Origin of the sequence: Marinobacter sp. JSM 1782161, assembly GCF_011421605.1 — a bacterium.
GTDB classification, from domain to species: Bacteria; Pseudomonadota; Gammaproteobacteria; order Pseudomonadales; family Oleiphilaceae; genus Marinobacter_A; species Marinobacter_A bohaiensis.
Genome location: NZ_WSSA01000003.1, coordinates 342887 through 573572 on the forward strand (window position 1 = coordinate 342887; position 230686 = coordinate 573572).

Sequence of the window (230686 nt, forward strand, 5' to 3'; positions counted from 1 at the left end):
GGGGAAGCACTTGCGGTACGCCGCCACCAGCTCGCCGTCCGGTGAAAACACCGGCGCCGTGTTGTAGAGGTGGCCGTCCTCGCCGCGCTCGCAGATGGTGCCCGGCAACAGCCACACGCCCAGCCTGGCGGCGATCGCCCCCAGGCGGCGAATGCGCGATCCGTTCAGCGGCTCGGCGATGCTCTCCAGCAGCGCGGTGCGCTCCTCCGGCGTGCCTTCCGCCGCGCACAGATGCAGCTCGGGATAGACCACCATGCGCCTGGGCTCAAACCCCGGCCCGAAGTCGCTCAGGTGGGTGGCGATCTCGTGCTCGAATCCATCCAGGCTGGCGTCCGTCCCCGGGCGCCGTGAAGGCGCCTGGACCAGCAGTATGGGCAAGTATCGGGACATACGGTTTCTCACTCTTCGTTCAAATCGGAACCGGCGGGGTACTCAGACCGGCTCCGGCGTGCTCGAGCCGTTCTCAGGCATTTCCTCACTGAAATCCACTTCCGGCGGCTTGCGGGTGAAGAAGCGGGTCAGATGCGTCAGGTGGATCAGACCGATCGCCAGCCAGACCAGCCCCAACACCACGGCGTGGATGTCCAGCTTGCTCATCAGCCACAGGTTCACTCCGGCACCGACCAGCGGCACGACGACCGCCTTGAGCACGCCGTACTCGGCCCGCACCGACGCGTCCTTCAGATACATGACGATCACCGACACGTTGACCATGGTGAACGCAATGAAGGCACCGAAGTTGATGAACGAAGCGGCCGACAACACGTCCAGGAACAGCGCCACGATGCCGATCAAACCGGTCAGCACGATGCTGAACACCGGCGTGTGGAAGCGCGGGTGCAGCGCCCCGAAGAGCTTGCGCGGCAGGACCGCATCCCGGCCCATGGCGAACAACAGGCGCGAGGCGGAAGCCTGGGCGGCAATGCCCGAGGTGAACTGCGCCAGAATCATGCCGGCCAGGAAAATCGCGCCGAACAGATCCGCACCGATGGTTCTGGCAATCTCGAATGCGGCCGAATCGGCGTTCTCGAACACCGCACCCGGATGCACCAGCTGCGTGGTGTAACCCACCAGCACATAGATGCCGCCGCCGATCAGCGCCGTCAGGAGGATGGCGCGGGGGATGTTGCGCCGCGGGTTGATGGTTTCCTCGGTCAGCGTGGTCACCGCATCAAAACCCAGGAAGGAATAGGCCGCCACCGCCGCACCGGCGGCAATTGTCGCAAAGCTCGAATCGGCGTTGAAGAACGGCGCCATGCTGAACAGCGCGTCGGTGCCGCCATCCATGAACACATGGCGCAGGGACAGCACCACGAAGAAGACGATGACCAGCACCTGGAACACCATCAGCAGCGAATTCACCTTCGCCGCCAGCTTGATGCCCATCACGTTGAGTACGGTAGTGATGCCGATGAAGCCCAGCAGGAACACCCAGGTGGGCACATCCGGAAATTTCGCGCCCAGGTAGGCCGCGCCGATCAGCCAGATGACCATCGGCAGAAAGAAGTAGTCGAGCAGCACGCCCCAGCCCACCATGAAGCCAACGCGGGAGTCGATGGTCTTGCGAACGTAAGTATAGGCGGACCCGGACACCGGAAACGCCCGGGACATCACGCCGTAGCTGTACGCGGTGAACAGCATGGCGATGGTGGTGATGATGTAAGCGGTGGGCACTGAGCCCTGAGTGGTCGTCGCCACCACACCGAAGGTGCCCAGCACGATCAGCGGGGTCATGTAGGCCAGGCCAAAAAGCACCACGGCCTTGAGGGAGAGCGTTCGCTCCAGTTGAATTCTGTTATCAGACATAGCCCGTCTCCAAAATCGGTCGGGGCGTGCCGGAGCCGTCCTCGTCGTTCGAGCCGCCTTCGGTCCCGCGCCCTTATATTGGATGCCGTGCCGCGGGGTTTGGGAAGCGGCCGGCCTATTTTTCGTTATCGGGATCAACTGCTGGCCCGGACCCGGATTGCCGGCCCCAGGGCGACGCAGCTAGACTGCAATACGTAGTGATCACAGTGTCTTTAAACCGTAACGATAAGGCGCAGGGCCGAATATAACCCCAGTGTGGTATGTTTTTGAGAGCAGTCATCCGTGAACAGACCTGACAACGACCGGGCCCTGGCCCAGGCCATCCACACCCTGGGCACGCCGGATTTCATGGGGGCCTACGCGGCGCTGGTCCGCACCCGCGCGGCCTTCGACAACCTCATTGTCATCGCCTACCACGGCGAACAGCAGCCGGCGGTGCTCTACCGGGAATTCACCGACCCCATCGTCTACCTGCCCATGGACAGCGACTACCTGGGCGGCGCCTACCTGCTGGATCCGTTCTACCACCAGCATCGCAAGGGGGATAACCGGGGCATCCTGCGCCTGCGGGACATCGCGCCCGACCATTTCCGGCGCACGCAGTACTACAAAACCTACTACCAGCAGACCACCCTGCTCGACGAGATCGCCGTGTTCGCCACCCTGTCCGATCGCGTGACGCTGACCGCGTGCCTCGGGCGCGACCGGTCGAGCGGCGCCCCCTTCAGCAAACGCGAGCGGCAGGCGTTGCAGGACATGGAACAGACATTGAGCGCGCTGCTGGAGACCCACTGGCGAGACTACCAGCCCGAGGCCGCCGCGGCGGACCAGCCACCACCGGTGCGCGACCGGCTGCGCGACGCCCTCAAGCGCCAGCACGACATCAAGCTCAGCCCGCGCCAGGCGGAAGTCGCGCTGTTCATCCTGCGCGGCCATTCCTCCCTTTCCATCAGCCTGCACCTGGAGGTCAGCCAACAGACGGTCAAGGTGTTCCGCCGCCAGCTTTACGCCAAGTGCGGCATTTCCTCCCAGGCGGAACTGTTCGCCCTGATGATGCCGCTGCTGTCGGCCCTGTCGGACTGACGCCCTGGTGTCCCTTAACAGCTAGGGCTGGGCCAGTACCGGCTCAGCGGCCTCCGGCACCAACGTGCGATAGAGAAACTGCACGCCCGCATCAACCGCCCCCTGCCCGGTCAGGAACGAGGCGATGTGCCCGCGCCAGCGCAGGATCATCATTTCCGTGGGTACGCCTTCCGATGCCAGCGCGGCCTGGAAATCCGTGGCGTGATCCACCGGCACCAGCCCGTCCCAGGAACCGTGGTAGAGGAAGAACGGCGGCGCGGTGTCGGTAATATGAGTGACCGGTGACGCCGCGGCATAACGCGCCGGCACCTCCGCCATGGTCCCGCCCAGCAACTGCTCCACCAGCCGCCCGGAACCGAACTTGCGCAGATCGCTGGGCGTGCCACCGGCGACCACCGCGGCCAATCGGGTCTGCGGGCCGCCGTAGGGTCGATCCAGCTCACCGCCTTCCGCCGCAACCAGCCCCAGCAGGCTGACCAGGTGGGCGCCGGAGGAATAGCCGAAACCGGCCACCCGGCCAGTGTCGATGTCCAGGTCATCGGCCTGGCGGTGCAGCCAGTGCATCGCCTGCTGCAGATCCTGCAGCTGGGCCGGGAAGCGATGGTCCGGCGTGAAGCGGTAATCGATGTTCATCACCGCAAAACCGTGGCCCGCCAGGGTCTCGGCGATGTCCGTCATGTCCGCCCGGGAGCGATTGGTCCAGCCACCGCCGTGCACTGTCAGCACCGCCGGATGCGGCCCCGCGCCTTGCGGCCGGTAGATGTCGGCGTACAGCGGCTCCGGCCAGTCCGGCGGGGAATAGCGCACCGACGTCTCCACGGTCCAGTCCGTCTCGGGCAGGGGGACCGGTTGTCCGGGGGCATTCAGGCGGCTGGCACAGCCGGTGACGATCAGGCCCAGCAAGACCGGGATCAGAGCTTTCATGGGTTCTCCCGTTGGGCAGCGGATGGGGTTCCGGCTGCGTCCGTTGTGCTCTGAAATACGGGGAGAACGTGGGGATGGATGCCCGCCCGGCGTCGCCAACCGTGCGCAACCGGGCGGTCTGTCTCACCGCTCGCGCGGCTCGTAGGGCATGTAGAAATCGCTGCCGGCCCAGTCCGGCATGGGCACGGCGTTGAGTGCATCGCCACGCTCGAAACTGGCGGCGTCATTCTCGTCGCCTTCACCCGAGTAGGCGGCCACGTCCGGATAGGGGTAGATCGGGCGGCTGCGCTCAGGGACGTCCGCAGACGACGTCAACATCGGCGGCGGTCCGTCCGCCATGGGACCGTGACCGTCCCGGCCGGCTCCCGGTGGCTTACCCGGGCGCGAGCCTTTGCCCGCTTTACCCTCACCCATATGGGGCTGGCCGAAATCGCTGGCCTGTTCGCTGGCGCTCTGGCGGGTGACGATGGCGTCCGGTGCCTGGCCATTCTCCACCCACTCCATCATCGGCGTCAGCAGGTCGACCTGGCTCGGCCCTTCACCCTGGCCACAATGGTAGACCCCCGGCAACAGGTAGAGCCGTTCAAAGGCCTCGGCCTGCCCCTCACCCATCTGCGACTGCACCGCCTGGTGATAGGCGATGGTATTGAGCGGCGAGATGTGCGGATCGGCCAGCCCATGCCAGAGAATCAGTTTGCCGCCCTGCCCCGCGAATGCGGACAGGTCCGGGTTGGTGGCGTCGTATAACGGGTGCCGGGCGCGCAGGCGGTTGAAGGTGGCCAGGTCGAAGCGCAGGTCGTCCAGAGTGAATGCCTCGCCCGGCGACTCGTCGAACGCCAGGTAGCGCAGCGCCGGCAGGGCCGCCATGCGGCTCATCACCTGGCCGTCGGCGCTGGTCGGCACGTAGACACCGGCCCAGGCCAGCTCGGATCCATACAGCGGCTGCCCGGCGGTCAGATGCGTGCCGGTGTCTGCGTCCACTGGACCCTGGTAGAACTGGCTGGCCACACGCGCCTCGGCGGGGGTCAGGCAATCGCGGGTGTCCGTGACGTCGTCCGGGCAGACCACGCTGGCCGGATCGAAATCGCACTGCAGCGGTGCCGAAATCAGCCCATCGCTGAGCCCGTCCAGATCGTCGCAGGCCGCAACCACCGCCCGGTGCAGCACCGGCAGCCGGTCTGCCAGCAGGATGGCGTTGCCGTCGTCATCCCGGTTCACGGTTGCCTGCCAGCCGTGATACAGCGTGTTCTGGACCTGGAAGTTCATGGCCGGGGCGCCAGCAATAATGCCGTCGAAGTCGTCCGGATACCGCTGGGCTTCCACCAGGGCTTCGCGGCCGCCGTCTGAACAACCGTTGAAATAGGCGTACTCGGGTGACTGGCCGTAGTAGGCGCGGATCAGTCGCTTGGCGGTATCGGCCGTCAGGTGCTGGGCGCGGTAGGCGAAGTCCGCCCGCTTCTGTGGATCCAGCCCAAACTCGCCGCCGTTGCCGTCATGGCCCATGTTGGTACTGCCCAGGACGAAACCGCCGTTGGCGAGCACCTGGCAGCCGTCGGAGGCTCCCGATCGCATGGAAATACGACCGCACAGCCCCCCGCAGCCCAGTTGCATGTAACGCTGGGTCCAGGTCTCACGCGGCAGCAACACCCGGAACTCGATGGCCGGCGCCAGGGTGCCCGACACGGCACAGACCGGCACGCCGTCATTGGTGGTATCCACCGCCGCGGTGACGCGACTGCCCTTGCCCCCGATATCGACCAGGTCGGTATTGATCAGGCTGGTGCACGCCACCGCCGGTTTGACTCTCGCCAGGTCTGCCGGCCCGGTCGATGCCTGCGCGGCCGACACCCCAAACAGCAGCCCCAGCAGCCCGATAATCGCCGGCCAACGCCGGTTCCCTTTGCACAGATTCACGCAAACAACTCCCTTCTCCCGATCCAGAAACCGCCGGCGGCGAGCCGGCAACAGACGGTTCCTATGGTAGTCAAAGACAGGCGCGGACTGGGCGGAGCGGGTGTAAAAGTTGTGTAAGGAGCGTTTCCCGGCATCGCAGGACAACGCCAAAAGGCGGTCCTTTATAAAGCTGGCCCTTTCTATTCCAACATTGTTGGACAATCTGCAAAGCCATCGATCCCGCCCGCTCGTAACGATCCTTGCAATCTCACATCATGAGGACAACAAGATGACGAACGCTGCAAGGTTGCTTTTGATCTCCCTGTTCTCCGTTGCCCTGGCTGGCTGTTTCGATGGTGACAACGACGATGACACCGCCGATCTGGTGGTGCTCCATGCCGCTGCCGACGCACCCAACGTCAACGTCCGGGGCGGGGGCGGTACGCTGTTCAGTGACGTGCCTTTCAAAAGCGGTGGCGAACGGGGAATCGAAGAAGGAACCTACAACCTGTCCGTAGACGCCCGGCTGCCGGGCGATCAGACCACGACGGTCATCGGCCCGACGGAAGTGAGGTTCCGTGATGGCATCCGCTACTACGCGGCGGCCGTCGGCACCGTGGGCGCGGGTGGCCCGACCCTGCTGCTGGTGGAACAGACCGACACCGACGCCTCCGACGGCAACGCGCAGGTCCAGGTGGCGCATCTGGCGTCCGCTGCGCCCACAGTCGACATCTACGTCACCGCGCCCGGCGACGACCTGGGTAGCGCCTCGCCCATCGCGACACTGACGTTCCAAGACGTCACCGATCCGGTGGAAGTGCCGGCCGGAGACTACCGCATCCGCGTCACGCCGCAAGGCAGCGCCACCGTGGTGTTCGACAGCGGCACCGTGGCGCTGGCTGACGACCAGGAACTGTTCATCGGCGCCGTGGACAACACCAACTTCGGTGACTCCCCGATCAGCCTGATCGTTGAAGACGACGGCGACGTGTCCGAGATCGTCGATGCCGATGCAACCGCCGGCGTACGCGCGGTTCACAACTCCTACGACGCGCCCGACGTGGATCTCTACGTCGACACCGTGCTGGCCGCCGAAGACCTCGCCTTCCCCAACGCCTTCCCGGGCTCCGGCAACGACCCGGACACCGACTACGCCGACCTGCCCGCTGGCACCACCAACATCGGCGTCACAGCGGCGAACGACCCTAATGTCGTGGCGGACGCCGATCTGGATCTGGTGGGCGGGCAGGCCTACACAGTGCTGGCCGCCAATGCCGTATCCAGCCTGGAACTGCTGCCCTACGAGGACGACAACCGCAGCATCGCCACCGCCGCCAAACTGCGGGTGATCCACGGCGCGGCCATGGCGCCCAACGTGGACGTCTACGCCGTGGCGCAAGGCAACGCCTGCCCGGGCAATGCGGATCCGCTGCTGTCGGACGTGCCCTATCAGACCAGTTCGGGGTATCTGGAAGTGGCCGCCGCTGACTACACCGTCTGCGTAACCGTTGCCGGCACCGGCACCGTCGCCATCGGCCCGGTGGATATCAGCCTGGCGGCGGGTGGCGTCTACACCGTCGTCGCCCGTGAAGTGGCCGGTGATGGCAGTAGCTTTACCCTCACGACCCTTGGCGATTTCTGAGGGACCCGACCCCGGACCGCGTTGGCGTCCGGGGTCTTTTTCCGGCTTAAAACGCGCCGCGGCGCCCTTCCCTCACCCCTTGTCAACGCCCTGAAAACTGAGTAAAAATCAGGCTATCCGCATTATGGCGTCACCGACGTGCCGGGATAGCTCAGTCGGTAGAGCAGGGCATTCGTAATGCTCAGGTCGCAGGTTCGACTCCTGTTCCCGGCACCATTTCCCATTTCCTGGTTTTCCGTTCTCAGGTCCCCATCTCGTTCGTCTGCGCCGGAGAGGGCTCGCGTTCTGCGGTAACCGCCCTTCCCTAACGGTGTTCCAGCGCGTAGTCGATCGCCGCACACACCGCGGCAGCCTGCGCGGCGTTGCATTGATCGGGCGTCACACGGGGGCTGTCGGGATAGACCTCGGTGGTGGTCTTGTGGGGCGCGGGGGTCAGGCCGGCACACAGGCCCAGCTGTTCGAGCGGATACTGGATAACGCCCCGGGCCACCATGGCCGAACCAAAAATCTCGCCGCTGTCGTCGGCCGGCGCGATATGGGTGATCGGCTCCACCGCATCGATCACAGCCTGCTGGAATGCGGGATTCGGATTCGCGCTGTCATCAACCAGATAGAAGCCATCAGGAATCGCGCCCGGCTTGAAAGGCTTGCCGTCGCGGGCCGCCAGGGCGGGACGAAACTCGGATTCGTCGGTATCGGTGGTCTCATGCAGGTCGATGTGCATCAGCACACGATCGCGGACGGGCGCCACCAGTTGCATGAGCGCCGCCGACTCCCCCGCCGGGCTGTCTTCGCGGAACGAGCGATTGGGGTCGACCGCGTTCGCGTTCCAGCGGTGGATGCGCTCGTAGGCCCAGGGGCTGACGCATGGGGCAACCAGCAGGTTGACGCGCCCCGCGTAAGCCGCCGCATGCTGATCGACGAAGCGCAGCGCGCCCTGCACACCGCTGGTTTCATAACCGTGCACGCCGCCTGTGACCAGCATGACCGGCACATCGTCACGCCAGTCGCGGCTCCGGATCGCCATCAGCGGATACTGATCGGTGCCATAGTCCAGGTGCCCGTACTCTTCCACGTCGAACCGCGAGCGCAGGCCCTCGATCACACTCAATACCTCGGATTCGTAGCTGCGCTGACGGGTCTGACGCGAAAACCACTCGGCGCGTTCTGCCTCGCCCCAGGGCATGCCGGGTGTACCGATGGGATAAGGTGTGGGGGCTGAGCTCATGGGGTTTCTCTCCGGTGGGGGTCTGTGCGGGTGGTTATTCTAGGATCGACGATCACCGCTGGGAATAGGGGCTGACGTGGCGTTGATGCGGTTATCCAGGGCCGCCGGCAGAAAGTAACGCTGTCCCGACTCTCCTTTACGATCACTCTTCAAGCTCATGCAGATGTCGGAGCCCTTCTTTCCTGAACCAATGCCCTGCAAAGAAACCAATGATCAAAAACCCAATGATAAGCAACTGGGTAGACCCAGACAGAGCACCTAGAATCTCAAATATCGAGGACAGATCGGTTTGATTGCGGAATACGATTTCCAGAATCGCAGCCAGAGGCACGACCGTAAAGAGGAGGATGATGCTCTTAAATATCGACACGCCGACATCAATCAGCGTCCTACCAAATGCCTCTCTTGCCATCGGATTATAGTCATCTGGTTTCATGGATTCTCCTGCACTCGTAACGCTCCTGTTCAGAGGTGCCCATGCAGCGTAGCAAAAAGGTCATCCAGTGGAGAGCCCTACAGCCCGGAACGACCTGGAACTATGGGTTAAAATACAATCGCAATCAGTGCGAGCAACGAGACAACAGCCACAAACACCCACCACCGACCATAAAGCTCGAGTAGCCTGGAAACAGCAGAATTGTTATAGCGTTCGTTACGTTGCGTAGCCTCATTCCAAAAGGTGCTGAAGTTCGTCCACGCCCAAAGTGGGCTGGCTTTCATCTCATAACCATGTTTTCGGAACTCAGCCCTAATTTGAACGGCTGTCACAACAGGCCAAAGAGAGCACCCGATGAGGATTGTGATAAAGATATAGTCCGTCATCTATTTTGATTTAACGCGAAGCTAAGCGGCATGCTTTAGTGCGTCCGGTGTAGGCCTAACGGACCGAAACGTACATGAGCGATTGGTTACACGGCTTTCAGCGATACGTACAAGGTCAAACATCCGCTCCCTTTGCACTAGCCATAGAGCTTCAAAAATATAGATGGGAGAGGAAACTAACGCCTGCACACTGAATGGGAGCTGACCTATCCCTTTCAGCGGACCTAAAGCAATAAGCAAGAGATAAACTGCAAAGACAGATAAAAAGAGAAGAAGCAATGCGTAGGTTCGAACAATGCTCAATGTGACACTGTGATGCCCCCGCGCGCTGTCAATTAGCTTTCTTCTCGATCTCCACCGCTTCACCCTCAAACGCGTACGAGATTTTTTCGAAATGAGTGAAGCGTGGCCGATCAGGTACTCGCCAAGCATAGAGAGACGCTTCGCGAACATAGCGCCCAAAACGGTAACAACGAGACTCACCAATACAGCTGGTTCAAACAAAACTTCCATATTCACCTTTTCCGATACCTGTAGCGCCTTGCTCAATTGCGCAGCGGTTGTAGTGGATTTTTGTGCGACAATGAGCGTAGCGAATGCACAAAAAGAAACGTAGACCTCTGCGTCAATTGGAGAAATTTGTTACATTTTTTTTCTAACGAACTCTCTATACTCTGACTTGCTTTTGTCATCACTCAGAGCTTTTTCGAGCTTCATCAAATTGGCTTTTTCTAGCAACGCCACACCGTATTTTAGAATTTCTTCTGATTCCTTGATCTTTCGCTCGACTTCGGATGACCAGCCGGACCAGTGCTTGAGTTCGGAATCGGACGCATCATCTAGGTTTAACTCTTCGATTGCCTTAAATCCCTCCTCCAAGTCTATGATTAGACGTTCACGCAAGTCATTTTCTTTGTAGAGAAAAGGCAGACCGCTCAAGTAACCAACTTTTTCTTCTATGTAGTACGGCCTAGGAAGACTTTTTCCTTGAATCGCCTCCAAATCTTCAACCTCTTGCTTGCTGGCGATCCTATCTTTAGTAATATCAGTATTCCTAGACCTCACCATCCTGGATAATATTTTGACAGCTTCTTCAGGGCATCCTGAGGTGTTTTTTAGCAGCAGGTTTGCTTTTCTATATACCGTATCTGCACCAAAAGGTCCGGATCTAAGCTTATTAACTGCTTCTTTGTGTTGGTCAATAAATATGAGAAAACTACCGATGGTGTCTCGATATGTTTTTATTCTAATTTCTGTTTCTAGAGTTTTTGACAGTTCTTCAAATTCAACACCAAAGTGATTTCTCCCGCAGTTTCTACCAATGTTTGTTATCGGCCCCGTTTTTGTCGTAACTATATAACCCTTTCCATGAGGTGTATGACAGCTAGACAGTCCGCACTTTATATAGTCTTTGAAGATATAGCGCCCAATAATTTCCTTTAGCTCGTACTCTTTGGGATCTATATCTTTAGTGAAGCCAGGCAACTCCTCAATTTCTTGCCAAGTCTCAACTTTGATCAGCCCTCTTTCCGTGTTCAAGGTGATCATAGGGTTTCCTCAATTTAAAATGTAACAGCAATTAGACCGCGCTCCGCGATATCACATAATCGTGCGTTCTCGATAATTTCGCCCCACGGGCGCCCCTGGCGCGGCCATTAATTCCATTAAAACAAAACCTTAGCGCCTCGTCGCTGTTGGCGCCTTGTATTCGTTTGACGTCTTCTTTTCGTGTTTTCAATATAACTGTATAAAAACAGGCCATCGCAAACCGCGCCACATACCCAGAGACAGAACCGAGTTCCCCGGATCGGATTGCCTCAACTTTCCAACTCAATCCGCCGCTCCCGCCACCCACGAACGCACTCCATCGGCCGATCGCCCGCCGCGCCAACGGCTTGTTTTGACGAGCCCGAGGACATCGTGCGCCCGGTAGCTGTCGCGGCCGTGGAAGTAGCGCTTTGCCATCTCGGCGCGCAGGCTGTCCAGGAATGTCTGACTCAGGCGCAGGTTGACGGTATTGCGGGACGCTTCGTGTCGGTACAGGGCCACGGCGTAGGCGAGGTAATGGGTGTTGAGGTGGATGGCCACCAGGGTTTTCTGGATCTGGGGGACGGTGTACTGCTCGCGCAGGCCGTAGCGCTTGCGCAGCGCTGGTCCGAGTTGGGTGATGTAGTGGTCAACCATCCGGTTGCGGCGATAGCGGTTCATCCAGTCGAGCATTGTTTTACGCGTCCTTGTTCAACGTTCTTCCCTGACCTCCCCGGCCTTGCCTCCTATCGATAACCCACGGCCTCGGCGTCCGGCTGGTTGTCGTCCTCCGGCCTCCAGGCCACAAACGTCCGCGCCACGCGGCGGGAGCGCTTCATGTAAGGGATCCACACCAGCGCGGTCACGGCGGCGGTGGTCAGGGATACGAGGGTGACGGGTGACAGCAGCATGCCATCGTGGCGGGTCAGATGATGGACCCAGACATCCAGCGGGACGAACAGCAGTTGGAGCATGAGGAACACGCGGAAAAGCCGGGGAAACAGGTAGTGCCGGGCGAAGAACAGATAGATCTGGAATAGCGAGACCAGCAACAGGAGGCCGCCGAGGACGATCTCGCTGACCAGCAGCGGCGCGCGGAACGGATCGTGGAGCACGCCCATGCGCTGGATCAGCGCCGTCCACTGGCCATCGGTGACGATGGCGCCGTATAGGGGCAGTATCGACAGCGTCGGCAACACCGGCGCCACCAGGACGGCCAGTCCCACAAGAATCAGCCACCCACCGAGTGCGTGGCGTTTTGCGTCCCTGCTCATTGGCTTCCCATCGATTCGTCAGCGGCCCGAACCGGGCGTCGCAGCCCCGTCCACCACGCTCAAGGCTGTCCGCGCGTTCAAGATAGTTCGAATGATGGCTTCATGCTGCGATTAACGATTCTTAATGTAAATCGAGCAGACGTAAACTAATGAAAAACCTGTCGGGGAAGGCCGGGAAAAGCGTTCATCGTCTGAACCACGGCTCAACAGGTCAGCTCACGCCCAGCCGGTCCAGGTAGTGCTGCAGCTCCGGCTCGCTCATATCGAGATGCTCCAGCACGCGGCCGTAGAGCATGGCGGAGGGCACATTGCGGCCGCCCAGTTCGCGCTGGGTCTCGTGCAGCACGTAGAGGATGATGCGCTCGGTCCGGGTCAGGCCGTCGCGAACGTCGGGAATGGTGTCGAGGATGTCCCGGGGATCCATGGGCAAGGCTCCGTCAAAGGGTCCGGTCAAGCGTGGTGGAGGCCGATCACGACGCGGTGGATAAAGTATGGTGGAATCCCGTCCGGTGGACAACGCGCTTTATTCAGCCTCTGAACGGCATTGGCGATTTATCGGTCATCGCCCGAAATGCCTTTTTAGACAGGCCTTTAACGACGCTCTTACGCCCTTCCCCACACAGTTATCCACGGATTGTGGGGATAACATGGCGGGGTCGGTGCCGAACACGGGCCGCCCGGAGGGGCCTGGGTTATTCACCGTGGAAAACCCACACCAGTGCACAGGAAACAACCGGACCCGACCGACGGAGACGGGAATTTATACCCAGGGCCCGCGCGATGATCATTTAACAGACAGACTCTGTTTTTCTAACGATAACAGTGAATTAACCGACCTCTCCTCGAACTCCTCACACAGTTATCCACGGTTTGTGGGGATAACCCAACGCCAAGTGACTGTTCCTCAAGGCCTACAACCCATTTGCTCATAACGTGGGAAAAATCCCGCCCGGGTGGTCGCAATTGGTCGGATGCTGATGTGTTCCCCAGCGGAAACGCCGTTTTCCACAATCCGCCGGGCCTGTTTATACCCAGTCGGCGCGACTTGGCCAATAACCATACAGGTCCTTAAAAATCATAAAAAACATAACCTTAAACGACTTCCCCTCGAACTCCTCACACACTTATCCACGGATTGTGGGGATAACCGTAGCAGCAACAGCTCCCCCCCACACATACCACGCCGCTTAATCGGAATAGCACATGTCGACGGTCCCACCGGTGATGTTGACCGCACGATTATTCAGGTCTCCGCTACCTTCCCAGTCGCAGTAGGTGTCCTGTTCTTCAATGGTGGCGCCATCGGTCAGGGAAAGATTAGACAGGGTGACGTTGTAGGAGGGCAGGTAGAGGCCCGAGACCGTGTTATCGTAGTCGTTGCCCAGCAAAACCCGGTTGCCCGCAACCTTGCCCGATTCCGCCGCGATGGTGGTGTTATAAGCGTTCTGTAGCAGGATTGCGTGGTTGCCATTGTCGGCCAGATCGATGTTATCAATGGTCAGGCCGCCACTGCCTGACACGGAGAAGATGCCGCGCCCGCCGCCCCGTGCATACACAGAACCGACGTGTACGTTCCCCGCTGGCCAATCGTCGTCGATCTTGCCATTGGAGTTGGCAGCACGAAACGCGGCGTACCCGGTATTGACGTACGCACATTCATTGCACGTTATGCTGCCAACCTCGGCGTTGACGGTATTATTCAGCAACACGCCGCAGCTTTGAGTGTGATCACCGACGAAGGTACCGATGGTCAGTCCATCGACGCCATGGGTTTCCACTCCATGGCCACCGGAATAGGATACTGCGACCGCGTCGATGGTGACGTTCGTCACCCGGTCGCCACCCGCGCTCGGGTTGTTGTCGATACGGACCCCCTCCCAGGAGTCCGTATCCAGATCGAATACGGCGTGACCAATGTGCAGGTCCGACACGTTGCGGAAAAACATGCCGTAAGCCGGAGTGCCGGTAATGGTGACATTCGGGATATCGATATGATCGGTGCCGCGCGACCAGATGGGCGCCATATCGGTCGCCGGGGTTCCCTGAACATCGATGGTGCCGCAGACGTTCAGAACGGTGTAACTGTATAGCCTCACTCGACTGGCGGCATCGATGGTGCCGTCGCCCCGCACCACGACGCTCTGCTTCTCTGTGCGGCCGCTGTCGAGAACGCCCAGCCCCTCTTCGATGGCGGTTTGCATGCCGCTGCCCGACCAGACTTCGATACCGCTGACGTCGGTGACGGTCCAGGTGTCACCCGATTTAACAACCTCGGCGTCGTAAACGATGCTGTCGTCGTCGCAGGCATACCAGGTGGACGCTGGCAGCGAATCGGACGCGCCGGATTCCGCGTCCGAATCCGTATCGCTGGACGAATCCCCATAACCGCAGGGGTACGCGACCAGACCGCTGCCGTCGATGGTCAGCGAGTCGATGTCCGCCAGTCCATCCGATGTCATGGCCTCAAGGCGCACGGTATTCACGCCTGCACTCAGCGTGACGGTTGTGGACAGCTCAACCCAGGTAGCGCCATCGGCGCCGGCGGTGAACGTCAGCGTGTCCACGGGCGAGCCGTTGACCAGTAACGACGCCGACTGGCCACCAGAATCCGCGTTGGCATAGCGCCAGGTGACGGTGTAATCGCCGGCCGTCGGGACCTCGAACGCCCAGCTCACGCCATTCCAGTAGGCGTTATCGGTGTCTGCATAGCCGTCTCCCAGGAAACCGTCGGTGGCGGCCTGGATACTGCCGTCGACAGAACACAGGCCCGTCCCTTCCTGCAAGGTCAGGCTGGTGGCTGCCGCGATGTCGTCACTGGCACTGCCGTCGGAACTCGAACTGGCGGTATCGTCGTTGGTCGCATCAAGGTCGGCTCCCTCCATGGAACAACCGATAAGAAACAGGAAAGCCATCAGGGCCAGTACGGTTTTCACTTTGTAACTCCTTTATACAAAGACAACGAAAGACTGGCCGCATGAAACTTAATAAATCCATTAATTTCCAATAGCTATTGCCAATAACGATCAACTATTGAACAGCGTCACACTCCGGCGTTGATTTCAGTCATCCGTTCCCGGAAATCACTGGACAGTCCACCAATGGCTATCTGCCCGGATGTCCGCCCACTGTCCAGCACAAGCGGACATTTATACCCAGCCCGGGCGCATTGGCGATTTTCCAAACACATTGGGCCATCCCTTGCGCCCCAACGCTTCCAGCGGATCATCCTCGCCTTCCTCACACACTTATCCACGGATCGTGGGGATAAAGCCGAACCGTCACGCACCGGTGAACAACCGCTCAGACGACGCCGCAATCCGGCGTGCGGACGCGGGCCCGATAGGCCGTGGGCGAGCATCCGAACCACTGGCTGAAGGCGCGCTGGAAGCTGTTGGGCGAGACGTATCCCAGTGCTTCGCCGATCTCGCTGACCGGCAGGCTGGAGTGCACCAGGTGCTGGATCGCCAGCTCCTTGCGCACCTCGTTCAGCACCTGGTTGAAGGCGGTGCCCTCGTCCCGCAAACGTCTGGCCAGGGTCCAGCGGCTCATGTTCAGGGCATCGCCCACGTGGACCATATCGGCACGTCCCTGGGGCAGCAGCTCACGCACCAGCGAGCGCACCGGACCGGACAGGCCTTGCGCCGTATCCAGCTGCAGCAGGGCCTGCTGTGCCTGGCTGACCAGTAAGCCCTGGATCGCCGGGTTGTGGCCGTCCGCCGACGCGGCCAGCAGAGCCCGGTCGAACACGATGGCGTTGGCCGGCTGCCCGAAATGGACCGGCGCCTGGAACAGGTCGTCATACAGCACGCCGTAGTCCGGCCGGGCGTGGCGCATGTGGACCGTCAGCCCAGGCACAACGCCGCCCAGGTAGCGCCGCAGCAGGTGATGGATGATGGACAGGTTGGCCTCCGCATCATGCGGGGCGCGGGTGAGCTGGTCCGGCAGGTACTGCAGCGCCGCACGCTCGCCACTGCGGTGCAGCCGATAGGCGTCGGGCTCGCCCCACAGGTCATGGAAGCGCACCAGGTGCTGGAACGCCTCCTCCAGGGTTGGGCTGTTCAGGAACACGGCGCTGAGGATGCTGGTATCCAGCACCGTGGCGCGGCTTTCCGGGAGCAGGCAGTACTCCGGCGGCAGGTAATCGCCCGCCAGCTCGAACATCGCCCAGGCCTGGTGCGCCGGGACAAAAGGACAGGCGGTGCGAAAACAGGCCGGATCGAGGCCGGTCCGCTGCCGGATACGGTCCTCGCTGGCGCCGACGCGCACGGCGTCGTCGTAGACCGGCGCCACCAGCTGGGTGGAAATCTTTTGGTGAGTCATGGGTGGAAGATCCGTCTTCTTGTCGTTGTTGTGGTCTGTATTCGCGTCAGGATGCGTCGATCGTGGCGACAGGGCGTCGTCACCTGCCCCCGGATGCGCACTGGCTGCTCCCAACTGCGATTGTTGGCCGGCCGGACGCTGCCTAGCATCGTTTTTCGGGTACCCGGCTCTTTATCCAACGCCAACAAGAATAGACAGAGGACCGATTCCATGAACACAGGACCATCGACTACCCCGTTCCGGAGACGGCGGGGCGTCTCGCGCACGTCCGCCCATCCTGCATTACCGAGGGCGGGCTTCACCCGCCTGTCCACACTGTCCGTCATGGCCCTCGCCGCGCTGGCCGGCTGTAAGGACAACAGCGGCGACACCGACTACGAGCAACCGGAGCTGGGGGCGGAAACCGTCAGCCTGATCGACGTCGACGATTACCAGTTCAAGGACATGAACGCCAACGGCACGCTGGATCCTTACGAGGACTGGCGCCTGGGCGCCGACGAACGGGCTGACGATCTGGTGGCGCGCATGACCCTGGCGGAAAAAGCCGGTGCCATGCTGCACATCAACATGGACAGCGACAGCACCGAGGCCTACACCCTGACCCGCATCGAGCAGTTTGCCGGGGCCGGTGTGAGCCGCCGCAACGACGCACCGGCCGAGTACATCGACTACACCAACCGCGTCCAGGCCGCCGCCGAAAACACCCGCCTGAGCATCCCCTTCGCCATCAGCACCGACCCGCGCAGCCATGTGGGTGACAGTCAGTACGGCGTCAGCCTTTTGCAGGAAGGGCTGACCCAGTGGCCCCAGCCGGCCGGCTTCGGCGCCATCGCCATGGGCGACGAGGCCGCGGGTCTGGAGCTGACCGAGGAAGCCGGTGAGGTGATCCGCGAAGAGTACCGGGCGCTGGGCATCCAGGTGGCTCTGCACCCGCAGGTAGATCTGCCCACCGAGCCCCGCTGGGGCCGCATCATGGGCAATTTCGCCACCGAGGACGCCACCCTCACCGGCAAACTGGGCGCCGCTTACGTGCGCGGCCTGCAGGGAGACGAACTGGACGACGACAGCGTTGCGGCCATGGCCAAGCATTTCTCCGGCGGCGGCCCGCAGGAGGACGGCATCGACGCCCACCTGGAACAGGGCAAACGCCAGGTCTATCCGGGCGACAACTTTGAATACCACAAGGTGCCGTTCGAGGCCCTGATCGAAAACAACGTGGCCTCGATCATGCCCTACTACGGCATTCCCGTGGACCAGACTTCCGAGAACGTGGGCATGGGCTTCAACCGCGACATCATCACCGGGCAACTGCGCCGGGAGATGGGCTACGACGGCATCGTCTGCACGGACTGGGGCATCATCAGCGATTCCGAATCCCTGGGCGGCTTCATCGGCATGCCCTGGGGCGTGGAGGGCCTCAGCCAGGCTGAGCGGGTGGCCAAGGCGCTCAACGCCGGCGTCGACCAGTTCGGCGGGTTGGACGATCCCCAGCCGATCCTCGATGCGGTGGATCAGGAACTGGTCACCGAGGAGCGCCTGGACCGATCGCTCCGCAAACTGCTGGCGCAGAAAATGACGCTGGGGCTGTTCGAGAATCCCTATGTGGATGCCGCCGAGGTCGACCAGCACATCGGCCAGCACCAGGACCTCGCCGACCAGGCGCAGATCCAGTCCACCGTGTTGCTGAAGAACGACAACACGCTGCCCGTCGCCACCGCGCGTGCGGACACGCAGGTCTACATCGACGGCATGACCGCCGCCGAGGTCAGTGAACTGGGGGTAACCGGAACCGACGACGTCGCCAGTGCGGATATCGCCATCGTGCGGGTCGCCGCGCCCTACTCCGTGGTGCCGGGCCTGGGCATCTCCGCCGCCAACGCCATCTTCCAGATGCCCGGCGGGCCACTGGTATACGGCCCCTACGATGGCCTGAGCAGCGAACTGAGCCAGTACACCATCTACGACGAGGACGACAATCTGGTCACCGACCCGAGCACCTACCAGGCCGCCAACTACGACGACCTGACCCGCATCCAGGACGTGGTCGCCAATAAAGGCAGCGCCACGCGCGTGATCGTGGACGTCTACATGGGCCGCCCGGCGATCCTGACCGAGTTTATCGACGACGTGGACGCGGTCTTCGCCAGCTTCGGCAGCAGCGACGCCAACCTGCTGCAACTGGTGTTCGGCGATGCCAGCCCCACCGGCAAGCTGCCGTTCGAGCTGCCGTCGTCGATGGAAGCGGTCGAGGCGCAATATGAGGATGTGCCCTACGACTCAGCGGATCCGCTGTTCGACTATGGATACGGCCTGAGTTACTGATCCGGCGCCATACGCCTCAACGCCGGAGCACCGAATCGTGCCAGTATCGGTCAGGAATGTAGTCGATACTGGCCCGGTTCTCCGGCGTCTCCAGCCAGATCACCTCGCGCTGGTCGAAATCGGCCAGCCGGAGGCTTTCACGAATGATCGGGTCGCTCTCGAACAACGCCATGAAGCGGCCGTTCTCATAGGCGTTGACCAGGCCCTGCACCAGGATCCGTTGGAGATCCTGGCGATCGCCGGGCACATAGAGGAAGTAGTCAAACCGGAACGCCAGCGCGACACCCGGGACAATGGCAAAGTTTTCCCGCCCCGGGACCGACAGCTCCACGAACACTTCCTGCACGCCACGATGGAAGACGTCGAAACGCTTACGGGCTAGCATCGCCCACAGGTTCTCATAGTGCCCAAGCACCAGATCAATGCCGTTCTGCCACAGGATGGAGTTCTCCGGCCAGGCGTAACCCGACCCGATTTGCAGGGGCAAAAGGCTCTCGAGGGAATGGATGTTCGACAATTCGTCGAGCCGGTCTTCCCGCACCACCATCAGCCGGTAGCCAAGCAGGCCCCGGGTCAGCGGGATGCTGACGGGCAGCAGTGTTTGCTCCAGTGACGGATCGTAACCGCCGACCCCCAGATTGATGCCCTGGTAGCCACTTTCCAGCATTTCCACCCAGCGTTTGGTCGAGACAACCGGCAATTCAACCACTTCCAGCTCGTGGTCGCCCGGCGCGTTATCCAGGGCCAGACGAATCGCCGCCAGTTCGTACTGGAAGTCGTGGGTCGCCGGCAAACCAAACCTGAAAAGCTCGGCCCGGGTGGGCGAGCTGACCATCAGTATCACTGCAAAAACCAGAAGGATTCTGGCCATCGTTCACCGTACCTGCGCGGACAAGGCGCCTGCTGACTCTGTTGTCGGAACCAGTATAGCGCCCGCGCAAGGCATGCCCGGAGACGTCAATGCCCAGCCCAACCGCTACCGGGTTGTACGCCGGTAAAGCCGGGTCGGATCGATGGCGCGATCAGCCTTCGCCGCGACGGGAGCGGAATTGCAGCCGGTCCAGCGTCACCTGTCGGAACCGCTCCAGCAGCAGCGCTTCCGCTTCTTCCAGCACGTCGTCGATAGCGGTGTTGACCGCCGCCTCGATGGGGCAGCCGGTGTGCTCGTCGGTCAGGCCGATGGTGAATACGGAGCTGTCGCCCAGGGCGCGGTGGATATCGTAGAGGGTGATGTCCGCCAGCGGCATGGCCAGCGACCAGCCGCCACCGTGCCCCTTCACCGAGCTGACATAACCTTCCTTGCGCAGCAGGGCCATGGTGCGGCGCACGACGACCGGGTTGGTGTTGAGCATCCCGGCGATCGTTTCCGAGGTGGCGGGTCCGTCGAGCTGGTCCATGTGGACGAGCACGTGAAGCACACGGGACAGGCGGCTGTCTTTTCTCATGGCGGTTGGTTGCTCTGGCTGCAGGGGGATCGAAGCGTGGGTCAGACCTTATCACGTAACTTTTAATGTTTCATGTGTTGCGATCGCACCCAGTATCACGTAACAATAAAAGTTACTTAAAGTTCGAAACGGAGAACGAACCATGCAAGCAGATGCCATCATCGTCGGCGGCAGTTTCGCGGGACTTTCGGCCGCGATGCAGTTAGCCCGGGGCCAGCGACCCATCATGGTGATCGACGCGGGGCAGCCCCGCAACCGGTTCGCCGACGCGTCCCATGGCTTCTTCGGGCTCGACGGCGCCACGCCCGCCGCCATCCGGAGCACTGCCCTGGAACAGCTCGGCCACTACCCCACGGTGCGGATCATCGAAGGCGAGGCAACCCGGGCTGACGCGCAGGAAGGCGGCTTTGCGGTCCGGCTGGCCAACGGAGAGACCGCCACCGGCGGTAAACTCATCCTCGCCACCGGCCTGCGCGACGAGCTGCCGGACCTGCCCGGCCTGGCCGAGCGCTGGGGCAAAACCGTGATCCACTGCCCCTACTGCCACGGCTACGAGTACCGCAACCGGAACCTGGGCGTGCTGGCCACCGGCCCCATGTCGCCGCACCAGGCCAGCATCATCCCGGACTGGGGACCGACCACCTACTTCACCCAGGGCACATTCACACCTGACGATGAACAGCGAGCGCTTCTGGAGCGCCGGGGCGTCACGTTGGAGACCACACCGGTGGCCGAGGTGCTCGGCGATGCCCCGGCCATCACCGGCGTGCGCCTGGCCGACGGCCGCGTCATTGAGCTCGAAGCCCTGTTCCTGGGGCCCAGATCGCATATGGCCAGCTCCCTGGCGGAACAGCTGGGCTGCGCCTTCGAGGAGGGCCCAACCGGCGCCGTGGTGCAGGTCGACGACTTCAAGCAGACCAGCGTGCCGGGCGTCTATGCGGCGGGGGACATGTCCAACAGGATGCAGAACGCGACCTTTGCGTCGGCGTCGGGTGTGATGGCGGGGGTGAGCACGCACCGGGCGCTGATGCTGGAGACGTGACGGCCCCATACGCCGCTGAATCCGGCCGGCACGTGAACACGTGCCGGTCCGCTAGGGGCACTCGGCACGACAGGTCGTGGCTGAAACGGCGCACACCGATCGGGCGTTCATGAACCGGTCTTCGCACACCACGTTCATCGTCTCGACCGCGTTGGCATCAATGCAAGTCAAGCGACTGAACTGGCTCGACGCTCTGCATTCGAGAAATTGCGCGTCACAGCGCTCAAAGCAGTCCGCCGGACCGCTTTGAAGAGTGCCGCCCGCGCAGCCGGTCAGGGCGATCAGGCCCGCCACGCTGCAGGTGAGACAGATTCGATGGCCATTCACGCTGCTCTCCTTATGTTCAAGAGACTCGTCGAACAACCCGCACGCTTTCGATACCCCTCAGTTTAGTCGGCGTTGGCGTGGTCCGGGGCCGGGCGCACTCAGCATCTGCCGATAAAAAAGCCGCGCCCGTGGGCGCGGCTTCAGGTCAACGATGAACCACTGTGATCAGTTCGAGCGCAGCGCTTCCTTCAGGGAGGATTCGCACTGCACCAGACGCTGCTCGGCGTCGGCCCGTTTTTCCCGGCCTTCCTGGGCAAGCTGGAGGCTCTCGTTAATCGCGTCGATGAGCGTCTGGTTGGATTTCTCGATCGATTCGATGTCGAAGATGCCCCGCTCCATCTCCTTGCGAACCGCCGCGTTGGACTCCTTGAGGTTGGTCGCGTTGGCCTCCAGCAACTGGTTGTTCATGTCCGACACCGCTTTCTGGGTTTCGGCGGCGTTGCGCGTGTTGGCCATGGCGATGGACTGGGCAATCTGCACGTGCCACAGGCTCAGCGTGTTGACCAGGGAGCTGTTCATCTTGTTGATCAGCGCCTTGTCGTTCTCCTGCGTCATCATGATGGTCGGCAGGAACTGCATTGTGGTCTGGCGGGTCAGCTTGAGATCGTGGACTTTACGTTCCAGATCCGTGGCAGCGGCCTGGACTTCACGCAGGCGCTGGGCCGCCATCATGTCGTCGGAGGCCTCCGCGTCGGCCTGCAGCTTCGGGATCTCGACCTCGTTGACTTCCTTCAGGCGAACCTCGCCGGCGGCAATGAAGTATTCCAGCTCCTCATAATGCTCGACGACCCCGTCGTAGAGCTTCTCAAGCATGCCGACGTCCTTGCTGAGCGTCATGATCTCTTTTTCGAGCTTGCGCTCTATGGCGTTCACCTGGGACTCGATGCTCTCGAACTGCTGGATGAACTTCGCCAGGGGTTCAATGGCGCCGAACAGTTTCCGGAAGAAACCCGGCGACTTGCCGTCTTTCAGATCCGACGTATCCAGGCCGCGAACCTGCACCAGCATGTCGTTCAGGAGCGCGCCGGCCGGGCCCGCATCCTTGTTCTTGACGCCACCGATCATGTCTTTGGACAGCGCCGCCATCCTGGACTGCTGGGCGGAGCCGAAGACGATGATCGACTGGGAGTCGTCGAGATCGATCTGGTTCTTGAGCTCGTCGATACGTGCCTGCTTTTCCGCGTCCATGCCGTCCTGCCCGGCGACCAGCTGGTTGTTCTCATCCAGCAGGCCGGCCGAGCCGGCTGCCTTGGATTCGGTCATGCTTACCGCTTGGGATTCCATATTGCCTCCTTGAATTAGCCGAGTCCCTGGCGTTCCAGAGCTCCTTTGAGGACGTCCAGATCGACATCCACGTCCCGAATGTTGTTTTCGAGGTTGCTGTGATATTGCTGTTCGAACGAGTCGCGAATGTCGGTCAGTACCGCTTCGCTCTTGCCCACGATGTCGGCGATCACCTCGCTGTTGGCGCCCCGGTCCTTACCCTTGATGTCGGCCAGCTTGCGCACGACATCGGCCGCCGACTCCAGGTGAACCTCAAACCGGGTCGATCGACTCAGGTCCGTGGGGTCTTCCTGCACGTTGGCGACAATGCGCCGGGCCCAGAGAGCGATGTCCTCGATCATCTCCCGCTGCGAGGGGACTTTCCGGGCCTGTTTCTCCAACCGCCGGATATGCGCACCGGTCGCGGCGATGAAGCGTCCCATCTCCGCCGCCTGGGCGTCCGACAGGCCACCGGACGCCCGCAGGCGCTCCTGCAGCGTCATCTTCCGGGGAATCACCAGCATCAGCCCGACGAACATAAGACCGCCCACCAGCCCGGCGTAGACAAACGCGGGCGCGGGCAACGTGCCCAGGACGCCCACCCCGAGGACCGTCGCGGCGGACACGCCGCCCGCCAACAGTGACCGGCCGATCTCCGACAGGGCCAATCCGCTCTCCGGGTGCTTCATTACCGGTTTCCTGTCATCCAGTACTCAACCCGGTCCGGGTGGGCCTTGACCCAGGCGTAGATCGCCTCGCGATGGCTGGTCTTGCGGGCTTCGTTCATCAGGGCCTCCACTTCCGAAACGGACAGGTTCATGCGTTTGAAGAACCCGGCAATGTCCGGATGCGACTGTTCAAAGCCCTTGGTGACGACAGCGTGCACCGACTCACTGCCCCCGAACACGCCTTTCGGATCGTCCAGGTAGCGCAGATCGTACTGGGCCCATTTCCAGTGCGGACGCCAGGCCGTCGCGACGATCCAGCGATCCTTCCGGACCGCCTTGCCAATCTCCATGGCCATCTTGGGACCGGTGCCCGGAAGCAGCTCGTAGTCCAGGCCGTAGGCCTGCATCGCGTCCTCGGTCATGCCGGAAATACCGGCGTTGGGGCTGATGCCCTGGATCTTGCCACCGAGCTGTTTCCTGACCGCCGGCCTGGCAAGATCGGCAACGGATTTCAGTTCGGATTCCGGCACGTAGGCGGGCACCGCCAGCCCCAGGTTGGCGCCTTCGTAGATCGGGCCCAGATCGTCCAGGCGGTCGCCGTACTTCTCGAGGTACTTCTTGTGGGTCAGCGGCTGCCAGGACATCAGCATGGCGTCCAGGTCGCCGTCGGCCACCCCGCGGTACTGCACGGAAATATCGGCCAGGGTGAGCTCGACGTCTTTCTTCATCCCCTGCTGGAGCACGATGGCCGCCATCTTGGAGACGATCTCCGCATCGCCCCAGGTGGTCCAGCCAATGATGACGTCAGGACGATTGCCGGCGGCCTGGGCCGGTAGCACCACCGAGGTGGCCACAAGCAGGGCCGCGGCGATCATGCGTACCGGGCGCTTGAATAGTTTCGATGTCTTATTCATCGCTGTTGAACTCCTGGATCGGTTTGAAATCGGTGGACTCAGCCAGCACCTGGTTCAGTCCGGCACGCAGCTCTTCCGGGTTCCGGGCACTCTGGTACTGCGTCAGGCCCGGCTGGTTCAGTGCTGAATCGCGGATGCAGAAACCGATCGTGTTGATCTCGATGGGGTTGGCGGCGTTGGCGAAAATGCGGTCCAGGGGCGCTTGCGGGTCCTGCCCCGGATCGTGCTGACCGTCGGTAATCACGGTCATCCGGTAGCGGCCGTATCCCTGCTGGTAAACCGCCTGTTCGCTCAGGGAGTTGCTGGCCAGTGACACGGCTTCCGCCAGTGGCGTGCCACCGGACGGGAAGGCGTCGCTGATCAGATCAACGAAGGCGTCCCGATTGTCCCTGCCCAGCGGAAGCCGCACGCTGGTTCCGGACGCGTCGAAGACGATCAGCCCCAGGTTGGCCTCCTTATCCACGGACTGGACCCAGTCCCGCAGCACGGACTTGGCCGCCTCCGATTTGGTCCGGAAATTACCGGCACAGCCACTACCGCCCATGGAACCACTCATATCCAGAACCACCATGATGTTCTCGCGCGTCGGCACGGGATCCATCAAGTCGGTGTCGGCGGCTTCCTTCCCCGGCCAGGATGCGGCTTTCACGGCCGCAATGCTGTAATCGGCCGACTCCGCCGGAGCCTCTGTTGTCGCGGTCTCGGCGACATCGCTCTCAGCCTCGCCACAGCCGGTCAGCACCAGGGCGGACGCCATCGCCAGCGCGGCAAGGCAGGGTTTGTGAAATACGGTCATGATTCCCCTCCTTACCAGGCGTTGATGGGCGTGAATGTGCTGGCCTCGGCTTCCACGTTGACGATCCGGAACGTCACACGCATGTTCGACAACCACTCGGCTTCGGTTTTCGGAGCACAGGGATCCCCGGAGCACATGCCCGTCTTGGGCTCGGTAATGCCGTGGCCGAGGGTGACGAACTGGCTCTCGTCCATGGTCTGGCCGCGGTCCTCGGCGTACTTCAGCACCACGTCCCGCACTTCGATGGCCCGGCTCATCGACAGATTCCGGGCGGATTGCCGGATTGAACGCAGCGTGCTGGCGTTCGCGCCGTTGTGCTTTTTCTTCAGGTAGTTCAGTGGGTCGGAATGGCCTTCGACGGTGATCACAGCGCCGCCGTATGTCGCGGCCAGTTCCAGGACCTGATCAAACTTGGCCGCGTACTGCTTCGGGCTGAACGCGGTCTGGTTGGGCTTGAAGTTGATGTCGAATTCCATCAGGGCGTTCTTTTCCAGACTGCCCGACTCGTCCATGCTGGCAACGACAGAAGACGCCTTGTTGTTGTCAAAGCCCGGCAGTGAGGCGCGGCGCTGATCGAAGACGCCACCGGCGAAGTCGCCGTAGTTCCAGTCGGCGGTCTCCATCGCGTAGGCGGACGACAGCATGCCGGTGGCCACCAGGCCACTCTGGATTTCATCGTTGATCGACTTCCAGGAACGCGGCTTGGCGGGGGTCGCCCAGTCGATGTTCCCCTGCATACCGACGGTTTCCACGTCCCGCCACATCTGCTGCGCTTCGTCTTCGGCGCCGGGATCACCCAGCAGGTAATCGCCCACGGCTTCCCAGTCGACCACCTGTTTGACCACGTTTTCGCGCAACTTTTCCTCGGCGCTGAACAACGCCTTGGTCAGGTTCTTGATCTGGTCCCGGTGATTGCGCAGGTAGTCGGCCCGCACCACGTAGACTTCGGAGATCAGACGGTTGGCCGACCTGGTGGACAGCATCGTGCGGGCGCCTTTGACGGAGCCTTCCGCCCCGGTGCCGACTTTGCCGCCGCTGGTCAGGATGCGGGCGTCCGAGGAGGTCACGAACGCGGCATCGATGGCGTCGTCCTCTTCAAAGGCCCGTCCCGGCGTACCCTCGCCGAAGCCCATCAGGTTTTCGGTATAGAGGATCGTGGGCTCTTGCCAGGTCTGGCCGGCCTCTTGCGCGGCCTTCTTGCCGTCAGAGAGGATGCGCGCCAGATAGGACACGTGCGGACCATAGGCCTGGATGACGATGGTCTTGCCGGAGAGATCCTGGGCGCTGTTGATGCCAGGCCGGACCACGATGGCGTCAGCCCCGTTGGAGAAACCATGCTGGTAGAACGCGACCTGTTGGGTCCGGTCGTCCCCCTCGGTCAGGTCGGCGACGGCGTTCAGCATGCCCTGGGTGCCGCGCATGATCGGCGTTTCACAGCTCAGGTAGTCTTCCAGCTGATCGCGAATGTCGTTCTCAAGCTCAAGTTTGACGTTCAGGTCATTGCGACCAAACTCGCCGCCCTGGTTCGGTTCCAACTGGTAGTCGTTGGCAAACAGCGTCACCGTATCCACCCCGGTGGTCCGGATCGGCAGGATAAGCGGATCGACGGACCGGCAATCCTGGACGGCAGGGTCCATAACATCCGATAGGGGCTTGCCGTCTATAAAATCCTCGGCCATAGCCGTCGAGCCGGCCGACCAGGCCAGCGTGGCCATCAGGGCCATGCGAGTCATTCGCATAAAACAGTCCTTTAGTGAGATTGGGTTTACGGGTTGATCAGAATGTCGGCACGGGCCAGCCGGCGCTGATAGGCGCGATCACTCTCGCCCTCTTTCCTCTCCAGGGCTTCGGTGCCGCCCAGGCCGACGGTATCGATGCGCTCCGGCTCGATACCTTTGTCCTCCAGGCGGGATTTGATGAATTCGGCGCGCCGCTCCGACAGGGCCAGGTTAGCCTGCTCGTCGCCTCGCGAACCGGTGTAACCGGTCACGAGAATGCCGGCCTCCGGCCGGGCCAGGCTTTCCCTGACGGCTTTGGCAATGATCATCGCGGCGTCGTCGTCCAGGTCGGTGCCGCGATCGAACAGCACCGTGAGGGAGACCGGCTGCTCCAGCGCCCCCTGCGAATTCAGGAAAGGAATCAGCGCCACGGCAATGATGACCAGCAGCGCGCCGGCGGATCGGGACATCCAGGTTCGGTTCATAGTTTCCTCATCGGGACTCGCTGGCACAGCTCAACGGGCCTGACCAACTCGTCCGTTGTGTCGCTCAGTGAAGACCGGACGAAATAGGGAGACCGCCAGAGCGGGTGCCGGAGGGACTGGCAGGTTTCAGCGATTGATCCGATGGCAACGCGATGCGGGATAAACCGGAAGGGTGAAGCGGCCGGCGAAGGGGAGCGTCGTCAAACGACAGTATCGCGCCGGCGCGCGCAGAAACACCTGACGTCAGGGCGTTGGTCGGCATGATTTCAATCCTTGAAGAGATAATACGTTCGATTCCCTATCGAATGCCGAGTCTATCGACCCAACGCTGCTTTGTGTAGCCCTGAACGCCGGGTTTGCGGGATGGGTGGGATTTCACGCGTTCAGCGGGCGGCCCCCGCTCAGCTCGCACCTACTCCACTGCCGCTCCCACCAACGCCCCCAGCGCCTTCTCGATCTTGCCGACGACCTCGTCGCAACCCTCGATGTCGTGGCGCTCTTTCAGGTACTGCGGATCGTTGTAGCCGACCCACACCTGGCCCTCGGCGTCTTGCCAGATTAATGCTTTCTGGGGCAGATCGATGGCGACGGATTGGGTGCACTGCATCAGGGGCGTGCCGACCTTGGGGTTGCCGAAGATGACCACCTCGGTGGGCCGCAGGTCGAGGCCGGCTTCGCGGGCGCCCAGGGCGTGGTCGATGCGGGTGAACACGGTCATGCCCTTGGCGTCGAGCACGGCTTCCAGGTTGTCGGCGGTGGTCTCGACGCTGTGAGGGCTCTGGACGGTGATGAGGCCGTCGGCGGCCAGGGTGTGACTCGATAACGCCAACAATAACGGGGCAACGAGGCAGGCGAGTATGACGAACGGGCGAGGCATGACAGTGCTTCCTTTTCCGGGGCGGATGATCCTGGCGGCCGGAGCCACTTCCAGACAGTGTAGTCGTCACCCAAGCCTGGGCCAGCGGATCTGCAGGCATAAAAAAGCCGCACCCATGGGTGCGGCTCTCGGCTCTACGGCGAATCTTTCGCCATTACTTCCTGTCGGCCCCGTCAGGCAGGGCGTAGGCGATCACGTAGTCGCCGCGATCCGGGGACTGGCGGGCGCCACCGGCGGTGACAACAATGTACTGCTTGCCCGTTTCCGGCGAGACGTAGGTCATCGGGCCGCCCTGGCTGCCGACCGGCAGGCGCTGCTTCCACACCTCTTTGCCGGTGGCGCTGTCGAAGGCGCGCAGGTAGTAATCCTGGGTGCCGGCAAAGAACACCAGGCCGGACTCGGTCGCCAGGCTCGGCCCCAGCGTCGGCAGCCCGACTTCCACCGGCAGGTGCATCTTGATGCCCAGTGGGCCGGTGTCCTCGACCGTGCCCACCGGCACCTGCCAGGCGACCTTGCGCTGCTTCAGGTCGATGGCGGTCATGGTGCCGAACGGCGGCTCCTGACACGGCACGCCCATCGGCGACATGAAGCGGTTCCGCAGGGAGCCATACGGCGTTCCGGTCTGGGAAGCGGCGCCCATTTCCACACCGCCACCTTCCTGGCTCTCCATCGTGTCGCGCGGCAGCAATTTGGTCCACAGCCCCAGGCGCATGTCGTTGACGAACAGGTAGCCGCTGTTCGGATCGATGGAGGCGCTACCCCAGTTCATGCCGCCCAGCGAGCCCGGCCATTGCAGGGAAAGGTCTTCGCCCGGCGGGGTGAACAGGCCGTCATAGCGCATCTGCTTGAAGGCGATGCGGCACATCATCTGGTCGAACGGCGTGGCGCCCCACATGTCCGCTTCAGTCAGGGTCTGGGTGCCGATGGACGGCAGACCGGTGGACAGCGGCTGGGTGGCGGCGTAATGCTCGCCGTCGGCGTTGCCCTGGGGCGCCGGACGTTCCTCTACGCGGGCGATGGGCTTGCCGGTTGCGCGGTTGAGCATGAAGACCTGCCCGGCCTTGGTGATCTGGATCAGCGCGGGGATGGTGCCGCCCTGGCCGTCTGGCAGATCGTAGAGCGTCGGCTGCGCCGGCAGATCGTAGTCCCACAGGTCATGGTGCACGGTCTGGAACACCCAGCGTTCGGCGCCGGTCTTGCGGTCCAGGGCGACAACGGCGGAACTGTACTTGTTGTCCCGCTCCGAACGCTGGCCACCCCAGGCATCCGGCGTGGTGTTGCCGGTGGGCAGGTACACCATGTCCAGCTCGGGATCATAGGCCATGGAGGTCCACACATTCGGCGTGGCGCGGGTGTAGGGTTCGTCCGTATCCGCGTTGGGATCGGTACGGCCCAGGTCCCAGGACCAGACTTTCTCGCCGGTCACCACGTTGAACGCCCGCACCACACCGCTGGGCTCGCCCACTTCGATGTTGTCGGCCACGCGACCGCCGACGATGATCAGGTCATCCGCCACCAGCGGCGCGGCGGTCAGGGTGTAGAAACCGGGTTTCACCTCGCCCATGCCCTGTGTCAGGTCCACGGTGCCGGCCTCACCAAAGCCCTCGCACAGCTCGCCGGACCCGGCGTCCAGCGCGATCAGGCGGGCGTCGATGGTGGTCATGAAGATGCGACGCTGGCACGCGGCCGGAGATGCGGGTTCGTTCTCCGCCGTCACCGACGGGGCTGGCTGCTCGTAATAACCCAATCCGCGACAGCGCTGCCAGTTGGGTGCCGTCGCTTCGGAATCGTAGGACCAGCGCTTCTCGCCGGTATCCGCATCCAGCGCAAACACCTGGTTATGCGGCGTGCAGACGTAGACGGTGTCGCCGATCTGCAGCGGTGTGGCCTGGTCCTCGGCGCCGAAGCCGTCGCTCTCGGGAATATCGCCGGTGCGGTAGGTCCAGGCGACTTCCAGATCCTTCACGTTGGCCCTGGTGATCTGATCGAGGGCCGCGAAGCGGGTGCCCTCGGTGGTGTTGCCCCAGGCTTTCCAGTCGCCGTCCGGCTCGCCCTGAGCGGACGGCGCCACATCCGGCGCACCGGACGCCACGACTTCGGGCTTAACCTGGAACATGTGGACGAAGCCGGCCACCAGGGCCACGGCCAATACAGCGGCCACCCCGAAGGCACCGCGGCCGGCGCGGCCCCCGCTGGCCCGCACCAGTGCCGGATAACACAGGGCGATCACCACCGCCATCACGCCGAACATGAACAGGCGCGACACCAGCGGCCAGAAGTCCAGCCCGGCATCGAACAGGGCCCAGATGATGGTAAGAACGAAGGCGGCGCCAAACAGCCAGGCGCCCGCCGGACGCTTGCGGGCGATCAGCACGCCGGCGGCGGTCGTGGCCAGCCCCATCAGGGCAAAGTACCAACTGCCCCCGAGCGTAATGAGATAGACGCCGCCCACCAGCAGGGCGATGCCGACGAGCGCTGATAAAACGCCAACCAGGGACAGGAACCAGCGGCCCCCGCCTGACGCATCGGATTGTGAGGTCATTGAATGCACTTCCTGTTGATCGACAGACAACAGCGCCGTGGATTACGGAAGGGACCGCAACACGGGCGCTGCTCAGGTTAGATTAGCAAGCTCATGATTGATGAAGAGGGTAAGACGGGGCAATACGTAAAGGCTGACAAATCAATGGCTTTTCGCGCCACTCATATGCCGGTTTTGCTATTCGAAACAGACAGCGGCCAGCACTCGGCGCCCCTGGCGCACTGGCCGCGTCACCCAAGGTGGCCGCTCGGGACACGAACGTCCGGAAAAAGGCTTACTCCGGCAGCGTTTCGCCGGAACCGCCCATCTCCGCCGGGACATCCTTCATCTTCGTCAGACCGTCCTTGATCGGCAGGACCGTCTCCTGGTAATGCACGTGGATGGCGGGCCTGAACGGGAAATCCGGGATCACCGCGGCATAGACATCCGTCAGTCCCATGGTGGGATGATCGGTAAAGACGTGGCCGCCACAGGTCTTGCACCACTTCCGATAGCTCGCCGGCGTCTTGTTATAGGTCGCGACGTTGTCGGCGCCCCGGGTCACTTCAACCGCGTCCGGTTTCCACAGCGTAAACGCATTGACCGGACCGGCTGACCAGCGCCGGCAGGACTCGCAATGACAGTAGCCCATCGCGTCCGGCTCCCCCGTCACCGTGAATTGAACGTCTCCGCAGAAACAGCTCCCCCTGTAGGTAGGCTGGTCGCTCATAATGACCTCCCCGATGGCTGCACGCGCCGCCCTGATTATCGATCAATTCTCAACCACCTTACGCCTTCGATGACCTTCAACGCTACTCCGCCGCCATGAACTCGAACGGCGCGGCCGGCTCGAACTGCCCGCTCGATGCCGCGCGGCAGGATCCACAGGTTGCCCTCCCACTCCTGGCGCCAGTCCATACTGCGGCCGGTGAGAACCCGATCGTCAGGCCCCAGATAGACGGCTCGGGTGCAGGCATAGGCCGTGGCGGCGGTGAACAGCGCTGAGACAAGACAACACAACAAGGCAAGCGAGCGTTTGGAGAGCGTCATGGTCAATCCTTTTCCATTGCGATCAGGGAGATCGCTCAACACGTCCGGCATGTCCTTAGCCGGTGGGGCCCGAACGCCGTTGAGCGGCTGCCTTCAAGCGTAGACCGGATGTCGGGCGCTGGCCCACCATGACATGACGTCCGCCAACAATGAGTTCGCCAATCCGTCGCAAGCATTTATCTTGACGCAAAGATATATTGCCGGGTAGCCTGCGTCTTCCAGAGGTAAGGAGACCGCCCATGCCAGCCCTTCAAGATCCGCCCGTTCGCCACAGCCGTCTGTTGATCTGGCTGGCCATTTTCCTGATCGGCCTGAACCTGCGCCCGATCATGGCGGCGATCGGGCCGGTCCTCGATACGCTCAAGCTCAACGTGGGGCTGACCGACGTCGGCGCCGGATTTCTGACCACACTGCCGGTGTTTGCGATGGGCCTGGTGGCCCTGTTCGGCGGCGTTCTGCAACGCTGGATAAGCCCCTGGAAAGGCGTGGGTCTGGCGGTGCTGGTGATCGCCCTGGCCAGCCTGGTTCGCGGGTTTGGACACAGTAACGAATGGCTCATCCTGACGGCCGCCGTGGGCGGCGTCGGCATTGCCGTGGTGCAGGCGCTGATGCCCGCGTACATCAAGAACCGGCTGGGCGAGCGCGCCGGCCAGGGTATGGCGCTGTTCACCACCGGTATCATGGCCGGATCGGCCGTCGCCGCCGGCACCGCCGCTCCGTTCGCCGAGTGGCTGGGGTGGCCGTTTGCCCTGTCGGTGTGGAGCGCGCTGGGGCTCATCGCCGCCGTAGTCTGGCGCCGCTCCACACGCCACCTTGCCCCCTCTCCCGCGCCGCAGCGGTTTGCCCTGCCCGTACGCTCGCGCCGCGCCTGGTTCCTGCTGCTGTTTTTCGGCATCGGCACCTCGGCCTACACCCTGGTGCTGGCCTGGCTGCCGCCGTTCTACACGCAACTGGGTCACAGCCCCGCTTTCAGCGGCCTGCTGCTGGGCGTGCTGACGCTCATCGAAGTCGGCGCCGGCCTGTCGCTGTCCGTGGTCCTGCCACGCTTTCCGGATCGCCGCCAGTTGCTGTTCACCGTACTCGCGCTCGGCGTCGCCGGATTCCTGGCCCTGATCGTCGCACCCAACGCGCTGGTCTGGCCGGCGATCGTGGCGCTGGGGCTGTCGATCGGCACGATGTTCCCGCTGGCGCTGATCGTCACCATGGAGCATCTCGACGACGAACGCGCGGCGGGCGCGCTGATGGGCTTCGTGCAGGGCGGCGGCTACATTCTGGCAAGCCTGATGCCGCTGGTGGCGGGCATGATCCGCCAGGAGACAGCGGACCTGACCAATGCCTGGCTGATCATGCTGGTGGGCACCGGCGTCCAGATGGCCATGGTGCCGTTTATCCTGCCGGGGGACCGACTGGTGCCGGGAAGCTGGCGCCTGGCGCGAGCCGGGGCCTGACGCGAAGGCGACGCCCACTTCACGCCCGCCGCACCGGCGCGAAGTGGGTCAATCGGGTTTAGGCGGGGTCGTTCAGACCTTGTAGCGGCTCACCTGCTCCGACATTTCCGCCGCCAACGCCTTCAGCCGCTGGGTGGTCTCGCCGGCGCGGCGGGTGCCCTGGGCGGTCTGTTCGGTGATCGTCACGATCTGGTGGACGTTCTGGTTGATGGTTTCCGACACGCTGGTCTGCTCTTCCGCCGCGCTGGCGATCTGCGTGTTCATGTCGGTGATGGTGCGCACCGCCGTGCCGATCTTCTGCAGCGCCTCGCTCACCTGGCGGGTCTCCGCCACCGTCGCTTCGCTGCGTTCGCTGATGGAGCCGATCAGTTCCACCGCGTTTCCGGCGCCGTACTGGAGGCGCTCAATGGTGCCCTGAATCTGCTGGGTGCTCTCCTGGGTGCGGCTGGCCAGCGTCCGCACTTCGTCCGCCACCACCGCAAAGCCGCGCCCGGCCTCACCGGCCCGGGCCGCCTCGATGGCCGCGTTCAACGCCAGCAGGTTGGTCTGGTCGGCGATCTCGCGGATCACTTCCAGCACCGTGTCGATGCTGCGGGAATCCTCACCCAGCTTCTCGATCACCTGCACGCCCTGCTGCACCTGTTCGGACAGACCGCTGATCACGCCGGTGGCCTGATGCACCAGACCCTGCGCATCGCTGACTTCGGCGTGGGCATGATCCGCCGCGGTGGAAGCCTCGCTGGCGTTGCCGGCCACTTCCTGGGCGGCGGCGGTCATCTCGTTCATCGCCGTGGCGACCTGGTCGCTCTCCGAAGTCTGGCGCTCAACCCCCTGTTCCGCTTCGCTCATCACCTCGTTGAGTTCGTTGGTGGCGTCGTTCAGCGTGCGCGTGGAGGACAGCACCCGCTCCACCAGTTCGTGCACCTGATCGGCGAAACTGTTGAACGCCACGGCCAGTTGCCCCAGCTCGTGGTTGCCGTCCACGTCCAGCCGGCGGGTCAGGTCGCCGTCGCCGCTGGCGATGCCGTTCATGGCGGTCACCGCGTTCTTGAGCGGCTTGATGATGCTACGCACCACCACCAGCGCGAGCAGCACGATGATCACCAGCGCCACCACGGACGTGGTCACCGACCCGATCACCGCGTCGGCCAGGGACTCGTCCACGTCACTGGCCAGGGCCGCCTTCTGCTTCTCCAGGCCGTCGATCCAGAAGCCGGTGCCGATCAGCACATTCCACTCGGGCAGCATCTCCGCGTAGGCCAGCTTGGGTTCGGGGTCACCCGTCCCGGTGTTTTCCCACTCGTAGGACACGAAATCGCCGCCGGACCGGGCCGCCTTGACCAGCTCGCGCACCAGGTACTTGCCGTTGGGATCCTGGAAATCCCACAGGCTCTTGCCTTCCAGCGACGGATTCGCGCCGTGGGCCACGGTCATGCCGTCGGTATCGAACACAAAGAAATAGCCCATGCTGCCGGCGTCATCGAAACGCAGCTGACGCAGGATCGCCATGGCTTTCTCGCGCACCTCGGGGTCGTCCGCCGAACCGGGCTGATCATAAAGGTGGGCGATGGAGGACCGCGCCAGTTGCAGGTAATTCTGCAACTCCTGGCGCTTGGTCGCCATCATGGCATCGGAAAAGCCGGAGACGGCCTCGTCGCCAATGCCCTGCGCCTGCTTGAGGTTGTAGGTGCTGAGCAGTGCGGTGAGCACAATCACCGGCACCAGGGCCAGCAAAAGAACGCGCGTCTGGATGGTCAGGTTCTTCATGGCAATCCTGTTTTGGGTCGCTCGTACAGCCGGGTTCGTCCTTAACGAGGCCTGGAACAGAGTGGATGTTGCGACGGGCTATCCTGCCTGCCCATACGGAGGGTAACGGCCGCGTTGGGGAAGGCTGTAGGGGGAAATTGTTTGGGTTTTGTTTCCGGGGGCATCGACATCAGGCGAGCCACCGGAGGGTGGTCAGGTTCACCAGCGGCACAAGAGTAGAAAGCCAGTCCCGGCGTGGCCTGCCCCAACCCGACCCCGTCTTTCAGCGAAACCGGACTTGACCCGGCGCAAGGTTCGCGGAGACACTTTCAGCTAACACGTGTACGCTGAAATTAATTCACAGTCCGTTGAGCACTTTTGAGCACTTGCCCCAGGGGGACGGAACGTCATGAAGACCGACGCCTTTGCCAATCTGGTTGCCGCGATGATCCATTACCTCCGGTCCGCGGGGATCAGCACCAGCCTTTTAAGCCGCTACACCGAGACGACACCAGAGCAGTTGGACAGCCCGACCATGGCGCTCTCACCCTCCCAGTTGCAGCGACTCTGGCAACTGGTCCAATCGCGTGGGCTGCCGTCGCTGACCTTCAGCCTCAAGGTCCGCCCGCTGATCGCCGAGGCGCTGGCACAGGGGCCGGTGCGGGCCGAAACCATCGCGTCACGGCTATACATGAGCCGGCACACGCTCTACAAGAAGCTCCGGCTGGAAAACCTGACCTTTGGCCGCCTGCTCGATGATGTGCGGCGCGAACAAGCGATCACCCTGCTGAAGGACGCGGATCGCCCGCTGGTTGACGTGGCGGAACGGCTGGGCTTCTCTGAACCCAGCGCATTCTGCCGCGCGTTCAAGCGCTGGATGGGCCTGTCGCCGGGCGCCTTCAGGCAGACCATCGCCTGAACACCAGGGACGCGTTGGTACCGCCAAACCCAAAGCTGTTGCTCATCACCAGCGGCAACTCCCGGTCTGCGACCGCTTCCCGCACCAGCGGATAGCCCTCCGCCCGTGGGTCCAGGGTTTCTATGTTGGCCGACGGTGTCACGAAATCCTGTTGCTGCATCAGCAGGCTGTAGATGGCCTCGTGTACGCCGGCAGCGCCCAGTGCATGGCCGCTGAGGGGCTTGGTGGCCCCCAGCATGGGCATGTCCTCACCGAAGACCTCGCGAATGGCTTCCAGCTCCGTGATATCGCCGGCCGGCGTGCTGGTGCCGTGGGTGTTGATGTAGGCCACCGGCTCATCGATACCGGCCAGAGCCTGCCGCATACAGCGGACGGCGCCCTTCCCCGACGGCGCGACCATATCGGCGCCATCCGAGGTCGCCCCGAACCCGACGACTTCGCCCAGTATCGTCGCCCCGCGCGCCTCGGCGTGCTCCAGCGCCTCCAGCACCAGCACGCCGCCACCGCCGGAAATCACGAAACCGTCGCGCTCCGCGTCGTAGGTGCGGGATGCCCGCCCGGGCGTGTCGTTGTAGCGTGTCGAGAGCGCGCCCATGGCGTCGAACAGCAGGCTCAGGCTCCAGTGGATGTCCTCGCCACCGCCGGCGAACATCACATCCTGACACCCCATGGCGATCAAGTCCCGCGCGTGGCCGATGCAGTGCGCACTGGTGGCACAGGCGGACGTGATGCCGTAGTTCACCCCGGTAATCCCGAACGCCGTCGCCAACGAGGCGTTGATCGAACTCCCCATGGTACGCGGCACGCGATAGGGGCCGACCCGACGCAGGCCCCGATCACGGTGCGTGTCGATCGCCGACATCAGCTCCACGGTGGAGGCGCCACCGGTGCCCATGACCACACCGGTCTTTTCGTCCTGGATAGCGGCGGGCGAGAGCTGCGCCTGCTCGATGGCTTCCGCCATGGCGAGGTAGGTGTAACCCGCGGCCGGGCACATGAAGCGCAGGTGGCGACGGTCAATCTCCTCGGCCAGATCCAGGTCGATCTGCCCGCACACCTGGCTGCGCAACCCGGCATCGCGCGCCTGCTCACTGAAGCCAATGCCCGGCGTGACGCTTTTCAGGGAATCCAGGACCTGTTCCCGATTGCGCCCCAGGCTCGACACAATGCCCATTCCTGTCACGACAACCCGTCTCATATCGACCTCCTAGAATGCATCGGTGTTGGTGAACAGCCCGACCCGCAGGTCCCGGGCGGTGTAGATCTCCCGGCCATCCACGGACAGACTGCCGTCGGCGATGGCCATGGTCAGCTTGCGGCGGATGACGCGTTTGATATCCAGCCGGTAGGTCACCCGCTCGTTGTGGGGCAGCACCTGGCCGAAGAAACGGATCTCGCCGGCCCCCAACGCGCGGCCCTTGCCCTCGCCGCCGCTCCAGCCCAGAAAGAAACCGATCAACTGCCACAGGGCGTCCAGCCCCAGGCAGCCGGGCATCACCGGGTCGTCGACGAAATGGCAGCGGAAAAACCAGAGATCGGGCCGGATATCCAGCTCCGCCTCCAGACTGCCCTGCCCGTAAGCACCGTCGTTGGCATCGATGTGCGTGATGCGATCAAGCATCAGCATCTCGTCAATCGGCAGACGCACCTCGCCGGGAAACAAACGGCCCTGACCGCAGGCCTCCAGGGCCTGACGATCAAATTGCTTGGCTTCGATCATGGAACACCTCCGCTTTGCGCCGATACCGGACCGGCGCACCATTGAATGAGGTCTTCCACACTAGCCAATGCCCGGCTCAAACCCGTTGACCCGTCGTTGACGATCCTTGACCGAAAGGGGGCTAAGAGGTCGTTAGGTTGGGGCTATTGGAGGCCTTGTTTGGTCGAGAGTTGGCTTGTTGTGACGTTCTGGGTGTTGGAGCGAACGCTTTATCCTGGGAAGGATGAACCCTGAAAGACGGTCCGGGATTCGTTGGCGACTCCCGCTTTATAGGATCCGGCTATTCAGGAACAACTGGGATTTTTCCGGTTTTCTTCCATACTACTTAAATAGTCGAACGAACCCGCCGCAGTATAGAAGCCAGGCTGAGCTGAGCAGCCTACTGGAAAGGCCTTAAAGACTGCAGTTCGCCCTCCAAGTCGCTCGGAAAAACGCCTGAACGAACGCTGATCCGGACATGGGGAGGAGGCTCACCATGAGATCACAACGGCGGATTTACGCTGGGGTGGTGGGATTGAAGGCTTCTCTTTATGCCCTCCTGTTTCTGCTCTGTTCCATGAGCCCGGCCAGCGTCCAAGCCCTCGGCGATGACACCTTCACCCTCAGCGTCGGGGGGTCGATATCCCGATTTGATTCGGACATCACCGTCAACGGTGAAACCCGGGACAACAACGCCAGTATCGATATCGAGAACGATCTCGGTCAGGAAGACGACGTCGACTTTGTCTCTGTCAGGGCGTTGTGGCGATTCGCCGAACGGCATCGCCTGAGCGTGGAATACAGTCCGTTTTCCCGGGAAAGTAGCACCGTTCTGGATCGCGATTTCGAGTTCGAGGATACCGTCATCAATGCCGGCGCCAACGTGACGACGGATAGCCGTTTCTACATCTACGACGTCAACTACATCTACAGCCTGTATAAATCACAGAGCATGGAGGTCGGGGTTTCCGCGGGCGTCTACTGGGTGGATCTGGACTTCGACGTACAAGCCAGCGGCGTCATTAGCGACTCGGACGGGAGCGCCGAATTCCAGAATAACTACAGGGATAGCGTCAGTAGCGACATGCCATTGCCCCTATTCGGCCTTTATTTCGATCATGAGTTCGCCCCCGGATGGCAGCTCCGCGCAGCCGGTCGGTATTTTGAAGCGGATATCGACGACTACGATGGCCGCATTACCAGCATGCTCGTCGGTGTCGAATACAACGTCTGGAAGCCTCTGTCCATCGGCGTTTCCGCAACGCATTTCGACCTGGATGTGGGCGCCGACAAGGACCGCTTCCGGGGTGAATTCGGCTGGCGTTACTCAGGAGGGCAGCTTTACCTGAAGACTCAGTTTTGAAGGAGCGCCGGCCGATAGCGGGCGTGACTAAACCCATCGATTGAACGCCGACCGATACTTGGTCAGATGCCACACCATGAAGCCCCCAAGCACCGTTCCGAGCGGCACGCCCAAACACAGGAACAAAGAAACCGGATACGCCAGCCAGCGCCCCCACCTCGTACGCCGGTAGACACCACAAGACACGACCACCAGCAAGAATGGTACCCAGGCGTCACGCGAGCGATCCAGTGGCGTGCCCATGAACTCGGCATTGAGTAGTGCGGCTATGAGTATGGAGCCAAACAGTGCGATGTAGAAAAGAGAGATGGTTCGGGTTAAACCTGCGTCCATGAGAATCTACTTTAATCTAAAAATAAATCTGTCCCGGTATATTTTCCTGACCTTTTTCTACAGCCTCAACGTTCGCGCAATGCGCTAATTTGGAGCGCCAGCGGAAAATTAGTCCTGATTGACGCGTTTGTTATAGTCTGTCTCACAACGGAGGTAAGACTCTAATGTAGTAGATAAGGAAATCATCTGCGCCAAGTGACATCCGATGCCATTGCTTCTTAGAAGTAACTCGACATTGAACATCAAATCGCTTGCCAACCTGCTTTTCAGTGATATTTATTACTGCTTTCTGGCCGTTGGGCACATCATGACTAAAGCCCTTAGCAGACGCCCAAGATATATCGTACTCCTCTGGAGAGAAACTGGGATCGACTTCGATTTCAAGGCTTAACGTGTCACCTGGCCTCAGATCAAACTGAGATTCATTAGAAAGGTTCTTTATGATTCCGCCATCATGAACATTACCAAACTGATCTCTGTGATATACATTTCCGTAGGAATCTATAAGCTTTAATATGAGAGGGACATTATAATCTTCAGACATGTTTTGCTTTCTATAAAACTCTTTAATCGATTCGATGACATCATTGGTATAACAAACAACTTGCTCTGACTGCCGTTGACTTATGGGGTTTGCATGCGCCAATCTATTCCTTGGATCTACGAGTCGTTTTAAAAAGGTTCTAGCGACATTAGGACCATCAGGAAAAGCCATCTCTAACGCACCTTTGAAGTGATCGTTGTATAATTTTGGATTGCAGATAATATCAATTTCATCATCGAGCAAAATAGCGTCGACTTTTCGACTGTATCTTTGTGGCTCTTTAATTATACGACTTTCAAGTGATTCGATTATCTTATTTTTTATTATCCTGTTTCCTTTCTCGTCGGAGTAGTTAAAAAAGTCACCATAAGCGTCACTAAGCTGAACGTCGATAAGCCTCCGCAGCCAGTACTCTAGACTCTCAAGTCTCTCTTTACAGGTATTCCGGATTTCAGAATCACTTAAATTATACATCCACACTTTCTCTTAGTAGCTATAACGCCTTGGGGAAGTCCACGGTCAGCTTCAGCCACTTGTTATAGCTATATACTGGAGAATGGAATAACACAGAGTTTTCCTGTAATCAAACTCACCAACTGATACAGAAATTGTTTTGGTATTACTGCAACAGCTTCAGTTGCCATCGGCCGCAATTCACCATCCATTAACTTCTGAATCTCACTCGGCCGATAACGAGCGGTATGCCCTAGGTAAAACAGCATCAGATAGGAGTTACATAGGTGATGGTAGGTTCCCTCTTGCAGCGAGCAGTAATATCTATATCCATTTCTCGTTAAAATGGAAGAAAAACCTAGCTCTGAATATTCTTTTAGAATATTTCTGTAGACTCTTGGCCAGTTATCATTATTTACACGTTTTCGCCGTTTGCTTCGGTAGATTACTGAACCATTGCTCTCGTATGAATCAAGAAAATATTCTTTTCGCTTGCCTTTTAAAAACTTAGAGGTATCGACGATATTTTGTTGCCCTTTACTAAATGACACCTCTGTTAGCAGGTACGTCGCAGTATCATTAACGCAAAAATCAATTTGAACTGGAAGGTATTTTGGCTTTTTAAAGAATCCCGAACTTCTAGCAATACCATGGAGCTCAGGAATATAATAAAAAACATGACGCAAATTTATTTCATGCTTTCCCTTAACAGGAGTTCCCATTAACTTTGCGAATTCAGAGAAAATATTCGTGCAGTCCCGCATCTTTCCTTGAATAGTGAGAGAGTATTGGCGTCCATGTGTATTGGTGACGCCATGGTGCTCAACGACCTCTTCCAACGGTACCTTGTTAGTCGCCAAAAAAGCCTTCACCAAATTCATCATTCCGTAGTAGATTAATGTACCTTTGGCAGGCATATCCACTGACTCGGCGGCCCTATAAAAATCCTCTGCCAGAGCGGAGAAGTATTTTGCCCTCGTATAGCAGGTCCTGTTATTACCAGCCGAATGAGATATCTTTTCGAGAAGAAACCCATGCAAATACGACCAAGGGTCTGCTGACAGTACTGCTGGTTCGGCAGGATCCATTGCAATATGTGAGAAACGGACCGGTTGATATTTAAACTTTGCTGGTCTTACTTCCTGTAATGCCATGAAAACCCTTGCCTGTGTATTTTGCTATAACGCGGAGCTTTGCGGCAATTTTGGAGCCGCGCAGCGGTGGAAAAATTGTCCGGCAACAGCGAATTGTTAAACATCACCTTCGTCCAGGGCCGGAGGCATTCTTCCTGTTTTTACCTTAGTTTCAATAAAAGTTAGTGCCCCCAAAATGAATCCGATCGCCACCCTCAATTCGGAAGCTTTATCCATTTTGGTGTCCCGACCATAACGACTTCGATAGATCCCTATGAAGCGATCAAGTTTGCCTGCTACCTTGGGGCTATCGAGCTTATGAGAAAGCTCGTTTCGAAGAGAATTCAGTGCACCGGCCATTTCCCATACAAAGTCGGGGGCGCCCTTTGGACCGATCAGAGCCTGTGCAAGTCGAAGTTTCAGAAAGTATGCGATCTCAACTCCAGAGAGCACTTCTGGAGCTCGACAATAATGGAGGATTATTTCCTCCAGGATTTCTTCGACAAGTAGATGGCCTTTAAGCGTGATCAAAGTCGCGTCATCAGACTTTGGCAGATGCTCCTCAAGACGGAGGTGTCGGGGCTTATAGACTTCAAACTCATCTCGTTTCATAGCACCCCTGCTTAACGCCAATATTCAGCGGCGGCCTTTACGTAGCGAAGCGGAGAAAAGGCCGTCCGGTGGAGGCCCTCTCGGGCCGGAACGAACTGGAATGACTGGTTATGGGTCCCAACGAAATAGCCCGTCATACCGCCGAGCTCGATAGAGCATTAATAACCACGGCGCTACCAGAAATACTCAGCAGCACTCCATAGAACAAAGCCATTTTGTCACTAGATGGCGAAGAAAAATGTTGGCAAATGAACAGGAACGGCTTTGCAAACGTTGCTTTCTGGAAAACATACGAGGCGAAAAACCCTACCCCTGCAACCAGCATCAGAACCCCGGCCCATGCAGGGCCACCAACGTGCGTTACAAGAAAAGCCTCACCTGGACGACTAAAAAACAGCATCCAAATAGTCACAGCACAAAACGCTGCTATCCCGATGTATACAGCCAGATGCTTCATTCTCAACTCAATTTGCACCCATAACGCGAAATTCAGCGGCGCGCGACTTTAGCGCGTCCGGTGGAGGCCCAAAGGGCCGGAACGAACTGCAATGCCTTGTTATAGCCAATCCTGATCATGCGGCCGAAACTCCTCATCAGAGCGAATATACCCCATTTCTAAATCAGTCAGTCGCTGCTGCTCAAGCTCAATTTCTCGAAAAGTAGCCAAGCGTGAGTAATACACCTCCGAAGATAGAAACTCTGCATCTTCAATAGAATCACCTTCTAGGATCTCGAAGGGAACAGGCGCTTGCCCGACTAACAGCCGATAGAGTTTGGCGAGATAAAACTTCTCTGCATCCCAATTGGTCGTGAATGGCTCAATCTCTACGAGAGCCTTTCGTAGTTGTGATGCCTGTTTGATATCAGAAATTGAGCTTCCACAGAGCTTTCTGATTTGGGCAATATCCGCCGCCGATATGTCTCGTTTTGGAATGAAAAAAATCATCGGTAAATTCTGCTATAACAGTAATTAGACCGCGCTCCGCAATATCAAATAATCGTGCGTTCCAGATAACAACCGGGGCGACGGCCCGCACCAACAACAAAAACCTATTTTAATCAGCACTTTAGGCCTTTCGCACAGATACCCCATGCAATATCGCGACTTCCGCATTCCATGATTTCCATATACCTGTACAAACAACCGCACCGGCAAACACGGGAAGGCTCGGACTCACCACCAGAACGATCAGGAAGGAAAACGCAGAAAACAGAAAGGCAACCTCTCATCCCTGATCACACCGCAGCCCCAGCGACATCCCACCGCCAGTGAGGCGCCCGCTTGGGCACCTTTTCTTCGAGTCTAGCGATCCAGCGCGGCGGCACCACCGCGTCTGACAAGCTTTTACAAACCGGGGGATTGCGACAGGTCGTGTTAAATCAGAGATCACCCGCCGTCGGCAGGGCGTCGAACGCCCCGTAGCGGGATACGGCCACGGCGCCGCAGCGGCAGGCGAACTGGAGGTCTTTTTCCAGTTGGGCCTTGTTGGCGATCCAGCCGGTCAGGGTTTCGCGGGTGATGCCCTGCTCCGCCAGCCGGTGCAGCAGGCCGGCCACGAAGGCGTCGCCGGCGGCGGTGCTGTCGGTCATGTCGGCGGGGACGGGGGCGATATCGGTGGCGCCGCCGGGCCAGTAAACGTTGAGGGGGTTGCCGCCGTCGGTGACGAGGACGAGCTGGGCGCCGTCGTCGAGCAGGCGGGTGACGGTGGTCTGTTCATCGCCGTAGAGGGCCTCCAGCTCTTCGCGGCTGAGTTTGACGACGTGGGCCAGGGCCATGGCGTCGGCGATGGTGTCGGCGGGTGTGGCGGTCTTGGGCCAGAGGTTGTGGCGGTAGTTGACGTCGAAGCTGACCAGGCAGCCGGCGTCCCGGGCCTGTTGCATGAGGGCCAGGGTGGTGTCGGCGATTTCCGGGTCGGTCAGGGTGTTGGAGCAGCAGTGGAAGATGGCGGGGGTGTCGAACAAGCCGTCGGGGACGTGTTCGATGCGGTACAGCAGGTCGGCGCTGCCATCGCGGTAGAAGGCGAAGCTGCGTTCGCCGTCGGCGTCGAGGCTGACGAAGGCCAGCGCGGTCATGCCGGCGGCAGTCTGGTGCAGGGCGTGGGTGTCGACGCCGTAGTCGGCCATGGTACGCACGAGCATGTCACCGAACATGTCCTTGCCCACCTGCCCCATAAAGCAGGCCTGGCCGCCCAGTTTGGCGACGCCGACGGCGACGTTGGCGGGGGCACCGCCGGCCTGTTCCAGGAAGGTGCGCTGGCCGTCGTCGCCCGGGCGGGCCAGCATGTCGATGAGGGCTTCTCCGAAGGCAATCACTCGCGTCATTGTTGTTCTCCGTGTTTGGCGCGTCCTGCACCGCGTTGAATTCGGCCCTTATCTTGCGCCGACGCTCACGGAAAACTCAAGCCGACCGAAGTCTGAGGCGACTCAAGGCTTGCTCCGAGACGCCTCAGCCAACCCTGGTCGGAGGCGTGCTGGTATCGAACGCTGCGCCCTACCCCGGGCTCGGCCCCACTTCCTTGTAGGTCTCCACGCGGTTGAGCCAGCCGGCCAGCCACTTGTCGCGCTCGATGGCCCGGGGCGCGTTTTCGGCACGCTGGGTCAGTACGTCGGCGGCGGCCTGGCGGAAGCGGGCCAGCGCGGTGCGTTTGTCGATTTCACCCATGTGTTCAAGCACCTGGCGCAAGCCCCAGCCCTGGCCGTCGTAGGCCTCGGAGGCCTTCAGGCCCTCGCCCTTGAAGTTGACGTAGTCGATCAGGGCGTAGACGCCGCCGGCGGTGTTACGCAGGTTGTCGATGCGCTGGCGCATGGCGTCGCGCTGGTCTTCGGGGGTGGCGTCGAGGATTTTCGACAGGGATTCCTGAGCGCGGCTGTACATGAACTCGGCCTGGACGTGCTTGGTCTCGTCCAGGAACCAGCGCAGGAACTCGATCTGCGGTCCGCTCTGCTGGTTGAGGAAGCTGTCCCGGTCCGGCCAGGGCGCGTCCAGCGGGCTCATCTTGGCGAGCCAGTCGGGCATGTCGACGGACTCGGCCTTCATGAACTTGACCAGCGCCGGGAAACTCTCGGCGTAGGGCTCGTCCACGCCCTTGGGGTACCAGATGAAATGCCCGATGCCGAGGGACGGGAAGGCCTCGCCCTCGTTCCAGTGCACCAGGCAGTCCACCTCGCCGGAACACTCGTTCTGGAAGATTTTGCTGGCGACCCAGTCCAGCTGTTTGTCGGAAAGGGACAGGTCGACGTTCGGCTTGCTCTGGGAGCAGCCGAAAACCGTCAGGACTGCCGCCAATGCCAGCAGTGTAAAAAGGGAACGAAAACGACTCACGGGATGATCCAGAAGCACTCGAAATGTTGGCGCTCAGGATAACGCAGGCGCCGCCTGGAATCGGCTTATCGATATGTCATTTTAGGCCGCCCCGGCGCGCTTGAGGTAGGTCATTGAGGCTCTGGCAAAACCGGTTCGGAGTCGTCGTCCCTGGTGAGGAAGGAACGCCAGATTTCGTGGGTCCGGGCGCGGGTCAGGCGCGTTTTACATTGCGCAAATTTCACACTACCCAGGGTGGAATCGCTCCAGACGTGAAACAGGGAATCGCAGTGCTTGGTGCGGTATTCGTCCCAGGTTTCCTGGGCGGCGTTGATCAGGCGGTGGTTGGACGGTGCTTCGTCGTAGCGGTCCAGAGCCGCCTGCAGGTATTGCTTCATTTCCTCGTTGGCCGATTCCAGCTCCATGGAAGCGCAGCGGGTCATGTCCATGGTGGTCAATGGGTTTTCGCAGTCGTCGTCCGCTGCCAGGGTCAGTCCGGCGTACACCATCATCATCAGGGCGATGAGCAATCGCATGGGGTCGTCTCCGTTTTGGGTCAGTGTGGGTTCGTCGATCTCGAACCGCGTGAGTGAGGGGCGCCGTTCGTCGGCACGCATGGAATCGGAAAACCGCCCCAATGCGCAAGCGGTTCTCAGCGTGCCGGATGCCCCGGATAAACTTTCTGCGCCTCGGGGCGGCGGTAGTGTCGGAACGCCGCCACCTCCCAGGGACGCATCGCCAGGATCAGGCTGACGCCGTAGCGCTGATCCAGCGGCAGGGATAAATCTTCCCGATGACAGTTGCGAAAGTCCAGCGCCAAACGTCGGAGTTTCTGCTGCATGACGTCGTTCGAGCGCGGCGAGAGCATGCCGTTGAGGAACAGGCGCAGTTCCCCGGGCCGGTTGAAGCGGCACTGGAAGAAATCTCCCTGCACCTGCTCCTCGAAATAGGTCTGGATCGGCCCGTTGCGCTGCCACTGGAAATCATGGCTGATCAGCGGCTTGATGCGGTTGCCCGGCAGCAGATCGATCAAGCCCATGCGGTCCAGCTGCGCCAGCCGGCCGATCACCTGGTGCTCACTGAGGGTGTAGGCGGCCAGGATGTCCTCGAAGTGCCAGCGGTTCAGCGCGCAGATCGCCACCAGCAGCAACGGGATGTCGGACACCAGTTCCTGCTCCTGCTCGCGGGTCAGGCGGTCGATGCGGGTTTCCGGCTCCAGGCGGCGCATCAGGTCGCTGATCTCCAGGCCCAGTAGCGCGCAGATCTGGTCCAGCCGCTTGAGGGAAAACTGGCGCTCGGCGAACAGGCGCTTGACGCTGGCTTCCGACAGGTCGAGGGCGTCGGCGACCTGCTGGTAGGTCAGGCCGTGTTCCTTCAGGGCGCCCTTGAGGGCGTCGACAATGGCGGTGGTCTGGGCCATGAGGTTCCGTCTCTCATCTCTCTGTTGCTGCCTGGCTGTCGCGGCGCCCGGCAATCGCTCCGGCGAAGCCCCCAGTTTAAAGCAACGTATCGCCCTGCAATACCCACCATCGACGTAGACGCTACTTTTTGGCTTTTGCTGGTTGCCCTGCCCGCCTGTCACCAGAGTGGACTCTAACGCGGCACCGATGCCGCAGACCCAAGAAGAACCGAATACTGGAGGCACACATGGATAACGAACTGAGCAGTAACTCCACCGGCTGGCTGTTTTTCGTAAAGGCGTCCTTCGCCATCGCGCTGGTGGCCACCGGCGTAGGCATCGTCTTTACCCCAACGGACCTGTTGGTGAAAGGCTACATGGCGATCTGCGCGCTGTTCCTGGTGAGCACCACCATCACCCTGTCCAAGACCATGCGCGACGAGCACGAGAGCCAGCGCATCCACAACCGGCTGTCGGAAGCCCGGGCTCAGCAGATCCTGAAAGAGTACGGGGAGTAACGTCATGATGCTCTGGAGAAAAGTCGGCACCCTGTTCCGCGCCTCGGCCCACGAGCCGGTAGAGAAACTGGTGGACGCCAACGCCCTGCGCATCCTGGCGCAGGAGCTGCGGGAAACCGAAGACGCCATGGTCGGCGCCAAGCGCGAGCTGGCCGGGCTGATGGCGGAATCCAAACAACTGCAACGCAGCAACGAGCGCCTGGCGGAGACCATCACCGAGCGCGAGGGTCAGGCCCGGCACGCGCTGGAACTGGGCGAGGAGTCTCTGGCCACGGAACTGGCCGAACGCATCGCCGAGGACGAGAACCTGCTGGCCGAACAGCGCCGCCACGCCGATTATCTGGCGGCGCAGGAGAAAACCCTGCGCAAGCGCCTGCAGGACGCCGGCCGCACCCTGCAGCATTACAAGCGCGAGCTGAGCCTGGCCAAAGCCAACCGCAACGCAGAGAAGGTGCTCAAGGAACTGGGCAGCCACACGGCCGGCCTGCACACCCACATGAGCGACCTGGCCGCCTCGGTGGATCGCATCAAGGCCCAGCAGGAACGCACGGCGGACGTGAACGACAGCCTGCAGGAGCTGGCCGAAGAGGAACTCGGCAGCCAGTTGGACCGCAAGCTGAAGAAAGCCGGGATCGACACCGGGAAGCACGATGCCAAGGCGGTGCTGGCGCGGTTGCGGGCGAAGGACGCGCCGCAGGCGACGTGAGCCAGTGGATGGTTGGGTAGGGGCTCACGCCAGAGTGAGCCCCTGGCCGCCCGGCCGGGCGGCTCGGAAACTGAAGTTTCCGCTACATGGATGGTGCTAACGCCAGACGACAGACAGCCCGCTCTCCCTGTACCAGACACTTCAGTTTCTGAGGCGCCGCCAGGCGACCGGACGATGAATCCTCGATCAGCCTGTTTACTCCGCCCGCTTTTCCAGCGCCGCTACGTGGGCCAGCACTACCTCTTCCGCCATGTCCACCAGCTCTGGCGGGAAGCGGTCGCCGCAGTCTAGGCGTCGCAGTAGCGGTGTGCGGCCGACCAGGAAGAAAACGATCTGCCCCACCAGCGTGTGAGCTTCGAGGATCACGCGGGTTTCGGTGGGGTCGCGCCCCATGAGCACGGCGATCAGCGTGGTCAGGTGGACGTGCCCCAGCAGGAAGGCTTCCTGATAGAGAATATCGTAGGCGTCGGTGGGATTGGCCTGTTCGCGCATCACCATCATCAGCCAGCGGCGCGCTTCCTCCTCCTGGCTGAACAGGCGCACCATGCGCCGCACCAGGCCGCTGATCAGCTCGCGGGCGGCGTCGGAGTCGATGTTACCGACATCCGCATGGCTGACCTCCATGCCCTCCAGCTCGAACACCGCCCGCAGGCGCCGGGCGATGTGGCGGGCGATGGCCAGGTAGAGCCCCTGTTTGTTGCCGAAGTAGTAGGCGATGGAGCCGATGTTGGACTGGGCCGCCTCGGCGATCATGCGCGTGGTGGTGCCCTTGAAGCCGAACTGGCCGAACAGGTCCATCCCCGCCAGGATCAGCTTGCCGGCGGTCTCGTCTTCCAGTCGCGTTTTTTCAGTCACAGCTTCGGATCCATGGTCAGGCATTCTCGGGTGTCGCGGCGCCCATCTTCTCCGATTCGCCCCGGAAAAAGTAGGTGTAGAGCACCGGCACCACGCCCAGGCTCATCACGGTGCCCAACGCCAGCCCACAGGCCATGGCGCTGGCCATGCCGTAGAACAGCGCGTCGCGGCCGACGATCAGCGGCAGGAAGCCGAGAATGGTGGTCACCGTCGCCATGAGGATCGGCCGCAGGCGGCGCACGGACGCCTGGATCACCGCCTCGGTCATGTCCAGCGCCGGGTCGCGCCGGTCGATGTCGATGCGGTCGATCAGCACGATGGCGTTGTTGATGATGATCCCCGCCAGGCTGTATATGCCCAGCAGCACCATGAAGCCGAAGTTGGCGCGCATCAGCATCAGCCCCAGCGCCACGCCGACGATCACCAGCGGGATGGTGGTGACGATCAGCAGCGGCCGCTTGAAGGAATTGAACTGGGCCACCAGCAGGATGAAGATCACCCCGAGGCACATGGGCAGGTAGGCCTGGAGCGCCGCCTTACCCTCGGCGGACTGGGTCACCACGCCGTCGAACTCGATCCAGTGCCCGGGCGGCAGGTCCGCCTCGATGCGGTCCAGCGCCGGCTGGATCCGGGGCATCATGTCCTCGGCGGTGAGCCCGGCGTTGCGGCCCTCGATGGTGATAGTGCGCACCAGGTTCTCGCGGTCTATGCGGTAATAGCCGTTGCCGATGTGCACCTGCGCTACTTGGTTGAGCGGCACGCCCTGCCCCGGGTTCTCCAGCGGGTAGACGGTCAGCGACTTGAGCCGCTGCAGGCTGGAACGCTCGGCCTCCTCGTAACGCAGCATGATGGGGATGATGTTGTCCCCTTCCCGGTAGTTGCTCAGGTGGTAGCCGTCGATGGCGCCGCGCAGGGAACGGGCAATGTCCTCCGACGTCACCCCGGCACTGCGCGCCTGGGCCTGATCCACCTGGATGTTCAGCGTGGGAATCCGCGCCTCCCAGCTCTGGCGCACGTCGCGCGAACCGGGCAGATCCTTGAGGGCCTGCTCCACCTGCTGGGCGGCGCCGAACAGCACTTCCCGGTCCGGCCCTTTCACCTGGATCTCCAGCAGGTTGGAGTCGGACGGCCCGAGGAACATCTTGGTGATCTGCGGGTAGACGTCGGGGAAGTCCCGGTTCAGCACGGTGCGGGTTTCGGCCATCACCGCGTCCACCCGGTCGCGATCGCTCACGTTCAGCACCAGGAAGCCCTTGTTCGGTGCCGGGTCGATGGGCGTCAGCGACAGCACGAAGCGCGGCCCGCCGAAACCGGCGTAGGCGGCAACGCTGGAGACGTCCTCGTGCAGGGCCTGGTCGTCGTTGAGCGCACCGCTGATCGCCTGGATGCGCCGGTCCGCTTCGGACGGGGCGATGTCCGACGGGAAGTCGAGGTAGACCAGCACCTGGGTGCGGTCGGAATCCGGGAAGAACTTCTTGGGCACCACCTGCATCAGGCCGACGCCGCCGATCAGCGCCAGCACCATGATTCCCAGGAACAGCGGGCGGTGACGCAGGACCCGGCGCAGCAGCGACTCGTAGCGGCTGGCCATGAAGCGGAACAGGCGGTCCGACAGGCTCTCTTCCGACGCACTCTCTTTCGACGCGTCCTCTTTCGATGCCCCCTCTTTCGAAGCCCCCGGGCCACGACGCCTGGCCGCGTCCTGTTCCGGCAGCTTGAGGAAGCGGTGGCACAGCACCGGCGTCAGCGTCAGGGACAGGAACCAGCTGGTCAGCAGGGAGATGGCGATGACGATGGAGATCGAGCGGGTGTACTCGCCGGACACGTGCTCCGCCAGCATCAGCGGCAGGAACACGAGGATGGTGGTCAGCGTGGAGGACAGCAGCGGCACCGCCAGTTCGCCGCCGGTCTGTTTGAGGGCCTCGTCGCGGCTGGCGCCGTTTTCCAGGCGGGTCTTGAAGTCCTCGGCGATGACAATGGCGTTGTCCACCAGCAGCCCCAGGGCGATCACCAGCGTGGCCAGGCTCATGCGCTGCAGGGTCATGTCCATGAAGCCCATGATGGCCAGGGTCACCAGCATCACCGCCGGAATGATGGAACCGACGATCAGCCCCGTGCGAACGCCAAGGAACAGGATCACCACCGCCAGCACGATCACCAGGGTCTGGATCACGCTGGAGGTGACGCCGTAGACCGCGTTGGCCACCTGGTCCGCCTGGAAGGTCATGATCTGCAGGTCGTAGCCCGCCGGCAGGGTCTGCCGGACCTTGTGCAGGGTGTCTTTCACCGCGTGGCCATAGTCCAGCACGCTGTAGCCGTCGAGCATGGAAATGGCCAACACGATGGCCCGCTTGCCGTTGAAATAGGCGGGCTGTTCCACCGGATCGACGTAGCCGCGATTGACGTGGCCCAGGTCGCCCAGGCGCATCGTGCCGCCATCAGGAAGCTGGATCTCGGCGTTGCGCAGGGCGTCGATGTCGGAATACTCGCCGGACACCTGCAGGGCGAATCGCTGCTCGCCGGACTCGATCACACCGGCGGGCGGCATCACGTTGCGGGACTGGAGCTGACCCGCCAGCTCGTTGGGCGTCAGGCCCAGTTCCGCCATGCGGGTTTCCGGCAGGTCGATGAAGACGCGCTGGGGCTGCTCCCCCAGCAGCTCCACCTTCTCGGTGCCCTCGATGCCGTAGATGGCGGTGCGGATGTGTTCCGCCATTTCCATCTGCTCGGCCTGGCTGAACGCGTCTGAGGTCAGTGCCGCGGTGACCACGGCCACATCGCCGTAGTCGTCATTGAGCACCGGCGTGCCGGTGCCTTCGGGCAGCTCGGACTGGGCCGCGTCGATCTGCTCGCGCACCTCGTCCCAGATCTGGTCGAGGTTGAAAAAGCGGTCCTGGATTTCCACGTGGATCAGCGAGCGCCCGCGCATGGAGGTGGAGCGGATCTTCTCCACTTCCCCAACCTTGCGCACGCTGGCCTCCAGCGGCTTGGTGATGTTCTCTTCCACCTGCTCGGCGGTCAGCCCCGGGTAGGACGTACTGATCACCGCCTGGCGGATGGTGATCTCCGGATCTTCCCGGGTGGGCAGCGCGAAGTAGCTGACCACGCCGTAGAGAATCGCGATGGCGGTAGTGAGGTAGAGGACCGGGCGGAAACGGAAGGCCAGTTGCGACAGGTTCATGGCCACCTCAGTTGTACCGCTCGGGGCCCTGCCCCATCAGGTCCACGGTCTCGCCCGGCGAGACGAACTCCGCCCCGCGCGCGACGATACGCTGGCCCGCTTGCAGCGCGCCGGTGACCGATGCAATGCGCTCATCCACGTGGGCGATGGCCACGTCCACCCGCTCCAGGGTGCAGTCCGCGCCGATGCGCAGCACGTGGGCCTGCTCGTCGCCGTCGTAGACCAGCGCCGTCAGCGGGATGCGCACCAGAGTGGCGTCTTCCGCTTCGCCGTTGGCCAGTTTGAGGTGAACCTGGGCGGTCATGCCTGAGCGCAGTCCGTCCAGCGGCTGCGGCAGGGTCAGCACCACCGGGTAGTTGTTGGACGACTGCGGCTGGGTGCCGATGTGCTTGATGCGCGCCGGGATGCGCTCGTCGCCCAGTGCCGGGATATGCACCTGCTGGGGTTCACCGTCATGGAGCCGGCCGATCAGGGTTTCCGGCACGCTGGTGTCCACTTCGAAGCCATCGCGGTCGGAGATCACATCGAGGATGGTCTGGTTGGGGCTGACCCGTTCCGAAGGCTCCACCCGGCGCTGGCTGACCGAGCCGGTGAACGGCGCCTTGAGGGCGGTCAGACGCAGGTCGCGTTCAGCCAGGCGGCGTGAGGCCATGGCCGATTCGTAGCGCGAGCGGGCCGCGTCCAGAGACGCCCGGGCGCTGTCGAGCTGGGACTGGCTGGTGTAGCCCTTCTCGCGCAGGCTGTTCTGGCGGTCGTAGGCCAGTTTGGCCTCATCCTGCGTGGCCTTGGCTTCGCGCTCGGCGGCGACGGAGCGCTGGTACTCCAACTGGTAACGGGCGTCGTCCAGCACCGCCAGGGTATCGCCGGCCGCGAAGCTGTCGCCGACATCCACCGCCAGGCTCTCGATCTCGCCGGAGATCTCGAAACTCAGGGACGTCTGCTCCGCCGCCGTGATGCGTCCGGACAGGGTCACTTCCGTCGAGCCGTTGGCCGGCATCACCCGGGTGCTGTCCACCACCCGCGGCGGGGTCTCGTCCGCCTGCTCCCCGGCCGACGACGTGCAGCCGCCCAATACCCCGATCAGAACCGCCACGCCCCAAAAGCGCGCGGCCCGCGCCCTGCTTCCCATCGATGCCTTGCTGTCGGTTTGCATGCCCCATTCGCCCGTTTAATCAATTGATCAAACGGATTTTATAATCATTTGATTAAATTTGAAAGCAACGTAATTTTTGGATAGATAATCAATCGGATAAGCGGTTATCAGGGGTGCCTGAATGCCTCAACAGAGCACCGCTTAATGTAGCGGAAACTTTAGTTTCCAAGCCGGCCACAGGGCGGCCGGAACCAATTCCTGGCCTGTGCATTTGATCAGCGTCATCCAATGGGCTTTTGTGCCTCGGCGGGGTTTTTCCGGGCACCTGGCGGCGCCTCAGAAACTAAAGTTTCTGCTACAGGGTGCGGGAGGCCCCGAAGCTCGAAACCAGCATCGCCAATGTAGCGGAAACTTCAGTTTCCGATCCGGCCAAAGGGCGGTCGGAACCAACTCCTGTCCTGTGCTTTGGGGCAGCAGCATCCAATGGGGCGTTTGTGCCTCGGCGGGGCTTTTTCCGGGCACCTGGCGGCGCCTCAGAAACCAAAGTTTCTGCTACAGGGTGCGGGAGATTCCCAAGCTCGAAACCAGCACCGCCAATGTAGCGGAAACTTTAGTTTCCGAGCCGCCCGAAGGGCGGCCGCGATCCCCTCGTCACTCCGGATCCGCCGGCCCGACCCACGCAAACGGGTTGTAGGCCAGTTCCCAGAGGTAGCCGTCCGGATCGGAGAAATAGCCGGAGTAGCCACCCCAGAACACCTTCTGCGGCGATTTGATCCGGGTGGCACCGGCCGCCACGGCCTCGGCCATGACCCGATCCACTTCGGCTTCGGAGGCAAGATTGTGGGCGATGGTGAACCCGGGGAATCCGGCCGGCGGGCTGTTGGGAATCCCGACGTCGTCGGCCAGCGCTTCCCGCCCGTAGAGCCCCAGCCAGGTGCCGTTGAGGGTAAAGAAAGCGACTTCGGGCGGCGACTCCAGTTGTGGGAAGCCCAGCCCGTCGCGATAGAAGGCGATGGAACGCTTCAGGTCGGCCACCCCGAGGGTGACCATGCTCATTCTTGGGTTCATGGCGTGACCTCATCCGTCGATGCGAAACAGTCCCACAACAATGGCACATGGCGGTGCCGGGAGTCGGGAAGACTTTGCTGAACGCAACCGCCTACTCATAAATCACGCGGATACGGCCTTCCAGGGGCGCTTCAGGAATTTCGTAGGGCCGATTGTCGGACGCGTCGGCGGACCGGGACGATGCGGCCCTGTCACCCGATTGGCCCGGCTCGCGGGCCTGCCGCCACCGTTGCGCGTTTTTCGCCGCCTGGCGCTGGTTCTCGGCCCGCTGCCCGGCTTCCAGGCGCGCCCGCTCGGACGGCCTGGCGGCGTCCACAGCCACCGGGCGCGCCGTCTCTTTATAGGCGGCGGGCACCTCGTCGCCGAAGTGGATCGCACCGTCCCGGTCGACCCAGCGGAACACCTCCGCGGCCGGTCCGGACGACCACAGTGTGGCCAGCGCCAGGACGAGCGCCGCCGGGCCGTGTCGGTTCGTCATCGCCCACCTGCTGCGGGCGGCCCCGTCCCGAATTAACATTGCCCCGCCACGGGACAGGTATCCCGATCCCGCTCCCACTGAATGGTCACGTGGCTGATGTTGAAGTCGTGCCGTAGCCGATGTTCCAGCTTTTCCAGCAGAGCGTCGTCGGAGGCCGGATCGGGCTTGACCAGGTGCGCCGTCAGCGCGTTTTCGGTGGTGCTCATGCCCCAGATGTGCACGTGATGCACGCCTTCCACGCCGGGCAGGTCCTGCAGCATCTCGCGCACCTCGTCCGGGTCGATACCAGCCGGTACGGCGTCCAGGCTCAGGTTGAGGGATTCCTTGAGCAAGCCCCAGGTGCCGATCAGGATCACCACCACGATGGCCAGACTGACCACCGGATCGATCCAGGTCTGGCCCGTCCAGAGGATCGCCAGCCCGGCGACGGCGACCCCGAGGGACACCCCGGCGTCGGCCGCCATGTGCAGGAAAGCGCCGCGGATATTGAGGTCGTCCTTCTGCCCCGCCATGAACAGCATCATGGTGGCGGCATTGATCACCACCCCGATCAGGGCCACGACGATGACCGTCATACCGGCCACTTCGGAGGGTTCGGCGAAACGGCGGATGGATTCCCAGGCAATGCCGCCGATGGCCACCATCAGCACCAGCGCGTTGACCAGCGCCGCCAGGATAGTGGTCTTCTTCATGCCGTAGGTGCGCCACTTGGTGGCCTCCCGCTGGGCCAGCCAGGCCGCGCCCCAGGCCAGCACCAGGCCCAGCACATCGCTCAGGTTGTGGCCCGCGTCGGCCAGCAGCGCCATGGAGTCCGCCAGGACACCGTAAACCGCCTCCACCACCACGAACACCGTATTGAGCACAATGCCAATGGCAAAGGCCCGGTTATAGCTGACCCCGTGGGCATGAGCGTGACCATGACTGTGGCCATGATGCGCGTGCCCGTGATGGTGAGCGTGAGACATACCGCCGAACTCCTTGTGAACGTTTTCCGGCATTACAAACCCTGTAACCACTTCAGGGTCAAGCCATCACGTGACAGAGAGGCTCAGTGGGATCGTTGCTCGGCGCAGTCCACGCAGACGGTGGTCTGGGGCAGGATCTTCAGGCGCTCGGGATTGATGTATTCGCCGCAGTATTCGCAGATGTCACCCTCGCCTTCGGCGATGCGATTGAGGGCACGCTCCACCTGGCGCAGCTCTTCCCGGGCCTCGTGGTCGAGCCCGTCCACGACTTCGTCGTTCTGGCGCTGCACGGCCTGCTCGGCGAAGTCCGCTTCCAGGGGGCCATGGTCCCGATGCTGGTGGGCGGAATACTTGTCGATCCGGTTCTTGAGGTCCTGGCGCAGGTCCGCCAGGAACGCCTTGCGTTCAGACATAGCCATTCCTCGCTCATCAATGAGCCTGTATTTAACTATAGGCCTTACGGCACAGGTTGACTCAGGTCAGTTGTTAACCAGACGGTGTTTAGACCCGGTTCCCGGTCGATCGTGCCCTTACGGAACGGCAAGGTTGTATGGCTCAGTGGATGTCGCGACGACCCTCAAGCCAGCGCTGCAGCGCGTCGTGCAGCGCTTCGGCCACGTCGAGGTCCAGCAGGTAGGGTTTGACGGGATCAATGGCCGGATCCGGCGGGTAGCCGAGCAGTACCATGACGGTGAGCAGCTCACGCCCGACCAGTTCGATACGATCGATGTGATCCGCCGTCAGCCGGTTGATGCAGCGCCCCCACCAGGTTGACTGGCGCTCGACCACCGGTCGCTGGATGGCGATCCGGTTGCCCAGGGCGGTACACAGATCACGCGGTGACGACGCCTGGGTGTTGGCCAGCAGGCGGTCGAGATCCCGGCTCATCCGGTGCCAGCGTCTGGCCTGATGGCGGAACGCCGGCGCCACCAGTGTCAGCGACGCGGTCAGTCGCGACGCCATGTCGGCGTCCAGCTCGAACGCGATCGGTGATTCGGTTGATTCAGTCCCCATGTCATCTCCCTGACAACGAGTATCCAGCGCGCCCTGATGAAAGCGGCCCCCTGGAAGGGTGCATCCGGCCACCCTGTGCTAAGGTCAGTTGCATTGTGCCGTCCGCCCATGCCCGAGGAAAGCGATGCCGCTCCCAAAACCACTCATTGCCGGTGCCCTGACGCTCCTGGCCGGCTGCGCCAGCCAGCCCCAGCCCGAACCCGCCGCGCCGGCGGAGAGCCACATTCCGCCCATGCACTCCATCCTCAACACGCCGCTGCTGTATAGCGACGGCCAGCCGATCGCCGTGGAGCAACTGGCCCGGCGCTGGAAGCAGGCGGATGTGGTGGTGATCGGCGAATTCCACGGCCACAACGGCGCCCACCTGCTGGAAGCGCGCATGCAGATGGCGCTTTTCAACGAACGGCCGGACCAGATCCTGAGCCTGGAGCCCTTCAACGCCGACCACCAGGACGCACTGGACCGTTACCTGGCCGGCGACCTGGGCGAAGCGGAAATGATTGAGGATGCCGACGCCTGGGACAATTACCGTGCCGGCTACCGGCCTCTGGTGACCTTCGCCGCGAACCTGGAGCGGCCGGTGGTGGCGGCCAACGCGCCGGCAACCGCCGTGCGCTGCGTGGGACGCCGGGGGCCGGACGCCCTGCAACGGCTCGATGACGCCACCCGCGCCCTGCTGCCGGACGACCCGTTCCGCGGCGATGCCGCCTACCGCCGGCGTTTCTTCGAGGCCCTGGGCGGCCACGGTCACGCTGACGACAATGCGCTGGAAAACCGCTACCAGGCCCAGTTGCTGCGGGACAACACCATGGCCTCACGCATCCTCGACGCGCTGGAAGCCAACCCCGGCGCCCAGGTGCTGCACATCACCGGCGACTTCCACAGCGCCGACAGGCTGGGCACCGTGGCCCTGCTGCAGGCCCGCGCCCCGGAGCTGGCTATTCGCGTGCTGTCGCCGATCCGGGTGGACGATCCGGCCCGACCGGCATTTGAGGAAGGCGATCTCACCCGGGGCGACGCGGTTTACCTACTCGCGCCCCTGCCTGCGGAATACCTGGATCCCGAGCGCATGCGCGCCGCCATCGGCGAGCGTTTTTCCCGGGCCGGCGAGATCGAGTGCCCGTGACCGGCGAGATCAGGTCAGATCCCGTCCCGCCTCGTCTTCGGGCACCACTTCGGTTTCGGTGAGGGCCGCGGACAACCAGCGCTCCATGCACTCATGATGGCGCAGGCGCGCGGCGTACTGCTGGGCTCCGTCGGATAGGGGCGTGCCGTAGGTGAGGAAGCGCCAGGCCACCGGCGCGTAGAAGCAGTCGGCGATGGAGAAGTCACCAAACAGCCAGGGCCCATCCTCGCCGTAGCGGGTGGTGCAGTCGGTCCAGAGGGCGTCAATGCGGTCAATGTCGGCCCGGGCCGCTTCCGACAGCTCGATCAGCCGACGGGCGCGGCAATTCATGGGCATTTCCGCGCGCAGCGCACCGAAGCCCGAGTGCATTTCCGCCACCACCGAGCGGGCGTGGGCCCGGGCCGCCGGGTCGGAGGGCCAGCCACGGCCGTCGAGATAGGTTTCCGACACGTATTCGCAGATGGCCAGGGAATCCCAGATGGTCAGCCGGCCGTCCAGCAACACCGGCACGCGGCAGGTGGGCGAGTAGCGCCCCAGCCGGACCTTGAGACCATCCTGCACCAGGGATTCCTGGATTTCCTCGAACTCCAGCCCGAACGCCGCCATCAGCAGCCAGGGGCGCAGGGACCAGGACGAGTAATTCTTGTTGCCAATCACGAGCTGCATGAGCGACTCCGGCGACGAAGACCAACGACCAGACTGATGGCCGTCAGGCCCAAACCGAACAACGCCAGCGCGCCCGGTTCGGGGACGGTTGCGACTCTACTGACGCTATATTGCCCCCAGAAGAACCAGTTTGTCTCCCCCTGCTGGAACCCGTTGGCTTCCTCCACCACGTTTTCCAGGTAGGCCAGGGGCTGCCCGCCGTCGGGCACGAAGAACAGGTCGAGGTACAGGCCGATGGACTGGCCCGACGCCGGACTGATGTCCACACCGTAGCTGGCCAGCTCGCCGCCATCCACGCTGCGCCCGTCCCGCTGGGTGAACAGCGCACTGCCCCACCAGTCGACGGCGAAGTCGTCGCTCACCAACAGCAGGTGCGACAGCTCGCCGGTGTCGGTATCGAGCAGCAGGGAGCCGATGCCCAGCCCGGTGGGCGCACTGCAATCCGGCGGGCAGAGGCTGATGTCCTTGTAGTGGAAGCGGTAGTCGTACTGCATCACCGTGGCGACGGCGGGTTGGGCGAGAACCAGGAGCAGGATGGCAAACAGGCGGGACATGACGTCATCCTTGAATGTTGTTGTGATGGCTCACTATATCACTGTTCAAATATCGACCACACGAACTGATTGCACAGAATGCCAAGCCGCTGCCTGTGCAGAAAATCGACCTGTTCGCCCGCCGTTACGCTACCTATGCTGATACGGTAAGAAAGCGGTTTTTCGATGTTTCAAAGCAGGGAGACTGAGATATGCGACAGCTACCGAATGCCGTCCTGGCGGCGGCGCTGGCCTTTAGCGCTGGCTCCGCCCTCGCGGCCACCCCGGCCCCGGACGGCGCGTCAGTCTATTTCATCACGCCGAGTGATGGCGACACAGTCAGCTCGCCGGTTACCGTGCGCTTTGGCCTGGAAGGCATGGGCGTCGCGCCGGCCGGCATCGATATGGCGAAAACCGGCCACCATCACCTGCTGGTGGACGTGGACGAGCTGCCGCCCGCCGGCCAGCCGATTCCATCCGACGACCATCATCGCCATTTCGGTGGCGGCCAGACCCAGACGGAGCTGGAGCTGCCACCGGGCGAACACACCCTGCAACTGATTATGGGGGACCAGACGCACATTCCCCACGAGCCGCCGGTGGTTTCCGAGCGGATCACCATCACCGTCGAATAACGGGCGTCCGGGAATCCCGGCTCAGACGGACGTCAGACCCGGCGCCCCGGCCACGGTCCTCCGGGCGTAGGCACTGTCGCTGTCCAGGCTGTAGCTGGTGTCGGTGGCCGTGCTGACAAAACGCCAGTCGGCACGGGCTTCGGTGGCGGTAAACGTCACCCGCAGGTAGCCGCGCTGGCTGACGTTGGCGTATTCGAGGCCGTCGATCAGCGTCTCCAGCCCCTGGGCGGCGGTGGCGGCCTCGCTCGCCGACAGCCCCAGGTAATATTCCAGCCCCGGCGAGCTCACCGAGGCGGTAGCGAATTCCACACCCACCACATCGCCGTCCGGATCGTCCAGGGTCAGGTTGTTGGCCCAGGCGTTGTGGGTATCACCGGCCAGCACCACCAGGTTCTTGCCGTTGTCGGCCATCAACTGGAAGATCTCGTCGCGCTCCCAGACGTAGCCGTCCCAGGCGTCGAGGTTGTAGGGCAAGGTGTTGTCCAGACGGGCCTGCTGATCGGTAGTGAGCGACCCGCCGCTGTTCTCGATTTCCTTGAGCACCAACAGCTCCGTCAGCTGCGAGATCACCGCCGCCGAATCCCCGTTCTGATACGACACGATCACCTCTTCCGGGAACAGCATCCGCCCCATCAGCACCTGCTGCCCCAACACCTGCCAGGTGGCGGTCGAGGTCTGGACCTGGTTGCTGAGCCAGGCCAACTGTTCGGCACCCAGCATTTCCCGGTTGGTGTTCCTGCGAGCGGTGTTGACCGCCTCGCGGTCGATGATGTCGCCGCTCATGTAATCGTCGTAGTCGAGCTGTTCGTCCCGCGCGATCAGGCGGGTGTCGAGCATGTACAGGCTGACCAGGTCGCCGAACGCGAAGCTGCGGTAAATGGTCTCTTCGTCGTCCTCGCTGGCCGGGCGCACCGGCATCCATTCGAAGTAGGCCTGCAGGGCCGCCAGCTTGCGCTCGCTGTAGTCGCCTTCCGACCCCTGGTGATTCTGGGCGCCGCTTTCCCAGGCGTCGTTGGCCACCTCGTGGTCGTCCCACACGGCGATGAAGGGCACCTGCGCGTGCAGCACCTGCAGGTTGCTGTCGGTGCGGTAGAGGGCGTAGCGGCTGCGGTAGTCTTCCAGCGCCAGCAGCTCGGTGTCGTTAGCGTCTGGAATCTGGCGCACTTCGTCCGTGCCGTACTGGCCGTTGGCGTATTCGTAGAGGTAGTCGCCCAAGTGAACCACCGCATCCAGATCACTCTCCTGGGCTACGGCGTCGTACACGTTGAAATAACCGGCCGGGTAATTGGCACAGGACATCACCGCCAGGGTCACCTGCGACACGCTGCCTTCGGGCAGGGTCCGGGTCTGACCGATCAGGGAAGTCGAGCCCTGGGACTTGAAGCGATAGTAGTAGGTTTCGCCCGGACTCAGGCTGAGCACGTCCACCTTGACGGTGTAATCGCGACCGGCGTTGGTTTCGGTGGAGCCGGAATGCACCAGATTGGCGAAGGACGCATCCGTCGCCACTTCCCAGCCCACGCTGACCGCGCCGTCGGTTTCCAGCGGGGTGACGCGCGTCCACAGCAATACGCGGTCCTGTAGCGGATCGCCGCTGGCCACGCCGTGCTGGAAGGCGGCACTGCCATTCGAATCGCCGCCGTCGTCCCCGGAATCGGACGACGAGCCGCCGGAGGACAGGCAACCGGCCAGGCCGGTGGATACAACCACCGCTCCGGCACTGAGGGCGGAGACGCGGAGAAACTCGCGACGGGTCAGGCGCTTCATGGCAAATCCTTTTGCTGGGCTCCGGCAAACCAGGGCGGCCGGGCAGAATGGGGTAACGAATGAGGATGACGACATCCCGCTGCCATCCGCGCTGGAGCATACCCAAGTCCAGACCCGCAAAAACAGTGCCGTAGCCGGCGTCAGTCGACGATGCGGACATGCCCTCTTCCTGCACCTGCCAACGAGATGACTCCGGTTTTCGCCCCGTTGAGGTGCGCGCAAACCGGCACCGCTGACGGGAAAAGAGACAGAGGCCATTGAAAAGCCGGAAATGAAAAGAAGACGGGGGACAACGTCGGGATTGGGGAAGGTATAAAGCCGTGCCCCGCCGGTCACAACGGCGCAGCCACTGACGGTCGTGCCCGGGGAATAGGCAGCAAGGCCGGCAAGCCGACGCCCCGCAAAGGCCGGTTCGTGCTACTGGGCCCTGGTTTTCTCTTGGCCGCAGCGCTCGCAGCGATAGACGGTCACCAGTTTGCCGCATTTAACGTCAAACTGCTTCTCCTTGCACACCACCCATTTGTGGAAATCGTGCTGACACAAACCCTTGCGTGGTTTCTTCTTTTCCGGTCGCCGGAAAGGCAGGACATCGCCCATAGTCTCTCGCCTCTTGAGTCAATCCTTCTGGGTCAATCCTTTGGATGGTGCACAACGCGATCGCCCGATTTGAGAATACCCCCGCCGTCGCCACTCGGGAAGAGGCTCAGGCGGAATGAGCGACAGGTGCCCCAGGACGGGCAAGATGATAGGCTTCCGGCTGGCTGTGATTATCTGGAACAGCGGTACAGATTGAGCCGTTTCATGCAAGGAAGCCACAAACCCATGCCTCGTCGAACACGCGGAGCCCTCCGCACCCTGCTGGCAGCCGGATTGTTACTGGGTGCCCTGAGCCCTGTTACCCGGGCCGAGACGGTGCGCCTCACCAATGGCGACTGGCCGCCCTTTCTCATCGAAGAACCACCCCACGGGCTGGTGAGCCAGGTTGTGGAACGCGCCTTCGCGCTGGAAGGGGTCGACGTGGAATGGGGTTTCTTTCCCTGGTCGCGCTCTTTCAAGCTGGCGCGGGACGGCAACTGGGACGGTTCAGCCGGCTGGTCCTGCTCGCCCGAGCGCGAGATCAACTTCTACTTCAGCGACCCCATCGCGCCGATCCATTACGTTTTCTTCCACCGCGCCGACCGCACCTTCGAGTGGGACACCATCCACGACCTGAAAGGGCTGCGCATCGGCCTGACTCAGGACTACAATTATGGCAGGGCGCTGGCCCGGGCCGACGCGGAAGGTCTGATCACCACCGACGTCACCACCTCCGACCGGGTCAACTTCCGCAAACTGCTGGCGGGGCGCATCGACCTGTTCCCGATCGACATCGAGGTGGGGCGACACATGCTGAGAGAACAGTTCTCCGAAGAAGAAGCCCGGCGCCTGACCTATCATCCGCATGTGCTCCACGCCGCCCAACTGCATCTGATCCTGTCGCGGCTGGTGCCCGGCAACCGGGCGCTCATCAACCGTTTCAATCACGGCCTGCATCATCTTCAGGCCAGCGGCGAGATGCGTGAGATCGCCGAGCAGTCGGGCTTCGACACGACGGACGCGCCCCTGCTCCTGCGGCACACCCACCGTCTGTCGGGCTGTGCCGACTCCCGTGATACGGCAAGCCATCACTGAAGCCCATCCCCATGGCCCACGGCGATCCCGAATCCCGGATTCTCTCCAGCTGGAAAACCAACGCCAGCGCCTGGATCCGCGCCGTCCGTGAGCATGAAATCGCCAGCCGCGAGACCGTCACCAACCAGGCCATCGTCAACGCCATCCTGACGTTGCAGCCCCGGCTCGTGCTCGATGCCGGCTGTGGCGAAGGCTGGCTGGTGCGTGCCCTGAGCGCCCACGGGATACGCGGTATCGGCATCGATGCCACACCGGAACTGGTGGAGCAGGCCCGGGCGTTGGACAATAGCCGCTACCAGGTCATGAACTATGCCCAGCTTGCCAACGCCCACAGCTTCCAGGTGGACGTGCTGGTCTGCAACTTCGCCCTGTTGGGGGACGCCTCCGCGAACGAACTGCTGCGCGCTGCCGCCGTACACCTGAAACCCGACGGCCACCTGGTGATCCAGACCCTGCACCCGCTGATGTCACTGGAACCCGGCAGCTACCAAAGCGGCTGGCGGGAAGGTACCTGGGCCGGGTTCAGCGACGCGTTCCGGGAAGCACCACCCTGGTACTTCCGCACGCTGGGCGACTGGTTCGCGCTGTTCGGGCGCTTCGGCTTCCGGGTGCGATCGGTCGCCGAGCCCACCAACCTGCCCGGCAACCCGCCCTTCTCGATCCTGTTCACCATGGCGTATCCGGACGCCCCTCGCTCCTGAAAGTCAGGGTTCCTGCCTTGCATACCCCGAAAACCTCCATGATAGACTGAGCCCGCACCCACGGGAGTTCAACGCATCCAATGACCGCCAACACCATCGAGATCAATCGCCAGCGCCATCGCTTTGACGATCGCGAATCCGTCTGGCTGTTCGGCTACGGCTCGCTGATCTTCAAGTCCGACTTCCCCTACCTGGAACGTCGCCCGGCGTCCATCGAAGGTTGGGTGCGCCGCTTCTGGCAGGGCTCCCACGACCACCGCGGCACGCCCGACGCACCGGGACGGGTGGTCACGCTGATTGAAGAAGCCGGCGCTGTTTGCCAGGGCATGGCCTACCGCATCGCCCCGGAGGTGTTCGACCACCTGGACGTGCGCGAGAAGAACGGCTACCTGCGCTTCATGACGCCCATGACCTTCGCCGACGGCGATCAGTCCGACGGGCTGGTGTACATCGCCACACCGAATAACGCCGCGTTCCTGGGCCCGGCGGACGAACGCGACATCGCCCTCCAGATCGCCGCCTCGCACGGACCCAGCGGGCCCAACGACGAGTACCTGCTGCGCCTCGCCGACGCCCTGCGCGAACTGGCGGACATCGACCCGCACGTTTTCGCCATCGAGCGTCATCTGCGGACCGCCGACTGACACGCCCGCCCTCTCCGCCTCATCGCAATGTTAAATCCTGTGATATCCATCACGCTGTAACAGCGGCTTCATCTGCCTGCCCTATTTCTGTTGTTTTCTAACGCATTGATACGAGGCGAATGCCCTCGCCTGAATAGCCAGCTCCTCCGGCTAACCCAATCCGGCAAGAATCAACCAGACACAAGGGCTGTGAAGATGTCAGCGAGTTCCTCTCTTATTGTCGAAAAACTGTGGCGCCTGAAACGGGCCGTGGACCAGGGACACTGCCAGGGTGTCGAGTTCATCCACCTCAACAACCTGCTGCGCGATCCCGCCTACCGTGAGGATATCCTCGACCGGGTCGCCATCGGCGGCGACGATGAGCTCAAGGCGCTGGTCCGCGAAATCCGCCAGAGCGACGATGGACAGCCGCTGATGGCCACACCGCGCCGCCAGACCTACCAGGCGGACCCGGCCCAACCGCGCCGGAAAGGCGGCTTCCGCGCCTCCCGGGTACTGGCCTGGGCGCTGCCGGTGGCGGCCGCCGGCGCCGCGATGGTCGGCTTCACCCACTTCGACAATCGCACCGTGCACATCAGCGACGACATCGTCACCGACACCACCTGGGAGTCCGGCAAGACCTACGTGCTCGACAAGAAGGTCTACGTCGACCAGGGCGCGAACCTCACGATCGAAAGCGGCGTCACCGTGCGCGGTGAGCGCGGCTCGGCGCTGATCGTCACGCGCGACAGCAAGCTGTTCTCCCGTGGCAGCAGCGTGGCACCGGTGGTGTTCTCCAGCAACCAGGCGGAAGGCAAGCGCAAGCGTGGTGACTGGGGCGGCGTTGTGCTGCTGGGCAACGCGCCGGTCAATCAGCCCAATGCGTCGATAGAAGGCATCCCGGAGGGCGACACCCGCGGCCTGTTCGGCGGTGAGGATCGCCAGGACAGCTGCGGCGTGATGGAGTACACCCGCATCGAGTTCGCCGGCTTCGAGGTGTACAAGAACAACGAGCTGAACGGCCTGACCCTGGGCGGATGCGGCCAGAACACCATCGTCCAGAACGTGCAGGTACACCGGTCACTGGACGACGGCATCGAACTGTTCGGCGGCCAGGCCGACCTCAAGCACATCGTCATCACCGGCGCCGGCGACGACAGCCTGGACTGGGACTGGGGCTGGACCGGCCGCGTCCAGTTCCTGGTGATCCAGGCGCATCCGGACGACGGCGACAATGGCTTCGAGGGTGACAACAACGGCGACAACCACAACGCCGTACCCCGTTCCGAACCGACCTTCTACAACGTCACCATGGTCGGCGGCGGGCTGTCCGCCAAGAAACACCGGGGCATGGTGATTCGTGAGGGCTCCGGCGCCCACTTCCACAACATGATCATGGACAGCTACGGGATCGAGGCCATCGACCTGCGGGATGAAGTGTCCTCACTGACCGGCGCCGGCACCCTGACCTTCACCCACAACATTGTCGCCAACACCGGCAACCTGGGTCAGAGCGGCACCGAGTCCGGCGATTCCGATGACGATTACGGCTTCGACGAGCAGGCGTGGACGCACACCCCGCAGGCCAAAAACCGCTTCCGGGTGGAAAGCGCCATGCTGCCGGCCGCGCGGGACATCACCTCACCGTCTTTCCAGCCGATCATGACCTCGCGCCAGATGAACGCGGAAACCCCGCCGGAAAGCGAATTCTTCGACGAATCCGCCACGTTCCAGGGCGCCATCAACCCGGTCTCCAAGACCACCTGGATGGACGACTGGACGGCGTTTCCGGCGTCCTGATCCGGTCCTGCCCAGGCCGTAGCTTCGGGGTTCCGGCGCTACGGCCGACCGTCCCTCAGTTGCAGTGTTTCTCGTAGTTCTGCCGGAATTCACGGCGGTATCGGTCGCCCGCGGCGTCGTCCAGGTAGACCCGCTCCCCCTGATCGTTAAGCTCATAGAACACCCGCACACTCTCCATGTGTCTGAGCTCCGCCAGCATCCTGCGGCAGGCCTCGGCCCGCTCGGCATCCCGGGCCGCCTCTTCGGCGGCGGCCGCTTCCTCGGCCTGGCGCTGCTCCCGGCGCTGCTGGAAGAAGTCATCGAGGTCGTCCAGGCGTTGGGTATTGTTCTCCCCTTCACCGTTCAGCTTCTGGGGCTGACGCAGCTCCATGGTCCGGGCATTGCCCTGTTCCGGTGGGCGATCGCCGAAATGCACCCGCCCCTGATCGTCCGTCCACTGGTACACTTCCGCCTGTAATGCCGGAGAAGCAACGGCAATCAGGGCGGCCGCCATGATCTTGTACATCATCGAACTTCCTTGATTATTCAGTCGTGTGCCGGAATCATCGCACCCGCCTTGACCGGGGCGCATCGATTCACGCCGCGGCAACACCGGTTGCAGTTGCACTTAAACGTATCGTAACTCCCGGCATACCATAAAACACGATAGGATGACCGCATGTTTTTCGCGATATTTATCGGTGGCCTGATCGGCTACCAGATCGGACGCCTGCCCGGACTGCTGATTGGCGCGGTCGCCGGTTACTTCATCAGCAACGCCCTGCGCAAGAAAGTGCGCTCCGGCCTGTTCCAGATCCAGTCTCAGTTCCTGCAGAGTACTTTTGCCGTCATGGGCGCGCTTTGCAAGGCCGACGGCGTGGTGAGCGAGGAAGAGATCCGCGTGGCGGAAACCCTGTTCGACCGCCTGCGCCTGTCCGGCGAGCAGCGTGAACTGGCCAAGGCCGCGTTCCGTCGGGGCAAGGAAGAAGATTTCGATCTGGACGCCGAACTGGACCAGCTGCTGCGGGTGACCCGTGGCCAGCGTGCGCTGCTGCAGATGTTCCTGCAGGTGCAGGTATCGGCCGTGGCCGCCGACGGCGAGCTGCACCCGGCCGAACACCAGATGCTGCTGCGCATTGCCCGCAAGCTGGGCCTGCCGGAATCCCAGATCGACCAGCTCGAAGCCATGCTGCGTGGCGCCCGCAGCCACGGTGCCGGTGGCGCCGCCGGAGCACCACCGCGCGGCCAGCAACTGGCGGATGCCTACAAGGTGCTGGGCGTGTCGGAGGACGTCAGCGACGCCGAGCTCAAGCGCGCCTACCGCAAGCTGATGAGCCAGAACCACCCGGACAAACTCGCCGGCCGTGGCCTGCCCGAAAGCATGCGGGAAATGGCCGAGGAAAAGACCCGCGAGATCTCCAACGCCTACGACGTGATCAAGGCCGCCCGCGCCAGTTGATCGCTCACCGGGGAGCGGTGCCGGCCAACCGGGTCGGCGCCGCCAGAAACCCCAAACCTGTGCACTTCCCCGACACAACCTGACCTGCCATCCTCACGCCAATCGCGTTTTTCCCGTCATAGCTGCTCCTGCCGGGTGTTTCTAGAATCGCAACTGTTTTGTCCGATGTCGCGCCGAACCTTCGGCCGATTCCGGCGAAACGACGCCATATCGAGACAACATCAGGGAAGGAATAACAATGCAATCGTACGCTCTTCAATCGATGCGGATCGCGGCCATCGGCGCCGTTAGCAGTCTGATCCTGTGTGGTAACGCCCTGGCCATGACCCCGGGCGGGGACTCGCTCGCGCCCTACGAGGAAACCGGCCCGTTCAACACCACAACCCAGGCCGGCGGCCTGTCCTGCACCATCTACCGACCGGCCAGCCTGCAGGACGACCATCCGGTGATTCTCTGGGGCAACGGCACCGGCGGCACCCCATCCACCTACGGCGACGGCCTGGAGCACTGGGCTTCCTGGGGCTTTGTCGTGGCCGCCGCCAACACCAGCAACGCCGGCTCCGGCGAGGAAATGCTGGACTGTCTGGACTACCTGGAAAACGCCAGCTATTCCAACCAGCTCGACTTCTCCAACGTCGGCGCCTCCGGCCACTCCCAGGGCGGCGGCGGCACCATCATGGCGGCCCGGGATGCCCGAATCACCGCCACCGCGCCGGTGCAGCCCTATATTCTGGGCCTGGGCCACGAAACCTCGTCCCAGTACCAGCAAACCGCACCGATGCTGCTACTCTCCGGCTCCGATGACACCCTGGCCGGTCCCACCCTCAACCAGCAGCCGGTCTACCTGCGCGTCGACGTCCCCGTATTCTGGGCTACGCTGGATGGAGCCGGCCACTTCGAACCTGTGGGCGACTTCGGCGACTTCCGTGGCCTCACCACCGCCTGGTGGCTCTACCAGCTCACCGGCGATGCCGATGCCGCCGACCTGTTCACCGGCCCGTGCGTGGTCTGTGACCTGAGCGACTGGGACGTGGAAAGCAAAGGGCTCTGAGAAAGACGTAGGTCCAAACGGACACAGCCGACAAGCGCGGGCCAGGCTCCGGTTTTCGACGGAGCCTGGCCCGCCGGTTCACGGCGCTCTGGATCAGACACCGCGCCGGCAACAGACGCGAGAACAACAAGAAGACATCAAAGCCAGGGAGGCTTGCCATGGACTTCGACGCCCGAGTGATCCCGCTGCACCGACACCCTCTCGGCTTCATCGAAGCGTTCGAGCAACTGGGCGCGCAGCAGAACGATCTGCTGCGCGGCACCGGCGTGACACCGGCCCTGTTCGACATGCAGGACGTGCGCATCAGCTACAACCAGTTGCACGCCCTGATCGGCAATGGCATTCGCCAATGCGACCGGCCCGGCCTGGGGCTCGAGGTGGGCATGCGGTTTGACTGGACCTACTGGGGGCCGGTGGGGTTCGTGGTTTACTGCAGCACCAACCTGAAAGACGCGGCAGAAGCCTTTCGCCGCTACATGGTGACCGCCCAGCCCTTCTACACCCAGGCGGCCGCCCAGCCCAACTCCTACCTGGACGCCAACAACCGGGTCTTCGAACCGCTCGACTACGCCACCGCCTGCGAAGACGACCCGGTCATGCGCCGTTTCATTCTCGATTTCCGGCTTGCCATCAGCCTGCGTATCTGGGACCTGTGCGGCAACAAGTCGGTGAACGATCCCTCTGTCCATGTGCGACTCACGGACCCGCAACCCGAATCGCTGGCGCCTTACCAGTCCCTGCCCTGCGACTCGATCACCTTCGGCTGCGAGGCGTCGACCATTTCCGGCCACCTAGAGCTGGTGTTCAAGCGCTTCCGGCGTCTACGCCAGCGCGCCTTCGATCAGATCGTCCGCCAATGCGAAACCGAACTGAGCAGCCTGTCCCGCACGGTCACCTTTGCGGACCGGGTGCGCTGGCACATTCGCGCGCACTTCAGACCCGATCTGCAGCTTGGGCAAGTGGCCGGCCCGATGAACGTGACGCCAAGAAGCCTGAGCCGGCGACTGAACGCCGAACAGACCAGCTTCCGCAAACTGCTGCATGAGGTCCGCATGGAGATCGCATCCCACCAGCTGCGCTGTTCCCGCCTCAGCGTGGAAGACGTGTCCGAACTGACCGGGTTCTCATGCGCTTCCAGCCTGCGTCGTGCCGTCAAGAACTGGAGCGGCGCGACCATCAGCGAGATGCGGGACGTGATGGGTTAGGTCGCCGATATGCATCCCGACCGTCGTAGCGACCAGCAGCAGGAACAGGCCCGCCAGAACCGGCGGGAGCGGCATCGCGCCATCCGGCTCAGCCTGGCGCTGGCTCTTCCCCTTTGCCTGGTCATCACCATCACGCTGGCCGGGCTGGCCTGGATAACGCCCGCGCAAAGGGCACACGAAGCAGCATCCGTTAACGGCAAGCCGGAGACGGGGTATCGCCCGGCGATCGTGCCGGCGAGCCAGAACAGCCGGCGCACGACCGTTCAGGGATCGACGCCGGCGTCGGCAGCGCCGGTGACCGACACGGAAGCGGACTTCAACCTGGACGCCGTCGCCAACGCCCTGAGCCGGCTCAATCACGACGACAACGGGCGCCTGTTACTGGACCGCCAGGCCCGGGACATCCTGGAGGCCGTCTTCCTCAACCGGGACCATGCGTTGAATGAAGCCCGCTTCCAGGACCTGCAGAACCTGATCGAAGCCGGCCTGCAAGATGAGGCCGGGCGGCAGGCGGCGGCCGTCGCCGCACGTTTCTACCGCTACAGCAACGCCTACCGGGAAATCCGGGATACGCTGGGGCGGCATGCAGGCCTGGACCGACTGGAGGCGAACTATCGGCAGATCCATCAACTGCGCCGTACGTATCTGGGCGCGGATCTCGCCACGGCGCTCTACGGCGACGCTGAGTCCCTGATGCGCTACACCCTGGCAAGTATGCGCCTGCAGGCCAACCCATCACTGACTCCGCAACAGCGCCTGGCTCGCCAGGAGGCGCTCAGGAGCGATTTACCGGCATCGCTGGCTGACGCCATGACGCCGCCCACAACGCCCTGATGATCGCAGCGGCCAGCAGCAGGCCGAATACCCACGGCAGCAACCGCGGACTCCGGGTATAGACGCTGTCGGTGGCGTCCTCGCTGAGCGGCGCATCGATCCAGTAGGCACCCGCCTCGCCGTATTCCGACTGGAACAGGCGCCGCCCGGACGGCAGGATCAGCGCCGACGGGCCATTGTTGATCACGTGCAACAGGGGGCGGCGGTTCTCCACCGCCCTCAGGACGGAGGCATTCAGGTGCTGGTGCGGCTGCCGGCTGGGGCCGAACCAGACGTTGTTGGACACCACGACCAACAGCTCCCGCGCCTCCCGTCCCCGGGCGGCATCGGCGACCAGCACGGGAAACAATGCTTCGTAGCAGATCAGCGGGATCACCGTGATCGCATCGGCCCTAAAACGCTCCGGCCCGTTTCCGGGCGCCACCTGAGTGAAAAACTCTCCCAACTGCCCGCGAACCCAGCGCCGGGCCGACGGAAATCGCTCCAGCAACGGCAGGTACTCACCGAAGGCGACCCGCCGGATCTTGCGGTAGCGACCTTGCTCCCGCCCCCCGGAATCGATCAGCACGGTGCTGTTGTGTTCCGCGCGGCCCGCCGCTCCGTCAACGTATTCCATGCCCTGCAGCAGGATGGCCGTCGACAGGCGCGCGGTTTCCCGGCGCAGCGCCGCAGCCACCCGGGGCTCCTGAAAATAGCGGTTGTCGCGGGCTTCGGGCCAGACCACCAGATCAGCGCCGGCCCGTGCCAACGCGGCTGAAAGGGCCATGGCCCGGGGATAGCTTGCGGTATAGCCCGGTGCCTGACGGGCGCTGTTCAGCCCGGTGTTTGTCTGGACGACGCCTACCCTTTCGGTCGGCGACTCCGCCACCCGCTCATCCCAGTGCCCGAGACTGACGGCGCCCCACACCAGCCAGACCATGGGCAGCAGCGTCGCGATCATGCTGACTGAATCGTGCCAGGGCGCCCGGGGCCCGGTCAGCCAGCGCAGGATCAACACGCTGACCAGCGCCATCATGGTGTCCAGGCCGCTGACGCCCACCACCGAGGTCCCCTGCAGCGCCACGAGAAAGGCGCTCTGGCTTTCCCCCAACTGGGCCTGGAACAGCATCGGGAAATAGCCGAAGAACAACGCCACCAGGGGCGGGAACAGCAGCAACGCGGACCAGCCCGTGCGCAGGCGAAGCCACTGGAAAGCCAGCATCAGCAGAGCGATCAGTTGGGCACTGTAGAGCCAGAACAGGACGGACAAAAATACCGTTAGAGGCAGTCCCGGCGACCAAAGCCGCAGCAGGAATTCAACGATCCACCAGGCGCCGCCCCCGTAGAGCACCAGGCCGCACACCAGCCCCAGCCGATACGCCTGCGCCGGGCGCTTGTCGTGCAACGTCCAAAGCAGCGGCACGAAGCCGATCCAGCCCAGCAGGAACAGCTCCCGATCGACATAGGGCAAGGCCAGAAGCAGTCCGGAGAGGGCCGCCAGCAGACAGTCGCGGATGCCCGCCGAGCGGCGCCCGATCATGGTGCGGGCTCGCCAGCCAAGGCCTTCATCATGGCGTTGTGCTGCCGGAACAGTGCCTCCGCGTCGGATACGCCGAACACGCGCCGCTGCAAACGCTCGCGTTCAGCCTGGGAAACGGGGGACGCCCTTTCCCCGAGGGCCAGGCGATAGGTGTTGTAACGAAGCAGTAAATCCCCGGCCTGGTCGCCCGCCGGCCCGGGCAGCCCCTTGCTCAGCAGGAAACGCAGGCGCCGGGCCGCCTTGTCGTCGATGGACTCACCGAAGCCGTCGGCAGCGGCTCCCAATGCTTCCACAGTGCGGGCATCGCGAATCAGCTGCCCCTGCGAATCCAGCGGTAGGCGCGCCATCAGACGATCGAGGGCGGCGCCGTCGATGGTCGGGCTGGTCTCATGTGGCCAGGGGGCCGCAACCTGCCCGGCTGCGGTATGCAACGGCCTCGCGGGCACCGCGAAGCCGGCGATGCCCAGAAGCGCGATGAGGGTCAGGGGCGGGATCAGGCGTGCGGTTTTGCCATCGTCATCCATGGAACGTCCGGCGCGAGCAGTGCGATCCGGCTATCCTAGCAGGGGCCGACCAGCGGACAGGTAACACGAGTCTCGCGCCGGCGCGCGGTTTGGCGACTCATGTTACCCAGGGAAGGCTCAGAAAAAGTAACGTGCCCCCGCAGCCGCCGCGACACCGGCGGCAATGGCCGGCAACGGCTTGTGCAGGATCAGCATCATCGCCGCGGTCGTACCCAATGCCAGGCGTGCGCCCAGGTCGCCGGTGATGGCCATCGGCGTGAGTATGGCGATCAGCACCGAGCTGGCCATGGTGTTGATGAAACTCTCGATGCGCGGGTTGATGCGCACGTAGGACATGAGGAAAGGCCCGCCCCAGCGGGTAGCCAGGGTCACCAGCGCCATGACGGCGATGATGACCAGTACGCCCAGTTCGGTGGTCTCAATGCTCATCGGACGTGCGCTCCAGCCAGAAGAAACCCACCACACCGCCGGCCAGCGCGCCCACCACCACGTGGGTGTGCGGCGGCAGCCACCAGTAGGCAGCCATCGCCGCGCCGGCCGCGACGGCCCAGGCCACCAGCACCCGCGGGTTCTTGCGGCCGCCCAGCGCCATGGCCAGCAGGAAACAGCCCAGCACCATGTCCAGACCCAGGCTCTTGGGATCCTGCAACAGGCCGCCAAAGTAGACGCCCAGCAACGTGCCGATCAGCCAGGCCACCCAAAGCGCCGCACCGCCTCCGAGAATCACCTCCAGGTTGCGCCGGCCGTTCTGGTAGTCCTGGGCGGCGATCGCCCAGTTGGCGTCGGACAGCACCAGCAGGATGCCGTAGCGCTGGGGCGTGCGCATCTGGCGCAGCATGGGATAAAGCGAGGCGCCCATCAGGATATGGCGGGAGTTGATGGCGAACGTGATGGCCATCAACGGCAACAGGGCCACCTGGTCGCCCCAGAGTTCGAGCGCGGCAAACTGTGAGGCACCGGCGAACACCAGCACGCTCATCAGCGTGGCTTCCAGCGGCACGATGCCTTTCTGCACGGCCGCCAGGCCGAAGGCGGCGCCGAACGCCACCACGAACAGGGAGATGGGCAACAGGCGCAGGAATTCGGACCGGACCTGGGCGGGCTGGAGCCGGTATGTCGTTTCAGCAGATGGGTTCATTTAGGCAAGCTAATTAAGTCACGGGCGCAAACGAATAGGTAGTTCCCGAAGCATCACCCGCAATCAGCCCCGGCGTTGGAGCGGATAATGCATCGCACCCACGGCAGGGCTTCCGGGTAATCCGTCGTGTCCAGCACAAACTCCTGTCCGCGCGCCACCGCCTGCAGGACGACCCGATGCGTCTCCCGCTGCCAACGGTCCGCCCGGCTGTGGTAGGTCAGCGGCACCTTGCCGTCGCGCGGATGGAACCAGCGCGGCAAGGCCCAGATACCGGGGCGCGTCGCACGACGATCGGTGAGCTGCAACGACGCCCGGTGACGCTCGAACCAGCCCGCGCCAGGCAACTCCGGCTCAGCCTCGCCCAGGTCGAGATGGTCCGCCGCCAGGTAGAGCGTGTTGCTGGCGTCTCCCTGCCAGCGGAAATGGGGATGGTAATCCGCCCAGGCGCGCACGGCTGGCGACGCCTCATCCACGGCGGCGATCTCGCCGATCTGCAACCAGCCCCAGATGACGTGGCGGGCCGGTTCGGCGGGGTCGAATCGCCAGCCGTCGTCGGTGACGAGCGCCGGACGGAACAGGCCGAAGAAAACGAACAGATCCCCCGGGGCAATGCCCTGGTTCTTCAGATGCCCCTGGGCCGCGCCGCTCTGGCCGAAGAGCCCACGCCAGCCGGGTTGGCGCGGCAGGGCCCGGGCGTTGAGGTCCGGGTCGATGTGCGCGCCGCTGCCGGCATTGAGCTTGTGGCGGGTCAACTGGGCGACCGGATCGCCCAGGCGGATGCCATGATGGTCGATATCGCCGAAGGTGACCCGGGAGCGGCTGTCGGGGATCGGCAGCGACAGCAGTCGGCCATCCGGCAGGATCGGGCTGGGGCAGCCGCCGGAACTGGAATCGAACCCCTTGCGGCTGAAAATGATGCGGCGCGGCGTCATAACCAGCGCGGCACCCGGGCGAGGTATTCCTGGTAGGCGTCACCGTAAAGCCGGACCAGCGTGCGCTCTTCAGACCGGGCCTGACGCATCAGGACGACGACGCCGATCACCAGGCAGATCAGCGAGAAGACGCTGGGCAACGCCAGGAAGAAGCCCAACTGGCCCAGCATGATCGCCATGAACAGCGGGTTACGCGAGCGCCGGAACGGGCCGCTGGTGATCAGGTGGCCGTGGTGGGTTTCGTCAATGCCGGAACGCCAGTCCTGGTGCATGTAGGCCTGCACGTAATCCACCAACGAGAAGGACGCCAGCAGCAACAGCGCGCCGGTCAGCAGCACCGCCGGCTGATACAGCCACGGCAGCACTCCCAGCCAGGGATCGATGTCGAAGACGATCCGGATCAGGCAAATTGCCAGGATGCTGGCGCGGAAGACATTAAACGTGTGGCGGTGCCACCAGGTGCCGCTGCCCCGTTTGCCATAGTGGATGTGGGAAAAGCGCATGCGCTCGAACAGGCCCAGACTGCGGCTGGTGTAATGCAGGCCGATCATCAGGAAATAGATGCCGAGGAAATGCCTGACCAGCGGTTCAACTGATTCCATGCCTGTTCGAAGTCTCCGTTTTGCAAGCGGTCTGTTAAGGGGCAACAGAGCCTAACGGTTATTGCCGCATTGGGAAACCGCGACGCGGCTTCGCTCGATCGTCGCCAGCCCGTAATGACATTCAGGCACGCCCCGGGTTCCGATAGAGTAAAAGACCACACCAATAATACCAGCAGGACCGTCCATGACCGTACAGCAGTGTCCTTCACCGGTCTCCGCTTTTGGCGACGATGCCCTGGGCGAACTCGACGCCACCGGTCTGGCCCGGCGCATCCGCCGCGGCGAGATCAGCGCCCGGGAAGCCGTCGCCGCCGCCATTGAACGGGCCAGGGCCGCCGAGCCCCTGTTGCACGCCATCGCCACAGCGGATTTCGGGCGCGCCCTGCAACAGGCATCACAGTCGGTACACGGCCGCTTTGCCGGCGTGCCGACGCTGATCAAGGACAACACCGATGTGGCCGGACTGCCCACCGGACATGGCTCCCGCGCCGTATCCCCCCGGCCGGCCCGTCACAACCACGCCTTCGCCCGCCAGTTGCTGGCCCAGGGGATGGTCAACCTGGGCAAGAGCAGCCTGCCGGAGTTCGGCTTCAACGCCAGCACCGAGCCGGTCCACGCCCCGGCGACCCGTAACCCGTGGAACCCCGCCTACTCCTGCGGCGCGTCCTCCGGTGGCGCGGCAGCGCTGGTGGCGGCCGGAGTGGTGCCCATCGCCCACGCCAACGACGGCGGCGGCTCGATCCGGATTCCGGCGGCCTGCTGCGGTCTGGTCGGCCTCAAGCCCACCCGCGGGCGCATGGTGGACGGCGTTCCGGCCAAGACCCTGCCGGTCAACCTGATCGGCGAAGGTGTGGTCACCCGCAGCGTACGGGATACGGCCGGTTTCCTGGCCGAGGCGGAACGCTACTTCGCCAACCCACGCCTGCCGGCGGTGGGCGAGGTGCTGGGTCCGGGTCGACGGCGTCTGACCATCGGACTGGTGCTGGATTCCGTGACCGGCCACCCGACCGATGCGGTCACCCGCGAGGCCGTGGAGCGGGTGGCGCAGCAACTGGAGGCGGCGGGTCATCGCATCCAGCCGATGCGTGTGCCGGTGACGCCGCGCTTTGCCGAGGATTTCGCCCATTATTGGGCGTTCCTGGCGTTCATGGTGGCGCGCGCTGGCAAAGGTCTGCTGGGACCCGGCTTTGACCCAGAGCAGGTCGACAACCTCACACGCGGCCTGTCCCGACGCTTTGCCCGCAGCGCTCATCGGTTACCCGGCACCCTGTGGCGACTCCGGCGTAGTGAAACGGAATACAGGGAAGGTCTGCAGCGGCTCGGTGTCGACGCGGTGCTGTCGCCGACCCTGGGGCACACCACGCCGCGCCTGGGTTACCTGAGCCCGGAGCAGGATTTCGATACTCTGTTCGAACGCCTGCGGCACTACGTCAGCTTCACGCCCCTGGCCAACGCCAGCGGTGCTCCGGCCATCAGTCTGCCGGGTGGATTGGGCCCGGATCACCTGCCCATCGGCGTGCACCTGTCCGCCCGGCATGGCCGGGAACGGGACTTGCTGGAACTGGCCTTTGAGCTGGAAGCGGCCGGCGACTGGCCAGCGATCCAGCGACTGGCCGCGTCCAAATCGTAACCGCATCACACCGGCGCGGATCGGCAGCGCTGCGACCGTCATCGCGTGCTAAGATCAACCCGTGCCTTTCCGGGCATGTCGTTGGCATCGGCCGGTTTTACCGGCCTGCCAGTCCCGCTGTTGAACATAGGTTATCAAGGAATGAGACCCCGCCCCGCGTTGCCGTATGCCGGCCTTCCGATTGTTGTCCGCGTTCTGTTCTGTCTGCTGCTAATCACCGCCGTGCCGGCCTGGAGCGCCCAGGTCCCCACAGGCCCGGCGCCGGACTGGGTGGAGCCCGTTGCCATTCCCGCCAGTGAACCGGACGGTGAGGCGGAATCCGGGAGCACGGACGTGCTGCTGTTTGATGAGCAGGTCAACCTGACCGGGGCCCAGCCGCAGCAGTTCACTCACATCGCCAACCACATCCGCAACGCCGAGGGCCTGCAGGACAACAGCTCCCTGTCGATGACCTACGATCCGGACTACGAGTCCATCGTCATCCATCGCATCCGCATCCACCGTCAGGGCCAGGTGCTCGACCGGCTGGCCGACGCCCGCTTCGAGGTGTACCAGCGCGAGTCGGACCTGGAACGGCAGATGTACAACGGCACCCTGACCGTGCATACCGTGCTGGACGACCTGCGGGTGGGCGATACCGTGGAGTACAGCTACTCGATCATCGGCGACAACCCGGTTTTCGGCGGCCATTTTTCCTCTTTCTACCCGCTGCAGTGGAGCGTGCCGCTGGCGCGCCAGTCGCTGCGCATCCTGACGCCAGCCGACGCCCCGCTGACCCTCGAAGCCCGGCCGAAGCGCGCAGTGCTGGACGAACAGCGCCAGGGCGGAACCATCGAGTACCGCTACCAACAGGACAACGTGCCGGCGCGCACCAGCGACAGCGAGGCGCCGGCCTGGTATTCGTCACGGACTGTACTGACCCTGAGCCAGTTCGCCGACTGGCCGGCCGTGCACGCCTGGGCCACCGACCTGTTCCGGACGCCCGACGACCCCGGCGCCGCGGTAGAGGCCCTGGCGGAGCAGATCCGCGACGCGCACGCCTCCGATGAAGCCCGACTGGAGGCGGCCCTCGCTTTTGTGCAGCAGGAGATCCGCTACGTCGGTATCGAACTGGGCGAAGGCTCGCATCGCCCCACGCCACCGGCCGTAACGCTCCAGCGCCGCTTTGGCGACTGCAAGGACAAGACGGTCCTGCTCAACACCCTGCTCCGGTTGCTCGACATCAAGGCCAACGCGGTCCTGGTGGACACCGGCCTGCGGCAAACCGTTGCGGACGAGCCGCCCACGCCGCTGGTGTTCGACCACGTCATCACCCGGGCGCAACTGGGCGACCAGGTCTTCTGGCTGGACGGCACCCACACCCACCAGCGCGGTGCCCTGCCCTATCGCACACCGGCGCACTACGGTGCCGGCCTGATCCTGGGCGACGGCCCGGGGCGGCCCCAGGTGATCGAACCGGAGATTCCGCCCACGGCCATGCCGCGCCAGCACGTCACCCAGCACCTGGTGCTCCCGGAGGACGCCGATACCCCGGCGGAACTGACCATCGTTACGGAAATGGGCGGCAGTGAAGCGAGCTACATGCGCGGACGGGTGGCCCGCTCCGGCAAGCAGTTCCACGAGGATTACCTGAACTACTACGCCAACCTCTATCCGGGTCTGGAGCGCATCGCGCCCACCACCTTCCGCGACGATCCCGAGCACAACCGGGTGGTGATCGAGGAGCATTATCGCGTCCCCAACATCTGGCAGGACGACGCCGAAGCCGGCAGCCGCACCGCCTGGCTGGACGGCGACCTGGTCAGCGACTTCCTCTACGCGCCGGAAGTGCAACGGCGCGAATCACCCTACGCGCTGTACCATCCGATCCAGCTGCAGCAGGCCCTGACCGTGGACCTGAACGGCGACTGGAACCTGTCGGAGGAGCACGAACAGGTTCGCAACGCCTATTTCGATTTCCGGCGCGACGTCACCTTTGTCGACGGGCACCTGACAGTCAGTCATCGGCTGGACTCCCACGCCGGATACGTGCCGGCGAACGACATGACGACCTACCTGGATGACCTCAAACGGGTCAACAGCCTGCGCTATTACGGCCTGGAGCAGATGGACGAGGCACCCCCGTCGTCGATGGCCCCCTGGATCGTCGGCGTATCGCTGGTGCTGCTGTTGATTGTGGCGGGCATCGTGGATTACGTGATCGACCGGGGCCGGGAAAAAGCCGTTCCGCAAGGCCGCTACTATCCGGTCTCAACCGCCAAGTTCGTGGTGCTGAACCTGCTCTCCCTGGGCTGCTACTCGATCTTCTGGGCCTACCGCAACTGGGCCTATATCCGGGAGCGGGACGGCCGCAGCCTGTGGGCCTGGGCGCGGGGATTCTTTCTCGGTTTCACCCTTTACGGGCTCTACGCCGACGCCCGCAAGGACCATGAAGAGCAGCCCGCCCTGACCCTGGGACGCGCCGCCATCGTGCTGCTGGCCCTGGGCTATTTCATCTTCAACGCCCTGCTGGCCCGGGACAACATCCTGGTTTCCTACGCCGGGCTGGCCCTGTCGATCCTGTGCCTGCTGCCGCTGCAGCGCCACTTCAACCGGATTGAAGGCGATACCGAGCGGTTCCGCTTCAATTCCCGCTGGCGCCCGCGCCACGGCATCCTGGCGCTGTTCTTCATAGCCCTGTTCAGTTACGACGTCGGCACCGCCACGTACCTGCTCCCGCCCAATCACGTGATGGCCGGCAGCGACCTGCCCGCGAAGACGCGCCTGTTCCTGGACCGCCACAAGCTCCTGGCGCCGGACGAGACGCTGCTGCAGTTCTATTCCCAGGGGGTGTTCGACTACACCGAGGACGGCAACGGTCTGACCGACCGGGGCGTGTTCTCCTACTGGTCGGACACGAACGCGCGCTTTCACATGGAGACCGCCCGCTACAGCGATATCGCGGACCTGCGGGTCACGCCCGGCGACTTCACCAACCCCACCGCGATCCAGGTGATCCGCAACGATGGCAGCTACTTCATGCTGTTGCTGAGCACCGAAAAGGCCGGCGACCGGCGTTTCTCCAAGGCCCTCCGGGCCCGCTGGAACGGGTTGCAGCAAACCGCCATGTAAGGTGCGTGGTCACAGGCTATGAACCGGTGTGCTGAAGCGCGAGTCGCAGATGGTCACCCGGTTCCGGCCCCGGCCCTTGGCGTCGTAGAGCGCCTCATCGGCGGCGTGGAAGATAAGTTTGGTGGCCTCGACGTGCTCCGGCACCACACAGCACAGCCCGATGCTAACCGTCACGTTGAGTACTTCATTGGAAATGCGGAAATCAGTGCCGGCGATCGCTTCGCGGATGCGCTCCGCCACCTGCTCGGCACCGTTGGCGGGGGTTTCCGGCAACAGGACCACGAACTCCTCACCGCCGTAGCGGGCGGCCAGATCCTCCGGCCGGGTCACGAACCGGCGGATGCACTGGGCCACCATCTGCAGGCAATCGTCTCCCACCAGGTGGCCGTACCTGTCGTTGAAGCGTTTGAAGTGGTCGATGTCGATCACCAGCAACGCCAGCGGCTGGCCGAATCGATACGCCCGCACGCAGGCGGAACGGAAGCTGCGATCGAAGAAGCCCCGGTTCTTGAGACCGGTCAGGTTGTCGGTCTCGCTCAGTTCCTGCAAACGGCGGTTGAGGTCTTCCAGATCCTGGGTGCGCTCCTGCACCCGCTGCTCCAGCAGGGCGTTGGCCTCCTGCTGCACCGCCAGGCTCTTCTCCTGGGCCAGACGCACCTTGCGCTCCTCATGGTAAAGCCGCTCCTGGGCGTCGAAGGCGCGCTTCTTTTCCTTGTTGATCCGGTCCGCCAGGGCAATCGACAGCAGGATGACACCCAGCCCCGAGCCCACCTGGGTGGCGTTCTCTGTGAACAGGTTCTGTGGCAGCAGGGTGAACTTGTTGAGCGCCAGCACTACGCCTCCAAACAGCATGAAGAACCAGGCGATGCCGAAATAACGGGCGGCGGGGTCCTTTTCATACCAACGGATGCTGCCCAGCAGCACCATCCCCGCGCAGCCGGACGCGGCCAGTACGATGGACGGCAGGATCATCAGCCTGTAAGGGACGGCCAGCGACACCAGTGCGAACACGCCGGAGGCAATGACGACGGTCACCGTGGTCCAGGCCAGTTTCGGATGGGTGTGCGGCAGAACGGTCAGGAAGCGCATGGCGAAGATTCCGCCGAAGAACACCGTCAGGTTGAGGAAGAACAGGATGGCGTGATCGTTCCACCAGGTGGATTCTGGCCACAGGTACTGGAAGGCCACGCCGTGCAGGCTGGCCAGGAACAGCGGCATGGCGCTGATGTAGCCGACGTAGTAGAGGAAACTGCGTTCGCGGACCACCACGAAGACGAACAGGTTGTACAGGATCATCACCAGCACGACGCCGTAATAGAGGCCTTCCAGCAGCAGGTGCGGCTGCTCGGCGACAAAGAACGCGTCCCGTGACCAGAGCGTCATGGGCAACTGCACCGAACTGGCGGTCTCCACCCTCAGGTACAGGCGGGTTTCGCTCTGGGGCGGCAGGTCGAGGGGCACCAGGAAGTTGCAGTGGCGAATCGGGCGGGCATTGAACGGCTGCTTGTCGCCCAGCGTCCAGGACTGCCCCACGGCGCCGTCATCGATCCGGTAGATCTCCACCGAATCCAGCACCGGATAGGCAATTTCAAGGATCTTGTGCAACGCGACCAGCTGCGGGTTCTCCAGGGTCAGACGAAACCAGTAGGCGTGATCACGATACCCCAGATTGACGTCGTCTTCGGTATTGGCGGTCCAGTCGCGGTCCGGCAGCGTCATGATCGCTTGCAGGCTGCGTTCCTCATCGCCCTCCGCCAGGTACGATACGTGCGGGGACAATCCGATCTGGTCACCAAATGGCGTCAACACCAGCGGGTCGGCCCGCAGCATTGAGGCCGGGCCGGTCAGACCGGAGAGGAAGACAATGAACAGGAGCCAACGGAGCATAGGCGACTGACCGTTCTGATTGTTGTGGTGGTGCCGTTTGTTTTGGTTGTGCAATCAGTATGTAACAGCCGCTTCGTCTTTTCGGATTAATTTTGTAATAAACTGTTCCAGCGGACAACAGGAACGTCAAACGAACGCAAAATCGGGTCTTCCCGGACCCGGAAGCTTACGCCCGCTCGCCCTGAAGCGTCGCCACAACCCGCCGCGCACCGCCGCTGTCGCGATGCTCGCACAGGTAGATCCCCTGCCAGGTTCCCAACGCCAGGCGACCATCACGCACCGGCAATGAAAGCGTGGGCCCGATCAGCACGCTCTTGATGTGCGCCGGCATGTCATCCGGCCCTTCCATCACGTGCTCATAGTGCGGCGCGTTCTCCGGCACCATGACATTGAAATGGCGTTCGAGGTCGCCTCGCACATCGGGATCGGCATTCTCGTTGAGCGCCAGGGACGCGGAGGTATGCTGGATAAACAGGTGCAGCAGGCCAACCCGGTAATCGGCCAGTTCAGGGATCTGTTCGAGGATGTCCCGCGTAATCAGGTGGAAGCCCCGGGGCCGGGGATTCAGTGTGATGGTGTGTTGCTGCCAGCTCATGGAATCCTCCTGCGGATCGGATGACGGGTGACAACGGCGTCGACACATCGGCCCGGGCCCGCGTTGGACAGACCCGGGGCACGTTGCCATTATAGGGAAGACGATTGCGCAAGTTCCGAACCGTTGTCCGGTGTCAAACCGACAGAATTCGGTTTCGCCCAGGCGCTTTGGCCGATGGTGTCCGCCCCATGTCGCAAAACAAGACGTTCATAGACTTTCACGAAGCCCTGCTGAGGCTGAGTCATCGATCCGACTTTATCAATGACAACCGCAGCAGGAAACTGGCCGCCCTGAGCGAGCTGGCGGGGCAGCTCCTGCAGGTGGAGCGGGTGAGCTTCTGGAAGATGAACCCGGAAGACAACCGCATCGATAGCGAGGTGCTGTTCCGCCTGGGCCAGGGGCACGATTACCACCCGATCGTGCTGACGGCGGGCGATAACCCCGACTATTTCCGGGCCCTGCGCACCGCCCGGGTGATCGACGCCGGCAATGCCCGCGACGACTATCGTACCCGCGACTTCAACGAAAAATACTTCAAACCACTGGGCATTCACTCACTGCTGGACGCCCCCATTTTCGACGGCGGCCGGCTCAGCGGCGTCATCTGCCTGGAGGCGGAAACACCCCGCACCTGGACCCTGCCGGAGATTTCCTTCGCCACCGCCATCGCCGACACGGTCAGCCTGATCAACACCCACGAGGCCTGGATCCGTTCGCAGAAGCAGCTGGACTACGTCACCCACTACGACAGCCTGACCGGACTGCCCAACCTGCAATCCTGCCGCGAGCGCATCCACACCCTGATTCAGAAGATGAGCCGGCGTCAGGATGAGGGCTTTACACTGCTGTGGATCGACCTGGACCGGCTGAAAGCCATCAACGACGGCATGGGCGCGGCGGGCGGCAACCGGGTCATCGCCGAAATCGCCAACCGGCTGCGCAACCTGTACCTGGAAGGCCGGGACAAGCTGGCCCGCATCGGCGGTGACGAGTTCGCCATGCTGATCCGCCACCAGGGCAACGCCGACCTCAAGCTGGATCACCTGGTACAGCAGATCCAGCACGCCGTCAGCGACCCAATCGTTATCGACGACCGCACGCTGCGCATGACCGCCAGCATCGGCGTGTGCCAGTACCCCAGGGACGGCCTGGATACCGAAGCCCTGCTGCGCTCCGGCGAGGCGGCCATGTACCACGCCAAGGAAAGCGGACGGGCACGGATGCAGACGTTTCACTCCGATCTCCACTCCACCGCCCGCTCCCGCTTCGCCCTGGAAAGCGAGCTGCGTCAGGCCATCAGTCAGCACACGCTGGACGTGTTCTACCAGCCCATCATCGAGGCCGGCAGTCAGGCCATGGTCGCCACCGAAGCGCTGGTGCGCTGGAACCATCCCCAGCACGGCTGGATGTCGCCCATCGAGTTCCTCGACGTCGCACGCAATGCCGGCCTGATGCAGGAGCTGGGCGAGTCGGTGCTGCGCCGGGTATGCCTGGACCATCAGGAAGCGGCCCGGCGCGGTCACGATCTTCCCACCACCGCCATCAACCTGGCGGCGGAACAGATCATGGACGACCGCCTGCCCCGGGTCGTCGCCGGGATGCTCGACGAATACGGCATCAACGGCCATCAACTGCAGTTCGAAGTCACCGAGGACGCCATCAAGGGCGACTCCAAGAGTATGCAGGGCACCCTTAACGAGCTGGTGGCACTGGGTTGCAACCTGTCCATCGACGACTTCGGCACAGGCTATTCCTCCCTGTCGCGGCTCAAGCACCTGCCGTTCTCGCGACTCAAGATCGACCGTTCCTTTATCCGCGACATTCCCGACGATGCCGACGATTGCGCCATCACCCTGTCGATCCTGGGCCTGGCCCGCGGGCTGGGCATGCAGGTGGTGGGCGAAGGCGTCGAGACGGAAGAGCAGCGCCAGTGGCTGACCGTGCAGGGCTGCAACCTGCTGCAGGGGTACCTGTTCAGCAAGCCGGTGCCGATCGAGGCCCTGCTCGAGTACAGTGACCGCCGGCTGCACTCGGCGCTGTGAGTTTTCTCCTTGCCAACATCGAACAGGCACATCATGTCCCTCGCCATGCAGACATTGCGGGGTCAGGCCCTGCTCAATCACCTGGATGCGCTGGCCGACCTGCGCATGACCGTGTTTCGCGACTTCCCTTACCTCTACGACGGCAGCGCGGCGTACGAACGCGACTATCTGCGCACCTATGCCCGCTCCCCCGACGCCCTGTGCATCCTGGCCCGGGACGGTGACCGCATTGTCGGCGCCTCGACCGGCATTCCCATGCGGGACGAAGACGCCGCCTTCCGCCAACCGTTCGCCGAGGCCGGCTGGGATACGGATGCTATCTTCTACTATGGCGAGTCGGTACTGCTGGCGCCGTACCGGGGCCAGGGCATCGGCGTGGCGTTTTTTGACGAGCGCGAGCGCCATGCCCGGGAGGCGGGGTTCGACCACGCGGTTTTCTGCGCCGTCGTGCGGTCCGACGACCACCCGGCCCGGCCGGCGGATTACCAACCGCTGGACACTTTCTGGCGTCATCGTGGCTATCAGTCCATTCCCGGCCTTGAAACCCGCTACGCCTGGACGGATATAGGGGACAGCGGGCGAACCGACAAGCCCATGCAATTCTGGTTCAAGGCACTGTAAGTGTTCGTTCCAGAGTACCCATGACTCACTGCGAGCGCCGTTACCACCCTGCGGCACGCGCCCTTCCATCGGGAGATGAACATGAAAACCCTGCTGCTGAGCATCATCGCCGCCGCCTCGCTGGCGATCAGCCCTCTTACCCTGGCCCAGGACAAGGAGCCCCTGCGCGTGGGCATGTCCGGCCAGTATTTCCCGTTCACTTTCGTGGAGAAAGACAAGCTCCAGGGCTTTGAAGTGGACGTGATGAACGCCATCGGCCAGGAACTGGGCCGCGAGGTGGTTTACCGCACCGCCGCCTTCTCGGGCCTGTTCGGGATGCTGGAGTCCGGCCGCATCGATACCGTGGCGAACCAGATCACCATCACCGACGAGCGCCAGCAGAAGTATCTGTTCACCCAGCCGTACGTCTACGACGGCGCCCAGGTGGTGGTCAAGGAAGGCAACGACAGCATTCAGGGCGTGGAAGATCTCAAGGGCAAGACCGTGGCGGTGAACCTGGGGTCCAACTACGAGGACCTGCTGCGCGAACTGCCCTACGCCGACGAGATCGACATCCGCACCTACGACAGCAACCTGGAACAGGACACCGCCCTGGGCCGGGTGGACGCCTTCGTCATGGACCGGATCAGCGCCAGCCAGATCATCAAGGACAAGCCGCTGCCGCTGCAACTGGCCGGCCCGACCATCTCCAGCATTTCCAACGCCTACCCGTTCCGCGACACTGAAGAGGGCCGCACCCTGCGTGACGAGGTGAACCAGGCCATCGAGACGCTGCGCGATAACGGCACCCTCAAAGCCATTTCCGAATCCTGGTTCGGGACGGACATCACCTCGCCCTGATCCGGGATCGCCTGAATGAACGTCCTCGACTTCAACTACATGCTGGAGCTGGTGCCCATCCTGCTCCGGTATCTGCCCCTCACGCTGCAGATGGCCACCGCCGGCATGGCGGTGGCGCTGCTGCTGTCCTGCCTGCTGGCGGTGATCCGGGTGCTGCGGGTGCCGGTGCTCAACCGCATCACCATGCTGTTCATCTCCTTCTTTCGAGGCACGCCGCTGCTGGTTCAGCTGTTCCTGTTCTACTACGGCCTGCCGCAGCTGTTCAGCTCGCTGACCGCCATCGACGGCGTTACCGCCACCATTATGGGCCTGACCATGCACTTCTCGGCCTATATGGCGGAATCCATCCGCGCCGCCATCGGCAGCGTCGACCGCAGCCAGACGGAAGCCGGGCTGTCCATTGGCATGACCAACGTCCAGCTGATGCGCCGCATCATCCTGCCCCAGGCCACCCGTATCGCGGTGCCCACGCTGATGAACTACTTCATCGACATGATCAAGGCCTCGTCCCTGGCCTTCACCCTGGGGGTCACCGAGCTGATGGGCGCCACCCAGAAGGAAGCCGCCGGCAGCTTCCTCTACTTCGAGGCGTTCCTGGTGGTGGCGGTGATCTACTGGATCGTCGTCGAGCTGCTGGCGTGGCTGCAACGCTATCTGGAAAACCGACTCAACAGGGCCTACAGCCGATGATCAAGCTCAAGGGACTGCGCAAGCAGTACGGCAACCAAACGGTACTCGACGGCATCGACCTGGACATCGCCCAGGGCGAGATCGTGGTGGTGATCGGCCCGTCGGGCACCGGCAAATCCACGCTGCTGCGCTGCATCAATTTCCTGGAACAACCGTCGGCGGGGCAGATCAGCGTCGGCGACCTGACCGTGGACGCCTGCCAGGCGAGCAAAAGCGAGATTCTGGAACTGCGCCGGCGCACTGCGTTCGTGTTCCAGAATTACGCCCTGTTCGCCAACAAGAACGCCGAGGACAACATCGCCGAACGGCTGATCGTGGTGGATCGCTGGCCCAAGGCCAAGGCGCGCGACAAGGCCCGCCAGATCCTCAGCCGTATTGGTCTGGCGGAAAAGGCTAAGGCCTACCCGGCCTCGCTGTCCGGCGGCCAGCAGCAGCGCGTCGGCATCGGCCGCGCCATGGCTACCGGCGCCGAGGTGATCCTGTTCGACGAGCCGACCTCCTCGCTGGACCCGGAGTGGGTGGATGAAGTGCTGGGGCTGATGAAGCAACTGGCCCAGGAGCGCCAGACCATGATCGTGGTCACCCACGAGATGGCCTTCGCCCGGGATGTGGCGGATCGGGTGATCTTCATCGACGGTGGGCGCATCGTCGAGCAGGGGCCGCCCTCGGAGCTGTTCTCCAACCCGCAGGACCCGCGCACCCGGGACTTCCTGCGCAAAGTATTGGCGGACGCCCCGGTTCAGGCCGGCTGACAGCGGGCGCTCACCCGGCGCAGGATCAGGGTACGGCTGACCGTCGTGTTCTGGTAGTACACCAGCGGCGTATCCGCTCCCACTGCGCCGTTGGCACTGTTGGACATCGGCGTGTCCAGCACGCCGGCGGGATAGGACACGTCCACCGGCACCGCGTCGACGTAGCTGTCCCGCTGCACCGCCACCAGTCGCAGGGTATCCATGGAGCGCCCGGTATGGCTGGCACAGGCGGCCAGGGCCCTGCTTTCCAGTTCCGACCAGCGCCGTTCGGCCGCATCGGTATAGCTGACCTGCCAATGGTCGCCCGCGTCGGACACGATATAGCCACGGGCGCCATTGAACGGCTTCGGCCCCGTCGCCTGGCAGCCCGCCAGCAGAATCACGGCAACCAGCAGCAAGCGGCCGCCGCGTCGGGTGATTACCCATTCAGCCATGATCCGATCCTGACTGTTCAACCCTGTCCTGAAAGCTTCGATCCGCGGCCAGCATCCGGGTTCCCCTCCCGGCTCCCCAAACGCCGATTTACCCCTTGAAGTAGACGATCTGGTGACTGGTGGCCAGCAGTTCGCCGTCCGCGCTCCACAGCTCGGCGCTCTGGTCGAAGTAGCTGCGGCTGTAGCGATTGGCGCGGGCCTGGCCCAGCAGCGAGCGATCGCCCTGGCGGGCCAGTGTTGCCGCATCGGCGTGGAAATAGGTGGTCAGCGACACGGTGCCGGCGGGCATGCGTTCCTGGCGGCGCACGAACACCCGCGGGAAGAAGCAGTCGCTGGCCGCCATCAGGGACAGGAAATCCAGTGGGCGGGCCGGATGATCGCGCACCCAGAGCCGCGTAACGGCGTTCTCCTGCGCCGGCGTCCGGCCGCTGGGATCGAACACACCGTCCACGATGCGCAGTTCGTAGTTCTGGATCCAGCGCAGGTAACCGCGGGCGTCCAGGGGCTCGACCGACCCGGCGGGCGGCACCTCCGGCATGGACACGTCGGCGGACTCCCAGGAATCCCGCCGCACGCCGGTCAGCACCGTCGCGGTCACGGCGATCTGGTCGTCCTGGCTCAGTTCCAGGATCCAGTGCTGGGTGGAGCGGTTGGTGCGGGCTATGCGGGTCGATACGTCGAAATCCGCCTCGCCGATCGGACCGGCGAAGTTGACCGTCATGGCCACGGGGTCGCCCAGGCGCCCGGGATGCCGGAGCACGGCGTTCAGCAGCGTGGCGGCAATGATGCCGCCGTAGGGGCCGACCATATTGGCGTAGGCCGCCGGAAACCGGCCGCGCCAGGCATTGTCGCCGTCGGCTTCCAGGGCAATGGACTGGTCGAAAGTGTGCAGGCTTGTGGATTGATTCACGATGGCTCCTTGGGGGTTGAGTGTGCAGAGTCCGCCAGGGCTTCCTCCACCTGCCAGAGACGATCCTGGCCGAAATACATGGCGTCTCCCAGGAACAGCGTGGGCGCGCCAAAGACGCCGCGTTCCAGGGCATGCGCCGTGATGTCCTTGAGCGCCTTCTTGATGTCAGGCTGCTCCACCTTTCCCAGAACCTCCTGCGGATCGAACCCGGCCCGGGCGAGGACATCGGCCACCACATCCGGTTCTCCCATATTCTGGCCGTCCACCCAAAGCGCCCGGAATACGGCGCCCAGGTAGTCCTGCAGGCGTGGGCTGTCCAGGTACGCCACAGCGCCCCGCATCAGCATCAGCGTGTTGACCGGAAAATGCGGGTTGAACCGGAAATCCACACCATAGGCCTGTGCAAAGCGCTGCAGGTCCATGCTCATGTATCGCCCCTTGGCCGGGATCGCCGCCGGCGTCTGGTTACCGGTGGCCTGGAACACCGCGCCCAGCAGTATCGGCCGCCAGTTGATCCGCGCCCCATGGCGCGCCGCGAGATCGGGCAGTTGAGTCCAGGCCAGGTAGCTGGCCGGACTGCCCACGTCGAAATACACATCGATGGTCTGTTTCATGCTGGTCTTCCTGTCAGGGGTTGGTCGCGGTCGGTTGGGTGGCAAGCGGTCAGAACGTTTCCAGCCAGGGCCGTAAATCCAGTTCGTGGGTCCAGCAGTCCCGTGGCTGGCAATGCAGGCGCCAGTACTGCTCGGCAATGTGTTCCGGGTTGAGGATGCCGCCCTGCTCCTTGAGGGCATAGCGTTCGGGAAAGTTGTCGCGGATGAAATCGGTGTCGATGGCACCGTCTATCACCGTATGGGCAACGTGAATGCCCTGGGGACCCAGCTCCCGCGCCAGACTCTGGGCCAGGGCGCGCAAGGCGAACTTGGCGCCGGCGAAGGCGGCGAATCCGGCGCTGCCCCGCAGGGACGCGGTCGCCCCCGTGAAAATCAGGGTGCCCTGCTGGCGCGGCCCCATGACCCGCGCCGCCTCCCGACCGGTCAGGAAACCGGCGAAGGCTGCCATCTCCCAGACCTTGCGGTAGACCCGGGCGGTGGTTTCCGTGATCGGGTGTCGGACATTGGCGCCGATGTTGAAGACCACGACGGCCACGTCGCCTATGTCCCGCTCGATGCGATCGAACAGGCCGACCATGGCGCCCTCGTCACGCGCATCGCAGCCGATGCCGTGGGCAACACCGCCCGCATCGCGGATACTCTGCACCAGGGGGATCAAGGCATCCTCATGGCGGCGCGTGACCACCACCGCCAGCCCTTCCCGGGCAAAACGGCGGGCAATGGCACCGCCGGTCGCGTCACCCGCGCCGATGATCACCGCCACGCGGGCTCTGGACGACGCGCTGCCGACGCTCTCCGCCGACAATCCTGACTGCTGGGCCATGCCACACCTCGTTTTTGTCGTATGTGTTGTCGCGGCCCGACCGGGCCTTGTTGTTCTTGCGAGTACGTTCTTTTTTGGAACTCACCGTATAGTCAGTTCCGTTTTGGAACTTGTCAAGCTATCCTCGTACCATTCCAAATCGTATGACGGAAGGACACGACAAAGCTTTATGCGCTGGGAAGAACTCGATCAAGAACCGTGCTCGCTGGCACGAACCCTGTCGGTGGTCGGGGATCGCTGGACGCTGCTGATCCTGCGGGACTGCTTTCTGGGCGTGCGCCGCTTCGACACGTTTGAAAAGCGCCTGGGCATCACCCGCCACGTGCTGACCGATCGATTGAAGAAACTCGTTCAACACGGTGTCCTGCGCAAGCAGCGCTACCAGGAACGGCCGCCGCGCGACGAGTATCGCCTGACCGACAAGGGCCTCGAGCTGCATACCGTCATCCTGGCCCTGGTCCATTGGGGAGACCGGCATATGACCGACGACCGGGGGGCCCCGATCAGGCACATCCACAAGCAGTGCGGAGCCGTCATGCACCCCGTCACGGTCTGTTCCGAATGCGGCGAGCCGGTGAGCGCCCGGGATTTGCGGGTGGAACCCGGAGAAGGCTGGCGGGACGCCGCGCCGGTCGCGTCCCGCGACTCCTGATCATCGGGGCATCCGCCCGACCTTCACCCGACGACCGTCTGCGTCTACGCTTTCTGCGGGTGTCCGCTATGGGTCTTGACCGAAAGTGACAGATCCTATCGATTGACCCTGACATTCAATCAACTCGCTGTGATAAAGTTACGTTATTATTTGACACCCATCCCGAACGACGACACGACACCAGACATACCCGGCAGTATCCGGAAGGGAACGGAAGCGCAATGAGTGGAACGTACAATCTTTACCTGGTCGCCACCTCCGTCGTTATTGCCATTGTCGCCTCGTATTCTGCGCTGAGTATTACCTCGAAGATCTTCAATGCTTCCGGCCGGAGCCGGTGCTTCTGGCTGGCGGCGGGCTCGATCGTGATGGGGGCGGGTATCTGGTCGATGCACTTCGTGGGGATGCTGGCGTTCCACATGCATGCCGACGTGCGCTACGACCTGGCCATGACGGCCATCTCCATGGCGGCCAGCGTGATCGCCTCGTTCATCGCCTTCTACATCACCCTGCCGGAGATGATCACCCGTTACCGGATCGCACTGGGCGGCGGCATCATGGGCAGTGGCGTGTCCATCATGCACTACCTGGGCATGGAAGCGATGATCATGGACGGCTCGTTCACCTACGACACCGGCCTGGTCGTAGTCTCCATCGTCATCGCCCTGGCGGCATCCTATGCGGCGCTGTTTTTGTTTGTGCGCTTCCAGAACCAGTCTGCCGCCAGTTGGGCCAAATGGCTGTCCGCCGTGGTGATGGGCATCGCCATCAGCGGCATGCACTACACCGGCATGAGCGCGACCGAATTCCACATGGCCGCCCCCGCAGTCACCGGCGCCAGCGACCACACCGACCCCTTCCTGCTCTACGGCGTGATCGCCACCGTCTTCGTCATCATCCTGATCTCCTGGGCGGCCATGTTCTTCGACCGCTATTTCCTGGAGACCATGGCCTACCAAGACGGCATCACCGGGCTGTCCAACCGCAATGAGATGAACCGCTACCTGAACCGGCAGAAGAACCAGCGCCATGCCGGCTTCCTGTTCCTGGATCTGGACCACTTCAAGGTCATCAACGACACCCTGGGTCATGACATCGGCGACCTGCTGCTCAAGGCCGTCGGCAAAACCCTGCAGTCGTTCCAGGACAGTCACACCCAGGCCTACCGCATCGGTGGCGACGAGTTTCTGTTCATCGCCGAACGCAGCGACCTGGACGAGCTGGAGACGCTGTCCGGGCGCATCCTCGACCAGATCAAGCAGCCCTTCCACATCGAGGGCAACGAACTCTACGTGACCGGCAGCATCGGCATCGCCCTGGGGCGCATCGACCCAGCGGACAGCTCCGCCCTGCTGCGCGCCGCCGACACCGCCATGTACGTCGCCAAGAAACAGGGCAAGAACCAGCACTGCGTCTACACCGAGGCGATGGGCGTCAAGGAAGTGCGCAAGATGGAGATCGAGAAGGACCTGCAGCGCGGTGTGCGGGACAACCAGTTCTTCATCGAATACCAGCCCAAATGGAACGTCAAAACCGACCGGGTGTTTGGCTTCGAGGCGCTGGTACGCTGGAACCACCCTCGTCTGGGCGTGATTCCGCCGAATGAGTTCATCCCGCTGGCCGAGGAAACCGGGCTGATCGTGCCCCTCACGCAGCAGGTCCTGGAAGAGGCATGCCGGCGGTGCATCGAGTGGCAGGCCGGCAATCCTGACCAGTCGGTGGCCGTCAACATCTCGCCCAAGCTGTTCCAGACCGACACCCTGTTCAAACTGGTGGACACCGCCATCCGCACAGTCGGCCTGCGGCCCGGGCTGCTGGAGCTGGAAGTCACTGAATCCATGATGCTGCAGGACGTCAACGACATCGTGCGCCAGTTGAACGCGCTACGCGAGCTGGGCGTGAAGATTTCGATGGACGATTTCGGCGCCGGTTATTCCTCCATCGGCCTGCTCGACACCCTGCCCCTGGACGCGGTCAAGCTGGACCGCATCTTCACCATGGACATCGACAAGCCCAGCAAGCGCGCCATCATCAGGGCCATCGTCATGCTCGCCGAGCAGCTGGGGCTGGACGTTATCGCCGAAGGGGTGGAGCTGGAAGAAGACATCGAATACCTGACCGAGCTGGGCTGCTTCGTCATGCAGGGCTTCTACTACAGCAAGCCGCTGAAATCCGACGGCATTCAGGCCTGGACCGACCGCATCAACGCCCGCCACCGTGAACTGAGCGTCTAGCGTCCCCGCTGCTTTCGGCTTCCCGCCGGACGGGCGCCTCGCGCCGGAAGTCGGTTTCCGAGCCGCTGGCGTTCAACTGGGCGATGCGCGTCGGGCGCCCCTCGCGATCCAATTGCACAAACCCCATCCCCGCCGCATTCCAGAGCCGCTCACCGGCGTCCCGATTCTCCGGATACCAGGGCGACACCCGCATGCGCCGGCGTTTGGTGAACCAGTTCAGCGGCGACCAGGGCGCGTAGAGCCAGCGATTGAGCCGGTCCAGCAGACTGAGCAGGCGGTCGGGAAACTCGTTCTTGATACCGCTGCTGGTGATCTGCCAGATGTCCGGCCCGCCTCGTCGGCGGCGCAGGTGCACGTCGTAGACAAACGAGTAGTGCACGTCGCCGGAGAGGATCACGAAGTTCTGCGGCGTGCGCGCATGCCCCAGGATGTTGAGGATGACGCTGGCCGCCCCGCGGTGGGCCATCCAGTTCTCCGCATCCACCAGCAACGGCTTGCCGAACCAGGTGAACAGCGCCTGGATACCCTCGATCAGCTTGACCCCGAACACCGGTGTCGGCGACACGATCACCGCCGCCGGCTCGTGCAGGATCGCCTGCTGGAACTCGGTCAGCGCCTCCCAGTCCATCAGCCCCGATGGCTTGCGCCGGCGCACTTCACTGCGCCAGCGCCGGGTGCGGGTGTCCAGCACGATCACCTTGGGCTGCGTGTCCACGACGTATTCCCAACCCTCGAAGCGTAACAGCCGGGTGATGAACTCATCCTGGCGCTGGCGTGGCAACAGGCCGCCCTCGACGCCCCCGAACAGGTCCCCCGCGCTGTCCAGCAGATCGTGCAACCGCTCCGGCGTGTTGCCCCAGCCCTGGCACAGCAGGTAGGCCACCAGCGCATTGCCGACAATCCGGCGTGAAAACGGATGACCGTAGACCGTCTCTTCCCACAGCGCCGACAGGTTCCAGTCGTCGGTGACGTCGTGATCGTCGAAGATCATGTAGGTGGGCACCTGAGCCATCAGCCGGGCAGCCTGGCCCACCTGGCGTTCGAAAGCATCGATCTGCGCCTGCTCGGCACGGTAGGTGGCGCGGGTGTCGTCGTCCAGATCCGGTTCCGGCAGGCGTTCCAGACGCCAGGGCTGGGGCGACCAGGCCAGCAGGTACATCGCCAGCACTTCCGCCAGGGTAACGGTGTGGTTGCAGGCGTTGGCGGTGGAAAACACCGGTTTGCGCACGCCGCCGAAGAAACGCTCGGTAAGCGCTTCGTTGTAGTGGGTTTCCGGCAGCAGGTGCTCACGGCCGTAATAGGTATCGCGGTCCGAGCGCAGTTCTTTGCTGTCGCGGATGCGGGATTCCGCCAGGGTCTCGCCGTAGAGTCCCAACTGATCCATGACCCCGTGAATGGTCCGCAGCATCGGGCCAGCCACATCGTCGGCGTAGATCTGATCACCAGTCAGCAACAGCAGCGATGGCCGTGCCGCCGCATCGGTCGCACGCTCCGCCAGCCAGCTATCGGCCCGCGCCATGCCGTCCCCGGAGGTGTGATGAGGTCGCCGACAGGAACCGTGCAGAAGCTGTTCCAGTTGCCGGCGCAACACGAACGCCGGGCGCGACTGGCCCGGATACAGCAGGTGTGGCGCCCAGTCGGCGATGCCCTGCCCGGCGCTGGCCCCGTCGTCGATCCGCAGGTCGTAGCCGATCAGCGTGTCGAGCGGTATCGCCGCGTCCAGCGCCACGTCGATGCAGTGGATGAACGCGCGCTCGCCGACGGCGATCACCCGACAGGCATCGCCCGACACGTCCTGCGCCAGGAATGGCGCCGGGGCATCGTCGCCGTAGAGCTCAAGCCGCAGGGACAGCGGACGGACCGACACCAGCCAGCAGGCGAGACGATCCGCCTTCACCCGGCGCAGGATGGGGCCGGCCAGTACCTCGCTGTCGAGCCCGGCCGGCAGGGGGGCGTGGGGTTGGTGCTCTTGGTCGGACGGCAAACGGTCACCTCGCGGTTGATCGATCCATCCCTACAACATAGCCTGGCCCGGCGCCCACGAACAGCGTGGGCAATGACGGTTTTGTCACTGGAAACAGGGATCTGGACGGTCGTATGCGGCCAGTTCAGCGCCCCAACCCAGTGCTTCGGCCACCTCCCGGAAGCTGTTCTCCGGCGGCGCCGACAGGGTCAGGGCCGCGCCGCTGAGCGGATGCTCGAAGGCCAGGCTCAGCGCCGCCAGAAACAACCGAGCCTGGCCGAAGTGGCTGGCGAAAAAGCGGTTATGACGGCCCCGACCGTGATTGGCGTCACCGATGATCGGATGGCTGATGTGCTTCATGTGGCGGCGCAGCTGATGCCGCCGGCCGGTCAGCGGCCGCAGCTCGACGAGGGCGTAGCGGCTGGTGGGATAACCTTCCACCTCATAGGGCAGCTCCGCCGTGGCCAGGCGGCGGAAGACGGTCTCGGCCTCGCGCACCACCTGGGTCTGGCCCTTGAGCCGGCGGTCGTCCGGTTCCTCCTTCAGCGGGTGGTCGATGCGTCCCCGCTCCGCCGGCCAGCCCCGCACGATCGCCAGATAGGTCTTGCGCACCCGATGAGACATCAGCTGCTCCCCCAGGGTCCGGGCAACGTCCGGATCCCGGGCGAACAGCAGCAGGCCGGAGGTGGGCCGGTCCAGGCGGTGCACCGGATAGACGTGGCGCCCGCCGTTCAGGGCACGGGCGTACTGCAGGGCAAATTCAGTCTCGTGCCGGTCGATCGGGCTGCGGTGAACCAGCAGGCCGGCCGGTTTATGCACCGCCAGCAGGGCGTCGTCCTGGTAGACCAGGTCCAGGGGATTGATGACATCGGAAGGATGAGTCAAGCGCGTGATCCTGTTAAGAAGAGTCCCTGATTTGAGCGGCCGCTCGAAACTCTGCCAGAATATCCATAAACACAGGTCGGAAGCGGAATGCCATGGAAGTCGAGCAGATTGAAATCAGGGATCATATCCGGCGTTTCGCGCCGTTTGACGGTCTGCCGGAAGACACCCTGAACTGGCTGGCCCAACAGGTGGAAGTGGCCTACTACCGGGCCGGTTCGACCATCCTAACCTACGGCCAGCCCCTGTCCGATCTCTACTTCATCCGCAGCGGCGCAGTGGAAGTCTACCGGCGCAACGGCGAACTCTACAACCGCCTGAGCGAGGGCGACCTGTTCGGCCAGCTGGGTCTGATGATGAACAAGAAGACCCGCTACCCGGCCAATGCACTCGAAGACACGCTGATCTACCTGATTCCCGACGCCGTCTTCCAGGAACTCTGGGAAGCCGGCGAACACTTCGCGGATTTCTTCGACATCGAGGACCAGGGGCGTCTGCGCGCCGCCGTCTCCAGGCAGGAAAAATCCAACCCGCTGATGACCTCACGGGTGCGCAAACTGATTACCCGAACGCCGGTCACCGCCGTCTCCAGCACGTCCATTCAGGACGCCGCCAAAGTGATGACCGACGAGGGCGTCTCGGCCCTGGTGCTGACTCACCCCGGCGCCCGCATCGACCAGGACTGGAAGCCCGGTGACAACCCGATGGTGGCGGGCATCATCACCGACCGTGACCTGCGCACCCGGGCCCTGGCCACGGGACTGGCCTACGACACGCCGGTCAGCGAGATCATGTCCACCGACCTGGTCTACATCCAGTCCGACAAGTACGTGTTCGAAGCCATGCTCACCATGCTGCGCCATAACGTGCACCACCTGCCGGTACTGCACCGGCACAAACCGGTGGGCGTGGTGGCCCTGTCGGACATCGTCAAGTACGAATCCCAGAGCAGCCTCTACCTGGTCAGCAACATCCACCACCAGGTGGACGTGCGCGGCCTCAAACGCCTGAGCAAGGACACCGCCGCCACCTTCGTGCGCATGGTCAATGAGGACGCCAACTCCCATATGATCGGCAGCGCCATGGCGGGCATCGGCCGGGCCATCACCCAGCGCCTGCTGGAACTGGCGGAAGAGAAACTGGGGCCGCCGCCGGTGCCTTACTGTTTCATGGCGATGGGGTCCATGGCGCGGGACGAGCAGCTGATCGTCACCGACCAGGACAACGCCCTGGTGCTGGACGACAGCTTCATACCGGAGCAGCACGACGACTACTTCAAGGCTCTCGCGACCTTCGTCAGCGACGGTCTGGACCAGTGCGGCTACACCTACTGCACCGGTGACATCATGGCCACCAACGAGCAGTGGCGGCAGCCGCTGCATGTGTGGAAGGCGTACTTCACCGACTGGATCGAGACCCCCAACGCCAAATCCCTGCTCAACAGCGCGATCTTCTTCGACCTGGACGGCGTGGCCGGGGAAACCCAGTTCGCCGAAACGCTCAAGGACCTGATTGCGGACAAGGCCAAGAACACGCCCAAATTCCTGGCTTACCTGGCTCACGCCGCCCTCAACCGCAAACCGCCGCTGGGTTTCTTCCGGGATTTCGTGATGGAGAACGACGGCAAGCACAACAACTCCATCAATCTCAAACGCCGCGGCACGGCGCCGCTGTCCGACCTGATCCGGGTGCATGCCCTGGCCTGCGGCTCCCGCGCCCAGAATACCTTCAACCGCATCAACGCCATCGCCGAAACCCAACTGCTGGCCGACGGCGTGGCCAACAACCTGCGCGACGCGCTGGAGCTGCTCTCGATCACCCGTATCCGCCATCAGGCCCTGGATATCGAGGCCGGCCGCGATCCGGACAACAACATTGAACCGGAAAACATGACCCGATTCGAACGACGCAACCTCAAGGAGGCGTTCCAGGTCATCAGCAGCGCCCAGAAATTCCTGCGCTACCGCTATCACGCCAGCGGCGGCGGCAGCATCAACTAGGGCTCGCCCATGAATCAGCGCACCGCCATGGTGGAACAACCGGCCACACCGGACTGGCCGGCCCGCATGCAGATACTGGCCGAGACGGCCCAGTCACCTGCCCTGCGCGACTATTACGAACACGGGGCGCCGTCCGGAGACACGCCGATGAGCGCGGTGCCCATGGTGGCACTGGATTTCGAGACCACCGGACTGGACGCCGACACGCACTCGATTGTCAGCATCGGGCTGGTGCCCTTCACCAGCGAGCGCATCCGCTGCCGTGAAGCCCGCCACTGGGTCGTGCGGCCGGTGTTGCCCCTGCACCGGGAATCGGTGACCTACCACGGCATCACCCACTCCGAAATCCGCGAGGCACCGGACCTGCGGGAAGTCCTCGACGACCTGCTGGCGTCCCTGGCCGGGCGCATCGTGGTGGTTCACTTTCGCAACATCGAACGCAGCTTCCTGGACCGGGCCCTGCGCTGGCGTCTGGAGGAAGGCATCGAATTTCCGGTGATCGACACCATGGAGCTGGAGGCGCGCTGGCACCGGCAAAAGAAGCCGGGGCTGTGGGACCGGCTGCGTGGACGCAAACCGGCTTCCATTCGCCTGGCCGACAGCCGCACCCGCTACGGCCTGCCCTACTACGCGCCCCATCACGCCCTGACCGATGCCCTGGCCACGGCGGAACTGCTGCAGGCCCAGTTGCAGCACCATTTCTCCCCGGACACCCCGCTGCGGGATCTCTGGCACTGACGCCCGATACCGCTCAGTCAATAAAGCGCCAGCGATCGGCTTCCGCCGGCAGCGGGCATTGGTCATAGCGCCCGAACACCCGATAGCGGAACCGGCCGACGATGTCGTAGACCGCATCCCGCAGCGGACGCGGTACCCAGCGCAGGCCGCGCAGCCAGCACCAGGGCCGGGGCAGTCGACTCACGATACGCAGGATCGCGTCGCTGCGCAGATGGGCATCGCCGTCCTGGATCAGCACCACGCTGTCCATCCGCTGCGGATCCACACCGGTCCGGTGGCACAGGGCCTGCCCCGCGGACGATTGCAGGGTTCCCAGCCGGAAACGTCCGCTGTGGTCGTGGCGCACCACGAAGCGCGCCCAGAACTGGCACAGCGCGCAGACACCGTCGAACAGGATCACCGGTTCGTCTGTCATCGGCCTCGCTCCTTTTCGCTTTCGCTGCTCCATCTCCCCGCCCTCTCCGAAAGCCCGCCCGGCATGGCCTTAGGCCCCTCCGGCCATCGTATCGCCTTTGACCGGCGGCTACAGTACCCCTGCTATCGAGACTAGGTTGCAGGAGCATCATCATGGCCAGCGAACATCGAATCGAAGGTTGCGGCGTGCAGCTTCAGGTCACCACACGCGGCCCGCAGGACGCCCCGGCCATCGTGCTGGTGCACGGCTACCCGGACAACCAGACAGTCTGGAACGCGGTCGCCGAACACCTCGCCCGGGACTGGTTTGTGGTGACCTACGACGTGCGCGGCGCCGGTCGCTCGCAGCGCCCGCAACGAACCCGCGACTACCGGCTGCCCCTACTGGCCCGGGACCTGGAAGCGGTGGTCGATACCGTGCTGGCAGACCGCGCCTTCCATCTGGTCGGCCACGACTGGGGATCGATCCAGTGCTGGGAGTCGGTGACCGGCGAGCGTCTGAGGGCGCGCATTCGGTCATTCACCTCGATTTCCGGCCCCTGCCTGGACCACGTCGGCCACTGGTTCCGGCACCGCCTTGGCGGCCGCTCATTACGGGAGCACTGGAAAGTGGCCCGGCAAGCGGCCAGTTCCTGGTACATCGGCGCCTTCCACCTGCCCTGGCTGGCCGCAACGCTGTGGCGCTCCCGACTCGGCGGGCTCTGGCCACAGTACCTGGCCGCCAGCGAAGGTATCCGCCCGGGCGCGGACAACCCCTGGCAGTCCGCGGACGGTCGAGACGGCATTCGCCTGTACCGCGCCAACATGCTGCCGCGATTGCTCAACCCCCGCGTGCGCTACGCCCACTGCCCGGTCCAGGTGATCGTTCCCGAACGGGACCGCTATGTCGGCGCCCAGCTTTTCGACGACCTGCACGAGTGGGTCCCTGCCCTGTTCCGGCGCGAGCTGGACGCCGGTCATTGGGCGCCACTCAGCCATCCGCGGGACCTGGCCTGTGACATCGAAGAGTTCGTCGCCAGCATCGAGAACCAGCACACCACGCCCCGCCTGGAAGCCAGTCGCGTCACCACCCGCGCCGACGCCCGATGAAATCCCGTTATTGGTCCTGGACCGCGACAGTTTCATAAAACTTTAACCTAATCGTCATACAATCCCTCCCCAATTGGGCCCTTCCGGGGGCTCCACCCATTTTTCTGTCTTTACCTCAGACTGGACACTAGAGAGGGTCTACTGATGCAGTGGTATACGCGGAGCATTCTCAACCGGGTGCTGACGATCATCATCGGCGCCAACCTGGTAGTCGCCGTTGTGGCCGGCCTCTATTTCAGCCATTCACTGCAGGTCAAGGACGATCTCTACGCACTCGGTTCGGAGGACCTGGGCCAGGCCATGGAGGTTCAGGACGTTCTGAGCCAGTTCAAGACCCAGGTGCAGGAATGGAAGAACGTCCTGCTGCGCGGGCACAACAGGGACGACCGGGACAAGTACTGGCGCCAGTTCCAGGCCCAGGAAGACCGCATCCAGTCGAGCCTGGACGACCTGATCCCGCGGCTGGGCAACGCCGACGCCCGTGATTTGCTGGAGCGTTTCCAGGCCGCGCATGAGCAAATGGGCCGGGCTTACCGCCAGGGTTATCAGAATTTCGTCGACGCCGGCTTCGACCACAAGGCCGGTGACGCCGCCGTGCGCGGGATCGACCGCGAGCCCAGCGATCTGATCGAGCAGGCCGCCACCGATATCCGCGCCGACGCCATGGAACGGCTTGAGGCGCTGGATGCCGAGGTGACCGCCCGCGCCCAACTGCTGGGCAGCATCCTGATGCTGGCGATCCTGCTGGGGACGGTAGCCTGCGTGATCGTGCTGCTGCGCGCGGTGATCCGCCCCACCCAGAAACTGATCGACAATATCCAGCGCCTGGGCGATGGCGACGTCAGCGAGACGGTCAGCATCCGGCGTAACGACGAGCTGGGCCGTCTGGCCGACGCGGCGCGCAAGCTGCACCAGTTCCTGGTGGACACCAGCGAGCAGCTGTCACGCAACGCCAGCCAGTTGGAAGGCACCCGCGACATCATCCGTGACAACGCCGACGAAGTGTCCAACCGGGCAGACGACGCCCATCAGCGCATCGACCAGATCGCCACCGCCATGAACGAAATGTCCGCCACCGCCCAGGACGTGGCCCAGCATGCGGCGACGGTGGCCAGCGAAGTGCGCGAAACGTCAGAACAGACCGATACCGCCGACCGTCAGATTGAGTCGGCGGTGGAGAGCATGGAACGGCTGGTGTCGCAGATCCGCAGTTCCAGCGAGACGGTGTCGAGCCTGGCCGAGGACGGCCGCAAGGTGGGCAAGGTGATGGAAGTGATCCGGGAAATTGCCGACCAGACCAACCTGCTGGCGCTGAACGCCGCCATTGAAGCCGCCCGGGCGGGCGAGGCCGGACGCGGCTTCGCGGTGGTGGCGGACGAGGTGCGCTCGCTGGCGTCTAAAACGCAGGAGGCCACGGTGGAAATCGACAAGATCATCGAAACCATCCACTCGGGCTCGCAGGATGCCATGGAGTACATGCAGGCCAGCGAGATTGTCGGTCAGGAAAGCCGTGAGGCCGTGGGGACGGTCCGCGCCAGCCTGGGCGACATCCAGGGGCGGATGGCGCAGGTCAACGACGCCACCACTCAGGTGGCGACCGCCGCCGAGGAACAGACCAGTGTCTGCGAGGACATCAACCGCAACGTGTCCGGCGTGGCGGAGATTTCCGAAGCCATGAGTCAGGCCGCCCGCAACAATCTGGCGACGGTGCCGGAACTGGAAGCCATGGCCGCCGAAGCCAACCGGCTGGCCGCCCGCATCCGCGCCTGACGAGGGTCATGACGGCGGCGACTTTCATGACGGCCGGCGTCGACGCTTCGGCGCCGGCCGCCTTCCGGCATCAGAGGATGCCGCCTGTGGCAGACAACAATCCCGCCAGGAACGCGACGCCAAGGGCAATCCCTGCCACCTTGAGGCCTTCCAGGATTTCCCGGTCGCGGGGCTCCGTGCCGTCCACGGGGATATCGATCTCCCGGGGCGCATCGTTTCTTCGCAGTGCCAGCAGCATGATCCTTCCCCCCCTTCTGTCGCCTGTACGGTGCCAATGAGCACCGACGTGACGCGTTGCCAGAGCGTGATTCGAAACTCGTTCCAATCAATCGAGACGATACACACCCACAATATGAGAATAATTCTCATTTGTAAACAGCAAAGGTCAGTTCGAGGCGAAGGGCGATCAACAAACGAAAGTTGCCGGTGTCCGATGCCGCCGGGTCAGGACGCCCCGCCCTACCACTTCTTGTAGGGCAGGAATTTCCCACTCATGGTCACCACCACCCGGTCGCCAGCCGGGTTTTCCTCCTTGTCCACCGCCATCTCGAAATCGATGGCGCTCATAATGCCGTCACCGAACTTCTCGTGGATCAGCGCCTTGAGCGTATCGCCATAGACGCCAGTCACTTCGTAGAAGCGGTAGATCAGCGGATCCTGGGGTACGGTCCAGTCCCAGCTTTTGTACGGACAGGCCTGGAGGGCGTCTGCGACCTCCCTGTCCAGCTCCAGCATTTCACACACCGCCAGTGCCTTGTCCTCGGTCAGGCTGTTGGAGCCGAAGCAGGCCGAGGTGGTGAACACCGGCGACAGGCCAATGGATTGCGCCATCGCTTCCCAGGTCAGCCCTTTGGCGTTCTTTGCCTCGAGGATGCGTGCGGTCATCAGTTCCTTGTTCATGCTGGACTCCCCATAGTTGATCGCCTGCACCGGCGTGGTGCCGGCGATTGGCGACAGGTTGCGTTCGACGCCGGAACGACGCCGTTTCGGGGAAGTTCAGTGCAAGAGCTGCGCCACGGGCGTTGGCGCCAAGCATGCCGGGGCAGGACGCCCCGGCGTGACGGGATTGTCGGTGTTGCTACTCCGGCCGCGTATCCAGGACGCCTTCCAGGTCGGAACTGTCCACCAGCGGATCATCCAGGTCCACCACCACTTCCGAGCGCGCCAGAGTCCAGGCGCGGCCGGTGATGTCGCTGTTCATGGCCCGATGCCCGGCGACGGTGGCCTCCCCCAGCACCTTGCCTATAAAGGAGCTGCCGCGGGGCGAGACCGTTTCGATCCACTGGCCATCCTGGATCTCGCCGGCGTCGTACATCAGCGCCAGCCGCGCCGAGGTCCCCGTCCCCGTGGGGCTTCGGCAGATCACGCCCGGATGCACGTAGGTGGCGGAGGGCGTGCGATAGCCGTCCGTGCCCACCGGGTCCAGCGGCCCCATGAAATGGGCAAAGGGCAGCGGCCCCACTTCGCCCAACTCCGGATGCTGCCGGGTCACCTGGGGCCGTGCCGCCGTCACCAGGGCGTGGCCGAAGGCGGTCAATGCCGGGATTTCCTCCGCCGTCAGATGGAAGCCGTACTGGGCTGCGTCCACCAGCGCAAAATAGGCGCCGCTCCAGACCAGGTCGAAGCGCACCCGGCCGTAATGCGGCACCTCCACTTCCTGATCCCGCGCTTCCACGTAGGCGGGTTCCCCCTGCGTCGTGATCGACTGGGTGCGGCCGTTCTCGTTATAGGCCTTGATCCGCGCCAGGCCAGCGGGGGATTCCAGCACCAGCGACTGCTCGCCCTCCTCCATGGGCACGATGCCGCTTTGCAGGATCGCGGTGGCCGTGCAGATGGTGTTGGAGCCCGAATACAGCGGGTAGCCCATGGCTTCCATGATGATGTAGCCCGCCTGGGCTTCCGGATGCGACGGCTCCACGATCAGGTCCAGGGACATGAACGGATCGCCGTAGGGTTCGGACAGCAGCAGCCGGCGGAACCCGTCGCCGTGTTCCTGGATATAGCGCATCTTCTCCAGCACCGAGGCGCCTGGCAGATGCGCGACGCCGGAGGTGATGATGCGACTCACATCGCCACCCGACTGCATGTCGATCAGGCCAATGGAGCGCATCCGGTGGTGGGCATGATCATCCGGCATAAGTTACTTCCCCCTCTATCACCTTGGGTGTCTGGAGCGGCCACTCTGACCGCGTTACACCGCGATCAGGCCATGTCGACAGGTTAGGCCATTTTGCCGGTTGCTTCATAGCGTGCGACAACAATCCCGGGCCCGGCGTCGCGCAGCCAGCTCACCCGCGGCATGTTGCCGGCAAAGGCCATCATCAGGACTGGCTCAGTTATTGCTGAATCGTCTAACGGATGTGAAAAACCGCGCGCTCGCTGCAAACCTTTGCCGCTTGTCGCCACCCGGCCCAGGCCGTGCCCGGAGAATGATCATGGAAATCAGCAGTTTCTTCAGCAACCCCGATGTCACAAGCAGCACCTCCCCGACGACGGCCAATGACGAGGACACCTCCGGCGTATCGGCGGACACCTCCAACGCCGGCCAGTTCGACCAGATTTTCTCCGATCTGATGAGCGGCGCCGTGACGGACGGACTGAGCGGCAGCAGCGCCGCTTCGGCTACCGGAGAACTGGCCGACGCCAGCGGCGACCAGGCCATGACCGCCCTCAGCCAGGGCCTGTTCAGCGGCCTGACCGGGGCCATTGGTCCGTTGCTGAGTGCATCCGCCGAAGCCAGCACTGAGGCCGAAACCACGGCACAGACCCTGGCCGGCAGCACCGCCACCGAGAGCGGAGAAGAGGCACTGCCAAGCAGCCCGCGCACCCTGTTCGACGACGGCAACAATGCCTCCTGGAGCGATCTGGTGGATGTGGTCAACCCGCTGCAGCACCTGCCCATGGTGGACGTGCTCTACCAGAAGATGACCGGTGATGAGCAGGGCTACCTGGCCCAGGTGGCGGGAGGCACGCTCTACGGCGGCGCGTTGGGGGCGGCCCTGTCCCTGGCTGGTGCCAGCTTTGACATGGTGACCGGCAAGAGCCCGCTGGAGTACACGTCGGACCTGTTTGCCGGCGAAGGCAGCCTCGACAGCATCGGCAAGGGATAAGGCGGCAGGCAATGCCTTGCCGCCCGAAAGGCATGTCCGTCTAGCGGGCAATCACCCGGTAAACCGGCCGCAACCGGGGAATCTGCCTGAGCACCACCTGCAGCACGGTCATCAGCGGCACCGCCATCACCACGCCGATCGCACCCCACAACCAGCCCCAGAAGAAGATCGACAGGAAGATCACCACCGGGTTGATCGACATACGGAAGCCGTGAATGTAGGGCTCGATGAAAAAGCCCACCAGTGAGGTGAGCGCGACGTAGCCAAGCGGCGCGATGGCCATCATCCACAGGGTGTCGAGGCTGGTCAGGGACACCACGCCCAGCAGACCGACCGTCACGATCACGCCCAGGTAGGGCACGAAGCGCGCCAGCCCGGCGATCAGCCCCCACACCGCCGGCGACGGCAGGCCCACCGCCCAGCACATGAGGCCGGTCAGCAGCCCTACCAGCAGATTACTGGCGCTGATCACCACCAGGTACTGGGCAATCTGGCTCTGGGAATCCCGCACCACTTTGAGCATGAGTCGACGGTTGGGCTTGCGCAGCTGCTTCACGAAGTTACGTATCAGGCTGTCGCCGCTGACCAGCAGGAAGTAGCTCAACGCCAGGGCGAGCGCCAGACCGCTGACACCGTTGCGCAGCTTGGTGAACATGGTCTGCTGCCACGAATTGGATTCCACGACGACCTGGGTCGGCGCGTCATCGTTGGGCGACAGCTCGTCCATTTTCTTTTCCACCTCGCGGGCGGATTCGGTGACCCGCTCGATACTGGCGGTAATCCCCTGACCGCCCACCAGCAGACGCGAGATGCCTTCCGGCGCTTTCTCCGCCCATTCCAGAATGGGTTTGGACACCGCCCAACCGACGCCCGCCATACCGGCCAACAGCCCCAGGATCAGCACCAGCGCGGTCACCCCACGCGGAATATGCCAGCGCATCCGCGCCGCCCTTACCGCCGGTTCCAGCAGCAGACTGGCCAGGATCGCCAGAGTGATCGGCAGGATGATCTGGTGCGCGACGTACAGGGTGTAGAGAATTCCCAGAATGAACAGCCCGTAGATGGGGGTGGTCATGTTGGCGGGAATGGCAAGACGTGATGGTTTGTCGCTGCGCGCGCTGTCCGCGGATGGTGGCGTGTCGGCCATTCAGGGTGCTCCGGTCTCGGAATGAGCGTCCAGTCTATGGAACCTGTCGTCAAAGTTCACGTTACACCCAGATTTTCAGGAGGTTGCGATGGCATTTGCGACCTTGTGGGCGAGAACAATTCAGCGGCGTATCAGGGCGGAGATCTCAAGCGAGAAGCGAATGGACGCCCTTGCCTCCGCCGTAATACACCGCCGTCCCTGACCGTTTATACCGGTCGGGGCATCCCTGCCCCTTCTCCGGCAAGGGCTTCCATCCGCTTCAACCAACCCCGGGGCAATCGCATGAGGCCAGCGATTACCGAGCACCGTCGATAGCGGCGGTCACTCCCCTCGATAGAACCGCTGGATGCTGGAGAAATCCAGCCGCCCGTTGCCTTGCTGGCCGTGCAGCGCGTACATATTGCGCGCCAGCGCGCCCATGGGAATCGGCGCCTTGTTCTTCACCGCGTTATCGAATGCCAGGCCCAGATCCTTGTTCATCAGGTCCACCAGGAAACCGCCCTGGTAGTCGTTGCCGGCCGGCGCGCCCTCCATCACCCCCGGCCAGGGATTGTAGACGTTCAGGGCCCAGTTGCCGCCCGAACTCTGGCGCATGATTTCCGACAGCACCGCCGGGTCCAGGCCGTTCTTCACCCCCAGGGCCAGGGCCTCACAGGTGCCGTTCATCAGCACCGCCAGCAGCATGTTGTTGCACAGTTTGGCCACCTGCCCGGCGCCGTGAGGGCCGGCGTGAAAGATGTTCCTGCCCATATCCTGCAGGATCGGTTTAGCTTTCTCGAACGCGGCGTCCTCACCGCCGCAGATAAAGGTCAGGGTGCCCGCTTTGGCACCGCCCACACCACCGGACACCGGGGCGTCCAGAAACTCGATGCCCTTCTCCCGCGCCGCGTCGGCAACACCGCGCGACGTTTCCGGCGCAATGGTGGAGGAATCGATCACCAGGGTCGACGTGGACAGGCTGTTGAGCAGACCGTCCTCGCCCAGGTAGACCGCCTCGACGTGCTCGCCGGCGGGCAGCATGGTGATCAGGACTTCCGCGCCCTCGGCCGCCGCGTGGACTGTGTCCGCCGTCCTGGCGCCATCGTCGGTCACCGCCTTGACCGCATCGGCGGACAGGTCGAATACCGTGACCGTGTGTCCGGCCTTGAGCAGATTGTGGGCCATGGGGCCACCCATGTTGCCCAGTCCGATGAAGGTAATGTTGGCCATGTTTTTTGCTCCTGTTGTTTTTGTTTGGGAATTGGCAGCTGCCCCCTCTCCCCAACCCTCTCCCGCAAGGGGAGAGGGGGATCCCACGTGATCCAGGTAAACCTACTCGAAAAAACCCGCCACCCAGGCCGGGTCCATACTCTCCAGCGACGGATAACGCCAGCGCGGGTTCTTGTCCTTGTCGATCAGCAGCGCCCGGATGCCTTCGGCGAACTCGCCTTTCTCCAGGCAACGGATCGACAGCTTCAGCTCCTTGTCGAACACCGTTTTCAGACCGTCCAGCCGCGTCTCCCGCAACTGGCGTTCGAGTATCGCCATGGTGGTGGGCGAGCCGGTCCGGGCGGTTTTGGCCGCCCGCTGGAACCAGGCATCGTCGCCGTCATAGTCCGCGATGCGTTTGACCTGGCTGGCGAGGCCTTCGACGTCCATCAGCTCGTCGATCGCTTCCCGGCGCGCCTGGACCGCCGAGGTCGGCATGACCGCCACCGACTCCCGCTCGAACGTGCGCAGGACGCCGTTGACGGCCGCCTGCGGCGCCGCCGCCAGGTCATCGGATTGCAGCAGGCCGTCGAGCACGGCGTCCCGATGTTCATGGGCGATGCGGCGATCCGCCAGCCCCAGATAGCAGGCATCGGCGGCGTTGAGGTGCACGCCGGTCAGGCCGATAAACAGCCCCAGGTGTCCCGGCATGTGGTTGAGAAACCAGCTGGCTCCGACGTCCGGATAGAGCCCGATGGTGACTTCGGGCATCGCCACCCGCGAGTGCTCGGTCACCACACGGTGGGAGGCGCCCGCCAGCAGACCCACGCCGCCGCCCATCACGAAACCGTTGCCCCAGGCCACAATCGGCTTGGGGAAGGTGTGTATCTGGTAGTCGAGGGCGTATTCCTCGGTGAAGAACTCGACGCCTTCGTCCGGCCCGCTGCTACCTTCAGTCATCGAACGGTACAGTGCGACGATATCGCCACCGGCACAGAACGCCTTGTCCCCGGCGCCTTCCAGCCAGACGGCCGCGATGGCGTCGTCCGCCGCCCAGCGCTCCAGCTGCGCTTCCAGCGCCCGGATCATCGGCAGGGACAGGGAATTGAGCGCCTTGGGCTGGTTCAGGCAGGCCACGCCGACGCGCTTGCCGCCCGCTGCGGGCTTTTCCTCAAACACAATCGCTTGTTCAGACATGCTCACTCCAGGCCTTACCGGTTTTTCCACTCGGGCGCACGCTTTTCCAGGAACGCGTTGACGCCTTCGCGCTGATCCTCGGTGGAGAAGAGTTCCACGAACAGCTCCCGTTCCATGCGCCAGCCATCGTCGTGGGAACGGCCATCACGGGCGCTCATCACCAGATTCTTGCAGCGGGCAATGGACGACGGGCTCTGCTTGCAGGCCATTTCCGCCAGTTCGACAGCCTTGTCCAGGGACGCGCCCGTCGCCACCACTTCCTCGACCAGGCCAATTGCCAGGGCCTTGTCCGCCTTGACCCGCTCGCCGCACAGGATCATGCGCTTGGCCCAGCCCTCGCCCACCAGCCACGGCAGGTTCTGGGTGCCGCCGGCACAGGGCAGCAGGCCGACGCCGGCTTCCGGCAATGCCATCTGCGCCTGTTCCTCGGCGATGCGGATGTCGCAGGCCAGGGCGCACTCCAGGCCACCGCCCATGGCGTAGCCGTTGACCGCGGCGATGGACACCCCGCGGAACCGGCTCAGGGTGGCGAAGGCGTGACCGAACGCCTGGGCCATGCGGTTGGCCCGACCCTCGTCGCCGTCGGCAAAGGTCTTGAGGTCGGCGCCGGCGGAGAAGAACTTCTCGCCCTCACCAGTGATCACCAGGGCGAAGATGTTGCGGTCGGCATTGAGGGACTCGACGATGTCCGCCAGGTCGCCCAGGGACTGCTCGGTCCAGGTGTTCGCCGGTGGGTTGGCGATGGTCAGGACCGCGACATGGCCACGATTTTCCAGCCGGATGAAATCGCTCATCGGTGTTGTTCTCCTTATTGAATGGCTTCGGCAACGCCGGATTCCAGCACCCGGCGCGCGATGATCAGTCGCATGATTTCGTTGGTGCCTTCCAGGATCTGGTGCACCCGCAGGTCCCGCACGTAGCGCTCCAGCGGGTATTCACGGATGTAGCCGTAACCGCCGTGCAGCTGCAGCGCCTGGTTGCACACCTCAAAGCAGGCGTCGGTGGCGAAGCGCTTGGCCATGGCGCAGTGCAGCGTGACCTCCGGATCGCCGTGATCCAGCTTCCAGGCCGCCAGGCGTACCATCTGCCGCGCCGCCACCAGATCGGTGGCCATGTCCGCCAGCTTGAACTGCAGCGCCTGGAACTGGGCCAGGGGCTGGCCGAACTGGCTGCGTTCATGCAGGTAATCCCGCGCCCGCAGCAGCGCCGCCTGGGCACCGCCGAGCGAGCAGGTGGCGATGTTCAGACGCCCGCCGTCCAGCCCCTTCATGGCGAAGCGGAAGCCTTCGCCCTCCTCGCCCAGCCGGTTTTCCAGCGGCACGTGGACGCTGTCGAAACTGACCTGACGGGTGGGCTGACTGTGCCAGCCCATCTTGTCCTCGGATTTGCCGTAGTGAACGCCCTCGGCATCGGCCCGCACCACGAACGCGGAAATACCCCTGGCGCCGCTGTCCGGCGCGCCGGTGCGGGCCATCACCAGCAGGATCTGGGTCGCCCCGGCGCCGGAGATGAACACCTTGGAACCGGTCAGGCGATAGCCGTCGCCGTCCCGCACCGCTTTGGTCTGCAGGTTGGCGGCGTCGGAGCCGGCGCCGGGCTCGGTCAGGCAGTAGGACCCCAGGTACTCGCCGCTGGCCATGCGCGGGGCGATGGTGTCGCGCACCGCATCCGAGCCAAAGCAGGCCACCATCCAGGTGGCCATGTTGTGGATGGTGATGTAGGCCGCGGTCGACGGACAGGCCGCCGCCAGCTCCTCGACGATGATCGAGGTGTCCAGCCGCGACAGCCCCAGCCCGCCGCTATCCTCGGGGGTGTAGATGCCGCAGAAGCCCAGCTCGCCGGCCTCGCGGATGACGTCAACAGGGAAAGTGTGGTCGATGTCCCAGCCGGCAGCGTGCGGGGCCATCGCCTTGTCGGCGAAAGCCCGTGCCGCGTCCCGATAGGCCAGCTGGTCTTCGTTCAGCGCGAAATCCATACCGGCGCTCCTCAGTGCATCCGGATGGAGAAGTTCGGGCCGGCCACCGCGTCACTGGAGAACCAGCGGGCGGTGATGGTCTTGGTCTCGGTGTAGAACTTCACCGCCTGTTTGCCGTAGGCGTGCTGGTCGCCGTAGAACGAGCCCTTCCAGCCGGTGAAGGAGAAGAACGGCAGGGGCACCGGAATCGGGATGTTGATGCCCACCTGCCCCACTTCGATGTCGTGCTGGAAGTGACGCGCGGCGCCGCCGGAGCTGGTGAAGATCGAGGTACCGTTGCCGTAGGGGCTGTTGTTGACCAGCTCGATGGCGTCATCCAGCGAATCCACTTCCATGCAGCTCAGCACCGGGCCGAAGATTTCTTCCTTGTAGATGCTCATCTCCGGGGTCACGCCGGCGAACAGCGTCGGGCCCACCCAGTTGCCGTCCGGCAAGCCGTCGACGGTGCAGCCGCGACCGTCCAGCAGCAGCCGTGCGCCTTCCTGCTCGCCCTGGCCGATAAGCTGCTCAATCCGGTCTTTGGCTTTCGAGCTGATGACCGGGCCGTAGCTGGCACCGGAGTCGTTCCAGGCGCCCGGACGTACCTTCGCCAGCGCCTCTTTCACTTCCGGAATCCACTCCTGGGCCTCGCCCACGAACACCGCCACGGAAATGGCCATGCAGCGCTGGCCGGCGGCGCCGACGGAAGCACCGACCAGGGCGTTGACCACCTGTTCCTTGTCGGCGTCCGGCAGGATCACCATGTGGTTCTTGGCGCCGGCGAAGCTCTGTACCCGCTTCATGTTGCGGGTGCCGGTCTCGTAGATGTAACGGCCCACCGGGACGGAGCCGACGAAGGACACCGCCTTGATGGCGGGATCGGTCAGCAGCGTGTCCACCTGCGGCTTGGCGCCGTGGACCACCTGCAGCACGCCCTTGGGCGCGCCGGCCTCGACGAACAGCTCGGCCAGGCGGGTCGGCGTCAACGGGTCCTGTTCGGAGGGCTTGAGGACAAAGGTATTACCGGCGGCGATGGCCATGGGGAACATCCACAGGGGAATCATGGCCGGGAAGTTGAACGGCGTGATGCCGGCGCAGACGCCCAGGGGCTGGGTGTAGGAGTAGGTGTCGATCTCGCGGGCGACGTTCTCGACGGTCTCGCCCATCATCAGGGATGGGATGTTGGCGGCGTGCTCCACCACCTCGATGCCGCGCCAGACATCGCCCTTGGCGTCCTCGAAGGTCTTGCCGGTTTCCTGGGACAGGATCTCGGCGATCTCGTCGTGGTGCTCCTTGAGCAATGCCTGGTAACGCATCATCAGGCGCGCCCGTTCGGAGACCGGCGTCTCCTTCCAGCTTTTGAAGGCTTCACCGGCGTGAGCGATGGCCCGCTGCATCTCGTCCTCGGTGGCGCTGGGCACCTGGGCGATCACTTCGTTGGTGGCCGGGTTGGTGACGTCGATCCAGTCGTTACCGGCACTCTGGCAGAACTCGCCCTCGATAAAGAGTGGCACTTTTTTCATGGTCATTCCCCTGTTGTTTTTGTAGGCAAGGAACGGCCGCTGATGCGACATGACGCGCTTCAGCGCCGACTTTCCATTGATGCTAGCACAGGGATTCACGCACCAAGATTGACTAAATTTCGCGCGTGATGGATTATTTTTCGAAAACAATGACAAGACGAACAGGACTCAAGCATGAGCCGGACTTCCCAGTGGCCGCTGCCACCCGACAGCGTCCGCTACGTGGTGCCCTCGCGCCTGGTGCGCATGCTGGCCGAACACCCCCTGACCCGCGACCTCTACCCGGTCGCCTTCGGCCATTACCGCCAGGCCGGCGGGCACCACATGCACCGCCAGCACCACGACGACGAGTTGCTGATCTACTGCACTGATGGCGTCGCGCATCTGAATGTGGAAGGCGAGGCCCACCGCATTCACGCCGGCGACCTCCTGCTGCTGCCGCGCGGCGCCGCCCATCGCTACGTGGCCGACACCGATCAGCCCTGGTCCCTGCACTGGGTGCACTACGCCGGCGGCCTGGCTCCCGCGTTCCGCGAACACATGGGCTTTTCGCGCCAGACGCTGGTGCGCCATGTCGGACAGCAGCCGCGCCTGCTGGTGGATTTCAACGGCCTGCTGGCGGTACAGCAGACCGGCTTCCGACCGGCGGGACTGATCCACGCGGCCAACCGGCTGCGCCAACTGCTGACCGCCGTCACCCTGTGCACCGAGCCGCTGGCCCACCGCCAGCCGCTGGATCTGGACAGCATCCACAGCTTTATGAAAGAGCGCCTGGACGAGCGGCTGACCCTGGAGAACCTGGCGGAGCTGGCCGGCCTGTCACCGGCCCATTTCGCCACCCGCTACCGCAGCCTGACCGGCGTGGCGCCGATCCAGCAGTTCCTGCACTTGAAAGTGGAACGGGCGTGCCAGCTGCTGGACAATTCCGACCAGACCTTCCGCCAGATCAGCGACGGGCTGGGCTACGAGGACAGCTATTACTTTTCCAGGCTGTTCAAGAAGGTGATGGGCCTGTCGCCACGGGATTACCGCCACACACGGCGGCACTGAGTGCGGCGCAACGGCTGGCACTTTGCCGGAGCGAGGCCACGGCGATGCGGCCACTTTTGTTCGCGGAAAAAGCTGATACGCTGAGTCCTCATACAACAACAAGGAACCCACATGGCCAGCTACACCATTGAAATACAGGAACAATATGACCTGCCGCGGGAACGCGTATTCAAGCTGTTCGCCGATCACAACCGGATTGGCGGCATCCTGGGGGCGCCGGTCAAACGCATCAAGGACAGCGACCAGGCCGACCCCAACGGTCTGGGGTCGGTGCGCAAGGTGGGCATCGGTCCGATCGGACTGGAAGAGACGATCATTGCCTTCGAGCCGGATTCACTGATCGAGTACACGGTCACCAGCATCAGCCCCATCCGCAACCATCTGGGCCGCCTGCGCTTCGACGACCTGAACGGGCAGACGGTGGTCAACTACACCATCCGCTTCGACGACCTGGTGCCGTTCAGCGGCCGCGTCATCAGCGCCGGTCTGGAACAGGCCATTCGCCGCGGCATGAAGAAAGTGCCACGGCTGGCCTGATCGGTCGCGGTTACTGGTCGGCGGAGTTGCGGTATTCCCGCGCCTGGGAGGCCAAACGGATGTGGGCGTTGGCCTCGCCGTAGCGGCCGTAGCCGTCGATCCGCTGCACCACTTCGAAGAATACGCCGTGCACTTCCCGGGTGTAGGCGTGGAAGAACTCGCCGTCGTCGTTGCGATCGTAGAGGATGTTCAGCGCCTGCATCCGCTCCAAAAGCTCCGGGTCCAGCCCGAAGCGGGCGTCCAGGTCGCGGTAGTAGTTGTCGGGAATCGGCAGAAGACTGTCCTCACCGATGGCTTCGGCGGCGGCGAAGATGTCCTCGCAGTCGAACGCGATCTGCTGTACCCCGGAGCCTCGCGAACGGCTGATGAAGCGCTGCGCCGAGGCTTCCCGCGCGGCGCTCATGTTGATCGGGATACGCACCCGGCCATTGGGGCTGGTCGCCACCCGGCTCACCACCAGGCCGTACAGGTCCGGCAGGTCGGTGCTGGCTTCCACGTTGAAGTCGAACAGCGACTTGTAGAAGAACGAGGCGGACAGGAAATCGGTGTTGGATACCGCCTGCCCCACGTGGTCGATGGCGGTCAGGCCGATACCGCCGGTTGAACCGTCATCCACCGGCACGAAGTCCACATCGAAGAAACGCACGCCCTCGCGACGCTCCACCAGATACACTAGGCTGTCGCCGATACCCCTGATAGCGGGAATATTAAGCTCACCCGGACCGCTCTGGTTGGCGAAGCGGCGACTGCGGAAACGCTCGGTGCGGCGCAGCATCCGATTGAGGTCGGAGGTCGCGAACGCCAGCGCGCACACCGATACGCCGTGGGCTTCGAAGTGCTCGTGGGCCTGGCTCTGCGGTTCGCGGTTGAGTACCAGGTTGATGTCGCCCTGGCGCATCAGGCTCACCTGCTTGGAGCGGTGACGATGGGTCTCGCGGAAACCCAGCTTCTGCAGCAGGGCCAGCAGTTCCTCACCGCTGTCGCCGGCTACAGCGAACTCGATGAACTCCACATCGGTGATCTCGGGCACCACCGGCGCTTCTTCCTTCGGAGCCGTCTGCTCTTCCAGCCAGATCAGCGAACGCATGCCGTCCACCGCCTTCTCCAGCGGCGACGACGCGCGGAACTCGTCGTTGAAGATCTCGTGGGACAGGTAGTCGTCGAAGCCCTTGTCGCGCAGGCACTGCACGAACTCGGTCACGGGCATGTCCCCCTGACCGGGGAAGCAACGGAAATGGCGGCTGTAGTGCAGCACGTCCATCTGCAGGCTGGGGGCGTCCGCCACCTGGACCAGGGCGATGCGGTCGACAGGGATCTCGTCGCGCAGCAGGTCCAGGGTGTTGCCCCGGGCGAACATGTGGAAGGTGTCGAGAATGATGCCGACGTTGTCGTGGTCGGCGCGTTTGACGATGTCCCAGGCGACGTCGTAGTCCGCCACGTGCCGGCCCCAGGCCAGGGCCTCGTAGCCAATATGGAAGCCTTCCTTCGCCGCCAGTTCGCCCAGTTCGTGCAAGTCATCCGCGGCGCGATTGCGGTCGTCGATGACGTGAGGCGATACGTTGCTGCAGATCAGCAGGCGCGAGGTGCCCAGCTCGTGCATCAGCTCAAACTTGCGGCGCGCCCGATAGAAATTCTGCGAGCGATAGGGCTCGGGCATCGCCTCGAAATCCCGGAACGGCTGCAGGGCGATGATTTCCAGGCCCAGATTCTCCGCCATGCTGCGCACTTCGGCTGGCGTGCCGTCGAACTGGGTCAGATCGTTCTCGAAGATTTCCACACCGTCGTAGCCGGCCCGGGCGGCCGCCTGCAGCTTGTCTTCCAGCGAACCGGAAATGGAAACCGTTGCCAGTGCCTTCTTCATGAATGAGCCCCCAAATCGCTCGTGTCCTGACCGCCTGCCGGGCCAAAGGCCCGGCGGGCGCGCGGCTGATCATTCCACCGTAGAAGCAAAGCCCGACGGTGAACAATGAATAAACGAATGGCCTTTATATCGTTTTCAATATGCAATAATGGAATTCGACGGCCATACTATCCAAAATAGCTATCCGTTCAAACAAATCGAAAATACCCTATATTTTAGGTAAAGCGACCATGCTTGAGAACCGGATCAAGTACCGCCACCTGCAGTGCTTCTTGGAAGTCGCCCGCCAGGGCAGCGTGGGCCGGGCCGCCGACGTGCTGGCCCTGACCCAGCCGGCGGTGTCGAAGAAGCTGAAAGAGCTGGAAGAAATGCTCGACGTGCGCCTGATGGAACGCAGCAAGAAAGGCGTGGAGCTGACCCAGTTCGGCGAGGTATTCCTGCGCTATGCCGGCGCCAGCGTGGCGGCCCTGCGGGAGGGCACCAACAGCATCGCCCAGGCCCAGCAGCGTGGCCAGACCCAGCTCACCATCGGGGTCCTGCCCACCGTCGCTACCAGCGTGCTGCCACGGGCGGTGCAGCGTTTCCGTCAAGGTGGCGTCGACGCCACACTCAAGCTGGTCTCCGGTCCCAACAAACTGTTGCTCAGCCAGCTCCGCGTGGGCGAACTGGATCTGGTGGTGGGGCGTCTGGCGGAACCGGAACTGATGTCGGGGCTGTCGTTCCAGCACCTGTACTCAGAGCGCGTCGCGTTCGTGGTGCGTCCGGGCCACCCTCTGCTGCGTTCCCGTCCGCTGGACCTCAAGGACATCAGCGCCTACACCGTGCTGTATCCGCCCAAGGATTCGATCATCGCCGCCTCGGTGGAGCGATTCCTGCTGGCTCAGGGCATCGGCGCCCTGCCCGATCGCATCGAAACGATCTCCGACGCCTTCGGCAAGGAATACATCCGCCAGACCGACGCCGTCTGGATCATTTCCCGCGGCGTGGTCGCCCGGGAGATCGCCACCGGTGAGTTCACCGAGCTGGCCCTGGACACCAAGGAAACCCTGGGCCAGGTGGGCCTGACCACCCGCGCCGATACCTTACCGTCGCCGGCACTGCAGCTTTTCATGAACGCTGTCCGGGACAGTTCCGGCAGCGCGGATCGCACGGCCAACCATTCCATATCGAAAACGGTATAACAAAACAACAAAGGCTTATTTTACATAACCGAAAGCCTGTTAAAGAGTAAGAGGACAGCCGTCACCAACAAATAAGGCCAAGATTCATGCAAACGCTTTCCGTCAACGGACAGATCCTCCATTACCAACTGGAAGGCCCCGCTCACCTTCCCCTGCTCGTCTTCTCGAACTCTCTGGGTACGGACCTGCGCGTCTGGGAGCCGCTGCTGCCCCACCTGCGCGACCAGTTCCGTTTCCTGCGCTACGACAAGCGGGGCCACGGCCTGTCCTCCTGCCCGGAAAGCCCCTACCAGCCGGACGATCACATCAACGACCTGATCGGCCTGCTGGACGGCCTGGACCTGAAAGCCGTCAACCTGTGCGGCCTGTCCGTGGGTGGCCAGATCGCCCAGGGCGTCGCCGCCCGCCGCCCGGACCTGGTCAGCCACCTGATCCTGTGTGACACCGCCCACAAGATTGGCCAGGCCGACATGTGGAACACCCGCATCGATGCCATCCGCGAGAACGGCATCGAAAGCGTCGCCGACGCCATCCTTGAGCGCTGGTTCGGCCCCAGCTTCCGTCAGCAGCAGCCGCAGGCGGTCGAACTCTGGCGCCATATGCTGGTACGCACCCCGAAAGAGGGCTACCTGGGTACCTGCACCGCCCTGCGCGACAGTGACCTGACCGAAGAAACCCGCGGCCTGACCCAGCCCACCCTGTGCGTGGTCGGGGCCGACGACGGCTCCACGCCGCCGGAGCTGGTGCGTTCGATGGCCGAGCTGATCGACGGCGCGCGTTTCGAAGTCATCGCCGACGCCGGCCACCTGCCCTGCGTCGAGCAGCCCAAGGCCCTGGCCGACCTGATTGTCGATTTCCTCGGCCAGCAGGCACCGGAGCCGAGCCGTTTCGACCTGGGCATGAAGGTGCGCCGCTCGGTGCTGGGCGACGCCCACGTGGACCGCGCCGAAGCCAACAAGACCGACTTCGACCTGCCGTTCCAGACGTTCATCACCGAAGGCGCCTGGGGCACCGTGTGGAGCCGCCCGTTCCTCAGCAAACGCGACCGCAGCCTGCTGACCATCGCCCTGATGGCGGCACTGGGTCACGAAGAGGAACTCGCCATGCATATCCGTGCCACACAGAACACCGGCGCCACCCTGGAAGAAGTACGCGAAACCCTGTTGCACCTGGGCGTCTACGCGGGCGTTCCGGCCTCGAATACCGCGATCCGCATCGCCAAGGAAACCTACAAGAAACTGGGCATTGCCATTGATGGAGAGACAGAAAAATGAGCAAGATCACCCCTCGTGACTGGGCCAGCCATCCGGCCTATCTGAGCCCCGAATACAAGTCCTCGACCCTGCGCGGCGTGTCCCGCAACCTGGTCGAGATCGATCCGGAAATGGCCGAGCTGACCGGCCCGGCCTACGGCGAGGAAGTTCTCGGCGAGCTGGACAACGACCTGACCCGCAACGGCCGCGTCAACGGCGAACCCCTGGGCGAGCGCATCATCGTCACCGGCCGCGTGCTGGACGAGAACGGCAACCCGGTGCCCAACACGCTCGTGGAAGTGTGGCAGGCCAACGCCGCCGGTCGCTACGTGCACGAGCGGGACCAGCACGACGCGCCACTGGATCCGAACTTCCTGGGCTCCGGCCGCTGCCTGACCAACGACAAGGGCGAGTACCGGTTCATGACCATCAAGCCCGGCGCGTACCCCTGGGGCAACCACCCCAACGCCTGGCGTCCGAACCACATCCATTTCTCGCTGTTCGGCCCGACCGTCGCCACCCGTCTGGTGACCCAGATGTACTTCCCGGGCGATCCGCTGCTGGCGCTGGACCCGATCTTCCAGTCGGTGCCGGAGCAGTCCCGCGATCGTCTGGTCAGCGAATTTTCGATCGACGTCACCGAAGAGAATTATGCCCTGGGCTACGTCTTCGACATTGTTCTGCGTGGCGTGAACGCCACTCCCATGGAGGCCTGACATCATGACTCTGAAACAGACCCCGTCCCAGACCGTCGGCCCCTACTTTGCCTACTGCCTGACGGCCCAGCAGTACCATTATCCGTTCAGCCAGATTGCCAGTGACGTGCTGGTCAACGATGACACCCGCGGTGAGCGCATCCGCATCGTCGGCCGGGTGTTCGACGGCAACGGCGCTCCCATCGACGACGCCATGATCGAAATCTGGCAGGCCAATGCCGAGGGGCGCTTCGACCACCCCAACGACGCCCGCACGGACCGACCTCTGGACCCCAACTTCAAGGGATTCGGCCGCTTCGGCACCGGCACCACCGCGGACAACAGCTACCGTTTCGAGACCATCAAGCCGGGATCGTCCCAGGAGGGCGCGGCGCCCTTTATCAGCTTTGTGGTGTTTGCCCGAGGCCTGATGAACCACGCCTACACCCGTCTGTACTTCGCCGATGAGACGAACGCCAACAACGCCGATCCGGTGCTGGAAAAGGTCCCCGCCGACCGTCGCGATACCCTGATCGCCCAGCGCAGCGAGACCGCCACCGGTGTCGAGTACCGCTTCGACATCCACATGCAGGGCGACCAGGAGACCGTTTTCTTCGACTTCTGATCGAGCCCTCCCCGCAACGCCCGCGAACCCGCTATCATGGTCGCGGGCGTTTGTTTTTCCTGCCACTGCAACGGGACGCATTGACGACATGTACCAGGTTTCTCCCTTCGATTCGCAACTCTATGGCCAACTGCTGTCCGATCCGGCCACCGCCGAACGGCTGGGCGACAACGGCCAGCTGCGCGCCATGCTCGCCGTCGAGGGGAAACTGGCCCTGGCCCAGGCGGATGCCGGGCTGATCCCGCAGGACGCCGCGCGGGACATCGCCACAACCGCCGAATCCCTGACGCTGGTCCCCGCCGATCTGGCCGGCGGAGTGGCCTCGGCCGGGGTGCCTGTCCCGGCCCTGGTCAAGGCGCTGAAAGCCGCATTGCCGGAAGACAGCGCCCGCTGGGTGCACTTCGGCGCCACCAGCCAGGACATCGTCGATACCGCGCTGATCCTCAATGTCCGGGAGGTACTGGCTATCCAGGAGGAGCGCCTGCGTCTGGTCGTCGGTGCGCTGGCCGACCTGGCCGAGCAGCACCGCTCGACCCTGATTGCCGGCCGTACCCGCACCCAGCAGGCGGTGCCCATGAGCTTCGGCCTCAAGGTGGCCCAGTGGCTGGCGCCGCTGCTGCATCAGCTGGACCGCCTGGACGAAATGCGTCCGCGCCTGCTGCGCGTGCAACTGGGCGGCGCGGTGGGCACCCTGGCCGCCATGGGTGACCAGGCCGCGGCGATTAATGAGGGGCTGGCCCAGCGCCTGGACCTGACCGCCGGCCCCTGCTGGCACACCCAGCGCGACACCGTGGTGGAGCTATCCAGTTGGCTCAGCCTGACCACAGGCACGCTGGGCAAGATGGCCCAGGACTGGCTATGGCTGGCGCAATCGGAAGTCGGTGAGCTGCGCTTCACCAACGGCGGCGGCTCCTCCACCATGCCGCAGAAATGCAACCCGGTGGACGCCGAAGTGATCGTCGCCATGGCCCGCACGTGCGCCAGCGCCACCGGCCAGATGCACCAGACCATGCTGCAGGAACACGAGCGCAGTGGCAGCGCCTGGACCCAGGAATGGTTCCAGTTGCCCCAGCAGCTGATGGCGGCCTCCGTCGCCCTGAACCATGCCCGGGAAGGCCTGCGCTTTATCGAAGTCCACGACCAGCGCATGCGCGACAACCTCGACGCCTACAACGGCGTGATCTACGCCGAATCCGCCACCTTCGCCCTGGCGCGCACCATGCCCCGCGACCAGGCCGCGGCACTGGTCAAGGAAAGCGCACAGGAGGCGCTGAATGGCGACCGCCATCTGCTGCAGATCATCCAGGACAAGACCGGCGAAACCATCGATCTGGAGCAGCTGCGCCAGCAACTGGTCGCCGGGGGCGCGACCGATAGGTGGCTAACTGATATCCTGTCTCACGCCCGACCCTGAACCGGCGCCCCGCACACCTTCATGTTTGCGGCGGCATAGCGCCCGGCCCGACACGCGAACACGCCATTTTATGCGCCTGTAACGAGGCTGTGAGACGGTGTGCCGGCCCGGTGGCGAGCGCCGCGAACCGGGCGGCGCCGTTTTTCATGCGACCCCGTAGGAGCGCCTTTGCTGTCCATTCTGTCCACCACCGCCCCCATCTTTATCCTGATCGCCCTGGGTTTCGGGGCGGTCCGGTTGAAACTGTTCCCCGCCAACGCCGTCCACGGCCTGGGCCAGTTCGTCATCTACTTCGCCCTGCCCGCCCTGATCTTCAGCACGGTGTCGCAGATGTCGTTCCACGAGGTCATCGATCCCGATTACCTGCTGCTCTACGGTCTGGGTTCCCTGCTGGCGTTCCTCGGCGGCCTGGCGCTGACCCGGGTGTTCTACAGAGACCCGCTGAGTACTGGCGCCATCAAGGGCATGGGGATGGCCCTGTCCAACAGCGCCTTCGTGGGATATCCGGTTCTGCTGCTGGCGTTCGACGATCCGCCGACCAACGCCTTTGCCATGAACCTGATCATCGAGAACATGATCATCATGCCCCTGGCCCTGATCGCGATCGAGTACAGCCTGGGACGGCGCAGTGGCGAGCCCCTGGCCAAAGTGGTGCGGCCGCTGGCGCGGCGGATCGCTCGCAACCCGCTGATCATCGCCATTGTCGCGGGCGTACTGGCATCGTTGCTTGAGCTGGAGGTGCCTGACGTATTGCAGGCCAGTCTGGATATGCTCGGCCGCACCTCGGCCACGGTCGCCCTGTTCTTCGTGGGCGCGTCGCTGGTGGGCAGCTCCATCCGGGGCAACATCGGCGAAATCGGGATGGTCGCGGTGGGCAAGCTCACGCTGCACCCGTTGATGATGGTGCTTCTGATCTGGCTGCTGCCGGATTTCGACCCGCAGTTGCAGAAAGCGGCCATCCTGCTCGCCGCCATGCCGCTGGCCAGCGTCTACCCCATCATCGGCAGCCTCTATGGCCAGCGCCAGCTCTGCTCCAGCATCCTGCTGGCGTGTACGGTGCTGTCTTTCTTCAGCATCAGCATCGCCCTGGCCGTGCTCTTCTGAGCCGGCGCGACGACTGACAAGGCGGGACGGGTAAAGACAAGACGTCTCAGAGCGGCAGTTCGCGGCCGGCGACGATGTGATGGGTCAACAGGTCGACGGCGCCTTCCACATCGTCCTTCATAATCAGGTCGAGCAGCGCCTGGTGGTCGTCGATGCTGGCCTGGCCCCGAAACGGGCGTTTTTCCAGCGCCAGCACCTGGTAGCGCATGAACAGCTCAATGATTGAGGCGTGGTAACGGATCAATTGACGGGAACCGCAGTTGGCGACCAGCGCCAGGTGGAAACTGCGATCGGCCAGCTCCCACTCCTCCACATTCGCCGCCTCGTCTTCCATCATCAGCTGCTCCATGCAGGTCAGCCGGTAATGGCTGCTGAGCAGACCGGATTTCCAGTCCATCAGGCGATCCTTGTCCGCCATGGACTGACGCAGCCCCCGCGTTTCCAGCATCACCCGCAGATCGACCAGCTCTTCCAGGTCGCGTTTGGACACCGGATTCACCCGGAACCCCTTCTGGTCCTCAAACTTGACGAAGCCGTCGGACACCAGCCGCATGAGAGTCTCACGCAGCGTGTTGATACTGGCGCTGTAACGCTCCTTAAGCTCGTTCAGCTTGAGCTTGTAGCCAGGCTCCAGGCGGCCGGTCACGATGTCATTACGCAGGCTTTCGTAAACGGTTCGGCCTACCAGTTTGCGGTCAACGGCGATATTCATAGCGCTTTCAGGATCACCTCGGTTTCGGACAGGCCCGATTTTACATCAACGGATGCACCCTGTATGCCCGGGCGATGGCCACTCAGCCGATCAGCTCGCTGGTGATCTCGTAGCGCGCCAGGAAACGCTCGATCACCGGCGCCGGGTCGGTCACCTCGATCCCGGTGAAGATTTCGAAGGCGTCGATGCCCTGGAAGATGAACAGGTCAAAACCGGACACGATGCTCAGCCCCCTGGCATGAGCGGTTTGCAGGAACTCGGTATCGATCGGCGTATAGACCGCATCGAACACCCATTGCTGGGAGCCGATCCAGTCCGCCGGCACCGGCATGCCCGGCGACTTGTAATGGCCCACCGGCGTGCAGTTCACCAGACCGTCGGCACCACGCACCGCGTCTTCCACCTCGATTGCCTCCAGCACTCGGGACGCGCAGCCGGAGGCATTCAGGGCTTCGGCCAACGAGTTCGCGCTGTCGCGATTCAGGTCCGAGATCAACACTTCGGTGGCACCCACCTCAAACAGTGCAAACGCCACTGCGCGGCCCACGCCGCCGGCGCCCACCAGCACCACGCGGCCAGCCGCCCGTTCGCCGTTTCGCCGGCGGTAGCCCCGGATAAAACCGGTGTAGTCGGTGTTGTGGGCGACAACGCGCCCCCCCAGGGCCAGGGTGTTGGTCGACCCGACCCGCTCCACCGACGGCTTGATGGTATCGCCTTCCGCCACGGCCAGCTGTTTATAGGGAAACGTGACGTTGGTGCCCCGGTAGCCCTGATCGCGCAACGTTTGCAGCGTAGCCCGGAACGCCTCCGGCGAACTGTCTTCAGGCTCGTGCAGAACGTAGCTGACCGGCAGGCCGTGAATCTCGCCGAGCATTTCATGCAGTGCCGGCGAGCGGGACTGCGCGATGGATTGGCCAATGAGCCCAAGCTTGAACATGGTGAATCTCCGGATCGGGCGACGGGATCCACCGGCAGACGGCGCCGCCGGAGATCCCGCCCTGCCATCAAACAGGGTGACGGGTAGTCGTGGCTACCCGCTTGCTGGTGACATTGATCATACTCACAGCCAATCGCGAAACTCAATCTGTAGGCTAATAACAAAAGTATAGGATACTTTTATTTTTACCCTTTAAAAATCGCATCGTGTCGACATTACCCTCACAGAAATAGTTCATAAAAATCTTTTTTTTCAATCTACTACGACACATTCCAGGGCTTTCCGGCAGGCTCAATAAGGGGTCGCTCCGGCCGCTTAACATATTCAATTCGATATACCAAAACGACAAAACCTCATTTTTCATGCCATATGCATTGAGACACAGTGAGGAAAATGCGTAATCCTCCGGATGGGGCGTGGACGGCGTCCGGCAGTCTTTCGGGGGATGACGGATCAACGGGCGGGGCCTTGAGTGGCCAACGCCAGAATCCGTCCGGGTCAAAATATAGGGTATTTTTGATTTAACCCTATTAGATTGACTCGATTGAATGCCGTTGCTAGCCTCGGCCAACCTCTTAACGCCCGCCACAGGCCTCAGAGGCGGTCGCAGGCTCACAAAAACAATCAACCCGTTAGCGGTTTCGGCCGCGAGGTGGAGTCAAACAATGAAGCTCACGACAACAACAATGGGGCTGGCCCTGTCGTTCGCCCTGTCGATGTTCAGTCTGCCCGGCCACGCGGCCGACACCGAGATCGAACTGTCGTTCGGTCACGTGGATCCCCAGGAATGGACCACCTCCAAGAAGGGAGCCGCGGCCAAGGTCTTCAAGGACATGGTCGAAGGCCAGACCGGTGGTCGCATTGCCGTGAACGTTTACCCCTCCAGCCAGCTCGGCGGCGAGATGGACATGCTGCAGACCGCCCAGGAAGGCGTGCTGAGCATGGTCATGGCCTCCGGCAGCTTCACCCAGCTGTGCCCGGAAGCCTCGGTGCTCAATATTCCCTACCTGTTTCCCTCCGCCCCGGTGGCGTGGGACGTCCTCGACGGCCCCTTTGGCCAGGCACTGAGCGATCACTGCCTGGAGGAAACCGGTCTGCGTATCCTCGCCTACGGCGAGACCGGGTTTCGTAACTTCACCAACTCCAAGCGCCCGGTTGCCGAGCCCAAGGACCTGGACGGCCTGAAAATCCGCGTCATGACCACGCCGCTGTTCGTGGAGATGGTCCGTGCCCTGGGTGCCGAACCCACCCCGATTGCCTGGCCGGAAGTACCGTCCGCCCTGGCCACCGGCGTGGTGGACGGCCAGGAAAACCCAATCGGCACCATCTACAACATGAAGTTCTACCAGATGCAGGATTACCTGACCCTGGACGGCCACGTCTACGGCACGGATTTCCTGGTCATCAACGACGACCTCTTCCAGAGCCTGTCCGCCGAGGACCAGCGCCTGGTGCGCAACGCCGCCAGGACCGCCGGTCTGGTGGGGCGCGCCATCCAGCAGGTGAACTCCGCCGAGGGGCTGGCCCGCCTGTCCGATGAAGGCATGACCATCACCACCCCAACCCGCGAGCAGTTGGGCAAGTTCCAGCAGGCCGCCCAGCCGGCGGTGATCGAGTGGCTGAAGGGTGAGCTGGATCCCGCCTGGATCACCCGGGTGCAGGACGCCGTCGAGCAGGCCACCGCCGACTGACGGCCACTGCGCTGACTCATGCGGGCGCAATGGCGCCCGACACTCATCGTGTATCAGCTACTGGGAAGAGAACTCATGAAACGGCTCTACAAGCAATTGATGGCCTGGCTGACCGGCAGCTCGCTCCTGCTCATTTTCACCGTGGTCCTGGTCAGCAGCCTGATGCGCTACCTGTTCGATGCGCCGCTGCAGTGGAGCGAGGAAGTCGCCCGCTACGGCATGATCTACGGCGCCCTGTTCGGCACGGTGCTGTGCTATCTCGACGACCTGCACATCAAGTTCGAACTGCTCGAAAACCTGCTGTCCGACGGCGCCAAACGGGTGTGCAAGGTTCTCACCGACCTTTCCGCCCTGGCCTGCGGTCTGGTGCTGACCTGGGCCGGCTTTGGCTTCACCGCCAGCCGTGGTGAGCTGGAAGCCCCCGGCACGGGCCTGCCCATGTCCCTGTTCCAGTCCGCCATGTGGATCGGCGGCATCTGCCTGACCATCGCCGCCCTGTTCAAGTTGGCGGACTACCTGCACACCAACAGCCAGCAGAGCGAATAACAACATGGTTGCCTTTATTGTCCTGATCGTCCTGCTTGCCATCGGTGCGCCGATCGCCTTCGCGATCCTGCTGTCGATGGTGGGCTACCTGACCCAGGTGGATTACCCGCTGAGCCTGATTGCCACGCGGATCTTCTCCGGCCTGGATTCGTTCGCCATCCTGGCGATTCCCCTGTTCGTCCTGGCCGGCGAACTGATGAACGAGAGCGGCATCACCGGTCGCATCATCAAGTTTGCCAACGCCCTGGTGGGCCACATGAAAGCCGGCCTGGCGCAGGTCAACATCTGGGCATCGGTGATTTTCGCCGGCCTGTCCGGTTCCGCCGTGGCCGACACCTCGGCCCTGGGCCGCATCTTCATTCCGGAGATGGAGAAAGACGGCTACCCGCGCGACTTCGCCGCCGCCCTGACCGCCGCCTCGTCGGTGATCGGCCCGATGATTCCGCCCAGCATTCCGGTCATCATCTACGCCCTGATCACCGCCGGCTCCTCAGTGCCGGCGCTGTTCCTGGCCGGTGTGGCGCCGGGCATCCTGCTGGCGGCGGGCCTGTCCCTGTACGTGCGTTTCCGCGCCGGACATTACGCCGAGGTGCATCCGAAGAAGACCGTCCGCGAGCGCTTCCAGGCGCTGGGCGAAGCTTGGATTCCGCTGTTCATGCCGGTGTTCATCGTCGGCTCGATCCTGACCGGGATCGTGACGCCCACCGAGGCCGCCGCCCTGGCCGCCGGTTACGCGCTGATCGCCGGCATGTTCGTGATGCGCAGTCTGCACATCAACCAACTGCCCGGCATCTTCGTACGCGCCATGCGCGACTCCTCGGTGATCCTGATCATCATCGGCGTGGTGGCCGCGGCCAACTGGCTACTGACCTTCGCCCGCGTGCCCCAGAGCCTGAGTGCCCTGGTGCTGGACCAGATCTCCGATCCCTGGATCTTCCTGCTGCTGGTGAACGTGATCCTGCTGGTGGTGGGCCTGTTCCTGGAAGGCATCGCGGCCATGCTGGTGCTGCTGCCGATCCTGCACCCGATTGCCATGAGCATGGGCATCGATCCGACTCACTTCGGCATCGTGGTGATCTTCAACCTGATGATCGGCCTGGTAACGCCGCCGATGGGCATCTGCCTGTTCGTGTCCAACTCCATCGCCAACGTCGGCATGGGCGCCATTTCACGACGCATCATGCCCCTGTTCCTGGTGGAACTGGCAGTGCTCGCCATCATCACCTTCATCCCGCAGACCGTGACTTTCCTGCCACGGCTCTTCGGCTACTGACCTGAAAGCATTCGTTAAGAGGACCGCATGAGCAGAGTGATTGACGTGCTGAACGGCCCCAACCTCAACCTATTGGGCCAACGCCAGCCAGAGATCTACGGCCACGAGACCCTGGCTGACATCCGCGCCATGCTGGAAAACCGGGCGACCATCTCCGGCATCGAGATCGGCTTTTTCCAGAGCAACCACGAGGGTGCGATCATCGATCGCATTCACGCGGCTCGCGGTAAGGCGGACGGCATCATCATCAACCCTGCGGCCCACACCCATACCTCAGTGGCGATCCTCGACGCCCTGAAGACGTTCGAAGGCCCGGTGGTGGAAGTCCACCTCTCGAACGTCCACCAGCGCGAGACGTTCCGTCACCACTCCTACGTGTCCCAACGTGCCGACGGCGTGATTGCCGGTCTGGGGACCCTGGGCTACCGGGCCGCCCTGGATTTCCTGATCCAGCGCCTGGAAGCCTGAAACCTCCCCTTACGCCCGGTGTGCCCGCTTCAGTGGCCACCGGGCCTTTTTATTCCCACGTCCCCCTGCTCAACCCGCGCCGCAGTCACCCGATACCTTTTCAGATTTACCAGACCACTCCGTCAATGTAGCGGGAGCTTCAGCTTCCGAGCTGGCCGAAGGACCGCCAATAGCCCCACGCCCAACAGAATTCGGCCAGTTCTGAACTGGAAAAATCTGGGCGGGAAAGAAAAGTCCGGTGCCCGCATCCGCCCCCTGTCAGATCCTCCGAAACTGACGTTTCGGCTACATGGACGGTGCAGTGCCTGCCGCCACGGCGAATCAACACCGAGGCCCGGGAGAAGCGAATGGATACCCTTGCCGGAGGAAGGACAGGGACGTCCTGATCGCTATTATGGCCAGGGACGGCCATTAATAGCAGCGCAGGCAAGGGTGTTCATTCGCTTCGGATTCGCGCTCAAAGTCCTGGCCGGAAAGGCTATCCAGTGACTCAGACCTCCGCCGGCTTGCGAAACAGCGCCACGTCCTTCACCGGCACGTCCAGCTCCCAGCCGAGGGCGTCGGCCAGCCAGCGCAGCGTCGTCTCCCGGTAGAACACGATGTGGGTCGGATCGCGGCGGTAGTGCCAGTTGGCGAAACGGGCGTCGTCGGTCTGGAAGCAGGTCATCACCCCCAGCCAACCACCCGGCTTGAGCAGGTCGTCCAGTTGGTGGAACACGGCATTGGGATCGTGCAGATGCTCCACCACCTCGGTGCAGGTGATGAAGTCGTAGCGCTGCGCCAGGGTCTCGGGATTGGCCGCGTAGAACGGGTCGTACAGTGACACCTCCATGCCCCGGGCCGCCAGCATCCGCGCCAGGGCCGGGCCCGGCCCGCAGCCGAAATCAAGACCATGGGCTTCGTCCGGCACACGCGCCAGCAGCGGATCGGCCAGTTTGGCCAGGAAACGCTGATAACCGTCGTCTTCCGGGTTGTTGTCGTGCAGGTCGTAGACGCGCTTCTCGGCCTCGGCATCCAGCCAGTGGCTGGATGCCATCAGGGTCGCCTCACACCGCGTGCAGCGCCAGTAGGGAACGTCGCCCACCTTTTCCAGCAGACGCATCTCGCCGGCGTGGCAGACGGAACAACGTGTGGGGGCGATAGCGAGTTCGGACATCACGGCACTCCCTGGGCAAACCGCCGGTCAAGGCAGGCCCGGTTGATGGACGATTCAGAAACAAAGCAATGCGGGGAACGGTCTCAACCGTTGTTGTCGTGCAGTGTCCATGGCGCTCGCGCCGGATGCAATACGTCCAGACCACGATTCAGGCATAATGAGCCCGCAATACCCCCATCGCGTCAACGCGAGCACGAGCAAGGAGGCGAGGTGAAAAAGGCATCCAGACCACTGAGTGAAAGCAGCGTCTTTCCAGGCAACCTGTTGCGCCGCTGCCATCAGATCAGCGTGGCCATCTTCCAGCGGGAAGGCAGGGAAGCGGGACTCACCCAGCTGCAGTACATTGTGCTGTGCGCGCTGGAGGAAAAAGGCACCCTGGACCAGAGCACTCTGGGCGGGCTCACAGCCCTCGACCGCAATACGATTGCCGTCGTCGTGCGCAAGCTGGAAACGAAGCACTGGGTGGCGCGGGAGCGCAATCCGGAAGACCGCCGCTCGGTGCTGGTGACCATTACTGAAAACGGTCTGGCGGTGCGCCAGCAGGCCGAAGCCGCTGCCCTTGCCACCCAGGAGGCGTTGACCGCCCCCCTGGATGACGAGGAACGCGAGACCCTGAGCCGGCTGCTGGGCAAGATCGCCAACGAGAATAACGCCCTCAGTCGCGTGCCCCTCAAGACCGAAGCCGACTAGGAAGCCTCCCTGCCTAGCGGACCTCGACCGGCTGCATGAAACCGGCGAAGAAGTCTGCCAGTGCCTGATGCGCGTCCAGCGGCAAGACGTGAGCCACATGCTGGTCCGGCCGCACGATGACCAGGCAACCTTGCTCGCGATCCACCCCACGCATGTCGTAGATGTCCTGGCCGTTCTTCAGGTCCGGGCAGAAGGATTTCTCGTGATCCACCAGACCGTAGCGGCCCTTGTGGGGGTGCAGCAGCTCCGGCAGGTCGGACGCGTCCATGTCGCGGTGGGACGCCTGAAACACCGACCGCACGTCAATCACCGAGTCGATGTCGGCGCCCGCCGGCGTGTAGCGGCGCACCGGCGATTCCGGCGCATCCGCCAGGAAACGGCACAGCTTGTGGATACCGGAGTCCGGCGCAGCCGGGTCCTGAGCGTCGGCAAAGGCAAAGATCCGCCAGCGTCCGTCCGCTTTGACCGTGTGCCCGAGGTGAACCGGCTTGGCGTCGGACATACGGATGACCGGCGCCGAGTGGAACCGGGTGCCGATCTCGAAACCGCTGGCCAGAGCCTGATGCGTCGGCGCGCCGGTGATCGCCGACGGCCGGTACCGGGTCGCGGTGCCCGCGGTGAAGCGGCCGTGCTGCACAAAGTACTTCTGGAACTCGGCCGGGTCGACGCCATCGCCCTTGTCTTCCGGCGAGCCCTTGGGCGGGGCGCTGAACATCTTGGCGAACTCGCGATCGAAATCGATCAGTTGCTGGGCCACCGCCTGACGCTCCACGGAATAGGTGTGCAACAGCTCCGGTTCGCTTTGGCCGCGCAGCACCGCCGCCAGCTTCCAGCCCAGGTTGAAGGCATCGCGCACGGACACGTTCATGCCCTGCCCCGCTTTCGGACTGTGGGTGTGACAGGCATCGCCGGCGATGAACACGTGGGGCAATCGCTCCTCCACGGCCTCCGCCGGTACGTCGTCGAACTTGTCGCACAGGCGCTGGCCGATCTCATACACCGACCACCAGGCGATTTCCTTCACGTCCAGCGTGTAGGGATGCAGGATACGCTGGGCCGCCGCCACCAACTGGTCGGACGTGATGTTGCGGTTGGCCACCCGCTCGTCGGCTTTCAGCTTGTCCAGCTCGATATACAGGCGCACCAGGTAACCGCCCTCGCGCGGGATGATCAGGATATTGCCCTCGTTGGCGGAATGGATCGCCGACTTCATGCGGATGTCCGGAAAATTCGTGTCCGCCAGCACATCCATCACGCCCCAGGCCTGGTTGGCGGAGTCGCCGCGCAGTTCCCGCCCCAGGGCACGCCGCACGTTACTGCGGGCGCCGTCGCAGCCCACCACGTAGCGCGCCCGCACGGTTTCGGTCTGGCCGGCGTGGGCGGCGTCGGTGCGCTCCAGCGTCACCGTGACCGGATGCGCCGCACGCGGGCCCCGGGCCTTTTCATCGGTCGCCGCCAGCGGCGTCACCTGGAGATCGGCCAGTTTGCGCGAGTAGTAGGGCTCCATGCGGGTCGGCGCGTTGCGCATGGACTCCAGGAAGAAGTCGTGGACCCGCGCCTGGTTGAGGATCACGTGCGGGAACTCGGACAGGCCATCCTCGGTATCCTGGATACGCCCGGAACGCCTAATGCAGTCGCGTCGGGCGTCGTCCGGTTTCCAGAAGGTGGTCTCGTTCACCCAGTAGGCTTCTTTCAGCACCTTTTCGCTGAAGCCATAGGCCTCGAACATTTCCAGCGTGCGGCAGGCGATCCCGTCCGCCTGCCCGAGTTCCAGGGGCCCGTCCTTCTGCTCGACGATGCAGGTGGTGATATCCGGGAACGCAGCCAGTTGGGCCGCCAGGGTCAGACCGGCCGGGCCGCAGCCGACGATCAGAACATCGACGTCGTCGGGCAGTCGGTCCGGTGTGCGCGTGGAGACGGCATCGGCGGCAGGATGGACGGCGGGATCGCCGGTACGAAAACCATTGAGATGGAATTGCATAAGTCACCCTCTCAAGAGCCAGGGCGCTGCACTCCCGGTTCATAAACAGGCGAACGCCTTGCGGCGCATCGTGTCTGTGGCGGGCCTTGTGAGTGCGTGCGGACGACAGACTGGGTCGTCGCTCACCTGGATCTCTTTTTGTTCAATTGTGATTTGCTCAGTATTGTGATCATCACTATTGTGATTGTTTACGTAGCAAACAATACTCCGATCACGCACCGGCGTCCAGCCCACCGTGACCACCCTCTGTTGATGGCGGCACTGCGCACCCCGGAAACCGCGTCAGGGCTGGGCCAGGGCCTCGATCATGGCCCCCAGGAATCGCGCCGCCTCGCCGCCGGTACAGGCCCGGTGATCGAACGTCAGCGACAGGGGCACCACCCGATGCACCGCCGGTTTGCCATTGACCGGCACCACCTTTTCCCGGATCTGCCCGGCGCCGACAATGGCCACCTGGGGTGGCGTCACCACCGGATTGGCGTACTGCCCGGACAGCGTGCCGAAGTTGGACAGGGTGATGGTCGCTCCCTGCATTTCCTGGGGCGGGATCTTGCGCTCCACCACGGCCTTGCGCAGGTTCTCCAGCCCCTTGCGCAGATCCTTCTGCGGGCGATGGTTGACGTCGCGCAGCACGGGCACGAACAGGCCATCCGGCGTGTCCACGGCGATGCCCACGTGCACTTCGTCCAGCAGCCGGCGGCTCAGGCCGTCGCCGTCGAACCAGGCGTTAAGGGCAGGCGAGGCTTCGCAGGCCGACGCCATGGCCTGCACCAGACGCATGGTGATGTCGGTGCCCTTCTTCCAGCGATGGATGTCGGCGTCCTCGAAGATCGACACCGGCACCACCTGGGCGTGGGACACCGCCATGTTGCGGGCCATGGTCCGGCGCACGCCGCGCAGGGGCTCGGCATCCCCCAGCGCCTTGTGATGGCTGGCCTTGGCGTGCACGTCGTCGCTGGTGATCAGGCCGCCCGGGCCACTGCCCTTGAGGGTTTCCAGGTTGACGCCCATGCGCTCAGCCAGGGCACGCACGCCCGGCGTTGCCTTTTGATGGCGGGCGCTGCGGCTGGAGGCGGCGGCGCCGACGATGAAGTCGTCCTTCGCCTGGCTGTCCCGGGAGCGTTTAAGCTCGCCGACCACCGTCCCGCTGTCTTCATCCTCGCCTTCGAACGCCAGCAGTGGCTCGCCGGTGTGGATGATGTCGCCGGGCTCGCCGAACAGCTTGGCCACCACCCCGTCGAACGGCGACGGCACTTCGACGATGGCCTTGGCGGTTTCCACCGACACCAGCACCTGATCCACGCTGACGCTGTCGCCGACCTTGACCTGCCACTCCACGATCTCCGCTTCCGGCAAGCCTTCTCCCAGATCCGGTAACTTGAAATGTTTCATAGCGCTATCACCTGTTCCACGGCTTCAACGATGTCCGCCACTTGCGGCAGGTACGCCATCTCGTTGCGGGCGTAGGGCATGATGGTGTCGTAGCCGGTAACCCGGACCACCGGCGCCTGCAGGTCCAGGAACGCCGCCTCGGCGATGCTGGCGGCGACCTCCGCCCCGACGCCGCCGTTGCGGCAGGCTTCGTGGACGATCACACAGCGACCGGTCTTGGCCACCGAGCACAGCAGGGTCTCGCGATCCAGCGGACTGACGGTGGCCACGTCGATCACTTCCGCCGACACGCCCTGCTCCGCCAGTTGGTCCGCCGCCTCCAGGGTTTCGGCGATGGACGCGCCCCAACTGACCAGGGTGACGTCGTCACCCTCGCGCAGGGTGAAGCAGGTGTCCAGCGGCAGGGCCTCGCCATCATCCTCGACGCTCTGGGTCACCGCCCGGTAGATGCGCTTGGGCTCCAGGAACACCACCGGGTCATTGTTGCGGATGGACGCCAGCAGCAGGCCGTAGGCCCGCTTCGGTGAACTGGGAATCACCACCCGCAGGCCGGGGATGTGGGCAAACAGGGCCTCGGTGCTTTCCGAATGATGCTCCGGGGCGTGGATGCCGCCGCCGAACGGCGCCCGGAACACCGCCGGGCAGCTCAGCCGGCCGCGTGTGCGGTTACGCATGCGCGCGGCATGGCTGATCATCTGCTCCATGCCGGCGTAGATGAACCCCATGAACTGGAACTCCGCCACCGGGCGCAGCCCCTGGGTGGCCATGCCCACGGCGGTGCCGGCGATCAGGTTTTCCGCCAGCGGCGTGTCCATTACCCGCTTGAAGCCAAACCGGTCCTTGAGCCCGACGGTGGCCCGGAAGACACCGCCGTTGGTGGCGATGTCCTCGCCCAGCACCACCACGTTATCGTCGGCGGCCATCTCGTAGGCGAGCGCCATGTTGACCGCTTCCACCAGGGTCACGTCAGCCATGCTTCACCTCCCGGCGCTGCAGACGCGCGTACTGCTCGGCGAAGGCCGCCGGCAGGGTTTCGAACAGATGGTCGAACATGGCCGTCGCCGGCTCGGGCGCCGTGGCCAGGTAGTCCTTCACGCCGGCGTCGACCCGGGTCTTGCACTCGTCCTGCAGGGCCTGCTCGCGCTGGGCGTCCCAGAGTCCGGCGCGGTGCAGCCAGTTTTGCAGGCGCTTGATCCCTTCGCGCTCCCAAGCCTGTTTCAGTTCCTCAGCGGAGCGGTAGCGGGTGGCGTCATCGGCGGTGGTGTGGTCGCCCAGCCGGTAGGTGATGGCTTCGATCACGGTACCGCCCTTGCCGCTGTGGGCCCGCTCCAGCGCGTACATCAGAGCATGGCGCACGGCGAAGTAGTCGTTGCCGTCGCAGATGATGCCGGGCAGGCCTCCGCTGATCGCCTTCTGGGCAATGGTTTCGGCGCCGGTCTGCAAGTGGCGCGGGGTGGATATCGCCCATTGGTTGTTGGCCACCAGGAACACCACCGGCAGGTGCCAGGCGCCGGCCAGGTTGACGCTCTCCAGAAAATCGCCCTTGGAGGTGGCGCCGTCGCCCAGCGAACACAGCACCGCCCGCTTTTCCTCGCGAATGCGGAACGCCGCCGCCACACCCACCGCATGGCAACACTGGGTGGCGATGGGCACGGAGATGGGCAAATCTTCCGGGCAGTTCGCGTAGCGGCTGCCGCGCTCGTCGCCGCCCCAGTAGAGCAGCATCTCGGTCAGGGTCACCCCACGCAGGAACTGGGCGGCGTGGTCGCGATAGTAGGGCACCAGCACGTCCGAAGCTTGCAGCGTCTGGCCGATGGCGGTACCGATGGTTTCGTGACCCAGCACCGATGGGTAGGTGCCGCATTGTCCGGTGCGCTGCAGGGCGATGGTCTTGTTGTCGAAGGCCCGGGTCAGGACCATGTTGCGGTAGGCGTCGAGCAGGGTGTCGTGGTCGTCCGCCCAGTCGGGCAGATCGCCCACGGCGTCGCCTTTGTCGTCGAGGTAGGCGATGCTGTCTACGTGAAAGGCGTAGCGGTCTTTCATGGCTCCACTCTCTCCTTACACCGCCGTGATCCAGTCCCGCTTGTGGCGGGCCTTTTCCGGCCGGCGTTCGGGGAGCCCCGGTGCCGTGGGTGGGCGGATCGGGACTTCCTGGTTTTGGGTGCGCGCCCGTCGCCGGGTAGGCTTGGGGCGCAGGAACCTTCACCTTCTTTTTTAGACCCCGATCATTCTTTGCACAAGTCGATTCGTTCGTCGGCGGAACCTTCAGTTCTGGACCGACGGCGGCATCACCTGCGCCAGCACCTCGCTACCCTCGCCGAGCGGCAACGACAGGATCAGACCTTCCCCGGAACTTGTGTAACTCCCTGTCAAAGCGGAGATATTGACCTGGTGGGAGACCATGACCACGGGCAACCCAGACGGCAGGGCGTTGACGTTGTCGACGGTGGCGGCGGTCTGCTCGGACCGGTTGCCCTGGCCGCCGAAGAAGGAATTGAGGGAGGCCATCGTGGATACCGACCCCAGATCCATCAGCTCGGCGGTCTCCCGACAGCGGCACCAGGCGCTGCTGAACACCCGCGCCTGATCAATGCCCTGCTGCGCCAGGAAACGCCCCCAGTCGCGAGCCTGCTGGCGGCCCACGTCGTTCAGGTTGCGCTGGGTGCTGCAGTCGTTGACGTCGAAGTGATCCGGATCGCCGATGCCCGGCGCCAGGGCATGGCGCAGGATCAGCACCGCCTCGCCATCGCGCAGGGCGTGCCAGGCCTCCGCCTCATCGGCCCGGGCGTTGGATGACGCCAGGAGTGCCCCGACGATAAAGAGACCGGAAACCCGTTGCAGCCATTGCCCCAAACGCATGATAAAACCCTCCGCGGAGATCCTTTCTCCAATCCTACGCCGCCGCGGTCCGGATCGCTCACCCGCCCCTGCCCTTCCGCCGTGAATCGCGGTATCCTCGCGGCACGACACACTGGAGAAGTTGCCATGCCCATCTGGGTCGACGCCGATGCCTGCCCCGTTCCCGTTCGCGAGATCCTCTGCCGCGCCGCCAACCGCTGGAAAGTGACGGTGACCTTTGTCGCCAACCAGCGGGTCAACGTGCCGCCGTCGCCGTTCATCCAGACCCGCCAGGTGCCGCAGGGCTTTGACGTGGCGGACAACGAGATCGTCGAGCAACTCAGCAGCGGCGACCTGGTCATCACCCAGGACATCCCCCTCGCCGCCGAGGCCATCGAGCGTGGCGGCGCGGCCCTGAGCCCACGCGGCCAGCCGTTCACCCCGGACAACATCCGCCAACGCCTGGCCATGCGCAATTTCATGGAAGAGCTGCGCAATGCCGGACAGGTGACCGGTGGCCCGTCCGGCTTCTCCCAGACCGACCGCAAGGCCTTCGCCGACCAGCTCGACCGCTGGCTGCAGAAGCACGCGCGATAGCCCGGGCCGGGCCGCCTGACGGCCACCTCGTGCGATAGTGATTCGCTTTCAAGCCCCTGCAAATTCCGCTAGGCTGTGCGCCTTTTCCCCTGCCCGACCCACACCCTCCGGGCACGGCTTCCGCATCGGAGAATTGGCATGTCCAGCACCAACAGTTTCCAGGCCCTGGGGCGACTGCTGCGCTACGCGCGCGGCTATCGGCGCCAGATCATCACGGCCACGTCCTTTTCCATCATCAACAAGCTGTTCGACATCGCGCCGGAGATCCTGATCGGGATCGCCATCGACGTGGTGGTGAACAAGGAAGAAAGCTTCGTCGCCGCCCTCGGCTTCACCACCGCCGAATCCCAGATCATGGTGCTCGGGGCGCTGACGTTCTTCATCTGGGCGGGCGAGTCGCTGTTCGAATACCTGTTCCAGCTGGCCTGGCGAAACCTGGCCCAGCGCCTGCAGTCGGACCTGCGTCAGGACGCTTACGAACACGCCCAGCGGCTGGACATGAACTTCTTCGAGTCCAACAGCTCCGGCCAGCTGGTGGCCACCATGAACGACGACGTCAACCAGTTGGAGCGCTTCCTGGACGGCGGCGCCAACGCCATGATCCAGATCCTGGTGACCGTGGTGGCGGTCGGTGCGGTGTTCTTCGTGATCTCACCCAAGGTGGCGTTGATGGCGTTTACGCCGATCCCGGTGATCATCTGGGGGGCCTTCTACTTCCAGCGCAAGGCCGGCCCGCTCTACGCCGACGTGCGCCAGAAAGTGGGTGATCTCTCCAACCGCCTGGCCAACAACCTGGGCGGCATCGCCACCATCAAGAGCTTTACCGCCGAGGCGCGCGAAGCCGAACGCCTGCGCGAGTCCAGCGAGGCCTACGTGCAGGCCAACCGCCGCGCCATCCGCATCAGCTCGGCGTTCATCCCGCTGATCCGTATGGCGGTTCTGGTGGGCTTCCTGGCCACCTTCACCATTGGCGGCATGATGGCGATCAGCGGTGAGCTGAACGTGGGTGCCTACGGCGTACTGGTGTTCCTGACCCAGCGTCTGCTGTGGCCGGTGACCGGCATGGCCGAGGTGGTGGACCTGTTCGAACGCGCCATGGCCAGCACCCGCCGCATCCTCGACCTGATCGCCGAACCCATCCACGTGCGTGACGAAGGCAGCGGCGAGCTGGCCCAGCCGGTGAAGGGCGCCGTGCAGTTCGACGACGTGCACTTCGAGTACGGCGCCAGCGGCGCCGGCGTTCACGGCATCAGCCTCGACGTGCCCGCTGGCCACACCCTGGCTCTGGTCGGCTCCACCGGTTCCGGCAAGTCCACGCTGATCAAGCTGCTGCTGCGCTTCTACGACGTGCAGCAAGGCGCCATCCGCATCGACGGCCAGGCCATCCAGGATGTGAGCCTGCGTTCGATTCGCCAGACCATCGGCCTGGTGAGCCAGGACGTCTACCTGTTCGACGGCAGCATCCGCGACAACATCGCCTACGGACGCCCGGACGCCTCCGATGAGGACATCATCGACGCCGCCCGAACCGCCGAAGCCTGGGGGTTCATCCAGGCGTTGCCGGAGGGGCTGGATACGGAAGTGGGTGAACGCGGGGTACGGCTGTCCGGCGGCCAGCGCCAGCGCCTGTCACTGGCTCGGGCGCTGTTGAAGGATCCGCCCATCCTGGTACTGGACGAAGCCACCAGCGCGGTGGACAACGAAACCGAGGCGGCGATCCAGCGCTCGCTGCAGCGCATTGGCCACAACCGCACGGTGATCATGATCGCCCACCGTCTGTCGACCATCGTCCACGCCGACCAGATCGCCGTGGTGCAGGACGGTGAAGTGCTGGAGCGCGGCACCCATCGGGAACTGATCGACAGGGACGGCAACTACGCGGCCCAGTGGCGTGTGCAGACCGGGGCGATCGAGGCGCTTCAGCCCACCACCGTCTGACCCAGCACGCCGAACAGGAAGCCGATGACGGCGCCCAGCGAGGGCGCCCAGTGCTTCTCCAGTTTCGCCTGCGGCGCGATATCCTGGAACACTAGGTAGAGGATGCCGCCGGAGGCGAACAGCATGATAAAGCCCAGCGCCGCCTCGTGCTGGGCCAGCCACAGATGGCCAACCAGCCCCGCCAAAGGCCCCAGCGGCACCAGGCAACAGAACAGCACCAGCACCATATTGCCCCCCAGGGCCTGGGCCCGGCGCTTGCGGTGCAGCCGTTCCGGCGGCTCGGTCGCCACCAGCTCGCGGTAGGCGTTGAAGCCCTCGGGCAGGTTCTGCACGGCCACCAGCAGCGCCAGCAACACGCCACCGGCGCCGTCCACCGCCAGCAACGCCCCCAGCGCCAGGGATTCGGGCAGGAAGTCCGCCAGCATGGCGAGCAGTTGCGATACCGAGCCACGAAAGCGGGTCAGCAGCGCATCCAGGTAACCGAAGAAGGCGCCGCCGAGGATCATGGCCAGGGCAATCCAGTGCGGCGCCAGCACGCCCACGCCCTCGGGCACCAGGACCAGCGCCACGGCGGAGAGCAGCGCGCCCCCACCGAATGCGATCACCGAATGGCGAAATTCGGAATCAAGCCAGCCGGGGACCAGTTGTTCGGCCCGTCCAAACAGGGCACCGGCCGGCATGGCCGCGCCGGCCAGGGTGGTCAGCACCACCGTCATCCAGATTGACGTCATCGGGTTACGGCGCCCTCACCGCCTGGGCGGGCATCAGACGATGCGCGCTCAACTCCCCTGGATACGGAAGCCGACCTTCATCACCACCTGGTAGTGCCCGACCCGTCCGTTATCGACGTGACCGCGGGTCTCGGTCACCTCGAACCATTCGATATTCTTGATGCTTTTGCTGCATTCTTCCAGCGCATTATTGATGGCATCTTCGATGCTGTCCCTGGACGATCCGACAATCTCGACTTTCTTGTAGATATGATGATCCGACATGGGTCGTCTCCTTCCGTTGTGCAACCAAACGCGGTGGATGGAAAGCGAAATGTGGATGCGGTCAGTATGGCACAGGATGCAAGTGACTCCGGTCATGCATCTGAACCTTTTGCCATGGGGTATATCCAACACCACACTGAAAGCTATCACCGTTAGACGTGCAGGAGGCAGCAAACGATGAGCAATGCGCAACCCCACCACCCGATCACACCGGCCCTCGCACTGGCCGCCAGCCTTTGCCTGGGCAGCCTGGCTGAGGCCGAGACCTTCGAGTCCCGACATCACAACTACGAGGTGGAGAGCGTCGCCGATGGCCTGGAATACCCCTGGGGCCTGGCGTTCCTGCCGAACGGCGACATCCTGGTTACGGAGAAACCCGGCCGCCTGCGCATTCTGCGCGCCGGGCAGTTGCTGGACGAACCGGTCAGCGGTGTGCCCGAGGTGGCCTACGGCGGCCAGGGCGGGCTGCTGGACATCATCCTGCACCCGGAATTCGAACAGAACCGGCTGCTTTTCCTGAGCTACGCCCACGACGACGCCGGCGGGCGCACCACCCGCGTGGCCCGCGCCCGCTACCAGGGCGGGGCGCTGAGCGATGTGGAGGTCATCTTCGAGGCCCTGCCCCGTTCCAACACCACCCGCCACTTCGCCGGGCGCATGGCGTTCGACCGGGACGGCTACCTCTATGTGCCCGTGGGCGACCGCGGCGACAAACCCCGCGCCCAGGATCTGGGGGACGACGCCGGCGGCGTGCACCGCATCACCGTCGACGGCAAACCGGCACCGGGCAACCCGTTCTTCGACCGCAACGGCGCCAACGCCACCTTCTTCACCTACGGCAACCGCAACATCCAGGGCATGACCACCCACCCGCAGACCGGCGAGATCTGGAGCCACGAGCACGGTCCGCGCGGTGGCGACGAGGTCAACGTCATCCGCGCCGGCACCAACTACGGCTGGCCGGAGATCACCTACGGCATCGGCTACAGCGGCCTGCCGATCACCGACAAGACCCAGGCGCCGGGCATGGCCCAGCCACTGCACTACTGGGATCCTTCCATCGCACCCTCCGGCTTGGCGATCTACGACGGGGAGATGTTTCCCGACTGGCAGGGAGACCTGTTCGTGGGCGCCCTCAAGTTCCAGAAAGTGGTGCGACTGCGGGTCAATGACCGCGAGCAGGTGGAGGAAGAAGAAGACCTGCTCACCGAGATGGACGCGCGGATTCGCGAGGTCAAGGTCGGGCCGGACGGCGCCCTGTGGCTGCTGACCGACGACTCGGACGGCCAGGTGTTGCGCATCACCACAGCCGGCTCACCCTAGTCCATAAAGCGCGCCCACATTGCGGGCGGTGCGGCGCAGGTTCTGTTCCGCCTGCGCCAGGGCATCCTCCAGCGCCATGGGCGTGGGCGTGATACCGAAGATGGCGCTGATGCCACAGGCCAGCGCCTCTTCATAGTCGTCGCCAAGACTGCCCGCCAGCGCCACCACCGGCACGCCGGCCTGGGCCGCCTCCCGGGCGAGGCCGGCCAGGGTCTTGCCGTGGGCCGTCTGGCCATCGATGCGGCCCTCGCCGGTCACCACCAGATCGGCGTCCTTGAGATGGGCGCGCAGCCCCACTGCGTCCATCACCACATCCACGCCGGGTTCCAGCCGGCCGCCCAGGAAACCGCAGGCCGCCATGCCGGTGCCACCGGCCGCACCGGCCCCGGGCAGGCTGACCAGCTTGCGGCTGACCACCTGTTCCAGCAGCGCGCCGTAGCGGGCCATGCCCTGATCCAGGGCAATCAGCATTTCCGGCGTCGCCCCCTTTTGGGGCCCGAACACATAGGTCGCCCCGGCGGGGCCGGTCAGTGGATTGTCGACGTCGCAGATCACCCGGAAGCGGGTCGCCGGAATGCGTGTGTCCAGCTCATGCAGGTTGAGGGACGCCACCTCCAGCAGGCCCTGGCCCCCGGCAGCCACCGGCTTGCCGGACGCGTCCAGCGCCTTGACGCCCAGCGCCTGCGCCATGCCCAGCCCGCCGTCGTTGGTGGCGCTGCCACCCAGGGTCAGGATCACCTGCTCGACGCCCAGATCCAGTGCATCCAGGATCAACTCGCCGGTACCCCGGCTGGTGGTTTTCAGCGGATTGCGCCGGGCCAGCGGCAGCTTCTGCAGACCACTGGCCTCGGCCATCTCGATCACCGCAGTCCTGTCGTCATGGATCAAACCGAAGCGCGCCTTGAGCGGGTTGCCGTCGGGGCCGGTGGCTTCGGTTTCCTCATAGCGCCCGCCAGCGGCGGTGACCAACGCCTCCATGGTGCCTTCGCCGCCGTCCGCCAGGGGCAGCTCGATGTAGCGCGCGGCGGGCAGGACCTCGCTCAGCCCCTCGCGAATCACGCGGGCCGCCTCGGCGGCGGTCAGGCTTTCCTTGAACGAATCGGGGGCAATCAGGATGTGGGGCACGGGCGTTCCTCTCTCGCAGGGCCAAGCACGCAGGACAAAGGCATTCTCACTGGGCAAGGGCGTTTGTTGTTCAGTGACCTGTTGAAAGTAAAGCAACAACCGCGCCTGGGTGCTCAGTCCGCCTCGTAACCGGTCAGTTCCAGGTAGCCGCGTCCGCTGTGGGAGCCGGAGACCGACACCGGGCTTTCCCAATAGGGATACAGCCCGCGGTTCCAGAAGTTACCGGGCATGGCCTCGACGTTCAGGTCCACCGCCTGCGCCGGAATGGTCAGACGCCAGCCCGCCGGCACCGTGCCGGTCGCGAACGCACGCCGCTGGTCGGGCTCAAGGGTAAAGTCGTCGCCGGTCAGGGCCTGCACGGCGCCGTCCGGACCGATCCAGGTGCCAGACAGGAAGGCTCCGTCCGCTTCCCGCAGTCGAAACGCCATCACCCGGGCGCCGCTGTCCAGCTGCAGCGCCATCCAGTCCCAACCGCGCTGGTCGGAGCGCAGGAACTGGCTGCTCCACTCGCGATCGAACCAGCCCGAACCCGCTACCGACTGGGTCACCCCGTCGACCGTCACCTGCCCCTCGATGGCCAGGTCCACGTAGCTGAAGTACATCGAGCCCTCACCACTGGCGGACTTGGCACTGAAACCATTGTCGCCGTGCCGCACGGGCGCGCGGCGGGGACGCAGCGTCAGGTCATAGGACCAGTCGGCGGCGGCCACCGACAGTTGCCAGACGCGGCCATGGCCGGTGGTGCGCAGCGACCAGTCGTCCAGCCACACCGAGAACGGTTCGGCGCGGGCGCCGGCGTGGCCGATATCGCCCCGGGCCACGCGCTCGCTGAAATGATGCTCATCGGGGCGGGACACCGCCGCGTGCGCCATCCACACCGACTGCAATGGCCAGGTCTCCGCCGCCGGCGCGCTGTCCCCCGGAGCCCGAGGCACCAAGGCCTGGCGGAACTGGGTCCACTGCAGCCCCAGCGGCTGGCCGTCGGCGGTGGTCAGGTTGGCGGTCAGATACCACCATTCGATGCGCACATCGGGATGCGGCCCCAGATCCCGCGGCAGACGGATGCGATCCCCCGCGCGGGGTTGCCGGAAATCGCCCGCCTCGGCACTCGACAGCGAGTCGCCCAGACCGGCAAAGCCCGCCGGCTCGGGCGCCTCGCGTCCGCATCCCGCCAGCACGGCCCCCCAGCCGATCAGCACGACCATCCACACAGTCCGGACACTCATCGGTCGGCTCCCTGCACCTGATGCACGCCCACCGGTTCCGGCGGCCGATCGCCAACCTGACGCTGGATCAAACAGCCGACCAGTGCGCCGATCGCCGCAGCCAGCCCCAGGATCTGCAACCAGAACAGCGGGTAGACCGCCATCGGCAGGGACCAGCCAAACGCCGCCGGATTGATCCGCTGCACCAGGGCCCAGGTGAGCAACACGCCCAGCGGCAGCGCCGCCAGCGTGGCCAGCATCGTCAGACCGAGCGACAGGCCGCACAGCCGCCAGCCCAGGGCGCGCCGCCCCAGCCCCCAGACCCGCAGCAGGTGGAAGTACCAGCGCCGCGTGCCGAAGAACACCCAGCCCAGTACCAGCAACGAAACGCCGGCCAGCAACAGGGTCAGCAGACTGATGGCGCGGGTCAGCACGAACGTCTGGCGAAAGATGCGCTCGGCGAGGCCGCGTACGGTGGCGTTGTCCCGCACCTCGAACGCGGCCGGCGGCAGTTCGCCGGCGAGCGTAGCGCGCACCGACGCCACCTGCGCGTCCGGTGCAAGCCTCAGGGTCAGGCTGAGAAAATCGGGACGAAACGCCGGCGGCAAGGCATTCGCGGCCAGCAGGATCTCGCCCCGGGGGCGGCCGTAATCGGCGTAGACCGCCGCGACGGAGGCGTCCCGGCGCTCACCCGCCAGTTGGAAGGCCACTCGGTCACCGGGGCCGATTCCCTCTCGGCGGGCGAGCTGTTCGTTGACCATCACCGCACCATCCGCCAACGCCGCCCAGGGGTCGGGATCGGCTGCGATAAACGTCCAGCGTTGCAGTTGGGGCGTCCCGGCCGGCAGCGCCAGCAGATCGACCGACGGGCCGGACGCCAGCTCGCCCTGACCGCGCCGCACCGGGTACCCGTCGATCACCGCCGGGTTCCGCTCCAGGGCAACCAATGCCGGCGCCAGATCGGACGGATCGGCCAACTGGACAAAGGCATCCCCCTGCAGCCGCTGCTCGAGCCATTGCTGGAAGGTGCTCTCGAAACTGGTTACCAGCGCCTGGATGGCAATCACCGTGGCCGCGGCAAACTGCAACGCCACCACCGGCAGCGCCAGGCGACGCAGCATCACCGCCAGCTCGCGCAGACTCCACTGTCGCAGCGGCTGGCGCGTGTGCTGAGCGCCACGATCCGCCAGGCGCGCCAGGAGGGTCGGGGTCAGCAGCCCCGTGCCAAGGAACACCGCCGCCAGGGCCAGGAAGATCACGGACAACCGCTGCCCGGCCAGCAGCCCCACGAGACCGGCGAGCAGCATCAGCACCGCCACATCCAGCCCAACGCGGTGGGAGCGACCGGGCGCCTGCCGATCCCCCAGCAGACCCCAGAGCATGACCATCCCCGTCACCACCAGCACCGGCAGGAAGCGCATGGGCGACAGATCGGCGGCGAACAGGCTGACGTCGAACAGGCCCGCCATGATGCGGCCGAAGCCGCTGGCGAAGCCCGACGCCAGCATCAGCCCCAGCAACGTGCCCGGCAGGGCGCCGACGACCGCGATCAGACCCAGTTCCAGCAGGCGCTGGCGTTGCAGCGTTCGCTCGGGCACGCCGTAACGCTGCAGCAGCAGAAAACTGCTGCGTCGCTGCGACAGCCCCAGCAGGTAGACGCTGCGCACCAGCAGGCCGGTGATGAGCAGCACCAACACGCACAGGGCATCCAGGTTGAACAGGAAGCTGTCCGCCAGCTCACCGGTCTGCAGGCGCTGTTCCGCCGGCGCTAACCGGTAGCCCGGCGGCAGCGCCGCATCCCCGTTCGGGGTCAGCAAGCGCAGCGCCGCGTCGCGCCCGGCCGCCTCTGTCTGGCGCACCGCCTCGCCGATATCAATAAACGGTCCTTCGCCCGACAGGGCGTCGCCGCCGGTCAGGGACCGGGGAAAGCACCCCATGGCCAGGCCATCGATGCCGATCCGTTGATCGCCCCCGTCGTCGGCCACCACCAGCCACGGCGCGACGCACACCCCTGCCCGGCGCAGACGCACGAAATCGTCGACGCGCAGCGGCGCGCCGTCATCGCGCTGGATGTCGTGCAGACCGGAAAGCCATTGCGAGGATTGCTGCAGGCTGTCGCGGGCCTGGCGGGTCAGGTCCCAGACGCCGCTCCACAGGGCCGTGGACAGCAGGATGATCAGCAACAGGGCGAGCAGTTGCCCGGGATGGCGCCGGTAGTGGCTGAGGGAGGCTCGCCACAGGGCGCGGCGCATTACGCTTCGGCCCCGAGACGCAGCACCCGGTCGCAGCGTTCCGCCAGCGCCGGATCGTGGGTGGCGAGGATCATCGGACAGCGCTGCTCATGCTGGAAATCGAAAAGCACGTCGGCGACGTCATCGGCGGTGTGGCGATCCAGGCTGCCGGTGGGTTCGTCCGCCAGCAGCAGTTTCGGCTGCATCGCGAAGGCCATGACCAGGGCCGCGCGCTGGCGCTGGCCGCCGGATACCTGATCCGGATAACGATCGCCCAGTCCATCCAGCCCCAGACGCGCCAGCCAGCCCGCCGCGTCCACCGACGCCTGGCCGGCCAACTGCGCCCGCAGGCGTACGTTTTCCGCCAGGGTCATGGCGGGCATCAGGTTGGCTTCCTGGAAGACCGTGGCGATGTGGGCGCGCCGCAGCCCGCTCCAGGCTTCGGCAGAAAGGGCGCCGCCGTTCTGGCCGAACAGACTCAGCTCACCGGCATCAAGCGGCTCCAGACCGCAGAGCAGGTTCAGCAGCGTGCTCTTGCCGGAACCGGAACGGCCCATGAGTGCCAGCGATTCGCCGGGCGCCAGCTCCAGGTCGAGGCCGTCGAATACGGGCACCGCCCCGGCCGCCGAACGAAAACGCTTGACCAGCTGCCGGGCGCGCACCACCGGCCCGGCGCCGTCCGGCGAATCAGTGGGGATCGTTGGTCCTGTCGGTCTTCTCATACTGGGGCAGGTCGTCGGTGATGGTGAACCAGTCGGACTTGGAGCCGACGTACACATGGTACGCCGGCGCCTGGTCCAACGGACCATCGAGGGTGCCGACCCGCAAACGCAGGATGCCGGGGATGGCGTCCACACGGCTGTAAAGCGGGCTGCCGCACTCGCGGCAGAAGGCGCGGTACTTGCCCGGGCGGGATTCGAACTCCTTGACCAGGTCCTGGCCTTGGACGATCTCGAAGTGCACCTGCTGCACCGGGCTGTTGGCGGCAAAGGCACTGCCCTGGGCGCGACGGCACTGGCTGCAGTGACACAGGGCAATCGGCCCCAGCCGCCCCCGGTATTCGAACTTTATGCCACCGCACAGACACTGACCGGTTTTCATGCTGCTTGTCTCCAACGTAACCGGGCGGTGGGCGGCCCTATTCCGGGACGATCAGGATCTTGCCGTCCCGCTCACCCGAGGCCGCTGCGGCCACCGCCGCCTTGATTTGGGAGACATCATACTCGCCCGCGACCCGGGCCTGAAGCTGACCGGTCGCAATCCGTTTCGTCAGCTCGCCGAAGACCTGCATCTGTTGCTCGCGGCTGGCCTGCTCGAACCACTTGGCCAGCCAGAAGCCCTTGACGGTGACGTTGCGGAAGACGATGTTGCGCGGCGACACCTGACAGGGCTCGCCGCTCATCATGCCGTAGTTGACCAGGGTGCCGCCCTCGTCCAGGCAGTCAGCGATGTGGTCGGTGCTGGCGCCGCCCACCGCGTCGATGGCCAGCTTCACGTGACCGTCGCCGACCGCTTCGCGCACCCGCTTCGCCAGGTCCGGACCGTCCACCACGACCACGTCCGCGCCCTGTTCGCGCACGCCCGCCACGGCGGATTCGCGCCGTACCACGTTGACGGTACGCAGACCACGGAGCCTGGCCAGCTGGATCAGATAACCGCCCACACCGGAGTTGGCCGCGTTCTGGATCACCCAGTCGCCGTCGCTCAGGTCAACGAACTCCGACAGCATCAGCATCGCGGTGGGCGGGTTGATGGTCATCATCGCCAACTGACGCGAGTCAGCCTCATTGGGCAGGGGCACCAGTTTGCGCGCGTCCACCACCGCGTGGCTGACCCAGGTGCCGATTCCCACCGGCAGCAGCACGGTCTGGCCGACCTCGGGGCCGTCGGTCTCCGGCCCCAGCGCCTCCACCCGGGCCACACCCTCGTTGCCGCCAATCGCCGGCAGCGGTGGCAGCATGCCGTACTCACCGGTCAGGGTCAGCACGTCCGACGGATTGATCGGCGCCGCCAGCACCTTGACCAGCGCCTGCCCCGGACCAGGCTCTGGGGTGTCCACCTCGACCGCATCGATCACATCCTGCGGCACCGGGCCGCGACGTTCGTACTTTGCCTGCAACATCGTTGTGTCTCCTTGTGGGTATACGGCCCAGCTTAGGCCGCACACGGGCGTGACGACAGGGGGAGATCGGTCAGGACGCTGGTGAATTCCGCCAACATCACCCAGCTCAAAAAAGTTTGCGGCGGGACGTAAAAAGGACTTGAAGAATGGGGCGAATCCCCCCAACGTAGAAGATAGCCAGAGATCCTCTGGAAGCGTCCCGGCACTCGCGCGGACGCCATCTTTTCCGATTGCCTGTGGGCAGGCGGGCTCTTCCAGAGGCTCCCTGAACCTCACCATCTTTATTTTCGTTTAACGTTACTGAGGGAGTTGCCATGGCACTGGATACCTTGCCGCCCATTGGCATGGGCACGTTTCGACTCAAGGGCGATATCGCGCGCGACGCGGTACGCAGCGCCCTGTCCCTGGGCTACCGGCACATCGATACCGCCCAGATCTACGGGAACGAGGCGGAAGTCGGTGATGGCATCACCTCCAGTGGCATTCCGCGGCGTGATATTTTCCTGACCACCAAGGTCTGGCACGACCGCCTGCGCGCCAGCGATCTGATGAACAGCCTCAAGGACAGCCTGCAACGGCTGAAGACGGATCACGTGGATCTGGCGCTGATCCACTGGCCGTCACCGGACGACGAAGTGCCCATGGAGGAGTATCTGGGCGCACTGCGCGACGCCCAGCGCGAGGGCCTGGCCCGTCACGTGGGCGTGTCCAACTTCACCAACGCGCAGCTCGACAACGCCCGCGTGATCCTGGGCGACACACCGATCCTCACCAACCAGGTGGAAGTGCATCCGTTCCTGAGCAATCGCAAGGTGGTCAGCCACGTGCAGGAACTAGGCATCAAGGTTACGGGTTACATGCCGCTGGCGGTGGGCCGCGTGATGGACGACGAGACCCTGGCCGGCATCGCCCGCGCCCACAATGCCACAGCGGCCCAGGTCGCCATCGCCTGGGTAGCGTCGCAGGGCATCGTGCCGATCCCCTCCTCCACCCGGCCGGATCATCAGAAATCCAACCTGGGCGCGCTGGACATCGAGCTGTCGATCGACGAGATCGACGCCATCGATAAGCTCAACCGCGACGAGCGCATCGCCAATCCGGAGTTCGCCCCGGACTGGGATTGATCAAATCTGCCGCCGGCGTGTGGGCCACAGGGCGCTGACCAGCAACAGCGCCCCCACCACCGGCGGCACCAGCGACCAGCTTGTGGCCAGCGTCCAGTGGGTGAGACCGTCAAGGAGTAACCAGACCACGGGCACCGGCAGCAGCAGCCAGCGCCAGATACCGGGCAATGGATGCAGGAGCAGGACCGTCAGGCAGACGGTCGGCGCCGGCGTCAGGCCCGGCCATCCCCAGGCGGTGATGCCGCCGTAATCCAGTGCAGGGGCCGCGCACAGGGCCAGCACCAGCAGAATCCCGCCCATCGTCCAGCGCCAGTCCGTTCGCCGTATCGGCGCCGTCAGCCCCGCCGCAACCAGCAGCAGCGCCTGTATCCCGAACGCCCAGGCCATGTACGCCATCGCCCAGTTGATCGGCGCGTAGAAGCGATGCAGGAACAGCAGCGCCGTCGCGCCCCACCCCAGCGCCAGGATCAGGTAGGCGCTGCGTCGCCAGCCGACACGCCCGGACGCCAGCAGCCAGGGCATCAGCGCCAGCAACAGCAGGGCCAGCAGAGCCCCCGGCCAGAGCAGTTCATTGAGGCGCACGAACAGGCGCAGGTAGACCTCCGGCGTGAACATCAGGAAGTCGCGCAGGTGGTAATCCAGCATTCACAGGGACTCGACGTAATCGATCATCCGTTGCCGCTGTGCCGGATCTGGCAAGCGGCCGTAGAGGGCGCCCATGTTCTCGCGCATGTGCTCCAGCTGCGTGGTGGCCGGGATGGCGCAGGTGACATCCGGATGGGAAACGATGAATTTCAGGAAGAACTCGGCCCAGTTCTGACAACCGGCCTCCGCGGCCCACTCCGGCAGGGGCTCAGAATGGAAGCGGCCGAACAGGCGCCCGCCCTGGAATGGGCGATTGGCGATGATGGCGATACCGCGTTCCCGGGCCAGCGGCAGCAGCTGTTGCTCAGCCTCGCGGTCGAGGATGTTGTAGGTGAGCTGGACGAAATCCAGCGGCTCGCGCTCCATGATGGTCTTAAGCTCGGCGTGGCGGCGGCCGTGAGAGGTGGTGATGCCGAGGTAGCGGATGCGCCCCTCCGCCTTCATCGCCTTGAGGTTGGCCAGGTGCCCCTCCCAGCCCAGCAGGTTGTGGATCTGCATCAGGTCGAAGGTCTCCACACCCCAGAGGTTGCCGGAAATGCGCACCTCGTCGCGGGTGCTGTCTTCGTCGCCGGTCCAGACCTTGGTGGCGGAGAACAGATCGTTGTAGCGGCCCAGCTTGATCATGGCCTTGCCCACCACCGCTTCGGCGGAACCGTACATGGGCGAGGAGTCCACCACGGCGCCGCCGCGATCGAAAAACAGTTCGAGGATGCGGGTGCGGTCTTCGATCAGCCCCGGATCGGAACCGACGTTGAAGGTGCGCCAGGTGCCCATGCCGATCACCGGCAGGGACTCACCGGTGGCCGGGATCGCCCGGGCGATGGGCGCCGGCTGGGCGAAAGCGCGCGGTAGGCGGGCGCTCACACCCAGAGCCAGCAGGCTTCCCAGGAATCGACGACGGTTCAGCAAAGGTCCCATGAGATCACTCCCGACGTTACCGACCGGCATCGCCAATGACGACGGCGCTGTACATTTCCTGAGCATTGTACGGCACAGACCGCCGAAGTACAGGTCGGGTCAGACGGCGTATTGTTGGTCCAGGTAATCCAGAATGGCAGCGGACTCGAACAGTGCGGCCCCGGTATTCGGGTCTTCCAGGAACGGAACCTGAACCCGTTGGTGCTCCTCGAAGAAGCGGGCCCGCTTGCCGCCGGGAATGGGCTCGTAGGGCCCCGCCTTGATCCGCCGCCTGGCCGGGCCGATTTCCGACCAGTGCTCCTTGCCCAGGTTGTGCAGGCGGTACGGCAGTTCCAACTCACACAGCCGTTCCCGCACCAGCCGGGAATAGGGGCTGCCCTCGAAACTCCACAGGTGCAACGGTTGATCCGCAGCCCGCGCCGGACGCGCCCGCAAGCCCCGCAGCCCCCGCGCCATACTGGCCAGACTGCCAAGCACCGGCTGGTGGGGCCAGGCACGATAGTAAGTGGGAACATCCCGCTGGGCGTAGGTGCTGAACAGGTAGCTGACGATATCGGCGGATTCGTACATCACCCGGTCCGTATTGGGATCCACCAGCAGCGGGAACAATGGCTTTCCGCCAAGCCGCTGGGCTTCCGGGCGATAGCGCGTGCCGCCCTTGGGGCAGGGCCGGATGTCGGCATCCAGGTGCAGCGCCGACAACGCCTCCCGCACCCGGCGGCAATAAGGGCAGCCCTCCATATCGTAAAGGACCAGCGGTTTGGCCGGCGCCCGGGCCGCCTCAACCACCATGCAGCCGCGCCAGGCCGTGAGCGACGAAGTGGCGACCGAACCAAGAACCTTGACGTGGTGTTGCAGGGTCTGGGGCATGTTGTCGTCCTGTGTTGATTGGCAAACGAATGTGAACGGGGTCCTTGCCAGCGCAAACACCGAGGCTGGCCGGAGACTGCCATCATTTCAATGCATTACGCAGACCGCAGCCTTGGCCGTCCCGTCGTAACAACCCTGCGGCGACAGCCAAGCTGGTTACACAGCACTGACAAAACCGCTTTAAAAGATCAACTTACCCTATCCTTTTAACGTTATGTATCAAAATCAGTCATAGGCATTGGGCCGGCTTCTGGGCTATTTTATGGAGGAGTCTGGCCAGCGGGTCCGAAAAGAAACCCGATGCCACGCAGTGTCTCGCCGCCTTCACCTGTGCTGTAACTCGACATCTCTGTTAGAGGATGAACAATCATGTCAGCCACAGCCGCTTTCCGTGGGAAACGTGGTCGGGTCCGCCCTCTGTCTTTTGCTTTCGCCCTGCTCGCCGGCCTCTGGACCGGCCAGACTGTGGCCGATGATACGCCGCGCACGCCCTGGTCCGACAAGATCGTCAAGGCGACGGTCAAGGCCATGGACACCCGTGAGGCCATGGGTGTCGCCGCGGTGCCGCTCAACGGCCCCGGCCTGCCCCAGTACATCAACGCCGACGAACCCATGAGCCCGGGCTCAATCATGAAGCTGGTGACCACCTACGGCGCGCTGGAAATCCTTGGTCCCACCTATCGCTGGCAGACCCGGTTCTCCACCAACGGCCAACTGGTCGGCCGCACCCTGGAAGGCGACCTGTACATCACGCTCTCGGGCGACCCGCACCTGAGTCTGGAACGGCTTTGGAGTGCCTTCTCCGAGCTGCGCGGCATGGGCATCGACACCATCGACGGCGACATCGTGCTCGACGGCAGCGTGTTCAACCTGCCCAACGGTCTGCCCGCGTTCGACGATAACGGCGACAACGACCACGCGCCTTTCCTGGTGCAACCATCGCCCTACCTGACCAACTTCAACCTGCTGCATTTCCAGGTACGCGCCGACGAACGCGGCACGACCGCCTGGGTGACGCCGGCGCTGGACAACATTGTCATCGACAACCGGATCACCGCCCGGCCGGAAGCGGACTGCCCATCACGCCACCGATTCGACTGGACCTCGGAAACCCGCGAGGACGGCACCGTCCGGATGACGGTCACCGGCCAGTTGCCGCGCGGCTGCCGCACCACCAAGTACCTGTCCCTGATGTCCGCCGAAGCCTACACCGCCGCCACCCTGCGTACGGTGTGGACACAGATGGGCGGACTGATTACCGGCGGCCACCGACTGGCGGAAACGCCGGAGGACAATCAACTGCTGGTGACCTCCAACTCGCCGGACCTGGTGACCACCATCCGCGATATCAATAAATGGAGCAACAACGTCATGGCACGCCAGCTGCTGTTGGCGATCGGCGCGGAAAACCGGCAGCCGGCGGACGCCGACGACCGCGAGGCGGGCGTTCGTGAAATGATGAGCTGGCTGAAGCGCAAAGGCGTGGACACCCGCGGGCTGATGATCGACAACGGCTCCGGCCTGTCCCGGGACAGCCGCATCAGCGCGCGCCAGGGCGCCCAGATCCTGCAGGCGGCGTGGCAAAGCCCCTATGCCGCCGACCTGATCGCCTCACTGCCGCTGATCGCGATGGACGGCACCATGCACCGCCGTCTGCGCAACACCGGCATGGCCGGCCTGGGCCGGATCAAGACCGGCTACCTGGAGAACGTGCGCTCCATCGCCGGTTTCACCCGGGACACCAACGACACCACCTGGGCGGTCATCGGCCTGGTCAACCACGCCCCGGCCTGGAACGGCCAGGCGCTGCTGGACAAGGTGCTCTACTCGCTTTACCTGCAACCACCCGTCGGTACAGCCTTTTCAAGCGCCCATGTGGACTCGGGAACGGAGGTTCGCTGACGCGAGCCCCGTTCCGCTGGCGCACCGGTCAGACGGTCAGGTAACCGCCATCCACGTTGAGGCAGCTGCCCGTGGTGTAGCTGGAGGCGTCCGACACCAGATACAGCACCGTACCCGCCATTTCGTCCGGATCGGCCATGCGGTTCATGGGAATGTGCATCAGCGCCTGCTTCTTGATGGCGTCGTTGGTGGTCAGGGCGCTGGCAAACCTGGTGTCGGTCAGCCCCGGCAGCAGCGCGTTCACACGCACGTTCTGCGCGCCCAGCTCCTTGGCGTAGGCCTTGGTCATGGAGATCACCGCCGCCTTGGTGATCGAATAGATCCCCTGAAAATGCCCCGGCGCCACGCCGTTGACCGACGCCACGTTGACGATGGCCCCGCCGCCCCGCTTCTTCATCAGCTTGGCCGCGCCGGCGCACATGAAGAAGTAGCCGCGGATGTTCACGTCCACCGTCTTCTGGAAGGCGGACAGCTCGGTCGTCTCGATCGGCCCGAAGTGGGGGTTGGTGGCGGCGTTGTTGACCAGGACGTCGAGCCGGCCGTGGGTCGCTTCAATGTGGGACCAGAGGCCTTCGATCTGTTCCATCTCGCCAATGTGGCAGGCGTAGGCTTCAGCGTCGCCACCGGCCTCCCGGATGCTTGAAGCCACCGCCTCACAGCCCTCGATCTTGCGGCTGCTGACGATCACCTTCGCGCCCCGGGCCGCCAGCAGGCGCGCCACACTCTCACCGATGCCGCGGCTGGCGCCGGTGACCAGGGCGATCTTGCCGGACAGGTCGAACAGGTCTTTCTGACTCATGGTGTCTCCAGTGTCTGTCTAGTGTTGTTTCTGTCTTGTGTCGTGTCTGTGTGCTTTGAGGGAAGTCGGTACGATCCGGATCAGCGGAATGTCACCAGTTCCGGCGCCCGGTCTTCCAGGTGGGCATAACCGTTGAACCCCGAAAGACTGCGCCGGCCGCCGGAAAACAGGATGCGGGTCACGCTGGTGTTGGCGATCACTTCGTTCAGCGCCAGCGCGCGCCGGTCGTCCAGTCCCAGCAGCTGCTGCATGACGACGGCGATGGGGCCGCCCGAGCTGGCCACCAGCACGTCACCGCCGTTGGCACCGTCGATCGCCGCCTGCAGCGCGGCGCCGACCCGCGCCTGGAACGCCGCCCAGGTTTCCGGATAGTCGGCCTCGTGCTCACCACTCACCCAGCGCTGGACCGCCTCGGCAAACGCCTGCTGGAAGGCCTTGCGCGGCTTGTCGTGGGTCGCCAGATCCCGGGCCATGGCGTCGCGGTCCGCCCAGGCGGGCTTGAGGGCATGCACCACGGCTTCGTGATCGAACTCGTTGAAGCCCGGGTCGATCTGCAGCTCGGGCAGCGGCTGCCCGTAGCCTTCGCCGATGGCGGTCACGGTTTCCCGGTGGCGTTGCAGGTCGCCGCAGAACAAGGCCGCCGGCGTCACTTTGTCCGCCAGCCAGCGGCCCAGCACGCGTCCCTGCTCCCAGCCAGTGTCGGACAGCTGGTCGTAGTTGGCCTTGCCGAAACTGGCCTGGCCGTGACGGATCAGGTACAGGGTCGCCATTACAGGTCGCTCGCCTCGATCAGACGCTGACAACGCTTCTCCAGGTAGTTGGCGGCGTGGCCGAACATGGCGAAGCGCTTGTCCTGGGTCTGGCCGTTATAGAAGCGGTAGTAGATCTGCTGGATGATCACCGCCAGCCGGAACAGGCCATAGATCTCGTAGAAATCGAAGCGCCCGGCGCGGTAGCCGGAGCGATCCATGTAGTACTCAACCACCTCGTCCCGGGTCAGCATCCCCGGCCGGTGGGTCGGCTGGCGGCGCAGGATCTGGAACGGCTGCTCGTCATCCGCCTGGATCCAGTAGGCCAGGCTGTTGCCCAAATCCATCAGCGGGTCGCCGATGGTGGCCATCTCCCAGTCCAGCACCCCGGTCACCTCGAACGGGTTGTCCGGGTTGAGCACCACGTTGTCGAAGCGGAAATCGTTGTGGATCACGCACTGGGCGATGTCGTCCGGCATCTTGTCGTCCAGCCAGCTCATCACCGACTCGAAATCCCCCACGTCGGCGGTGCGGGCCTTGCGGAAGCGGTTACTCCAGCCGCCGATCTGGCGCTGCACGTAGCCGGGACCCTTGCCCAGCTGGTCCAGGCCGGTGGCGACGGGATCGACCCGGTGCAGGTCCACCAGTTTGTCGATGACGTTCAGGCACAGACGACGGGTGTCTTCCGCGGACAGGTCGAAATCCCCGGGGAAATCCTGGCGCAGGATGATGCCCTTGAAGCGCTCCATGACGTAGAAGTCGCAGCCCAGCACGTCGTGATCGTCGCAGATGGCGATGATCTCCGGCACGTCCGGGTAGACCGGCTTGAGCGCGCGCATCACCCGCGCCTCGCGCAGCATGTCATGGGCGGACTTGGCGATCTGTCCGAACGGCGGGCGACGCAGGACGAACGAGCGGTCGCCGTAATCCACCTGATACGTCAGGTTGGAGGCGCCCCCCGGATACTGGCGGATCGCGGGTTCGCCGGACAGCTCCGGAATCGCCTGTTTCATGAAGCGGTCGACGGCGGCGGCGTCCAGTTCCTCGCCGTCACGAATATCGACGGCCTGATCAATCTGCGTCATCAACTTGTCTCCTTGCCGTGGGGACCGCTCAGGCGGCGCCCCCGAATTTACGGATCCAGCGCTTGCTCTCCTGGTGCATCAACCAGTCAAAGGCCCAGGGCGCGTGGCGCTTGAGGATCCACATGCGGCGTTCCTTGGCGTGGGGCAGGACCCAGAATTCCCCTTTCTCTTCAGCACGCACAATGTCGTCGGCGACCTGCTCGGCGGTCATGCCGGAGCGCTTCATCAGCTTCTTGACGTTGGCGTCCATGCCCGGCATTTCCGAACGCATGGAATCGGTGAGGTTGGTGGGGAAGAACGCCGGGCACACGCAGCTCACGCGGACGCCGTGATCGCGCAGCTCCATACTCAGGGTTTCGGACAGGGCGATCACGCCGGCCTTGGACACGTTGTAGCTGCCCATCAGCGGCGCCAGCATCAGTCCCGCCATGGAGGCGATGTTCACGAAAGCGCCCTGCTTCTGCTGCTTGAACAGCGGCGTGAACACCTTGCAGCCGCGCACCACGCCCATCACGTTGATGTCGAGGATCCACTCCCAGTCCGACAGCGTGGTGCCTTCGATGCTGCCGCTGGAGGCCACGCCGGCGTTGTTCACCACCACGTCCACGCCGCCCCAGCGCGCCACCAGCTGCTCCTTCACCTGTTCCAGGTCGGCAATGCGGCGCACGTCGCAGGGCAGGAACAGGCCCTCGCCGCCGGCTTCGCTGATCTCCCGTTCGACGGCTTCGCCCTGCTCCGGCTGGATATCGCCGATGCAGACCCGGGCCCCTTCCCGGGCGTAGCGCAGGGCCATCGCCCGGCCCAGGCCGCTGGCGCCGCCGGTGATAAAAACGCGTTTTGTCATGTGGTTGTCCTGTTGTTATTCGTGAAGCGATTACTGGGCGTATTTTTTCAGTTCCAGCTTGGCTACGGTGCCACGGTGCACCTCATCCGGTCCATCCGCCAGACGCAGCACGCGGGCGTAGGCGAACAGCTGGGTCAGCGGGAAGTCATCGTCGCTGACCCCGGCACCGCCGTGGATCTGGATGGCGTTGTCGACGATGGTCTGCAGCATCTGCGGGATCACCGCCTTGATCATGGCCACCTCGCTCAGCGCGCCCATGATGCCCTGGGTGTCCAGCAACCAGGCGCATTTCAGGGTCAGCAGGCGGGCCTGTTCAATGGCCATGCGGGCGTTGGCAATGATGTCCGGGTTGCCGCCCAGTTTGGCCAGGGGCTTGCCGAAGGCTTCGCGGGTCATGGCCCGCTGGATCAGGATTTCCAGGGTCCGCTCGGCGGCGCCAATGGCGCGCATGCAATGGTGCACCCGTCCCGGCCCCAGCCGGCCCTGGGCGATCTCGAAGCCCTTGCCCGGCCCGACGATGATGGCACTCCTGGGCAGGCGCACGTTGTCGAAGCTGACTTCGCCGTGACCGTAGGGTTCGTCGTAGGAGCCAAACACGGGCAACATGCGCTCGACCGTCACGCCCGGCGTGTCCTTGGGCACCAGCACCATGGAATGCTGACGGTGCTTGGGCGCCTCGGAATCGGTCAGGCCCATGAAGATCAGTACTTCGCATTTGGGATGGCCAATGCCGGTGCTCCACCACTTGCGCCCGTTGAGCACCACCTCGTCGCCCTCCACGATCGCGGTGGCGGCCATATTGGTGGCATCGGAGGACGCCACTGCCGGCTCGGTCATACAGAACGCGGAGCGCACCTCGCCGGCCAGCAGTTTGCCCAGCCAGGCGTCCTTCTGCGCTTCGGAGCCGTACTTGATCAGCACTTCCATGTTGCCTGTGTCCGGCGCGTTGCAGTTGAAGATCTCCGGCGCGATAAAGCTGCGTCCGGTTTCCTCGGCGATCATGGCGTAGTCGGCGTTGGTCAGGCCGCAGCCGTATTCCTCATCCGGCAGGAACAGGTTCCACAGCCCCTGTTCGCGGGCCCTGGCCTTGAGCTCAGCGATGATGGGCAGCTCCACCCAGCGGTTGTCCAGCGACGCCATGTCCGCGTAATAGGTGGCTTCGATGGGTTGAATCTCATCGCGGATAAACGCCTTGACGCGATTGAGGTAGTCCAGACCTTTTTCCGAGGGGCTGAAGTCCATAGCGAGTGCTCCGGGCCGAAAATCGTAGACAGCGCGGCGGCCTATCCGTCGCGCTCCAACAGTTCAGGCAGTCTACGTTCGCTCAACCGCATTAGACGACTGAATTATTCTTATCGTTTCATATAAACTGTACTTATTATGAGCCGACTCGACCTGAACCTGCTGCACGTTTTCGACACCATCTACCGGGAGGGCAGCCTGACCCGCGCCGCCCGCGCCCTGCACCTGACCCAGCCGGCGGTGAGCCATTCCCTGTCGCGCCTGCGCGAACACTTTGGCGACCCTCTGTTCACGCGCCAGGGCAACCAGATGGTACCCACCCCACTGGCCCGGCGTTTCGCCGAGTCCATGCGCCCGGGCCTGACCCAGATCCAGAGCGCGGTCAACCAGTTCCACGCCTTCGACCCGGCGCGCCAGCCCAAGACCTTCTCGCTGGGCCTGAGGGACATTCTGGAATCCACCTTCCTGCCGCAGTTGATGCACAACCTGGAGGCCTATCCGGAGGTGGACGTGGTGAGCCAGCGCATCGCGCGGCGGGAAATGGAGACGCAGCTGGCCTCGGGCAAGATCGATTTCGCGGTGGATGTGCTGTTGCCGGTGAGCAACCAGACGGCCCACGAACTGCTGCGACGGGACCGGCTGGTGGTCGTGGCGGGCCGGCATTACCCCGGCCTGGAGGGAGGATTGACGCTGGACGCGTATCTGGCGGCCCGGCACGTGCTGGTGTCATCGCGCACCGAGGGGCCCGGCATCGAGGATTTCGAGCTGTCGCGGCTCGGGGTGCACCGGCGCATCGCCCTGCGCTGCCAGCACTATTACGCCGCCTGCCGCGTCGCCGAACAGACCGACCTGCTGGTGACCATGCCGGAAACCTACGCCCAAATGATCGAGCAGCAGGCGCAGGTACGGGTGATGCCGCTGCCGACCGACATGCAGCCGCTGAACGTACACCTTTACTGGCATTCGGCGTACGAGAAAGAACCGGCGCTGCTCTGGTTCCGGCAGCAGTTGCACCGGGTGGCCGCTATCTAGCGGAGGCCACGCAGCGCCGGAACACTAGAAGGCGCCGACCAGGTTCAGCATCACCAGCATACCGCCGGCGGACAGTCCCAGGCTGATCACCACGATCAGGAACCCCCAGCCCACGGCGGCGCCGTCGGAGACCGGCACGTCATGGGCCCGTGCGGTCCGATAGAAGGCCCAGGGGCCCAGCACGAAGGCGCCGAACACGGCAAACACGAGCCCCACCGCGACGCCCGCGAAGGTCCAGGTCGCCAGCACCGTGGAGCGATCGGCCAGTTGGTCATCAACACCGTGGCGACGCAGGAAGGCCCGCGACTGCCACCAGATCAGGCCATATAGAGCAGCAACCAGCAGGATGCCAACAACCAGAACCACAACGCGATAGATCATCCGACGAGCGTCTCCTGAGCTGCGAAAAACGAAGCTTAGGCTATAAACGCCAACCCGAGCAATCACCCCCCCCTTACAGCAGCCCTCAGCAAGGCTACACTGGGGGACATTTCCCACGGCTGCGACAGCACGCTCGCCAACAACGGAACAAGGATGGAATACCATGGCATCACCCCATCGAATCGCGATCACCCCCGGCGACGGGATCGGACCGGAAGTCATCGACCAGGCCATCGAGTGCCTGACGCTGCTGCGCGACCGGTTTCAACTGGATCTGGACTGGGACGTGTTCGGCTGGCCATCTCACCAGTGGCACAAGACCCATGGCGAAATCATGCCGGAGGACGCGCTGGAACAGCTGCGCGCCTTCGACGCCATCCTGCTGGGCGCGCTGGGTGATCCCGGCCCGCTGAAAGACCCGAACCGCTACCTGTTGCCGGACAGCATCTCCCTGGCGCCCCTGCTGCAGATGCGCAAGGGCTTCGACCAGTGGGTTTGCGAACGCCCCGCGCGCCTGCTGCCCGGTGCCCGCCAATACCTGGCGGACGAGCGCGCCAAAGACATCGACATGCTGGTGATCCGCGAGAACAGCGAAGGCGAGTACGTGGCCCAGGGCGGCCGCTTGCGGCCGGGTTCCGAGGACGAAGTCGCCACCCAGATGGAAGTCTTCACCCGGCGCGCCACCGACCGCATCATCCGTTACGGTTTCGAGCAGGCCCGCTCCCGGGCCAGGGCGCGGGCTGAAGCCGGCCAGACGCGTCAGTTTGAAACCATCGACGGACGCACCTGCGAAAGCCAGGTGTGCATCATCACCAAACGCAACGCCCTGCGCTACTGGGGCGATCTCTACACCGAGGCTTTTGAGGCCATCGCGGCGGAATACCCGGACGTGGCGACCCACCACGAGTTGGTGGACGCCGCCTGCATGAAGTTCGTGCAGTGCCCGTGGGCGTTCGATGTGGTGGTGGCGAGCAATCTGCAGGGGGACATTCTCACCGATCTGGCGGCGGTGCTGTCCGGCGGCATGGGCGTCGCGCCGTCGTGCAACCTGAACCCGGACGATCCCACGATGCCGTCGATGTTCGAGCCCACCCACGGCAGCGCACCGGATATTGCCGGCCAGGGCCTGGCGGACCCCACCGCCATGCTGTTCACCACCGCGCGGATGCTGCAGTGGCTGGCCAGTGATGGTGACGGCAAACTGCAGTCCGCCGCCGATGCGCTTTATGAGGCGATGGCGGCGGACCTGGCTGAAAATGGCGGTGAGCGCCGCCCCACCCGGGTTGTTGGTGAAGCGGTGCGCAACCGCATCCAGGCCTGATGCGGCGATTCACGGGGCTGCGCCGCCCTACTTCGCGGCGTAGCCCAGCTTCTTGTCGACCCGGTTGAACAGGCTTTCGCCCATCTGCCAGCGGTCGAAATTATCCAGGAACTGATCGGTCAGCGCCGCACGCCAGCCGATGAAATCCCCCGCCATATGCGCGGTGGTCAGCACATTGTCCATGTCCCACAGCGGGTGTTCCGGGGGCAGCGGCTCTTCCTCGAACACGTCCAGACAGGCGCCGGCAATCTCGCCGGCCTGCAGCGACGCCACCAGGTCGTCGGTGCGTACGATGGGGCCTCGGCCGATATTGATAAAGCGCGCGCTGCGCTTCATCGCCTGGAACGCCTTGCGATCGAAAAGCCCCTGGGTCTGCGGCGTCAACGGCGCCGCCACCACCACGAAATCCGCCAGGCCCAATTGTTCGACCAGCGCCTCGTTGCTGTGCACAGCCTCGAAATCCGGATCGTCCTGACGGGCGGTGCGAGCGGTGCCGTGCACGTTGAGACCCACGCCCGCTGCCAACCGCGCAATCTGACGCCCTATGGAACCGGCTCCCACCACCAGCAATCGCTGCCCCTGGGCGCGCTCGGTTTCACGGTGTTTCCACTCATGCGCCTGCTGCAACCGGATGGATTTGGGAAAATCCTTGCAGAACATAAGGATTGAGCAGAGCACGTATTCGGCAATGGTGCGGTCAAAAATGCCCTGGGCGTTGGTGACGGTCACATCGCCGTCGATCAGGGCGGGAAACATCAGGGCATCCACCCCCGCGCTGGTGGCGTGGATCCACTCCAGCTTATCCGCCGTGGGCCAGGCGGCAGCCAGGGCCTCGGTGCGAAAATCGGTCACCATCATCACCCGGGTACCGGGCAGCGTCTCGCGCAGGCTGGCTTCGTCGGAGGCAAAGCGCACCTCCGCCCGCTGCCGCAAGGCATCCAGCCCCGGCGGCTCCTTTTCGTCCGGAGCAGTGAGGACAGTCACAATCGGCTTGTCTGCGGAAGATGTCATCGTCGGCCTCATCGATTGATACAGAGAATCGCTGGCCGGGCAGATTACACCGCCGCCCGGACCATGCCCCGGAGCCGCATCCAGCGGCTCGTCTTCCCTGAGTGTGTCCGGCGTGTTTGCCGGGGTCAACCAGGCGCGTCATGCGGCGGACAAACCCGCCTCAAGACCTCTTGCCCCGGCATCCTATAAAAACTAATCTGCGGTGGTAGGTCGTCTTTCCGGCAGCGCTGCCTGACCCGGTTGCCAGTGCGTTGCCGACTGCGGAGTCCGGTTCCCGGCGGACCGGGCACATCATTCCATCTTCCCGTTTTTTCAGCAGGAGATGTTTATGGCCGATGGAACACAGCTGAACCAAGCCAGCGACACTGCACCGCGCAAGATCAAGTACCGTAAGACCAAGGCCCGCTGGCATCCGTCGATGCAGGCCATCCCGGTGCCGGGCATCCGGCGCATGGTGAATATGGCCGCGAGCATGAAGGACGTGATTCACCTGTCCATCGGTCAACCGGATCTGCCCACGCCGCCACACGTGATCGACGCGTACATCGACGCCCTCAAGGCCGGCCAGACCGGCTACACCATGGATGCCGGCCTGCCCGAGCTGCTGGTGGCCCTGCGCGACTATTACAGCAAGCGCTACGACCGCAAGCTGACCCGCGACAACATCCTGATCACCTCCGGCGCCACCGAGGCCATGTACCTGGCCCTGTCCGCCACCGCCGCACCGGGCCGGCAGTTCATCGTGACCGATCCGTCGTTTCTGCTTTACGCACCGCTGATCCGCATGAACGGCGGCGAGGTGAAGTTCATCCCGACGCGCATCGAGAACAATCACCAGTTGGATCCGGACGAAGTCATCGCCGCCATGGGGCAGCGCACCTTTGCCGTCGTGCTGAACTCGCCCAACAACCCGACGGGCGCGGTCTACCCTCGCAGCACCATCGAGACGATCGTCGAGGAATGCGCCTACCGCGGCATCCAGATCTTCAGCGACGAGGTCTACGACCACCTGATCCTGGACGACCAGGAGTACGCCAGCGTGCTGCGCTGCAGCGTCGACCTGGACAACATCATGTGCATCAGCAGCTTCTCCAAGACCTTCAGTATGGCGGGTCTGCGCGTGGGCTGGGTGATCTCCAGCCAGGCCACCATCAAGTCGCTGCGGCGCTATCACATGTTCACCACGTCGGTGGCCAACACGCCCTCGCAGTTCGCCGGCGTCGCGGCGCTGACCGGTGACCAGCAGTGCATTCGCGACATGGTGGGCATCTACCGGGAACGGCGCGACCGCATTGTCGATCTGGTGGCGCAGACACCTCACCTGACCGGCTATCAGCCGGGCGGCGCCTTCTTTATATTCCCGGACCTGCCCAAGCACGTGGACGGCTCCGACCTGGCACTGCGCATGCTGAAGGAAACCGGGGTCTGTGTGGTGCCGGGAGACGCCTTCGGGGAGCACACGGCCAACGCCCTGCGTTTCAGTTTCTCGGCGCCGGTGGAGACCATTGAGGAAGCCTTCGACCGGATCATTCCGTGGATGGCCAAACAGCAGTTCTGATCGGGGCGGGTCGTCCTCGGGCGACCCGCGGCCCCGCACGCGACCATGCTTGAACCCGCACACATTCAATGCCCGTATTGCTGGGAGACGCTGGAGATCAGCGTCGACCCCAGTGTACGCGAGCAGGACTACGTGGAAGACTGCCAGGTCTGCTGCCAGCCGATCCTGATCCACGTGCGCTTCGATGACGATGATGAATTACAGGTGGAGGCGGAAGCCGAGAACGACTGAGCGGTGGCGCTCAGGCCTGTTGAGTGCGCAGCTCATCGAAGTGCCGCACGACGAAATCCGCCTGATCGGCATAGCCGGAATTGCGATGATTGCGGTAGAGGCCGGCGACCATGCCCGCGCGCCGCGCCGTGGTCAGGTCGTCGATGAAATCCCCCACGTAGGCCATACGGTCGGCGGCCACTCCCAAGGTTTCTGCGATGTGCAGCAAGCCCGCCGGATCCGGCTTGGGCGGTGCGTCGTCCCGGGTCAGGATCAGCTCGACACCCAGCGACAGCGCCGCGTCGGTGGCCGCCACGGCGGCTCGGCTGTTGCGGGTGAGGATCGCCACCGGCACGCCCGCGTCACGCAGATGATCCAGGAGTTCCCGCGCCCCCGGCATCCAGGTCGCGCCCCGGGCGCCTTCCATCTCGAACCGGTGAATCACACGGTGGGCGTGGTCGACGGCCGCCGGGTCGTCGAGAGTGGCGATGTGCTCCAGCAGGCCGATGCCCTCGGGAAACCCCAGGGTGCGGCGGAGGGCGGCGAAGTCCAGCCCCGAGTCAACCAGGGTGCCATCCAGGTCGAAGGCGAGCGCGTCGAATCGTGGTGCCGGTCGTGTCCCCAATGCTTCCCCTCGCTTGTATCGTCTTGTCTGGTCCGCCGCCATGGGGCAGGATGAAAGGCTTCCCGGCCGCCGCCCGTTTCCGTGGCGGTCGTTCCTGTTCTTCGAAACGGAGTACGCCCTATGCGCCTGCCCCCGCTGGCTCGCTTCCTGACGGTTGCCGCCTTTCTCATGACACTGTCCGGCTGCGCCGCGCTGTCGCCCTACTCGGTCAGCGAGAGCACTCTGGAAGGCTACCTGCACGATGCGGTGACAGACTTCGACCGCCAACAGCTGGAAGCGGGATCGCCCCTGAGCGTATCACTGGACCAGGCGGATATCACGCTCGGGCCGGATGGCCGCGAGGTCGCGGTGCTCGACATCCAGGGCCAGGTGGCTGTGAACGCTTTCATGACCAAACTGCCGGTGGACCTGAAGCTCAAGCTGGAGGGCGCGCCGGTCTACGACGCGGACCAGCAGGCGATCTTCATTCGCCGCCTGCAGTTGCTGGACAGCTCCGTCGAATCCAGCCTGTTCAAGGGCGATCTCAAGCCGGTAACCGATAACGTGATGCGCCTGGTCGCCCAGTGGCTGGAGACGGTGCCGGTGTACCGGCTCAACCAGGACAGCTTCGCCGAGCGCATGATCGGTATGGCGCCCGTGGACGTGAAAGTGGCCCCAGGCCGGCTGGTGCTGGTGCCCGCTGAATGATCCCCGCCGACCTCACCCTGCTCGACCTGATTCTCGCCAACCTGTTCCTGCTCGCCGGCGCCTGCCTGCAGGGCGTCGCCGGTTACGGTATCGGCACCCTGTCGGCGCCGCTGCTGTTCCTGGTCAGCCCGCTGTTCGTGCCCGGACCGCTGGTGGTGAATGCCGTGGTCCTGGCGATTCTCCTGCTGTTGCGCAATCGCGCCAGCATCCGTTTTCGCGAGGTTCGCTACGCCATCGGCGGCAGTGTCGTCGGAACCACGCTGGCCGGCCTGACCCTGGCGGTTATCACTGGCGCGGCCTTTGACCTGGTCTTCGGCGGACTGATCCTGTTCGGCGTACTGCTCAGCGTGGCGGGACTCAAGCCGGCGCTGAACCCACGCAACAGCGTCATCGCCGGCGCCGCCAGCGGCTATATGGGCACGGTAGTGGCCGTGGGCGGCCCGCCCATCGCCATGATCTACCAGAACGAAAAAGGCCCGCTGGTGCGGGCCAATATGTCAGCGTTTTTCCTGTTTGCCAGCTGCACCAGCATTGTCGCCCTGTACTTCGCCGGGCGCCTGGGCTGGCTGGAGCTGAAACTTTTCGCCCTCACCCTGCCCGGCGTCGTGGCGGGCTTCCTGCTCTCGGCGACGCTGGTCAGGCGGCTGCCGTTCAGCGCCATGCGACCGCTGATCCTGGGGATTGCGGCGGTCGCCGGCATCGGTGCGGTCATCCGCGGCCTAACCGGTAGCTGACCCCTTGTAGGTGGCTGCGCACATGGCTTTCTGCAGCGGCAGCAGGTCCACGGTGCGCTCGGGCCGGTTCGGGTCCACCAGCACCGTGGGCGTCTTGTACACCCGTGGCGTCTTGTAGAGCAGCTTGATCGCCTGCCAATGGGTGGGCGCCACGTAGCGCTCCGGATAATGCGTTTCCAGCCATTCCCGCAGACGCGGCGCCTTGGTGGACGGCATCTTCGGGAAGAAGTGGTGCTCGATGTGGTGGCTGAAGCGGAAGTGCAGCCGATCGAGGACCGGATTCGTCCGCAGGCTCATGGAGTTATCCAGCGGGTTGTTGGTTTCCGTCTGCGGGCGCAGGAAATGGTTGGTCAGGATATAGCCCTGCCCCAGCGCGTTGGCCACCATGAACGGAATCAACACGGTAAAGAGCGCCAGCGGACCGGATATCGCCGCCAGCACCAGCCAGGCCGCCACGCACAGCAGGGACTGGATGATCGCCAGGCGCCGGTTGAACCCCTTGAACTGCTTACGCTTCTTCGCCTGCAGCCAGAGTACGATCTGGGCGTGCATGGAGAACGAATAGGTCAGGAAGAAGAGGCTGTACCAGGTGCCGGATCCCGGCGCCAGCTTGGGAAACTTCTTCTGCTTCGGGTCCGCCTTGTAGCGACGCAGGGTGCCGAAGCTGTCCGGGTCCGTATCGCCCATGTTGGTGTGGGCGTGGTGGATCGAGTTGTGCCACTTGCGCCAGAACTCCGGCGGCGCAATCAGCGGACCGAAGCCCAGCCAGCCAAAGAAATTCTGCCAGCGCCGGCTCATGCCCAGCGCGCCGTGCAGCACCTCATGCGCCAGCAGCGCCTGGCAACCAATGGTATGGCCCATGACCAGCCCCAGTCCCAGATTGGCGTACCAGGGCAGACCGGCCATCAGGATGGTCAGCAGGCAACCCCAGATCACCAGTTGCAGGGGCAGGAACCAGATCACCCGCCAGGTTTCACTCTTGAACGTATCGGCCGGCAGTTCCTTGCGCATGCGATCGCGCAAGGCGCGTTCGTCCTGCTCGCCAAAGCTCTGGCCGGGGATGGATTCGGGTTTTACAGCCGCATTCACGGGAGCACCTCGGAAATTTCAGCGTACATTTGTAAGCTGAAATTACATGAGCCGGTGTGGCAGATCAATGACTGAATCATCACATTTTCATGAAATCGCCCTATAACTGATCCGGATCAAATATTTACCGAGATACTTATTTTCCGAGACCTGACAAGAAAAAGGCACACGCGTACGTTTTTATAAGATAAACAGTAAAAACCGGATGACGAAAGGTTGATTGGGAAGCGAGGCGTAGGGTGGGAGCCTGGCGGCTCCTCCGAAACTAAAGTTTCGGCTACATGCGGGATAGGAAGACAGCTCTCGGAATTTACATCCCGATAGCCACGCGGACAATGTAGCGGGCGCTTTAGCTTCCGGGTCGCTCACAGGGCAACCCGAATCAACGCCGCCAGAAACAGAAAAGCCGCCCCGAATGAGGCGGCTTTCGTAGAGCCGATTTCCGGATCAGCTGCCGGACAACGACGTATCCGACGGATCGATTTCCATCTGCTGGATCGCGATCACCGCCTGGGTGCGGTTGCGCACGCCCAGCTTGCGGAAGACCGCGGTGATGTGCGCCTTGACCGTCGCCTCGGACACATCCAGATCGTAGGCGATCTGCTTGTTGAGCAGGCCTTCCGCCAACATGCCCAGCACGCGGAACTGCTGGGGCGTGAGGGACGCCAGCTTGTCGGAGAAATCGGTGACGTCCGCCTGCATGCGTTCCAGTTTTTCGGCCACACCGGCCGGCAACCAGACCTCGCCGTCCAGGACATCGCGGATCGCTTCGGTGATCTCCGGCAGCGGCGCGGACTTGGGGATGAAGCCGGAAGCGCCGTAGTCGATGGACCGGCGCATCACCTGCAGCTCCTCGGAACCAGACACAACCATGACCGGCAGGCCCGGGTACTGGCCACGCATGAACACCAGGCCGGAGAAACCGTGCGCCCCAGGCATGTTCAGGTCCAGCAGAACCAGGTCCGCATCCGGATGCTCCTCCACCGCGGCCTGAAGCGTCTTGATACTGTCGACCTCCACCATCTCGGCATCCGGCACGGCTTCGGACACAGCCTGTCGCAGTGCGGCGCGGAAAAGCGGGTGATCATCGGCAATAATAATTTGCTGAACCATCGGGCGATTGGCCTCCTTCAATCTCTCAACCTGTGGGACGCGAACCCCAGGGGCCCGCCTTCCGTCCGTCGCGACTCATGCTGCCCTGGACGCGTGGCAGCTGTTTAGCGAATGATAGCACGCACGGCGCTCATACCCACCCCGCCATCAAACGCAAAAAGCCAGCGGACACCCCAGGCATCCGCTGGCTTTGTGAGTCGACATCAGGGAGCACATCGCTACCTGATATCAGAGCCCGGTCACTTGAGCTCGCGCTGTGCGATCAGCTCATCGACCACACCCGGGTCGGCCAGCGTGGAGGTATCTCCCAACTGGTCGTGCTCGTTGGCTGCGATCTTGCGCAGGATACGGCGCATGATCTTGCCGGAGCGGGTCTTGGGCAGACCGGGCGCCCACTGGATCACGTCCGGGGAGGCGATCGGTCCGATCTCCTGACGCACCCACTGAACGAGCTCCTTGCGCAGCTCGTCCGTCGGCTCCTGCCCCTGCACCAGGGTGACGTAGACATAGATGCCCTGCCCCTTGATGTCGTGGGGATAGCCCACCACAGCGGCTTCGGCCACTTTACCGTGAGCCACCAGGGCGCTTTCGACTTCGGCCGTACCCAGGCGGTGGCCGGACACGTTCAGCACGTCGTCCACCCGGCCGGTGATCCAGTAGTAGCCGTCCTCGTCGCGGCGCACACCGTCACCGGTAAAGTAGCGCCCCTTGTAGGTGCTGAAGTACGTCTGCTTGAAGCGCTCGTGATCGCCGTAGATGGTGCGCATCTGGCCAGGCCAGCTGTCGAGGATCACCAGGTTGCCCTCGGTCTTGCCTTCCAGGATGTTGCCATCGTTGTCGACCACCGCCGGCTGCACGCCGAAGAACGGCAGCGTTGCCGAACCGGGTTTGAGGTCCGTGGCGCCGGGCAGCGGCGTGATCAGGATGCCGCCGGTCTCGGTCTGCCACCAGGTGTCGACGATCGGGCATTTGCCGTTACCGATCACACGGTAGTACCACTCCCAGGCTTCCGGGTTGATCGGCTCACCCACCGAGCCCAACAGGCGCAGGCTGTCGCGGGTGGTGCCGTCCATGCAGTGATCGCCTTCGGCCATCAGTGCCCGCACGGCGGTCGGCGCGGTGTAGAGGATGGTGACGTTGTGCTTGTCGCAGACCTGGCCGATGCGCGAGGCGTCCGGATAACTGGGCACGCCCTCGAATAGCAGGGTCTTGGCGCCGTTGGCCAGCGGTCCATAGAGAATGTAGCTGTGGCCGGTGATCCAGCCGAAGTCGGCGGTGCACCAGTAGACGTCGCCGTCCTGGTAATCGAACACGTACTCATGGGTCATGGACGCGTAGACCAGATAACCGCCGGTGGTGTGCAACACCCCCTTGGGCGCTCCGGTGGACCCGGAGGTGTACAGCATGAACAGCGGGTCTTCGGCGTTCATGGGCTCCGGCGGGCAGTCCGCCGAGGCACCTTTCATCAGGTCCTCGTAGCGGGCGTCGCGGTCGTTGTTCCAGGGCACGTCGGAGCCGGTGCGGGTCACAACGACAACACGCTCGACATCCGGCACCTTGTCGCTTTCCAGGGCCTTGTCGACGTTCTTCTTGAGCGGAATGGTACGGCCGCCGCGCACGCCTTCATCCGCGGTGATCACGAAGCGGGAGTTGCCATTCTGGATCCGCGCCGCCAGCGCTTCCGGCGAAAAGCCGCCGAAGACCACCGAGTGGATGGCACCGATACGGGCACAGGCCAGCATAGCGACGGCGGTCTCGACGATCATGGGCATGTAGATGGTGACCACGTCGCCCTTGCTCACACCCAGGGTTTTCAGGACGTTGGCAAACTTGCAGGTTTCGGCGTGCAGCTCGCGGTAGGTCACGTTTCGGGAGACAGACGGATCGTCCCCCTCGAAGACGATGGCGGTTTCGTCGCCGCGCGTCTCCAGGTGGCGGTCGAGGCAGTTGGCGGCGGCGTTCAGTTCGCCGTCCTCGAACCACTTGATGGACAGGTTATCGTAGTCGTAGGTGGTGTTCTTGACCTTGGTGTAGGGCTTGATCCAGTCGAGCCGTTTGCCATGCTCGCCCCAGAAGGCTTCCGGGTCCTTGACGGACTGTTCGTACATGGCCTCGTACCTGGCCCGGTCGATCAGGGCGTTCTTCTTGAACGCCTCGGGTACTGGGTATAGCTCTTTGTGTTGTTCTGTCATGGTGCTCCCCTTGATCTATGGATCGGATTTATCGTTATTGGAATCTGTGGAACTCTCAACACACGAATCGGCGCCCCGAATCCGGTAATGCGCTCGACTCAGTTGTGCGAGGCATGGGCCGGTCGAGATGACCGGCCGGCCGCGGGCGACGGGAGCAGGGGGTGTCGCGTCGCCAGACAGGCCCTTCTATCCTTCCCGTAGTTCAACACGCAGCAACAGCCGGATTGAATTAGACTAAGGTCCTATTATTGCTGGACATTTGGACGCCCTGGAAACGGCCCTTCTCGCCGGCCCGCTGGAACATCGTTGCTGTCAGAATAGCGCTGTCCAGCGCGCTGATCCAAGCGCGGCAGCAAAAGAAGAGAGGATGAAACAGAAACGGCCTGCGCCCCGCCTGAAGCCGGGGAGCAGGCTTTGGAAACCACCGGGAATCAGGCGGCCTTGCGTTGCTTGCGCGAGCGCAGGCGATAGAGGGTGCGATCCCCCAACGCGTACTTGTTGAGTCCGGCCAGGTGAATCTTGCGCAGGTACGTGGCCCAGTCGATGCGACGGGCGTCCACCGGGAACAGGTTGCGGTCCAGTTCTCCCATACGCTCCGACAGCGACAACAGTTTGTCGTTCTGGAACACGTAGTCCGGCGCCGTGTAGAAGCCGAAGATCGTGGCCAGCGACAGCGTGGTGTCGATGTTGCGCAACGCCCGCAGCTCACGCTCGCTGCCCATCAGCTTGAGGGCCCGGTTGGCCACCTGAAGCGGCAGGCGAGCTCCGGACATGGCCGCTCCGAACACCTTGCGGTTGATGGCCATGAACGGGCGCCGTGGCTGGCGATAGAAGAGCCGGTCGTAGGCGGCGTAGTTCTCCTTGGCCTCGTCCATCAGGTGATCGATGAACTCACCCAGGCTGATCGGATTGCCGGAGCCACTACAGCACTGGTAGACACGGTGCTTCGGCTTCTCCGACATCGCTTCGGCGACGGAAAGGATGATGCTGTTGGCCACCAGGTCGACGGGAATCACGTCGATAACACCGCTGCGCTTGCCGGGGAAAAGCACCACTTTTTCACGGGCGTACGCGAGGATGATGGCATCTGCCACCTTGACCCCTTCGATCCAGCCCGGGGCCGGTTCCTCCAGCGCACTCTCGATAATGGACGGACGCAGGATGGTCAGGGCGGACGACGGGAGCTCACGCCCCAGAATCTGCTCGCCCATCCACTTGGTAAAGGTGTAGGTATCGCTCCAGCCATAATGGTTGGCTTCGCGAATCCCCAGCTCCACCAGCTTCTTCTCCAGCGTCTGGCCGGAGTAGCGTGCCTTGACATCGGCGATCTTGTCCTCGAGCAGATGGATCAGCCCGTCCACGTCGAAGTAGCCGTCGGCGCCCTGCTCGATGCCACCACGAGCCGGGCTGACCACGGTCTCCCGGGCCTGGCCGGGATTCATGCCGTTGACGTAGCAGGTGGAGACCTGGACCACCGGCAGATCGCCGCCGGCACGGGACAGGTTGATGATGTTATGCAGGCATTGCGCGTTGATCTGCAGCGCCTTGTCCAGTTCCTCGCGGAAATTGACGCTGGCGGCGGAATTGATGACCACGTCCAGTTGCCCCGCCAGGGTCTGGAACGCCTCTTCGGACAGGCCGAAGCGTGGCGACGTCACCTCGCCGGTCACGCAGTGGATTTTCTCTTCAATAAACAGATCGAAGGCGTCCGGATCTTCCATTTTCAGACGCTCGAACACGGACGAGGATGCGATCTCGCCCATAAAGCGCTCATCGGCGTTCGGGTAACGACGGTTACCGCGGATGAGCAGGTGGATCCCTCCGATATCAGGTACTGTCCGGATCAGCTTTTCCAGTACAACTTTGCCCAGGAAGCCGGTTGTTCCCGTAATCAGCACATGCTTACCCCGCATCGCTTTCAATACGAGGGAACCGTTAGGTTCAACGGTGTACGGCATGACGAAACTCCTTCTCGATGAAGAAACCAGCAACAGACGACTTTGATGAATAATGCATCAACTACGCCAATCCCTGCGTGGTTGACACCAGGTAAAACCCTGAACAGCCTAACGCTATGATTTTGAAAAGAAGGTCTTCCGCACCCTGCACTCCAACGACGGACGGCGGATGGCCCCCAAAGGTTTCGGAAACGATTTGTCGGGCCATGTTACGGTGCACGGTGTGACAGATTGGTGACCTGGAGCAAGAAAACAAAAAAGTCCGGTTACAAATTAATCGATTTGTGATCGGGTAACAGTGAAGATTCAGACATCTTTCGAATAGCAGCCATCAACCAGGCCGCATGTGGGAAATGGCTGTTGCCGACGTTCAACGCGACATCACGAAAAACCGTTGCGATCGCGGGCAATCGACTCCAGCCAGGCGTCCAGGGACAGGTGATCCGGCTGCTCCCGCAGGGCCTGCACCAGTCCGTCCTGACTGCCGAATCGACCTTCATCGTAACGGGGTCCGCCTGCCGCGTCGAGGGCCCGGTCAGGTGCCGGCGGCTGGCCAGGCGGCACGTCGGATGACGGCGCTTCCACCTGCTCCGCCAGATGACGGAGATGCGCTGCGAGCTGATTGCGCTGCTCCGGCGGAAGTCGCTCCCAGGCCATGGATGCCAGGCCGGTCTGGATGATCTCGATGCTGTCCTCGTCCATCGTGCGCCCAAACAGTGCAAAGCAACTGGTCAGGGCCTCGTAACGCTGCAGTGGCGTCGCTTCCGGTGCGTCCAGCAGGGATTCCAGCTCCCGGGTCCAGTCGCGCCAGCGGGCATCGACCTGCCGGGCCGGTGACATTTCCGGGCGAGGCGCTGGCGCGGCCGGCGACGCTCCGGAAACCGGCTGACGACGCTCGGCCAGGCGATTCCAGTAGGCGGCAAATCCGGCGCGGCGCGGCGCCACCTGGTCGAATCGCACCTTGACCATGTCCGCCAGGGCCCAGAATTGCCGGCAGGCCGGATCGTTTTCCGGCAGCAACGCCACCGGCCGCTGACTGGCAATCGCCCGGCGCAGGGCCTCGTCGCGCCAGATGCCCCCCAGGTAATGGGGGCGAATCTCCAGGTGGCGCTGGCAGGCGGCGTAGAAGCGCTGGAAGATGGACTGGGCCTGACTCGCGCCGCGCGCCATGTTCACCAGTACACTCGGGGTGCGTTTGTAGCCGCGACGTTTGAGGACCTTGAGCAGGGAGAAGGCATCGGTGAGCGACGTCGGGTCCGGCGTCACCACCACGCAGGCCAGCGAGGCGCTGGCGATCATGTGCATCACGTTGGCCTGCAGCCCCGCCGCCGTATCAATGAGGATGTAGTCGTAGCGTTTCTCAAACGCGGCCAACCCACGGAACAGGCTCAGCCGGTCGGATGGGGCGATACCGATGCAGCGCTCAACACCGGACGCTCCCGGCAGGATATGCAGCCCAAACGGCGCCTCGAAAATCGCCTCACCCAGTGAGCACTCCCCGCCGAAGACGTGTTCGAGCGTGCGCCCGGGATACTGCCCCAACATGATGGTGACGTTGGCCAGATCGGTATCCCCGTCCAGCAACAGCACGCGATGTCCCTGCCGTGCCAGCACCAGTGCCAGGTTCAGGGCCACGGAGGTCTTGCCCACACCGCCCTTGCCACCGGTCACGGCGAGGATACGGGGTGATCGGGTGGTTCCGTCGGAATCTCCAGCCATGAACGGCATCACTCCACTGCCTGCGAAGCGCCCCCGCCGAGTAAGGTCTGCGACATCGGTCCGGGAGCCGGGATAACCCGGGATTGTAACGCCGTTGGCAGGAAGCCGGACAGGTGCAAATCCCGGAGAAGCGGGCACAACGATTAAACTTTACGCAATTTTACAACCAGAACGGGACAAATCCGTTCCAAAGCTGTACATGTTTGCGTTGAATTTATGAAAGGATTGGCTAAGCTCACCTCGACATAACCGAACGTGAAGAAGTCGTCATAATTTATGACTCGGGCTCATAACGAACTTCCTGCTGACAGCGATCTGCCCAGCCTGCCCCATGTGGTGCTGCAGGCTCTGGACGCCTGTCGCGGCAACGGTGATTATCGCGAAATCGGCCGCATTATCAGCGCCGACACCGGTCTGTGCGCACGCGTTCTGGCGCTGGCCAACTCCGCCCTCTATGGCCGCGCCGGTGATATTCAGTCGATCGAACAGGCTCTCTTGCGGCTCGGCATCCAGCAAGTCCAGGCGCTGGTGATCACCGCATCGCTGCGCCAGCTCACGCAGGACCCCGCACCCGATTGCTGGCAGCCGCTGCGTGACTTCTGGCGCCATAGCCTCACCACCGCGCTGACCGCCCGCGCGCTCGGTCGACTCACCGGTTACCCGCACAGCGAAGAAGCCTTCCTGGTGGGCCTGCTGCACAACGTGGGCGAGCTGTGCGCGCTGCGCCATCCCCCCGGCCCGACCCAGCAGGCTCTGCTCGACAACCAGGTGGCCATGGCGGTCCGGCTGGCCAGCCACTGGGGCCTGGATGCCATTGCCGTCGATGCCATTCGCCACCAGCAGGCCCCGGTTGCCGACATCCGCGAGGCCGGGCATCTGGCCAAACTGATCAACCTGTCCTCGCGCCTCGCCCAGGCCGAAGCCGGCGGCGTCGAGGCCGCCGAAACCCTGTTCGGGCTGACCGCCGCCCTGACGCGGGAAATCGGCAGCCGCATCGAACATGAAGTCACCGCGATGGCGCAGAGTCTCGACATTCCCCTGGACGGGCCGGTCGACGGCGCCGGCGTTCATCGCCAACTGGCCAACCGGGTCATCCATTCCGCCCTGGTGGAGCAGTCGTTGGGCGCGATACCTCCGCCATCGTCCCTGCCCGCCTTACTGGGCAGCGCACTCAGCAATCTGGCCACCCTCACCGGCCGGTCCTGCCTCGTGTTCGGCGCCGATAACGGCGAGCTCAGGTTATTGGCCGCCACCCGCACCGCCCCGCCGGCCATCACCGTGCCGCTGGACCATCCGCGCAGCCTGGTCAGCCGCGTGGCCACCCGACGCGCCAGCGACATCCTCGACAATAACGACGGCACCATCCTCGACCGGCAGCTACTGGGCCTGCTGGATTGCCCGGCCATGGCCGCCGTGCCGGTGAGCGACGGGAAAACCGACTACGGCGTCTTCGTCATCGGCCTCGACCGTGGCGGCGAGCCCCTTAACCTGGTCCCGCTTACCCAACTGTTTGCCGAGCGCATGGGAGCCCTGGCCTCGGGCCTGTCGGAACCGGCTCCGGACAGCCGTAACGCCGATCTGGACCAGTTGGCCCGGGAACTCGAGCTGCGCAAGCGCGTGCATGAAGTCAGCAACCCACTGACCATCGTGCGACAGTACATCCACCAGTTGCAGGGTAAGATGCAGACGATTGAAGGCACGGATCAACTGCAGCCTGACCTGCACGTGGTGCGCGAGGAACTGGACCGGGCCGCGGGCCTGCTGGTGCGTATCAGCGATGCCCAGACGGACGCCGGCGCTGACGACGCGGACCATGGCCTGGTGCTGAACGACGAACTGAAGCTGTTGGGCGACCTCTTCGAGGAGGCCCTGTTCGCCCCCAATGGCATCGACTGCGAGACGCAACTGAGCCGGGCGGACACCCGGGTGCAGGCCACACAGGGCCCGGTGCGTCAGGTGGTGATCAATCTGGTGAGAAACGCCGTCGAATGTCAGCCGGCGGGCGGAGCGATCCGCATACAGACCATCGCCCCCATCTGGCAGGAGGATCGCGCCTGGGTGGAGCTGAGCATCGCGGATTCGGGCCCCGGGCTACCCGCGGCAATCCAGCGCCGCCTGTTCCGCCCCGTCACCAGCGACAAGGGCGAGGGCCACCGCGGCCTGGGCCTGAGCATCGTCAAGCAGCTGGTCGATGAGCTGGGAGGGCTCATCAGTTGCCGGACTGGCGAGGACGGTACCGGATTCCGTATCCTCTTGCCTGCGGCGCAACCCAATGAACATCCGGACGACTCCGGTGAAGAAGAACAACCGCCCTCAAACAACGAGCCCAAGGCATGACGTCGGACCGATTGCACAACACAGGCAGTTCCGAGGCAAAAATACTGGTCGTGGACGATGAGCCACGCATCCTGCGCACCCTGGTGGATCTTCTGGAGCAAGAGGGCTACCAGGCGATTGCCGCACTGGGCGGGCGAGCCGCCTGCGATCTGTTGAGCCGCGACGCCTTCGATCTGGTGATGCTCGATCTGCGCATGCCGGACGTCGACGGTCACCAGGTGATGCAGTTCATCCAGGAGCGCAGGATTGGCACACCGGTCATCGTGGTCAGTGGCGAGTCGTCTTTTACCGCCGTCAGCCGTGCCCTGCGCCGCGGCGCCCAGGATTACATCAAGAAGCCGTTCGATCCGGAGGAACTGCTGGCCACGCTGCGCAACGTGCTCAGCAAACAGGCCCTGGAATCCGCCCACCGCACCGTGCAACTGCGCCTGCAGAAATCCGAAGAGCTGCACCGCTACATCGTCAACACGTCCCCCGACATCGTCTTCATGCTCGACCGCGAGGGCCGCGTCTGCTTCGTCAACCACAAGGTGGAAGCGCTGCTGGGCTACCGGCCCGCCGAGCTGATCGGCCGCCACTTCCGCCACCTGATCGACGAACAGGACGTCGCCCGGGGCACCTACGCCCTGCAGGATCCCGCCGTCAACGCCCAGAATCCGCGCACGTTCGAGATACGGCTCAAGACCCGTGGCAGCCGCAAGGCCAATCGTCACTTCGAGATCACGGCTTTCCCCATCGGCGACGAGAACAGCCATTTCCTGCCGCACCTGGAACAGACCGGCAGCGGCCCGGCCAGGGAGCCCAGCGTCTACGGCTCGGCGCGGGACATCACCGAGCGTAAGGAAGCGGAAGCCTTCATCAACTTCCAGGCCTATCACGACCTGCTCACCCGCCTGCCCAACCGCGCCCTGTTCAAGGATCGCCTGATGCTGGCCATCACCCAGGCCCAGCGCAACCAGCAGAAACTGGCGGTGATGTTCCTCGACCTGGATCGCTTCAAGGTGGTCAACGACACCCTTGGCCACGCCATGGGCGATCGCCTCCTGCAGGCGGTCACCCAGCGGCTGGAAAGCTGCCTGCGCAAGGGCGATACCCTGTCCCGATTCGGCGGCGACGAGTTCACCCTGTTGCTGCCGGCCATTACCAGCCACAACGACGCCAGCAAGATCGCCCGCAAGCTGATCAGCGTGCTCAAGGAACCCTTCCAGTTGGGCGAGCATGAAGTGTTCGTCGGTGTCAGCGTGGGGATCGCACTGTTTCCCGAGTGCGGCGAAACCATGGATCAGCTGATCCAGTGCTCGGACATTGCCATGTACCACGTCAAGGCTGGCGGCAAGGACGGCTACCGCTTCTACAGCGATACCATGAGCATCGATACCGCCAATCGACTCAGCCTGGAGCGGGACCTGCGCCAGGCCCTGGTCAACGGCGAGCTGTGCGTCCACTACCAGCCGCAGGTGGCCTCGGAAACCGGGGAAGTCGTGGGCCTGGAGGCCCTGGTACGCTGGCAGCACCCCGAGCGCGGCCTGCTCTACCCGCGGGATTTCCTGCCGCTGGCTGAGGAAACCAAGCTGATCGCCGATCTCAGCGAAGAAGTGCTGAACATCGCCTGCCGGCAAACCAAAGCCTGGATCGAACGCGGCCACCGCAACCTGCGGCTGGCGGTCAACCTGTCACCGCTGCAGGTGGAACACCCCCGCTTCGTGCCCAACCTGATCACCCAGCTCGAACGCCTGGCGTTTCCACCCCGGAACCTGGAGATCGAGATCACCGAAAACGTGATCATGAACGACCTGGAGCAGATCAGCCGCAAACTGCAGCAACTGGCACAGCATGGTGTGCGCATTGCCATCGATGACTTCGGCACCGGGTATTCGTCCCTCAACTACCTCCACCGCCTGCCCATCCATACCCTGAAAGTGGACCAGTCGTTCGTGCGCGGCATTCGCAGCGGTGAGGACGGCGCCTGCATCGTCAACGCCATTGTCGCCATGGCGCATGGCCTGAGGCTGGATATTGTCGCGGAAGGCGTGGAAACGGATGTGCAGCTCGCGTACCTGCGCAACCTGGGATGCCAGCAGGTCCAGGGCTTCTTCTACGGCCCCGCGCGCCCGGCGGCGGACATCGACCAGCTACTGGGCGACCGGCCTAAAATCCTGGCCGTCGTCTGAACCCAGGTAGTGGGTGGTGATACGGTCGAAAGCGCCGGACTGCTGTAACGAGCGGATGCGCTCCGCTACGAAAGCGGCGAACTCGGGGGGCCAGTCGCTGTCGACGGTCAGGTACAGTGGAAAATCCGGGATAATGGCGCTGAAGTCGAGCCAGCGCAGACAGGGACCGGCCACCTCGGCGTGCTCCCCGACGTGGAACTGCAGCCGCGACTCCATCTCCACGAAACCATCCGCCCGCCCCAGGCTGACCAACTGGATACCGGCTTCGTAACGATCGATGGGAAGCTGTCGAATCGTGCCTTTGGCGGCAGCCCGGTCCAGCGCGACGTAATCGAAATGACGCAGCGTCAGGATCCTCAGCCCTGCGATCTGGCGGATCGAATCGATACGCGCAGGCAGGTCCTCGCGACAGGTCAGCAGCACGTGATGGGTATTGAGAACCGGTACGTCGACGAACTGGCCGTGCTCGCCGAAGCTGTTCCACTGCGGCGCATCGTAGGCGATCCAGTGATCCAGCTCGTTGTTGGCAATCACCTTGCGCAGACGGTTGACCGGGAAGACCCGGTGGCGGACGGTGTAGTCCGAGTCCGCGAAAATGGCGTCCACCATGTCTGACACGATGCCGCCGCGACTTTCCCCCTTTTCCACAATCTGGAAGGGCCGCGTCTTGTCCTCCACCACCAGGTAATTCACCACGTTCTCCGCACATGCGTTCGAAGCGAACAGAAGCCCCCACAACGCCAGCAGCAAAACGATGACCGGCTTTTGCACGTCGGAACCCAATCTCATCATCGAGTCTGACCTTACCCCGGTGCCTTTCGGAACATCCATCTACTCATACCGCAAAGACAGGACAGACGCTAGTGTCCCGAACACAGGCCGTTCGGTCATAGCGAGCGCCTAACGCACTGTCCGACAATCCTATTAAATTTTTTGACCCCGTTTGCAAAGCGTATCAATGCGTAACGCCATGTATCCGGAATTGGGGATTACGGCACAAAATCCAGCCTGAGGCTTGCCTAAGCTTCCGCAGAACAACAAATGCCCGCAGACGGTTTTTCAGGCTGTCACCGGGGCAACCAAAGAAACGGAACAGGCAGCCAGGACCATGCGCGACAAGTATCGGGTGATCGGACCCGCCTACGACTTTCTAAGCCAACTCTACAGTGGCAGGAACATCCACCGCTGCAAAACCGCCATGCTGGACATGACCACCATACGGCCCGGGGCGCGGGTCCTGTTTGCCGGCGCCGGCCATGGCCGTGACGCCATCCGCGCCGCGGAACTGGGGGCCGAGGTGACGGTGGTCGACCTGTCCGCCACCATGCTGCGCAAGTTCGACGATGCCCGGCGCCAGGAAGCGCCGCACCTGACGATCCACACCGTTCACAGCGACATCATGGCGATCGACACCCCTGGCCGCTACGACATGGTGGTCGCCAACTTTTTCCTCAACGTGTTCGACGAACCCATGATGGAGCGGGTTCTCGGGCACCTGATCGACCTGGCCAGAGCCGGCGGCCAGGTCGTGGTAGGCGACTTCTGCTACCCCACCGGCAACCCCCTGGCCCGATTGTTCAAGAAAGCCTATTGGTACGCCGCCGTCTTCACGTTCTGGCTGTTCGCCAACAATGCCTTCCACCAGATCTACAACTACCCGGAACACATGCAGCGGATGGGCCTGACCATTCGTGACAGGAAGCACTTCAAATTACTGAACATGGATTGCTACTGGTCGATCCTCGGCCAGAAGCCAGCCTGAGACACGGAACGCGGGGCCCACGACCCGTGACGGGCCGCCCCTTTCGGGAGACGATCATGACAGACCAGACCCTTGCCCTGGATCGCCTTGGCGCCGGGGAAGCCGGCCAGTTGACCTTCGCGCAACGCGTGGACTACCTCAAGCGCTTCGGCGTGCACTCCCAGTCCTTCTCCACCCTACAGCCGAACATGGACTATTTCGATGTCCCCGGCGTCGGTTACATCGCCTACATGCGCAAGTGGGGCCTGACCTTCGTGCTGTCCGACCCGGTTTGCGCCCCGGAGGACTTCCCGGTGATGCTGGAGCGTTTCCACAACCGCCACCCGGATGCCTGTTACATCCAGGTTTCCCGCCCGGTGGTGGATGTCCTGCACCAGCGTTTCGGGCTGTACGGCACCCAGTTCGGCAGCGAGTCGCGCATTGATTTGGGGGGCTGGTCCCTGTCCGGCAAGAAGAAGCAGATCATCCGCACGGCGGTGAACCAGGCCGCGCGCAGCGGCATCACCGTCCGTGAACGCTTCAGCGACGACCACACGCGGCAGATCTCCGAAGCCTGGATTCGCACCCGCAAGGTCAAAAGCAATGAGATTCGCTTCCTGATCCGCCCCATGGACATGACCTATCGCGAGAACGAGCGGCATTTCTACGCCTACCAGAACGGTCAGGCGGTGGGGTTCATTTACTTCGATCCGATTTATCGCAATAACGACATCATCAGCTACGTGCCCAACATCTCGCGGGCCAACGCCGATTTCCGGCAGGGCATTTTCTACACCCTGATGGCTCACGCCATGTCGGTTTTCCAGGCGGAGGGCGTGCCCTATCTGGATCTGGGGTTGATCCCCCTGTCGCTGGACCGGACCACCGAACCCCAGGAGGCCCGACTGCTCAAGCGCATCCTGCACGGGCTCTACGACCGGGGCAATTTCCTTTACAACTTCAAGGGGCTGGAATTCACCAAGTCCCGCTTTCGCGGCGAACGCTTCAAGACCTACTGCTGCCACCGGCGCGGGCTACCGGCGCTGGAATTCCTGGCCATGCTCAAGCTGACACGGGTGGTTTAAGGCGGCGCAAAGCCTTCGGGCCAGCCGCCATCCACCCGGCCGGCCCGGAGCCCCAGCCCGTTGAGCACCGTCTCGAACTCCCGTGGCACCGGACCGGAAAAGCGCGCGTTCATGGGCGACACCTCGCAGCCGTCGACCAGGCGTTCGGCCTCATCGAGCAGGTAGCGCACACGGCGGGCAATAGCATCACCGGAGTCGACCCAGTAGCGCACCTCTGGCAGTACCTGCGCCAGCTCATCCCGGATCAGGGGGTAATGTGTGCAGCCCAGGACCACCGTATCCACCCCCGCGTCCGCCAACGGCCGAACCGCTTCGGCCAGTTCCGCCAACGGCACCGGCCGCCCGCCCACCTTGGCCTCCGCCCAACGCACCAGCCCTGGATGGCCCACCCGGGCAATCTCACAATCGGCGGCGAAGCGCTGGATCAGATCCTCGGTGTAAGGGCGACGCACCGTCGCCGGCGTCGCCAGCACGCCCAGGCGGCGATTCTCCGACAGCGCCGCCGCCGGCTTGATCGCCGGCACCACGCCCACCACCGGTACCTGAAGACGCTCGCGCAGGGCCGGCAACACCACGGTACTGGCGGTATTGCAGGCCACCACCACAAGATCCACCGGTTCCTGCGCCATCAACCGCTCGATCAACGCGACACAGCGGGCGATGACCGTTTCTTCGGACTGATCGCCGTAGGGGAAACCGGCCGTATCGGCCAGGTAGGTCAGCGATACAGAGGGCATGGCGGCGTGCAGGCAGGCGGCAATGCTCAGCCCGCCCACGCCGGAATCGAACACCAGTACACGGGGAGTGCTCACGACCCGGCCGGCGCCTCCCGCTCGGCCAGGGCCCGCTCGATCAAGCGGCCGGCGATGGTGCCCGGCGGCGGCACCGGGGGCAGCTCATCAGGGTGGAACCAGTCGGCGGTGGCCAACTCGTCCTCCTGCAGGCGCAGCTCGCCGCCGGCATAGTCGGCGAAGAAACCCAGCATCAGCTGATGCGGGAACGGCCAGGGCTGGGACGCCTGGTAGCGCACGTTATTTATGGTCAGGCCCGTTTCCTCCATGACTTCGCGCCGCACCGCTTCCTCGGCGCTCTCCCCCGGCTCGATGAAGCCGGCGATGAGGCTGTAGAAGCCGTGAGTATGGCGGGAGGAGCGCGCCAGGAACAAGCGCTCGCCGTCACGGATCAGCACGATCACGCAAGGCGCCAGACGCGGATAGAACGGGATCTCGCAGTGGTCACACCACTTGGCCCGTTCGCGGGCATGCATTCGGGTCTCGCCGCCACAGCGACCGCAGAAGCGGTGATCCCGCTGCCACTGCAGAACCTGGCAGGCCGTGCTCAGGACGCTGGCCAACTCGGGCTCAGAGCCCAGCAGCGCATCGCGCAGGGCGACGGCCTGGTTCTCGGGCGGGCGTTCGGCCAGGGCCACGAACAGGCGTTGGCCATGCAGCTCACCCAGGCATACGGGGGGCGTGCCGGTCAGCGCTGCGGCCGGGGACCGGGCGTCGTGAACCCAACCATCGGGCGCACGCACCAGGGTCTGTCCCCGAGCCAGAATCAATCCATCACCCGGCGCGGGCGGCGCTTCCGTCCAACCCGGAACCCAACCTGGCATAGGCCTGTCTCTCCTGTTCGTTAAAAGACGCTGCACATGGTATCCAATCTGGCCCAAAGTACCACAATGCGGGTTCTCCAGAACATTTGGCGGGCCCACGACCGGCGACCTTTGCGCTCTTAGTGGGAGCAAGTAAACTTACGGCACCTGACCGCATAACGGAGTTTGCATGCGATTTTTTCCGGGACTTAGCGCCCTTTTCTTTACGCTTTTACGAAAGATCCTGTTTCTGTGGGTCCGCACCGATGTGATGGGCGCAAGCCGGGACCAACTGGAACTGGATCCGGACAAGCCGGTTTGCTACGTCCTCCAGTACAGCTCCCTGTCCAGCCGCCTGGTGCTGGAGCAGGAAATCCTGCGCGCGGGTCTCCCCTCCTCCCAGGCGCCGCTGCCGATCGAGAACGGCCCGCGGCGATCCTTCTTCTTTCTCTACCAGCGCGCCGGTGGGCTGTTCAGACGCCGCCATTCGCCGGCGCTGACGCCGCGCATCAAGCAGATCACGTCGTTGGCGCTGCATGATTCCAGCCAGGACATCCAGATCGTGCCGGTCACCCTGTTCTGGGGCCGCTCGCCGGACAAGGAAAAGTCACTGTTCAAGCTGCTGTTGTCCGATACCTGGTCCGTGGCCGGCCGCCTGCAGAAGCTGCTGATCATTCTGGTCCACGGCCGCAACACCTACGTGCAGTTCAACCGCCCCATCTCCATCCAGCACGTGATCAATGAATTCCGTGACAACGAGGAGCGTGCCACTCGCAAGCTGGCCCGCATCCTGCGCACCCATTTCCGGCGCGTGCGTCAGGCCGTCCTCGGACCCGACCTGTCACACCGCCGCACGCTGGTCGCCTCGCTGGTGCGTACCCCGGCGGTCAAGGAAGCGATCCGGGAAACCGCGCGGGACAAGGACCTGCCACCGGAAAAAGTGCGCGCCAAGGCCCTCAAGTACGGCGACGAAATCGCCGCCAGCATGTCCGTGGTCACCATCCGCTTCCTGGAAGTGGTGCTGTCCTGGCTCTGGAACCGCATCTACAACGGCGTCGCCGTCAACAACATCGAGGTGGCGCAGGATGTCGCCAAGGACAACGCGGTGATCTATGTGCCCTGCCACCGCTCGCACATCGATTACCTGCTGCTGTCCTACGTGCTCTACCGCAACGGCCTGATGCCCCCGCACATCGCCGCCGGCATCAACCTGAACATGCCGGTGGTGGGCCCGATCCTGCGCCGGGGCGGCGCCTTCTTCATGCGCCGCAGCTTCCGCGACAACCCGCTCTACGCCACCGTGTTCAACGAGTACATGCACGTGATGTTCTCGCGCGGCTATTCGGTCGAGTACTTCGTCGAGGGCGGTCGCAGCCGTACCGGCCGCACCCTGCAGCCACGCCCCGGCATGCTGTCGATGACCGTGCGCAGTTACCTGCGCGATCATCGCAAGCCGATCGTATTCGTGCCGGTGTACATCGGCTACGAGAAAGTGATGGAAGGACGCAGCTACCTGGGCGAACTGCGCGGTAAGAAGAAGCAGAAGGAAAGCATCTTTTCCCTGTTCAAGACCGTCCGCAAGCTGCGCAACTCCTTCGGCGAGGTGGCGGTCAACTTCGGCGACCCGATCCGCCTTAACCGGGTGCTCGACGACGTGCATCCGGAATGGCGTGACGAGGCCTACGACAGCGACTATCGCCCACGCTGGCTCAATACCGCCGTCAGTGCCCTGTCGGACAAAGTGGCCGAGCACATTAACGCCGCGGCTGCAGTGAACCCGATCGGCATGGTGGCCACAGTGCTGCTCTCGGCCCAGAAACTGGCCATGGACGAGCGCCTGCTGGAACGCTTTCTGGACGAGTTCTGCGACCTGATCCGTTCGGCCCCGTATTCCGCCCACATCACCTTTCCCGAGGGCAACGGCCGCGACTGGATCGCCTACTGCGAGAACATGGGCCTGGTCAGCCGCTTCAAGCAGGACCTGGGTGACATCATTGCGCTGGAAGGCAACAACGCCATCCTGATGACCTACTACCGCAACAACATCCAGCACCTGTTCGCGCTGCCGGCGCTGATCGCCTGCCTGTTCGAGAACTTCTCCACCCTCAAACGCGAGCGCGTGGTGTTCCTGGCCGGCTCGGTGTACCCGTACATCCGCTCCGAACTGTTCCTGCAGTACCCGGACGATGCGGTCGAACCGGTCATCGAGCACTGGATCGATGTCCTGGCGGAGCGCGGCCTGCTGACCCGGGACGGCGACAAGGTGTGCCGCCCGGCGGACGGCACCGAAGCCGCCCTGCGCCTGCGCAGCCTGTCCCGTTTCATCATCCAGACCCTGGAGCGCTACCACATTTCCATCGCCATCCTGCGCAAGTACGGTTCAGGCAAGATTTCCGCCAGGGAGTTGGAAGAACAGAGCACGCAGATGGCCCAGCGCATGTCGATCCTGTTCGGTGTCAACGCGCCGGAGTTCTTCGACAAGGCGCTGTTCCGCAACTTCATCGCCAACCTGCAGCGGGACGAGATCCTCACCACCGACGACAACGAGCTGCTGTGCTACACCGAAGGGCTCGACGAGGTGGCGGAGGACGCCCGGCTGGTACTGAACATGGAAATGCGCCAGGCCATCCAGCAGGTGACCATGCTGGGGGCCTGATCCGTTATGGCATCGCGGCAGGCGGCGCTCAGGGCAGCGCCTTCAGGGCGTAGATGTCGTAGCGGCTGCTCTTGCCTTCCAGTTGGGTGCTGGGCGCCGGCCCGTCAACGGTCGGCGCCTTGCGCGGGCGCTTCACCACCACCCGGTAGGCCGCCTTGGCCAGGGCCGCTTCCAGCAGCGCCGGGGCATCGTCATCGGCGCCCACGATAGGCCGGAAAAGCTCCATCTCTTTCTTGACCCGGGCCGACTTGTCACGATGCGGAAACATCGGGTCCAGGTAGATCACGTCCGCCAGCGGCCCGTCCTGGCTTCGAATCCAGTCGATGCTGTCCCCCGCCTGCAAGCTCATTCGCGCCGCCAGTGGAGCCGCTGCCGGGTCGCCCGCCGCCCGCTCCAGGCCATCCGCCAACAGCGCATGAATGACCGGCGAGCGTTCTAGCAGTGTCAGCCGGCAGCCCAGCCCGGCCAGTACGTAGGCGTCCTGCCCCAGTCCGGCGGTGGCGTCCAGCACGTGCAGTTCGCGGTGGGTTTTCTTGAGGCCGACAGCGCGAGCAACAAGTTGCCCGGCCCCGCCGCCATGATCCCGGCGATAGCCCGCCTTGCCGGAAACGAATTCGGCCCGCACCGGGCCGGGAACCTTGCGCCCGGTTTGCTGCAGGGCCAGTCCCTGGTCGTCGAGCCAGAGCAACACCGGGCAGGCATCGACCCGACGCGGGTCGACAACACCAAGAAACGGCAAAGACAGACTCTGAGCCAGGGTCTGGGCAGGTCCGGAATGAACCTGCTCAGCGCAGGCAACGGCAAGGGATGGGGAAGACATGGCGGGAAACGTTATACGCGAATGTCGATGCCCGCAAGCTCGACGTCGTCCCCTTCTTCGCGGGTGCTGGCAATGTTGTTGAAAACGTCCAGTGCCTGGGCGTTGCGCAGCGGCACGTCGTCGGCCCGGAAACGCTCCAGTTGGGCGTCCTCAGCCGCCTGGCGAGCCTGTACGCGGCGTTCCAGGCGTTCCGGGTCGACCGTGTCGCGGCGGACGCCGGTCTCCGTACCCGGCGTACGGCCGTCCGGTCGGGACGCAGTGTCCCGATCCCGCTGTAGCGGGCTGTCGGCAGGAACGGGGCTAACGCCGTTATAAGGAAGGCCGCGAATCATCGATGGAGCACTATCTGCAGAACGGAATTATTCAAGGTTGCTCAGAATACCATCAACAGAAGCAGCCCGCCTAGCAGTAATCGATAGATCACGTAGGGCATGAATCCGAGCCGCTCCAGAAAACGCAGGAACAGGTGGATACAGATCACCGCGCTGACGAACGACACGCCGGTACCAACGAGGATATCCAGCCACTGGGCCTCACTGCCGGTTTCCGCCAGTTCCAGCGTCTTGAGCAGGCCGGCGGCGAGAATCAGCGGAATGGACAGCAGGAAGGAAAAGCGGGCCGCCGCCTCACGTCGGTAGCCCAGGAACAGGGCCGCGGTCATGGTGATGCCGGAACGGGAGGTCCCGGGAATCAATGCCAGCGCCTGGGCCACACCGATGACCAGGGCATCCCGATAGCCCAGGGCCGCCAGTCCCTTTTCCCGGCGGCCGACGGCGTCGGACCACCAGAGCACCAGGCCGAAGCCGATGGTCGACAGCGCGATGACCAGCGCCGAGCGCAACTGTGACTCGATCACATCCTCGAACAGCAACCCCGCCAGACCGGCGGGTGCGGTACCGAGAATGATCGCCCACGCCAACCGGCTGTCCTCGCTGGTGCGCCGCTGCAGGGTATCGCCAACCCAGGACCGGGTCAGGCGCACCACTTCGGCGCGAAAATACCAGACCACCGCGACCAGCGTGCCGACGTGGACCGCAACGTCGAAGGCGAGGCCCTGGTCGCTCCAGCCAAGGATCTGCGAGGGAAGGATAAGGTGAGCGGAACTGCTGATGGGGAGAAATTCGGTCAGCCCCTGAATAATGGCCAGGGCAATGGTCTGCCAGAGATCCATGAAACGGCTTCCTGCTTCGAGTCGACGGCACCGGAGCCCAGCGTCACCTCCCTGTCACCGAACGGGAACCGCACGCGCCACAGTCGAGGCGTACAGACATCCCCTGCGCCCCGGGAACGGATACGATCCGGGACCGCTCAGTCATCGGCAGTCGGAACGAGTCGGTGACGGGACACTAACGCCCCGGCAGTTTCTTCCAGGTCACTTCGTCCCTGACGTAGACCGGTGCGGCATCCTGGGCCGCTACCGTTTTCCCGTCAGGCCAGTCGGCTACCGCCAGCGTGGCGATATCCGCGGCCAGAGGATACCAGTCCGCATGGGTCAGCAACATTGCATCGCGGACAGGTTGCGGCATCTGCTCCACCAGGTTCCAACCAGAACCGGCACCGATCCAGCGCGGTGCCTCTTCGGTGAGGGACACCTGGTCCGGCGGGCAGACACGCTCCTCGGCGGAGGCGGTGACCCTGCCTTCACGAATGCAATAACAGTTCCAGTAGACTTCCCCCATCCGCGCGTCGAAGGCCACGGCCACAGCGTCACCCTCTTGCGCCTCGCCGACACGCAGGGCACGCGAGGCAAGGGCCGCCAGGGAGGACACCGGAACCACCGGTATATCGAGGCCAAAGGCCAGCCCCTGCACCACGCCAGTGGCGATGCGCAGGCCGGTAAATGAACCGGGGCCGCGGCCGAAAGCCAGGGCATCGAGATCTGCCAGCGGGATGCCGCTCTCCGCCACCAGTTCGCGCACCATGGGCAGCAGGTGCTGGGTATGTCCGCGTGGCGAGCGAAGGTCACGCTGATAGAGTTGGCCATCAGACCAGAGGGCCGCCGAGCAGCCCTCCGCCGTGGTATCCAGTGCCAGTAGTTTCATGAAGGTCGCGCAATGGAGGCCGCCGTAGCGGCGCGTTGTTTACTGCAGGTTGGTCAGGATCTGGTCGCGGATATCGTCCATGCTGCCGACGCCGTCGACACGGACGTAGGTGGGCGCCGCCTCGGCATCCGCCTTGGCCCAGTCCTGGTAGTAGCCTACCAGCGGTGCGGTCTGGTCGTGGTAGATCTTGAGACGGTTACGGACGGTTTCCTCGGAGTCGTCAGCGCGCTGGATCAGCGGCTCGCCGGTCTCGTCGTCCTTGCCCTCGACCTTGGGCGGGTCGTATTTGACGTGGTAGGTGCGGCCGCTGGCCTCGTGGACGCGACGGCCGGACAGACGGGTGACGATTTCTTCGTCATCAACGGCGATCTCGACCACATAGTCGATCACCACGCCTTCATTCTTGAGCGCTTCGGCCTGGGGAATAGTGCGCGGGAAGCCGTCCAGCAGGAAGCCGTTGGCGCAGTCGTCCTGTTTGATGCGGTCCTTGATCAGCGCAATGATGGTCTCGTCCGGAACCAGGCCGCCGGTGGCCATGATTTCCTTCACTTCCAGCCCCAGCGGAGACTCAGCCTTGACCGCGGCGCGCAGCATATCGCCGGTGGAGATCTGGGGAATCCCGAACTTGCCGGTAATGAACTGGGCCTGGGTCCCCTTGCCTGCGCCCGGTGCGCCCAACAGAATGATTCTCATAGTGGAAATGCTCCCGTTTATCGATGAAATCGTCGTGCGGCTTCGGGAGGTACAACCTGCAACCGATGGAGCCACGCAAGCCGCATCTGCCGGAACCGAGCCGTGACAGATGGGCCGAATGTTTTTATTGGCCGGCCGCTCGTGGCGTTCCGGTCCTGACCTGAGACAGCTTATGGGCCGGGTTGCCGCCGGTACGATCCGTGCGGGCCAACCCGTGCCTGCCGGAGCCCCGGGGCGGATGCTGAGACACCGCTGGGAACATCTGGCTCAAGGGCGGCTGTATTCCGGTTGCCAACGCGATCGTGGGTCGATCACGCCGGGAAAAGCCACCCGAGCGGGTAAAACGATCCGGCATTATACGAAGTCGGGCCGGCCATAGAAAGGGTACCAAGGTCGGAAAATGACCAGCGCGGGTTCAGGCGGCCAGGGACCGGGCCAGGTCATCCAGCTCCCGGGCCACTTCCTCGGTAGTGGTCATCAGGCGCTCGATATCGGCATCGCCAAACTCCAGGGACGCCGCCAGGGTATCGACGTCGTCCGGGTTGAACTCGTCGCCGATGCCCTTGTCCTTGAGCAGTGCGTTGGCCAGCTGGACCATGTGCACGTAGTCCGCGTGGTCGCCTTCATAGGCCATGCGCTGGTGCATGCCGGCGGTCTTTACCACCGCGTCCGGGAGCTGCCACAGGCGGTGCAGGATGCCGCCGATGGGGCCATGACCAACCGACAGGAATTCCTGGTCGCCACCGAACACCTGGACCTCCAGCGAGTGCATGCTTTGCTCCGGATTGGACTCGCGCAACCGGTTGAGCTGGTCAAACTCGTTGGGAAACAGGTGGCCGATCAGCAGGATACCGAAGTTGTGCAATAGCCCGCAGAGATAGGCCAGCCCTTTGTCGGCGCCCTTGAGCATGGCCATCTGCTGGCACAGGTAGGCGCAGTAGAGCGAGTGACGCCAGAACGCGTCCATACCCAGCATGCCGTCGCGCGGCACCTCGAAGGCCCGCACCGAGGCGATACCCATGGCCACGTGGGCGACGCGGTCAAAACCAAGCACCCGAGTCACCGCTTCCTGTACGGAATTGATCTGCCCCGGGTAGTTGAACAGTGCGGAACGGGCATAGCGCATGATCTGGGCGGTCAGGCTGGGATCGTATTCGATCAGCTCACCCAGCTCGCGGGCCGTCGCCTCGGTATTGGCCGTCAGGCGCAGGATCTTCAGGGCCAGGGCCGGCATCGGCGGCAGCCGGTATAACTTCTGTAAGCGCTGAGCCACTTCCTCCAGCGTGATATCCGACGACTCACCAGGCTCCAGGTCGTGGGCCACGTCGACAATACTGATGCGCGCCTTGCGGCCACCGGCCAGGGCCAGACGCAGGGCCCGGCCATCCAGCCGCAACAGGCTGTTGTTGCTGCCTGACGCCAGATAGGCCTCGTCCATCTCCAGCACCGGTTCGTCGATCACCACAGGGATATCAAAGGCCGCACCGATCGGGGGATGGAAACCCATCTCGCAGTCGGCGAACAGCCGGTCCGCCTGGCGCGCGGTCAGCAACTGCAGGCGTCGACCCACCACCGCGGAGACCGCATCCACATCAATGGCCGTCTGATAGTTGTGCACCGCCATGACCACGCCCTTGAGATCGATCAGCAGGGTCGCGCGAATCACCGCATAGTGGTTCAGGCCAGCCCCTGAGACGGCCACGTCAAAGCTGGGGACTTCATCCTGGGCAATAACGTCGTAGGCAATGCCCTTGCGTGATAGAAACGTTTCCAGTCTGGCCGATGCCGCCACGCTTACTTCCTCTGTTCTTGCTGTTGTCGTCAGCTACAGCCTACCCGATTGAGGCAACCCCGGGGTATCCCCGGGGCCGCTACCGGCGGCATTATCCGGTGTTACGCATACCGGCTGCAATGCCGGCCATGGTGACTTTGAGAGCCCGTTCCACCAATTCCGGCACCTTGCCCTGTCCTTCGCTCTCGCGATCGCGGCGCAGCAGTTCCGCCTGCAGGTAGTGCAGCGGATCGGTGTAGGGATTCCGTACCCGCAGCGAATGGGCGAACACCGGTTCGTCGAGCAGCAGCTCGCCCTGCTGCTTGAGCGCCTTCACATGTCGGATGCAGCCGGCCAGACGCTCGCGCAGGTCCTCCCCCAGATGCCGCAATTCCGGATCCACCAGGATTTCCTCGTAATAGCTGGCGATTCGCAGGTCGGCCTTGGCCAGGACCATCTCCAGCATGTCCACGTAGGTCTGGAAGAAAGGCCAGCGCTCCATCATTTCCCGCAGCAGCGGTTCGTGTCCGGCTTCGGCGGCTTCGCGCAGCGCCACATCGCTGCCCAGCCAACTGGGCAGCATCATACGCATCTGGGTCCAGGCGAAGATCCAGGGGATAGCACGCAGACTTTCCACGCCGCCGGTGGGCTTGCGCCGGGCCGGACGACTGCCCAGGGCGAGCTTGCCCAGCGCCTGCTCCGGCGTGGCCTGGCGGAAATAGGTGACGAAGTCGGGATGTTCGCGGACCACGGCGCGGTAGGCCTTGAGCGAGCGTTCCGTGAGCCAGTCCATCATGTCGCGCCAGCCCTGCTCCGGTGCGGGCGGCGGCGCCAGGGTGGCTTCGATCACCGCGGTGGCGTAGAGCGTCAGACTCTTTTCCGCCAGCTTGGGCAGGCCGAATTTGAAGCGGATCATCTCGCCCTGCTCGGTAATCCGGAAACTGCCGTTCACCGAGCCCGGCGGCTGGGACAGGATCGCCCGGTTGGCCGGGCCGCCGCCACGACCGACAGTACCGCCGCGACCATGGAACAGGGTCAGGTGCACGCCGAACTCGCCGGCGACATCGGTCAGGGCTTCCTGAGCCTGATACTGGGCCCAGGCCGCCATCATCTGGCCGGCGTCCTTGGCGGAATCGGAGTAGCCGATCATCACTTCCTGACGGCCACGGCAGTAGTCGCGGTACCATTCCACCTCGAACAGGGCGCGCATGGTGTCCGGCGCGCCGGTGAGGTCGTCAAGGGTTTCGAACAGCGGCACCACCCGCATGGGATTCTGCATGCCGGATTCCCGCAGCAGCAGGATCACGCTGAGCACGTCCGACGGCTGGCTGGCCATGGAAATGACGTAGGAGCCGAGGGCTTCCGGGGTCTGCTGGGCGACCACCTCACAGGTATCGAGCACCTCGCGCACATTGTCCGACGGCTGCCAGTGACGGGGGATCAGCGGACGCCGGCCCTGCAGTTCGCGCAGCAGGAAAGCCTGACGCTCGGTTTCGCTCCACTGCTCGTAGTCCCCCAGCCCCAGGTCGCGGACAATCTCGCCCACCGCTTCGGCGTGGCGACCGGCTTCCTGACGGATGTCGAGGCGCACCAGCGGCAGCCCGAAGCAGTGGGCCCGGCGCAGGGTATCCAGCAGCAGGCCGTTGGCGATGTCGCCCAGGCCGCATTCGGCCAGCGAGTCGTAACACAGTCGCAGCGGGCGGATCAGATCTTCGTTCTCGAACAGGATACCGTTGCTGTCCGCCGGCTCGCCGTTGACGCAGGCCTCGGCCCAGTCCCGGGTGCGCAGCAGGCGCTCACGCAACTGGCCCAGGATGGCGCGGTAAGGCTCGCGGGTATCGCCGGCCTCGGCTTTCACGGCGTCGTTGGCTTCCCACATGGACAGCTCGGCACGCAGTGTCTGGATATCGCGCAGGAACAGGTCCGCCGCCATCCAGCGCCCCAGCCAGAATACCTCGCGGGACACTTCGTGGGTGACGTTGGGATTGCCGTCGCGGTCCCCACCCATCCAGGAGGCGATCTTCATGGGCGCGGCGTCGATCGGCAGCCCCTCCCCAGTGGCATCCAGCAGCGACTGGTCCAGACTGCGCAGGAAGCGCGGCAGGGCCTGCCACAGGCTGTTCTCGATCACGGCGAAGCCCCACTTGGCCTCGTCCACCGCGGTGGGGCGGTTATAGCGAATCTCATCGGTGTGCCAGGCTTCCGCCACCAGTTGCCGAAGCCGCGAGACCACTTCATCGCGTTCCACCGGCAGCAGGTCGTCGTGATCGAGCTGGGCCAGGCCGTTGGAAATCTCGTCGTACTTGAGGATCAGGGTGCGGCGCGTCACTTCAGTGGGATGCGCGGTCAGCACGAACTCGATGCTCAGGTCGGTGACCCGGCGGTGCAGCTCCTCGGGCGAGACATTCCCCGCCGTCAGGCGCTGGAACAGCTCCCCGAGAGACTCCACCATCAGGTCGGCCTGGTGGCCCTGTTTGCGGCGTATGCCGTGGTACTGCTCGGCAATGTTGGCCAGGTTGAGGAACTGGCTGAAGGCGCGTGTCACCGGCAGCATCTGGTCGTCGCTCAGTTGGCTGAGCAGGTTGACCAGCCGCTGGCCGGAGCCGCTTTCCTGGCGCCGATCCGCCTTGGCGGCGGCCCGGATCTCTTCGATCAGGTCGAAGCAGGCCTGGCCCGGATACTTGCGGATGCTGTCGCCCAGCAATTCGCCCAGGAGGCGGACATTTTCCCTCAAATCAGGATGCAATTCGGTCATGAAACGCTACCGTCCTTTCGCCATGGGAACCCCGTTCCTGTTCCTGTCGAAGTCGGGGTTCGATGAAAAACCGCTTTCAATATAACAGCCTGTTATCGGCGCATCATCAAAGCGCGCAAAACAACGGACACGAAACTCGGATTGAAATCGATACGGCAAAGGTGTTTATTTGAAGCGTAACCCGACAGTCGCACAGCGCGAGGAACGAGCATGAAAGTAACCGACCTGCCCAAGCACTGGGAAGGCACAAAAGAAGACAGCGAACAGGCCAAGAGCTATACCCTGCGGCTGCCACTGGAAGACGCCGCCCGCATCGCCGCCCTGGCGGAGCTCTACCCGGATCGCAGCGAGGCGGATATCCTCAACGACATGATCGGCGCCGCTCTGGACGATCTGACGCGCCAGACGCCACTCAAGGGCAAGCTGGAATCGGTGAAGAAAGGCTGAAGCCTTCGGTAGGTAACAGAAAACGGGGAGCGTCGGGCGGACATCGGGTCGCCGGCCGGCGACCCCGGAGAGTCAAAGCCAGCCATTCACCAGGCTGGCTTTTCTTTGCGGGTCGGAAGTAAGGCTTCAGGCGGCGGTTTCGAGCAGCCGCGCCTTGAGATCCTGCATGTGCTTCTGGCTGAGGCTGACGAACCTGGGGGTCAGGCCTTCGTCCTCGTAGATTTCGAAACCATCCTCATCAAAAGCCACGACTTTGGTCCCTTCGACGTACGGAAAACTGGTTTCCAGCTCGTCCAGTGCGGCCGAGACCAGGTCACGGATCAGATCCTGCGGTGACTTCATGGGATACAGTTCGGACAGCCGCTCCAGGCGTGCCAGATGCTGCTCCGACAACCCCGCCTCATAGGCGTCCCGAGTCAGACGACCGCGTGCATGCTTATCCCAGTATTTCACCAGATCCTTGATCTTCATGGTTCAACGCTCCCGCTATATGTGCTCGATCAAGACTGCGCCGGCGCCTCGTGAGCCCCTTTGCAGTGTACTACCACTCCTGAGCGTCGCGTCAGTCATTGCCCCGGCTGACGTAACGAATACTCTGTAAAAAGTTTAGCTTAACGACCTTCTGCTTACTGCATGATATGGTTACGGATTGTACCTATCACGCCCGACGCGGCCTGCCCGGGTCAGTCGTCGTTGGCGGCGTGCTCCACCCCTTTGACCGACTGCCAGATGGCATCCAGCTCTTCCAGACTCTGCTCATCAAACTCGCGCCCCTGTGAGGCAAGTTCCCGCTCGATGGCCCGAAAGCGTGCATCGAATTTGCGGTTGGTGCGACGCAGCGCCTGTTCCGGGTCGACCTTCAGGAAACGTGCCAGATTGACGCACACGAACAGCAGGTCGCCCAGCTCGTCCTCCAGGGCATCCCGGTCGGTGGGGTCGCGCTGCGCCACATCCCAGGCCTCGCGCAGTTCATCGATCTCTTCGTGCAGCTTGGCGAACACCGGCTCGATATCCGGCCAGTCGAAGCCGTGGCGGGCCGCCCGACGCTGGAGCTTCTCGGCGCGGGCCATGCCCGGAAGGCTGGCGGCGATGCCGTCCAGGCGGCTGGGTTCGACGTCGGGCTCCGGCTTGGCGGCCCGCTCCTCCGCCTTGATCCGCTCCCAACTGGCCTTGATCTCGGCGTCGGTGGGCCGGTTGTCCGGGTCGACCCGACTTTCCAGGGTGCCTTCCGGAAACACGTGCGGATGACGACGCACCAGCTTGCGGACCAGGTGATCGACGATGCCGTCGAACTCGAAGTGGCCAGCCTCGCGCCCCAACTGGCCGTAGAAGATTACCTGGAACAGCAAGTCGCCCAGTTCATCCTTCAGGTGCGGATAGTCCGCCCGCTCGATGGCGTCAGCCACTTCGTAGGCCTCTTCCAGCGTGTGTGGCACGATGCTGCGGAAATCCTGCTTGCAGTCCCAGGGGCAGCCCGTCTCCGGATCGCGCAGGCGCGCCATCAGGTGTTTGAGGTCGTCGATGGTGTAGTGATCAGCCATAGTGCTCTCGTTGCTCCACGGACCAAGCGCTCAGGGTTTGCGCTTGCGCCGTACTTCCATGATGTTCGGGAGGTTCCGGATCTGCGCCAACAGCTTGGCCAGCTGCTCCAGGCTGGAAATTTCCAGGGTCACCGTCATGGTGGCGGAGTTGTCGTCCTGGTTCGACAGCGTGTTGAGCGCCAGCACGTTACAGCGTGAGTTGGCCAGAATGGCGGTGATGTCCCGCAACAGGCCAGACCGGTCGTACGCCTCGATTTCCACATCCACCGGGTAGACCGACTCCTGGGTACCGCCCCAACTGACTTCGATGATCCGGTTGGGCTCGAATTCGCGCTGGTGCAGGAAGGTCAGGCAGTCCTGGCGATGCACGGTCACGCCACGGCCCACGGTGATGTAGCCGCCGATCGGATCGCCGGGGAGCGGCTTGCAGCACTTGGCCACCTGCGTCTTGAGGTTGCCGACGCCCTGGATCTTGATGTCCGAATCGGCTTCGTACGCCTTCTGTTTGGTGCCCTGCAGCTTCAGGTCCAGCTGCTTGGTGCGCGGCTCCAGCAACTGCTGCGCAATGTTGGCTACATGTGTGGGCCGCAAATCGCCGGCACCGACGGCGGCAAACATATCGTCGGCACTCTGGTAGTTCACTTTGCGCGCCAGCTTGACCAGATCCAGATCGTCAATGGACAGGCGCTTGAACTCATCTTCCAGGATCGCCCGGCCGTCGACGATGTTGCGGTCGCGGTCCTGCTCCTTGAACCAGTGCGTTACCTTGGCCCGCGCCCGCGAGGTCTGGATGTAACCCAGGCTGGAGTTGAGCCAGTCGCGGCTCGGCGCCGGGTTGTTGGAGGTCAGGATGAACACCTGGTCGCCGGTTTTCAGCGGGTAGGTCAGCGGCACGATGCGGCCGTTGACCTTGGCGCCCCGGCAGGCGTGCCCCACTTCGGTGTGGACGCGATAGGCAAAGTCCACCGGCGTCGCCCCCTGGGGCAGGTCCACCACGTGCCCTTCCGGCGTGAACACGTACACCCGGTCCGGCACCACATCGGTTTTCAACTGGTCGATCAGACCGGACAGGTCGCCCAGGTCTTCCTGCCATTCCAGCACCTGACGCAGCCAGTTGATCTTGGCCTCGTAGCCGGTCGACGGCTTGCCGGTGTCGGTCCCCTTGTAGAGCCAGTGGGCACAGACGCCCAGTTCGGCCTCCTCGTGCATGGCCCGGGTGCGGATCTGCACCTCGATCACCTTCCCTTCGGGACCGATCACGGCGGTGTGCAGGGACTGGTAGCCGTTCTCCTTGGGGCTGGCGATGTAGTCGTCGAACTCGTTGGGGATGTGGCGCCACAGGCTGTGCACGATGCCCAGCGCGGAATAGCAATCGCGCAGGGTGGGCACCAGGATGCGGAAGGCGCGCACGTCGTACACCTGACTGAAATCGATGCCCTTGCGGCGCATCTTCCGCCAGATGCTGTAGATGTGCTTGGCCCGCCCGGCCAGCTCGGCCTGGATGCCGGCCCGATCCAGTTCGCCCTGCAACGCCGACAGCACCCGCTTGATGTACTCGTCCCGGTCGAGGCGCTTCTCGTCGAGCAGTTTGGCGATTTTCTTGTAGGCGGATTCGTGCAGGTAGCGGAAAGACAGGTCCTCCAGCTCCCACTTGATGTGACCGATCCCCAGACGATGGGCCAGTGGAGCGTAGATGTCGAACACTTCCCGAGCCACGCGCATGCGCTTCTCGGGCGGGGCGCTCTTCACGGCCCGGATGGCACAGGTGCGTTCCGCCAGCTTGATCAGGGCCACGCGCACGTCGTCGATCATCGTGACCAGCATCTTGCGCACGTTGTCGAGCTGGCCCTGGCTCTGGCCCAGCACGTTGCCCTTGAGGGGGTGATGGATCGAGGAGATCGCCGCCATGTGCTGCACGCCGTTGATCAGGCCCGCCACCTCATCGCCGAATTCGGCCTTCACCTCGTCCAGGCCGATACGCTCCTCGCGCACCGCCCGGTACAGGATCGCCGCCACCAGCGAGGCCTGATCCAGGTGCAGCTCGGCCAGAACCTGGGCCATTTCCACACCGGTGCGGAAACTGCTGGCACCGGGCGCCCACAAACGGTCCTCACGAACCGCCTGCAAATCGATGATGGCGGCCTTCTCGCAGGCCCGCCGGAACTGGTCGACGTCCTCCAGGGTGGTCTGGGATTCGATGTGATGCACCCAGCCCTCGATATCGACCCGACCATCCGTGGTCACGGCGTAATCTTCTCGAACCTTTACCATAGCGGTAGAACTTCCCCTTGTTACTCGCGCCCGCCCGGCCCCTGAGGTCCGGACGCGCGCATCGCCCGTGTTCGCGTTGTCGGTTATTGTTGTGACAACAAGCGATGTTCAGCTCGCGGCGCGTCAGTCAGCGCGCTCGAACAGGGCCATCGATTCCACGTGCGTGGTGTGCGGGAACATATCCATGACGCCCGCTTTCACCAGCCGATATCCTTTCTCCACCAGTACGCCCGCATCCCGCGCCAGTGTGGCCGGGTTGCAGGAGACATAAACAATCCGCCGGGCGCCGAACGCGGTCAGGTATTCACAAACCTCCTGGGCGCCGGAACGCGGCGGGTCGATGAGGATCTTGTCGAAACCCTCGGCGGCCCAGCTTTCGCCGGTAAAATCTCCCTGCAGGTTGGCACCGTGGAAACGCGCGTTGGTCAGACCATTCAGGTCAGCGTTCTCGCGGCCGCGCACGACCATGGCGTCGTCGCCCTCGACACCGACCACTTCGCCGCAACGCCGCGCCAACGGCAGCGTAAAGTTGCCCAGACCGCAGAACAGGTCCAGCACCCGCTCGTCGGGCTGCGGCTCCAGCCAGTCCAGGGCGTGATCCACCATGCGCTGGTTGATGTCGGCGTTCACCTGCGTGAAATCCATCGGGTGGAAGCGCATGGTGAGGTCGAACGACGGCAGACGGTAGGTCAGTCGCTCATCATCCCGGCCCGCGCTTTCCGGCCAGATCCGGTGCACGGTATCCGGCCCCTTGGGCTGCAGGTAGATATGCAATTCATGCGCCTGGCCGAAGGCCAGCAGCTTGTCCCGGTCCGCGTCGGACAGCGGGTCCATGTTGCGAACCACCATGGCGGCGACATCATCACCGCAGGCCACCTCGACCTGGGGAATACGGCTGTAGGCCTCCATGCTGTAGAGCAGTTCCCGCAGCGGCGTAATGCGCTCGCCAATGCGCGGATCCATCACCACGCAACGGTCAATGTCGGTGAGAAAGCTGTTGCGCTTCTCGCGAAAGCCGACCAGCACGGCGTCCCGCTTGGGCACGAAACGCACCCCGAGACGCGCCTTGCGACGATAGCCCAGTCCGTCGGATCGCATGGGCGGCACCCACTGCTCCGGCTCAATGCCCCCGAAGTGGGCAAAATGTTCCCGCAGCGTCGCCTCCTTGAACCCGATCTGGGCATCCGGCGCCACGTGCTGCAGACTGCAGCCGCCACACAGGTCGGCAAAATCGCAGGGTGTTTCCACCCGATCCGGCGACGCTTCGGTCACCTCGGTGGCGCGCAGCTCGTCAAAGCTACGGCGGGTACCGACGTACTTCGCCATGACTTTCTCGCCCGGCAGGGCGCCGTCGACAAACTGGATCTTGCCGTCCAGGTGGGCGATCCCGCGGCCGTCGTGGCTCAGTTTTTCGATGTCACAGGGAATCGGGTCGGCGGGTAATGCTTTCTTTCTACGTCTCTTGCTCATCAGGTATTCCGGTCAGGCGAGGAAACCCCGCAGGGCTTCCTTTCTTATATGGGTGTCGGGCGACGGTCACGCCCCGGGGAAAACGCCGGTCGACAGGTACCGGTCGCCCCGGTCACAGATAATGGCGACGATCACCGCGTTCTCAACCTGCTCCGAAAGGCGAAGGGCCGCGGCAATGGCGCCACCGGAGGAAACACCGCAGAAGATGCCCTCTTCGCGGGCCAGGGCGCGCATGGTGTCCTCGGCGTCCTGCTGGTCGACGTCCAGCACCTGATCGACCCGCGCGGCGTCGTAGATCTTGGGAAGGTACTCCTGCGGCCAGCGGCGAATACCGGGGATCGAGGAGCCATCAGAAGGCTGCAGCCCCACGATGCGAATATCCGGGTTACGCTCTTTAAGGTAACGGGACACACCCATAATCGTGCCGGTGGTGCCCATGGAACTGACGAAATGGGTGACCCGCCCCTGGGTCTGCTCCCAGATTTCCGGACCGGTGGTGCGGTAATGGGCCAGCGGGTTGTCCTGGTTGGCGAACTGGTCGAGCACCAGCCCCTTGCCCTCCTCCTGCATTCGGGCCGCCAGGTCGCGGGCACCTTCCATGCCTTCTTCCTTGCTGACCGTGACAATCTCGGCGCCGTACGCGCGCATGGAGGCACGCCGCTCCTCGCTCATGTTGGCGGGCATGATCAGTACCATGCGGTAGCCCTTGATCGCCGCCGCCATGGCCAGGGCAATCCCGGTGTTGCCGCTGGTGGCCTCGATCAGGGTATCGCCCGGCTTGATGTCACCACGGCGCTCCGCTTCCTGGATCATGCTGATGGCCGGGCGATCCTTGACCGATCCGGCCGGGTTGTCGCCTTCCAGCTTGGCCAGGATAACGTTGGAGGTGTCGCCCGGCAGGCGCTGCAGACGCACCAGCGGGGTGTGGCCGACATAGTCTTCAATAGTTGGAAAATGCATGAATTCTCAGACTCCTGACAGCGTTTTTTGACGGGAAAACGGTCGGCCGGTTCCTCCGGCGGTCCTCCCAAGCTGTGTTACACTCTGACGACGCATCATACGCGCATAGCAGGCGCTATCCCAATACAGCTTGTCGCTACCGAAATGACGCCAGGTTCTAACGCCGGGCGCTGATAAGGTCGGTCCGTATAGCGTCTGCCGGCTGTTCCCGATTTCTGTCGGGGTTCACGATTATGATGGTATGGTCGCACCGGTCGGCGAGAGTTACCGGCGCCGCCAATAAGAATCAGGGACGACGTCTCGTACGCTTGGGGCCCGGCCACAAGGCCCTCCAGGGATGAGCCGATACGGGACAACCGACGGAATCAGGAAGCGCACCATGCGACGCTGGGGCATTCGCAGAAAAGTACTGGTTGTTACGCTGGTACCCACCATACTGACCACGCTCATCCTGGGGATCTTCTTCACCCAGAGCTGGGTAGGCAACATCGAACAGCTCCTGCGCGATCGCGGCGAATCCCTGTCCCGCCAGTTGGCCGCCGCTTCCGAATACGGCATGTTCACCGGCAACCGCAGCCTGCTCAACAATCTTTCCAACGCCCTCCTGGAAGAGCAGGACGTGCGTTCCATCACCTTCTTCAATGCCCAGGGACAGCGTCTGCTGCACACCGGCCCCAGCCTCCGCGAGGAAATCGGCAACGAGAAGCTGACCGAGGCCTCCACCCTGGTGCTCAAATCCGGCTCCAGCTCGGTATTCATTGCCCCGGTCTACCTGCAGGACCTGATGATCGACAGCATGCTCGATCTGGAATCCCGCAACACCGCGCCCAGCGCCGAGGCGCCCATCGGCTGGTCGGCGGTGGAAATGTCCCATGTGCGGACCGACAAGGAACGCTACAAGGCGCTGCTGATCAGTCTGCTGCTGATCCTCGGCGGCATCGGACTGAACGTGCTCATCGCCCTGCGTATGAGCCGCAGCGTCACGGACCCGATCTTCGAACTCAACAGCGCCGTGGCGCGGCTCAAGGGTGGCGACCTGAAGACCCGCGTCTACACCCGCGCCGGCCCCGAATTCGAGCAGCTGGAATCCGGCCTCAACGACATGGCCCAGGAGCTCAGCGAAGCCCAGGCGGAAATGCAGCAGAACATCGATCAGGCCACCGAGGATCTGCGCGAGACCCTGGAGACCATCGAGATCCAAAACATCGAGCTGGACCTGGCGCGCAAGGAGGCTCTGGAAGCGAGCCGCATCAAATCGGAATTCCTGGCCAACATGTCCCACGAGATCCGCACGCCGCTGAACGGCATCATCGGGTTCACCGAGCTGCTGCTGAAATCGCCGGCCCAGCAACAGCAGCGGGATCACCTCAACACCATCCGCAAGTCCTCGGAAATCCTGCTGACGATCATCAACGACATCCTCGACTTCTCCAAGATCGAGGCCGGCAAGCTGATCCTGGACCGCATCCCCTTCGGCCTGCGCGACACCATCGAGGAGGTCATGGTGATGCTGGCGCCGGCCGCCCACGCCAAGAACCTCGACCTGGTGCCACTGATCTACAACGACGTGCCCGACACCATCATGGGCGACCCGTTACGGGTCAAACAGATCATCACCAACCTGGTGAACAACGCCATCAAGTTCACCCAGACCGGTGAAGTGGTCCTGCGCGCCAGCCTCGACGACGAGGACGAGGAAGGCCACCGCGTACTACTGCGCTTCAGCGTGACCGATTCCGGCGTGGGCCTGTCCCGGGCGCAGCAACAATCGCTGTTCAACGCGTTCAGCCAGGCGGACGCCTCCACCGCGCGCCAATACGGCGGCACCGGCCTGGGTCTGGTCATCTCCAAGCGCCTGGTGGAGGAAATGGGCGGCGAGATCGGCCTGGAAAGCGAACTCGGCCAGGGCTCCACCTTCTGGTTCACGCTGTCCACCGAGGTGGCGCGCAATACCGAAGCGCCGGCACCGCGGGACGGCCTGCAGAAAGAACGCATCATCTACCTGGAGCAGCAGAAGACCACCGCCCTGTCGGTCCGGCACATCCTCAGCGACTGGGGTATTACCGTGGATGAAGCCAGCTCCCCCGGCGATCTGCTGGAAAAGGTGGAGCAGGCCCAGTACGACAACCGGGGCTACGCCGCCGCCATGATCGGGGTTACCCGGCACCTGCTGCATTCGAGCCAGTACCGGGAAATGTTCCATACCCTGGAAGTCGAGCGCGACTGTCGCACCCTGATCCTGACCCCGACCCTGGAAGACCACGACGGCCACCTCACCGGCCAGGCCAGCGGACACATCACCAAGCCGGTTTGCCGCGACCGGCTCTATAACCAGCTGTTCGCCCTGATCCACGGCACTCACCTGCCCACCACCCTGGATCACAATGGCGTCAGCGCCCTGCTGCCGGATGCGCGCACCAGCGACGCGCCAAGAGTCCTGGCGGTGGACGACAACGAAGCCAACCTCAAGCTGGTGCTGACGTTGCTGGCCGACTGCCAGATTCCCGCGGAAGGGGCCTCCAGCGGTTTCGAGGCCCTGAGCAAGGCGCGCCAGACCCAGTTCGACCTGATCTTCATGGACCTGCAGATGCCGGGCATGGACGGCGTGGAAACCACCAGCCGCCTGCGCCACCTGGACGAACGCCCCACGCCGGTGCCCATCCTGGCGCTGACCGCCCACGCCCTGTCGGAAGAAAAAGATCGATTGATGCGCCAGGGGTTCGACGGCTACCTGACCAAACCGGTCAACAGCGAACAGCTGCTGGAGGCCCTGGCCCGCCACACCGGCTACCAGGGATCGACGACGGGCGAAACGCCGCGCGCGGCTCCGACGGCCGACAGCCGGGGCCAGGGCCGAGGCATCCGTCCATCGAGCAAGGAAAAGCAGTTGCCCTGCGTGGATGTGGAGGAAAGCATTCGCCTGGCGGCGGGCAAGGCCGATCTCGCGGAGGAGCTGTTCAGCATGCTGCTGGAACAGGTCAGCTTCGACCAGAACGGCATTCGCAAACTACTGACCGATAACGACGAGGCCGAACTGCTGGAACGGGTCCACAAGCTTCACGGCGCCACCCGCTACTGCGGCGTGCCGGAACTGCGCAACCTGTCGGAGCGGCTGGAAACGGCGCTCAAACGCGAGACGCCGGAGCGCACGGCGCTGGCCGAGGCGTTGATGGCGGCCATCGACCGGCTGCTGATCTGGTCGGAGGAAACCGAGTGGCAGGCCATGTTCAGGGACCGCGTCGGCGAGCCCCTGAATCCGTCCTGACGCCCGGATTCCTTATGGGCGCAGGGTAACGGCCCGGTCGAGAATCTCACGCATGTCCCGCACCGCTTCCTTCATGCCGGTGAACAGGGCGCGGGCAATGATGCTGTGGCCGATGTTGAGTTCGTTGATCCCGGGAATCGCCGCCACCCGCTCGGTGTTGTGGTAATGCAGACCGTGGCCGGCGTTGACCACCAGGCCCAGTGAGCGAGCGTAGGCGACGCCGTCGGCCACCTGCCTGAAGGCGGCCTCCACCGCGTCCGGCGTCTCCGCATCGGCGTAGTGCCCGGTATGGATCTCGATAACCGGCGCGCCACAACGCGCAGCCGCGTCGATCTGGTCCCGGTCGGCATCGATGAACAGCGACACTTCCGCGTCGACGCGCGCCAGTCGTTCACAGGCCCGGGCGATTTTCTCCTCCTGACCCACCACGTCAAGACCGCCTTCGGTGGTCAGCTCCTCGCGCTTTTCCGGCACCAGGCAAACGCACGGCGGGCGCACCTGCTCAGCGAAGGCCAACATGGCCTCGGTGACCGCCATTTCCAGGTTCATTTTGCTGTTGAGCATGTCGCGCATCAGCAGCACGTCGCGGTCCTGGATGTGGCGGCGGTCCTCGCGAGGATGGATGGTAATGCCGTCGGCGCCAGCCTCTTCCGCCAGCAACGCCGCCTGGACCGGGTCCGGATAGCGGGTACCGCGGGCCTGGCGCAGGGTGGCCACGTGGTCGACGTTCACGCCGAGCAACACTCTAGGTTTCATGCTTGTCTCCTCGCCATTGTTGGAACAGGGCGCGACTGTGCAACTCGCGGCCCTGCAGCAGATGATCGATCAGCACGCGCATCATGCGCTTGGCCGTGCGACGCGCCTCGGGGCTGTCCAGGCGTGCATCCGCCAGTTCCAGCAGCACGTCGCCCCGAAGCCCCCGCAGCAGGCTGCCCGGCGATGCCTGTGCCAGGACGCCCTGCTCCGGGTCATAGTAGTAATAAGCGTCCATCCGCACCGGTTCGCCGGTATCCATAGCCTGGTCCCAGGCAAAGCCGTAGCCCAGGGCATCAATCAGCCACCATTCGAACCGGCGCAGCAGGGGCTCGATGTCGCCGGCCTGCGCCAGATTCTCAAGGGCTTCAATGTAATGGGCAAACAGCTGCGGAAAGGGTTCAGCAGGTGGCAGCAGGCGCTGCAGCAGCTCGTTGAGGTAGAGCCCGCAGTACAGCCGCTCGGTGCGGCGCAGATCGGGCCCCAGGCGGCTTTCGGCCGCGGTCAGGTTCTTGAGGTCGGAGCGGCCCTGCCAGCCCAGCAGCATGGGCTGGAAGGGTTGCAGCTGGGCCTTGAGGGGACTCTTCGGGCTGTTGGCGCCACGCGCCACCACGGTCAGGCGGCCGTGGTTGAGCGAAAACAGGTCCACCATCAGACTGGTTTCGCGGTAGTTCCGGCGATGGAGGACATAGCCGGGCTCCTGTTCGACCCTGTCGCTCATCGGCTGGCAACTCCTGTGTTGGCCGGCGGCGCGTGCAACATCACGTCGTCACGGGCCGCGATCAGAAGTCGTTCATTCCGAGACTTTTCAGCGCGCGCTCGCTGTCCGCCCAGCCCTTCTTGACCTTGACCCACAGGCGCAGCATCACCTTGCCGTCGAACAGCTTTTCCATATCGATACGCGCTTCCTGACCGATGCGGCGGATGCGCTCTCCCTTGTCGCCGATCAGGATCTTCTTCTGCCCGTCACGTTCAACGAGGATCAGAGCGGCGATGTGCAGGACTTTGCCGTCGTCCTTGAATTCCTCGATCTCAACGGCGGTGGAGTAAGGCAACTCCGCACCCAGTTGGCGCGTGATTTTCTCGCGCACAATTTCCGAGGCCAGGAAGCGCTGGCTGCGGTCGGTCAGCTGGTCGTCCGGGTAGAAATGGATGCTGGCCGGCAGCATCCGATCCACGGCCGCCTCCAGTGGTTCCAGGTTCTGGCCGCGCAGGGCGGACAGCGGAATGATCTCGGCGAACTCACGTTTGCGGGCCAGCTCTTCCAGGTGCGGCAGCAGGACCTCACGCTTGTCCAGCTTGTCGACCTTGTTCACCGCCAGGATAACCGGGGCTTTGACGTTTTCCAGCTTGCGCAGGACCATCTCGTCCGCGGTGGTCCAGTGGTTCTGGTCCACCACGAAAACCACCACGTCCACGTCCTTCAGTGCCGAGCTCGCCGCCCGGTTCATGTAGCGATTCAACGCCCGCGGCTCTTCCTCGTGCATCCCCGGGGTATCCACGTAGATGGCCTGCACGTCGCCGCGGGTCTGGATGCCCAGCACCTGGTGACGGGTCGTCTGCGGCTTGCGCGAGGTGATGCTCAGCTTCTGGCCGAGGATGTGGTTCAGCAGGGTGGACTTGCCCACGTTGGGGCGGCCGACGATCGCGACAAAGCCACAACGGCTGTCGGGATTGTCCGGCTGGGTGGGATCGATCATCAGTTATTCTCCACGCCCAGGGATTTCAGGGCGTTGCGGGCGGCTTGCTGTTCGGCGACACGGCGACTGCCACCGACACCGGTGGTCTTGCGATCCAGCGATGGCAACGCGCACTCGACGTGGAAGGTCTGGGCATGGGCCTCGCCCTCGATGGAGATCACGTCGTAGCGTGGCAACGGGTACTGACGCGATTGCAGGTACTCCTGCAGCCGTGTCTTGGGATCTTTCTGGGTGTCCTGCAGATCCAGGCGTTCCAGACGTTCGGTGAACCAGGCCAGCACGCGGGCACGGCAGGTGTGGAAGTCGCTGTCCAGATAGATAGCGCCGATCACCGACTCCACCGCATCCGCCAGGATCGAATCGCGCCGGAATCCGCCACTCTTCAGCTCACCGGAGCCCATGCGCAGGTATTCGCCCAGGTGGAACTCGCGGCCAATCTCGGCCAGGGTGACCCCCTTGACCATGCGCGCGCGCAGCCGGCTCAACTGGCCTTCCCGAGCGTTCTCGAAATGGCGGTACAGATGCTCGGCAATGACCATGTTGACAATCGAATCCCCGAGAAACTCAAGACGTTCGTTGTTCTGGTTCCCGTGGCTTCGGTGGGTCAGCGCCAGGGTCAGCAGCTCGGGATCCCGGAACTGGTATCCCAACCGCTTCTGGAGCCGGCCCATTTCAATCTCGCTTACCCTCACTGGCCTCTCATCTCATAGGCGTGGTTAAAGTGGACAACCGCGTCCACATTCTGGAACAGGTCGGTGCGCACCTCGTACTCGAGGGAAACCAGCACCGCATCACCGTCCTTCTTGATCTCGATAAGCTTCTGGTCGAAGCCGTCCACGTTGTTGACGCTCAGACGCTTGCGGATCAGGGTCTGCACGTCGCGAACGCTCAGCTGGCCCAGGTCCTCGGTGTTGTCGAGGCTTTCAATGGCTTCCTGGATGGTCAGGTCATCCAGATAGACGGGCCCGAGCTTGATTACCAGGGTAATCAGGCTGCCGAAAAAGAGGACCGCTATAAGAATACCCAGGGTGGAAGCGCCACGTTGAGTCTTCATGACATACTCTCTTTTTTCTGGTTGTGGAGGCGCCGGCCTTCCTGGCCGGCCGCCGGTTCAGTCGATCAGGCCGACACGGTCGAAACTGGGCAGCCAGGAATCCAGGTGCATCCAGATGGCAAAGGCCTTGCCCACCACCAGGTGCTCGGGCACGGTGCCCCAGTACCGGCTGTCGTTGCTGTTGTCGCGGTTGTCCCCCATGACGAAGTACTGCCCCTGGGGAATGGTCCACTCACCTTCCCCGCCCGGCGCCGTCCGCCCCATGGAGCGCAGGATCTGGTGCTTGACGGTCCCCAGGTCCTCCTCGCGCAATTCCACCGGCGGCAGCGTGGCCACAAAATCGGACGCAACCACCTCGCCGTTGATGGACAGGGTGTGGTCGTGATAGCTGATGGTGTCGCCCGGCAGCCCGATCACCCGCTTAATATAGTTGGTCTCGCCATCCTTGGGGTACTTGAACACCATCACGTCACCCCGCTCCGGCTCACCGATATCGACCACTTTAGTACCGATCACCGGCAGGCGCAGGCCGTAGGAGAACTTGTTGACCAGGATGAAATCCCCGACCTTCAGCGTGGGCAGCATGGAACCGGACGGAATCTGGAAGGGCTCGACCAGGAAGGAGCGCAACACCAGCACGATGGCCAATACCGGAAAGAAGGAGCGGCTCAGCTCCACCAGGTACGGCGCCTTGTCGTCGTCGCTGTCGTCTTCCCCCGCACTGCCACCGGCGGCCGTGGCGGTCTGGGTTTCGGTAGCCCGGGCCTCACGGCGACTGCGCAGGAACAGCCAGTCCGCCAGCCAGATCAGGCCGGTGGCGAACGTCAGGGTGACAAGGATCAGGGGAAAATCGATATCCATGCAGTTGGAGTCCTAGTTGTCGACGCGCAGTACGGCAAGAAACGCTTCCTGGGGCACCTCGACATTACCAAGCTGCTTCATGCGCTTTTTACCTTCTTTCTGTTTCTGCAGGAGCTTTTTCTTCCGGCTCACGTCACCGCCGTAGCACTTGGCCGTGACGTTCTTGCGCAGCGCCTTGACCGTCTGGCGGGCGATCACGTGCGTGCCGATCGCCGCCTGCAGGGCGATATCAAACATCTGCCTCGGGATCAGTTCCTTCATCTTCTCCAGCACCGCACGACCGCGGTAGTGGGCATGATCCCGATGGACGATCAACGCCAGGGCATCCACCCGGTCGCCGTTGATCAGGATATCCAGACGCACCAGGTCGGCGGTCTGGAAGCGCTTGAAATGATAATCCAGTGACGCGAAACCGCGACTGGCGGACTTGACCCGGTCAAAGAAATCGAGAACCACTTCCGCCATCGGCAGCTCATAGGTCAACTGCACCTGACTGGCGAGGAACAGCATGTTCTTCTGAACACCCCGTTTTTCCTCGCACAGGGCGATGACGTTGCCCAGGTGTTCCTGGGGCACGAGGATGTTGGCCTCGACGATCGGCTCGCGCATTTCCTCGATGCTGCCCACATCCGGCAGGCGGGACGGGTTATCGACGTACAGGGTCTCACCCTGCTTGTTGACCACCTCGAACACCACCGTCGGCGCCGTGGTGATCAGGTCCAGGTCGTATTCCCGTTCCAGCCGCTCCTGGATGATTTCCATGTGCAGCATGCCCAGGAAGCCACAGCGGAAGCCGAAGCCCAGGGCGTCGGAGCTTTCCGGCTCGAAAAACAGGGAAGCGTCGTTCAGGGTCAGCTTGTCCAGCGCCTCACGGAAGTCGTCGTAATCGTCGGAGCTGACCGGGAACAGGCCGGCGAACACCTGGGGCTTCACCTTCTGGAAGCCCGGCACCATCGCCGTGTCCGGCGTACTCTGGTGCGTAATGGTATCGCCCACCGGGGCACCCTGGATGTCCTTGATGCCGGCGATCACAAAACCGACCTCGCCGGTACCGAGCACGCCGGTATCGGTGGGCTTGGGCGTAAAGATACCCACCTTGTCCACCTGCCAGGCGCGGCCGGTCGACTTGATCAGGATCTTGTCGCCCTTGCGCAGGCTGCCCTGGCGCACGCGCACCAGCGACACCACGCCCAGGTAGTTGTCGAACCAGGAGTCGATGATCAAAGCCTGCAGCGGGCCGTCCACGTCGCCCTGGGGCGGAGGCACCAGCCGGATCAGTTCTTCCAGCACGTCCTCGACACCCAGGCCGGTCTTGGCACTGCAGCGCACCGCTTCGGTGGCCTCGATGCCGATGATGTCCTCGATTTCCTGGGCCACCCGGTCGGGTTCCGCCTGGGGCAGGTCCATCTTGTTCAGGACCGGCACCACTTCCAGCCCCTGCTCGATCGCCGTATAGCAGTTGGCGACCGACTGAGCCTCAACGCCCTGACCGGCATCCACAACCAGCAGGGCGCCTTCGCAGGCGAACAGCGATCGCGATACCTCATAGGAGAAATCCACGTGGCCCGGGGTGTCGATCATGTTGAGCTCGTACTCGATTCCGTCCCGGGCCTTGTAGCGCAGGGTGACACTCTGGGCTTTGATGGTGATCCCGCGCTCACGCTCCAGATCCATGGAGTCGAGTACCTGCTCGGCCATCTCGCGGTCGGTCAGGCCGCCACAGAGCTGGATGAAGCGATCGGCAAGCGTGGATTTTCCGTGATCGATATGGGCGATGATGGAAAAATTGCGGATGTGGCTCAGGTCAGTCACAGAATAGGGTGTCTCACGTCAGAAAAATGTTCGGCGCGCCCGGCCCGGACAATGCCCGGGTCGGCGGCAGAATGGCGAACGCTGATTTTACCGGTTAACCGACCCTATTGCCATGTACCCCTGTTAGGATTTGTACAATCGGGCCGGCGTCCCGTCGGATTGATTCGCCGACGGGCGCTAAGTTCCCGAGCGTTCCTGCTGACGCACCAGGAATCCAATCAGGGCGTCCTCGTCAAGGGGATAGCTGAACAGGTTACCCTGGGCCTGGGCACAGCCGCTGGCGCGCAGGAAATTCAGTTGCTGCGGCGTTTCCACGCCTTCGGCAATCACCGTCAGGTGCAGCTTGTGGGCCAGGGCAATCACCGCCGAGGTCACGTCGGTGGCGGTGGCGTTATAGGGAATGTCGCGGATGAAGACCTGATCGATCTTCACCGCGTTCAGCGGCAGTCGCTGCATGGCCGCCAGCGAGCAGCTGCCGGCGCCGAAATTATCCAGGATCAGACACACACCGATATCATGAAGCGCCCGCAACAGCGGGTGCAGGATGTCCGGATCCTCGTTGAGCAACTCGGAAGGCAGCTCCACCTCCAGTTGCTCCGGCCGCACGCCGGTCTCGGTGATGACCTGGCGAAACATGCCCATAAAGCCGGGATCGATGACCTGCCGCGCCGACAGGTTGACCGAGATCCGCAGGTCGCCGAATCCGGCCCGCTCCAGTGCCTGGATCTGGATGCAGGCCTGGCGCAGCGCCAGCTCTCCCAGGCGCACGATCAGGCCCGACTCCTCGGCCAGGTGGATGAACTGCTGGGCCGGCACCAGCCCCCGCTCGGGGTGCTGCCAGCGCAGGAAAGCCTCGACCCCCAGCACCTGCTCCCGGGCCAGGTCGAACTTGGGCTGGAAATGCAGCACGAAGCGGTCGCCGTCCAGGGCATTGCTCAACTCTTCCTGCTGCAGCATGCGCCGCGCCGCCTGGATGTTCATGGCCGCGGTGAAGAACTGCACGTTGTTGCGCCCCAGCTCCTTGGCGCGGTACATCGCCAGGTCGGCGTACTTCATCAGCGAGGTGGCGTCGGCGCTGTCGTCAGGGATCATTGCCAGACCGATACTGACCGTCACCCGCACCTCGTGCTCGCCCAGCCGGATGCGCTGGCACAGGCGCCGGAGAATGCTCTCGGCCACGCCGGCCGCCGCATCGGAACCGGTCACCTCGGACAACAGCACCACAAACTCATCGCCCCCGAGCCGCGCCACGGAATCCTCTTCCCGCACACAGTCGATGAGCCAGCCGGCCACGCTCTGCAGCAACTGGTCGCCCACATCGTGGCCCAGCGTGTCGTTGATGCGTTTGAAACCGTCCAGATCGAGGAACATCAGCGCCGCCGACTGGCCGCTGCGCTTGCAACGGCGGATGACGTGTTCCAGCCGGTCGCGGAACAGCTGGCGGTTGGCCAGCCCGGTGAGCGGATCGTAGAACGCCAGCCGATGCAGCTCCGTCTGGGCCGCCTTGAGCTCGGTCAGGTCCCGCAGACTGACCACGACGCCGTTGACGCCGGGCACGTCCATCATCGCGGTGTAGGAGCCCTCCATATCTCGCCAGTCGCCGCAGGCATCGCGGATGCGCGCGTGGACCACGGGCAGGGCCTTGCCGGGTTCCTCCATGGCCTGCTCGAACACCTGCTGCATCTGCGGCCAGTCATCGGGATGCACCTGGCGCTCCAGCGACAGGTCCGGCACGTTGCGCGGGTCGTAGCCGAGAATGTATTCCGACGAGGGGCTGACGTACTGGGTCTGGCCGCGCTGGTCGAGGATCAGGGTGATGTTGCTGGCCCCCTCGGTGATCGCCCGGTAGCGGCCGGCATTGATCTGCGCCAGCAGGCGCGACCGGATCATGACGAGCGAGAAGGCGAATAACAGCAGGCTGATGATGATCCCGGCGACCAGCACGATCAGCGGCCGCGGATCCGACGCCAGGTAGTCGAAGGCCGGCGTGGTATGGGTCTGCAGCAACCAGGTACGTCCGCCGTGCTCGACCTTCTGGCTCATCGCGAAGGTGTAGTCGTTGTCCAGCGACCCCAGGTTGGAGCCGTACATCAGCGCTTCCTTGACCGCCACGTCGCTGTCGTAGATGCGCACATCCAGGAACGGGGCGATCAGGCCGACGATCCCGTCCATCAGGTTGTTCATACGGAAGGCGCTGAACACGAACCCGCGCAGCCGGTCACGCCGGTCCTCCAGCAGACGGGGCACTTTATCCCCGTCATAGACCGGAAAGTACATCAGGAAGCCGGCCTGCTTGTCGTCCACCTCTTCCTGCACCAGCACCACCTTGCCCGTCATCGTCGCCAGGCCGGAGTCCCGCGCCTCTTCCATGGCCTGACGATGGGTGGGATCGCCAAAAGCGTCATAGCCATAGGCGCGCTTGTTACGCTGGGTGCTGGGCTCAAGGAAGACGATGGGATGGTACTCGGCGCGGACGCCGGCGGGGTTGATCAGGTAATCGGGCAGCCCCTGGTCACGGATGCGGCGCACGAAGTCCCGCACCTCGTCGCCCTCAACCCGGGCGGTGAAGCCGAGCCCCTGGATGCCCGGGTAGTAGCGGTTAATGTCGAGCTTGTTGACGTAGAGCCGCCAGTCCTCGCGCCCCACCAGGTCCGCCACCGCAAACAGCCCGGCGCTGCCGGCCAGCACCTGCTCGTAGTTCAGCAGACGCTCCTCGATCGCCGTCTTCAATTGCAGGGACTGGGTTTCGAAACGCGCCTGGGTGCGATCCTCCACCAGCAGTATGGAAAACTGCCAGGCGCCCGCGGTCAGCGCCAGGGAAATCAGAAGAAGCGCCCAGGCAATACGCGACGGGCGCTGTCGGGCGATCCGCCCCAGAGAAACTTCCTTTGCCATTCATTCAATCCGTTGAGAAAAGGGCGCGAAACCCTTGAAAACCGACGACTCGACCGCTCGACGGGGAGAGCCCGATAATAAAACGGTTGAGTATAGCAAATACTGTCGCTGATTAATCCATAATCAGGAATAACAAAACCCCGGGGCGCCTCCGCACTCCGGGGTCGTTTAGGTCAGGTCAGCATGCACCGGTCCGGGCGACCGGTGGTAGGCATTACTTCTCAGTTTTGACCACCAGGAACGTCGACTGTCCGTCACGCATGACCAGCACCGGGATGGCCTTGCCCTTGGGCAGGTCGGCGGCAATGCGGCGGAAGTCATCGGCCGAGCTGATGGTTTCATTGTTAAGTTTGCGGATCACGTCATTGGGACGGATGCCGGCGTCCAGCGCCGGGCCGGAACCGACGTTACGTACCAGTACGCCGTCCTGGATGTCCAGCTGCTGGCGCTGCTCGGACGTCAGATCGGCCACGCTCAGCCCCAGCGGGCCGCCGCCCACGGATGGTTCGGGCGCATCACTACTGGAAGCCTGACGGTCCTCGGGCAACTGCCCGATGGTGACATCCAGCGACACTTCGTCACCGTTGCGCAGCACGGTCAGATCGGCGGTCTCGTCGATCTTGGTGCGACCCACCATCGGCGGCAGATCGGACGACAGGTTCACCGATTCTCCGTTGTATTCGAGAATGATGTCACCCGGTTGCAGGCCGGCTTTTTCGGCGGGGGAATCCGGCAGCACTTCCGCTACCAGCGCGCCGCGCGGACGGTTCAGACCAAACGACTCCGCCAGGTCGCGGTTCACTTCCTGGATCAGCACGCCCAGCCAGCCGCGGGTCACGAAGCCCTGATCACGAATCTGCTGGAACACGTTCATCGCCACGTCGATGGGAATGGAGAAGGAAACCCCCATGAAGCCGCCTGAGCGGGTATAGATCTGGGAGTTGATGCCAACCACCTCTCCGTCGAGGTTGAACAGCGGGCCGCCGGAGTTGCCCGGGTTGATGGCCACGTCGGTCTGGATGAAAGGCACGTAGTTCTCCGACGGCAGGGAACGGCCGATGGCACTGACGATACCCGCGGTCACCGTGTAGTCGAAGCCGAACGGCGAGCCGATGGCAAACACCCATTCGCCCTGCTCCAGATCCGACGAATGCCCCATTTTCACGACCGGCAGGTCCTCCGCCTTGATCTTGAGCACGGCCAGGTCGGAGCGCGGGTCGGTGCCCACCACACGGGCGTTCAGTTCGCGCCGATCGCTCAGGCGGACAACGATTTCGTCAGCGCCTTCGACCACATGGTTGTTGGTCAGGATGTAGCCGTCCTTGGAGACGATAAAGCCTGAACCCATGGACTGGAGCGGCTGCTGGCCCTGCTGGCCACCCGGCCCGTTGGGCCCTTCGAAGAAGCGGCGGAAGAACTCCGGCATCTGATCGAGCTGGCGATCGTCAAAACCCGAGCTGCCGCGGGGCTGGGGTTCCTGGGTGGTGCTGATATTCACAACCGCCGACGAGTTTTCCTTCACCAGATCGGTAAAATCGGGCAGTTCGGCGTGGGCGCTGGCGGCCGCCAGCATCAGGAAAGCCAGAATGGGCGCAAACCAGACTCTCAGGCTCTTTTTGGGCATACCTCACTCCAGAATATACTTGGGTTGACAGGATGGACACGTCTATTTTGTAGGCAGTACCAGGCGTTTCAAATTAAGGAAATTTTAACCCGGCCCGGGGACCGTTCAGGGAAACCGGAATGCGTCGGAATCCCGCACGGTTGTGGGCTCCGCATCCACATGATGCAGATCAACGCGCAGCATCACCGGGCTCAGGCGAGCCGTTCGGGAGGCTCCTCCGGCGACGATCCGGACCACCAGAAAACCGCTCGCCAGCCCCAGCAGACCGCCCAGGATGGCCGGCCCGTCGCCGGCTTCCCCCAGTGAGGCTCCGGCCAGTGCGCCCACCAGCAGCGCCAGCAGAGGCAGCGCGTAGACCAGCAACGAAGCGGTCAGAAGCTGGCGTTCACCGATGCCCAGGACGACCGGATCACCGACCCGCGCCCCTGCCGTGTTCGCCACCTTCACCTGGTTCGCGCGACCGTCCGACAATCGCGCAAGAGCGCCCTGCCCGCAGCCCTTGCGGGCGTTGCAGGTGCCGCAGGTGCTTTGTCGAATGGTCTGCACCCAGGCCTGATCACCGGTTACGGCCACCACGGTGCCATTCTCTTCAATCATGGTGAGCCCCGATCGTCATTCGCTGCCCGCCGTTGCCTGCGGACGGGCGGCCATATCGCTACCAGGCTCCGTGCCGACGCGAGCCGGCTCACGGTTTTTCTGAACGAAGACCGAACGCCCCACCTTCATTGCCGTATCGGGCGGAATTTCCCCGACCACCGTCACCAGGTGGCGCTGATCACCGACCACCATCTTGCGCATGAAAATGGTCGTGGCGCCGATGCGGGAGATGCCGGTCGGCATGTCCTTATTGCCCACAGGCGCAATGAAGACCGAGAAAGACGCCAGTCCATCGGAGAAGGCCACTGCCTGGCCCGTATGCGAGTGCGGCGACGGCGTTTCCTGGAAACCTTCCGGATGCCAGCCCAGGCTCCAGGCGAACTTGGCCGGCTGCGAGGGCTCTGGCGGTGGCGCCGCCGCGGCTATCCTGGCTTCCGCCTTGTCCAGGGAAAGCGCCTGGCGCGGGTCCTCGAAGGGAATCTGGAACTCACTGTCGGGAATATCGTCGGTCAGCTCCAGCATGGTGAACTGGAAACGCTCAAGCACCGTGTCGTCGTTTGCCAGCACCTGACTCTTGACCAGCAACCCGGACGTCTTTTCCAGCCACAGGCGGTAGCGGTAGCGATGCACGTCTTTGGGGTTGAGGGCAACGACCACAGCCCGGTGTCCGGCCACACGGTCATCGTCCAGCAACCGCGCCGCGTACCAGCGCCGGAACGGCGGCAGCTTGCTGCTGAACGCTTCGGAAAACGGCCCCGACGGCAACACCGCATCGAGCTGGATGCGGCCGTGGGACGGCAGGATACAGAAGACCCGTCCACCACGGCGGATGATTTCGCCCTGGTCGCCATCCTGGATCACCAGGCGCTCCTGCACCTCGCCGTCATGAAAACGGTGGGCAATGCGCATCGAGCTGACCTGGTCGCCGCGGCTGTAAACGAACACGCCTTTGTAACTGGTGGCGTTGAGCGCCGGCCCAAGCTGCTCAAGCCAGTCCTCCGCCGTTTTCGGCGCATCGGCGGCCTGCGCAGACACGGCCAACCAGGTCACGAACAGCCCCAGGAACCACCGCAAGCGGTGGTGCGACTGAGATCCCAAACGATCAAACATCAGACAGCGACCCTAGCGAACACCGGTGGACGCACTCGCAACCCGGGCAAAGCCCATCGATCCGTACCCCATACCCACGCTGTTGTGCTGGGCATGTTCCAACAGATAACGACTCATCTGCTCTCGCTGTTCGGCGTCCAGCCCCTGCAGGGCGATCTCCTGTACCGGCTGACTGTCAGCCACGGGGCTCGCGGTATCAGAGGCCGGCCCGGACGCCACGCTGGCCGTCAGTGAACGGGTCGCCCCCTGATCGGCGGTGCCCCACTGCGTCCCGGCACCATAGCCCACCAGGAGCGCCAGGGACACCGCGGCGACGGCGGACCAGCGCATGGACTGACGCGCCGCAATCGGCGAGGAAGGACGCGCCTCCGTCTCGACCGGTTCGTGGTGGTCATCAATGGCCTCACGCACCGCCGCGCTGACATCCACGCAGGCCAGATCGCGACGCTCGTCATGCATCAGGTTCCGCAACTGCTGCCATCGCTGCCACTGATGCTGAACCTCCGGCTCTCCGGCCCGACTGAGCAACCGGCGCACCGCCAGCTCGTCGGCCTGGTCATCCATCATGGCTGACAACGTCTCTCTCAGACGATCATCCATCGCGCTTGCACCTCAAAAAAATCACACATCCAACAAATGGGCCGTTTCAGTCCGCACTCATCATCGGCGCCAGTTCCCGGTCCACGGCGTCCCGGGCCCGGAAGATCCGGGACCGGACCGTACCGATCGGACACTCCAGGATCCTGGCGATGTCTTCATAACTCAGCCCCTCGTACTCGCGCAGGAGCAGTGCGGAGCGCAGCTCTTCCGGCAACGCTGAAATCGCACGCTGCATGGCCTCATACATTTCTTCGCGCTGCATCAGTTTCTCCGGGGTGGCCACATCGCGCAACCAGTCCCCCGAGTCCAGCCGTTCGGCTTCCTCCGCTTCCATACTGCCGCGCGGCCGGCGGCCACGGGATTCCAGGAAGTTCTTGGCGGTGTTGACCGCAATCCGGTAAAGCCAGGTGTAGAAGGCACTGTCTCCCCGGAAACGCTCGATGGCCCGGTAGGCCTTGACGAAAGTTTCCTGGGTCAAATCCAGAATGTCCTGGGAATCATTGGTGTAGCGGCTGATGATCGACGCCACCCGGGACTGGTATTTCAGCACCAACAGGTCGAAGGCCGAACGGTCCCCCCGTTTGACCCGCTGGATGAGCTGCTTGTCCGTCTGGCTCTCGCTGGCAATCTGTGGCGTGCTTTCTGTCACCGGTCTCTTCGCCGTCTGGCTTCCTGCATCCGGGCGCTGCGACAGAGGTGTCACCGTCGCCTTCTCGCGCTTCGTTTCGTGAACCTCTGTCTGACTTGCCTGCAGGGCCGTCGTGGGCATTCTGGAAATCGTCATGCGGCAGTCCCATTTGCACTTGACTTGTCCGGCCACCCCGAGGCCGTTGACTTGTGAGGGGTGACCCTGTGTGGCCAAATAGACAGCAGCCGCAAAGTTTAGTTCAATAGCGCCCTCATTATGGCCCGCGAAACCAAAGAGATGCCACAGTCCCACCAATACGACGTGCTGATCATCGGCAGCGGCGCCGCCGGGCTGACCGTCGCCCTCAACCTGCCCCAGCACCTCAACGTCGCCGTCATCAGCAAGAGCGAACTGGCCAGCGGCTCGACCTTCTGGGCCCAGGGCGGCATTGCCGCGGTACTGGACTCCGAGGACAGCGTCGAGGCGCACATCCGTGACACGCTCAATTCCGGCGCCGGCCTGTGTCACGAGGATGCCGTTCGCTTTACCGTCGAGCACAGCCGGGAAAGCATCGAGTGGCTGATCGAAAAGGGCGTGAACTTCACCCGCGACGACGAACAGAACTACCACCTTACCCGGGAGGGCGGCCACAGTCACCGCCGCATTATCCACGCTGCCGACGCCACCGGCCAGGCCGTCTCCTACACGCTGAGCGAGCAGGCGCGGCAGCAGGAAAACGTACACATCCTGGAGCAGCGAGTGGCGGTGGACCTGATCACCCACCGCAAGCTGTCCCTGCCGGGAAATCGCTGCGTCGGCGCCTATGTGCTCAATCTTGACGACAGTCATGTCGAGCTGGTCCGGGCCCGCTTCGTGGTCATCGCCACCGGCGGCGCCAGCAAGGCCTACCGCTATACCAGCAACCCGGACGGTGCTTCCGGCGACGGCATCGCCATGGCCTGGCGTGCGGGCTGCCGGGTAGCCAACATGGAGTTCAACCAGTTCCACCCCACCTGCCTGTATCACCCCCACGCCAAGTCGTTCCTGATCAGCGAAGCGGTGCGGGGCGAGGGCGGACGCCTGCTGCTGCCGGACGGCTCCTCCTTTATGGAGCGCTTCGACCAGCGCGCGGAACTGGCGCCGCGGGATGTGGTGGCCCGTGCCATAGACCATGAAATGAAACGCCTCGGTGCCGATCATCTCTACCTCGACATCAGCCACAAGCCGGCCGACTTTGTAAAGAATCACTTCCCCACAATCTACGAGCGCTGCCGCGAGTTCGGCATCGACATGACCCGCGAGCCCATTCCCGTGGTCCCCGCCGCCCACTACACCTGCGGCGGCATCATGAGCGACCATCGCGCCCGCAGCGACGTCAACCAGCTTTATGTGGTGGGAGAGGCTGCCTTCACCGGTCTGCACGGGGCCAACCGGATGGCCAGCAACTCACTGCTCGAATGTCTGGTCTACGGTCGTGCTGCGGCCGAGGACATCGCCCAGCTCGACGCCAGCATTCCCGAGCCGCCCGACGCGCCGGCCTGGGACGAATCCCAGGTGCGCGACTCCGACGAGGACGTGGTGATCTCACACAACTGGGATGAGCTGCGTCATTTCATGTGGGACTACGTCGGCATCGTTCGCACCACCAAGCGACTGCAGCGCGCCAAGCACCGGGTCGACCTGTTGTCCCGGGAAATCGGCGAGTTCTACAGCAACTACCGCGTGTCCAACGACCTGCTGGAACTGCGCAACCTGGTCACCGTGGCCGACCTGATCATCTGCTCTGCCCTGCAGCGCCGCGAGAGTCGGGGACTGCACTACACCCTGGACTATCCGGGACTGAACCACGAGGCCGGCGATACCGTCCTCACGCCAACCACATTCCGTCCGATCGCGCCCTGAAGCGGTCGGTCCATTACCGAGGTTCTTTCTATGGACGATGTTGAATTCAAGCGTCTTTACTGGCACAGCCGGCGCGGCATGCTGGAGCTGGACGTACTGCTGATCCCGTTCCTGGAGGAGGTCTACCGCGATCTGCCCAAAGAGGACCAGGCCCGCTACCACAAGCTGATCGAATGCGAAGACACCCAGATGTTCCAGTGGTTCATGCAGCGCGAAGTGCCGGAAGACGAAGACCTGAAGCGCATCGTCGACATGATCCTGAAGCGTGTACAACCGGATTGAGCTGACACAGTTTCCTTCCCGCGCCCTCGTAGGCGCGACGCTCCTGTTCTGGAGTTCGGCAGCCCTCTGCCTCGTGCTGCTGAGCCTGCAGGGGGCGCCCTGGCCCGCGCTGGCGTTGCTGCCAGCGGGCGTCATGGCCTGGCGCGGCGCCACAGCCGCCGGCCTGGGCAAGGGCCCGCGCCAGCTCCGGGTCAGCAACGGCCAGCTCTATCTCGTGCACGCCGACGGTCATGACGAAGCCGTCCACCCCAGCCCCAACAGCCGCATCTCGGGGCATCTGGCCCTCTTGAAACTGCGCCCTGCCGGCACCATTGTCAGGGAATACAATCTCGTGCTGATCGATGTCCCCGGCTGCCGCAACACCGATCCCGACGCATTCCGGCGCCTTCGGGTCTGGTTGCGTTTTGCGCTAGACACCCGATCCGACACCGTGTCACCCGACGCCTGACTGGAGTCCGATATGACCGATACCGCCGTCGCGGCCGAATCCACCGGCATCGCCGCCGCCCAGCGCCCCGAAAACGCTTGCGCCAGACTGCCGGAATACCGGCTGTACCGGGTCAGCGGTAAGGATCCACACAAATTCCTGCACGGCCAGCTCAGCCAGAGCCTGGACGAAATCAGCGACAGCCACTCGGCACGAGCCGCCGCCTGCACCCCCAAGGGCCGGACCTACGCCCTGACGCTGCTGGCCGGAGACGGCGATGACGTCCTGCTGCGGCTGCCGGAGTCCGTGGCCGATCACATCAGCCAGCAGCTGAACAAATTCCTGATGCTGTTTCGCGGCACCCGGATGGACCGGCTCGAAGACGCGACCGTATTTGGCCTCTGGGGTCAGGACAGTGCCCTAGCGCTCAGTTCGGACGCGGCGTCACTGGCATCACCGGGCGACTCCCTGTCACTGGATGACGGCAAGCTGATCCGCGTGGAAGACACCGCCGAAGGCACACAACGCTACGAATTCTGGCGCCTTCAGGGCGACCGGCAACCCGCGGTCGACCTGGCCGGCGCGGCGGACTGGGCCGCCGCGGACATCAGTGCCGGCGTGCCGGAACTGAGCCCGAAAACACTCGAGGAATACGTGCCACAAATGCTCAACCTGCAGCACATTGGCGGCATCCACTTCAAGAAAGGCTGCTATACCGGGCAGGAGGTCGTGGCCCGGATGCACTATCTTGGCCAGCTGAAGAAAAGCGTTTTCCGCCTGGCGGTGGACGGCACTGAGGCGATCGACGTGGGGACCCCCGTTCTGGCTGGCGACAGCCGGGTCGGGGAAGTGGTCAACAGCGTCCGTTTCGACGACGGCCACCAGGAGGTGCTGGCCGTGATCAAGCATACCGCGCTGGCGAAGGAACCCTGGCAGGTCGAGGGCCACGCCGGTCAGGTCTCGCGGCTGCCGCTTTCCTATGCGGTGCCAGAGCAGGACGCGTCCTGAGCGCAACGCCCTGTCGCAGCTCCGGATACGTTTTGTCACGGCCCGGACTCCGGATATCTGCTATAAAGGACACAGCCGCGCCGGCTACCCGGCCTGACCGCACCCCCCCGGCGCGAAGACAACGTTCCAAACACGTCTGACGGAATACCCAAACATGGCGAATATCGCAGAAACCCTCAAACAGGATCTCGTCACGGCCATCGAGAGTGACAAGCTGGTACTCCCCACCCTCCCCGAGGTGGCCCTCCAGGTCAGGGAGATTGCCGAATCCGAGGATTCCTCCATACAGGACCTGGTCAAGGTGATCAGCAACGATACCGCCCTGTCGGCCCGCCTGATCCGGGTCTGCAACAGCCCGCTGTTCCGTGGCGCTCGCCAGATCGAGACCCTGACCATGGCCGTCAGCCGCCTGGGCATGGCCTACACCAGCAACATGGCCATGGGCCTGGCCATGGAACAGATGTTCCAGGCCACCTCCGACATGGTCGACAAGCGCCTGCGTGCCACCTGGCAGACCAGCACCGAAGTGGCGGGCATCTGCCACGTACTGGCGCAACATTACACTAAGCTGAAAGCCGACCAGGCCACGCTGGCAGGTCTGGTACACCTGATCGGGGTCCTGCCCATTCTGCGCTACGTGGAAGACAACGAGATCCAGATCAGCAGCATCATGCTGGATAACATCATCGACGAACTGCACGCGGACATCGGCGAGCGCATCCTGAAGAAATGGGACTTCTCCGAGGACCTGCAGCAGGTACCGCGCGGTTTCACCGACTTCCAGCGCGTGGTTCCAAAAGCGGATTACGCCGATCTGGTGATGATCGCCAACCTGCAACTGGTGGCCGGCACCGAACACCGCTTCAACGAGATGGACTGGAACCAGATCCCGGCCTTCGAGCGCCTGGGCCTGGACCCGAATGTCGATATGAGCCAGGAAGAAGACCTGAACGCGGAAATGGAAGCCGCGATGGCGCTGCTCCAGTAAACCCGCCCGGGGTTGAGCTCCACCAGATACAAGAAAGGCCGGTGATTCACCGGCCTTTCTTGTATTGGGCGATCAGCGTGTCCTGATCCGGCAATTGCCAATCGATGGGTGGGCGCCCTTTCTGAACGAGCCAATCATTGGTTTGCTGGAAGTGGCCGCAGCCGAAAAAGCCCCGATGAGCACTCAGCGGAGACGGGTGCGGCCCCTGCAGCACCCGATGGCGGCTGCGGTCGATGATGCGCCCTTTCTTCTGTGCGTAACTGCCCCAGAGCAGGAACACCACGTTTTCGCGCTCGGCGTTGATGTGCTCGATCACCCGGTCGGTAAAGTGCTCCCAGCCTTTACCCTGGTGGGCGCCGGCCTGCCCCTGAACCACCGTCAGCACCGCGTTGAGCAGCAACACGCCCTGCTCCGCCCAGGGCTGCAGGCAGCCGTGACCCGGCGCCGGGATACCCAGCTCCGCATCGATCTCCTTGAATATGTTGACCAGAGACGGCGGTGTCTTCACCCCCGGCCGCACACTGAAACACAGTCCATGGGCCTGCCCCGGCCCGTGGTAGGGGTCCTGCCCCAGAATAACCACGGACACGTCGTCGAACGGCGTCGAGTTGAGGGCATTGAAGCAATGCTGCCTGGCCGGGAACAATGTTTTCCCGGCCTGCTCCTCTTCCGCCAGGAAGGCGGCGAGTGACTGCATGTAGGGCTGCTCGAACTCGCCACTGAGACGTTCGAGCCAGCCCCGTCCGGGCTTGAGCTGCTCGCGCAGCGCTGCGGCGGCCGGATGAATCGACATCGACGATCAGCCCTTTTCCGGACGCATGGCCGGGAACAGGATCACGTCGCGAATCGACGGCGAGTCCGTCAGCAGCATGGCAAGGCGGTCGATGCCGATGCCTTCGCCGGCGGTCGGCGGCAGACCGTATTCCAGCGCCGTGACGTAATCTTCGTCGAAGAACATGGCCTCGTCATCGCCAGCCTCTTTCTCGGCCACCTGCTCGCGGAAACGCTCCGCCTGATCCTCGGCGTCGTTCAGCTCCGAGAAGCCGTTGGCAATCTCACGGCCACCGACGAAGAACTCAAACCGCTCGGTGACGAACGGATCGGCGTCCTTACGGCGCGCCAACGGGGAGACTTCAGTCGGGTACTCGACGATAAAGGTCGGCTGCATCAGGCGATGCTCGACGGTCTTCTCGAAGATCTCGATCTGTACCTTGCCCAGGCCCCAGTTGTTCTTCAGCGGAATGCCCAGATCCTTCGCGATGTCACGCGCCGCATCGGCGTCGGCCAGCGCCTCCGCCTTGATGTCCGGGTTGTAGTGCAGGATGGAATCGAACACGCTCAGGCGCGCGAACGGCTGGCCAAAGTCGTATTCGACCGTTTCGGTGTCGCCGTTGGCCAGGGCGCGGGTATTGGTCACCACCGTGGTCCCCAGCACCTTCTGCGCGGTTTCCCGCAGCATGGTCTCGGTGTGGTCCATCAGGTCGTTGTAGTCCGCGTACGCCTGGTAGAACTCCAGCATGGTGAATTCCGGGTTGTGCCGGGTGGATAAGCCTTCGTTACGGAAGTTGCGGTTGATCTCGAACACCCGCTCGAAACCGCCGACCACCAGGCGCTTGAGATACAGTTCCGGCGCGATGCGCAGGTACATCTCCAGGTCGAGGGCATTGTGATGGGTGACGAACGGACGCGCCGTCGCCCCGCCCGGAATCGCCTGCAGCATCGGCGTTTCCACTTCGATGAAGTCACGCTCGGTGAAATAGCTGCGGATACTGTTGATGATCTTGGAACGCGCGGCAAAAACCCGGCGCGAATCCTCGTTGACCATCAGGTCGACGTAGCGCTGGCGATACCGCATCTCGGTGTCGGTCAGCCCCTTGTGCTTCTCCGGCAGCGGTCGCAGCGACTTGGTCAGCAGCTTGTACTCGTCCATCATGACGTACAGATCGCCCTTGCCGGATTTGCACAGTTTGCCGCGCACACCGATCACGTCGCCCAGATCCCAGTGTTTGGTATCTTTCTGCACGTCCTTGGAGGCGTAGACCTGGATACGACCGCTCACGTCCTGCACCACCTTGAACGCCTTGCGATCCAGCATCAGGCGGCCGGCAATGGCCACCTCCAGACCCAGCTCCTCCAGCTCTTCCTTCGATTTATCGCCGTAAGCCTTCTGCAGCTCGGCAGCGGTGCTGTCGCGACGGAAATCGTTGGGGAAGGCGTTGCCCTGCTCGCGCAGTTCGGCCAGCTTGGCACGACGCTCGGCGATGAGCTTGTTGTCGTCCTGCGTAACGGCGTTGGGAGTCTGGTCTGTCATGATATCTCGCTAGCGTGTTCAGGCCCGGTGGATGACGCCACCGGGCCTGCGGTTGATTGGCAGTTTAGAGGGCCATTTTTAGGCTGGCTTCGATGAACTTGTCGATGTCACCGTCCAGCACGGCCTGGGTGTTGCTGGTTTCCACCTTGGTGCGCAGGTCCTTGACCCGGCTGTCGTCGAGGACGTAGGAGCGGATCTGGCTGCCCCAGCCGATGTCGGACTTGGCGTCTTCCTGCTTCTGCTTCTCGGCGTTGCGCTTCTGCATCTCCAGCTCGAACAGTTTGGCCTTGAGCTGTTTCATGGCCTGATCCTTGTTCTGATGCTGGCTGCGCCCGGCCTGACAGGCCACGACGGTGTTGGTCGGCAGGTGCGTCAGTCGAACCGCGGATTCGGTCCGGTTGACGTGCTGACCACCGGCGCCGGACGCGCGGTAGACGTCCACCCGCAGATCCGCCGGGTTGATCTCGATCTCGAAGCTGTCGTCCACTTCCGGCGATACGAACACCGACGAGAAGGACGTGTGCCGGCGATTGCCGGAATCGAACGGCGACTTGCGCACCAGGCGGTGCACGCCGGTTTCCGTGCGCAGCCAGCCGTAGGCGTACTCGCCCTCGATGTGGATGGTGGCGCTCTTGATACCGGCCACTTCCCCTTCCTGCAGCTCGACGATCTGGGCCTTGAAGCCACGACGCTCGGCCCAGCGCAGGAACATGCGCAGCAGCATGTTGGCCCAGTCCTGGGCCTCGGTGCCGCCGGAGCCGGCCTGGATGTCCAGGTAGGCGTTGTTCTCGTCCATTTCGCCGGAGAACATGCGACGGAACTCGAGCTTTTCCAGATCCTTGTCCAGCTCATCCAGGTCCGACTGGACGTCGGCCCCGGCCTGCTCGTCCTCTTCCTCGGCCGCCATCTGGATCAGGTCCTCGGCGTCGGACAGGCCGTTGGTGAGCTTGTCGATCGTCTTGACGATCAGCTCCAGGTTGGCGCGTTCCTTACCCAGGCCCTGGGCCCGCTCCGGGTCTTCCCAGACGCTCGGGTCTTCCAGTTCGCGCTCTACTTCGACCAGACGTTCACTACGCTGATCGTAGTCAAAGATACCCCCTAAGCGCTTCAGTGCGCTCCCGGAGATCCTTGATTGAATTCAGAATGGGATTGATTTCCATGTGGTATCCATCTAACGGTGAAAAAACTTGGAAACACGGCCGGATCGCCCGACAGGCGACGCATTTTACCGGAGATCCGCCCCGAAATCAGCCGGCTCGATGTAGTCCACCAGCAGCTGCAGCTGGGTCCGCCCGCGGAAGGTGTTGGCGTCCGGCTTGTAGACGATCCGCGCGCCGGTGCGGGTGAAATCCGGGACCTCGGCGCCGGTATTGAAGGCAATGCCATCGAGCACGTCACCCCCATGGCGCGGGCGCAGCACCAGTTTGAGATGGCGTTCGCCCACGATGCGCTGGTTGATCACCTCGAACTCGCCGTCGAAGGCTGGCTCCGGGAAATGCTGCCCCCAGGGACCCGAGCGCTTCAGCGTGTACGCCGTATCCAGCGTCAATTCGTGCGGCGCCAGCGGGCCATCGGTGGTGATGGAGGCCTCCAGCGCCTCCTCGGTGATGGCTTCCCTGACCGCCGCGTCGAACGCCGCGCTGAACGCCTCCAGCGCGGCGGCGTCGATGGTCATGCCGGCCGCCATGGCGTGACCGCCGAACTTTTTCAGCAGGCCGGGGTTGCGGGCGTCCACCGCCGCCAACACGTCGCGGATGTGCAGGCCGGGGATGGATCGGGCCGAGCCCTTGAGCAACTCGCCGCCCTCGTCCGGGGCGAAGGCGATTACCGGGCGATGGGTCTGTTCGCGGATGCGCGCCGCCAGGATGCCGATCACGCCCTGGTGCCAGTCCGGATCGTACAGCGCCAGCCCCCACGGCAGCCCGGCGATGTCCAGCGACAGGGAGGCCAGCAGTTCCTGGGCCTGCTCCTTCATGCCAGTTTCGATGCTGCGCCGGTCACGGTTCATCTGGTCAAGCTCGGTCGCCAGCCGCCGTGCTTCATCGGGACTGTCCGCCAGCAGACAGGCGATGCCCAGGCTCATATCGTCCAGCCGGCCGGCGGCGTTGAGGCGTGGCCCCACGACAAAACCCAGGTCGGTGGCGCTGATCTGGGCATGCTCGCGCCCGGCCACTTCGAGCAATGCCAGGATGCCGGGCCGGGCCTCGCCCTGACGGATCCGGCGCAGCCCCTGCTCGACGAAGATACGGTTGTTCTGATCCAGGGGCACCACGTCGGCCACCGTGCCCAGCGCCACCAGATCCAGCAGGCAACCCAGGTTGGGGCCGCGTCCGTCCAGCATGCCTTTCTCGCTCATGTAGCGGCGCAGTGCCGTGAGCACGTAGAACATCACACCAACCCCGGCGGCGTTCTTGCTCAGGAACGGACAGCCCACCTGATTGGGATTGACAATAGCGTCGGCCGGCGGCAGTTCGTCACCCGGCAGGTGGTGGTCGGTGACCACCACGCGCATGCCCTTTTTAAGGGCCGCCGCGACGCCATCGACCGCGGCAATGCCGTTGTCCACGGTGATCAGCAGGTCAGGCAAGGCGCCTTCCTGCTCCAGTCGGTCGATGATGCCCGGTGTCAGGCCGTAACCATCCGAAAAACGGCTCGGCACCCGGAAGTCCACGGCCTGCGCGCCCATCATCTGCAGCCCCAGGATGGCTACGGTGGTGCTGGTGGCGCCGTCGGCGTCAAAGTCCCCCAGCACCAGGATGCGCTGCTGCCCGGCGATCGCCTCGGCGATCAACTCCACGGCGCGATCGATACCGCGCAAGTCGAACGGGGATGCCAGCGCTTTCAGGGTGTAGTTGAGCTCGGCGTCGGAGCGCACACCCCGAGCCTGATACAGGCGCTTGAGCAGCGGCGGCAGTTGGAGTCCCCAGTCGGCGGACGCATCGGGCACGGGGCGTCGGATGATTTTCTTCGGCGTCATGGCGTTTGGTTTTTCCGGCGTTCAAAAGCAGCGCGGCCCCGGAAGGGGCCGCGTGGTGATCAGGCGTGTTTCCAGTGCGACCCGATAAAGTCCTGGACGGCCTTGAGGTCGTCTTCGAGCACACTGTAGCGCTCTTCCCGCTCGAACAGGTCGGCGAGATGCTGGGGCAGCTCCGGCTTCACGCCAACGCCCGACTGTTCGACCGCGTCCGGGAATTTGGCGGGGTGCGCGGTGCCGAGGGTGATCATCGGCACGGACGCATCGCGACGACACTCGCGCGCGGCCTTGACGCCGATCGCGGTGTGCGGATCCAGCAGGTATTCGTTGTCCTCGAACACCGAGCGGATGGTGTCGCAGGTGGCGGCGTCATCCACGGCGGCGCTATCGAACAACTTGCGCGCCCCTTTCCAGCGGTAGTCCTCAATGCTGACCGGCCCCTGTTGAGCCCGCTCCAGCAGGTCGCGGGTGGCAGCACCATCGCGGCCGTGCAGGTCAAACAGCAGGCGTTCGAAGTTGGAGGACACCATGATGTCCATGCTCGGCGACAGGGTGTGCTCCAGGGTTTGCTGCTCGTAACGGTTGCCGCTCATGAACCGGTGCAGGATGTCGTTGCGGTTGGTGGCAATCACCAGCTGACTGATCGGCAGCCCCATTTCCCGCGCCAGGTAACCGGCGAAGATGTCGCCGAAATTACCGGTGGGCACCGAGAACGCCATGCTGCGATCGGGCCCGCCCAGCGCCAGTGACGCATGGAAGTAGTAGACGATCTGGGCCATGATCCGCGCCCAGTTGATGGAGTTGACCGCCACCAGCTGGGTCTTGCCGTTGAGGAAGGCCTGGTCGCCGAAGCTGGCCTTGACCATCCGCTGGCAATCGTCGAAGTTGCCCTTCACCGCGATGTTGTGGATGTTGTCGCCGGTGACGGTGGTCATCTGGCGGCGCTGCACTTCCGACACCCGCTGGTGGGGATGCAGGATGAAGATATCCACGTGTTCGCAGCGGCGGCAGCCTTCGATGGCGGCCGAGCCGGTATCGCCGGAGGTGGCGCCCATGATCACCACGTGCTGCTTGCGCTTCTCCAGCACGTAGTCCAGCAGACGCCCCAGCAGTTGCAGGGCGAAGTCCTTGAACGCCAGCGTGGGGCCGCGGAACAACTCCATGACCCACTCGTTGCTGTCGAGCTGGACCAGTGGTGCGGTGGCCTTGTGGGCAAAGCCGGCGTAGGTTTCATCGAGCATGGCGCGGAAATCGTCGGCGCCGATGGCGTCCTCGACAAACGGGTACATGACCTTGAAGGCCAGCTCGCTGTAGGAAAGCCCGCGCCAGCTGCGGATCTCTTCCAGGCTGAATTTGGGCAGTGACTCCGGTACGTACAGTCCGCCGTCCGTTGCCAGGCCGGTCAGCAGAACGTCCTCGAATCCCAGGGCCGGTGCGTCGCCCCGTGTGCTGATATATCTCACGATCCAATCCCGTCTGGGGCGACCCCACCGGAGTCGCCCGGATTCAAACCACGGGCAGCGAAGGGCTGCCTCAGTTAAAGTTTTCCGCGCGGATGCGTACAACCTTCTCCTGGACGTCGGACAGCGCTTCCAGGTCCTCGATCGCACGGTTGATCTGCCGCTCCTGGACCGTATGGGTCAGGATGATCACCGGAATGCGGCCGTCTTCCAGCTCGGATTCCTTCTGCATGATCGACTCGATATTGATGCCGTGCTCGCTGAGGATCGACGCCACCTTGGCCAGCACGCCCGGGCGATCCAGGGCGTTGATGCGCAGGTAGTAGGCGGACTGGACGTCTTCCATGGGCAGCACGTCCAGGTCTTCCAGCGCGTCCGGCTCGAAGCCCAGGTAAGGCACACGCTGCTGGCTCTCGTGGGAGACGCTGCGGGCGACGTCGACGATATCGGCGATGACCGCCGACGCCGTCGCTTCGTCACCGGCACCGGGGCCGTAGTACATGGTCTGACCCACGGCATCGCCGTCCACCAGCACCGCGTTGAGAACGCCATCCACCTGGGCGATCAGGTGGCTACGCGGCACCAGCGTGGGATGGACCCGCAGCTCGATGCCATTCTCACGGCGCCGGGCGATACCCAGATGCTTGATTCGGTAGCCCAGCAGTTCGGCGTGGGCGATGTCGTAGGGCGTGATGTTGGAGATGCCCTCGGTGTAGGCCCGCTCAAACTGGAGCGGCACGCCGAAGCCGGAGGACGCCAGGATGGTCAGCTTGTGGGCGGCGTCGATGCCTTCCACGTCGAAAGTCGGATCCGCCTCGGCGTAGCCTTTGTCCTGAGCCTCTTTGAGCACTTCACCGAACTCGCGACCGGCGCGCATCTCGGTGAGAATGTAGTTGCCGGTGCCGTTGATGATGCCGGCGATCCAGTCGATGCGGTTGGCGGCCATGCCCTCACGGATGGACTTGATCACCGGGATGCCGCCAGCGACGCCGGCCTCATAGGCGACGATCACGCCGCGCTTGGCCGCCGCCTCGAAAATTTCATTACCATGGACGGCGATCAGCGCCTTGTTGGCGGTGACCACGTGCTTGCCGTTCTCGATGGCGGCCAGCACCAGTTCGCGGGCCGCGTCGTAGCCACCGATCAACTCGACCACCACATCCACGTCGTCCGCCTTGACCAGTTCGAACACGTCGGTGCTGAAGGGAATCTCGCCCAGGTCAAAATCATCGCGCTGGCGGCGTGACGCCACCCGGCTAATTCGGATCGGACAGCCTGCCCGGCCTGCAATCAATTCCGCATTCCGCGTCAGTACGTTGAACGTACCACCACCGACAGTTCCCAATCCGCAGATTCCGACTCTGACCTCTTTCAAGCTCATACCCCTGAATACCAATGAATGACGCTGGAGCCGGCCTGCAAAGCCAGTCTCCAGCGCGGCAGTTTATAACGATTGGCGCCCGAAAAAAATGTTCCGGCGGCTATCGATTAATCAAAAGCGGTTCTAGAGAACACCCAGCCCCCGAGCGAGCTTGTCGGCCGGAACGTAGCCCCGCACCATCTGCCCATCTTCCAGGACGATCGCCGGTGTGCCCGTCACGCCGACTTCCCCTCCCAGCCGGAACTGATCCTGAACCGGATTCTCGCAGCTGGCTTCAGGCACGGACTGCCCCGCCTTGGCCGCGTCCATCGCCGCCTGGGGATCGTCGGAACACCACACCGACACGTACTTGCGGAAGGACGACGTGTTGGGACCGCTGCGGGGGTATCCCAGGTAATTCACCTCGATGCCCAGCTCGTTGAGTCGTGGCACATCCTTGTGGAGCTTGCGGCAGTAGGGACAATCGATGTCGGTGAACACATAGATCTTCGACTTGATCTTGCCATCGGGCTCGAAGCGGATCATGTCGTCGGGATCCACCTGGGCCAGCAGCTCCGCACGCTGCTCCGCGCGGGAGGATTCGGTAACGTTGCTCACCCCGGCGTCACTGACCTGGTACAGGTCGCCGACAAAGAAATAACCGCCGTCGGCCGTGGCATAGATCATGTCGGGATTATTCGTTGCGACCTCGTAGAAACCATCGATGTCAGACGGTGTGACGCCCTGCACCTTGAGACCGGGAATTGCACCTTCCAGGCGCTCGGATATGGCCTTTTCCACCTCTCCGGAAACCGACTCGGCCGCCATCAGGCCAACCGAAACCATGGTCAAGAGCGAAAACAGCAGGCCCCTCAACAGGCCTTGGCGAACGTGAGTCATGCAACCTCTTCTCGTATCTCAGGGTGAGTCAGTGGGACAACGATACCCGGCCCGAGTTCAGCGCACCAGCACTGCAACCCCATCCGTCTGGATCAACCACGCGGATGATGGGCGCCGTGCAACTCCTGCAGACGCTGACGCGCCACATGGGTATAGATCTGGGTGGTGGACAGATCGGCATGACCGAGCAGCATCTGCACCACTCGCAGATCCGCGCCGTGATTCAGCAGATGGGTAGCGAACGCGTGCCGCAGGGTGTGGGGTGACAGCTTCTTGTTGATACCGGCCCGGCGCGCGTAGAGCTTGATGCGGTGCCAAAAGGTCTGGCGCGTCATGGGCTGGGCCCGGCTGCCGGGAAACAGGGCATCGGCGACACGCTGCCTGAGCACTTCGCCCCGGGCCTCGCGCATGTAACGGGTGAGCCAGTCCAGCGCCTCTTCCCCCATGGGCACCAGGCGCTCCTTATTGCCCTTACCGATGATCCGGACAACCCCCTGGCGCAGGTTAACCTGATCGACGGTCAGGTTGACCAGCTCCGACACCCGCAGGCCGCATCCGTATAGAATCTCCAGCATCGCCCGGTCGCGCAATTCGATCGCCTCGGCGGGATCGGGTTCTTCCAGCAGGGCATCCACGTCCTGCTCGGAGAGCGTGTCGGGCAGGCGACGGGGCTGGTTGGGGCTATCGATCCGCAGGGTCGGGTCTTCGCTGATCATCCCTTCG

At 63.7% G+C, this 230686-nt stretch carries 211 protein-coding genes and 1 tRNA gene (2 of these 212 cut by a window edge); 70 read left to right on the top strand and 142 right to left on the bottom strand.

Features of this window, described 5'->3' with window-relative positions; all coding sequences use genetic code 11:
* Positions 1-390, bottom strand: the 5' end (the start) of a protein-coding gene (locus tag GQB00_RS14385; protein WP_165856843.1) for a carbon-nitrogen hydrolase family protein. The gene continues 489 nt to the left of window position 1, outside the view; 390 of the gene's 879 nt are visible here — the first part of the coding sequence; its start codon is at positions 388-390; its stop codon lies off the left edge, out of view.
* A gap of 42 nt (positions 391-432) precedes the next feature.
* Complete coding sequence (locus GQB00_RS14390; protein ID WP_165856844.1) at positions 433-1806, bottom strand: APC family permease; 1374 nt, start codon at positions 1804-1806, stop codon at positions 433-435.
* A gap of 282 nt (positions 1807-2088) precedes the next feature.
* On the opposite strand from GQB00_RS14390, the gene GQB00_RS14395 reads away from it, so the two are divergent.
* Complete coding sequence (locus GQB00_RS14395) at positions 2089-2889, top strand: helix-turn-helix transcriptional regulator (protein ID WP_323127291.1); 801 nt, start codon at positions 2089-2091, stop codon at positions 2887-2889.
* 21 nt (positions 2890-2910) lie between these two features.
* Here the strand turns inward: GQB00_RS14395 and GQB00_RS14400 are convergent, their stop codons facing one another.
* Both GQB00_RS14400 and GQB00_RS14405 read right to left on the bottom strand, forming a co-directional pair.
* Positions 2911-3813, bottom strand: a complete 903-nt coding sequence (locus GQB00_RS14400; RefSeq protein WP_165856845.1) for an alpha/beta hydrolase — start codon at positions 3811-3813, stop codon at positions 2911-2913.
* Between the two features lie 123 nt (positions 3814-3936).
* A complete protein-coding gene (locus tag GQB00_RS14405) occupies positions 3937-5727 on the bottom strand; it encodes a tannase/feruloyl esterase family alpha/beta hydrolase (protein WP_207950800.1) in 1791 nt (596 codons plus the stop codon).
* A gap of 268 nt (positions 5728-5995) precedes the next feature.
* On the opposite strand from GQB00_RS14405, the gene GQB00_RS14410 reads away from it, so the two are divergent.
* Together GQB00_RS14410 and GQB00_RS14415 are read left to right on the top strand one after the other, a co-directional pair.
* Positions 5996-7348, top strand: a complete 1353-nt coding sequence (locus tag GQB00_RS14410) for a DUF4397 domain-containing protein (protein WP_165856846.1) — start codon at positions 5996-5998, stop codon at positions 7346-7348.
* Positions 7349-7488: 140 nt separating this feature from the next.
* Positions 7489-7564 (top strand) — tRNA-Thr (locus GQB00_RS14415).
* 88 nt (positions 7565-7652) lie between these two features.
* Here GQB00_RS14415 and GQB00_RS14420 read toward each other — a convergent pair.
* From GQB00_RS14420 to GQB00_RS14455, 8 genes are all read right to left on the bottom strand, one after another.
* Positions 7653-8576: a M14 family metallocarboxypeptidase gene (locus tag GQB00_RS14420; protein WP_165856847.1), complete on the bottom strand. Its 924-nt coding sequence runs from the start codon at positions 8574-8576 to the stop codon at positions 7653-7655.
* 142 nt (positions 8577-8718) lie between these two features.
* Positions 8719-9012, bottom strand: a complete 294-nt coding sequence (locus tag GQB00_RS14425; protein WP_165856848.1) for a hypothetical protein — start codon at positions 9010-9012, stop codon at positions 8719-8721.
* Positions 9013-10040: 1028 nt separating this feature from the next.
* Positions 10041-10946 carry a hypothetical protein gene (locus GQB00_RS14430; RefSeq protein WP_165856849.1) on the bottom strand — a complete coding sequence of 302 codons (906 nt, stop codon included), beginning with the start codon at positions 10944-10946 and terminating at the stop codon, positions 10041-10043.
* A 282-nt stretch (positions 10947-11228) separates the two neighbouring features.
* Positions 11229-11618, bottom strand: coding sequence for a DUF6559 family protein (locus GQB00_RS14435; RefSeq protein ID WP_165856850.1), 390 nt, complete (start codon positions 11616-11618; stop codon positions 11229-11231).
* A gap of 53 nt (positions 11619-11671) precedes the next feature.
* The gene (locus tag GQB00_RS14440) at positions 11672-12199 is read right to left on the bottom strand and encodes a DUF2569 domain-containing protein (protein ID WP_165856851.1); all 528 of its coding nucleotides are present in this window, start codon (positions 12197-12199) and stop codon (positions 11672-11674) included.
* A 211-nt stretch (positions 12200-12410) separates the two neighbouring features.
* Positions 12411-12623, bottom strand: a complete 213-nt coding sequence (locus tag GQB00_RS14445) for a hypothetical protein (RefSeq protein WP_111497898.1) — start codon at positions 12621-12623, stop codon at positions 12411-12413.
* A gap of 763 nt (positions 12624-13386) precedes the next feature.
* Positions 13387-15132, bottom strand: coding sequence for a carbohydrate-binding protein (locus tag GQB00_RS14450; protein ID WP_165856852.1), 1746 nt, complete (start codon positions 15130-15132; stop codon positions 13387-13389).
* Positions 15133-15499: 367 nt separating this feature from the next.
* Complete coding sequence (locus GQB00_RS14455; protein ID WP_165856853.1) at positions 15500-16519, bottom strand: AraC family transcriptional regulator; 1020 nt, start codon at positions 16517-16519, stop codon at positions 15500-15502.
* Positions 16520-16729: 210 nt separating this feature from the next.
* On the opposite strand from GQB00_RS14455, the gene GQB00_RS14460 reads away from it, so the two are divergent.
* Positions 16730-18841: a glycoside hydrolase family 3 protein gene (locus GQB00_RS14460; RefSeq protein WP_165856854.1), complete on the top strand. Its 2112-nt coding sequence runs from the start codon at positions 16730-16732 to the stop codon at positions 18839-18841.
* A 16-nt stretch (positions 18842-18857) separates the two neighbouring features.
* Here GQB00_RS14460 and GQB00_RS14465 read toward each other — a convergent pair whose 3' ends face one another.
* Both GQB00_RS14465 and GQB00_RS14470 read right to left on the bottom strand, forming a co-directional pair.
* Positions 18858-19712, bottom strand: a complete 855-nt coding sequence (locus GQB00_RS14465) for a hypothetical protein (RefSeq protein ID WP_165856855.1) — start codon at positions 19710-19712, stop codon at positions 18858-18860.
* 151 nt (positions 19713-19863) lie between these two features.
* Positions 19864-20286 carry an Rrf2 family transcriptional regulator gene (locus GQB00_RS14470; RefSeq protein WP_165856856.1) on the bottom strand — a complete coding sequence of 141 codons (423 nt, stop codon included), beginning with the start codon at positions 20284-20286 and terminating at the stop codon, positions 19864-19866.
* A 142-nt stretch (positions 20287-20428) separates the two neighbouring features.
* On the opposite strand from GQB00_RS14470, the gene GQB00_RS14475 reads away from it, so the two are divergent.
* On the top strand, positions 20429-21328 hold the full coding sequence (locus GQB00_RS14475) for an NAD(P)/FAD-dependent oxidoreductase (RefSeq protein ID WP_165856857.1): 900 nt from the start codon (positions 20429-20431) through the stop codon (positions 21326-21328).
* A 492-nt stretch (positions 21329-21820) separates the two neighbouring features.
* Here the strand turns inward: GQB00_RS14475 and GQB00_RS14480 are convergent, their stop codons facing one another.
* From GQB00_RS14480 to GQB00_RS14525, 10 genes are all read right to left on the bottom strand, one after another.
* Positions 21821-22939, bottom strand: a complete 1119-nt coding sequence (locus GQB00_RS14480) for a toxic anion resistance protein (protein WP_111497905.1) — start codon at positions 22937-22939, stop codon at positions 21821-21823.
* A 14-nt stretch (positions 22940-22953) separates the two neighbouring features.
* Entirely contained in the window at positions 22954-23607 is a 654-nt protein-coding gene (locus tag GQB00_RS14485) for a 5-bromo-4-chloroindolyl phosphate hydrolysis family protein (protein WP_165856858.1), read from the bottom strand.
* Positions 23607-24500 carry a glycine betaine ABC transporter substrate-binding protein gene (locus tag GQB00_RS14490; RefSeq protein ID WP_165856859.1) on the bottom strand — a complete coding sequence of 298 codons (894 nt, stop codon included), beginning with the start codon at positions 24498-24500 and terminating at the stop codon, positions 23607-23609. Before GQB00_RS14490 ends, GQB00_RS14485 begins: the two co-directional genes overlap by 1 nt.
* Positions 24493-25296: a vWA domain-containing protein gene (locus GQB00_RS14495; protein WP_165856860.1), complete on the bottom strand. Its 804-nt coding sequence runs from the start codon at positions 25294-25296 to the stop codon at positions 24493-24495. Before GQB00_RS14495 ends, GQB00_RS14490 begins: the two co-directional genes overlap by 8 nt.
* Positions 25297-25307: 11 nt before the next feature.
* Positions 25308-27035, bottom strand: coding sequence for a nitrate ABC transporter substrate-binding protein (locus GQB00_RS14500; RefSeq protein WP_165856861.1), 1728 nt, complete (start codon positions 27033-27035; stop codon positions 25308-25310).
* 26 nt (positions 27036-27061) lie between these two features.
* On the bottom strand, positions 27062-27499 hold the full coding sequence (locus GQB00_RS14505; RefSeq protein WP_111497910.1) for an OmpA family protein: 438 nt from the start codon (positions 27497-27499) through the stop codon (positions 27062-27064).
* Positions 27500-27911: 412 nt separating this feature from the next.
* Positions 27912-28376, bottom strand: a complete 465-nt coding sequence (locus GQB00_RS14510; protein WP_165856862.1) for a DUF302 domain-containing protein — start codon at positions 28374-28376, stop codon at positions 27912-27914.
* Positions 28377-28530: 154 nt separating this feature from the next.
* Positions 28531-30918 carry a membrane-bound PQQ-dependent dehydrogenase, glucose/quinate/shikimate family gene (locus tag GQB00_RS14515; protein ID WP_165856863.1) on the bottom strand — a complete coding sequence of 796 codons (2388 nt, stop codon included), beginning with the start codon at positions 30916-30918 and terminating at the stop codon, positions 28531-28533.
* A gap of 274 nt (positions 30919-31192) precedes the next feature.
* Entirely contained in the window at positions 31193-31627 is a 435-nt protein-coding gene (locus tag GQB00_RS14520; protein WP_165856864.1) for a GFA family protein, read from the bottom strand.
* 35 nt (positions 31628-31662) lie between these two features.
* Positions 31663-31989, bottom strand: coding sequence for a hypothetical protein (locus GQB00_RS14525; RefSeq protein ID WP_165856865.1), 327 nt, complete (start codon positions 31987-31989; stop codon positions 31663-31665).
* A 197-nt stretch (positions 31990-32186) separates the two neighbouring features.
* On the opposite strand from GQB00_RS14525, the gene GQB00_RS14530 reads away from it, so the two are divergent.
* Positions 32187-33395 carry an MFS transporter gene (locus tag GQB00_RS14530; RefSeq protein ID WP_165856866.1) on the top strand — a complete coding sequence of 403 codons (1209 nt, stop codon included), beginning with the start codon at positions 32187-32189 and terminating at the stop codon, positions 33393-33395.
* A 72-nt stretch (positions 33396-33467) separates the two neighbouring features.
* On the opposite strand, the gene GQB00_RS14535 is transcribed toward GQB00_RS14530, so the two are convergent.
* The gene (locus tag GQB00_RS14535; protein WP_165856867.1) at positions 33468-35162 is read right to left on the bottom strand and encodes a methyl-accepting chemotaxis protein; all 1695 of its coding nucleotides are present in this window, start codon (positions 35160-35162) and stop codon (positions 33468-33470) included.
* 388 nt (positions 35163-35550) lie between these two features.
* Between GQB00_RS14535 and GQB00_RS22100 the strand changes: the two genes are divergently transcribed.
* Complete coding sequence (locus tag GQB00_RS22100) at positions 35551-36060, top strand: helix-turn-helix transcriptional regulator (protein WP_323127292.1); 510 nt, start codon at positions 35551-35553, stop codon at positions 36058-36060.
* On the opposite strand, the gene fabB is transcribed toward GQB00_RS22100, so the two are convergent.
* Complete coding sequence (gene fabB, locus GQB00_RS14545; RefSeq protein WP_165856868.1) at positions 36041-37258, bottom strand: beta-ketoacyl-ACP synthase I; 1218 nt, start codon at positions 37256-37258, stop codon at positions 36041-36043. The two genes, GQB00_RS22100 and fabB, sit on opposite strands and share 20 nt — an antisense overlap.
* Positions 37259-37267: 9 nt before the next feature.
* A complete protein-coding gene (gene fabA / locus GQB00_RS14550) occupies positions 37268-37780 on the bottom strand; it encodes a bifunctional 3-hydroxydecanoyl-ACP dehydratase/trans-2-decenoyl-ACP isomerase (RefSeq protein ID WP_165856869.1) in 513 nt (170 codons plus the stop codon).
* Between the two features lie 475 nt (positions 37781-38255).
* On the opposite strand from fabA, the gene GQB00_RS14555 reads away from it, so the two are divergent.
* Positions 38256-39122, top strand: coding sequence for a porin family protein (locus GQB00_RS14555; protein ID WP_165856870.1), 867 nt, complete (start codon positions 38256-38258; stop codon positions 39120-39122).
* Between the two features lie 475 nt (positions 39123-39597).
* On the opposite strand, the gene GQB00_RS14560 is transcribed toward GQB00_RS14555, so the two are convergent.
* The 9 genes from GQB00_RS14560 to GQB00_RS14600 all read right to left on the bottom strand — a co-directional run bounded on the left by GQB00_RS14560 (position 39598) and on the right by GQB00_RS14600 (position 46918).
* Entirely contained in the window at positions 39598-40473 is an 876-nt protein-coding gene (locus GQB00_RS14560) for a hypothetical protein (RefSeq protein WP_165856871.1), read from the bottom strand.
* 68 nt (positions 40474-40541) lie between these two features.
* The gene (locus tag GQB00_RS14565) at positions 40542-41606 is read right to left on the bottom strand and encodes a YaaC family protein (RefSeq protein ID WP_165856872.1); all 1065 of its coding nucleotides are present in this window, start codon (positions 41604-41606) and stop codon (positions 40542-40544) included.
* Positions 41607-41702: 96 nt separating this feature from the next.
* A complete protein-coding gene (locus GQB00_RS14570) occupies positions 41703-42197 on the bottom strand; it encodes a hypothetical protein (protein ID WP_165856873.1) in 495 nt (164 codons plus the stop codon).
* A gap of 133 nt (positions 42198-42330) precedes the next feature.
* Positions 42331-42654 carry a hypothetical protein gene (locus tag GQB00_RS14575; RefSeq protein ID WP_165856874.1) on the bottom strand — a complete coding sequence of 108 codons (324 nt, stop codon included), beginning with the start codon at positions 42652-42654 and terminating at the stop codon, positions 42331-42333.
* A gap of 99 nt (positions 42655-42753) precedes the next feature.
* Complete coding sequence (locus tag GQB00_RS14580) at positions 42754-43143, bottom strand: hypothetical protein (RefSeq protein ID WP_165856875.1); 390 nt, start codon at positions 43141-43143, stop codon at positions 42754-42756.
* A 434-nt stretch (positions 43144-43577) separates the two neighbouring features.
* Positions 43578-44519, bottom strand: coding sequence for a carbohydrate kinase family protein (locus tag GQB00_RS14585; protein ID WP_165856876.1), 942 nt, complete (start codon positions 44517-44519; stop codon positions 43578-43580).
* A 169-nt stretch (positions 44520-44688) separates the two neighbouring features.
* On the bottom strand, positions 44689-45519 hold the full coding sequence (locus tag GQB00_RS14590) for a hypothetical protein (RefSeq protein ID WP_207950801.1): 831 nt from the start codon (positions 45517-45519) through the stop codon (positions 44689-44691).
* Positions 45520-45629: 110 nt separating this feature from the next.
* Positions 45630-46034: a lysozyme inhibitor LprI family protein gene (locus GQB00_RS14595; RefSeq protein WP_165856877.1), complete on the bottom strand. Its 405-nt coding sequence runs from the start codon at positions 46032-46034 to the stop codon at positions 45630-45632.
* Between the two features lie 116 nt (positions 46035-46150).
* Positions 46151-46918 carry a helix-turn-helix domain-containing protein gene (locus tag GQB00_RS14600; protein WP_111497619.1) on the bottom strand — a complete coding sequence of 256 codons (768 nt, stop codon included), beginning with the start codon at positions 46916-46918 and terminating at the stop codon, positions 46151-46153.
* Between the two features lie 227 nt (positions 46919-47145).
* Between GQB00_RS14600 and GQB00_RS14605 the strand changes: the two genes are divergently transcribed.
* Positions 47146-47415 carry a YiaA/YiaB family inner membrane protein gene (locus GQB00_RS14605; protein WP_111497618.1) on the top strand — a complete coding sequence of 90 codons (270 nt, stop codon included), beginning with the start codon at positions 47146-47148 and terminating at the stop codon, positions 47413-47415.
* 4 nt (positions 47416-47419) lie between these two features.
* Complete coding sequence (locus tag GQB00_RS14610; protein WP_165856878.1) at positions 47420-48121, top strand: PspA/IM30 family protein; 702 nt, start codon at positions 47420-47422, stop codon at positions 48119-48121.
* A gap of 195 nt (positions 48122-48316) precedes the next feature.
* Here the strand turns inward: GQB00_RS14610 and GQB00_RS14615 are convergent, their stop codons facing one another.
* The 8 genes from GQB00_RS14615 to GQB00_RS14650 form a co-directional block, all read right to left on the bottom strand.
* Positions 48317-48976: a CerR family C-terminal domain-containing protein gene (locus GQB00_RS14615; protein ID WP_323127293.1), complete on the bottom strand. Its 660-nt coding sequence runs from the start codon at positions 48974-48976 to the stop codon at positions 48317-48319.
* Between the two features lie 16 nt (positions 48977-48992).
* The gene (locus GQB00_RS14620; RefSeq protein WP_165856880.1) at positions 48993-52157 is read right to left on the bottom strand and encodes an efflux RND transporter permease subunit; all 3165 of its coding nucleotides are present in this window, start codon (positions 52155-52157) and stop codon (positions 48993-48995) included.
* 7 nt (positions 52158-52164) lie between these two features.
* Complete coding sequence (locus GQB00_RS14625) at positions 52165-53310, bottom strand: efflux RND transporter periplasmic adaptor subunit (RefSeq protein WP_228276818.1); 1146 nt, start codon at positions 53308-53310, stop codon at positions 52165-52167.
* 591 nt (positions 53311-53901) lie between these two features.
* Positions 53902-54318, bottom strand: coding sequence for a VOC family protein (locus GQB00_RS14630; RefSeq protein ID WP_111497614.1), 417 nt, complete (start codon positions 54316-54318; stop codon positions 53902-53904).
* A gap of 91 nt (positions 54319-54409) precedes the next feature.
* The gene (locus GQB00_RS14635; protein WP_165856881.1) at positions 54410-54796 is read right to left on the bottom strand and encodes a DUF4124 domain-containing protein; all 387 of its coding nucleotides are present in this window, start codon (positions 54794-54796) and stop codon (positions 54410-54412) included.
* 32 nt (positions 54797-54828) lie between these two features.
* Positions 54829-55761 (bottom strand): cation diffusion facilitator family transporter, encoded by a 933-nt coding sequence (locus tag GQB00_RS14640; RefSeq protein WP_111497612.1) that lies wholly within the window; start codon positions 55759-55761, stop codon positions 54829-54831.
* Between the two features lie 83 nt (positions 55762-55844).
* Positions 55845-56174, bottom strand: a complete 330-nt coding sequence (locus GQB00_RS14645; protein WP_111497611.1) for a TraR/DksA family transcriptional regulator — start codon at positions 56172-56174, stop codon at positions 55845-55847.
* Positions 56175-56316: 142 nt separating this feature from the next.
* Complete coding sequence (locus GQB00_RS14650; protein WP_165856882.1) at positions 56317-56775, bottom strand: hypothetical protein; 459 nt, start codon at positions 56773-56775, stop codon at positions 56317-56319.
* Between the two features lie 124 nt (positions 56776-56899).
* Here GQB00_RS14650 and GQB00_RS14655 point away from each other — a divergent pair, with 124 nt between their 5' ends.
* Positions 56900-57901, top strand: a complete 1002-nt coding sequence (locus tag GQB00_RS14655) for a ChaN family lipoprotein (protein ID WP_207950802.1) — start codon at positions 56900-56902, stop codon at positions 57899-57901.
* A gap of 9 nt (positions 57902-57910) precedes the next feature.
* Here the strand turns inward: GQB00_RS14655 and GQB00_RS14660 are convergent, their stop codons facing one another.
* Both GQB00_RS14660 and GQB00_RS14665 read right to left on the bottom strand, forming a co-directional pair.
* Positions 57911-58567 carry a glutathione S-transferase family protein gene (locus GQB00_RS14660; protein WP_111497609.1) on the bottom strand — a complete coding sequence of 219 codons (657 nt, stop codon included), beginning with the start codon at positions 58565-58567 and terminating at the stop codon, positions 57911-57913.
* A complete protein-coding gene (locus GQB00_RS14665) occupies positions 58555-59121 on the bottom strand; it encodes a PEP-CTERM sorting domain-containing protein (protein WP_165856883.1) in 567 nt (188 codons plus the stop codon). The genes GQB00_RS14660 and GQB00_RS14665 overlap by 13 nt, the downstream gene beginning before the upstream one ends.
* 191 nt (positions 59122-59312) lie before the next feature.
* On the opposite strand from GQB00_RS14665, the gene GQB00_RS14670 reads away from it, so the two are divergent.
* Complete coding sequence (locus GQB00_RS14670; RefSeq protein WP_111497607.1) at positions 59313-59735, top strand: DUF4399 domain-containing protein; 423 nt, start codon at positions 59313-59315, stop codon at positions 59733-59735.
* Between the two features lie 21 nt (positions 59736-59756).
* On the opposite strand, the gene GQB00_RS14675 is transcribed toward GQB00_RS14670, so the two are convergent.
* A complete protein-coding gene (locus GQB00_RS14675; RefSeq protein WP_165856884.1) occupies positions 59757-61502 on the bottom strand; it encodes an alkaline phosphatase D family protein in 1746 nt (581 codons plus the stop codon).
* 417 nt (positions 61503-61919) lie between these two features.
* A complete protein-coding gene (locus GQB00_RS14680) occupies positions 61920-62099 on the bottom strand; it encodes a hypothetical protein (RefSeq protein ID WP_111497605.1) in 180 nt (59 codons plus the stop codon).
* A gap of 225 nt (positions 62100-62324) precedes the next feature.
* Here GQB00_RS14680 and GQB00_RS14685 point away from each other — a divergent pair, with 225 nt between their 5' ends.
* The 4 genes from GQB00_RS14685 (at position 62325) to GQB00_RS14700 (ending at position 66297) form a co-directional block, all read left to right on the top strand.
* Complete coding sequence (locus GQB00_RS14685) at positions 62325-63173, top strand: substrate-binding periplasmic protein (protein WP_165856885.1); 849 nt, start codon at positions 62325-62327, stop codon at positions 63171-63173.
* A gap of 11 nt (positions 63174-63184) precedes the next feature.
* Positions 63185-63874, top strand: coding sequence for a class I SAM-dependent methyltransferase (locus GQB00_RS14690; RefSeq protein ID WP_165856886.1), 690 nt, complete (start codon positions 63185-63187; stop codon positions 63872-63874).
* A gap of 80 nt (positions 63875-63954) precedes the next feature.
* Entirely contained in the window at positions 63955-64518 is a 564-nt protein-coding gene (locus GQB00_RS14695; RefSeq protein WP_165856887.1) for a gamma-glutamylcyclotransferase, read from the top strand.
* Between the two features lie 195 nt (positions 64519-64713).
* Positions 64714-66297, top strand: coding sequence for a hypothetical protein (locus GQB00_RS14700; protein ID WP_165856888.1), 1584 nt, complete (start codon positions 64714-64716; stop codon positions 66295-66297).
* A 55-nt stretch (positions 66298-66352) separates the two neighbouring features.
* Here the strand turns inward: GQB00_RS14700 and GQB00_RS14705 are convergent, their stop codons facing one another.
* Positions 66353-66805 carry a DUF4124 domain-containing protein gene (locus GQB00_RS14705; protein ID WP_165856889.1) on the bottom strand — a complete coding sequence of 151 codons (453 nt, stop codon included), beginning with the start codon at positions 66803-66805 and terminating at the stop codon, positions 66353-66355.
* A 150-nt stretch (positions 66806-66955) separates the two neighbouring features.
* Between GQB00_RS14705 and djlA the strand changes: the two genes are divergently transcribed.
* From djlA to GQB00_RS14725, 4 genes are all read left to right on the top strand, one after another.
* A complete protein-coding gene (gene djlA / locus GQB00_RS14710; RefSeq protein ID WP_165856890.1) occupies positions 66956-67735 on the top strand; it encodes a co-chaperone DjlA in 780 nt (259 codons plus the stop codon).
* Between the two features lie 238 nt (positions 67736-67973).
* Entirely contained in the window at positions 67974-68786 is an 813-nt protein-coding gene (locus GQB00_RS14715) for an alpha/beta hydrolase (RefSeq protein WP_228276819.1), read from the top strand.
* A gap of 158 nt (positions 68787-68944) precedes the next feature.
* Entirely contained in the window at positions 68945-69991 is a 1047-nt protein-coding gene (locus GQB00_RS14720) for an AraC family transcriptional regulator (protein WP_165856891.1), read from the top strand.
* Between the two features lie 9 nt (positions 69992-70000).
* A complete protein-coding gene (locus tag GQB00_RS14725; protein ID WP_165856892.1) occupies positions 70001-70825 on the top strand; it encodes a lipase chaperone in 825 nt (274 codons plus the stop codon).
* On the opposite strand, the gene lnt is transcribed toward GQB00_RS14725, so the two are convergent.
* The 6 genes from lnt to GQB00_RS14755 form a co-directional block, all read right to left on the bottom strand.
* Positions 70767-72344 carry an apolipoprotein N-acyltransferase gene (lnt, locus tag GQB00_RS14730; RefSeq protein WP_165856893.1) on the bottom strand — a complete coding sequence of 526 codons (1578 nt, stop codon included), beginning with the start codon at positions 72342-72344 and terminating at the stop codon, positions 70767-70769. The genes GQB00_RS14725 and lnt overlap by 59 nt on opposite strands.
* Positions 72341-72868 carry a hypothetical protein gene (locus GQB00_RS14735; protein WP_165856894.1) on the bottom strand — a complete coding sequence of 176 codons (528 nt, stop codon included), beginning with the start codon at positions 72866-72868 and terminating at the stop codon, positions 72341-72343. The genes lnt and GQB00_RS14735 overlap by 4 nt, the downstream gene beginning before the upstream one ends.
* A gap of 117 nt (positions 72869-72985) precedes the next feature.
* On the bottom strand, positions 72986-73297 hold the full coding sequence (locus GQB00_RS14740; RefSeq protein WP_165856895.1) for an AzlD family protein: 312 nt from the start codon (positions 73295-73297) through the stop codon (positions 72986-72988).
* The gene (locus GQB00_RS14745) at positions 73287-74006 is read right to left on the bottom strand and encodes an AzlC family ABC transporter permease (protein ID WP_111497593.1); all 720 of its coding nucleotides are present in this window, start codon (positions 74004-74006) and stop codon (positions 73287-73289) included. Before GQB00_RS14745 ends, GQB00_RS14740 begins: the two co-directional genes overlap by 11 nt.
* 53 nt (positions 74007-74059) lie before the next feature.
* Complete coding sequence (locus GQB00_RS14750; RefSeq protein WP_165856896.1) at positions 74060-74938, bottom strand: hypothetical protein; 879 nt, start codon at positions 74936-74938, stop codon at positions 74060-74062.
* Positions 74935-75540 carry a methyltransferase family protein gene (locus tag GQB00_RS14755; protein ID WP_165856897.1) on the bottom strand — a complete coding sequence of 202 codons (606 nt, stop codon included), beginning with the start codon at positions 75538-75540 and terminating at the stop codon, positions 74935-74937. Before GQB00_RS14755 ends, GQB00_RS14750 begins: the two co-directional genes overlap by 4 nt.
* Positions 75541-75724: 184 nt before the next feature.
* Between GQB00_RS14755 and GQB00_RS14760 the strand changes: the two genes are divergently transcribed.
* Together GQB00_RS14760 and GQB00_RS14765 are read left to right on the top strand one after the other, a co-directional pair.
* Complete coding sequence (locus GQB00_RS14760; RefSeq protein ID WP_165856898.1) at positions 75725-77170, top strand: amidase; 1446 nt, start codon at positions 75725-75727, stop codon at positions 77168-77170.
* A gap of 141 nt (positions 77171-77311) precedes the next feature.
* Complete coding sequence (locus GQB00_RS14765) at positions 77312-80281, top strand: DUF3857 domain-containing protein (RefSeq protein WP_165856899.1); 2970 nt, start codon at positions 77312-77314, stop codon at positions 80279-80281.
* Between the two features lie 9 nt (positions 80282-80290).
* Here the strand turns inward: GQB00_RS14765 and GQB00_RS14770 are convergent, their stop codons facing one another.
* Together GQB00_RS14770 and GQB00_RS14775 are read right to left on the bottom strand one after the other, a co-directional pair.
* Positions 80291-82168, bottom strand: coding sequence for a diguanylate cyclase (locus GQB00_RS14770; protein WP_165856900.1), 1878 nt, complete (start codon positions 82166-82168; stop codon positions 80291-80293).
* Positions 82169-82334: 166 nt separating this feature from the next.
* The gene (locus tag GQB00_RS14775; RefSeq protein ID WP_165856901.1) at positions 82335-82763 is read right to left on the bottom strand and encodes a secondary thiamine-phosphate synthase enzyme YjbQ; all 429 of its coding nucleotides are present in this window, start codon (positions 82761-82763) and stop codon (positions 82335-82337) included.
* A 188-nt stretch (positions 82764-82951) separates the two neighbouring features.
* Here GQB00_RS14775 and GQB00_RS14780 point away from each other — a divergent pair, with 188 nt between their 5' ends.
* The 5 genes from GQB00_RS14780 to GQB00_RS14800 all read left to right on the top strand — a co-directional run bounded on the left by GQB00_RS14780 (position 82952) and on the right by GQB00_RS14800 (position 87708).
* Complete coding sequence (locus tag GQB00_RS14780; protein WP_165856902.1) at positions 82952-84805, top strand: putative bifunctional diguanylate cyclase/phosphodiesterase; 1854 nt, start codon at positions 82952-82954, stop codon at positions 84803-84805.
* 33 nt (positions 84806-84838) lie between these two features.
* Positions 84839-85426, top strand: a complete 588-nt coding sequence (locus GQB00_RS14785; protein WP_165856903.1) for a GNAT family N-acetyltransferase — start codon at positions 84839-84841, stop codon at positions 85424-85426.
* A gap of 81 nt (positions 85427-85507) precedes the next feature.
* The gene (locus tag GQB00_RS14790; RefSeq protein ID WP_165856904.1) at positions 85508-86266 is read left to right on the top strand and encodes an amino acid ABC transporter substrate-binding protein; all 759 of its coding nucleotides are present in this window, start codon (positions 85508-85510) and stop codon (positions 86264-86266) included.
* 15 nt (positions 86267-86281) lie between these two features.
* Complete coding sequence (locus GQB00_RS14795; protein ID WP_165856905.1) at positions 86282-86956, top strand: amino acid ABC transporter permease; 675 nt, start codon at positions 86282-86284, stop codon at positions 86954-86956.
* The gene (locus tag GQB00_RS14800) at positions 86953-87708 is read left to right on the top strand and encodes an amino acid ABC transporter ATP-binding protein (protein ID WP_165856906.1); all 756 of its coding nucleotides are present in this window, start codon (positions 86953-86955) and stop codon (positions 87706-87708) included. The genes GQB00_RS14795 and GQB00_RS14800 overlap by 4 nt, the downstream gene beginning before the upstream one ends.
* On the opposite strand, the gene GQB00_RS14805 is transcribed toward GQB00_RS14800, so the two are convergent.
* From GQB00_RS14805 to GQB00_RS14820, 4 genes are all read right to left on the bottom strand, one after another.
* The gene (locus tag GQB00_RS14805; protein WP_165856907.1) at positions 87696-88142 is read right to left on the bottom strand and encodes a hypothetical protein; all 447 of its coding nucleotides are present in this window, start codon (positions 88140-88142) and stop codon (positions 87696-87698) included. The two genes, GQB00_RS14800 and GQB00_RS14805, sit on opposite strands and share 13 nt — an antisense overlap.
* 88 nt (positions 88143-88230) lie before the next feature.
* The gene (locus tag GQB00_RS14810; RefSeq protein WP_165856908.1) at positions 88231-89052 is read right to left on the bottom strand and encodes an acyl-CoA thioesterase; all 822 of its coding nucleotides are present in this window, start codon (positions 89050-89052) and stop codon (positions 88231-88233) included.
* On the bottom strand, positions 89049-89666 hold the full coding sequence (locus GQB00_RS14815; RefSeq protein ID WP_165856909.1) for a 2-hydroxychromene-2-carboxylate isomerase: 618 nt from the start codon (positions 89664-89666) through the stop codon (positions 89049-89051). Before GQB00_RS14815 ends, GQB00_RS14810 begins: the two co-directional genes overlap by 4 nt.
* A gap of 49 nt (positions 89667-89715) precedes the next feature.
* Positions 89716-90489: an SDR family oxidoreductase gene (locus GQB00_RS14820; RefSeq protein WP_165856910.1), complete on the bottom strand. Its 774-nt coding sequence runs from the start codon at positions 90487-90489 to the stop codon at positions 89716-89718.
* A gap of 169 nt (positions 90490-90658) precedes the next feature.
* Between GQB00_RS14820 and GQB00_RS14825 the strand changes: the two genes are divergently transcribed.
* Both GQB00_RS14825 and GQB00_RS14830 read left to right on the top strand, forming a co-directional pair.
* Entirely contained in the window at positions 90659-91141 is a 483-nt protein-coding gene (locus tag GQB00_RS14825; RefSeq protein WP_165856911.1) for a winged helix-turn-helix transcriptional regulator, read from the top strand.
* 221 nt (positions 91142-91362) lie between these two features.
* Positions 91363-93375, top strand: a complete 2013-nt coding sequence (locus GQB00_RS14830) for a putative bifunctional diguanylate cyclase/phosphodiesterase (RefSeq protein WP_165856912.1) — start codon at positions 91363-91365, stop codon at positions 93373-93375.
* Here GQB00_RS14830 and GQB00_RS14835 read toward each other — a convergent pair.
* Entirely contained in the window at positions 93344-95359 is a 2016-nt protein-coding gene (locus tag GQB00_RS14835; protein ID WP_228276820.1) for an alkaline phosphatase family protein, read from the bottom strand. The genes GQB00_RS14830 and GQB00_RS14835 overlap by 32 nt on opposite strands.
* 84 nt (positions 95360-95443) lie before the next feature.
* Entirely contained in the window at positions 95444-96223 is a 780-nt protein-coding gene (locus GQB00_RS14840; protein WP_207950803.1) for a pseudouridine synthase, read from the bottom strand.
* Positions 96224-96315: 92 nt separating this feature from the next.
* On the opposite strand from GQB00_RS14840, the gene GQB00_RS14845 reads away from it, so the two are divergent.
* Entirely contained in the window at positions 96316-98220 is a 1905-nt protein-coding gene (locus GQB00_RS14845) for a DUF294 nucleotidyltransferase-like domain-containing protein (RefSeq protein WP_165856913.1), read from the top strand.
* A 9-nt stretch (positions 98221-98229) separates the two neighbouring features.
* A complete protein-coding gene (locus GQB00_RS14850) occupies positions 98230-98958 on the top strand; it encodes a 3'-5' exonuclease (protein ID WP_165856914.1) in 729 nt (242 codons plus the stop codon).
* A 13-nt stretch (positions 98959-98971) separates the two neighbouring features.
* Here GQB00_RS14850 and GQB00_RS14855 read toward each other — a convergent pair whose 3' ends face one another.
* Complete coding sequence (locus GQB00_RS14855; RefSeq protein WP_111497573.1) at positions 98972-99373, bottom strand: thiol-disulfide oxidoreductase DCC family protein; 402 nt, start codon at positions 99371-99373, stop codon at positions 98972-98974.
* Positions 99374-99525: 152 nt separating this feature from the next.
* Between GQB00_RS14855 and GQB00_RS14860 the strand changes: the two genes are divergently transcribed.
* A complete protein-coding gene (locus tag GQB00_RS14860; protein ID WP_165856915.1) occupies positions 99526-100461 on the top strand; it encodes an alpha/beta fold hydrolase in 936 nt (311 codons plus the stop codon).
* 144 nt (positions 100462-100605) lie between these two features.
* Entirely contained in the window at positions 100606-102231 is a 1626-nt protein-coding gene (locus GQB00_RS14865; RefSeq protein ID WP_165856916.1) for a methyl-accepting chemotaxis protein, read from the top strand.
* A 70-nt stretch (positions 102232-102301) separates the two neighbouring features.
* Here the strand turns inward: GQB00_RS14865 and GQB00_RS14870 are convergent, their stop codons facing one another.
* The 3 genes from GQB00_RS14870 to GQB00_RS14880 form a co-directional block, all read right to left on the bottom strand.
* A complete protein-coding gene (locus GQB00_RS14870; RefSeq protein ID WP_165856917.1) occupies positions 102302-102469 on the bottom strand; it encodes a hypothetical protein in 168 nt (55 codons plus the stop codon).
* A gap of 221 nt (positions 102470-102690) precedes the next feature.
* Positions 102691-103131, bottom strand: coding sequence for a cyanase (gene cynS, locus GQB00_RS14875; RefSeq protein ID WP_165856918.1), 441 nt, complete (start codon positions 103129-103131; stop codon positions 102691-102693).
* A 178-nt stretch (positions 103132-103309) separates the two neighbouring features.
* The gene (locus GQB00_RS14880) at positions 103310-104368 is read right to left on the bottom strand and encodes a proline racemase family protein (RefSeq protein WP_111497569.1); all 1059 of its coding nucleotides are present in this window, start codon (positions 104366-104368) and stop codon (positions 103310-103312) included.
* Between the two features lie 298 nt (positions 104369-104666).
* Between GQB00_RS14880 and GQB00_RS14885 the strand changes: the two genes are divergently transcribed.
* On the top strand, positions 104667-105341 hold the full coding sequence (locus GQB00_RS14885) for a hypothetical protein (RefSeq protein ID WP_165856919.1): 675 nt from the start codon (positions 104667-104669) through the stop codon (positions 105339-105341).
* A gap of 40 nt (positions 105342-105381) precedes the next feature.
* Here the strand turns inward: GQB00_RS14885 and GQB00_RS14890 are convergent, their stop codons facing one another.
* From GQB00_RS14890 to GQB00_RS14915, 6 genes are all read right to left on the bottom strand, one after another.
* On the bottom strand, positions 105382-106488 hold the full coding sequence (locus tag GQB00_RS14890; RefSeq protein ID WP_111497567.1) for an AI-2E family transporter: 1107 nt from the start codon (positions 106486-106488) through the stop codon (positions 105382-105384).
* 321 nt (positions 106489-106809) lie between these two features.
* On the bottom strand, positions 106810-107697 hold the full coding sequence (gene mmsB, locus GQB00_RS14895) for a 3-hydroxyisobutyrate dehydrogenase (protein WP_111497566.1): 888 nt from the start codon (positions 107695-107697) through the stop codon (positions 106810-106812).
* 102 nt (positions 107698-107799) lie between these two features.
* On the bottom strand, positions 107800-108873 hold the full coding sequence (locus tag GQB00_RS14900) for an enoyl-CoA hydratase/isomerase family protein (RefSeq protein ID WP_165856920.1): 1074 nt from the start codon (positions 108871-108873) through the stop codon (positions 107800-107802).
* Positions 108874-108887: 14 nt separating this feature from the next.
* On the bottom strand, positions 108888-109667 hold the full coding sequence (locus GQB00_RS14905) for an enoyl-CoA hydratase (RefSeq protein ID WP_165856921.1): 780 nt from the start codon (positions 109665-109667) through the stop codon (positions 108888-108890).
* A gap of 14 nt (positions 109668-109681) precedes the next feature.
* Positions 109682-110848, bottom strand: coding sequence for an acyl-CoA dehydrogenase family protein (locus tag GQB00_RS14910; protein WP_165856922.1), 1167 nt, complete (start codon positions 110846-110848; stop codon positions 109682-109684).
* Between the two features lie 11 nt (positions 110849-110859).
* On the bottom strand, positions 110860-112350 hold the full coding sequence (locus tag GQB00_RS14915; RefSeq protein WP_165856923.1) for a CoA-acylating methylmalonate-semialdehyde dehydrogenase: 1491 nt from the start codon (positions 112348-112350) through the stop codon (positions 110860-110862).
* A gap of 174 nt (positions 112351-112524) precedes the next feature.
* Between GQB00_RS14915 and GQB00_RS14920 the strand changes: the two genes are divergently transcribed.
* Together GQB00_RS14920 and GQB00_RS14925 are read left to right on the top strand one after the other, a co-directional pair.
* Positions 112525-113400 carry an AraC family transcriptional regulator gene (locus tag GQB00_RS14920; RefSeq protein ID WP_165856924.1) on the top strand — a complete coding sequence of 292 codons (876 nt, stop codon included), beginning with the start codon at positions 112525-112527 and terminating at the stop codon, positions 113398-113400.
* Between the two features lie 111 nt (positions 113401-113511).
* Positions 113512-113937, top strand: a complete 426-nt coding sequence (locus tag GQB00_RS14925) for an SRPBCC family protein (protein WP_111497561.1) — start codon at positions 113512-113514, stop codon at positions 113935-113937.
* Between the two features lie 10 nt (positions 113938-113947).
* Here the strand turns inward: GQB00_RS14925 and GQB00_RS14930 are convergent, their stop codons facing one another.
* On the bottom strand, positions 113948-115798 hold the full coding sequence (locus GQB00_RS14930; protein ID WP_111497560.1) for a bifunctional sugar phosphate isomerase/epimerase/4-hydroxyphenylpyruvate dioxygenase family protein: 1851 nt from the start codon (positions 115796-115798) through the stop codon (positions 113948-113950).
* A 230-nt stretch (positions 115799-116028) separates the two neighbouring features.
* On the opposite strand from GQB00_RS14930, the gene pcaQ reads away from it, so the two are divergent.
* The 6 genes from pcaQ to GQB00_RS14960 all read left to right on the top strand — a co-directional run bounded on the left by pcaQ (position 116029) and on the right by GQB00_RS14960 (position 122070).
* A complete protein-coding gene (pcaQ, locus tag GQB00_RS14935; RefSeq protein WP_165856925.1) occupies positions 116029-116979 on the top strand; it encodes a pca operon transcription factor PcaQ in 951 nt (316 codons plus the stop codon).
* 86 nt (positions 116980-117065) lie between these two features.
* Entirely contained in the window at positions 117066-118253 is a 1188-nt protein-coding gene (gene pcaD, locus GQB00_RS14940) for a 3-oxoadipate enol-lactonase (protein WP_165856926.1), read from the top strand.
* Complete coding sequence (gene pcaH, locus GQB00_RS14945) at positions 118250-118948, top strand: protocatechuate 3,4-dioxygenase subunit beta (protein WP_111497557.1); 699 nt, start codon at positions 118250-118252, stop codon at positions 118946-118948. The genes pcaD and pcaH overlap by 4 nt, the downstream gene beginning before the upstream one ends.
* 4 nt (positions 118949-118952) lie before the next feature.
* A complete protein-coding gene (gene pcaG, locus GQB00_RS14950) occupies positions 118953-119552 on the top strand; it encodes a protocatechuate 3,4-dioxygenase subunit alpha (RefSeq protein WP_165856927.1) in 600 nt (199 codons plus the stop codon).
* An 88-nt stretch (positions 119553-119640) separates the two neighbouring features.
* Complete coding sequence (locus tag GQB00_RS14955; protein WP_165856928.1) at positions 119641-120966, top strand: class-II fumarase/aspartase family protein; 1326 nt, start codon at positions 119641-119643, stop codon at positions 120964-120966.
* Positions 120967-121134: 168 nt separating this feature from the next.
* A complete protein-coding gene (locus GQB00_RS14960) occupies positions 121135-122070 on the top strand; it encodes an AEC family transporter (protein WP_165856929.1) in 936 nt (311 codons plus the stop codon).
* A gap of 46 nt (positions 122071-122116) precedes the next feature.
* Here the strand turns inward: GQB00_RS14960 and GQB00_RS14965 are convergent, their stop codons facing one another.
* The gene (locus GQB00_RS14965; RefSeq protein WP_165856930.1) at positions 122117-122782 is read right to left on the bottom strand and encodes a GntR family transcriptional regulator; all 666 of its coding nucleotides are present in this window, start codon (positions 122780-122782) and stop codon (positions 122117-122119) included.
* Between the two features lie 82 nt (positions 122783-122864).
* Positions 122865-123719, bottom strand: a complete 855-nt coding sequence (locus GQB00_RS14970; RefSeq protein WP_165856931.1) for a shikimate dehydrogenase family protein — start codon at positions 123717-123719, stop codon at positions 122865-122867.
* A 665-nt stretch (positions 123720-124384) separates the two neighbouring features.
* On the opposite strand from GQB00_RS14970, the gene GQB00_RS14975 reads away from it, so the two are divergent.
* From GQB00_RS14975 to aroQ, 4 genes are all read left to right on the top strand, one after another.
* On the top strand, positions 124385-125410 hold the full coding sequence (locus tag GQB00_RS14975) for a DctP family TRAP transporter solute-binding subunit (protein ID WP_111497551.1): 1026 nt from the start codon (positions 124385-124387) through the stop codon (positions 125408-125410).
* A gap of 75 nt (positions 125411-125485) precedes the next feature.
* Complete coding sequence (locus tag GQB00_RS14980) at positions 125486-125956, top strand: TRAP transporter small permease (protein WP_111497550.1); 471 nt, start codon at positions 125486-125488, stop codon at positions 125954-125956.
* A 4-nt stretch (positions 125957-125960) separates the two neighbouring features.
* Positions 125961-127229 (top strand): TRAP transporter large permease, encoded by a 1269-nt coding sequence (locus tag GQB00_RS14985; RefSeq protein WP_165856932.1) that lies wholly within the window; start codon positions 125961-125963, stop codon positions 127227-127229.
* 27 nt (positions 127230-127256) lie between these two features.
* On the top strand, positions 127257-127697 hold the full coding sequence (gene aroQ / locus GQB00_RS14990) for a type II 3-dehydroquinate dehydratase (protein ID WP_165856933.1): 441 nt from the start codon (positions 127257-127259) through the stop codon (positions 127695-127697).
* Between the two features lie 490 nt (positions 127698-128187).
* Here aroQ and GQB00_RS14995 read toward each other — a convergent pair whose 3' ends face one another.
* On the bottom strand, positions 128188-128853 hold the full coding sequence (locus GQB00_RS14995; protein ID WP_416234160.1) for a class I SAM-dependent methyltransferase: 666 nt from the start codon (positions 128851-128853) through the stop codon (positions 128188-128190).
* 210 nt (positions 128854-129063) lie between these two features.
* On the opposite strand from GQB00_RS14995, the gene GQB00_RS15000 reads away from it, so the two are divergent.
* The gene (locus tag GQB00_RS15000; RefSeq protein WP_207950804.1) at positions 129064-129543 is read left to right on the top strand and encodes a MarR family winged helix-turn-helix transcriptional regulator; all 480 of its coding nucleotides are present in this window, start codon (positions 129064-129066) and stop codon (positions 129541-129543) included.
* A 13-nt stretch (positions 129544-129556) separates the two neighbouring features.
* On the opposite strand, the gene GQB00_RS15005 is transcribed toward GQB00_RS15000, so the two are convergent.
* From GQB00_RS15005 to GQB00_RS15025, 5 genes are all read right to left on the bottom strand, one after another.
* Positions 129557-131524: an FAD-binding monooxygenase gene (locus GQB00_RS15005; protein ID WP_165856935.1), complete on the bottom strand. Its 1968-nt coding sequence runs from the start codon at positions 131522-131524 to the stop codon at positions 129557-129559.
* 282 nt (positions 131525-131806) lie between these two features.
* Complete coding sequence (locus tag GQB00_RS15010; RefSeq protein WP_165856936.1) at positions 131807-132916, bottom strand: dihydrolipoamide acetyltransferase family protein; 1110 nt, start codon at positions 132914-132916, stop codon at positions 131807-131809.
* Complete coding sequence (locus tag GQB00_RS15015) at positions 132913-133890, bottom strand: alpha-ketoacid dehydrogenase subunit beta (protein ID WP_111497544.1); 978 nt, start codon at positions 133888-133890, stop codon at positions 132913-132915. Before GQB00_RS15015 ends, GQB00_RS15010 begins: the two co-directional genes overlap by 4 nt.
* Positions 133883-134959, bottom strand: a complete 1077-nt coding sequence (pdhA, locus tag GQB00_RS15020; RefSeq protein ID WP_165856937.1) for a pyruvate dehydrogenase (acetyl-transferring) E1 component subunit alpha — start codon at positions 134957-134959, stop codon at positions 133883-133885. The genes GQB00_RS15015 and pdhA overlap by 8 nt, the downstream gene beginning before the upstream one ends.
* Positions 134960-135181: 222 nt before the next feature.
* Positions 135182-135775 carry a histidine phosphatase family protein gene (locus GQB00_RS15025; protein ID WP_165856938.1) on the bottom strand — a complete coding sequence of 198 codons (594 nt, stop codon included), beginning with the start codon at positions 135773-135775 and terminating at the stop codon, positions 135182-135184.
* 126 nt (positions 135776-135901) lie between these two features.
* Between GQB00_RS15025 and GQB00_RS15030 the strand changes: the two genes are divergently transcribed.
* Positions 135902-136351, top strand: a complete 450-nt coding sequence (locus GQB00_RS15030; RefSeq protein WP_111497541.1) for a YaiI/YqxD family protein — start codon at positions 135902-135904, stop codon at positions 136349-136351.
* A 138-nt stretch (positions 136352-136489) separates the two neighbouring features.
* Positions 136490-138289, top strand: a complete 1800-nt coding sequence (locus GQB00_RS15035; protein ID WP_111497540.1) for an ABC transporter ATP-binding protein — start codon at positions 136490-136492, stop codon at positions 138287-138289.
* Here the strand turns inward: GQB00_RS15035 and GQB00_RS15040 are convergent.
* Entirely contained in the window at positions 138271-139020 is a 750-nt protein-coding gene (locus tag GQB00_RS15040) for a ZIP family metal transporter (protein ID WP_165856939.1), read from the bottom strand. The two genes, GQB00_RS15035 and GQB00_RS15040, sit on opposite strands and share 19 nt — an antisense overlap.
* 48 nt (positions 139021-139068) lie before the next feature.
* On the bottom strand, positions 139069-139284 hold the full coding sequence (locus GQB00_RS15045) for a dodecin (RefSeq protein WP_111497538.1): 216 nt from the start codon (positions 139282-139284) through the stop codon (positions 139069-139071).
* A 177-nt stretch (positions 139285-139461) separates the two neighbouring features.
* On the opposite strand from GQB00_RS15045, the gene GQB00_RS15050 reads away from it, so the two are divergent.
* Complete coding sequence (locus tag GQB00_RS15050) at positions 139462-140607, top strand: PQQ-dependent sugar dehydrogenase (protein ID WP_165856940.1); 1146 nt, start codon at positions 139462-139464, stop codon at positions 140605-140607.
* Here GQB00_RS15050 and GQB00_RS15055 read toward each other — a convergent pair.
* The 6 genes from GQB00_RS15055 to GQB00_RS15080 all read right to left on the bottom strand — a co-directional run bounded on the left by GQB00_RS15055 (position 140599) and on the right by GQB00_RS15080 (position 147290).
* Entirely contained in the window at positions 140599-141732 is a 1134-nt protein-coding gene (locus GQB00_RS15055) for a glycerate kinase (RefSeq protein ID WP_165856941.1), read from the bottom strand. The two genes, GQB00_RS15050 and GQB00_RS15055, sit on opposite strands and share 9 nt — an antisense overlap.
* A 113-nt stretch (positions 141733-141845) precedes the next feature.
* Positions 141846-142958, bottom strand: a complete 1113-nt coding sequence (locus tag GQB00_RS15060) for a lipocalin-like domain-containing protein (RefSeq protein WP_228276821.1) — start codon at positions 142956-142958, stop codon at positions 141846-141848.
* Complete coding sequence (locus GQB00_RS15065) at positions 142955-145189, bottom strand: FtsX-like permease family protein (protein ID WP_165856942.1); 2235 nt, start codon at positions 145187-145189, stop codon at positions 142955-142957. The genes GQB00_RS15060 and GQB00_RS15065 overlap by 4 nt, the downstream gene beginning before the upstream one ends.
* Positions 145189-145890 (bottom strand): ABC transporter ATP-binding protein, encoded by a 702-nt coding sequence (locus GQB00_RS15070; RefSeq protein WP_165856943.1) that lies wholly within the window; start codon positions 145888-145890, stop codon positions 145189-145191. Before GQB00_RS15070 ends, GQB00_RS15065 begins: the two co-directional genes overlap by 1 nt.
* The gene (locus GQB00_RS15075; protein WP_111497532.1) at positions 145856-146269 is read right to left on the bottom strand and encodes a GFA family protein; all 414 of its coding nucleotides are present in this window, start codon (positions 146267-146269) and stop codon (positions 145856-145858) included. The genes GQB00_RS15070 and GQB00_RS15075 overlap by 35 nt, the downstream gene beginning before the upstream one ends.
* A gap of 37 nt (positions 146270-146306) precedes the next feature.
* A complete protein-coding gene (locus GQB00_RS15080) occupies positions 146307-147290 on the bottom strand; it encodes a zinc-dependent alcohol dehydrogenase family protein (protein ID WP_165856944.1) in 984 nt (327 codons plus the stop codon).
* A gap of 314 nt (positions 147291-147604) precedes the next feature.
* Between GQB00_RS15080 and dkgB the strand changes: the two genes are divergently transcribed.
* Positions 147605-148414, top strand: coding sequence for a 2,5-didehydrogluconate reductase DkgB (gene dkgB, locus GQB00_RS15085; protein WP_111497530.1), 810 nt, complete (start codon positions 147605-147607; stop codon positions 148412-148414).
* On the opposite strand, the gene GQB00_RS15090 is transcribed toward dkgB, so the two are convergent.
* The 3 genes from GQB00_RS15090 to GQB00_RS15100 form a co-directional block, all read right to left on the bottom strand.
* A complete protein-coding gene (locus tag GQB00_RS15090) occupies positions 148415-149059 on the bottom strand; it encodes a hypothetical protein (protein ID WP_165856945.1) in 645 nt (214 codons plus the stop codon).
* The gene (locus tag GQB00_RS15095) at positions 149060-149977 is read right to left on the bottom strand and encodes an aldo/keto reductase (protein WP_165856946.1); all 918 of its coding nucleotides are present in this window, start codon (positions 149975-149977) and stop codon (positions 149060-149062) included. It abuts the gene before it with no gap.
* A gap of 99 nt (positions 149978-150076) precedes the next feature.
* Positions 150077-150847 carry a glutathione S-transferase N-terminal domain-containing protein gene (locus tag GQB00_RS15100; protein ID WP_165856947.1) on the bottom strand — a complete coding sequence of 257 codons (771 nt, stop codon included), beginning with the start codon at positions 150845-150847 and terminating at the stop codon, positions 150077-150079.
* A 369-nt stretch (positions 150848-151216) separates the two neighbouring features.
* On the opposite strand from GQB00_RS15100, the gene dacB reads away from it, so the two are divergent.
* Positions 151217-152749: a D-alanyl-D-alanine carboxypeptidase/D-alanyl-D-alanine-endopeptidase gene (dacB, locus tag GQB00_RS15105; RefSeq protein WP_165856948.1), complete on the top strand. Its 1533-nt coding sequence runs from the start codon at positions 151217-151219 to the stop codon at positions 152747-152749.
* A gap of 28 nt (positions 152750-152777) precedes the next feature.
* Here dacB and GQB00_RS15110 read toward each other — a convergent pair whose 3' ends face one another.
* The 5 genes from GQB00_RS15110 to GQB00_RS15130 form a co-directional block, all read right to left on the bottom strand.
* The gene (locus GQB00_RS15110; RefSeq protein WP_111497525.1) at positions 152778-153548 is read right to left on the bottom strand and encodes an SDR family oxidoreductase; all 771 of its coding nucleotides are present in this window, start codon (positions 153546-153548) and stop codon (positions 152778-152780) included.
* 80 nt (positions 153549-153628) lie between these two features.
* Positions 153629-154318, bottom strand: coding sequence for a histidine phosphatase family protein (locus GQB00_RS15115; RefSeq protein ID WP_111497524.1), 690 nt, complete (start codon positions 154316-154318; stop codon positions 153629-153631).
* The gene (locus GQB00_RS15120) at positions 154318-155382 is read right to left on the bottom strand and encodes a phosphotransferase family protein (protein ID WP_165856949.1); all 1065 of its coding nucleotides are present in this window, start codon (positions 155380-155382) and stop codon (positions 154318-154320) included. Before GQB00_RS15120 ends, GQB00_RS15115 begins: the two co-directional genes overlap by 1 nt.
* A 28-nt stretch (positions 155383-155410) precedes the next feature.
* Complete coding sequence (locus GQB00_RS15125) at positions 155411-156226, bottom strand: SDR family oxidoreductase (RefSeq protein ID WP_111497522.1); 816 nt, start codon at positions 156224-156226, stop codon at positions 155411-155413.
* A gap of 30 nt (positions 156227-156256) precedes the next feature.
* The gene (locus GQB00_RS15130; RefSeq protein WP_165856950.1) at positions 156257-157468 is read right to left on the bottom strand and encodes an acyl-CoA dehydrogenase family protein; all 1212 of its coding nucleotides are present in this window, start codon (positions 157466-157468) and stop codon (positions 156257-156259) included.
* 138 nt (positions 157469-157606) lie between these two features.
* Here GQB00_RS15130 and GQB00_RS15135 point away from each other — a divergent pair, with 138 nt between their 5' ends.
* Positions 157607-158500, top strand: a complete 894-nt coding sequence (locus GQB00_RS15135) for a LysR family transcriptional regulator (RefSeq protein WP_111497520.1) — start codon at positions 157607-157609, stop codon at positions 158498-158500.
* Between the two features lie 24 nt (positions 158501-158524).
* Here GQB00_RS15135 and GQB00_RS15140 read toward each other — a convergent pair whose 3' ends face one another.
* The gene (locus tag GQB00_RS15140; protein WP_165856951.1) at positions 158525-158881 is read right to left on the bottom strand and encodes a hypothetical protein; all 357 of its coding nucleotides are present in this window, start codon (positions 158879-158881) and stop codon (positions 158525-158527) included.
* Positions 158882-159044: 163 nt separating this feature from the next.
* On the opposite strand from GQB00_RS15140, the gene GQB00_RS15145 reads away from it, so the two are divergent.
* Complete coding sequence (locus GQB00_RS15145; RefSeq protein ID WP_165856952.1) at positions 159045-160202, top strand: isocitrate/isopropylmalate dehydrogenase family protein; 1158 nt, start codon at positions 159045-159047, stop codon at positions 160200-160202.
* A 27-nt stretch (positions 160203-160229) separates the two neighbouring features.
* Here the strand turns inward: GQB00_RS15145 and GQB00_RS15150 are convergent, their stop codons facing one another.
* Positions 160230-161213 carry a D-2-hydroxyacid dehydrogenase gene (locus tag GQB00_RS15150; protein ID WP_165856953.1) on the bottom strand — a complete coding sequence of 328 codons (984 nt, stop codon included), beginning with the start codon at positions 161211-161213 and terminating at the stop codon, positions 160230-160232.
* A 328-nt stretch (positions 161214-161541) separates the two neighbouring features.
* On the opposite strand from GQB00_RS15150, the gene GQB00_RS15155 reads away from it, so the two are divergent.
* Together GQB00_RS15155 and GQB00_RS15160 are read left to right on the top strand one after the other, a co-directional pair.
* Positions 161542-162771, top strand: a complete 1230-nt coding sequence (locus GQB00_RS15155) for a pyridoxal phosphate-dependent aminotransferase (protein ID WP_111497516.1) — start codon at positions 161542-161544, stop codon at positions 162769-162771.
* Between the two features lie 45 nt (positions 162772-162816).
* The gene (locus tag GQB00_RS15160; RefSeq protein ID WP_111497515.1) at positions 162817-163002 is read left to right on the top strand and encodes a CPXCG motif-containing cysteine-rich protein; all 186 of its coding nucleotides are present in this window, start codon (positions 162817-162819) and stop codon (positions 163000-163002) included.
* A gap of 10 nt (positions 163003-163012) precedes the next feature.
* Here GQB00_RS15160 and GQB00_RS15165 read toward each other — a convergent pair whose 3' ends face one another.
* Positions 163013-163606 (bottom strand): HAD family hydrolase, encoded by a 594-nt coding sequence (locus GQB00_RS15165; protein WP_228276822.1) that lies wholly within the window; start codon positions 163604-163606, stop codon positions 163013-163015.
* Between the two features lie 120 nt (positions 163607-163726).
* Between GQB00_RS15165 and GQB00_RS15170 the strand changes: the two genes are divergently transcribed.
* Positions 163727-164293, top strand: coding sequence for a DUF1439 domain-containing protein (locus tag GQB00_RS15170; protein ID WP_111497513.1), 567 nt, complete (start codon positions 163727-163729; stop codon positions 164291-164293).
* Positions 164290-165027, top strand: a complete 738-nt coding sequence (locus tag GQB00_RS15175; protein WP_111497512.1) for a sulfite exporter TauE/SafE family protein — start codon at positions 164290-164292, stop codon at positions 165025-165027. Before GQB00_RS15170 ends, GQB00_RS15175 begins: the two co-directional genes overlap by 4 nt.
* Here GQB00_RS15175 and GQB00_RS15180 read toward each other — a convergent pair.
* From GQB00_RS15180 to GQB00_RS15200, 5 genes are all read right to left on the bottom strand, one after another.
* Positions 165013-166116, bottom strand: coding sequence for a fatty acid desaturase family protein (locus tag GQB00_RS15180; protein ID WP_165856955.1), 1104 nt, complete (start codon positions 166114-166116; stop codon positions 165013-165015). The genes GQB00_RS15175 and GQB00_RS15180 overlap by 15 nt on opposite strands.
* Before the next feature lie 447 nt (positions 166117-166563).
* Positions 166564-167229: a response regulator transcription factor gene (locus tag GQB00_RS15185; protein ID WP_111497510.1), complete on the bottom strand. Its 666-nt coding sequence runs from the start codon at positions 167227-167229 to the stop codon at positions 166564-166566.
* Between the two features lie 239 nt (positions 167230-167468).
* Complete coding sequence (gene acs, locus GQB00_RS15190) at positions 167469-169421, bottom strand: acetate--CoA ligase (RefSeq protein WP_165856956.1); 1953 nt, start codon at positions 169419-169421, stop codon at positions 167469-167471.
* 431 nt (positions 169422-169852) lie between these two features.
* A complete protein-coding gene (locus GQB00_RS15195) occupies positions 169853-171379 on the bottom strand; it encodes a fatty acyl-CoA reductase (protein ID WP_165856957.1) in 1527 nt (508 codons plus the stop codon).
* A 381-nt stretch (positions 171380-171760) separates the two neighbouring features.
* Entirely contained in the window at positions 171761-173098 is a 1338-nt protein-coding gene (locus tag GQB00_RS15200; protein ID WP_165856958.1) for a MinD/ParA family ATP-binding protein, read from the bottom strand.
* Between the two features lie 276 nt (positions 173099-173374).
* On the opposite strand from GQB00_RS15200, the gene GQB00_RS15205 reads away from it, so the two are divergent.
* Both GQB00_RS15205 and GQB00_RS15210 read left to right on the top strand, forming a co-directional pair.
* On the top strand, positions 173375-175435 hold the full coding sequence (locus GQB00_RS15205) for an HDOD domain-containing protein (protein WP_165856959.1): 2061 nt from the start codon (positions 173375-173377) through the stop codon (positions 175433-175435).
* Positions 175432-177606, top strand: a complete 2175-nt coding sequence (locus tag GQB00_RS15210; RefSeq protein ID WP_165856960.1) for a putative bifunctional diguanylate cyclase/phosphodiesterase — start codon at positions 175432-175434, stop codon at positions 177604-177606. Before GQB00_RS15205 ends, GQB00_RS15210 begins: the two co-directional genes overlap by 4 nt.
* Here the strand turns inward: GQB00_RS15210 and GQB00_RS15215 are convergent.
* Positions 177568-178398 carry a substrate-binding periplasmic protein gene (locus tag GQB00_RS15215; RefSeq protein WP_165856961.1) on the bottom strand — a complete coding sequence of 277 codons (831 nt, stop codon included), beginning with the start codon at positions 178396-178398 and terminating at the stop codon, positions 177568-177570. The genes GQB00_RS15210 and GQB00_RS15215 overlap by 39 nt on opposite strands.
* Before the next feature lie 316 nt (positions 178399-178714).
* On the opposite strand from GQB00_RS15215, the gene GQB00_RS15220 reads away from it, so the two are divergent.
* Positions 178715-179368 (top strand): class I SAM-dependent methyltransferase, encoded by a 654-nt coding sequence (locus GQB00_RS15220; protein ID WP_165856962.1) that lies wholly within the window; start codon positions 178715-178717, stop codon positions 179366-179368.
* Positions 179369-179424: 56 nt separating this feature from the next.
* On the top strand, positions 179425-180432 hold the full coding sequence (locus GQB00_RS15225) for a DUF2156 domain-containing protein (RefSeq protein WP_165856963.1): 1008 nt from the start codon (positions 179425-179427) through the stop codon (positions 180430-180432).
* On the opposite strand, the gene murI is transcribed toward GQB00_RS15225, so the two are convergent.
* Positions 180429-181244 carry a glutamate racemase gene (murI, locus tag GQB00_RS15230; protein WP_165856964.1) on the bottom strand — a complete coding sequence of 272 codons (816 nt, stop codon included), beginning with the start codon at positions 181242-181244 and terminating at the stop codon, positions 180429-180431. The genes GQB00_RS15225 and murI overlap by 4 nt on opposite strands.
* Entirely contained in the window at positions 181241-182047 is an 807-nt protein-coding gene (nudC, locus tag GQB00_RS15235) for an NAD(+) diphosphatase (protein ID WP_165856965.1), read from the bottom strand. The genes murI and nudC overlap by 4 nt, the downstream gene beginning before the upstream one ends.
* Before the next feature lie 169 nt (positions 182048-182216).
* On the opposite strand from nudC, the gene plsB reads away from it, so the two are divergent.
* Entirely contained in the window at positions 182217-184682 is a 2466-nt protein-coding gene (gene plsB, locus GQB00_RS15240; RefSeq protein ID WP_111497500.1) for a glycerol-3-phosphate 1-O-acyltransferase PlsB, read from the top strand.
* A 28-nt stretch (positions 184683-184710) separates the two neighbouring features.
* Here the strand turns inward: plsB and GQB00_RS15245 are convergent, their stop codons facing one another.
* The 7 genes from GQB00_RS15245 to ppc form a co-directional block, all read right to left on the bottom strand.
* Positions 184711-185502: a class I SAM-dependent methyltransferase gene (locus GQB00_RS15245; RefSeq protein ID WP_111497499.1), complete on the bottom strand. Its 792-nt coding sequence runs from the start codon at positions 185500-185502 to the stop codon at positions 184711-184713.
* Positions 185503-185513: 11 nt separating this feature from the next.
* A complete protein-coding gene (locus tag GQB00_RS15250; protein WP_165856966.1) occupies positions 185514-185834 on the bottom strand; it encodes a UDP pyrophosphate phosphatase in 321 nt (106 codons plus the stop codon).
* Positions 185835-185875: 41 nt separating this feature from the next.
* Positions 185876-186673 (bottom strand): undecaprenyl-diphosphate phosphatase, encoded by a 798-nt coding sequence (locus GQB00_RS15255; protein ID WP_111497497.1) that lies wholly within the window; start codon positions 186671-186673, stop codon positions 185876-185878.
* A gap of 175 nt (positions 186674-186848) precedes the next feature.
* Positions 186849-187544, bottom strand: a complete 696-nt coding sequence (gene tsaB / locus GQB00_RS15260; protein WP_165856967.1) for a tRNA (adenosine(37)-N6)-threonylcarbamoyltransferase complex dimerization subunit type 1 TsaB — start codon at positions 187542-187544, stop codon at positions 186849-186851.
* Between the two features lie 39 nt (positions 187545-187583).
* Positions 187584-188237 (bottom strand): adenylate kinase, encoded by a 654-nt coding sequence (gene adk, locus GQB00_RS15265; protein ID WP_111497495.1) that lies wholly within the window; start codon positions 188235-188237, stop codon positions 187584-187586.
* Between the two features lie 415 nt (positions 188238-188652).
* Complete coding sequence (locus tag GQB00_RS15270) at positions 188653-190029, bottom strand: HDOD domain-containing protein (RefSeq protein WP_111497494.1); 1377 nt, start codon at positions 190027-190029, stop codon at positions 188653-188655.
* A 91-nt stretch (positions 190030-190120) separates the two neighbouring features.
* Positions 190121-192763 carry a phosphoenolpyruvate carboxylase gene (gene ppc / locus GQB00_RS15275; RefSeq protein WP_165856968.1) on the bottom strand — a complete coding sequence of 881 codons (2643 nt, stop codon included), beginning with the start codon at positions 192761-192763 and terminating at the stop codon, positions 190121-190123.
* Between the two features lie 210 nt (positions 192764-192973).
* Here ppc and GQB00_RS15280 point away from each other — a divergent pair, with 210 nt between their 5' ends.
* On the top strand, positions 192974-193210 hold the full coding sequence (locus tag GQB00_RS15280; protein WP_111497492.1) for a hypothetical protein: 237 nt from the start codon (positions 192974-192976) through the stop codon (positions 193208-193210).
* A gap of 126 nt (positions 193211-193336) precedes the next feature.
* On the opposite strand, the gene GQB00_RS15285 is transcribed toward GQB00_RS15280, so the two are convergent.
* From GQB00_RS15285 to cysM, 5 genes are all read right to left on the bottom strand, one after another.
* Entirely contained in the window at positions 193337-193681 is a 345-nt protein-coding gene (locus tag GQB00_RS15285; RefSeq protein ID WP_111497491.1) for a pilin assembly protein, read from the bottom strand.
* Between the two features lie 212 nt (positions 193682-193893).
* Complete coding sequence (mazG, locus tag GQB00_RS15290) at positions 193894-194751, bottom strand: nucleoside triphosphate pyrophosphohydrolase (protein ID WP_165856969.1); 858 nt, start codon at positions 194749-194751, stop codon at positions 193894-193896.
* A 30-nt stretch (positions 194752-194781) separates the two neighbouring features.
* Positions 194782-197022 carry a GTP diphosphokinase gene (gene relA / locus GQB00_RS15295; RefSeq protein ID WP_111497489.1) on the bottom strand — a complete coding sequence of 747 codons (2241 nt, stop codon included), beginning with the start codon at positions 197020-197022 and terminating at the stop codon, positions 194782-194784.
* A 123-nt stretch (positions 197023-197145) separates the two neighbouring features.
* The gene (rlmD, locus tag GQB00_RS15300; RefSeq protein ID WP_165856970.1) at positions 197146-198492 is read right to left on the bottom strand and encodes a 23S rRNA (uracil(1939)-C(5))-methyltransferase RlmD; all 1347 of its coding nucleotides are present in this window, start codon (positions 198490-198492) and stop codon (positions 197146-197148) included.
* 66 nt (positions 198493-198558) lie between these two features.
* Entirely contained in the window at positions 198559-199452 is an 894-nt protein-coding gene (gene cysM, locus GQB00_RS15305; RefSeq protein ID WP_111497487.1) for a cysteine synthase CysM, read from the bottom strand.
* A gap of 379 nt (positions 199453-199831) precedes the next feature.
* Between cysM and GQB00_RS15310 the strand changes: the two genes are divergently transcribed.
* Positions 199832-202717 (top strand): response regulator, encoded by a 2886-nt coding sequence (locus GQB00_RS15310; RefSeq protein WP_165856971.1) that lies wholly within the window; start codon positions 199832-199834, stop codon positions 202715-202717.
* 12 nt (positions 202718-202729) lie between these two features.
* Here GQB00_RS15310 and pdxJ read toward each other — a convergent pair whose 3' ends face one another.
* From pdxJ to rpoE, 13 genes are all read right to left on the bottom strand, one after another.
* Complete coding sequence (gene pdxJ, locus GQB00_RS15315; protein ID WP_165856972.1) at positions 202730-203473, bottom strand: pyridoxine 5'-phosphate synthase; 744 nt, start codon at positions 203471-203473, stop codon at positions 202730-202732.
* Positions 203463-204191: a DNA repair protein RecO gene (gene recO / locus GQB00_RS15320; protein ID WP_165856973.1), complete on the bottom strand. Its 729-nt coding sequence runs from the start codon at positions 204189-204191 to the stop codon at positions 203463-203465. The genes pdxJ and recO overlap by 11 nt, the downstream gene beginning before the upstream one ends.
* A gap of 61 nt (positions 204192-204252) precedes the next feature.
* On the bottom strand, positions 204253-205170 hold the full coding sequence (gene era, locus GQB00_RS15325; RefSeq protein WP_111497483.1) for a GTPase Era: 918 nt from the start codon (positions 205168-205170) through the stop codon (positions 204253-204255).
* On the bottom strand, positions 205170-205841 hold the full coding sequence (gene rnc, locus GQB00_RS15330; RefSeq protein ID WP_111497482.1) for a ribonuclease III: 672 nt from the start codon (positions 205839-205841) through the stop codon (positions 205170-205172). The genes era and rnc overlap by 1 nt, the downstream gene beginning before the upstream one ends.
* 17 nt (positions 205842-205858) lie before the next feature.
* Positions 205859-206224: a DUF4845 domain-containing protein gene (locus GQB00_RS15335; protein ID WP_111497481.1), complete on the bottom strand. Its 366-nt coding sequence runs from the start codon at positions 206222-206224 to the stop codon at positions 205859-205861.
* A gap of 57 nt (positions 206225-206281) precedes the next feature.
* Positions 206282-207085: a signal peptidase I gene (gene lepB / locus GQB00_RS15340; RefSeq protein WP_165856974.1), complete on the bottom strand. Its 804-nt coding sequence runs from the start codon at positions 207083-207085 to the stop codon at positions 206282-206284.
* Between the two features lie 12 nt (positions 207086-207097).
* Positions 207098-208897 carry a translation elongation factor 4 gene (gene lepA, locus GQB00_RS15345; RefSeq protein WP_111497479.1) on the bottom strand — a complete coding sequence of 600 codons (1800 nt, stop codon included), beginning with the start codon at positions 208895-208897 and terminating at the stop codon, positions 207098-207100.
* A 177-nt stretch (positions 208898-209074) separates the two neighbouring features.
* Positions 209075-211792, bottom strand: coding sequence for an EAL domain-containing protein (locus GQB00_RS15350; RefSeq protein WP_111497478.1), 2718 nt, complete (start codon positions 211790-211792; stop codon positions 209075-209077).
* Between the two features lie 214 nt (positions 211793-212006).
* Positions 212007-213416 carry a DegQ family serine endoprotease gene (locus GQB00_RS15355; protein ID WP_165856975.1) on the bottom strand — a complete coding sequence of 470 codons (1410 nt, stop codon included), beginning with the start codon at positions 213414-213416 and terminating at the stop codon, positions 212007-212009.
* Between the two features lie 105 nt (positions 213417-213521).
* Positions 213522-214013, bottom strand: a complete 492-nt coding sequence (locus GQB00_RS15360; protein ID WP_165856976.1) for a SoxR reducing system RseC family protein — start codon at positions 214011-214013, stop codon at positions 213522-213524.
* A 15-nt stretch (positions 214014-214028) separates the two neighbouring features.
* Positions 214029-215123, bottom strand: coding sequence for a MucB/RseB C-terminal domain-containing protein (locus GQB00_RS15365; RefSeq protein ID WP_165856977.1), 1095 nt, complete (start codon positions 215121-215123; stop codon positions 214029-214031).
* A gap of 12 nt (positions 215124-215135) precedes the next feature.
* On the bottom strand, positions 215136-215723 hold the full coding sequence (locus GQB00_RS15370) for a sigma-E factor negative regulatory protein (RefSeq protein WP_111497474.1): 588 nt from the start codon (positions 215721-215723) through the stop codon (positions 215136-215138).
* 46 nt (positions 215724-215769) lie between these two features.
* The gene (gene rpoE, locus GQB00_RS15375) at positions 215770-216507 is read right to left on the bottom strand and encodes an RNA polymerase sigma factor RpoE (RefSeq protein ID WP_228276823.1); all 738 of its coding nucleotides are present in this window, start codon (positions 216505-216507) and stop codon (positions 215770-215772) included.
* Positions 216508-216648: 141 nt separating this feature from the next.
* On the opposite strand from rpoE, the gene nadB reads away from it, so the two are divergent.
* The 5 genes from nadB (at position 216649) to GQB00_RS15400 (ending at position 220958) form a co-directional block, all read left to right on the top strand.
* Positions 216649-218253 carry an L-aspartate oxidase gene (gene nadB / locus GQB00_RS15380; RefSeq protein ID WP_204355854.1) on the top strand — a complete coding sequence of 535 codons (1605 nt, stop codon included), beginning with the start codon at positions 216649-216651 and terminating at the stop codon, positions 218251-218253.
* Positions 218254-218283: 30 nt separating this feature from the next.
* Positions 218284-218535 carry a succinate dehydrogenase assembly factor 2 gene (locus GQB00_RS15385; protein ID WP_111497471.1) on the top strand — a complete coding sequence of 84 codons (252 nt, stop codon included), beginning with the start codon at positions 218284-218286 and terminating at the stop codon, positions 218533-218535.
* On the top strand, positions 218519-218983 hold the full coding sequence (locus GQB00_RS15390) for a hypothetical protein (protein WP_111497470.1): 465 nt from the start codon (positions 218519-218521) through the stop codon (positions 218981-218983). The genes GQB00_RS15385 and GQB00_RS15390 overlap by 17 nt, the downstream gene beginning before the upstream one ends.
* Positions 218984-218995: 12 nt before the next feature.
* Positions 218996-219970, top strand: a complete 975-nt coding sequence (locus GQB00_RS15395; RefSeq protein ID WP_165856978.1) for a YgfZ/GcvT domain-containing protein — start codon at positions 218996-218998, stop codon at positions 219968-219970.
* A gap of 154 nt (positions 219971-220124) precedes the next feature.
* Positions 220125-220958 (top strand): HDOD domain-containing protein, encoded by an 834-nt coding sequence (locus GQB00_RS15400; protein ID WP_165856979.1) that lies wholly within the window; start codon positions 220125-220127, stop codon positions 220956-220958.
* A gap of 46 nt (positions 220959-221004) precedes the next feature.
* Here the strand turns inward: GQB00_RS15400 and ung are convergent, their stop codons facing one another.
* The 8 genes from ung to xerD form a co-directional block, all read right to left on the bottom strand.
* A complete protein-coding gene (gene ung / locus GQB00_RS15405) occupies positions 221005-221751 on the bottom strand; it encodes a uracil-DNA glycosylase (RefSeq protein WP_165856980.1) in 747 nt (248 codons plus the stop codon).
* Between the two features lie 6 nt (positions 221752-221757).
* Positions 221758-223269 (bottom strand): lysine--tRNA ligase, encoded by a 1512-nt coding sequence (gene lysS, locus GQB00_RS15410; RefSeq protein ID WP_111497467.1) that lies wholly within the window; start codon positions 223267-223269, stop codon positions 221758-221760.
* A gap of 64 nt (positions 223270-223333) precedes the next feature.
* A protein-coding gene (gene prfB, locus GQB00_RS15415; RefSeq protein ID WP_111497466.1) for a peptide chain release factor 2 occupies positions 223334-224429 on the bottom strand; the annotation gives its coding sequence in 2 pieces (ribosomal slippage) (positions 223334-224356 and positions 224358-224429; 1095 coding nt in all).
* A 65-nt stretch (positions 224430-224494) separates the two neighbouring features.
* The gene (gene recJ, locus GQB00_RS15420; RefSeq protein WP_111497465.1) at positions 224495-226246 is read right to left on the bottom strand and encodes a single-stranded-DNA-specific exonuclease RecJ; all 1752 of its coding nucleotides are present in this window, start codon (positions 226244-226246) and stop codon (positions 224495-224497) included.
* Positions 226247-226305: 59 nt separating this feature from the next.
* Positions 226306-227706: a threonine synthase gene (thrC, locus tag GQB00_RS15425; protein WP_165856981.1), complete on the bottom strand. Its 1401-nt coding sequence runs from the start codon at positions 227704-227706 to the stop codon at positions 226306-226308.
* A gap of 70 nt (positions 227707-227776) precedes the next feature.
* Positions 227777-229078, bottom strand: coding sequence for a homoserine dehydrogenase (locus GQB00_RS15430; RefSeq protein ID WP_165856982.1), 1302 nt, complete (start codon positions 229076-229078; stop codon positions 227777-227779).
* 129 nt (positions 229079-229207) lie between these two features.
* Positions 229208-229963 (bottom strand): DsbC family protein, encoded by a 756-nt coding sequence (locus tag GQB00_RS15435; protein WP_207950805.1) that lies wholly within the window; start codon positions 229961-229963, stop codon positions 229208-229210.
* Positions 229964-230055: 92 nt separating this feature from the next.
* On the bottom strand, positions 230056-230686 hold the 3' portion of the coding sequence (gene xerD, locus GQB00_RS15440) for a site-specific tyrosine recombinase XerD (protein ID WP_165856983.1). Its footprint extends 281 nt past the window's final position; only the last 631 of its 912 coding nucleotides appear in the window; its start codon lies beyond the right edge, outside the window; the stop codon is at positions 230056-230058.

Bases quoted from the DNA above. Each gene is read 5' to 3' on its own strand.
- GQB00_RS15250 (WP_165856966.1), bottom strand. From the start codon at position 185,834: ATGATTCGCGGCCTTCCTTATAACGGCGTTAGCCCCGTTCCTGCCGAC.
- GQB00_RS14640 (WP_111497612.1), bottom strand. From the start codon at position 55,761: ATGTCTCACGCTCACCATCACGGGCACGCGCATCATGGCCACAGTCAT.
- GQB00_RS14725 (WP_165856892.1), top strand. From the start codon at position 70,001: ATGCATCCCGACCGTCGTAGCGACCAGCAGCAGGAACAGGCCCGCCAG.
- GQB00_RS14750 (WP_165856896.1), bottom strand. From the start codon at position 74,938: ATGACGCCGCGCCGCATCATTTTCAGCCGCAAGGGGTTCGATTCCAGT.
- GQB00_RS15200 (WP_165856958.1), bottom strand. From the start codon at position 173,098: ATGGCTGGAGATTCCGACGGAACCACCCGATCACCCCGTATCCTCGCC.
- GQB00_RS15130 (WP_165856950.1), bottom strand. From the start codon at position 157,468: ATGGACTTCAGCCCCTCGGAAAAAGGTCTGGACTACCTCAATCGCGTC.
- GQB00_RS14560 (WP_165856871.1), bottom strand. From the start codon at position 40,473: ATGTATAATTTAAGTGATTCTGAAATCCGGAATACCTGTAAAGAGAGA.
- pcaD (WP_165856926.1), top strand. From the start codon at position 117,066: ATGCAAACGCTTTCCGTCAACGGACAGATCCTCCATTACCAACTGGAA.
- GQB00_RS14420 (WP_165856847.1), bottom strand. From the start codon at position 8,576: ATGAGCTCAGCCCCCACACCTTATCCCATCGGTACACCCGGCATGCCC.
- GQB00_RS15025 (WP_165856938.1), bottom strand. From the start codon at position 135,775: ATGCGTTTGGGGCAATGGCTGCAACGGGTTTCCGGTCTCTTTATCGTC.
- GQB00_RS14920 (WP_165856924.1), top strand. From the start codon at position 112,525: ATGAGCCGGACTTCCCAGTGGCCGCTGCCACCCGACAGCGTCCGCTAC.
- GQB00_RS14470 (WP_165856856.1), bottom strand. From the start codon at position 20,286: ATGAGAAAAGACAGCCGCCTGTCCCGTGTGCTTCACGTGCTCGTCCAC.
- pdhA (WP_165856937.1), bottom strand. From the start codon at position 134,959: ATGAAAGACCGCTACGCCTTTCACGTAGACAGCATCGCCTACCTCGAC.
- lnt (WP_165856893.1), bottom strand. From the start codon at position 72,344: ATGATCGGGCGCCGCTCGGCGGGCATCCGCGACTGTCTGCTGGCGGCC.
- GQB00_RS14425 (WP_165856848.1), bottom strand. From the start codon at position 9,012: ATGAAACCAGATGACTATAATCCGATGGCAAGAGAGGCATTTGGTAGG.
- fabB (WP_165856868.1), bottom strand. From the start codon at position 37,258: ATGAGACGGGTTGTCGTGACAGGAATGGGCATTGTGTCGAGCCTGGGG.
- GQB00_RS14445 (WP_111497898.1), bottom strand. From the start codon at position 12,623: ATGGATCCCCGGGACATCCTCGACACCATTCCCGACGTTCGCGACGGC.
- GQB00_RS14925 (WP_111497561.1), top strand. From the start codon at position 113,512: ATGGCCAGCTACACCATTGAAATACAGGAACAATATGACCTGCCGCGG.
- pcaG (WP_165856927.1), top strand. From the start codon at position 118,953: ATGACTCTGAAACAGACCCCGTCCCAGACCGTCGGCCCCTACTTTGCC.
- GQB00_RS15355 (WP_165856975.1), bottom strand. From the start codon at position 213,416: ATGCCCAAAAAGAGCCTGAGAGTCTGGTTTGCGCCCATTCTGGCTTTC.
- GQB00_RS15120 (WP_165856949.1), bottom strand. From the start codon at position 155,382: ATGACGCAGATTGATCAGGCCGTCGATATTCGTGACGGCGAGGAACTG.
- GQB00_RS14855 (WP_111497573.1), bottom strand. From the start codon at position 99,373: ATGACAGACGAACCGGTGATCCTGTTCGACGGTGTCTGCGCGCTGTGC.
- rpoE (WP_228276823.1), bottom strand. From the start codon at position 216,507: ATGACGATTTCCAGAATGCCCACGACGGCCCTGCAGGCAAGTCAGACA.
- GQB00_RS15395 (WP_165856978.1), top strand. From the start codon at position 218,996: ATGACCGATACCGCCGTCGCGGCCGAATCCACCGGCATCGCCGCCGCC.
- GQB00_RS15350 (WP_111497478.1), bottom strand. From the start codon at position 211,792: ATGGCAAAGGAAGTTTCTCTGGGGCGGATCGCCCGACAGCGCCCGTCG.
- GQB00_RS14555 (WP_165856870.1), top strand. From the start codon at position 38,256: ATGAGATCACAACGGCGGATTTACGCTGGGGTGGTGGGATTGAAGGCT.
- GQB00_RS14765 (WP_165856899.1), top strand. From the start codon at position 77,312: ATGAGACCCCGCCCCGCGTTGCCGTATGCCGGCCTTCCGATTGTTGTC.
- GQB00_RS14535 (WP_165856867.1), bottom strand. From the start codon at position 35,162: ATGAAGAACCTGACCATCCAGACGCGCGTTCTTTTGCTGGCCCTGGTG.
- GQB00_RS15310 (WP_165856971.1), top strand. From the start codon at position 199,832: ATGCGACGCTGGGGCATTCGCAGAAAAGTACTGGTTGTTACGCTGGTA.
- GQB00_RS14665 (WP_165856883.1), bottom strand. From the start codon at position 59,121: ATGTCCCGCCTGTTTGCCATCCTGCTCCTGGTTCTCGCCCAACCCGCC.
- nadB (WP_204355854.1), top strand. From the start codon at position 216,649: ATGCCACAGTCCCACCAATACGACGTGCTGATCATCGGCAGCGGCGCC.
- GQB00_RS15010 (WP_165856936.1), bottom strand. From the start codon at position 132,916: ATGAAACATTTCAAGTTACCGGATCTGGGAGAAGGCTTGCCGGAAGCG.
- GQB00_RS14910 (WP_165856922.1), bottom strand. From the start codon at position 110,848: ATGGATTTCGCGCTGAACGAAGACCAGCTGGCCTATCGGGACGCGGCA.
- djlA (WP_165856890.1), top strand. From the start codon at position 66,956: ATGTTTTTCGCGATATTTATCGGTGGCCTGATCGGCTACCAGATCGGA.
- mmsB (WP_111497566.1), bottom strand. From the start codon at position 107,697: ATGGCCAACATTACCTTCATCGGACTGGGCAACATGGGTGGCCCCATG.
- GQB00_RS14820 (WP_165856910.1), bottom strand. From the start codon at position 90,489: ATGGCCCAGCAGTCAGGATTGTCGGCGGAGAGCGTCGGCAGCGCGTCG.
- lepB (WP_165856974.1), bottom strand. From the start codon at position 207,085: ATGGATATCGATTTTCCCCTGATCCTTGTCACCCTGACGTTCGCCACC.
- GQB00_RS15125 (WP_111497522.1), bottom strand. From the start codon at position 156,226: ATGACAAAACGCGTTTTTATCACCGGCGGCGCCAGCGGCCTGGGCCGG.
- GQB00_RS14400 (WP_165856845.1), bottom strand. From the start codon at position 3,813: ATGAAAGCTCTGATCCCGGTCTTGCTGGGCCTGATCGTCACCGGCTGT.
- GQB00_RS15060 (WP_228276821.1), bottom strand. From the start codon at position 142,958: ATGAGTGTCCGGACTGTGTGGATGGTCGTGCTGATCGGCTGGGGGGCC.
- GQB00_RS15175 (WP_111497512.1), top strand. From the start codon at position 164,290: ATGATCCCCGCCGACCTCACCCTGCTCGACCTGATTCTCGCCAACCTG.
- GQB00_RS14870 (WP_165856917.1), bottom strand. From the start codon at position 102,469: ATGCTGCTGGCACTGCGAAGAAACGATGCGCCCCGGGAGATCGATATC.
- GQB00_RS14800 (WP_165856906.1), top strand. From the start codon at position 86,953: ATGATCAAGCTCAAGGGACTGCGCAAGCAGTACGGCAACCAAACGGTA.
- GQB00_RS14830 (WP_165856912.1), top strand. From the start codon at position 91,363: ATGAGTGGAACGTACAATCTTTACCTGGTCGCCACCTCCGTCGTTATT.
- recO (WP_165856973.1), bottom strand. From the start codon at position 204,191: ATGAGCGACAGGGTCGAACAGGAGCCCGGCTATGTCCTCCATCGCCGG.
- nudC (WP_165856965.1), bottom strand. From the start codon at position 182,047: ATGCCAGGTTGGGTTCCGGGTTGGACGGAAGCGCCGCCCGCGCCGGGT.
- GQB00_RS22100 (WP_323127292.1), top strand. From the start codon at position 35,551: ATGAAGACCGACGCCTTTGCCAATCTGGTTGCCGCGATGATCCATTAC.
- GQB00_RS14985 (WP_165856932.1), top strand. From the start codon at position 125,961: ATGGTTGCCTTTATTGTCCTGATCGTCCTGCTTGCCATCGGTGCGCCG.
- GQB00_RS14505 (WP_111497910.1), bottom strand. From the start codon at position 27,499: ATGAACCGAACCTGGATGTCCCGATCCGCCGGCGCGCTGCTGGTCATC.
- GQB00_RS15365 (WP_165856977.1), bottom strand. From the start codon at position 215,123: ATGTTTGATCGTTTGGGATCTCAGTCGCACCACCGCTTGCGGTGGTTC.
- GQB00_RS14430 (WP_165856849.1), bottom strand. From the start codon at position 10,946: ATGATCACCTTGAACACGGAAAGAGGGCTGATCAAAGTTGAGACTTGG.
- GQB00_RS14775 (WP_165856901.1), bottom strand. From the start codon at position 82,763: ATGAGCTGGCAGCAACACACCATCACACTGAATCCCCGGCCCCGGGGC.
- GQB00_RS15090 (WP_165856945.1), bottom strand. From the start codon at position 149,059: ATGCTGGATTACCACCTGCGCGACTTCCTGATGTTCACGCCGGAGGTC.
- GQB00_RS14715 (WP_228276819.1), top strand. From the start codon at position 67,974: ATGCAATCGTACGCTCTTCAATCGATGCGGATCGCGGCCATCGGCGCC.
- GQB00_RS15205 (WP_165856959.1), top strand. From the start codon at position 173,375: ATGACTCGGGCTCATAACGAACTTCCTGCTGACAGCGATCTGCCCAGC.
- GQB00_RS15040 (WP_165856939.1), bottom strand. From the start codon at position 139,020: ATGACGTCAATCTGGATGACGGTGGTGCTGACCACCCTGGCCGGCGCG.
- GQB00_RS14995 (WP_416234160.1), bottom strand. From the start codon at position 128,853: ATGTCCGAACTCGCTATCGCCCCCACACGTTGTTCCGTCTGCCACGCC.
- GQB00_RS14850 (WP_165856914.1), top strand. From the start codon at position 98,230: ATGAATCAGCGCACCGCCATGGTGGAACAACCGGCCACACCGGACTGG.
- GQB00_RS14885 (WP_165856919.1), top strand. From the start codon at position 104,667: ATGGAAATCAGCAGTTTCTTCAGCAACCCCGATGTCACAAGCAGCACC.
- cynS (WP_165856918.1), bottom strand. From the start codon at position 103,131: ATGAACAAGGAACTGATGACCGCACGCATCCTCGAGGCAAAGAACGCC.
- GQB00_RS14690 (WP_165856886.1), top strand. From the start codon at position 63,185: ATGGCCCACGGCGATCCCGAATCCCGGATTCTCTCCAGCTGGAAAACC.
- GQB00_RS14500 (WP_165856861.1), bottom strand. From the start codon at position 27,035: ATGCGAATGACTCGCATGGCCCTGATGGCCACGCTGGCCTGGTCGGCC.
- pcaQ (WP_165856925.1), top strand. From the start codon at position 116,029: ATGCTTGAGAACCGGATCAAGTACCGCCACCTGCAGTGCTTCTTGGAA.
- plsB (WP_111497500.1), top strand. From the start codon at position 182,217: ATGCGATTTTTTCCGGGACTTAGCGCCCTTTTCTTTACGCTTTTACGA.
- cysM (WP_111497487.1), bottom strand. From the start codon at position 199,452: ATGCATTTTCCAACTATTGAAGACTATGTCGGCCACACCCCGCTGGTG.
- GQB00_RS15225 (WP_165856963.1), top strand. From the start codon at position 179,425: ATGACAGACCAGACCCTTGCCCTGGATCGCCTTGGCGCCGGGGAAGCC.
- GQB00_RS15140 (WP_165856951.1), bottom strand. From the start codon at position 158,881: ATGATCTATCGCGTTGTGGTTCTGGTTGTTGGCATCCTGCTGGTTGCT.
- GQB00_RS15285 (WP_111497491.1), bottom strand. From the start codon at position 193,681: ATGAAGATCAAGGATCTGGTGAAATACTGGGATAAGCATGCACGCGGT.
- mazG (WP_165856969.1), bottom strand. From the start codon at position 194,751: ATGGCTGATCACTACACCATCGACGACCTCAAACACCTGATGGCGCGC.
- GQB00_RS14575 (WP_165856874.1), bottom strand. From the start codon at position 42,654: ATGAAGCATCTGGCTGTATACATCGGGATAGCAGCGTTTTGTGCTGTG.
- GQB00_RS14595 (WP_165856877.1), bottom strand. From the start codon at position 46,034: ATGCGATTGCTCATCGCCCTGATGATGATGGTGTACGCCGGACTGACC.
- dacB (WP_165856948.1), top strand. From the start codon at position 151,217: ATGTCAGCCACAGCCGCTTTCCGTGGGAAACGTGGTCGGGTCCGCCCT.
- aroQ (WP_165856933.1), top strand. From the start codon at position 127,257: ATGAGCAGAGTGATTGACGTGCTGAACGGCCCCAACCTCAACCTATTG.
- GQB00_RS14780 (WP_165856902.1), top strand. From the start codon at position 82,952: ATGTCGCAAAACAAGACGTTCATAGACTTTCACGAAGCCCTGCTGAGG.
- GQB00_RS14975 (WP_111497551.1), top strand. From the start codon at position 124,385: ATGAAGCTCACGACAACAACAATGGGGCTGGCCCTGTCGTTCGCCCTG.
- GQB00_RS14510 (WP_165856862.1), bottom strand. From the start codon at position 28,376: ATGCCTCGCCCGTTCGTCATACTCGCCTGCCTCGTTGCCCCGTTATTG.
- ppc (WP_165856968.1), bottom strand. From the start codon at position 192,763: ATGACCGAATTGCATCCTGATTTGAGGGAAAATGTCCGCCTCCTGGGC.
- GQB00_RS14760 (WP_165856898.1), top strand. From the start codon at position 75,725: ATGACCGTACAGCAGTGTCCTTCACCGGTCTCCGCTTTTGGCGACGAT.
- GQB00_RS15185 (WP_111497510.1), bottom strand. From the start codon at position 167,229: ATGGTTCAGCAAATTATTATTGCCGATGATCACCCGCTTTTCCGCGCC.
- rnc (WP_111497482.1), bottom strand. From the start codon at position 205,841: ATGGGCCGGCTCCAGAAGCGGTTGGGATACCAGTTCCGGGATCCCGAG.
- GQB00_RS15110 (WP_111497525.1), bottom strand. From the start codon at position 153,548: ATGAGTCAGAAAGACCTGTTCGACCTGTCCGGCAAGATCGCCCTGGTC.
- rlmD (WP_165856970.1), bottom strand. From the start codon at position 198,492: ATGAGCAAGAGACGTAGAAAGAAAGCATTACCCGCCGACCCGATTCCC.
- GQB00_RS14770 (WP_165856900.1), bottom strand. From the start codon at position 82,168: ATGCTCCGTTGGCTCCTGTTCATTGTCTTCCTCTCCGGTCTGACCGGC.
- GQB00_RS14795 (WP_165856905.1), top strand. From the start codon at position 86,282: ATGAACGTCCTCGACTTCAACTACATGCTGGAGCTGGTGCCCATCCTG.
- GQB00_RS14930 (WP_111497560.1), bottom strand. From the start codon at position 115,798: ATGAAGAAGGCACTGGCAACGGTTTCCATTTCCGGTTCGCTGGAAGAC.
- GQB00_RS15045 (WP_111497538.1), bottom strand. From the start codon at position 139,284: ATGTCGGATCATCATATCTACAAGAAAGTCGAGATTGTCGGATCGTCC.
- lysS (WP_111497467.1), bottom strand. From the start codon at position 223,269: ATGACAGACCAGACTCCCAACGCCGTTACGCAGGACGACAACAAGCTC.
- GQB00_RS14905 (WP_165856921.1), bottom strand. From the start codon at position 109,667: ATGAGCGATTTCATCCGGCTGGAAAATCGTGGCCATGTCGCGGTCCTG.
- GQB00_RS15435 (WP_207950805.1), bottom strand. From the start codon at position 229,963: ATGACTCACGTTCGCCAAGGCCTGTTGAGGGGCCTGCTGTTTTCGCTC.
- GQB00_RS14680 (WP_111497605.1), bottom strand. From the start codon at position 62,099: ATGGGCGATGTCCTGCCTTTCCGGCGACCGGAAAAGAAGAAACCACGC.
- GQB00_RS14460 (WP_165856854.1), top strand. From the start codon at position 16,730: ATGAACACAGGACCATCGACTACCCCGTTCCGGAGACGGCGGGGCGTC.
- GQB00_RS14480 (WP_111497905.1), bottom strand. From the start codon at position 22,939: ATGGAATCCCAAGCGGTAAGCATGACCGAATCCAAGGCAGCCGGCTCG.
- GQB00_RS14495 (WP_165856860.1), bottom strand. From the start codon at position 25,296: ATGACCGTATTTCACAAACCCTGCCTTGCCGCGCTGGCGATGGCGTCC.
- GQB00_RS14565 (WP_165856872.1), bottom strand. From the start codon at position 41,606: ATGGCATTACAGGAAGTAAGACCAGCAAAGTTTAAATATCAACCGGTC.
- GQB00_RS14825 (WP_165856911.1), top strand. From the start codon at position 90,659: ATGCGCTGGGAAGAACTCGATCAAGAACCGTGCTCGCTGGCACGAACC.
- GQB00_RS15220 (WP_165856962.1), top strand. From the start codon at position 178,715: ATGCGCGACAAGTATCGGGTGATCGGACCCGCCTACGACTTTCTAAGC.
- GQB00_RS14900 (WP_165856920.1), bottom strand. From the start codon at position 108,873: ATGTCTGAACAAGCGATTGTGTTTGAGGAAAAGCCCGCAGCGGGCGGC.
- GQB00_RS14740 (WP_165856895.1), bottom strand. From the start codon at position 73,297: ATGAGCATTGAGACCACCGAACTGGGCGTACTGGTCATCATCGCCGTC.
- GQB00_RS14660 (WP_111497609.1), bottom strand. From the start codon at position 58,567: ATGCAGCTCGTGATTGGCAACAAGAATTACTCGTCCTGGTCCCTGCGC.
- GQB00_RS15400 (WP_165856979.1), top strand. From the start codon at position 220,125: ATGGCGAATATCGCAGAAACCCTCAAACAGGATCTCGTCACGGCCATC.
- GQB00_RS14390 (WP_165856844.1), bottom strand. From the start codon at position 1,806: ATGTCTGATAACAGAATTCAACTGGAGCGAACGCTCTCCCTCAAGGCC.
- GQB00_RS14620 (WP_165856880.1), bottom strand. From the start codon at position 52,157: ATGAACCTGTCGCAACTGGCCTTCCGTTTCCGCCCGGTCCTCTACCTC.
- pdxJ (WP_165856972.1), bottom strand. From the start codon at position 203,473: ATGAAACCTAGAGTGTTGCTCGGCGTGAACGTCGACCACGTGGCCACC.
- GQB00_RS14670 (WP_111497607.1), top strand. From the start codon at position 59,313: ATGCGACAGCTACCGAATGCCGTCCTGGCGGCGGCGCTGGCCTTTAGC.
- GQB00_RS14570 (WP_165856873.1), bottom strand. From the start codon at position 42,197: ATGAAACGAGATGAGTTTGAAGTCTATAAGCCCCGACACCTCCGTCTT.
- GQB00_RS14630 (WP_111497614.1), bottom strand. From the start codon at position 54,318: ATGAACCCAAGAATGAGCATGGTCACCCTCGGGGTGGCCGACCTGAAG.
- GQB00_RS15030 (WP_111497541.1), top strand. From the start codon at position 135,902: ATGCCCATCTGGGTCGACGCCGATGCCTGCCCCGTTCCCGTTCGCGAG.
- GQB00_RS14440 (WP_165856851.1), bottom strand. From the start codon at position 12,199: ATGAGCAGGGACGCAAAACGCCACGCACTCGGTGGGTGGCTGATTCTT.
- GQB00_RS15150 (WP_165856953.1), bottom strand. From the start codon at position 161,213: ATGACATCTTCCGCAGACAAGCCGATTGTGACTGTCCTCACTGCTCCG.
- GQB00_RS15075 (WP_111497532.1), bottom strand. From the start codon at position 146,269: ATGAAAACCGGTCAGTGTCTGTGCGGTGGCATAAAGTTCGAATACCGG.
- GQB00_RS14865 (WP_165856916.1), top strand. From the start codon at position 100,606: ATGCAGTGGTATACGCGGAGCATTCTCAACCGGGTGCTGACGATCATC.
- GQB00_RS15115 (WP_111497524.1), bottom strand. From the start codon at position 154,318: ATGGCGACCCTGTACCTGATCCGTCACGGCCAGGCCAGTTTCGGCAAG.
- GQB00_RS14970 (WP_165856931.1), bottom strand. From the start codon at position 123,719: ATGTTCAAGCTTGGGCTCATTGGCCAATCCATCGCGCAGTCCCGCTCG.
- GQB00_RS15360 (WP_165856976.1), bottom strand. From the start codon at position 214,013: ATGATTGAAGAGAATGGCACCGTGGTGGCCGTAACCGGTGATCAGGCC.
- GQB00_RS14860 (WP_165856915.1), top strand. From the start codon at position 99,526: ATGGCCAGCGAACATCGAATCGAAGGTTGCGGCGTGCAGCTTCAGGTC.
- GQB00_RS15015 (WP_111497544.1), bottom strand. From the start codon at position 133,890: ATGGCTGACGTGACCCTGGTGGAAGCGGTCAACATGGCGCTCGCCTAC.
- ung (WP_165856980.1), bottom strand. From the start codon at position 221,751: ATGTCGATTCATCCGGCCGCCGCAGCGCTGCGCGAGCAGCTCAAGCCC.
- GQB00_RS14735 (WP_165856894.1), bottom strand. From the start codon at position 72,868: ATGGATGACGATGGCAAAACCGCACGCCTGATCCCGCCCCTGACCCTC.
- GQB00_RS14655 (WP_207950802.1), top strand. From the start codon at position 56,900: ATGCCGCTCCCAAAACCACTCATTGCCGGTGCCCTGACGCTCCTGGCC.
- GQB00_RS14465 (WP_165856855.1), bottom strand. From the start codon at position 19,712: ATGGCCAGAATCCTTCTGGTTTTTGCAGTGATACTGATGGTCAGCTCG.
- GQB00_RS14455 (WP_165856853.1), bottom strand. From the start codon at position 16,519: ATGACTCACCAAAAGATTTCCACCCAGCTGGTGGCGCCGGTCTACGAC.
- GQB00_RS14915 (WP_165856923.1), bottom strand. From the start codon at position 112,350: ATGAAAAAAGTGCCACTCTTTATCGAGGGCGAGTTCTGCCAGAGTGCC.
- acs (WP_165856956.1), bottom strand. From the start codon at position 169,421: ATGACAGAACAACACAAAGAGCTATACCCAGTACCCGAGGCGTTCAAG.
- tsaB (WP_165856967.1), bottom strand. From the start codon at position 187,544: ATGAAACTACTGGCACTGGATACCACGGCGGAGGGCTGCTCGGCGGCC.
- GQB00_RS15210 (WP_165856960.1), top strand. From the start codon at position 175,432: ATGACGTCGGACCGATTGCACAACACAGGCAGTTCCGAGGCAAAAATA.
- GQB00_RS15050 (WP_165856940.1), top strand. From the start codon at position 139,462: ATGAGCAATGCGCAACCCCACCACCCGATCACACCGGCCCTCGCACTG.
- GQB00_RS14530 (WP_165856866.1), top strand. From the start codon at position 32,187: ATGCCAGCCCTTCAAGATCCGCCCGTTCGCCACAGCCGTCTGTTGATC.
- GQB00_RS14610 (WP_165856878.1), top strand. From the start codon at position 47,420: ATGATGCTCTGGAGAAAAGTCGGCACCCTGTTCCGCGCCTCGGCCCAC.
- GQB00_RS14845 (WP_165856913.1), top strand. From the start codon at position 96,316: ATGGAAGTCGAGCAGATTGAAATCAGGGATCATATCCGGCGTTTCGCG.
- GQB00_RS15370 (WP_111497474.1), bottom strand. From the start codon at position 215,723: ATGGATGATCGTCTGAGAGAGACGTTGTCAGCCATGATGGATGACCAG.
- GQB00_RS14700 (WP_165856888.1), top strand. From the start codon at position 64,714: ATGTCAGCGAGTTCCTCTCTTATTGTCGAAAAACTGTGGCGCCTGAAA.
- GQB00_RS14785 (WP_165856903.1), top strand. From the start codon at position 84,839: ATGTCCCTCGCCATGCAGACATTGCGGGGTCAGGCCCTGCTCAATCAC.
- GQB00_RS14790 (WP_165856904.1), top strand. From the start codon at position 85,508: ATGAAAACCCTGCTGCTGAGCATCATCGCCGCCGCCTCGCTGGCGATC.
- GQB00_RS14685 (WP_165856885.1), top strand. From the start codon at position 62,325: ATGCCTCGTCGAACACGCGGAGCCCTCCGCACCCTGCTGGCAGCCGGA.
- GQB00_RS14475 (WP_165856857.1), top strand. From the start codon at position 20,429: ATGCAAGCAGATGCCATCATCGTCGGCGGCAGTTTCGCGGGACTTTCG.
- GQB00_RS15065 (WP_165856942.1), bottom strand. From the start codon at position 145,189: ATGCGCCGCGCCCTGTGGCGAGCCTCCCTCAGCCACTACCGGCGCCAT.
- GQB00_RS15070 (WP_165856943.1), bottom strand. From the start codon at position 145,890: ATGAGAAGACCGACAGGACCAACGATCCCCACTGATTCGCCGGACGGC.
- GQB00_RS15335 (WP_111497481.1), bottom strand. From the start codon at position 206,224: ATGAAGACTCAACGTGGCGCTTCCACCCTGGGTATTCTTATAGCGGTC.
- GQB00_RS15170 (WP_111497513.1), top strand. From the start codon at position 163,727: ATGCGCCTGCCCCCGCTGGCTCGCTTCCTGACGGTTGCCGCCTTTCTC.
- GQB00_RS14965 (WP_165856930.1), bottom strand. From the start codon at position 122,782: ATGAATATCGCCGTTGACCGCAAACTGGTAGGCCGAACCGTTTACGAA.
- GQB00_RS14645 (WP_111497611.1), bottom strand. From the start codon at position 56,174: ATGTCTGAACGCAAGGCGTTCCTGGCGGACCTGCGCCAGGACCTCAAG.
- GQB00_RS15155 (WP_111497516.1), top strand. From the start codon at position 161,542: ATGGCCGATGGAACACAGCTGAACCAAGCCAGCGACACTGCACCGCGC.
- GQB00_RS14490 (WP_165856859.1), bottom strand. From the start codon at position 24,500: ATGAATAAGACATCGAAACTATTCAAGCGCCCGGTACGCATGATCGCC.
- GQB00_RS15100 (WP_165856947.1), bottom strand. From the start codon at position 150,847: ATGCCCCAGACCCTGCAACACCACGTCAAGGTTCTTGGTTCGGTCGCC.
- GQB00_RS15145 (WP_165856952.1), top strand. From the start codon at position 159,045: ATGGCATCACCCCATCGAATCGCGATCACCCCCGGCGACGGGATCGGA.
- GQB00_RS14435 (WP_165856850.1), bottom strand. From the start codon at position 11,618: ATGCTCGACTGGATGAACCGCTATCGCCGCAACCGGATGGTTGACCAC.
- GQB00_RS14580 (WP_165856875.1), bottom strand. From the start codon at position 43,143: ATGATTTTTTTCATTCCAAAACGAGACATATCGGCGGCGGATATTGCC.
- pcaH (WP_111497557.1), top strand. From the start codon at position 118,250: ATGAGCAAGATCACCCCTCGTGACTGGGCCAGCCATCCGGCCTATCTG.
- adk (WP_111497495.1), bottom strand. From the start codon at position 188,237: ATGAGAATCATTCTGTTGGGCGCACCGGGCGCAGGCAAGGGGACCCAG.
- era (WP_111497483.1), bottom strand. From the start codon at position 205,170: ATGATCGATCCCACCCAGCCGGACAATCCCGACAGCCGTTGTGGCTTT.
- relA (WP_111497489.1), bottom strand. From the start codon at position 197,022: ATGGTAAAGGTTCGAGAAGATTACGCCGTGACCACGGATGGTCGGGTC.
- fabA (WP_165856869.1), bottom strand. From the start codon at position 37,780: ATGATCGAAGCCAAGCAATTTGATCGTCAGGCCCTGGAGGCCTGCGGT.
- GQB00_RS15245 (WP_111497499.1), bottom strand. From the start codon at position 185,502: ATGTCTTCCCCATCCCTTGCCGTTGCCTGCGCTGAGCAGGTTCATTCC.
- GQB00_RS14755 (WP_165856897.1), bottom strand. From the start codon at position 75,540: ATGGAATCAGTTGAACCGCTGGTCAGGCATTTCCTCGGCATCTATTTC.
- GQB00_RS15280 (WP_111497492.1), top strand. From the start codon at position 192,974: ATGAAAGTAACCGACCTGCCCAAGCACTGGGAAGGCACAAAAGAAGAC.
- GQB00_RS14410 (WP_165856846.1), top strand. From the start codon at position 5,996: ATGACGAACGCTGCAAGGTTGCTTTTGATCTCCCTGTTCTCCGTTGCC.
- GQB00_RS14705 (WP_165856889.1), bottom strand. From the start codon at position 66,805: ATGATGTACAAGATCATGGCGGCCGCCCTGATTGCCGTTGCTTCTCCG.
- GQB00_RS14955 (WP_165856928.1), top strand. From the start codon at position 119,641: ATGTACCAGGTTTCTCCCTTCGATTCGCAACTCTATGGCCAACTGCTG.
- GQB00_RS14675 (WP_165856884.1), bottom strand. From the start codon at position 61,502: ATGAAGCGCCTGACCCGTCGCGAGTTTCTCCGCGTCTCCGCCCTCAGT.
- GQB00_RS15095 (WP_165856946.1), bottom strand. From the start codon at position 149,977: ATGGGACCTTTGCTGAACCGTCGTCGATTCCTGGGAAGCCTGCTGGCT.
- GQB00_RS14485 (WP_165856858.1), bottom strand. From the start codon at position 23,607: ATGAAGCACCCGGAGAGCGGATTGGCCCTGTCGGAGATCGGCCGGTCA.
- GQB00_RS15135 (WP_111497520.1), top strand. From the start codon at position 157,607: ATGAGCCGACTCGACCTGAACCTGCTGCACGTTTTCGACACCATCTAC.
- GQB00_RS14515 (WP_165856863.1), bottom strand. From the start codon at position 30,918: ATGACCTCACAATCCGATGCGTCAGGCGGGGGCCGCTGGTTCCTGTCC.
- dkgB (WP_111497530.1), top strand. From the start codon at position 147,605: ATGGCACTGGATACCTTGCCGCCCATTGGCATGGGCACGTTTCGACTC.
- GQB00_RS15195 (WP_165856957.1), bottom strand. From the start codon at position 171,379: ATGCCGTACACCGTTGAACCTAACGGTTCCCTCGTATTGAAAGCGATG.
- GQB00_RS14745 (WP_111497593.1), bottom strand. From the start codon at position 74,006: ATGAACCCATCTGCTGAAACGACATACCGGCTCCAGCCCGCCCAGGTC.
- GQB00_RS15255 (WP_111497497.1), bottom strand. From the start codon at position 186,673: ATGGATCTCTGGCAGACCATTGCCCTGGCCATTATTCAGGGGCTGACC.
- GQB00_RS14805 (WP_165856907.1), bottom strand. From the start codon at position 88,142: ATGGCTGAATGGGTAATCACCCGACGCGGCGGCCGCTTGCTGCTGGTT.
- recJ (WP_111497465.1), bottom strand. From the start codon at position 226,246: ATGACGCCGAAGAAAATCATCCGACGCCCCGTGCCCGATGCGTCCGCC.
- GQB00_RS14695 (WP_165856887.1), top strand. From the start codon at position 63,955: ATGACCGCCAACACCATCGAGATCAATCGCCAGCGCCATCGCTTTGAC.
- GQB00_RS14625 (WP_228276818.1), bottom strand. From the start codon at position 53,310: ATGCAAACCGACAGCAAGGCATCGATGGGAAGCAGGGCGCGGGCCGCG.
- GQB00_RS14980 (WP_111497550.1), top strand. From the start codon at position 125,486: ATGAAACGGCTCTACAAGCAATTGATGGCCTGGCTGACCGGCAGCTCG.
- GQB00_RS14600 (WP_111497619.1), bottom strand. From the start codon at position 46,918: ATGGCCCAGACCACCGCCATTGTCGACGCCCTCAAGGGCGCCCTGAAG.
- GQB00_RS15035 (WP_111497540.1), top strand. From the start codon at position 136,490: ATGTCCAGCACCAACAGTTTCCAGGCCCTGGGGCGACTGCTGCGCTAC.
- GQB00_RS14605 (WP_111497618.1), top strand. From the start codon at position 47,146: ATGGATAACGAACTGAGCAGTAACTCCACCGGCTGGCTGTTTTTCGTA.
- GQB00_RS14720 (WP_165856891.1), top strand. From the start codon at position 68,945: ATGGACTTCGACGCCCGAGTGATCCCGCTGCACCGACACCCTCTCGGC.
- GQB00_RS14585 (WP_165856876.1), bottom strand. From the start codon at position 44,519: ATGACGCGAGTGATTGCCTTCGGAGAAGCCCTCATCGACATGCTGGCC.
- GQB00_RS14815 (WP_165856909.1), bottom strand. From the start codon at position 89,666: ATGAAACAGACCATCGATGTGTATTTCGACGTGGGCAGTCCGGCCAGC.
- GQB00_RS15005 (WP_165856935.1), bottom strand. From the start codon at position 131,524: ATGCAATTCCATCTCAATGGTTTTCGTACCGGCGATCCCGCCGTCCAT.
- GQB00_RS14520 (WP_165856864.1), bottom strand. From the start codon at position 31,627: ATGAGCGACCAGCCTACCTACAGGGGGAGCTGTTTCTGCGGAGACGTT.
- GQB00_RS14880 (WP_111497569.1), bottom strand. From the start codon at position 104,368: ATGCCGGATGATCATGCCCACCACCGGATGCGCTCCATTGGCCTGATC.
- GQB00_RS15385 (WP_111497471.1), top strand. From the start codon at position 218,284: ATGGACGATGTTGAATTCAAGCGTCTTTACTGGCACAGCCGGCGCGGC.
- GQB00_RS15160 (WP_111497515.1), top strand. From the start codon at position 162,817: ATGCTTGAACCCGCACACATTCAATGCCCGTATTGCTGGGAGACGCTG.
- GQB00_RS15215 (WP_165856961.1), bottom strand. From the start codon at position 178,398: ATGATGAGATTGGGTTCCGACGTGCAAAAGCCGGTCATCGTTTTGCTG.
- GQB00_RS15080 (WP_165856944.1), bottom strand. From the start codon at position 147,290: ATGTTGCAGGCAAAGTACGAACGTCGCGGCCCGGTGCCGCAGGATGTG.
- GQB00_RS14890 (WP_111497567.1), bottom strand. From the start codon at position 106,488: ATGGCCGACACGCCACCATCCGCGGACAGCGCGCGCAGCGACAAACCA.
- GQB00_RS14635 (WP_165856881.1), bottom strand. From the start codon at position 54,796: ATGACGAACCGACACGGCCCGGCGGCGCTCGTCCTGGCGCTGGCCACA.
- GQB00_RS14650 (WP_165856882.1), bottom strand. From the start codon at position 56,775: ATGGGGACTGAATCAACCGAATCACCGATCGCGTTCGAGCTGGACGCC.